Here is a 226874-nt window from a genome sequence, read left to right on the forward strand (position 1 = left end):
ACCCTTCCTGTGCCCACGTCCGCTGGCATTCGCTGAGAAGCCAGAGCCCGCCCATGTTGCGGAGGTAGCGGATGGTGCCGTCCACGCCGCGCTCGTTGGTGAAGTTCGCCCCGCGGCTGGCCTCCGTGAGGACCGGATGCTTCAGTTCGAGCCCCACCAGGGACCACGTGCCGGAGGAAATATAGGCAAAATCCTCCTCTCCGTCGTCCGCTTTCGCGGGGACGGCTGCGACGGCGGAGGCGGTGTCGTGCGAGCCGACAGCCACCACCCGGGTATCTTGGGGCAGCCCCACCTGCGCGGCAATGGCCTGCAGGAGCGTGCCCACCGTTTCGCCGGGCTGGACCAGTGGCGGGAACAGGTCCTTCCGCAACCCCAGAGCGGTGAAGAACTCGGTGGCCCACTCCCCCGCAACGGCGTCGAACAAACCCGTGGTGGAGGCGTTGGTGGCCTCGGTCCGGCGCTGTCCAGTCAGGAGGAACGCGATGAGGTCCGGGATCAGGAGCGCCTGCACACCGTCCAGGTCCGGTTCGCTGGCCAGCTGGTAGATGGTGTTGAACTGCAGGAACTGCAGCCCCGTCGTTCCGTACAGGCGGGCAGGGTCCAGCTTCCGGTGCACCGGCTCGACGGCGGCGCGGCTGCGGTCGTCCCGGTAGCTGAACGGCGGGGCAATCAGTTCACCGGCGGCGTTGACCAGGCCGTAGTCCACGGCCCAGGTGTCGATGCCGATGCTGGCCACCCGCTCACCCTGCACGGCAGCAACCGTCGCTGCCGCCGAGAGCCCCTTGAGGACCTCGGCGAAAAGGGCGTTGAAGTCCCAGCGGAGCCCGCCGTCGATCTCCACCACGCCGTTGGGAAAGCGGTGGACAACTTCCAGCTGCACACTGTTTTCACCCCCGGCACTAACCCGGCCCAGGATGACCCGGCCGGAGGAGGCGCCAATATCGACCGCGGCGAAAACACTGCCGGCCAAGACCTTGGCGGGCCCTGCGGAAACTGCCCCGGCCTGGGCCGGGGCAGTTTCCTTGGCGCGTTCGGTGCTCATCGCAGGAAGGCTGCGGCCACTCCGGCGTCCACGGGAATGTGCAGGCCGGTGGTGTGGGACAGTTCGTTGCTGGTGAGGACGGCGGCGGCATTGGCCACGTGCTCGGGCAGGACTTCGCGCTTGAGCAGGGTGCGCTGGGCGTAGTACTCGCCCAGCTTCTCCTCGTCCACGCCGTACACGGCGGCGCGCTTGGCACCCCAGCCGCCCGCGAAGATGCCGGAGCCGCGGACCACGCCGTCGGGGTTGATGCCGTTGACGCGGATGCCGTGCTCACCGAGTTCCGCGGCGAGCAGGCGCACCTGGTGGGCCTGGTCCGCCTTGGTGGCGGAGTAGGCGATGTTGTTCGGTCCGGCGAACACGGAGTTCTTGGAGGAGATGTAGATGATGTCCCCGCCCAGGCCCTGGGCGATCATGACCTTCGCGGCGGCCTTGGCTACCAGGAAGGAGCCCTTGGCCATGACGTTGTGCTGCAGGTCCCAGTCCTTCTCGGTGGTTTCCAGCAGCGGCTTGGAGATGGACAGGCCGGCGTTGTTGACCACCAGGTCCACACCGCCGAACGCCAGCACAGCGGCGTCGATCGCGGCTGCAACCTGCGCTTCGTCCGTCACGTCGGCCTGGACTCCGATGGCAACGTCCGGGCCGCCGAGCTCTTCGGCCACCTTTTCGGCGTTCTCGAGGTTCAGGTCCGCGATGACCACGCAGGCGCCTTCCGCGGCGAGGCGGGTGGCGATGGCCTTGCCGATGCCGGAGGCGGCGCCGGTGACCAGGGCGATCCGGGTGGCGTGGGACTTGGGCTTGGGCATGCGGGCCAGCTTGGCTTCCTCCAGCGCCCAGTACTCGATCCGGAACTTCTCGGATTCCTCGATCGGGGCGTAGGTGGAGATCGCTTCGGCGCCGCGCATCACGTTGATGGCGTTGATGTAGAACTCGCCGGCAACCCGGGCGGTCTGCTTGTTGGCCCCGAAGGAGAACATGCCAACACCGGGAACCAGCACAATGGCCGGGTCCGCTCCGCGCAGTGCCGGGCTGTTTTCGTCCGCGTGGCGGTCGTAGTAGGCCTGGTAGTCCTCGCGGTAGTCCGCGTGCAGTTCGTGCAGCCGGGCAATCGAGTCCTCGATCGAGGCGTCCGCGGGCAGGTCCAGGATCAGCGGCTTGACCTTGGTGCGCAGGAAGTGGTCCGGGCAGGACGTGCCCAAGGCGCCCAGGCGCGGGTGCTCGGCGGCTTCGAGGAAGTCCAGGACGACGGCGTCATCGCTGAAGTGCCCCAGCTGCGGCTTGTCCGTGGAGGCAAGGCCGCGGATCACCGGTGCCAGCGCTGCGGCCTTGGCGCGGCGGTCCGCCTCCGGCAGGGCTGCGTAGCCCGGGAGCTTGGGTCCGAAGGGTTCGGCCTTGCCGTTGTCCTTGATGTACTTCTCGGCCTGTTCGATGATCCACAGCGAGTTCTGCTCTGCTTCTTCGCTGGTGGCGCCCCAGGCGGTGATGCCGTGGCCGCCCAGGATGGTGCCGATGGCCTGCGGATTGGCTTCCTTGATGGCGGCGATGTCCAGGCCCAGCTGGAAGCCGGGGCGGCGCCAGGGAACCCAGACCACCTTGTTGCCGAAAATCTTGGTGGTGAGGGCCTCGCCGTCCACCGCCGTGGCAATGGCGATGCCGGAGTCCGGGTGCAGGTGGTCCACGTGCGCGGCGTCCACCAGGCCGTGCATGGCAGTATCGATCGAGGGAGCCGCGCCGCCCTTGCCGTGCAGGCAGTAATCGAAGGCGGCCACCATCTCGTCTTCGCGCTCAACGCCCGGGTAGACGTTCTTCAACGCATTCAGGCGGTCCAGGCGGAGCACCGCGAGGTTTTCGGCCTTCAATGTGCCGAGGTCCCCGCCGGAGCCCTTGACCCACAGCAGCTGGACGTCCTCGCCCGTCACCGGGTCCTTTTCGGTGCCCTTGGCGGAGGTGTTGCCGCCGGCGAAGTTGGTGTTCCGCTTGTCCGCACCGAGGCGGTTGGAACGGGAAATCAGGTCTTCAACAGTCTTATTGCTCATGGCTATTTAGGCGCCCCATCCGGCTTGCTGGCCGCCTACGCGGTCCTCGTTGATCTTCTTCTGGTAACCGCTGGCCTTGAACGCTGCCAGCGGGTCCGCGGGCAGGCCGCGGGATTCACGCCACTCGGCCAGGACCGGCCGGACGTCGGTGTAGAACGCGTCATTGAAGATGCCGTTGGCGGCCAGGACATCCCCGGCGCGCTGGGCTTCGGCCAGGGCGGCAGTGTCCACCAGCAGCGCCCGGGCGGTCATTTCCTGGACGTTCAGGACCGACCGGATCTGGCCCGGGATCTTTTCTTCCAGGTTGTGGCACTGGTCCAGCATCAGGGCAACGCCGGAGTCCTTGCCGTAGCCGCCGCCGCGGATGACCTCGTACATGATGCGGAAGAGTTGGAACGGATCCGCGGCACCCACGATCAGGTCGTCATCGGCGTAGAAGCGAGAGTTGAAGTCGAAGGAACCGAGCTTGCCCAGGCGCAGCAGCTGCATCACGATGAACTCGATGTTGGTGCCCGGCGCGTGGTGGCCGGTGTCCAGGCAGACGAAGGCCTTCTCGCCCAGCGCCAGGGTCTGGGCGTAGGAGGTGCCCCAGTCCGGAACGTCGGTATGGTAGAAGGCGGGCTCGAAGAACTTGTACTCAAGCACCAGGCGCTGCTCGTCCCCCAGGGCGGCGTAGATCTCCTGCAGTGACTCGGCGAGGCGGTCCTGGCGGCCGCGGATATCGTCCTGGCCGGGGTAGTTGGTGCCGTCCGCCAGCCAGATCTTCAGGTCCTTGGACCCCGTGGCGTGCATGATGTCGATGCAGTCCAGGTGGTGGTCGACAGCCCGGCGCCGGACCGCCTCGTTCGAGGACGTCAGGGAACCGAACTTGTATTCGTCATCCTGGAACGTGTTGGAGTTGATCGTCCCCAGGCCGACACCCAGCCCCGCCGCGTACTCCTTCAGGGCGGCGTAGTCATCAACCTTGTCCCAGGGGATGTGCAGCGCAACGGTGGGAGCCAGGCCGGTCAGTTCATGGACCTTCGCCGCATCCGCAAGCTTTTCCTGCACGGTGCGCGGGGTGCCGGGCGTGCCGAACACCTTGAACCGCGTACCGGAATTTCCATAAGCCCACGAGGGGACCTCGATGGCAAGCTCCTCGAGCCTGCCCAGCGCCGTTGCTACGTCATTCATGATGGTTCTTTCCGGTGTCTTGTATTGCTGTGGTCTGGTTGGTGTTGCTGTGCTCCGGTGCGGCCCCGCTTCTGGAGCGCGTGGTGCATGTCAGCCTGCACTGTCAGCTTGCGGAGGATTCCGCCGCCGCAAGCTGGCTGTCGAGGTTGAAGACTTCCTCAAGTACCTGGAACCCCTCGTCGGGCGCCTGGTCCGTGTCTTCGAAAAGCGTGGCCATTTCCGCCTGCCAACGGGTATTGACGTCCGCGAGAGCCATGCGGGCGCGGGCGGCGTCGAAGTCGTCGCACTCCAGGTAGCCGATCAGGAGCCCGTCCCCGCCGAGGAAAAGCGAGTAATTGTTCCAGCCGGCGTCCTTGAGGGCCCGGAGCATCTCCGGCCAGACAGCAGCGTGGCGCCGCCGGTATTCGTCGATCAGCGCCGGCTGGACCGAGGAACGGAAGCACACCCTCATTTTGGAACTCTCCTGAACTTGCGAATCTTTGAATCGTTTCATTGTTACGATTCAAAGTACTCTTGAACCTGAGCAGGTGTCAAGCATTCCCGGACCTGTTCCTCACCAAGACCGGGAGGCACCTGCACCCGGCCCACCAGCACGGAGAATCATGAACCGCTCAGCCAGCATCAAGGACGTCGCCAACCACGCCAGCGTGGCGGTCGGCACTGTTTCGAATGTGCTGAACTACCCGGACAGAGTCTCGCAGCGCACCAAGGAACGGGTACTGCGTGCCATCGACGAACTGGGGTTCGTCCGCAATGATGCCGCCCGCCAGCTTCGCGCCGGGCACAGCCGCACCATAGGACTGATCGTCCTGGACGTGGGAAACCCCTTCTTCACCTCCGTGGTGCGCGCCGCCGAGGATGCGGCCGCCCTCCAGGGCAGCGCCGTGCTGCTGGGCGACAGCGGGCACGACGCCGGCCGGGAGGCCAACTACATCGACCTGTTCCAGGAGCAGCGCGTCCAGGGTCTGCTCATTTCGCCCGTGGGAGACGTGACCGAGCGGCTGGACCTCCTCCGCGAGCGCGGCGTGCCCACGGTCCTCGTGGACCGGCTGGCTGATGAGGAGAAGTTCAGCTCCGTGGCCGTTGACGACGACGCCGGCGGTTACCTGGCTGCCAGGCACCTGCTGGACACCGGCCGCCGTCGGCTGGCCTTTGTGGGTGGCTCCACGTCCATCCGCCAGGTGGCTGACCGCCTCCAGGGTGCCCGGCGGGCAGTGAAAGAAGAACCGGACGCCTCGCTTGAGGTGCTGGTTTCGGAAGGCCAGACTGTCCTGGCCGGGCGCAGCGTCGGCAACATGCTGGTGGAACGCGAGCTGGGCAAGCTGCCCGACGGCATCTTCTGCGCCAACGACCTCCTGGCGCTTGGCGTTATGCAGTCACTCACCATGACGCACACCTTCCGGATCCCGGAGGACATCGCCTTGATCGGCTATGACGACATCGACTTCGCAGTGTCCGCCGTGGTTCCCCTTTCCTCCATCCGGCAGCCAACCGAAGCCCTGGGCAGGACGGCCATCGAACTTTTGGCCGAAGAGGTTGAGGCACAGCACGCCCGGCACCGCGCGGTCATCTTCACCCCGGAACTGGTGGTCCGGCAGAGCACCGGGCCGTCGTCCGCGAAGTGACCGGCCGTTACGCCGGACCGGTTACCCGGCCTGCTGCAGCCACTCCATGGACTCCGTCCTGGAGGTAAAGAAGCGGGTGGGGCAGGGCGGGATGTGGACGCCCAGGAAAAAGTTCGCCAGGATCCGGTCCACCGGGCTGGAACCGAGCAGCGCAATCCGGTGCGCGGCGCAGGGGATGGAAAACACGGAACGGGCCGCCCTGGTGACATTTTCTGCAGTGGCCATGTCCACCAGCATGGGGTAGGTCTTGTCCCCTGCTATGTCGTTGACAGCTGCCATTGCCGCTTCGGCGTCCTGTTGTTCTATGCGGACCTGAGGCTCCCAGATAAGGTGGATGACGCCGTCGGAACGCAACTCCACCGTGCCTTTGCCACCATCAACCATTACAGGCTCCATGCCCAGTCTCCCTCCCAGTGCAGACTTCCCTATTCTGCTCCTACTTTGACCCGGCGGCGCTCCGGACCTGCTTTCACAGCCTGCCAACAGGCTTTATGAACCGCAGGCACAGTGCGCCCCGCTATGAAAGAGACATGACACTACGCGCGAGACGACCAGCAGCCCTCATTGTCGTGCTCGGAATCGATGGTGCCGGCAAATCCACCGCCGCGGCCAAGGTGAAGGAACTCCTGCCGGGGACGCCAGTGCTGGTGCTGGGCAACTACTCGGGCAGGAAAACCATCTCGGCCTTGGCCCGGCGCTTCGGGGTGCCCCTGCCCGTCCAGGTTGCGGACATCCTCGAAACCGCTGTCAGGGTCTTCAACGTCCTGCTCAACCACGTGCGCGCCGGGCGCTTTGACGGACTCGTCATCATGGACAGGCATCTTTACTGCCAGCTGGCCCTGCGGAAAGCCCGGGGCATCCGCCGCCGCCGGATGCTGGAAGCCCTGCTGGGGATGCTGCCGAAGGCCCAGGCTGTGGTCTACTTCGACGTCCCGGCCGAGCAGGCGTACGAACGGATTGCCCTTCGGGGCGAGGACCAGGAAAGCCTCGACGATCTCCAGAGATTCCGGAAGGGCTACCTGGAGCTGCCTTGGTACCCCCGGTTCGCTGTGATCGATGCGGGCGGCTCCACGGAAAACAGCGCCCTGCAGCTGCAGCATGTCATCGCCGACGCGCTGGAATCTCCTGCTTCCCTCCCCCAGTGACGCTGCCCCGGAAAATCTGTTGCGGCAAACTTTGTTGCTCCACTTGTGGGGCGGGGGTAGCAGAAGCAAGGATTGGTTATGGATGACCTGCGGCACACAGCCAGACACCTGCTGCAGCGGAAGGACCTCGGCCTGATCGACCTTTGGATCCTCTACTGGAACCACGGCGGCCACTGCCATCCCTTCGATTTTGATGCCTTCATCCATGACGTGCTGCCCGTCGATTGGTTCGACCTCGATGCCCTTCAGTCGGCGGTTGAGGAACTGTCGTTGGAGGCCATCGCCTAACCAGCGCGGCACCTGCCGCATACTCCTGGGGATTCGGCAGTCCACTCACTTCGGGAGCCAAGAGGGGCGCTGGCCGGTGCGTGGATGCAGGTTAGGGCCGCCATCCCGGTGGGTACCTATCAGGGACCAACGGTTCCAGGTACGGCCGACAGCGGATTGGAGCAGCACATGCATCAGGAAACGAGGGGACGGCGGCTGCTGGCGGCTGCAGGAAAGGGCGCGGTGTGCGGCCTTGCCGGAGTGGCTGTGATGACGGCCGGCGAAAAAGCCGAACAGATCCTGACGAAACGGCCGAATTCCTATGTGCCGGCCCGTACTCTCCTTGCGCTCCTGGGCAGGACCGCTGGGCAGGCTGAGAAGCCTTTCGTGTGGAACCACCTGATGCACTGGGGCACGGGGGCGGTGCTGGGCTCCCTCCGCGGCATGTGGGCCGCAACCGGCATCCGCGGGCCCCTGGCCAACACCAAACACACCGCCGTGCGGCTTGCCTTTGACCAGACCCTGGAGAACGCCACCGGGATGGGTGCACCGCCTGCAACCTGGACTCCCCGGGAACAGGTGGTTGATGTGCTGCACAAGGCGGTCTACTGCATTGCAACGGGCGTCGCCGCCGACCGCTGGATTCCGCCCCTGCTCGAATCACGCAAAGGGACCACCAGCCACTAGGGCGGATGTGACCGCAGGGTGGCCACGCGACGCAGCTTCCTGGTTGGCGCGCGAGCGATGGCAATCGCTGCGGCGCTCTCAGCCTGTTCTGGAGAAGAAATGGACCGTCCCAAAGAAACGACACGAAATTTTGCTGCCTTGAATGCCAGGCCCAACGAGCCCGGGAACGCGCCCGTAGCCGGGCAGCAGGACCTGGGCGTGGAGCCTGTCCGAGACACGTTGCTCTACGTCCCGTCCGGGCTGCAGTCCGGCCAACCAGCCCCGCTGATCCTCCTGCTGCACGGCGCCGGTGGTGAAGCTGCCGGTGGTTTATCGCTGCTGTCGGGTTTTGCGGAAACGCACAAAATCGTCCTGGCGGCAGCGTCTTCCCGGGGCTCCACCTGGGACGGTGTACGGGGAGCGTTCGGCCCCGACGTGCAGATCATCAACCGCGCCCTGGAACGGATCTTCACGCTGGTTTCCATAGACCCGGGCCGTATCGCTGTGGGCGGCTTTTCGGACGGCGCTTCCTACGCACTGGGCCTTGGCCTGGCCAATGGTGACCTATTTTCCAACGTGATTGCCTTCTCCCCGGGGTTTGTCCCGCCCGCCCCCCGCAACGGCAAACCCAAGGTCTTTGTTTCCCACGGAGACGCCGATGCTGTCCTGCCCATTGACCGCACCAGCCGCCGGTTGGTGCCCTCGCTCCTGGCGGACGGCTACGACGTCACCTACCGGGAGTTCCCAGGCCCGCACACAGTACCCGCAGCCATCGCCCGGGAAGCCATCGACTGGCTGGGCTGGCAGGGTAACCGAACCGGAACCTAGATTTTTTCCACTGCGAGGTTGCGGTAGGCCGCGCGGAGCGGCGCCATCTGCCGGAACCCCAGGTAGCCTCCGGCCAGCACCTTGTCCGACGGATCCTGCCAGTCAAACAGCGGGAGCCCGTTGATGGAGAAGGCCACCCTCCGGCCGTCCTTCACCACTTCCATCCGGTAGAAATCCGCGGCGTCCTCTGTGGGCGGCAATGGGTCTGCGCCCTGGGCCACCAGCTCGAAGCCGGCGCTTTTGCGGAGGTTGCAGGTCCGGAAGGCCCGCTCCGACTGGTACTTGTGCCGGAAATACGAGACGTGCAGGGTGTCGATGTCCCCCGAGTGGTACTGCGGGTAGTAGCCCGTCCGTGGCGCGAGTTCAGAGGAGAACAGATCCCGCCCGCCATGCCCGTTCGCAGCAAAGAACAGCATGGCCAGCCCGGGTTCCTCAAGAGGAAGGAACTCCCAGCTGATGCGGATGCCGTCCGGAAACTCCTCCGGGCACCAGAGCGTCCAGTGTGCGTGGTCCCCGAACTCCTCGTCGTCCAGCAAGCCTGAGAGTTCCAGGGCACCATCGCGGCGGCCCAGGCTCAGGGGCCCTTCGCCTACCCAGTCCGCCACGTCCGCCGGGCTGTTGAGCGGGTTGCTGTACAGCAGCTTCGTTCGGAGGCCGGCGTCACCCACCTAGCCGCGCCCCGCCGTCGTGCTTGCCAGGCCCACAGCGGCCAGCCCCAGCACCTGAAGCTGCTCTGCAACGTGCTCCGCCACCAGCGCTGCACCCTGCTGCGAGAAGTGGGTGTTGTCCGTCAGTCCGTCGGGCCAGTGTGCATGTTCACCCGGTGCGAAGTGGCAAAAAAGGGATGCCGACTCCTCCCGCCCCAGCCGCACGTACAGCGCCCGGGTCCAGGAGTTGAGGTCGATGACCGGCAGGCCCAGCTCCAGGCCAATCTCCCGCACCACTTCCGGATAATCCTCCAGGCTCTCCTCCAAGGACGCGTCCGACGACGGGCCGGCCAGGAAGTGCCGCCGCTCCACCGACGTGCACAGCACAGGCAGCGCTCCCAGGGCGCGGACCTCGGCCACCATCCTGCGCAGGTTGGCGGCGTAACCGGTACGCCCCGCCAGGTGCGGCTTCTTCTGGTCGTTGTGGCCGAACTGGATCAGCACCAGGTCGCCCTGGGCTGCCTCCGCCAGCAGCTGTCCCCAAAGCCCCTCCTCCCGGAAGGACTCGGTGCTGGCGCCGCCCTTGGCGAAATTGTGCACGGCAGCCCAGGTGTAGGTGTGCGGGGGCAGGTGGGCTCCCCAGCCACTCATGGGGTACTCGTGCGTGGGGCAGTTGGCGACCGTGGAATCTCCGGCGAGCAGGACTTTCATGGTGTGCTTTCTCTTGGTGGGTCAGCCCTTTACGGAGCCGATCAGCATGCCTTTGGCGAAGTGTTTTTGCAGGAACGGGTAGAAGATCAGGATGGGCAGGGTTGCCACCACGATGACGGCGAACTTGATGCCCTGTTCGGGCGGGATGTAGGCGGGGTCCACGTTGCCGGTGCCCAGGAGATCCGACGCTGCGGTTACCTGGCGCAGGTACATCTGCAGGGTCCACTTTGAGTTGTCGCTGAGGTAAAGCAGCGGTGACATAAAGTCGTTCCAGATGCCCACGGCGTAGAACAGCGCGAACGTGGCCAGGACGGGCTTGGACAGCGGGAGCAGGATCCGCCAGAGGATCCCGATCTCCGTGGCGCCGTCCATCTTGGCCGATTCCTCCAGCTCCTGCGGAAGTTCCTGGAAGAAGTTCTTGATGATGATGAGGCTGAACGGGTTGATCGCAGCGGGCAGGATCAGGGCCCAGTAGGAGTTCAGCAGGCCCAGGTCCTTCACCAGCAGGAACGTGGGGATCATGCCGCCCGAGAACACCATCGCGAAGACCACCAGGGACAGGATGACTTTGCGCCCGCGCAGGGTGCGTTTGGCCAGCGGGTAGGCCATGGTCACGGTGAAGGCGAGCTGGATCAGGGTGCCGACGGCGGTGACCAGGACGGTGGTAACCAGTGCCCTGGTAAAGGCCGGTGTGGAGAAGATGTACTCGTAGGAGCCCAGGGTGAACTGTTCCGGCCAGACGAAGAACGCCCGCCGGGTGATTTCCGCTTCGGTGGCGAAGGATCCCGCCATAACGTAGATGAACGGCAGCAGGGTGATGATGCCGACCAGGGACAGGAACACGTAGTTCGCGGCGTCGAAGATCCGCCCGCCGGTGGTGTTGTGGATTTTCATGGCTAGAACAGTCCGCTCTGGTTGAAGCGTTTGGCCAGGGCGTTGGTGCCGAAGATCAGCACGAGGCCCACCAGGGATTTGAAGAGCCCGACGGCGGTGGAGTAGCTGTAGGCGCCCTGGGTGATGCCCACGAAGTACACATAGGTGTCGAAAACGTCAGCCGCGGAGCGGTTCAGGGCGTTGGTCATCAGGTAGATCTGCTCGAAGCCGGTGTTGAGCATCTGTCCGATGGCAAGGATCAGCATCACGATGATGGTGGACCGGATCCCGGGCAGCGTGATGTGCCAGACGCGGCGGAACCGGCCGGCGCCGTCGATGATGGCGGCCTCGTACTGGTCCTGGTCCACGGTGGCCAGCGCGGCGAGGAAGATGATGGTGCCCCAGCCGGTGTTCTTCCAGATCTCCTGCAGCACAATCAGGGGCCGGAACCAGTTGGGGTCCGACAGGAAATCGATGTTGGTGCCCATCACCGAGTTCAGGAACAGGAACAGCGGGCCGAAATCCAGGGCAAAAAGCAGGAAGCTCAACGAAGCCACAATGGTCCAGGACAGGAAGTGCGGAATGTAAACGAGCGTCTGGACGGTGCGCTTAAGGATCGAGAGGCGGACTTCGTTCAGCAGCAGCGCCAGGACGATGGTCAGAGGGAACGCGATGCCGAGGTTCAGGAACGCCAGGATCAGGGTGTTGCCCAGCAGCCGCGGGAAATCGGGGTTGGCGAAGAAGTCCTGGAAATGCTGGAACCCCACCCACGGGCTGTCGTTCACGCCCAAAAACGGAACGTAATCCTTGAACGCGATGCTGACCCCGTACATGGGGCCGTAACGGAAGATGGCGAAGTACACCACGCCGGGCAGCAGCAGCAGGTACAGCCACTTGTAGTGCGCAAAGTGGACGGAGAACCTGCCCCGCTTCCGGGGAGCGGACGCAGGAGGCTGCGTCCGCTCCCCGGCTTTGGTGGCAATGACAGGGGCTGTCATTTACTTGTTGTCCTGCCAGAGCTTGTTGATCTCTTCCTTGACCTTGTCGCCACCGCTGGTGTTCCACAGCTTGATGGCGTCCTTCAGGCCCTGCTCATCGATCTGGCCGGCCAGGAACTTGATGCGGGCGTCAGCCACGATGTTGTCCAGCTGGGCGCCCTTGGCGACGTAGGTTGCGGACACATACGGGGCAGCAGGGTTGTAGACGGCGCTCTTCAGGTCTTCGGCCATCACTTCGGTGCGCTTGTCGAAGACCTGCTGTTCGTAGTCGGTGGCCTGCTTGACCGGGTAGAAGGTGTTGCCGGCAACGTTCATGCCGAGCTGTGCGTAGCTCTTGATGTCGGTGTTGACGGCTTTGGCTTCCTCGGTTTCGGGCTTGATGGTGGCAGCCTTGCCGTCCTCAAGCGTGAAGTTCACGCCTTCGATGCCGTTGTTGAGCAGCACGGCCGCGTCCTTGCCGTTCATGGTGTTCAGGAACTCCAGCACGGTCTTCAGTTCAGCCTCGGTGCGGACGCTGGACTTGGGGATTGCCAGGAAGCCGGAGTAGCCGTCGGTGGGGTGGGCGTTCAGCTCGCCGTCCGGGCCTTCGAGGTTGCCAACGAAGCCCACCTTGTTTTCGAAGTTGTTCGGGTCTGCCTGCTTGAACAGGTTGATGAGGACGCTCACCCGGGAGTCGACGTCGACAATGATGCCGCCCTTGCCGTTCAAGAACGGCTCGTTCCACTTGGTGGGGTCGAACGTGGCAAAGTCGGGGTTGATGAGCTTCTCGTCCACCATCTTCTTGACGAACCGGTTGGCTTCCAGGAATTCCCCGGTCTCGAAGCTCGGGATCAGTTTCCCGTCCTTTTCGGTCCAGCGGTTGCCCGCGCCGTACCAGGTCTCGATGAAGTCGTACGGGCTGTTGGTTCCCAGGGCGCCCCACTTGGGGATGGTGATGCCCCAGGTATCGTTCTGGCCGTTGCCGTCCGGATCCTTTTCGGTGAACGCCTTGGCAACCTCGTACAGGTCCTCGGTGGTCTGGGGAGCCTCAAGCCCCAGCTTGTCCAGCCAGTCCTGGCGGAACATCACAGCGGCACGCATGGGGGCGCGGCCGCGGTAAACGCCGTACACCTTGCCGTTAATGCTCGCGTTCTGCTGGATGTCCGGGAAGGTGGTCTTCAAATTCGGGTACTCACCCAGCTTGTCCGTCAGATCCCAGAAGGCACCGGCTTCGGCGTTCTTGACGAAGCCCGGCGTCTTGCCCTGGATGACCATCACGTGGGGGATCTCGGAGGAGGCCAGGGTGATGTTGGTCTTGTCCTCGTAGGAGGCGTTGGGAGCCCAGGTGATGTTGACGTCCTTGCCCGTCAGCTCCTCGAGCTTCTTCTGGACGGCGCCGTCCGCGGAGGGCGGCTGCGCCTCGAGGAAGGGAGCCATGACGTTCACGGTGGAAATGTCCGCGGACTGGGTTTCACCTCCGCCGCAGGCCGTCAGGGTGAGCGCTGTGGCGGTAACGACGGCGGCAGCCAGGGACATTCTTCTGCGGATCATTTTGTTCCTTTTCCACTTCTTCGGGGTTGGTTTTGCTGTCACCGGGCAGCGATGAGCCCGGGAGCAGCGTCAGGTCGGTTTTTGGTTGGGTCGGGCTGGCGTTTCAGCGCGCCAGCAGTGCCTGGTGATGGTTTAGGGAGGCGGCAGGGGCCTGCTGTTGCTCGTGGACGGCGGCCATGGAGTCATCGTTGGCGGTAAAAAAGCGGTCGCACAGCCACCCGGTCAGGAACAGCCAGGCTCCGATGCTGAAGAAGGGAATCAGGCCCGGGACTGCACCGCTTGCATAGACGACGGCTGCAGAGACGAACAGCAGGATGACTGTCCCCGCGAGGTGCCGGAGGGCGAAGCGTGACGACATCAGGAAGTACTGGGCCACGGGAAGCTCGTACCGGGCAAACATGGGGAACAGGTAGCACGCTGCCCCGGCAACGAAGATGGCTCCGACAAAAGTTGCAGCGGCAGCAAACTGGGGCAGGAGCCCGCCAGAGCCGGAGAAGTAGTTCCAGTTCATGGCAAGGGCAACGGCCACTCCCATGATGGGGAGGGCCAGCGCGTTGCCGCGGACGAAGTTGCGGCAGTACTCCTGGGCAAAACCAGGCAGCAGGCGTGCGGCTTCGCCCCTGGCCCTTTTACGGACCAGGACCTGTGCGGCTGCGGTGGCCGGACCGGCACCGAGGACACCGAGTCCCAGGACGGTGAAGGCGAGCCACAGCATGTTCAGGCAAGCAATCCACAGGAGGGTGTCAAAGAATGAGTATGCGCGGGCACTCCACGACGACGTGGACATGGCACGGCTCCCTTCGTTCTCCATCGTTGCAGAAACGGGACCAGAGTGGCCCACGTCACGGAAGTAATCGGTTTCTCGAAATCTAGACCGCTTCCACAGGGCAGGTCAAGCTAGTTTTTGAATCGTTACATAACTGGACTGCGCGCCCGATCGTGCCGCACACTGGAAAGCGGAAAGCGCTTGCCTGAAGGCGCTTCTGGAAACAGCGGCCCTCTCGGGGCGGAATGGAGCACCATGGGAACGCCAGCCGGCACCGTCGCCGGGGCCCAACCCCGGGACCTCGACAGCTCAGTACCAGCCGGAACGCAGCAAGCTGGCCGGCCTGCTGCGGAGCAGCCGGGCCCGCGCGCTTCCAAGGTGGCACTGGTAGGTGTCCACGGCTTCGGTACCCACCATCTGCGGAACCTTGAGCGCCTCCAGGCGGCCGGCGTCGTCGACCTTGTTGCCGTTGCCGACCCCAATCCCCCCGCGCCTGGCACGGTCCCTGCAACAGCCCACGTCTTTCCGGGCCTGGCTGAACTGCTCGCGGAGACCAGCGGCCTGGACCTCATCATTGTGGCCACCCCCATCCAGACCCATGCCCCGCTGGGCCTGGCAGCACTGGCCACCGCCGCTGATCTCTACCTGGAGAAACCGCCGGTCGCGTCGCTCGCGGACTTCAACCGGCTTTGCGACGCTGCCGCAGCCAGTGGACGCAGCGTCCAGATCGGCTTCCAGAGCCTGGGTTCCCACGCACTGCAAGCCATTGAAGGCATACTCGCCGACGGAACCATCGGCAGGCTGGAGGGTATCTCGGCCACCGGCCGCTGGGTCCGGGACCGGGCCTACTACAAGCGGTCCCGCTGGGCCGGTAAACGCACCATCGACGGCGTGGATGTGGTGGACGGCGTAGCCACCAACCCCCTTGCGCACGCGGTGGCAACAGCCCTTCGGATTGCGGGAGCACGCACCACCGCAGACATTGCTTCGATTGAGACCGAGCTATACCGAGCCAACGACATCGAGTCCGATGACACCTCGGTGATCCGGATCCGCACCGGCTCAGGGCTGCCCATCACCTGCGCCCTGACGCTGTGCGCCACCGAATCCGTGGAACCCTACGTGACCCTGCAAGGCTCGAAGGGCACCGCCATCTTCCACTACACCGAGGACCGGCTCGCTGTGGAAACGGCCGAAGGCAGCTCCGAGGAAGTGTTCGGCAGGGACGACCTGACCGAAAACCTGCTGGCCCACCGCAACAGCGGCGCTCCGCTCATCAGCCCGCTCCTGGAAAGCGGCGCTTTTATGCTCGTCCTGGAAGCCATCCGGACCGCTCCCCTGCCGGCGCCCATCGACGAGGCGTACCTCCGGTGGGAAGGCGAGGGCGATGCGGCGCACGCTGTGCTCGTCGGAATCGAGGATGCCCTGGCACGTGCCGCGGGGCAGCACGCCACCTTCAGCGAACTCGGGCTCCCCTGGGCCGGTACCGCCCCGCACGCCTTCACCCTGCCGGTTTCCTGAATGCCACGCATCCCAGCTGCACAGCCGGTGACTTCCGTGACCGCACAGGGGCAGCTGCAGGCCACCCACCTGTTGACCGACGGGCTCTCCCCCTGCCTGACCGCGGGAGCACGCCCATCGTTCAGCTGGCAGCTCGGACAGCCCGAGGATTCGGATCCGTCCCGTGCCCGGCAGACCGGCTACGAGATCGTGGTGGAGGACGGAGCGGGGTCCCCGGTGTGGAATTCCGGCCAGGTTGCCTCAGACTGCCCCGTCACTGCTGCTCATGAAGGACGCGCGCTCGACGACGATGCGGACTACGCGTGGCGGGTCCGGGTGTGGGACGCGGCAGGCCTGCCGGGGCCGTGGTCGCAGCCGCAGCAGTTCAGCACCGGCCTCTCCGAGGCCGGGTGGGGAGCGGACTGGGTGCACCGTGCGCCGGGCGGCCGAGCTCCGCTGGAGATCCTGGACGGGGCGCTGCGCGTAGCCGGCACGCCGTTCCTGCCCATCCCCTGCCCTCCGCTTCGGGCCTTTCGGTTGCAGGCACGCGTCCGGCCCATGATGGGCATGGCCGGGCTCATCATCCGAAGCTCCGGTCCCGGCACGGGGCTGCTGCTGGAACTCAATGCCGCCGGCGAGGCAGTGCTTCGCCGGGCCGCCGAGTGGGAGATTCCCGTGCCGTCGGCCCCCGCCACCGAGGTCCTCGCCAGCGCCCAGGCAGGCCCTGTGCCCAAGGAATGGCGGGACCTGGACGTCACCGACGACGGCGAGGCCATCACCGTTGCCGCGGACGGCGTCGAACTCCTGGCCTGGAAAGAGGCCTTAGCCCCCGGAGGGCACGGCCGGCTGGCCCTTCACCAGGCGCCGCGCAGCCAGGCCGAATATATATCGCTCCACGTCACGGGCACCTCCAACGAAACCGCCGGCGAGCTGCTGCTCGACCATCAATTCGGCGCCGGCACGGACCTTGCCCGCGCAAACCTCGCGCACTGGGCCGGCACCACAGCCCACCGCCAGCCGGATGAATGGACGCTGTTCAGCACCACCGTGAAGCTCACCGGCACGGTGGCCAGGGCCCGCCTCTTTGTGGCGGCGAACCATCACGCCCGGCTCACACTGGGCGGCACCACATGCCTGAGCACCACGTCCTTTGGCTACCCCGGCGAAGGGTATTACGACGCCGCGGACGTCACCGGACTGCTCACCGGGCTGCCCAGCGGGCTTTCGGACGGCACGGCTGGGACGGACGGCACCGCTGGCACCGCGGGCCCTTCGCAGGACGTGGAGGTGCCGCTGACGGCGCTGCTGCACTGGTACGGACCCGGCCAGGGCCGCGCCGCCGGCCTCCCGGGCCTGCTGGTCCGCCTCAGTGTTGACTACGCTGACGGCCGGCGCGAGGTTTTTGCGTCCGGCCCGGACTGGCTGGCGTCCGAGGCGCCCTACCGGCAGTCGGGCTACCGCAATGACGAGGGTGACCCCGTGGAGCACCTGGACGGACTCGCCGCAGCCGCCCTGCCCGCCGTCGAACAGATGCCTCCCGCGCTGAGCTACGGCAGCCACCCTTGCCCCGAGTTCCCCGCACTGCATCCGCGACGGACGGTGCTGGCGGAAGAGTTTGCGGCGCCGCAGGCGTTCCTGACAGCCGACGACGGAACGCTGGTGGCGGACTTCGGCCAGGTCATTCCCGGCCGGCCCGAGGTGGACTTCCTCAACGGCATCCCCGGCCGCACCGTCATGATCCGGGCGGGGTACGTTTTGGGCCCGGACGGCAGGGTGGACACCGGCAGGACCGCCAGCCAGAACACCGACATGTCCTTCCCCTACACCCAGACCACGGGGCCGCAGCAGTACCGGGCCACGGTGCACTTGGGCTTCCGGTACCTGGAACTGCCCGGCGTGGACGCCGCGGACCTGTCCAGGGTGGGCACCGTGGTGGTCCACGGCCGGCACCCCGGCGAGGGGACGTTCACCAGTTCCGATGCCGCCCTAAACGACGTGTTCCGGCTGCTGCGGGATTCGGCGCTTTACGGAGTGCAGGAGCAGTTCGTGGACACGCCCACCCGGGAGAAGGGCCAGTTCCTGGCGGACGCCGTCAACATCTCCTACGCCACCATGTCCCTCTTCGGCGAACACGCGTACACCGCCCAGGCGCTGCGGGAGTTCGGCTGGTCGGCCGCCCGCTACTGGACCGACGGAGCAGACAAGGGGCGCTACAACGCCGTCTACCCCAACGGCGACGGCAAACGGGACATCCCCGATTTCTCGCTGATGATCCCGGAGTGGGCCGAGGAGTACCACCACCGCACGGGAGATCTGGCCCTGGTCAGGGAGCTGCTGCCGCACCTCTGCGACACCGCGGACTACGCCCTGCGGTACATCCCCGTGGAGGGCCCGACGGCGGGACTCGTCACCGAACTGGGTGGCGGCTCCGGCCCCTACCTCCACGGCATCGTGGACTGGCCGGCCCCGGGCCGCTTCGGCTACGACATGGACTGCGCCGCCAAGACCACCGTCAATGTGCAGGCCTACTCGGCCCTCATCTCAACCTCCCGGCTTTGCGCCCTGGCCGGCCAGGAGGACACCGCCGTCGAGTACGCCCGGCAGGCCCGCACCCTGGCAGGGGCCATCCGCACCCGCCTCCGCGTGGACGGTGTGATGGTGGACGGCCTCTTCGCCGACGGCACGCCCAGCTCCCACGCCTCCCAGCACGCCACGTCCTTCCCGCTGTCGCTGGGGATCACCCGGCCTGGGCAGGCGCGGACTGATGCCTTGCGAATTGCCGGGATGGGCATGCGGCAGGGACCCCTGACGGTGCATCGGCTGGTCCGGGCCCTGCTGTCCCAGAACCTCACGGATGCCGTCCTGGACCTGCTGACCACCAAAGACCAGCCTGGCTGGGCGAGGCTCCTTGAGCGCGGCGCCACCTTCACGTGGGAAGCCTGGGACCTGGCCGAAGGCACGGACTACAGCCAGTCCCACGCCTGGTCCGCCTCAGTGGTCAAGGAGATCCTCGAGCACCTCCTCGGCGTTCGATACGCCACGCCGGGGGGCTTTGAACTCGTGGTCGAACCGCCGCTCTGCCGGCTGGAATATGCCCGCGGTACTGTTCCGGCAGGCAGCGGCGACGTGGAGGTCAACTGGAGCCGGGACAACGGCCTGGTGCGCCTGGAATGCACGGTCCCGGCCGGCGTTACCGCGGTAGTCCGGTTGCCGGCCGGCACCTACGGAATCAAGGGGCCGGCCGCGGATGCCGCCGTCGAATCTTCAGCGCGGGCCAGCGCCACCGTAGGCAGCACGAGTCCCGGCGGCGGGTCGGCCGCGAACGGGGAAACGATGGACTTTCGAATCCATCCCGGCTCCTGGACTTTCACGCCGGCAGCTCATTCCCCCGCCTAATCCCAACTAGGTAGCACTAAGTGTCGTTATGAGCGCCCATAACGACACTTGCTGCTACTTAGTTGAGTGGGCCAGGCGCCTAGTCCCTTTGTTTCCGGGAGTTCAGCCACAGCAGCAAACCGATGACGGCTGCTGACACCATGCCCAGCGCACCAGTGGTCACCAGCCCCAGCCGTACGCCGAACTGCTCGGTCAGCCAGCCGGCCAGCAGCCCGCCCAGGGCATGTCCTCCCAGCAGCAGCGGCAGGTACAGTGCCATCACCCTGCCGCGGATCTCCGGGCCGGCCTCCAGCTGCACGGCGGTGGCGGCGCTGGTCAGGAACAGGAGGGTCATCAGGCCCACCACCACAAGCATGACAATGAAGAGGGTGAGGCTGGGCATCAAGGCAGCTACCAGCTGGGAGAGCCCGAAGAGGCCTGCAGCCAGCACGATCCCCTTCCGGCCCAGGCTCCGGAGGCGGGCGGCCAGCAGCGCACCGGCCAGGGCTCCGATGGCACTGACGGTGTTGAACAGGCCGAACCCTTCGACGCCGTTGTGCCAGACCCGTTCGGCAAAGGCGGCCAGCACCACGGGCCCGTTCATGCCGAACATCCCCAGGAGTCCGGCCAAGGCAATAACCAGCAACAGCGAAGGCCGTTCCCGCACATAGCGGAATCCCGCCAGGAGCTGACCCCTCCCCCGTTCCGCAGGAATGCCCGGGTGCAGCTCGGCCGGGCGGATAGCGGCGATCAGGCAAAGCACCAGCAGGCACAGCAGTGAGTTCGCGGCGAACGCTGCGGCCGATCCGACCTGTGCAATAACGATTCCAGCCAACGCAGGCCCGGCCATGGCGCCCAGCTGGCCGATGGCATTGTTGATGCCGATTGCCGGCCTGAGGGCGGCATCGCCCACCACTTCATTGACGAACACCTGGCTGGCGGGCTGGTTGATGGCTGACGTTACGCCCAGCGCCACGCAACTGGCGTAGACGGCCCAGACCGTAATGGTTCCAGTCGCGGCCCACACGGCGAGGGCCAGGGCGAGGAAGGCAATGACGGCCTGGCAAACCATCATGATCCGGCGTTTGGGAAACATGTCCACGAGCAACCCGCTGAGGGGTCCCACAATCAGCATCGGCAGGAACTGCAGTGCCACCGCCACACCCACGGCGGCCGGGCTGCCGGTCAGCCGCAGCACCAGCCAGTCCTGGGCCAGCCGCTGCATCCACACGCCCACACTGCCGGTGAACACGAGGGCCAGGAAGAGCCGGTAGTTGCGAAGCTTGAGGGTCTGGTACCAAGGAGGCTGACTCTTCGTCGAGCGGAGGGACTGTTCGGAACGCTGGCGGTCGGAAGACACGTCGGACTCAACTCACATTAGTGACGGGCAGAACCAGGAAGTGTTTTTGTTTGGGTGTTTCAGGAGCGCGTGGCGCGCAGTTTGACTGCTGCGGCGGCGAGGATCAGGGTGCCGGGAACCACCACAAAGAGCGCCGCCAGCATCCAGACGAACACCACTGCCCCGAAGAGCGCGGCGGCCAGCAGGAGGGACCCGCTCCAGTCCTTCAGGGACAGGGCCTGGCCGGTCTCCAGGGCGGAGCGCCAGGCGCGGGGGGCGTCGGCGCGGGAGCCTGCGACGTCGGACCACGCTGCGGCGGTGCGCAGGAGCACAATGGCTGCCGCAGCAGCAAGGATCAGGGTTGCCGGAAGCACCACTTCCCGGCCCGGCAGCTGCCCTACCCACGCGAGCAAAAGGTTAAGGACAATCACGACGGCGGCTGCCGCCGTCGTGATTCCAAGTTTCCAGCTGCCCGGCAGGGCAGCCTTGAAGGTACCCCAGAGGCCGCGGACTGAATCGTCCCGGCCGGCGAGGTGCCGCTCCAGATGGGCGATCCCCGCCGCATATGCGGCGGGGATCGTCACCAGCGGAATGGACAGCACCAGCACCAGCACCCCTGCCAGGAGGGTCTCGGAGAACAACGCGAAGCGGTTTACCGGGACGGGTTCGTGGTGGTTCGGGGCGGGTGTGGTGCTGTCCATGACGCTCATTTTCTATCTCGGTTTCCGGGCGGTCAGCCCTTGAGTCCCTGGGTGGAGACGCCTTCGACAATGTACCGCTGGAACACCAGGAAGAAGATCAGCACCGGCAGCAGGGCCAGGACGGACATGGCGATCATTGCGCCGTAGTCCGAGCTTTGGGTCTGGTCCACGAAAAGGCGCAGGGCCAGCGGCAGCGGGTACTTTTCCGGGGTGTTCAGGTAGAGCAGCGGGCCCAGGAAGTCGTTCCAGCTCCAGATGAAGGAGAAGATCGACGTGGAGATCAGGGCCGGCTTCATCAGCGGCAGCATGATGGAGGTAAAGATCCGGACGTGGCCGGCGCCGTCGATCCTGGCGGCCTCGTCCAGCTCACCGGGCAGGTTGCGCATGAACTGGACCATCAGGAACACGAAGAACGCGTCGGCGGCGAGGAACTTGCCGATCAGCAGCGGCACGTACGTGTCCACCAGGCCCAGCTGCTGGAACACGATGTACTGCGGGATGATCACCACGTGGAACGGCAGGAGCAGGGTTGCGATCATCATGCCGAAGAACACGCTGCGGCCCGGGAACTTGATCCGGGCGAACGCGTACGCTGACACGCTCGCCGAGAGGACGGTTCCCACCACTGCACCAATGGCCAGGATCAGCGAGTTGGTGAAGAACTGCAGAGTGGATACGCCACCGATGCCCTCCATGGCCGTGACGAAGTTGTCGAAGCTGAAGTTGTTGGACCACAGCGACGTGTTCGCTCCGCCAATCTCGGCATTCGGTTTGAACGAGGAGGCGATCATCCACAGGCCCGGGTACAGGACCACGGCCGTCAGGGCGAGGGCCACCACGTGGAAGAAGGTGCTTTTGGCGCGCTTTGCCCCTGCCGATTCGGACTTGGGATTGTAGTTCAGCGCCTGTGCGTCCGTGGCGGACTGGGTGGGAGTTGCCGTGGTTGTCATTTTGCATCACCGCTGTAGTGGACCCAGGACTTGGACGTGCGGAAGAAGATCAGGGTGATGATGCCGACGACGATTACCAGCAGCCAGGCCATCGCCGAGGCGTAGCCCATCCGGAAGTCGCTGAAGCCCCGCAGGTACAGGTAGAGGGTGTAGAAGAGGGTGGAGCCGGCCGGGCCGCCTTCACCGTTGGAGATGATGTAGGCCGAGGCGAAAATCTGGAACGCGTGGATGGTTTCCATCAGCAGGTTGAAGAAGATCACCGGGGAAAGCATGGGCCAGGTGATGTTGAAGAACTTCCGCACCGGGCCGGCACCATCCATGGATGCCGCTTCGTAGAGATCGGCCGGGATCTGCTTCAAGCCGGCGAGGAAGATCACCATCGGGGCACCGAACTGCCACACGGTCAGCAGGATGAACATGGGCATGGTCATCGAGGGGTTGCCCACCCAGCCGCCCAGGTTGATGCCGAAGAAGGACAGGCCCTGGTCCACCGGGCCGGAATCGCCGAACATGGCTTTCCAGACGATGGCAATGGAAACGGAAGCACCGATCAGGGACGGGGCGTAGAACGCTGAGCGGTAGAAACCCTGGCCGCGGCGCTTGCTGTTCAGGAGCATCGCCACTGCCAGTGCTGCGGCGAGCTTGAGCGGGGTACCGAAAACCACGTAGCCCACGGTGACGCCCACCGACTGCAGGAACCGTTCGTCCTGGAAGAGGGTGGTGTAGTTCTCCAGGCCGATCCACTTGGGCGGATCGAACAGGTTGTAGTTGGTGAAGGACAGGTAGAGCGAGGAAATCATGGGCCCAACAGTGAGGGCGATGAATCCCAGCAGCCAGGGCAGCAGGAAGGTGTAGCCGGCGCGGGCATCCGCCCCGCGCTGCCGCGACTTGCGCGGCAGCGGGGAGCCGGACTGTGCCGAACGCCTGCTCAATGTTGGGCTTTGAGTCACGAGTTCAATCCGTCAGTTGTGAAAGCCTGGATCAGGCATTCTGCTTGATGAGGTCTTCGGCTTCCTTGAACCATGCGTCGGTGGCGCCGTCGATGGTCAGCTTGCCGTAGTTCAGGTCCGAGCTGACGCGCTTGAAGGAAGCCTCGAGGGTGCCGAAGCCCACGATGGGCGGCTCTGGAGCGTCCTTGAGGTACTGCTCGATGGACTTTTCGTAATCCACCACGAGCTTGTCGGTGCCTTCGAAGGTGGTGCCGTCACGCTGGGTCTTCGACGCCGGAACACCGCGGGAGGTCTTGAAGATCTGGCCTACCTCGGGATCGTTGACCATAAAGTCGATGAAGCGGGCAGCGGCATCCTTGAACTTGGTCTTGGCGCTGGCGACCATCAGCATGGAGGGCTTGAGGAACAGGCCCAGGTTGTCCGCGTCGTCCGAGGGCGGCGGGACCAGCTTGAGTTCCTTGGCGCCGCTGTCCGCGAGGTAGCCGGCCATGAAGTTGTCCCAGGTGACTTCGGTGGCGGTGACGTTTGAACCGAAGGGAGATTTCGGGGCGAGCTGGGTGACGCGCTCTTCGGTGATGATGGCCGGGGTGCCGCGCAGGCCCGCCGTCGTGTTCCACCACTTCTTCATGTCGTCCTTGGTGAAGCCGAGCTTGCCGTCCTCGGTGAAGGCCTCGATGTTGTTCTGGCGCAGCCAGATGTTGAACATCCACCACACACCGGTGTAGTCGGTCGAGCCGAAGATCGCGCTGTCGCTCTTGGCGCCGACCTCGGTCAGGAAGTCGTTGAATTGCTTGTAGGTCCACTTGCCGGTGGGCTCTGCGATGCCCAACGAGGCCAGCTTGGCCGGATCGTAGTAGACAGCGAAGGCGTTGGTGCTGGTGGGGATGCCGTAGGTCTTGCCCCTGATCTGGCCCGAGGGCAGGAGGGACTTGTCAAAAGCGTCCGTGTTGATGTTGACGGTGCCGAGGTCCAGGAGCTGGTTGCGCTGGCCGTAGTCGCGCAGGTAGGACAGGTCCCACTGCATAACGTCCGGCAGGCCGCCGCCGGCTGCCTCGGTGGCACGCTTCTGCCAGTAGCCGGCGAAGTCGGTGAAGTTGCCGTTGACCTTGATGTCCGGGTTCTTCGACTCGAACAGGGCGATCGCCTTGCGGGTACGCTCGGCGCGGTCGTCGTTGCCCCACCAGGTGTAGTTGATGGTTACGGGGTTCTCGGCGGAGCCGGTCTCTCCTGCACTGGTGCTGGCGCCTGTTCCGCAGGCCGCCAGAGCTGCGGCAGATGCGGTGCCGACGGCTACGGTGGTGAGGAAATGCCTTCTGTTAATCATGAGAGCCTCCTTGCTCGATGTGTGCAATCCCAGTCGCCCAATCTACAACGCGAGTAGTGAGCTGGCTTACACGGCTTCTGAAACGATACAATATCCGCATTCCCGGAAATGGGCAAGCGTTTTCCAAAGATCTGATTTCCAGCCACTTCCACTCTCGCAGCAGACAAAGGAGTCCCATGACTTTGCAGGAAACCCCCAGCCCGGCCAGTGTCTGGAACAACATCGAAGGTATCGCCTACGGCGGCGACTACAACCCGGAACAGTGGCCGGTCAGTGTCCGCCTGGAGGACCTGGAGCTGATGAAGGAAGCCGGCGTGAGCTTCCTCAGCGTGGGCATCTTCTCCTGGGCACTGCTGGAGCCGGAAGAGGGCAAGTACCACTTCGACTGGCTGGATGAGGTGCTGGACAACCTGGCGGGAATCGGCGTGGAGGTAGCCCTGGCCACTGCCACGGCCGCTCCCCCTGCCTGGCTGGTGCGCAAGCATCCGGAAATCCTGCCCGTCACGGCGGACGGAACCGTGCTGGGACCGGGCTCGCGGCGGCACTACACGCCGTCGTCGGCCGTTTACCGCCGCTACGCAACCGGCATCACGCGGGTGCTGGCGGAGCGCTACAAGGACCATCCCGCCCTTGCACTCTGGCACGTGGACAACGAACTCGGCTGCCACGTTTCCGAGTTCTACGGGGAAGAAGATGCCGCCGCTTTCCAGGGCTGGCTGGAGCGGCGGTACCGGAACATCGGCGCCCTCAACGCCGCTTGGGGAACGGCGTTCTGGTCCCAGAACTACGCTTCGTTCGCTGAGATCCTGCCGCCCGGCGCTGCGCCCTCCACCTTAAACCCGGGCCAGCAACTGGACTTCCAGCGCTTCAACTCCTGGGCGCTGATGGACTACTACCGGGAACTTGTGGCCGTCCTGCGCGAGGTCACGCCCGGGGTCCCCTGCACCACCAACCTGATGGCATCCAGCGCCACAAAGTCCATGGACTACTTTGACTGGGCCAAGGACCTGGACGTCATCGCCAACGACCACTACCTGGTTGCCGCCGATCCCGAACGGCAGATTGAACTGGCGTTCAGCGCCGATCTAACCCGCGGCATTGCGGGAGGTGACCCGTGGATCCTGATGGAACATTCGACGTCGGCCGTCAACTGGCAGCCGCGCAACCAGCCGAAGATGCCCGGTGAAATGCTGCGCAACTCGTTGGCCCACGTGGCGCGGGGTGCGGACGCGGTGATGTTTTTCCAGTGGCGGCAGAGCTTCGCCGGTTCCGAAAAGTTCCACTCGGCGATGGTGCCGCACGCTGGTCGGGACACGCGCGTGTGGCGCGAGGTGGTTGACCTTGGCGCGGCCCTGAAGCGGATTGCCCCCGTGCGTGGCTCGCGGGTGGAATCACGCGTGGCCATTGTGTTCGACTACGAGGCCTGGTGGGCGAGCGAGATCGACTCCAAGCCGAGCCAGGACGTGAAGTACCTGGACCTGCTGCGGGCCTTCCACCGGTCGCTGTTCCTGCGGGGCGTATCGGTGGATATGGTGCACCCGTCAGCCTCGCTTGAGGGTTACGACCTCGTCCTGGTGTGCACCCTGTACGCGGTCACCGACGAGGCGGCAGCCAACATTGCGGCTGCCGCTGCCGCCGGCGCCACCGTGCTGGTGAGCTATTTCAGCGGCATCGTGGACGAGAAGGACCACGTGCGGCTGGGTGGGTACCCGGGTGCCTTCCGCGAACTGCTCGGCCTGCGCGTGGAGGAGTTCCACCCGCTACTGGCGGGCGCGCAGCTGAAATTGAGCGACGGCGGCGTCTCCTCCATTTGGAGCGAACATGTCCACCTTGCCGGGGCCGAAGCCGTCCAGACCTTCACCGAGTATCCGCTGGAGGGCGTGCCATCGCTGACGAGGCGGGCCGTGGGTGCAGGGTCGGCGTGGTACCTGGCCACCTTCCCGGACCGGGACGGCGTGGAGGCGGTGGTGGACCGGCTGCTGGAGGAGTCAGGTGTTGGGCCCGTTGCAACGGCCGATCCGGGCGTGGAACTGACGCGCCGGCGTTCGGCCGATGGCCGCAGCTACCTGTTTGCCATCAACCACTCCCGTTCCTCCGGGGCCGTCCAGGCTGCCGGCGTTGACCTGCTCTCAGGGGAGCCGTTCGACGGTGTTGTGCCTGCCGGCAGTGTTGTGGTGGTTGCCGAGGACTGACCTGATTTTTGCTGGCCCCGGTCGTGGCTCTCTTGCCTGCGGCCGGGGCTGGTTTCCTTTTCGTTGGCGCCCCCTGCAGGGGCAGCGGCGGGTTATCCACATAGCGTCTTTTGCGGGCAGTTTTGTCGGTGGTCTTTGGCAGAGTTGTCCTATGGAAGCCATTGGGGATCAGCTTGAGGAGTACGGCGGTTCCACTGCTGTGCTCACTCGGGCTGGTGGCACTTCCTCGCGTGGCTCAGTGGCGTCCGACGGCGACTCCGGCCTGGGTTGCCCAGGCCGGCTACGTGCCGTTCCCGGCCAGCCCGCACAATGCGAGGGTGAGGCCCCCGTTGTGGCTCTCCTCCAGCCGGGCAACCCGTCCGGTGCGGATGAATCCCTTGGTGCGGAGTCGCTTCCGGCTGACAAACTGTCCGGTAGAGATGAATCCGTTGCTGCACAGCCGCTTCCGGCTGACAACCCGCCCGGTGCAGGTGAATCCGATGCTGCGGAATCGTTTCCGGCTGGCAGCCCGTCCGGTGGTCTTGGGCTGCTTAGCCTGAGCGAGATCGGCGGGTTACTGGCTGCTGCGGCTGCTGCTGCCCCCACGATGCTTGCGGCCGCCGATTACGTTGAGGCCGCCGATTTTGCCGGGCACGTGGAGGACTTCTCCCGGTCCGTGGAGTACCTGCAGATCCTGGCCGCCGGGACAGTGGACCGGACCCGCACACAGGCCATTGCCGCCGCTGACGCCGCCCGAGCGGGCCGCTCCCGGACGGGCAAGGGCTGGGTCACCGGCTGGGACAACGGCGCCGAAACCCTGAACGAAACAGACGCCGCCTGGCCCGAAGAACCGGCGCCACGTGATTTAACTGCCGTTGGCTTAGAGGCCAGCGGTTCAAGCGGTTCGGCGGCCAGCGGTTCGGTGGCCAGCGGTTCGGTGGCCAGCGGTTCAACAACCAGCTACACGGTGGCCAGCGATACGGCGGCCAGTTGTTCTGAGGCCGACGGCGTCCGGAGCCCGATCGAGTCAGACCGCCCCGGCCGGGTCGTCACCTCACCTGCCGATGACGGGTGCGCCAACACTGCAGAGTTCCTGCGGCTGCGGTTGCGGATCGCCAAGAGCGAAGCCCACCGCCGGCTCGCCCTCGCAGCAGACATCCTCCCCACCACCACCCTCACCGGCGACATCATCCCAGCCACCCGCGAACACCTCGCCGCAGCCCTCACACCCACACCTGCACCTGCACCTGCCGGCACCGTCAAGGACAGCGAGGACGAGGGCGAGGACACCGCTGACACCGCTGACACCGGCGACGAAACGCCAACTGCCTGGGCTGCTACCAGCCCGGCGGTCTCTTCCCGGGCCGGGACCATCATCAGTCTGACCCTGAACCGGCTACGCCACCTCGTCACACCCGAGCGGCTGGTCCTGATCGAGGAAAACCTCACCAGCACAGCCGCCACCGCCGACCCGGACTTCCTTGCCCGCGTCGCCCGCCGCTGGGCCGATACCATCGACGCCGACGGCACCGAACCCAGCGAAGAAGCCCTCCGCCACAGCCAAGGCGCCTTCATCCGCAAACCCCGCCACGGCCTGCACCACATCGAAATCTTCGCCACCACCGACCAGTACGAACACCTCCTCACCGTCATGAACACCGCCACCAACCCCCGCACCACCACACCCACCACCGGCACAGACACAGACACATACACAGGCACAGGCACCGGCACGAGCGGCGGGACCGGCACAGGCGCAGGCATTGGCGCTGGTGCTGTCACCGGCCGGGGTCCCTGGCGGGACGGCGACGTGGACCTGGACCGGCGCACCCGGCCCCAGAAACAACTCGAGGGACTCATCGGCGCCGTCAAAACCGCCCTGGCCACCAACACCCTGCCCGCCACCGGCGGCAACCGCCCCCAAATCATCGCCACCATCAACTACCAGGACCTCCTCCTCCACCCCGAAGGCAATCCCCCAAAAACCGGCACAGCCACCGGCACCGGCACCTGCACGGGTACCGGGACCGGGAACTTCGCCTTCACCGGCCCCGTCGCCGCCGCCACAATCCGCAAAATCGCCTGCGACGCCGACATCATCCCCGCCCTCCTGGGCACCCACAGCGAAATCCTGGACCTTGGCCGCAAAACCCGGCTCTTCAGCCCAGCCCAACGCCAAGCCATCACCGCCCGCGACCAAGGCTGCACCTTCCCCAACTGCACCATCCCCGCCCCCTGGTGCGAAGCCCACCACATCACCTACTGGTCCCAAGGCGGCACCACCAACGTCGACAACGGCGCACTCCTGTGTTCAGGCCACCACCACCTGATCCACAAAGAACAATGGACAATCACCATCATCAACGGCACCCCCTGGTACACACCCCCAAAACACCTCGACCCACACCAAAAACCCCAACAAAACACCTACTTCAAACCACCACCCCCACCAACACCCCAGGACTGAACGCCCGGCGGGAAGGGCAGTTTAAACAGCTCCGTCCCGGGAGGAACCAATGGTTCCCACCGGGACGGAGCTGCCACCCGCCGTCGGACATTATGGGCGGAGGAGGCGTCCTACCAAGTCGTCCAGAGCCGTGTTTGTTGCGGTGTGAAAACTAACTGCTGATGGCGGACTTCATCTCGTCATGCGCCTTCTTGCCAGCTTCTTCCGTGGACAGCCGCTCGAAGAGAACCTCGGAGGTGTAGCGCTTGATGATTTCCTGGATGGAGCCAGCGCCCTGTGGCGGCGGAGCCGGAGCCTCGCCGAGCTCATCCTTGATCTGGTCGATGAACTTGACCACCTTGACGTCGGCAGGAGTCAGCTTGGGTTCGATGGCTGCCCGGACGTCGGAGTTCGGGTACACACCACGGTCGGCCAGGAGCGCTTCGCCGGCTTTGACGTTGTTGGCCAGGAAGTCGATGAACTTGGCAGTTTCCTCAGGGTGCTTGGTGCGCGAGGAGGCGGACCAGAACTGCGAAGCCTTGTACCAGAGTCCGGCGTCATCGGCCTTTCCGGTCTGGGTGGGGAACCGCAGGATCTTCAGGTCACCGCCGGATGCCTTTTCCAGGGCAGGAGCTTGGTTGGACCACCAGAAGGCCATGCCGTTCTTGCCGGTGGCGAGTCCGCTCTGGTCCAGCGGCGCAGCCTCGGCTTCCACTACCTCGGAAGCGGACGGAACTGCCTTCTTCTCGCTGAGCTGCTTCAGGAACGCCCACCATTCGGCGATGTCGCCCGGCTCAAAGCCCAACTTGCCGTCTGAGGTGTACAGGGACTTGCCGTTCTGGCGGAGCCAGACGCCCAGTGAAGCCTCATCCGTTCCGTAGGCTGCGGCGCCGTAGGTGCCCTGGGGTGACTTGGCGGTGATTTCGGTGGCAATCCGTTCGAAGTCCTGCCAGGTCCACTTGGAGTCATCGGGCAGCGGCACTCCAGCGGCTTCGAAAACTTTGGGGTTGGCCAGGATGGTTGCGGCGTTGATTCCGGCAGCGATGCCGGTCAGGCCGTCGTCACTCTTGCCGGCATTGAGCGCCGCTTCGTCGAGCTTTGAGGTATCGATCTCGTACTTGGAGAGGTCAAGAAGGGCGCCGCGGCTGGAGTACTCGGTGATGTACTTTTCGTCCATCTGGATAATGTCCGGCGCATCGTTCGCCGCGACCTGGGTGGCCAGCTTGTCCCAGTAGCCGCTCCAGTCACCGAATTCGGGCTTGATCTTGATGTTGGGGTTTTCAGCCTCAAACTGCTTGATGGCTTCCTGCGTCAGCTGGGCCCGCTTGTCGCCACCCCACCAGGAGAAGCGCAGTTCGACAGGGCCGTCAGCACTTTCCGGGGCAGCTCCCCCGCCACAGGCACTGAGGGCCATGACGACGGCGGCAGCGGCTGCTACCAAGCCAGTCTTGCGTAGCGGGCGGCGTGCGCCCTTGGAGGGTGTCTCTGCCGATTCGTTGGCAGCAGACGCAGGGCGGGAAAATAGCGGCACTGGGTACTCCGATCTTCTTTGATCATGGTGCTTGGTTGATCAAGTGCTGGGGACTTTGGTTGGGAATGCATTCAGGAGTTGGAGGAGAAGCGGGAAACCGCTTTCTGGCCCTAAGACTACAAGTAGTAAACTTGTATTACAAGAAGTTTTTGGTGACTGCTTTGTAACGGCGGGAACGGCCCACCGGCGGGCGGGCCGTCCCACGAGAGCCGTGCGTCAGCAGCGGACTACCGGCACTGCTGAGCGGCAGGGACTACTTGATACCGGTGGTGGCGATGCCCTTGATGAGGAACCGCTGGCCGAAGAGGAACACCAGGAAGACCGGGAGCAGAGACACGATGGACATGGCGAACAGCGATCCCCAGCTCGTGGCCGACTGCGAATCGACGAAGGCCCGCAGCGCCACCGGAACCGTGAACATATCCGGGTCCGTCAGGTAGATCAGGGCGCCGAAGAAGTCGTTCCAGGTCCAGATGAAGGTGAAGATTGTGGTGGTTGCCAATGCCGGCACCATCAGCGGCAGGATGACCTGCAGGAAAATGCGCGGGTGGCCGGCGCCGTCGATCCTCGCAGCCTCGTCCAGCTCGCGGGGAATGCCGCGGATGAACTGCACCATCAGGAACACGAAGAACGCTTCGGTCGCCAGCAGCTTGGGCACGATCAGCGGCCAGAAGGTGTTCACCCAGCCGATCTGCGAGAACAGGATGTACTGCGGGACGATCACCACATGGAACGGAAGCATGATGGTCAGCAGCATAATGCCGAACAGCAGCTTCTTGGCGGTGAACTGCAGCCGGGCAAAGGCGTACGCAGCCATCGAGCACGAGATCAGGTTGCCCAGGATGGATCCGATCACCACAATCGCAGAGTTGATCATGTAGTGGCCGAAGGGATGGGTCAGGGCGGACCAACCGGACGTGTAGTTGCTCATCTCCAGGCTGTTCAGCCACAGGCCGGGCTCGCGGAAGATCAGCTCGTTGGGCCGAAGTGACGACACCACCATCCAGAGCAGCGGGTAAATCATGAGCCCGCCGGCAAGGATGAGGATGGCATGTTTCATCAGCGCTTTGCTGCGCTGCGCCTTGCTGAAGGCCAGGGTGCCCCGGGACTCCCTGACTTTGGGCTTGCGGCGGTTCGTAGGCTTGCCCGCGCCGGCAGTCTCCGGGGTGGGCAGCGTCTCAAGCTTAGTCGTCATAGAAAACCCAATACTTAGAAGCGATGAAGTTGATGGCCGTGAAGATGCCGATGATCACCAGGAGGAGCCAGGCCATGGCGGACGCGTAGCCCATGTCGAACTGGCCGAATCCCTTTTGGTAGAGGTACAGAGTGAAGAACATGGTGGAGTCCGAGGGCCCGCCGTTGCCGCCGGAGACGATGAACGCCTGGGTGAACGACTGGAACGAACCGATGATCTGCAGCACCAGGTTGAAGAAGATGATGGGGCTCAGCATCGGCATGGTGATCCGCCAGAACTGCTGGAGGGTGGTGGCACCATCAACCTTCGCGGCCTCGTAGTACATCGCCGGGATCTGGCGCAGGCCTGCCAGGAAGATGATCATGGGGGCGCCGAACGTCCAGACGTGCAGCAGGATGATGGACCCAAGAGCGGTGCTGGGGTCGGAGATCCATCCCGGGCCCTGGATGCCGAACATCGCGAGGACCTGGTTGACCAGGCCGGTGGTGCCAAAGATCTGCTTCCAGAGGATGGCAACGGCCACGGATCCGCCCAGGAGGGACGGCAGGTAGAACACGGAGCGGTAGAACGGCAGTCCGCGCAGGCCCTTATCCAGGACCAGGGCGATCAGCAGAGCGACGGCCAACTGGAGCGGGACACCAATGAACACATAGGTGAATGTCACGCCGAGGGAGTTGTGCAGCCGGGCGTCCGTGAGCATCCGGGTGAAGTTGTCCAAACCGACCCATTCCGGGGGCTGGAGGAGGTTGTAGTCCGTGAAGGACAGATAAAGGGACATCAGCATGGGGCCGATGGTGATGGCCACGAGGCCTACCAGCCACGGCAGCAGGAAGATATAGGCGGCCTTGTTATCGCGGCTGTTCGCCTTCTTCTCTTCGGGGGTCGCTTTACCCTTCTTCCGGGAAATCGAGCTGAGTTCGCTGATGGCGCTCACTGCGGCAACCCCGTTCCGCACGGCAGGCCCGCTGCAGCCGGCATTCCAGCCGGGCGCGGTGCCCTGGGTATGTGTTTAGCGGCCATGTGGTCTCCTTTGGTCATCGTGGCCTCCACGTATTTGGTTTCGCCGGAGCGATGGACGGACGCACACCGCCCCGGGCGGACTTCTAAGAAGCGGACCAGGAGTGGCGATCATCCGTTGCGCCACCTGGCAGCGGTCCGGATTCAAAAGCGGCTCCGTACCAAAGTAAACGGTTTCTTGACTCTTGTATAGCCCTTTGTTAGTTTTTGAGAAAACGCTTTCTGTTGCCAGTGTCACTTCACTGGAAAACACTAACTTAGGGGCTGGACAATGCGGTTTAGTCACAACAAATCGCCGATGGCAGCCGCCGGCCCATCAGCAGCGCTGGAGCTGAAACAGGAGGCAGGCCGGTGAGCCCTGATTCCGAACTGACGTACCAGGCCCGGTCGCCGCGGCCCAGCGCGATAGGAGGCTACGAGGACTGGCCTGCCTATGTTCAGCAACACTCCCGGTACCAGGCCGCTACTACGGTGTCGCAGGAACTGGCGGACGCGCTCGGGGTGCCGGGTGCGTCGCAGCAGCCAGGGGTAACGGTCCACTGGGAGGAAACGTACGACGGCGTCACCACCTCCCAGCTCAGCTGGCAGTTGGGTTTCGGCCCCCGCAGCACCGGCTGGCTGATCAGGCCGGCCGGGGTTCCCAGACCCCTGCCGGGCGTCCTTGCCCTGCACTGCCACGGGGGCAACAAGTTCGGCGGGGCAGACCGGCTGGTGGAACTGCCGGAGTCACATCCCTCGGCGGAAACCGCCAGGGCAGGCCACTATGACGGCCGGGCGCTTGCCTCCGAGGTGGCACGCCGGGGCTTCGCCGTCCTCGCCCACGACACGTTCGCCTGGGGCAGCCGCCGCTTTGACCTCTCCGTTCCGCCGTGGCGGACGGCCGCGGCGCTGGAGGCGCGGCAGGCGCAATGGCGGCAGCACGGCGTCGTGCCTTCCGAAGCCGATGTCTACAACGCTGCCGCAGCATTCAACGAGGAAACCGTGGCCAAGACCGCCGGCCTGCTGGGCACCAGCCTCGCCGGCATGGTGGCACATGACGACCTGGCGGCCCTGGAAATTCTTGCCGGACTGCCGGATGTGGACCAGGACCGGTTGGGCTGTATCGGCTTCTCCGGTGGCGGCGGCCGCTCCGTGGCCCTTGCCGCATTAAGTCCACGGATCCGCAGCTACGTGGTGACGTGCATGATGACCACGTTCCAGTCGCTCCTTCCCGCCCACCTGGACGCCCACTCCTGGCTGCTGCAGACCCCCGGTCTTTGGCAGTTGGGTGACTGGCCGGAGCTCACGGCAAGATCAGGGGCCAGTGAACTGCTGGTGCAGTACGCCCTGGCCGATGAGCTCTTTCCCGAAGGCGGCATGCGCGACGCCCACACCATCCTGGAATCACTGCACCGCCCCGGAAGCTACACCGGAAGCTTCTGGCCTGGCGGTCACGTTTTCACGGCTCCCATGCAGGACGAAGCACTGGCCTTCCTGTCTTCCACGCTGCACGCCAAGCAGGCGGACGCACCCGGCCCGGCAGCTGCCGGCACACTCGACTTCCAGACCACCTTCAGCCCCCGAGGAACCTCCTGATGACCCAACAATCCGCCACCGCGGAGAACAGTACCCACGCAACGGGCCGTACGGCACCGGCCACCCACCCGGCAGCGGTTCCGCGGATAGCCCTGGTGGGCGTCCACGGATTCGGCGAACGCCACCTCGCCAACCTCGCCCGCCTCGAGGAGGCCGGCGCCCTGGAACTGGTTGCCGTCGCGGACCCCAATCCGCCGGCGGAGGGACGGCTGTCAGAGTCGGTGGCCGTCTTCGATGACCTGGCACAGCTGCTCGCTGCGGACCAGGGGGTCGACGTCGTAATCCTCGCAACGCCCATCCAGACGCACGCACCGCTGGCCCTCGCGGCGCTGGCAGCGGGCAAGGACGTCTACGTGGAAAAGCCGCCGGTGGCGTCCCTCGCGCAGTTCCAGGAGGTGCTGGCAGCCGCGGAGACTGCCGGGCGGCTGGTCCAGGTGGGTTTCCAGAGCCTCGGTTCCCACGCATTGCCTGCCATTCAAAGCCTGGTGGAAGCCGGCGGCATCGGTGAGGTCCTCGGACTGAGCGCCAAGGGGCAGTGGGTGCGGAACAAGGCCTACTTCAAGCGTTCGCGCTGGGCCGGAAAGCGCAGCCTCGACGGCATCGACGTGGTGGACGGTGTGGCAACCAACGCCCTGGCCCACGCCGTAGCCACCGCACTCCGGATGGCGGGAGCACACACTCTCGCGGACGTGGCATCGGTGGAGACGGACCTTTACCGGGCACACGACACCCAGAGCGATGACACGTCCATCCTCCGCGTACGCACCGCCGGGGGCACCACGCTGCTCTGCGGGCTGACGCTGTGCGCGCCCGAACAGCAGGATCCGTCCGTGACGGTGCACGGAACCCGCGGCGAGATCACCCTCTTCTACACCCGGGACGAGGTGGTCATCAGCACTGCGGACGGCGAGCGCCGGGAGCAATTCGCCCGCGCCGACCTGCTGGAGAACCTGTTGGACGCCCGCTCGACGGGTGCCCCGCTGCTGTGTTCCCTGCCGGACACTGGCGCTTTCACCGCGGTGCTGGAGGCCATCAGAACAGCCCCGGCACCGCAGGCCATCGGTGCGGACCACATCACCTGGGAAGGCGAGGGCGACGACGCCCATCCGGTTGTCCACGGAATCGGCACCTTGATCGAACGCGCCATCAAGGCGCAGGCCACCTTTGCCGAACTGGACGTGCCGTGGGCCCGGGCGCTCCCCCCGGTCCGCACTTTGACGCTGGACGGCAAGGCCATTGCCGAGTACCAGGACGGCAGCCGCATCCGCGCTGTCTCGTCACCGCGGCCCTACCTGCACCCGGTCCGGACCCTTCAAGGCATCGTGGTGACGGACCACCAGCCGCTGGACCATGTGTGGCACCTTGGTGTTGGGGTTGCCCTGCAGGACGTGGACGGCATCAATTTCTGGGGCGGCCGTACCTATACGCGCGAGGCCGGACAGTACGTCTGGCGCCCGGACCACGGCAGCATCACCAGCACCGGAACGTCCATTGAAGACACCGCCGCCGTATCGGGTGGCCGGGACGGCCGGCTGCAGGAGACCCTGAGCTGGAAGGGGCCCGACGGCGCCCCGGTCCTGGTGGAGGACCGTACCTGGACGTGGTCCGGCGTCAGCTCCTCCGCCTGGCAGCTGTCCCTGGACTTCGCCCTCTCCCCCGCGGGGGACCGGCCGGTCAGCCTCGGGAGCCCCGGTTCCAACGGCCGCCACGAAGGCGGTTACGGCGGGTTCTTCTGGCGGCTGCCGGCCTGTAGCAGCGCCGCCGTCTGGACACCGGCCGGCGCCGGCGAGTCAGAGGTGCACGGTTCGGTGGCGCCGTGGCTCGCTTGGGCCGGAAACTTCGAGGCCAGAACAGCCGACGGCGGCACAACCGGCGGCGGGGCAACGGGCGCCAGCGCCACCCTCGTTTTCGTGGCGGCCGAAGGGTGCACCGACCCCTGGTTCGTCCGGGTTGACGGCTACCCGGGAGTGGGCCAGGCACTCGCCTGGGACGCCCCGGTGATCGCAGAACCCGGCACTCCCGTGAAACGCAGCATCACCGTTTTTGTGGCCGACGGCATCCTGGGCACAGCAGACGTCGAAGCATTGATCAACCGGCAGGGGAACCGCTCATGAGCCAGACAACAGCAAACACCGCACCGCTTGCGGGCAGAGGGAGCGGCACCGCGACGATGGACCCGACGCCATCAGAGCCTGCAGCGGCTCCGGCCGTCCGGGTGGCACCAGCGTCCGCGGAGGACCGCGCCGTCAAGCGGAGCCGGGTCCTGGCCATCCTCGACGCCAAGGGCCAGGATTCCCTGCTGCTCACCACGCACACGGCGCTGACCTGGTACCTGGACGGCAGTCGGGTGCACATCAGCCTCGCCGGTGATCCCATCGCGGCCGTCCTCGTGGACCGCGACGGCGACCACCTGGTCACCTTCAACAATGAAGCCGACCGCATCGCTGCAGAGGAACTGCCCTCCGGCGTCACCCTCCACTCGGTACCGTGGTACGGCAACCTGCACGAGGCGGCAGCCGCCGTCGGCACCCCCGGGAACGCCGCACCGCTGGCGGAAGCAGCAGTAGCTGCTGAGCTGCGCGCGGCCCGCCAGCAGCTGCTCCCGGCTGAAAGCGCGCGCTACGCCCGCCTGAGCGCCGACGTCGCTGCCATCATGACCGACGTGCTCTCGACAGCCCGGCCGGAGACTACAGAGTTCGAGCTGGCATCGGCGCTGGCTGCCCGGGTTGTCACCGCCGGCGCCGAGCCGCTGGTCCTCCTGTGCAACGGCAGCAGCCGGAGCGACTTCCGGCACCCGCTGGCCACCCACTCCCCCTTGGGCCGCCGCGCCATGGCAGTAGTGTGCGCCCGCAGGGACGGCCTGGTCGCCAACATCACCCGCTGGGTAAGGTTCGACGCCGGTACGCCGGAAGAGCGCGACGCTGAGGCACGCATCACAGCAGTGGAAGCCGACATTTTCGACGCCACCGTCCCCGGCTCCCGGCTGGACCGGATCTTTGCCGAGATCCAGGCCGCCTACGCCCGGCACGGTTTCGGCGCCGAGCAGTGGGAACTGCACCATCAGGGCGGGCCGGCCGGCTACGCGGGACGCGACCCCCGGGTCACCGCAGCGGCGACGGACACGGTGGTCCTGAACCAGGCGTTCACCTGGAACCCTTCCGGGCCCGGGGTCAAGATCGAGGACACGGTCCAGTTCACCGAATCGGGTTTGCAAGTCCTCACCGTTGATCCACGCTGGCCAACGACGACGGTGAACGGGCTGGAGCGGCCGGCAACCCTCCAGCTCTAATCAAGCGCTCTCTCACTAGTCCGAAAATGGAGGGGACGTGACCGTGGTCGGTGCGCACTGGTGCACCCGTCATGGTCTGGCGGGTGTTTGTATAAAGGTGGGGTGCGGGTCAGGCTGCGGGTGTGAGGGTGACGGTGTAACCGAGGGCTTCGAGCTGGCGGATGTGGCCGCGCTTTCTGCTCTCGGGGTCGGTGCGGCGGCTGAAGTGGTCCGCGCCGAGGTCGTGGAACTGGGCGTCGGGGTCTTGGAGCAGGTGCCAGATGATGATGAGGATGGACCGTCCGACGGCGACGATGGCGCGTTTCTTGCCCCGGCGCCGGGCGATCCTTCGGTAGCGTTCGCCCAGGAAGGTATCCGTTCTGCCGACTCCGACGGCGGCCTCGCCCAGGACCCGGGCGAGGTAGCGGTTACCGTGTCCGGTGGAGCCGTTGCCCTTCGTTTTTCCTGCGGAGGAGCTGATGCCTGGGGAGAACTTTGCCCAGGAACACAGGTGCCCCTCGGTCGGGAACCGTGACATGTCGGCCCCGATCTCAGCGAGAATAACGGCGGCGGCAATGGGGCCGATGCCCGGGATCTCATCCAGGCGTGCCGCCGCTTCCGCGAAAGGGGCCAGGTTCGCCTCGATCTGTTCATCGACCGCGGCGATGTCGGCGTCGATGCCGTCGATCCGGGCCAGCATCCGGGCCAACAGGAAGCGGTGGTGGTCATCGAAGTGGCCGGTGAAGGCCTCCTCGAGTTCGGTGATCTTCGTCCGCATCCGGGTCCGCGCCATTTGCGCGAGCACGCCGGGGTTCCGTTCGCCTGCGATGAGCGCGGCCATCATTTCCCGCCCGGATACCCCGAAAATGTCCGAAGCGACGACGGAGAGCTTGATGCAGGCGTCTTCGAGTAGTTTTTCGACCCGGTTCTTCTCCGCGGTCCGGGTTCCGACCAGATCGATCCGGTACCGGGTCAGGTCCCGCAGCTGCCGGATTGGGGCGGGCGGGACAAAACTGGGCCTGATCATCTGCCGTTCGGCCACCTTGCAGAGCCACACCGAGTCGAGCACGTCCGTCTTCGGACGCCCCGGCAGGTGCCTGACATCCCGGGCGTTGACCAGCCACGGCTCGAGCCCGTGCGCCTCCAGGAGGTAAAACGCCGGCTTCCAGTAATCGGAGGTCGCCTCCATCACCACCCGCTCGATACGCAGGTCCACCAGATGGTTCGCCAGTTCCGTCAAGGACCGGCTCATCGTCGAATGAGTGGAGACCTCCTGCAGCCGTTTCCTCGGGTTCCCCTCCGCAGGGACCCGGACACAACACACGAGTTCGGCTTTGCCGATATCCAGGGCAGCGACCCTGGCAATGATCTGTTCCTCATCCTGGGTTGCGGCCAACATGGCCTACTCATCTCCTCGCCCGAAATATCCGCCAATAGATAAAGCGGCCGCCCGCGGGGATCACCGGGGGAAATCGGAAATCTAGTCCTCGTTCTCGGCAAAAGAAACAGTGAAGGGCTCACGGCGGGATCCCCGGCGCCCGGCTTAATGACGGCCTGAAAGAACCATAGTGACTACGGCGTCGCAGGCGACCACAGGCACATTTTCAGCCCGGAACGGGCGCCCCGCAAGGGGCATACAGGCTTAATGCGCCAAAACGTGAAACGCTCTCTCAGTTGCAGCCGGAGTCCCGGCGGCAACTGAGAGAGCGTTTCGGTTGAAGCAACTTTAAGTGAAAGAGCGTTTCGGTTAAACCAACATCAAGTGAGAGAGGGTTGCTAGGGGAGCACCAGTTCCCCGTCGACCCGGCGCGGGATGCCCAGCGGGTTGCTTTCGTGCAGTGCCGGGTGCAGGACCGTCTCGGGCGCATCCTGGTAGGCAACGGGACGCTGGAACCGGCGGACCGCCGTCGCACCAACCGAGGTGAAGAGCGAGGTGGTGGCCGGGTAGGGGCCACCGTGCTGCTGTGCCCAGTTGACGGCCACGCCGGTGGGCCATCCGTCGAAGAGGACACGGCCGGCCAGGTTGGACAGCTGCTCCACGAGCAAGGAAACGTCCTCGCCCGGCTGCGCGTGCACCGTGGCCGTCAGGCTGCCGGGTACCTTGGCCAGGACTGCGGACAGTTCCTCCTGGTCCGTGTATTCAATCAGCATGGTGGTGGGGCCGAAGCACTCCTCCAGCAGTTCCTCGGGGCGCTCCAGAGCCTTAGCTGCGGAGGTGGAAAAGACCACCGGGGCGGCCCCATCGGACACCGCATCCTGGTCCACGCTGCCGCTCACCACATCGACGCCTTCCACGGAAGCGAAGCTGCGCAGGCCGTCCGGGTACGCCTCGGCGATCCGGGTGGTCAGCATGCCGAGGGCCGGCTTGTCCTTGCTGGCCTCGGCCACTTTCGCCGCGAAGTCCGTCCCGGCCGGGATGAAGACCAGCCCGGGCTTGGTGCAGAACTGGCCGGCGCCAAGGGTGAAGGATCCCGCCAGCCCCTCGGCCAGCTGCGTGGAGCGTTCCGCCAGGGCCTGCGCGGTAACGACGACGGGATTCAGGCTGCCGAGTTCACCGTAGAACGGGATGGGCTCGGGGCGGGACGTGGCCAGGTCGAAGAGGGAGCGGCCACCCGGGATGGAGCCGGTGAAGCCCACTGCTTTGATGGCGGGATCCTGTACCAGCGCCGTTCCCACTTCGCGGCCGGCAACTAGGGCAAAGAGGCCTTCCGGGGCTCCTGCGGCAGACAGGGCGTCCGCCATGATTTCGGCGGTCCGCTCCGAGAGGCGCAGGTGGCCCGAGTGGGCTTTGACGATGACGGAGCAACCCACGGCAAGGGCGGAGGCGGTATCCCCGCCGGCTACTGAGAAGGCAAAGGGGAAATTGGACGCGGAGAACACCGCAACCGGTCCGATGGGCCGCAGGATGCGGCGGAGGTCAGGCTTTGGCGGCGTCGAGTTGGGATCGGCATGGTCGATCACGGCCTCGAGGTAGGACCCCTCGGTGATCACGCGGGCGAACAGGCGCAGCTGGCCGGTTGTCCGGGCCACTTCGCCGGTGAGGCGGGTTGCGCCAAGGCTGGTTTCGGAATCGGCGATCTCCACCAACTCGGCGGCGTTGGCGTCGAGCGCATCAGCCACGGCCGTCAGCCACTTGGCACGTTCGGCGTCGGAGGCCGCTGCCGAAATTTTTGCTGCCTCGGTGGCGGCAGCCGTTAGCTCTGACAGGGAAAGGGTTGCAGTTGTCACTTCAGGTACCTGTTCTTCGTGTCTGGATTCATCAAGTCTGCGTTGATCTGCTTTAGCCTGCGTCGTGGAAGCGGAAGCCGAGTCCGGGCTGGTCCGTAAGCGTTACCCGGCTGTTGCTGAACCGGACCGGCGAAGGGCCGGCCAGGATCCTCAGCTGCTCAAAGGATGCCTCCTCGACGTCCTCCACCAGCGTGGGCTCCGCGAGCGTGAGCGCCAGCTGGCCGGACAGCTCCGGCAGCAGGTGGGGCATGACCTTGATGCTGTTGGTCCGGGCAAGCTCAACAATGCGCCGGAACGGCGTAATGCCGCCCACCCGGATGATGTTGGGCTGGATGATGTCCACTGCTTCAGCTTCTATGAAATCGCGGAAGCGGTAGATGGTGTGCAGGTTTTCACCGAGCGCGATCGGCACGGGCGAGTGCTTCCGAAGCCTGCGGTAAGCCGAGAGGTCGTCCGCGCGGATGGGCTCCTCGAGCCACTCGAGGCCAAATCCGGACAGGACGTCCAGGGCTTTGAGCGTGGTGGGCAGGTCCCAGCGCTGGTTGGCGTCGATCATCAGCTTCCGGTCCGGCCCCAGGACGGAGCGGACCGCCGCCACCCGTTCGGCGTCCTCGCGGATATCCGGCTTGCCCACCTTGATCTTCACTGCCTGGTGTCCGGCGGCGACCCACCGCTCAGTCTGGGCTACGAGCTCTTCCAGGCTGTAGTGCAGGTTCACCCCCGAGCCGTACACCTCCGCGGACTCCTGGCGCTGCCCCAGGAGTCCGGTGACGGAGGTGTTGGCGCGGGAAGCCTGGAGATCCCAGAGGGCCAGGTCCACCCCGGCCATGGCGATGGTGGTCAATCCGCCGCCGCCGGCCTCATGCAGCCGCTTCCACACCGCGTCCCACACAACCTCCGGGTTGCCGGGCAACCCGGTGATGAACGGGGCGATGTCGTAGTCCAGCAGGGCCTTAACCGCCTGCGGACCAATGGTGGGCGTCCAGGAGAAACCGTGCCCCGCACCGCCGTCGTCCGTATGGATCTCCGTGGCGATCACGTGGTTTTCCGGCGCCTCAACACCCCAGCTGCGGCGCAGCGGAACGGTGATGAGCCGGGTGGTCAGGCCTGTGATGCGTGGTTCCGTGCGGACGGCAACAGTTGCGGGGGCACTCATCAGCTGCCAGCCAGCTCGTAGCCCTTGGCGAGGATGGCCTTCAGCTGCACGAGCTGCTCCTCGGTGGGGTCAACCAGCGGCGGACGCACGGAGCCGACGGGCAGTCCGCCCAGGCGCAGGCCTGCCTTGATGAGCGAGACGCCGAAGCCCGGGGTCTGGTCGCGGAGGCGGACCAGCGGTGCGTAAAAGCCTTCCAGCAGGGCGTTGCGGCGGTCCTCGTCGCCGGCCATGTACGCGTCGTAGTAGGCCTTGGCGATCTCCGGAGCCATCGCGAAGGCGGCCGAGGAGTAGAGCGGGATGCCGAGGCCGCGGTAGGCGCCCTGGGTGAGTTCGGCGGTCAGCAGGCCGTTGAAGAACGCAAAGTCCTCCCGTCCGGTGGCACGGACTGCGGACACGATTTCCTGGGCCAGGCCCACGTCGCCCAGTCCGTCCTTGAAGCCAACAACCTTGGGGTTGGCCGCCAATTGGGCCATGGACGCTGCGGTGAACTTGGCGTTGCCGCGGTGGTAGACGATCACAGGCAGGCTGCTGGCGCCGGCCACGGCCTCAATATAGGCCACGAGCCCGTCGGTGGGGCCGGTGACCAAGTACGGCGGCAGCACCAGGAGGGCATCTGCGCCGGCTTCTTCAGCAGCGCGGGCGGCAGCAATGGCGTGGCCCAGCGGGCCACCGGCGCCGGCTACAACCGGAACCTTTCCTGCGACAACCTCGACGGCGGCCGTCACCACCGTGCGGACCTCCTCGATGCTGAGGGCGTGGAATTCGCCGGTGCCGCAGGCGGGGAAGACACCGCCGGGCCCGAACGGAAGACGGGAGCTGATGTGTTCCTTGAGCAGCTCTACGTCAACGGCGCCTTCGGCCGTAAACGGGGTGACGGGGAAGAACAGTACGCCGTCGAATTTCATGGTGTCTCCTTGGCTCCGCTGCCGGCGGTAACCAGCGCGGAGTTCTCGTCGTTGAAAGTGGGGTGGGACTTCAGTTCAGTGCGCCAGCTGCGCGTGGGGTGCCAGCCCAGGAGTTCCTGAGCCTTGGCGATGGAAAATGCCGGGCTGGTGCCGGTGAGTCCTGCGCTGATGGCTTCGCTTCCGGGCAGGAACTTGGGCATCAGTTCCGCCAGCGGCGCGGTGGCCAGGGCATCCGCGGCTCCCACGAAGAACGTTTCCCCGTTGGGGATGGACGGCATCTTCTCCAGCAACAGGTCCAGGAAGTCCGCCACGTCCCGGGCATCCACGTAGTTGAAGAGTGCGGGCGCCGACAGGGCGGGATCGGCCAGCCGTTCAGCGAGGGTGTGGCCCTGCTGCGTCGGCGCGCCTTCCCATTCCTCCGGCGAGATCACAAAGCACGGGCGGAACGCGGCGTAGCGGATCTTCTCACCTTGGGCGGTCGCGAACGTCTGCGCGGTCTGCTCTGCGATGAGTTTGGACAGCGCGTACGCGTTCCATGGCCGCGGCGGCGTCCGCTCATCCAGCGGGAACGACGGCGGCAGCCAGCCCGCCGGAGAACCGTAGCCCAGCACTGTGGGGCTGCTGGCGGTCACGATCTTCGGCACGCCAACCTCCGTCGCCGCACTGATCACGGCAAAGGCGAGCCGGGTGTTCGTGGCGAAGATGACGTCCTCCGGCGCGCTGAACGGTACCGCTATCGCCGCAAGGTGGATGACGGCGTCGGGCGTGGTCTCCCGCAGGAGGCGCAGGGCCTCGCCCGGAGCCAGGAGGTCGGCGGTTTCCTGCACGACGCCGGCCGGCAGCTGGTCAGCGGGGACGGCGTCGCGGTCCACCGAGATGACCTGATGGCCCTTGCCGGCAAGGCCGGCCACGACGCTGCGGCCCAGGCGGCCGGAGCCGCCGGTGACGAAAATTTTGCTCATGGTTGTTCCCCGCCCGCGTCAGTTGCCGCGGCGGAGGTCGACGCCGAGGTCCAGGTCCTCGATGCGTACCGGCAGGGAGGACTCCAGGGAGCGGTTGCCGGCGATGCCGACAGAGACGGACCGCAGCCCGTCCAGGTAGCCGGAGGGACGTCCCAGCGGATCCTCGCCCGGGCCATTGAAGAGGTCCGAGAGGAGGAGCTCGTCACCGCCGCCGTGGCCGCCTTCGCCGTTGACGATCGGCACCTCGTAGGCGGCTTCCCAATGGCGCTGGACCACCAGTCGTTCGCCGTTGCGGCGGATGGCGTCATCCTCTTCGATGGGGGTCGCGCTCGGGTCCACAACGGTCTTCTTGTCCGTGCTGCTGGTAACCGCAGCGCGTTCCACGACCTCCAGCTCGGCACGGCCTTCGGTGCCGTTGACCGCTACCCGGTAGCCCTCCCAGGGGCTGTGCGCGTTCAGCGAGTAGCTCAGGCGCGGCCCGCCCTGGTACTCCACCACCAGCGCGAGGTTGTCTTCGATGGTGATGCCGCCGGTGAAGACGTCCTGGTCGCGGCGGTAGCCGTCGTAGTGCTCGTTGTCCAGGAAGAGAGCCTTGAGCCGTTCATCCTCCCGCAGGTCAAGGGTGAACGGATCCTTTTCCGCTGTGGCCGGCGCATCGGCGTCGGGCGTGCCGCGCTCCGGGCGGGGACCCAGGCCGCGCTCGGCGGCGTTCTTGTCGCCGTAGAACTTGAGGCCGCCGGAGGCGAAGACCCGCTCGGGAACGTCGTCGATCCACCAGTTGACGAGGTCGAAGTGGTGGGAAGCCTTGTGGATCAGCAGGCCGCCGGAGTTCTTTTTCTCACGGTGCCAGCGGCGGAAGTAATCGGCGCCGTGGACGGTGTCCAGGACCCAGCTGAAGTCGATGGAGGTGACTTTGCCGATCACGCCGCTCTGGATGATTTCCTTCAGGGCGCTGTTGCGCGGCGAGTAGCGGTAGTTGAAGGTGACCACAACGTTGCGGCCGGTCTCGTGGACGGCCTGGGTGATGCGGCGGCACCCTTCGGCATCGATGGTGAGCGGCTTTTCGACGACGACGTCGGCGCCCGCGCGCAGTGCCTCAACGATGTAGTCGGCGTGGGTGTAGTCCGGCGTGGTCACCACAACGCGGTCGATGTGGTTGTCCTGGATGAAGGCGGTGAGGTCCGCAGGATCAAATGACGCCACCGGTCCCGGTGCACCGAGTTCCTGGATGAGCTTCTGGTAGAACTCCACCCGGCCCGGGTTGACGTCCGAGAATGCGACCAGTTCGGCGGTGTCTGCGTGCTTGCCGAAGATGGCGCGGATGTACATCTCGGAGCGGCCGCCGGTGCCGATCAAGGCAATGCGGGCTTTGCCGTTCCGTCCTGCGGCACCGACAGCGGCGGCGGTGTCCGCGGGAGTTGGTGCCGCCCCTGCAGCAGTACTCGACTCGGCTGTGTTGACCATAAGGGGTCCCTTTCGAAAGCTTTACCCGACCGCCGCGGCGGCCTCTGATGTCCGACAATCGGTGCACTTCTGCACTCATCCGAGAAAGCGTTTTCTCAGGTCGCTATAAGATTTGTACCAACCCGGGCGGGTATCCGTCAACCATTATCAGTGCTGGCGGAAAGCGTTTTCTACTCCTCCCGCTGATGAAGTCCCTTCCAGCAGGCCGCAAGATGTGGGAAAACTTGGGAAAACAGTAGAAATCGTTTTCCCACACCGGTATATGCTTTGACTCAATACATGGTCGGAGAACCCGGCCGAAACCTGCCGTCAGGCAGCACAACGGCTTAGGGCAAGGCCCCGCCGCATTCAGGAAGGGACCACCATGGCCAGGAGATCGGCAACCGGCAGGATCGGGATCGCGGATGTTGCGGTCAAGGCCGGGGTGTCGCATGCGACGGTTTCCCGCGTGATGAACGGCAACTTCACGGTGGACCCGGACATTGCTTCCCGTGTCAGGGCCGCTGCCGCCGAGTTGAAGTACCAGCCCAACCCGGTGGGCCGCAGCCTTGCCCTGGGTAAGACCGACACCATCGGCATCGTGGTGCCGGACCTGGCAAACCCCACGTTCCAGGCAATCCTGCGCGGCCTCAGCCGCGCGGCTGCCCAGGACGGGTACCGCGTCCTGATCGCCGACTCCTTTGAGGTGTCCAGCGAAGAAACCATCCTCGCCGGGGAAGCCCGCCGGCGCTGTGACGGCCTGGTCCTGTGCGCCCCGCGCATGAGCGACTCTGAGCTGGAGGAGATTGCGCCGTCGCTCCGGCCGCTGGTATTGATCAACCGGACCACGGAAGCGGCGGATGTACCGAGCCTGGTGGTGGACTACGGCCAGGGGGTGCAGGACCTCGCCGAGCACCTGGTGGACCTGGGCCACACCCGCCTGGCATTCCTGGCCGGGCCGCCCAGAAGTGCCTCCAACGGTATGCGGCTGCAGGGCCTGGAGGCATTCAAGGCTGCGCACCCGCACGTCGATGTCCGGATGCTTGAGGGCGGCTCGGACTTCGACACCGGGCATGAAGCCGTGGACGCCGTGCTGGAAAGCGGGGCCACCGGGATTCTTGCCTTCAACGACCTCGTGGCCATGGGCCTCATGAGCGGGCTCCACGAACGCGGGCTCGACGTCCCCGGCGACATCTCGGTGACCGGGTTCGACGACATCCCCTTCGCCCGGTACACCACGCCGGCGCTCACCACCGCTGCCGTCCCGATCACGGAACTGGGCGAGCAGGCTTGGAGCCAGCTCCGCGCGCTGATCCGCAAGGAAGACAATGACGCGCCCGGCAGCCGGTACCAGCCGCGCCTCCAGGTCCGCGCCAGCAGCGGCCCGGCCAAGGCTCCCCGTTCAACAGTGCACGGCTGACCCCTTCCGGCCGATAGCTGCACCCGGCACTATTCCGACTGCTCCCCCGGGCCCACTCCGGCCTCCCGGTAGTAGCCCTCGATATGGGCAGCCACCAGCTTGGCCGCCCGTTCGCCGTCGTTACGTTGAACGGCGGTCAGGATGTCGTGGTGCTCAGCCCGCAGCCGTGCCGCCGTGGCATCCCAGTCCGGCAGGTTGGCGGTGAGCCGGGACGCGTAGCCGGTGATGGATTCCCGCAGCGATCCCATCATGGCGCTGACCACCGCGTTGCCGGCCGCGTCGGCGAGAGCCAGATGGAAACGAACGTCCAGCGCCAGGAACTCGTCCACCGCCACCGCTTCGCCCTCCATCTCCGCCAGGAGCCGGGAGGCGGTGGCGAGCTCGGGTGAATCAGTCCTGGCGTGGGACACCGCCCACGACTCCAGGAGCACACGCGTCTCAACGATGTCGGCCACCGGAAGGTGCTGGGTGGCGACGTGCAGCCGCAATGCTGAGCCGAGGGCCGCCGTCGGATCCGAAATGACCACTGTCCCCGCCTCGGGCCCGGACCCTACTCCCGCCCGCACCACTCCCATCGCCTCGAGAATCCGGATGGCCTCCCGGACGGAGGTCCGCGAGACCTGGAGCTGCTCGGCCAGCGACCGCTCCGCGGGCAGGCGGCCGCCCACTGCCAGCCGTCCCTCGGAGAGCTCGTTCTCAATCCAGGACAGGACAAGCTGATGGGTCTTCATGGGGCAATAGTAGTTGATGTGGTTGGACCACATGGCCTACAGTGTGGTTAGACCACAGCACGGTTTGCGCGACGGCAGACCTGTCACCGGCCCAACGGAGGACGCCATGACCCACACCATCCAGCCCAACAACCCGGAGATCACGCCCGCCCCGGACGCCACGGATGTTCCGGCAACGTCCGCTCCCGCCGCAGCCGCGGCTCCTGCTGGCCGGGCCGCCGCCGTGCCGGCAGCCCTGAAGCGCCGCATTCCCAAGTACTCGGACCTGGCCCCCCTGATGCAGTTCAAGAAGCCCGAGTTCAGCAAGGAAGCCCGGCTCAAGCGCGCCAGCACCGTCTGGGAACTGCGCGACATTGCAAAGCGCCGCACCCCGCAGGCGCCCTTTGACTACACCGACGGCGCGGCCGAAGAGGAGATCACCCTCCGCCGCGCCCGCCAGGCCTTCCTGGACATCGAATTCCGCCCCGGCATCCTGCGCAACGTTTCCGCGATCGACCTGAGCACCGACATCCTGGGCAAGCCTTCCCGCCTCCCGGTGGGCATCGCCCCCACCGGCTTCACCCGGATGATGCAGTCCGAAGGAGAGTACGCCGGTTCCCAGGCCGCCGAAGCGGCCGGAATCCCCTACACCCTCTCCACCATGGGCACCGCCTCCATCGAGGACGTCGCAGCCGCCGCCCCGAACGGCCGCAACTGGTTCCAGCTGTACCTGTGGACGGACCGCGACCGCTCACTCGAGCTCATCGAGCGTGCCGCCAAGGCCGGCAACGACACCCTGATGGTCACCGTGGACACCGCAGTGGCCGGCGCCCGCCTCCGCGACGTCCGCAACGGCATGACCATCCCGCCGGCACTCACCATCAAGACGGTCCTGGACGCGTCGTACCGTCCCGCCTGGTGGTTCAACTTCCTCACCCACGAGCCGCTGACCTTCGCCTCGTTGTCCCGCTACACGGGTACGGTGGCGGACCTGATCAACTCCATGTTCGACCCCACCCTCACCTTCGAGGACCTGGACTGGCTGCGCGAAACCTGGAAGGGCAAGCTGGTGGTCAAGGGCATCCAGACCGTCGAAGACGCCCGCCGGGTAGTAGACCACGGCGCCGACGGTGTGGTCCTCTCCAACCACGGCGGCCGCCAACTGGACCGGGCACCCATCCCGTTCCACCTGCTCCCCGAGGTCAAGCAGGCGTTCACTGCGGACAACACCGACGCCGCCATCATGCTGGACACCGGCATCATGAGCGGCGCGGACATCGTGGCCGCCCTGGCCCTCGGCGCGGACTTCACCCTGATCGGCCGGGCCTACCTCTATGGCCTGATGGCCGGCGGCCGTGCCGGCGTTGACCGCACCATTCAGATCCTCGAAAAGGATATGGCCCGCACCATGGCCCTGCTGGGCGTCAGCAAGCTCTCCGAGCTGACCCCGGACCACGTGCGCCTGCTGAACAAGTAGGCCCCGCCCATGTAAGCAGCCTCCCTGTCCTTGCCGGACAGGGAGGCTGCTTACGTTGTTACGTTTACTTCTTGCGGCCGAACTTGGGCAAGTTGGGCAGGTTCGCGAGGAGGTCAGCCGCCTTAGTGGCCGCGCGGCCCACGGTCCGGCCGATCTGCTGGGGCACGCTGTCATCGCTGAGCGGCGCAGTAGTTCCGCCCGGGATGACGACGGCGGGGCTCAGGTCAGCGCCGTCGGGCGCCAGGACGCCGGCTGAGACAGCTTCCGCCGCCACCGCATCGGCCGTGACGTCGCTGCGTGTGGCTGGCGCCGGGGGCGGCGTGGCCGGCGCGGCGGGCGGCGCAGAAGCGCTGTCCGGGGTAGAGCCAGCGGCGGCCGGTGTGGCAGCGGAAGCTGCCGAGCCGACGTCGAAGGTCTCAAGCCAGCTGGCGATCCCTTCCAGCGGCTTGCGGTTCAGCGCGTAGTAGCGTTTCTGGCCCTGGGCCCGCATGCTCACCAGCTGGGCCTCACGCAGGACTTTCAGGTGCTTGGAAATGGTGGGCTGGCTCGCTGCCAGTTCCTCCACGAGCTCCCCCACGGCCTTGTCTCCGGAACGAAGGGAGGTCAGGATGTCCCGCCGGGTCGATTCCGCAATGACGGCAAATACGTCGTCTGTCACCATGCCTCCCACCCTAGCGACATATGCCTCGAAAGGCATCAACTATTTCGCCGGCCAGAGGGATTGGGAAGGGAAGGCAATCAGTCGAACCAGGGATCCAGTCCGTGCAGCGGAAAAACGGCCTTGCGGGTGGCCATTACTGTGCGGTCCACTGCGTCGTTGGGGTCGAACCCCACTTCCCAGGACCGCCACCAGAGCTCAACGTCGTCGCCCATCAGTCCAGGCGCCGCGGCCCCAAACTTCTCTTCAAGGTACCTCCGCCAGTCCTCCGGGACCGCGGTCCGCAACGGCACAGGCCTTCCGGCTGCGATGGCAATCAGATGGCTCCAGGACCGCGGGACCACGTGCAGCACGTTGTACCCGCCGCCGCCGGTGGCAATCCAGCGGTTGTCGCAATGCCGGGCGGCGAGGTTGCCGACGGCGGTGGCCGCCTCCCGCTGCCCGTCCACGCTGAGGTTGAGGTGCGTGAGCGGATCCGTCCGGTGCGAGTCACAGCCGTGCTGGCTGACGATCACTTCGGGCTGGAAGGCGCCCACGAGCTGTGGCACCACCGCGTGGAAGGCCCGCAGCCAGCCGGCGTCGCCCGTTCCCGAAGGCAGGGCGATGTTGACGGCAGTCCCTTCAGCCTTCGGTCCGCCGATCTCGTTCGCGAACCCCGTACCGGGGAACAGGGTGAGCCCGCTTTCGTGCAGGGATACGGTGAGGACACGGGGATCGTCCCAGAAAATACTCTCCGTCCCGTCGCCGTGGTGGGCGTCGACGTCGATGTACGCCACCTTGCCGATGCCGCCGTCAAGTAATTTCTGCACGGCCAGCGCGGCGTCGTTGTAGATGCAAAACCCGCTGGCCTTGTCACGGGCGGCATGGTGCATGCCGCCGCCGAAGTTCACCGCGTGCAGGGCCGATCCGTCCAGGATCCTCGAAGCGGCCAGCAGCGAGCCGCCTGCCAGCCTGGCAGCGGCCTCGTGCATGCCCGCGAAGGCCGGATCGTCTTCGGTCCCCAGGCCGCGCGCTTCGTCGGTGTCGTAGGGGTCTTCGCTCACCCTGCGCACCGCAGCCACGAAGTCAGCCGAGTGAACGGACTCCAGCTCGGCGTCGGTTGCGACGCCGGGCGCTGCCACTGCAACATGGTCAAGGGCGAACAGTCCCAGGCTTCGGGCCAGGCGGGCGGTGAGGTCCATCCGTTCGGGCGCCATGGGATGGCCCGGACCGAAATTGTATGCAGTCATGTCAGTGCCCCACACCACCGTCGTTGGCGGCGCGGGCTTGCTAAGACCGGGCAGATATGTCATCAATCACAGGCTACCCGAGCCCGTGCCCCTTCCAGCCCGGCCATTACGCGTGCATAAGTGGTTTACTACTGAGGGAAGCAGATTCGACCGAGGAAAAGCCACACATGACGCAAAGCCAGTCGAGGCCCCGGAACCCGGCCAGCTGGCATCCCGCCCAAGAGCGGGAGGGCCTCTGGGTCCTTACGCGGCTCCGCGACTTCATTGACGAGATTGCCAACACCTCGCCGGCCCGGCTTGCGCTGAGTGCATTCGCCGCCGTGTGCCTGGTGTTCACGTTCCTGCTGTCCCTGCCGATCTCCTCTGCCGCCGGCATAGTCACACCGCCCCACCAGGCCCTGTTCACAGCCGTCTCCGCAGTCTGTGTCACCGGCCTGACAGTGGTTTCAACGGCCGTGCACTGGTCCTTCTTCGGCCAGCTGGTCATCCTGGTTGGCGTCTTCATCGGCGGCCTTGGCACCCTGACGCTGGCGTCCCTGCTGGCGCTGATGGTCAGCAAACGCCTCGGCGTCCGCGGGAAAATCATCGCAGCGGAATCGATGAACAACGCCGGCCGTCTCGGCGAGGTGGGTACCCTGCTGCGGATCGTCATCACCACCTCGGTGGTCATCGAAGGAATCCTCGCACTGGCCCTCATCCCGCGGTTCCTGACCCTGGGCGAGCCCTTCTGGCAGTCCGTCTGGCACGGCATCTTCTACTCCATCTCATCCTTCAACAACGCCGGCTTCACCCCGCACTCGGACGGCATCGTTCCCTATGAGACGGACCTCTGGATCCTCATTCCCCTGATGCTGGGTGTTTTCCTGGGCAGCCTCGGATTTCCCGTGGTGATGGTCCTGCAGCAAAACGGGCTGAACTGGAAAAAGTGGAACCTGCACACCAAACTCACCATCCAGGTCTCCTTGATCCTGCTGGTGGCGGGCACGTTCCTGTGGGGGCTGATGGAGTGGGACAACACCCGGACGATCGGGGGGATGGATTTCGGTGACAAGATCACGCACGCCCTCTTCGCGTCCGTGATGACGCGGTCGGGCGGGTTCAACCTGGTGGACCAGAACCAAATGGAGTCCACCACCATGCTCCTGACCGACGCGCTGATGTTTGCCGGCGGCGGGTCGGCCTCGACCGCGGGCGGCATCAAGGTGACAACCATCGCCGTGATGTTCCTGGCGATCATCGCGGAAGCGCGGGGCGACGCCGACGTCAAGGTCTATGGCAGGACCATCCCCCAGGGCAGCATGCGGGTGGCCATCTCGGTGATTGTCGCCGGCGCCACCCTGGTATCCGTCTCCGCCTTCCTCCTGCTTCACATCAGCGGTGCTTCCCTGGACCGGGTGCTGTTCGAAACCATTTCCGCGTTCGCCACAGTAGGACTGAGCACCAACCTCAGTGCCGAGCTGCCGCCGTCGGGCGTTTATGTCCTCAGCGCCCTGATGTTTGCCGGCCGCGTGGGCACCGTTACCCTCGCCGCTGCCCTGGCCCTGCGCCAGCGCAGCCAGCTGTTCCACTACCCCGAAGAGAGGCCCATCATTGGCTAGTTCCCCAGACGCTCCCCGGCGGCCCGCACACAACGCCCCGGTGCTGGTCATTGGGCTGGGCCGCTTTGGTTCCTCCACTGCCGAGCAGCTCGTCAAGCAGGGCAGGGAAGTGCTCGCGATTGAACGCGACCGCACCCTCGTGCAGAAGTGGGCGCCCCTCCTGACGCACGTTGTTGAGGCCGACGCGACCAACATCGACGCCCTCCGCCAGCTGGGCGCGCAGGAGTTCAGTTCCGCCGTCGTAGGCGTGGGCACATCAATTGAGTCTTCGGTGCTGATCACCGTGAACCTGGTGGATCTTGGCATCGAGCATTTGTGGGTGAAGGCCATTACGCCCTCCCACGGCAAGATCCTTACCCGCATCGGCGCCAACCACGTGATCTACCCGGAAGCTGACGCCGGTGTCCGGGCCGCACACCTGGTGTCCGGGCGGATGCTGGACTTCATCGAGTTCGACGACGATTTCGCCATCGTTAAGATGTACCCGCCGCGCGAAACAGTGGGGTTCACCCTCGACGAGTCCAAGGTCCGGTCCAAGTACGGCGTGACGATTGTGGGCGTGAAGTCACCCGGAGAGGACTTCACCTACGCCCGGCCGGAGACGAAGGTGTCCTCCCGCGACATGCTGATTGTGTCCGGGCACGTGGACCTGCTGGAACGCTTCGCCGCCCGGCCCTGAGCGGTGGGCCCACACCGGCCAGGGCCCCGGCCTGAGCCCGCGAAGGCTGGGAGCCGGTGGCGACTTGCGAGGGCAGGGAGCCGGTGGGGATCAGCCCAGCTGCTTGGTGATCTCCGCGGCCCTGTCCGCTGCTGCGCGCGCGCCGGCGGCGATGATGGACGGGATGCCCCGCTCGTCGAAGGTTGCGATGGCCCGTTCCGTAGTGCCGTTCGGGCTGGTCACCGCTTTGCGCAACGCCGAGGGATCAGCGCCTGGCTCGGCGAGCATAAACCCGGCGCCGGCTACCGTCTCGCGGGCCAGGAGCAGGGACAGCTCAGCGTCCAGGCCCAGCTCCTCCCCTGCGGCGGCCATGGCCTCAGCAAGGTAGAAAGCGTAAGCGGGGCCGGAGCCGCTGATGGCCGAGAGGGCGTCCACCTGTTCTTCCGGCACCTCGACGACGGTTCCGGCACCCTGGAGGATGTCCTTGACCTTCTGCAGCTGATCCGGGCTGCAGCTGGTGCCCGGTGAGACCGACACAACGCCGCGTCCCAGCTTGGCAGGAGTGTTTGGCATGCTGCGGATCACCGGCTGGCCTGCTGGCAGGGCAGCTTCAAGCTGCGCGATTGAAACAGCGGCGGCAACGCTCACAACCACGGTGTCACGGGCCAAAGAGCCGCTGATTTCGCGCGCCAGTTCGGTAATGCCAACAGGCTTCACCCCCAGAATGACGACGCCGGACCCCTTGGTTGCCTGCTTGTTGTTATCCGGCTCTTCCTCGCCGGCGATCGCGGTAATTCCGTGGTGGCGCTCGGCGAGTTCCGCGGCACGCTCCGCCCGCCGGACGGTGGCCACGATGTCAGCCGGGTCCGTTCCGGCTTCCAGCAGACCGCCGAGGATAGCTTCGTTCATGGATCCACAGCCAAGGAATGCGATTCGGTTGCTCATGGCTCCATCATTGCAGTTTGGTCCTGCCGGCGCAGAAATCGGTGACAGGGCAGAGGGAGGTTACGTGCAGAAAATTCCAGGACGGGAACTCCCTGTTAGGCGTTCACAGGTGGCTCACATGTGCAGTGCAGCTTCCTCACAAGTGGCGTCCCTAGAGTAGTTATTACCTCATTGAGGGTGCGAGTGATGCGGCAGGCATGGGGATGTCTGCCAGGGCGCCGGCGAACGTAACAGGTTTTCCCCCATTTTCCTGTTGCGGGCGCCGGTGCTTCCGCTTTTAAGCGGCAGGTACCTAATGCGGACGCGCGCTTTCGCTGCAGCGCCATCCCGCTTCAGAAGACTCCCCTGGGGACGACTGGATCAAACGGCCGCTTCGACGGCTGCCGGCGCTACATACGCCGCAGGCTCCAAGGGCCCCGAGAACACCAGCTGGTCGAGGCGGCGCAGGATCAGGCCTTCACGGAGCGCCCACGGGCAAATCGTAATTTTCTTGAACTTGAAGAGCTCCAAAGCCGTCTCGGCGACGAGCGCCCCGGCAAGCAGCTGGTGTGCCCTCGCCTCGGAAACGGCAGGCAGATGGAGCCGGTCCTCAGCTTTCATCGCCGAGATGCGCTGCGCCCAGACCCCCAAGTCCGAACCGCGCAGCTCGCGCTTGACGTAGGGGCCCGCCGCGCTGGGAGCGGCACCGGCGATGCGGGCGAGGGACCGGAAGGTCTTGGAGGTTCCGGCAACGACATTGGCCCTGCCCAGCCCGTCAAACTCGCGCACCGCGGGCTTGAGCGTGGCACGGATGTAGCGCCGCAGTTCCTTGACGCTCTTGGCCGAGGGCGGGTCTTCGGCCAGCCAGTCCCGGGTGAGCCTGCTGGCACCCAAGGGAACCGAAGTGGCGACCTCCGGAAGCTCGTCCTGGCCGAAGGCCATCTCGAAGGACCCGCCGCCAATGTCCAGGTTCAGGATGGGCCCGGCGCCCCAACCGTGCCAGCGCCGGACGGCGAAGAAGGTCATTGACGCTTCTTCGCTTCCGGTGAGTTCCTGAAGCGTGACGGTGGTTTCGTGCTTGACCCGGGCCAGGACTTCGGGGCCGTTGGTTGCCTCGCGGATCGCGGAGGTACAAAAAGCCAGGAGGTCCTCGGCGTTGTGCCGGGCGGCGAACTCCCAGGCCTCCAGCACGAATTCGGTGAGTTCGTGCTGGCCGGCGTCGCTGATGCTGCCGTCCGGCTCCAGGTACTGGACCAGGGACAGCGGCCGTTTGTGCGATGCAAAGGGCACCGGCCGCGCGCCGGGGTGGGCATCCACCAGGAGGAGGTGGACAGTGTTGGACCCGATATCGAGGACGCCTAGCCGCATGCTGCCATTATTGCCCGGCCAGGTCCTTCTGATCCAACCGGCACGTCATGTCGAACCGGGCACGGGCGAAAAGTCAGTTTCCGTCAGGATCGGCCGGGGCGCCGTCGGGAAGCTCGTCGGCGCGCTTGAAGTCGCGCTTGATATTGGCAACGCCTTCCGGGTTGATCTCGAAACCGTAGGCTGCACCCGGGTTGATGACCATGCCCAGCTCGTCCCCGATGTTGGCGATGATGGCCGCACCCTGGGTACCCAGGACGTTGGGCGCTGCTTCGAGGTACTGCTGGTCAACGCGGCTGGGGTGCGAGAAGACGGCTAAAACGGGGTCACCGTCGGCATTGGCCAGAACCAGCGGCTCCACCTGGGAATCCTCGCCCTCGATCCCGTCCGAGCTGATGATGTAGACCTCGCTGTTCAGGAACGAGAGGATGACGTCCACGGGGCTGGCATCAGGCTGTCCGCCCTTGGCGAGCTTCTCCTCGAGGTCGTTGAGCGGCTGGAGATCCGTGTGCGCGGGCTGTTCAGTCATAGACCTACTCGACCACGTTGTGGTGGCCCGCGCAAACGGCCTTCCGTTACTTCTTGGCGGTTGCCTTCTTCTTGGCCGGAGCCTTGCGGGCGGTGGCGGTGCGCTTGACCGGGCCCTTGGCGCGCTTCTCGGCGAGGAGCTCCACGGCCTGTTCACGCGTAAGCTCCTCCAGCGACGTGGCCCGCGGAACAGTGATGTTGGTGATGCCGTCGGTGATGTAGGGGCCGAAGCGGCCTTCCTTCACCACGATGTTTTTCTCCGACACCGGGTCAGGGCCAAACTCGGCCAGCGGCGGCACAGCTGCACGGGCACCGCGCTGCTTGGGCTGGGAGTAGATCTCCAGCGCCTGCTCCAAGGTGATGGTGAAGATTTCCTCCTCGGTGCCGATCGACCGGGAGTCGGTGCCCTTCTTCAGGTAGGGACCGAACCGGCCGTTTTGGACGGTGATGAGGTTGCCTTCGGCGTCCTCGCCGAGCACGCGGGGCAGGCTCATCAGCTGCAGCGCCTCGTCGAGGGTCACCGACTCCACAGTCATGGACTTGAAGAGTGAACCAGTGCGCGGCTTGGCCTTCACCGGCTTCTTGGGCGGCTTGGGCTTGCCGTTCTTGTAGTACTCCACCGGCTGGTTGGCGATCTGTTCCTCGGTCATCTCAGGGATGATCTCGGTGACATAGGCGCCGTAGCGGCCGTTCTTGGCAACGATGGTGTGCCCTGTGTGCGGATCCGTGCCCAGAACGCGTTCCTCCGGCGCAGCCGTTTCCATGAGCTCAATGGCCTTGGCAGCCGTCAGTTCATCCGGTGCCAGGTCTTCAGGCACGTTGGCCCGCGCTGACTCCACGATTTCCCCGGTTTTGGGATCAACGGTGGCTGCGGAGCTTTCCAGGTATGGACCAAATTTGCCGACCCGCAGCGTGATGTCGTCCGTGATGGGAATCGAGTTGATTTCCCGGGCGTCGATTTCACCGAGGTTGTTGACGATGCTAAGCAGGCCCGGATCGGAGTCTTCCCCGAAGTAGAAGTGCCGAAGCCAGGAGGCGCCAACGGCCTGGCCGTTGGCGATCTTGTCCAGGTCGCCTTCCATGTCGGCGGTGAACTCATAATCCACGTAGTCGCTGAAGTGCTGTTCCAGCAGGCGGATCACGGAGAAGGCGATCCAGCTCGGGACCAGGGCCGAGCCTTGTTTCCGGACGTAGCCGCGGTCCTGGATGGTGGAGATGGTGGAGGCGTAGGTGGACGGGCGGCCGATGCCCTTCTTCTCCAGCTCCGCCGTCAACGAAGCTTCCGTGTAACGCGGCGGGGGTGAGGTTTCGTGGCCCACCGCGATGATGTCGGAAGCAGTGAGGGCATCGCCCTTGGCCACGTTGGGAAGCCGGCGGGCTTCGTCGGAGTCGTCGTCGCCGCGGGTCTCGTCCTTGCCTTCCTCGTAGGCCGCAAGGAAGCCGGGGAAGGTGATCACGGTACCGGACGCGGAGAACTCAGCGTCCCGCCCGTCGGCGGCAACGGCACCCAGGCGGATGGTCGCCGTCGAACCCTTGGCGTCAGCCATCTGGGAGGCGACGGTCCGCTTCCAGATCAGTTCGTAGAGCCGGAATTCGTCGCCGGAGAGCTGCTTCGCCACCTGGGCCGGAGTGCGGAAGGAGTCACCGGCAGGACGGATGGCCTCGTGTGCCTCCTGCGCGTTGGCTGCCTTGCCGGTGTACACCCGCGGAGACTGCGGGATGTACTCGGGACCGTACAGCTCGGAGGCCTGGCGCCGTGCAGCGGTCACGGCTTCGTCGCTCAGCGCGGAGGAGTCCGTACGCATATAGGTGATGTAGCCGTTTTCGTACAGCCGCTGGGCCACCTGCATGGTGCTCTTGGAGGAGAAGCGGAGCTTGCGGCCCGCTTCCTGCTGCAGGGTGGAGGTGGTGAAGGGCGCAGCCGGGCGCCTGGTGTAGGGCTTGGTATCGACGGAGCGGACGCGGAAGTCCGCGTTCTGCAGCCCGGCCGACAGGGAGGTCGCCAGCTCCTCGTTAAGGTGCGCAACGTTCTTGGACGTGAGTACGCCGTCGTCGTTGAAGTCCCGGCCGCTGGCCACCTTGGCACCGTCCACGGCGGCCAGCTTGGCTTTGAAGGAACCGGCGTCGGCGCCGAACTGGCCCGTGAGGTCCCAGTAGGAGGCGGCTTTGAAGGCCATGCGTTCGCGTTCCCGGTCGACCACCATGCGGGTGACGACGGACTGCACACGGCCTGCGGACAGGCCGCGGGCCACCTTGCGCCACAGCACAGGGGAAATTTCGTAACCGTAGAGGCGGTCCAGGACACGGCGGGTTTCCTGGGCGTCCACCAGGGCCGAATCAACATCGCGCAGGTTGCCCATGGCGCGCTGGATGGCTTCCTTGGTGATTTCGCCGAAGGTCATCCGGTACACCGGGACCTTGGGCTTGAGCACTTCCAGCAGGTGCCACGCGATGGCCTCGCCCTCGCGGTCCCCATCGGTTGCGAGATAAAGTTCGTCGGCATCCTTGAGCGCAGCTTTGAGCTCGGTCACCTTTTTCTTTTTGTCCGCGGACACCACGTAGTAGGGCTTGAAGTCGTGGTCAATGTCGACGGCGAACTTGCCCACAGAGGTTTTCTTCAGTTCGGCAGGGAGTTCGGACGGCTGCGGCAGGTCGCGGATGTGACCAATGGAGGCCTCTACGATGAAGCCCTCGCCCAGATACTTGGCGATGGTCTTGCTCTTGGCCGGAGACTCCACAATCACGAGTTTCTTGCCGGTTTTGGCCTTGCTTGGCACGGTGCTCCTACAGAAAAAGGTTGCTCGGGCAGATGCGCCCATACTGGCCTAGTTCACCATATTTTGGAGAATTGTGCGCATCCATGTGGAAAAGACGGGGGTTATGCGAAAGGCTTTTCGCGCCTCAGTCCGCGGCAGGGATCAGGAAGCCGTCCCGGACCAGGTTGGCCACATCGGCAAGCAGACCGCTCCGGAACGAGCCGGCGTCGAACCCGTCCTCCCCGCTTCCTCGGACGTCCGCGCCACCGCCCAGCAGCGCCTCCAGGGCACCGGCGATCTGGCCGGCGGAGAGGTCGCCGTCGCAGGCGGAAATAAAGCCGGCGAGTTCGGTGCTGAGCAGGTTGGTCCGGCGCAGGCCGGCACCTTGGCGGAGCAGGATCACCCCGGGGTGTTCGGCGCCGGGCCGCTGGTGGCGTTCCTCGGTGACGTCGTCGGCCACCAGCAGGTGCGCGTCGCTGATATTGTTCGCTGCCAGCCAGTCCTGGCGTTCCAGGGCGGCGCCGAGGTGGGGCCCGATGGGCTGCTCGATGGGGTAGGTGATCTCTTCGAACCGGGTGACGGCGGCCTGCCCGGGAGTCAGGGGCCGGCGCAGCAGGACCATCCCGAAGCCGATTCCCGCCACGTTCCGGGAGTCAAAGTCTGCAAGGTAGGCCGCGTAGGCGTCACGGTAGTGCTGCCGGTCCCGGCCTTCGGACGCGTCGCGCAGCCACGTTTCGGCATACTCCTCCGGCCCCACCAGCTCCCGCTGGATAAACCAGGCGTCCACGCCGTCGGGCACCCAGCCTTGGGGGCGTTCCTGCCAGGCCGCCCCGGCCGGCACCTCCCAGTTACCGAGCATTTGTGCGGTGCCGCCGGCAGCCAGCACGGTGGGCAGCCCGGCCACGAGGGACGCCACGATGTCATCGCCCGGCAGCCCGCCGTCGCGGTACGTGAACTGCCCGGACGCCTCCTCCCCGGCGCTGCGCGGAGTGATAACGAAGGGCGGGTTGGAGACCACCAGGCCGAACTCCTCGCCGGCAACGGGCTCCAGGAGCGAGCCAAGGCGCAGGCTCACCCGGTCCTCCAACCGGCCCGGGTCCACCGACAGCGCCTCGGCGTTAAGCAGGATGTTGAACCGCGTAAAGGCCAGCGCCCGTTCGGAAATGTCCGTCGCCGTGACGTGCTCGCAGTGGTGCAGCAGGTGGAACGCCTGGATACCGCAGCCCGTCCCCAGGTCGAGCGCACGCCTGGTGTGGCGGCGGAACGTGGTCTGCACCAGGGTGGTGGAGGCCTGTCCGATGCCCAGGACGTGGTCGTGCCGGAGCACCCCTTCCTGCTGGTGCGCCGCGAGGTCGCTGGCCACCCACAGTTCGGCGCCGCCGCTGCCGTCCTCGTTTGCGTCCCAGCCGTACGGCCTCAGGTCAGCTTTCGCGGCCAGGAGGGAACCGCCGGGAACCGGCTCCACCAGCCCCAGCTCCTGCAGGCCCTCGGCACGAATCTGCGGCAGGGCGGCGTCGAGCGTTTCGCTGGGCTGCGGCTCGGCGAGCAGCCACAGGCGGACGACGGCGGCGAGCGCCTTGGCGCCCTCGTCCCGCTGCTCCGCGCGCTCGGCAGCCAGCATGGCCGGGATGATCTGGTCACGGTTCAGCGCGGTATAGGCCGATTCGCCCAAAAGCCCGGCGACGCCGTCGAGCGTGTAATCCACCAGGCGCAGGTCCGCGGCAAGTGCCGTGAGGAGCTCCGGGACATCGCTGCGTGGAGCTCCGGGGGTGTTGCCGGAGGTGAACTCGTATGGGGATTTAGGCACCGCTCAAGCTTAGTCGGGCGCCGCGAGCTGGAGACCGTGATGGGCGCTGGACGCGGTAGCGTGGAGGGATGCCAACAATGCCTTCCACCCTTCCGCGCGCCCGGAAGCAGCGTGCCCCGTCAGGGCTTTCCCGGCTACCGGCCAGGGCACTTGCGGGGTTGGCGGCTGCGGCCTTGGCCGGGTGCTCGCCCGTGGTCTCGATCGAGAACGCGGACGTTCCCGGGTGGCGCGCCACTGCACTGCCGGCGGCCCCTGACAGCCTGATCGAAGACGCCGGCAAGATCCTCAACCGGGACCGCCTCGTCCAGGAGGCGGGTGACGTCCCTGCCGGCCGTTACACCCTGACGGCGACGTGCGAGGGCGGAGGCAAGGCCTTCTTCGCAGTGTCATTGGACGGGGAAGCTGTGGTTGACGCCGGGGCGGCCTGCAACGGCAGCAAGGAAATTACCAGGATCACGCTGCCGCGCTCCGGGACCCTGGAAATCAGCACTTCCAGCGTGGACGCACCCTTGATCTACGCCTATCACCTGGCGCCCGCCGAATAGGTATAGCCCGCAGGGGCGCGCGGGCTTAAAGTCGGACTATGCCCAGTGTGCGGAGGTTCTCCGTGCCTTCTCCGGGGCGGACTGCCCGGGCACCGCTGATGCGGAACCCAGTGGCCGCCGTCGTCTTCGGCCTTGTGCTGTCGGCCGGTCTGGCGATCAGCGGCTGTGAATACACGTACGAGGACGGCCGGAGCTGGGGCGACACCGCCGAGACGGTAGCCCCGGCGCCGGTCTTCACACGGGATCCGTTGCAGCGCGAGCCAGTCAGCGAGGCCGAGCTTGAAGCGTGGGTTGCGCGGACCCTGCCCGACACCGGGCACCCGGTGGTCCATGCAGCCGCCGGGCTGCTGGCCGCAGGCGAGGTGCGGACCGAAACCACAGCCGTTGTGGGCACCGGCACCTACGCGCTGGCGCTCACCTGCCGGAGCCAGCGGCGGGTGACTTTTACAGTCCGGAGCGACTCACTCACCCTGGTGGACCTGGGTTTGCGGTGCGGGGTCAACCGGGAAAACGTCATCTATCTCTCCGCCGAAACTGCCTTGAGCATCACGGTGGAGTCCAGGACGGGCGCCAATTACGCCTATCGCCTCCGACGCCTGTGACGTCCCTGGCTAGCGCCGTCCCTGCTGCTGGTATCTTCAGGCCGCACAGCGGGTATCGTCAGACGGCGCAGCCGGTATCGTCAGGCGGCGCAGCCGGTATCGTCAGGCGGCGCAGCCGGTATCGTCAGGCGGCGCAGCCTTCGGGGCACCGCAGGGTTTCCGGGCTGGATGCGCACCCGGCGCAGTACAGGGTGAGGGTGCGGCAGCTGGGGTTGGAGCAGTTTTCGAACTTGCTGGTGGGGGCCGCGCAGCGGGTGCATTCTCCGATGGTTTTGGCATCCTCGCTGAACTCAAGGTGCATGCGCTTGTCGAACACGTACAGCGACCCTTCCCACAGACCCTGGTCCTTAAACGTTTCGCCGTACCGGACGATGCCGCCGTCCAACTGGTACACCTCTTTAAAGCCGCGGTTGACCATCAGGCTGGACAGGACTTCGCACCGAATGCCGCCGGTGCAGTAGGTGACGACAGGCTTGTCCTTGAGGGAGTCGTACTTGCCTGACTCAAGCTCCTTGATGAAATCGTGGGTGGTGGCAACGTCGGGCACGATGGCGTCCTTGAACCGGCCGATCTGGGCCTCAAAGGCGTTCCGGCCGTCAAAGAAGACCACCTCTTCGCCGCCCTGTTTCTTGGCGTCAACCAGTTCGTGCAGCTCTTCGGGCTTGAGGTGGGTACCCCCGCCCACGACGCCGTTGGCATCCACCTTGAGTTCGCCGGGTGCGCCGAAGGAGACAATTTCATCACGCACTTTAACGCTGAGCCGGGGGAAGTCCTCGGCGCCGCCATCGGACCATTTAACGTCGATGCCGTGGAACCCCTTGTATTCACGGGTGGTCTTAACGTACTGCTTGACGGCGCCGATCTCCCCGCCGACTGTGGCGTTGATGCCGTCCTTGGAAATCAGGATGCGGCCGGTCAGTCCCAGCTTCTCGCACAGGGCGCGCTGCCAGAGCCGCACTGCATCAGGATCCGCGATGGGGGTAAAGCCGTAAAAGAGCACAATTCGGTTCAAAGCCACGTATTTAAGGGTACCGGTTTGGATTCCGGGAGCCTGCCTGCCCGGCTCTTGCGTCCGGCAGGGGCGTCCGGCAAACCTCCGGCGGCGTCCGGCAGGGCGGCGCACCCGGCGTCCGACAAACCTCTGGCCCGGCGTCCGGCAAGGCGCCGGCCCGGCATCGGGGAAACCTCCTGCCGGGCGTCCGGCAAGGCGGGCATCACAATTGCATAAGCACAGGGCTTCAGCCTGCCTACCCCTGTTGCTTGTGACCGGGCTGGAATAGTCTCATCCCATGAGCCCGGAAACCATTGTTAACGACGTGACTGGCCTTCTCGAAGTATGGGTGGCCGGCTGGGCAGGCTGTCGCGGGTACCGGGCATCCTCGGAAGGCCGATTTCCGGCCGTGCTCCGGGCTGACACCAGCGGGGAATGGGAGTTCTTCGCGTCTGAGCCCACGGACGGGGAGTTTGCGGCATTGGCTGCGAAGACGGCGGAAGTGCCGGCAAGGGGCCTGACGATCCTGACCAACGACCTCGCCCGGTATTCGGCCCTGGCCCGCCAGCATGGGCTCAACGTCACCTCGGACTCCCAAGCCATGATGATCGTGGATATGGAAACCCAGGACTCTGAGGATCCGTGGCTTTCGGACGACGATCTGGCCCTGACAACCTCCGCGCAGGACGGGGTGCACTACGCGGTTGTCCGGTCCGGGGAGACTGTGGCTGCCAGCGGCCGCGTTTTTGTGGTGGGCGAGACCGCGGTGTTCGACAAGATCATCACCGAACCGGCCTTCCAGCGGCGTGGACTCGGCAGCTTCATCATGCGGGCACTGGCGGCGCAGGCCTTTGAACATGATGTCCACAGCGGCTTGCTCATGGCGTCTTTGGACGGCCAGAAGCTGTATTCCCACCTGGGCTGGACCACCGTCTCCCGAGTGCTGATGCTTTCGGCATCCCACGACGGGTCCGATCTTTCACTGAGCTAACCCGTGCCCCGGCCTGGCTTGCCCGGTTACCCCGAGGGCGAACCGGGCCTGCTGGTAACTCTCGGGGTGAAACAATATTTGGGTGAACCCCCATGACTCCCTGATTCCTTTGCTGGGCCGCGGCCCGGACCCGGAGCAGTTGCGTCATGTCCGCACCATCCCCGCCCGGGAAGCAGTGCATGAGCAGTGGCCCGGCTGGGTCCACCCTGATCTCGTGGCCGCCTATGGTTCGCTCGGTGTCCACGTGCCCTACCGACACCAGGTTGAAGCGGCGAACATCGCCCACCGCGGGGAGCATGTTGTAGTTGCCACCGGCACCGCCTCCGGGAAGTCGCTCGCCTATCAGTTGCCGGCGCTGGACGCCATCCACCGCTCCGAGCTGCGGGTTCTTGCGGACCCCGGAAAGATCCACGACGACGGCGCGGTCACCCTGTACCTGTCCCCCACGAAGGCCCTCGCGGCCGACCAGCTGAACGCCATCCGGGCCCTGAAACTACCCACAGTCCGGGCAGAAACCTATGACGGCGACACCGACCCGGCATCCCGGCGGTGGATCCGCGACCACGCTAACTTCATCCTGGCGAACCCGGACATGCTGCACTTCGGGATCCTTCCCAACCACGCCTGGTGGGCGGGGTTCTTTCGCCGCCTTCGCTACGTGATCATCGATGAGGCGCACAGCTACCGGGGCGTTTTCGGTTCGCACGTAGCCAACCTGATGCGCCGGCTGCGCCGGATCTGTGCGTACTACGGTGCCGGCTCGGCTTTCCCCGAGCCTGTCTTCATCGCAGCCTCAGCAACCTCGTCCGAACCCGATGTCTCCTTTGCCCGGCTCATCGGTGCACCGGTGAAGGCCGTGTCGGAGGACGGCTCACCGCATGGTGCGACGACAGTGGCGTTCTGGGAACCTGCCCTGACCGAACTCAAGGGCGAGAACGGTGCCAAGGAGCGGCGAACTGCTGTCGCGGAAACCGCGGACCTGCTGGCCAACCTGGTGTCAGCGCAGATCCGCACCATAGCCTTCATCAAGTCCCGGCGCGGGGCGGAGACCATCTCCTCCATCACCAAACGCCTTTTGGACGAGGTCGATCCAAGCCTGCCGCAACGTGTGGCGGCCTACCGTTCCGGCTATCTTCCCGAGGAACGCCGGGCAGTGGAGAAGGCGCTCCGCTCGGGCAGGCTCCTGGGTGTTTCGAGCACCTCCGCCCTGGAACTGGGCATCGATATTTCCGGGCTGGACGCTGTCCTGGTGGCCGGCTGGCCAGGAACCAGGGCCTCACTTTTCCAGCAGATCGGCCGGGCTGGCCGGGCAGGGCAGGACGCCATCGCTGCGTTTGTGGCCAGTGACGATCCGCTGGACACGTTCCTGGTGAACCATCCGGAAGCGATCTTCGACGTCTCGGTGGAAGCTACTGTCTTCGACCCCTCCAATCCGTACGTGCTGGGACCGCATCTGTGCGCGGCTGCAGCCGAACTCCCGCTGGGTGTCGGTGAACTGGACCTGTTCGGGGACACCGCGGAAATGCTGTTGGACCGTCTGGTGGCCCAAGGCTATCTTCGCCGCCGCCCTGCCGGCTGGTTCTGGACCCATTCCCAGAGCGCCGCGGCAATGGTGAATTTGAGGGCCGACGGGGGTGGCCCGGTGAGCATCGTGGATGCTGATACTGGTTCCCTGCTCGGAACGATGGACTCACCCCAGACGCATTACCAGGCGCACACCGGGGCCGTTTACGTTCACCAGGGCGACAGCTACGTGGTGGAGGATCTCAACGAGGACGACCATTGCGTGGTGGTCCGCCGCGCCAATCCCGACTACTACACCACGGCCCGGGATGTGACGCAGGTCGCGGTACTGGAAACCCAGCGCACGGCCACGTGGGGCGACGTTTCGCTTCATTTCGGCGACGTGAAGGTCACCACGCAGGTGGTCTCCTTTCAACGCAAGGCCCTGATTTCCAATGAGATCCTTGGCGAGGAACCGCTCGATCTTGGCGCCAGGGACCTGTTCACCAAGGCAGTGTGGTTCGTGGTGGATAACCGGTCCCTCACCGCCGCCGGACTGATCGAGGCCCAGTTCCCGGGCGCACTGCATGCGGCGGAACACGCAGCAATCGGCCTGCTTCCCCTGGTGGCTTCCAGCGACCGGTGGGATATCGGCGGCGTGTCCACTGCCCTGCATGCCGACACCGGGCTGCCCACCATCTTTGTGTACGACGGGCACCCCGGCGGGGCCGGCTTCGCCGAACGCGGTTTCGACAAGGCCAAGGTATGGCTGGCCGCGACGCGCGACGCCATCAAGGCCTGCGAGTGCGAATCCGGCTGCCCCTCCTGTGTCCAGTCGCCCAAATGCGGAAACAAGAACAACCCGCTGGACAAGGCGGCCGCGGTCACCCTGCTCGATGTCCTGCTCAAGGACGCCACCGAGGCCAGCGCCACGAGCGTGGACGTCCGGCGCTGACGGTCGCCTTCCGTCAGGCCAAGGGCGCGCCGACAGCCGAGGGGAAGCCGGGCGACGAGGGCAGGTTGCGGGCTATGGGGGAGGCCCTGCGCGGGCATGGCCGGTAGCTGCACCCAAGACAGTCCTTTCCGTCAGTTCGGTACGAACCTCAAGAGTGTGCCCCTCCCCCTCCGAGCAGCTGACGATGGCGGCGGCATGCCGGGCAGCTACTTCCGCAGCCACCGTGCAGGGCTCGCCGTCCCTGATGCCGCGTAGGGCGTCGGCCCCGGCGAGCGCAGCAAGATCAGCGGCCGAGGCTGCCCTGCTGGCCATCACGGCGGACTGCGCCAGGAGCAGCAGCAGCGCCATGGCGATCATCACCACCAGGGCCAGTCCCGCGGCCAGGACGGTACCGGAGCCGCGTTCCCGGCCGTCCGTGCCCTGCTCCCTGCGCGTGCGGCGGTCCTTATGCACGGGCATCTTTTTCTGCACAGCATTCCTTCCTGTGTTCGTGCAGCTTGATTGGTGCAGTTGCCCCCTCATCCGGCACCTGCCCCGGCCCTGCCCGCCTGCCGTATGTGCGGGCCTGCTGCTGCCGTTTCACTGCGGGTCGAAGCTCGGGCCGTGAGGGTCCAAGGAATCGACGCCCCCAGTGGGCCGCCTACCCGGTCGGTGACGGTTACACTCAGCCACTCCCCCTCGGCCGCGACAACCGCCGACGCTGACGCGCCCGAGAGGGTCCTGACGATCCTTTCCACCGTTGCGGGACCGTCACCGCGAGCGAGTGCCCTGGCGCCGGCTCGTGCTCCCTCCTCCAAACGCAACTGCGTCACACCGGCCGCGGCACCGGCAAGGAGCATGGCCAGCAACAGCAGGACGGCAGGCAGCGTCACAGCGAACTCTGCGGTGACTGCACCCCGGGCTCCTGCCGCTTGGATGGTGCTCCTGCTGTGCCAGCCCCCTCCTGGCCCGCAATGCCCCAACGCCCCCGAGTTCGTCCGCATGCCCCTCCTGATGCCTGGGCCGGGAGGCAGCCGGAGGAGCATCGCGTCCGGTGCACCGGTCATGGCAGTGCAAGTGCCGTGCGAATCAGATTCAGCAGGAACCCCCGTACTTCCTCGCTGCGAAGGATGAAAACCAACAGCCCGGCAAAGCCGACGGCCGCGAGAGTCGCGATGGCGTACTCAGCGGTGGCCATGCCTGCTTCCGACCCCAGCACCCGCCGGCCCACGGCCGAACGATGGCGGGGAGCAGTTACTCCGGGATAAAGCTCCACGACGTTAGGCAGCAGTGAAGCGGTGCCGGTTTGGTGGGCGTACGTCGAACGGCCGCCTGCCCAGCTTCGTTGTGTTTTCGATCGGGATGCTGCCAGTGCTGCAGTTCCGGCGGCGTAGTGGCGATCCTGGTTGATGGACATGGACTTTCCTTTCTGTGGGCCGGCGGGGTTGCCGGCTTCTTCGACTCTTCCGGGCCCGGCTGCGAGCGATAAGGCCTGCGCCGGCGTAAGTGGAAAAGCCAGGTCTGTTTCCCCGCTGTGGAGGGAAGGAGAATGGGTCTTTTCTGCCGACCGGCACCCGGTTCCGGCTCCGGCTACGATCCGGACGGCACCAGGGCAAGCAGGACGGGTACCACACCCAGGCAGATGAAGGCTGGAAGCGAACACAGCCCCAGCGGGACCACCAGCTTCACGCCCAGCGATGCTGCCCGCTTTTCAGCAGCACGAAACCTTTCGCGACGGAGCCTGGCGGCCTGGGCATAAAGAATTGCCGACGACGGCGCACCTGTCAGTGCCGCAAACCCCAAAGCGTCCCGCAGCTCCAGGATCCCGGGAAGCCGGACAGCTGAACTGCGCCACGCAGTTTCCCAGTCCGCTCCGATCGCGAGCGCCGAAACAACCGGCCGGAGGGACTCCCTGTATTGGCTGGAAGCAGACGCGGACACTAGTTCGAGGGAGCGCCCAATTCCGGACCCGGCGTCCAGCATGGCGGCCACAAGTTCGAGCATCATGGCGGTGTCCCTCAAGCCATCGGGACCGGCCCGGTTCCGGCGCCAACCATCCGTGCCCGGTGGATCTTCTCCGGACACCTCGGCACCAGCCGATGACAGGTTAATCAGCCGCTTCCGTGCACCGCCTTTGCCAGGACTCAGGAGCCACGCTGCCGCGGACATCGTGAAGAAGAGAGCAATGGCCACAACAGCAGCTTCGGTCATGGCACTCCCGCCCCGGCTGCCGCTGCCACCAGCTTTGCGGACCACACCCTGCCCGCAACGGTCAGCACCATCCCGGCAGCCAGTGCTGCGAGCCCCAGCGGAGTGCCCAGCAGTATGGCCAGCGGGTCCACACCAAGGGCGATTCCCAGGCCCAGCCCCATCAGGGGAAGCCAGGTCAACAGACTGACCGTAGCCCTGGGCCCCGCCAGGGCTGTCTGGCGGGCGGCGTCGGCGTCGTCCTCCACTTCGAGCTGCGCCGCGAACCTGGTGAGCACGTCGGCCAGAGGGCAGCCGCTTGCTTCTGCGATGTCAAAGCACGCGGCCAGTTCCGACCAAATCCGGAACTCCCTGTCGGGCCGCGGGAAGGCTGCCGGCAGTGAGCGGCGGACCGCCTCCGAAACGGGAGTCCCGGTGCTGGCAGCGGCACGGGCTGCAGCCAGCAGAACGACCGACCCTCCGCTCAGGCCGCTGGCGTTCAAGCCTCCCGCTGCTGTATGCAGCCCATCAGGGATTGATGTTGGCCGCGGGCCGGAACCTGGCCGCGAGGCAGTCGGGCCGGACGGGTTCCCCGCGCCAGCGCCGTACACAAACCACAGCTCGTCCCATAGCCGGGCAGGAGTTCGCCCGCCTTTAAGCAGTGCGGCCAGTTGCTGAACCACCAGGGTCATGGGTACAGGGGACCCTGAGATTGCCGCTTTCCTGCTGCCGGGCCTGACCCGCCGGAACAGGCGAGCCCAATGACTGGCTGCTGCTGAGGGAGCGCAGCCGCCGGCGGAGCGGCGGAGTCTCGCCGCCGCTCCCCTGGGCGGGCGAAGAATAAGTACCGCAGCCAGCATCAGGGCGGCCGCAAGGAAAACCGTCACAGGACAGCCTCCGGTTCGAGGCCAAGCCGGCTGGCAAGGGTGTGCCATGCCGGACCTGGAACGGCCGTACCCTCTGGTGCCTCCAGGGCGGACAGAACCCGCAGGCCCTCCGGGCCGTCAGCAATGATTCCAATGCAAGTCACTTCCCTGCTGCGGTTGGTCCTTTCGACATGGATCACCACGTCAAGGGCACTGGCTGCCTGAAGCTGAACCCCCTCCGGACTCAACCCGGCGAGCGCACCAAGTGCCGTGAGCCGGGCAGGAACCGCCGAAGCGGTATTTGCATGGATGGTTCCGCCCCCTCCGCTGTGGCCGGTATTCATTGCTGTCAGCAATTCGCGTACCTCGGCGCCGCGGCACTCCCCGACCACCAGCCGGTCCGGCCGCATGCGCAGGGCCTGCCGGACAAGCTCGCCCAGGTCCACCTGCCCGCCGCCTTCCAGGTTTCCGTGCCGGGATTCGAGGCAGACCACATGCGGATGGACGGGGTTTAGTTCGGATGCATCCTCAATGAGGACCAGCCGCTCCTGCGGGGCGCAGAGTCCCAGCAAGGTGGACAGCAACGTGGTCTTGCCGGAACCGGTGGCCCCACTGATCAGAAAGCTCAGCCTGAGTTCCAGCACCTTCTCCAGGACTTCCCTGATAAGGGGGCCGAACATGCCGGCGCCCTGCAACTCGTCCAGGGTGAAGACCCGCTCACGGCGGATTCGAATGCTGAGCAACGTTCCTGTGGTGGACACCGGCGGCAGCACGGCATGGACGCGGTAGCCGCCCTGCAGCCGCACATCCACGCAGGGCGAACCGTCGTCCAGGCGGCGCCCTCCGGCCGCCACCAGCCTGCAGGCAAGCGCCCGTAACTGGGTCTCGTCGGTGAAAGCCGCAGGGACGCGTTCAATGCCCCGGCCGCGGTCCAGCCAGACGGAATCCGGGGCATTGACGAAGATGTCCGTCACTGCGGGATCCCGGGTGAGCTCCTGCAGGGGACCCAGCCCGTTCAGCTCCGCGCTGATCCGCTCCACCGCCGCGAGTGACCCCGCCGTACCCAGCAGCTTGCCGGTGGCCTGCACCGCAGCCGCCACGCGGGAGGGAGTGACCGCCCCGGCCTCCGCCATCATGGATTCCCGGACCGATTCCAGCAGTCCCGAGTCCACCGGAAGGCGGGCATCCCGGCGCGGGTCACGGCGCTGGTTTTCGATGTTCCGGGCCCGCCGCCGCAGGCCGTCCACCGGCCCCGCTGCCTCCGGGGAAGGCTGCTGTTTCATCCGAGCTCGCCTGCCGGCAGGTCGTCCCCCAGGGAATCGAGCACGGAGGCAGCAAAATGCCTCACGCTCCGCCGCCTGCCGAGGTCCAGGAGGCGGCCGGACTCCATGGCCGCACTGACACCGCGGAGGTCAGGAACACGGCCCTGCACGGTAAGCCCGATGGCCTCGGCAAGGAGGGGGCCATCCAGTGCCGCCCCTGGCCTGCCCCGCAACAGAAGCGCAGCTTCAATGGGTGGAAACTCCTGTAGCAGGCGCACGGCTGCGACCGCAGCCTTCAGCTGCGCCGGCACCACCATCATGATGCGGTCGCAGTCCCACGCATAAGCCTGCAACGGACCGGCGCCCCGGCCAATGTCCACGACCACCAACTCATACCCCCGGCGCGCGGCATCCAGCACCCCCGTGGTGGTTGCCGCTGCTACCTGAACGGGTTGTTCCCGGCTGGCGGGCCAGGACAGGAAGGAGAATCCCGCCGCGACAGGCAGCGAATCGGAGAGCTGGCCGGGATCGATGCTGCCGCGGGCTTCAGAAAGATCGGGCCAGCGGAGGCCCGGGCTCTCTTCTGCAGCGATGGCCAGTTCCAGCCCGCCGCCCCAGGGGTCACCGTCAACAAGCAGTACCCGGGCTCCCAGACCGGCGGCCGCCTGCGCTATCCAGATAGCGGCCGTGGTGGCTCCGGCCCCGCCGCATCCGCCGGTGATGCCCAGGATGAGTCCGCCAGGGCCCGGGGACCGGGAGCGGCTGAGGTGGTCGGCGAGCCAGGCTGCGGCATCCGGCAGCACGGCCACCCTCTCCGCGCCGAGGGCCGCCGCCAGGTGCCACAGGCTGTCACCTTCACCATCCAGCCCCACCAGGACGGCTGGTGCCCGCCGCCGGGGCGGCAGTTCACGGATGTCACTCCCCACCAGAACTGCCGCTGCGCCGTCCCAGTACCGGCCGCCCTCAAGCGCATCGGCCACCACGCGAAGGTGGGCTCCGGCTGCGGCGACAATACGCTCCACTTCGGCCTGCAGGAAGGCGGAGGAGGTCACCAGGAGCACCTCTTCCGCGCCATCCGGCAGCCAGGAGTCTCCGCTCCCTCCCGGATTGGCGCCGTAAGCCGCTCCGCCCGGGGGTCCCGGCGGGAGTTCACCAGCACCCCGCCGGGACGGCGGCGCGGACCGGCCGGGATCGGAGTGGGAGGGGGTCAGCTGGTGCCTGCTCATGGAGCCACTGTGCGCCATGGTTCAGAAGGGCTGAAGGGAACAGGACTGTATGTGGACAACGCCCGTTCCAACCGCCCTGTGCAGGAAGAGTGGTCCGGAATAAGAGCCGTCAAAGACAAGGCAGAATTGGACCATGTACTTCCTGCTTGCCGCCCACCCCCAGGGCGCGGTCCTGCAGGAACTCACACAGGCCGGCCACCCCCATCCGTCCAACCCCGAACCCCGGCCTGTCAGCGCAACCGAACTGGCCGCCGTCGTACGCGCTCTGGAACGCCGGCCGCAGGGCGAGCCGCCACCACGCTGGATCTGGCACCGGACCCAGGACTGGTACCCGTCCCTGCTGGCTGCCGGGGTGGAACTGGACCGGTGCTACGACCTGGGTCTGTGCGGAAGCATCCTGGCCCACTCGCAGTTCACCGCCCACAGTGACTATGCGCTGAACTCGGACAAGGCAACGCCTGATGACCCGCAGCAGCCGCCCCGGGTCCTGCAGCCGCCTCCGCCGCCCCCTGAACAGGACGCACTTTTCGACGATCCGGAAACCGGCCTCGCGCCGCGGCACACCCTGGAGGACCTCCGGGAGGAATACGCCGCGCAACAGGTGGCCCTGGCATCCGTCAGCCTTGAGGAGAACCGGCGCAACCGGCTGCAGCTTCTTCTGGCCGCAGAATCGGCCAGCGCAATGATCGCCGCCGAAATGCAGCACGCCGGGGTCCCCTGGCGGGAGGACCTGCACGAGGAGATCCTGGCCGATTACCTCGGCCCACGCCCACCCATGGGCCACCGGCCGGCAAAACTTGAGTCGTTGAACCTGGAGCTGCGCGGCCTCCTGAATGCGCCCACACTGAATCCGGATTCCCCGCAGGACCTGATGCGGGCCCTGCATCGAAACGGAATCGAGGTAAAAAGCACCCGGCAGTGGGAGCTGAAGGAATCGCAGCACCCCGCCATCGCCCCGCTCCTGGCCTACAAAAAGCTTTCGCGCCTTCACGCAGCCAATGGCTGGGCCTGGCTTGATGCGTGGGTGGCCGGCGGCCGGTTCCGCCCTGAATATGTGGTGGGCGGAGTCGTTTCAGGCCGCTGGGCCTCCAGGGGCGGCGGCGCCCTGCAAATTCCGCGCCAGATCCGCGGCGCCGTCCACGCCGACCCCGGGTACAAACTGATCGTCGCGGACGCTTCGCAGCTCGAGCCCCGTGTCCTGGTGGCGCTCGCCAAGGACTCCACCATGGCTGAGGCGGCCCGGGACAAGGACCTTTACGCGGGCATTGCCGCCAAGGGGTTCGGCGGCGATCGGGCAAAAGCGAAAATGGCGCTGCTGGGGGCCATGTACGGAGCCACCTCAGGTGAGGCAGGGCGGCTCATGCCACAGCTCGCCAGGACCTATCCCCGGGCCGTGGACTTCGTGGAACGTGCCGCCCGCGCCGGCGAGTCCGGCGGAACGGTCACCACACGGCTGGGCCGCAGCAGCCCGCCGCCGTCGGACGGTTGGCTTCAGAGCCAGCGCTCGTCGTCGGCGGAGGAGCAGCGCCGGGCGGAATCGATCGCCCGTTCCAGGGGGCGCTTTACCCGCAACTTCGTGGTGCAGGGCTCGGCGGCGGACTGGGCTGCGTGCTGGCTTGCGGAATTACGACGGCGGCTGCGGACGTTGGGCGGGGAGGGTTCGGGCCGGGCGGAACTGGTTTTCTTCCTCCACGACGAGGTGATGGTCCACGCGCCGGAGCACCTGGTGGATGTCGGCATCAAGGCGATCGAGGACGCCGCCAGCGCCGCCAAGGAACTGCTGTTCGGGCCGATCCCCGTGGAGTTTCCGGTGAGTGTGGCCGTGGTTGATTCCTATGACCACGCAAAGTAGGACCTCCTGCGGCGGGCGTCCCCAGAGCCTTGCACCGCGACATTTTGTCGAGAAATGTAACCTACCCGGCAGTAGCTCGCAGGGGCACGGTGACGCGGGTTACAGTCTTGTGGTGACTGAAACAGATCGGTCCACAGGTTGATGCAACGACGCACACCAAGGGGAGGTCCGGCATATGGCGGGCAGGTTTGAAATACATCGGGTAGGGGACGAATCGTACCGGCTTCGGCTGACGGACGCGGACGGCAACATCGTTGCCGTCTCACCAAACTTCAAGTCCCTCAACACATTAGTGGAGGGCATTAACGCAATGCGGGAAAATGCAGCAACCGGCATCGTGGTGGATCTCCGCCACCAGCAGGCGTAACACGCGCCCGGACGAAGGACGACCGGCACCGCGAGACCAGGCAAGCAGCAGTCAGACACCCATCGGATGGACCCGGCTCCGGTCCCAGGGCACAGCCCAGCCGAGCTGTTCAAAAAGTCCATTCAGGACAATTCCCGTGAACCCCCAGACCACCACGCCGTTAACGGTGAAAGCCGGGCTGTCGAAAGTACGCCCGGCGCGGTGGACCGTGGCCATGACCCTGTTGTCCGGGTCCAGCAGGTCCCGGACAGGGATCCGGAACACCTGGGCCGATTCAGCGTAATCCACCACCCTGATGGGCGATGGCGAGCGCCACCACCCGAGCACGGGGGTGACAAGGAAATTGCTGTGCGCCAGGCCCAGCTCCTGCAGGGTGCCAAGGACCTCAACACCGTCCGCGTCCAGGCCTGTTTCTTCCTCCGCTTCACGTAACGCTGCCTGGACCGGCGTTTCCCGGGCATCAATGCTGCCGCCCGGAAACGCCACCTGCCCGGGGTGGGATCCCAGGGTGTGGGCGCGCTCCAACAGCAGGACATCAAGGTCTGCCGGTGCCAGCGGTTTGCCGGAAACGGCCGGAACGTCATCCAGCGCACCGAACAGCATCAGGACCGCAGCCTTCCGCGCACGTTGCGCATCCACGGTGAGGGCTGCCCAGAGCGGGTCAGGGGAGGCAGCGGAGCCGGACTCCGCCCTGCGCGCTAACCCGATCAGGTCCTCGCGGGCGCTCACGGTGTCCTCTTTTGGGATGCCATCCTGATTTCGGCTGCCCTGTGCGTTTCCGCCAGCAGTTGTGCGAGCAGGGCTTCGTTGCCTGGCGCGAGTTCGTACTTCAGCAGCTTGGCTGCCTTGACGGGATCCGTCTCGCCTAAACCGTAGCTGGGGCACCAGTTCGCGACGGGGCAGGCCCCGCACGCCGGTTTCCGGGAGTGGCACACCCGCCGCCCGTGGAACACCACCCGGTGGGACAACATGGTCCAGTCCCGCTTGTCGAAAAGCTCGGCGACGTCATACTCGATCTGGACCGGGTCCTCGGACTGGGTCCAGCCGAACCGGCGGGCGAGGCGGCCAAAGTGCGTGTCCACCGTAATGCCGGGGATTCCGAAGGCGTTGCCAAGCACCACGTTAGCGGTCTTCCGGCCCACGCCCGGCAGCGTCACCAGGTCCTCCAGACGCCCGGGCACCACGCCGTTGTACTCGTCCACCAGCCTGGTACACAGGGCGATGAGGCTCCGGGTCTTCGCCCGGAAGAACCCGGTGGGCTTGATGATGTCCTCGATCGCCGCAGGATCCGCCTCGGCCATGGAGCGCGGGTCCGGATAGGCGGCGAACAGCAGCGGACTGATCTGGTTAACGGTCACGTCGGTGGTCTGCGCTGACAGAACCGTGGCCACCAGCAGTTCAAAAGGGTTGCGGAAATCAAGCTCCGCGTGGGCGTAGGGGTACTTCTCGGCCAAAGCCCTGTTGATGCGCCTCGCCCGCCGCTTCAGCCCCAGCATGGACTCCGGTGACACCACGGGCATGCCTGCAGCTTGGCCGGCGGGAGCCACTCCGCCGGCCTTGGAAGCCCGGGGCGGGGCCATGGGCTAGCCGCGCTCGATATTGCTCAGGTCCCGCAGCACGCCTAGCCGTCCGTCGGTGTGCTGGACCAGGAACTCATGCCCGCGATCCTCGAGGGCAAGAACCCAGCCGCCCGGTTCAATGACGAACGCAGGTGCCCCGGTACGGGGATCGAAGGCGGTCCGGTGCTGGGCCACGGCAAACCAGAAAGCCTCATGGATGGGCTGTTCCTCTGATTCCTCCGGCCGGCTCGCCGGATCCACTGTGGCCCCGATCGGCTCCTGGGCACGGACCTGCTGGTGCACGGCCGTGGCGGCGGGCGGCTCCCACGTGCCCTGGGCCGAAGCCCCCTCGGGGACGCCGGTGTCGTGATGCAGCGCAGCCGAGGAACCACTGGCTCCGGCACCCCTCACCGGCACCTCCCCGGCCTGTGTCTCTTCCGCGGCGGGCGCCGGGGCGGGGCGTACGACGTCGGCTGCCTGGGTGGGCGGGCCGGCGTCACCTTCCGGAGCGCGGTCGGAAACTTCGGGGGCGGTGGAGACGGGACCGCCCGCAGCGGGCCCGCCGGCCGCAGTAACGCCGGCGGTTGGGACAGCAGCAGTGGCGGGTGAATGGGGCGCGGCTGCCGAGGGAACCGCGGCTGCCGCCGGCGCCTGGTGCGAGGCTCCGGGCTGAACCGCCGAGGACCCGGCCCCGGCGCCGCCGAACAGCTTGCCGCCGGCAGCGCCCAGCAGCTTCCCCGCCCCGGACTTGGGGGCGGAAGCGGACTCTGCCTGGCGATCGTCTGCCTTGCCGGACTCGGCCTTCGGCGGTATGGGCGCCCGCGGCTTCTGTACTGGAACGGCAGCTTCCCGGGCCACCACATGCGCCGGGGCTTCCACGCGGCCCTGGAAATCCGGAGAGATGTACGGAAGGAACCGGCCAAGGACGGTCACGGCGAACAGCACTACTGCGCCGATGAGGCCCGCCAGAAGGCTGGGAACGTAGGCTCCCGCCACAGAGAGGAAGAAGAAGGCGACAGCCAACGAGGCCACCACGGAGGCGAACTGGTCGATGGACAGCGAACCAATCCGGATCTTTGTGCCCGGCGCCAGCCTCCGCGCAGCGAAGAGTGCGCTCACGGCCAACGGCAGGACGATGCCCAGTCCCAGGAAGAAAAGGTTGTTCAGGTTCCAGAGGTTGTAGCGCCCGCCGAACATCGGGAGCAGCGAAGCGACGAACAGGATGAGGGTAGCCGCAAACACGGACAGGTCCCGGATGGTGAATGGACCGAGCACGGCCTCGTGGGCGTTCGCGCCCTTGGCTGAGGTCGTATCCTGCCGGGCTTCCCCGGCCGTCGGAGCGGTGGTGCCCCCGGAGCCTGCCTCCGTGTCCGGGCCGGTTTTCTGGCCGAAGCTCTGCTGGTTCATTCTGTTCTCCTTAGCGTGGCGGCACGGGGGCTGTGGCCCGAAACCGTGCCGTCTGACAGCGGTTCCGGCCCGTCCCGGGCTCTTGCCGAGCCCGGGAAGGACGGTCCGCCGTGAAGTCACAATCCCATCTCAGCCTAGTCAACAGCCTGACTGATCACTAGCTGGGCACGTCGCCTTACGGCCACCGCGGGCCTCGCCTGCAGCCATTCATCGCTTAATAAATGCCGTTCGCGGGCTCGTCTGTGACACCGCACACATGCGCCGGCCGGCACGCATTAGTCTTGATTCCGGAACAGCTCTTTGCGGAAGACCGTGACCAGCCGGTGCCCGACGTCGTGCAGGCGGCGGAGCCCGGCCGGGAGCGGATCCCCGCGCAGCAAAGATCGATGAATGATGAGGTTCACATGTCCCAGGACACTTCAAGCTCCACCTCCGCTGCCCCCTCAGGCTCGGGGCACGGCGGCCAGCAGGGCGATGCCTTTGAAAACCTGCTGCACGAGACCAGGGCGTTTCCACCGTCGCCCGAATTCGCCGCTGACGCCGTTGTCACCGCCGGGGAGTATGAAGAGGCCGACGCCGACCGTCCCGCATTCTGGGCCCGGCAGGCCCGTGAGCTGCTGACCTGGAGCAAGGACTTTGACCAGGCGCTGGACTGGTCGAACCCGCCGTTCGCGAAATGGTTCGTGGGCGGGGAAGTCAATGCCGCCTACAACGCCCTGGACCGGCATGTTGAGAACGGACGCGGCGACCGGGTAGCCATCTACTTCGAGGGCGAACCCGGCGACACCCGTACCTATACCTACGCCCAGCTGACTGAAGAGGTGAAGAAGGCCGCCAACGCCTTCGAATCCCTCGGCGTCGTCAAGGGCGACCGCGTTGCCGTGTACCTGCCGATGATCCCCGAAGCCGTCATCACCCTGCTCGCCTGCGCCCGCATCGGCGCCGTGCACTCCGTGGTGTTCGGCGGCTTCTCCGCCGACGCGCTGCGATCCCGCATCGAGGACGCCGAAGCCAAACTCGTGGTAACCGCTGACGGCACCTACCGCCGCGGCAAGCCCAGCGCCCTCAAAACAGCCGTTGACGAAGCCCTTGCCAACGACGGCCACACCGTCCAGAACGTGGTGGTGGTCAAGCGCAACGGCCAGGACGTGGACTGGCACGAGGGCCGGGACCACTGGTGGGCCGACACCGTGGACGCCGCCTCCACCGAGCACACCGCGGTGGGCCACGATTCCGAGCACCCGCTGTTCATCCTCTACACCTCCGGCACCACCGGCAGGCCCAAGGGCATCCTGCACACCACCGGCGGGTACCTCACCCAGACCGCCTACACGCACAAGGCAGTGTTCGACCTGCACCCGGAAACGGACGTGTACTGGTGCACGGCCGACGTCGGCTGGGTCACCGGCCACTCCTACGTCACCTACGCCCCGCTCATCAACGGCGCCACGCAGGTGATGTACGAAGGCACCCCGGACTCCCCGCACCAGGGCCGCTGGTGGGAGATCATCGAAAAGTACAAGGTGTCCATCCTCTACACCGCCCCCACCGCCATCCGGACGTTTATGAAGTGGGGCCGGGAAATCCCGGACAAGTACGACCTGTCCTCCCTCCGCGTCCTCGGCTCGGTGGGCGAACCCATCAACCCCGAGGCCTGGATGTGGTACCGGAAGGTCATCGGCGGGGACCGGACCCCCATCGTGGACACCTGGTGGCAGACCGAAACCGGCGCGCAGATGATCGCCCCGCTCCCAGGCGTCACCGCCACCAAGCCGGGCTCGGCTCAGGTCCCGCTGCCCGGCATCGCCGTGGACGTGGTGGACGAGATGGGCGAATCCGTGCCCGACGGCCACGGCGGGTTCCTGGTGATCCGCGAACCGTGGCCGGCCATGCTGCGCGGCATCTGGGGCGACCCGGAACGGTTCAAGGACACCTACTGGTCCCGCTTTGAAAACATGTACTTTGCCGGGGACGGGGCCAAGAAGGACGAGGACGGCGACATCTGGCTCCTGGGCCGGGTGGATGACGTGATGAACGTGTCCGGGCACCGGCTCTCCACCACCGAAATCGAATCCGCCCTGGTATCCCACCCCGCGGTGGCGGAGGCCGCCGTCGTGGGTGCAGCTGACGAGACCACCGGCCAGGCCGTCGTCGCGTTCGTGATCCTGCGCGGCGACGCCGTGGATTCCGGCGATGACATTGTCCAGGAACTCCGGAACCACGTGGGCAAGGAGATCGGCCCCATCGCCAAACCGAAGAACATCCTGGTGGTCCCCGAGCTGCCGAAGACCCGCTCGGGCAAGATCATGCGCCGCCTGCTCAAGGACGTCGCAGAAGGCCGCGACCCCGGCGACGCCACCACCCTGTCCGACCCCACGATCATGCAGCAGATCGCACAGTCGCTGAGAAAATAAAAGAAAGGCGGGCAGCCGGGAGGCCACCTACGAGGCACACGCCACGAGGCGTTCCCGGCCCTGCCTGCGAGAAAGCTGACGGGTGGGAGTTATCCGGAAGCGTGCGTCAAAGCGAGGAACGAGCAGCACGCGGAGGATGAGTCCCACCCGTCAGCGTAGTGGGCACCCTAAACTGGGAGCAGCCAACGCTCCCTGCCCAAAGGAACCGCCCAGATGCTAGCCGTCGCACGCCACCAGGCTATTTTGGACGCTCTTCAGCGGGAACGGGTTGTCCGGGTCTCGGACCTGGCCCACCAGCTGGGGGTGTCCCTCATGACCGTGCGGCGCGACATCGAAGTGCTGGAGGAGGGCGGCCGCCTCGAGCGCATCCACGGCGGCGCAAAAATTCCGGGCGACACCAGCACCCACGAGCCCGGCTTCGACCTCAAATCCACCCAGCTGACGGCCGAGAAGCGGGCCATTGCGGTGGAAGCTGCCGGACTGGTGCAGGAAGGCATGGCCGTGGGGCTCAGCGCCGGAACCACCACCTGGGCGCTGGCCAAGGAACTCACCAACGGGCCCCGGATCACGGTGGTCACCAACTCGGTGCGTATCGCCGACCTGTTCCATCACGGTGCGTCCGCCGGTTCCGCCCGGTTCGCCTCCACGGTGATCCTGATCGGCGGTGAGCGCACGCCGTCGGACGCTTTGGTGGGTCCCATCGCCACGGGCGCGCTGAAGCAGCTTCACCTGGACGTGCTGTTCCTTGGCGTTCACGGCATGGACGCAGCAGCAGGGTTCACCACACCGAACCTGCTGGAAGCCGAGACGGACCGCGCCTTCGTGGCGGCCGCGCGCAAAACCGTGGTGCTGGCCGACCATACCAAATGGGGATTGTTGGGCATCAGTTCCATCGCCTCGCTGGAGGAAGTGGATGAGGTCATCAGTGATCCCGGCCTTGGCGCGGAGGCACAGCGCATCCTCCAGGAGCGGGTGGGCCGGCTGCGGCTCGCACCCCTCCAGTAGCAGCCTTCAGGCGCAAACTTAGGGGCAGCCGCAGGATTGCCTGACATGCAGGGTGGTGTCGAAGATCCGGTGCCGGGGCTTCTCGCCGCGGCTGGCTCCCACCAGTGCTGCTACCGCGGCTTCCGCCATAACGGCAACCGGCTGTTCCACCGTGGTCAGCGGAGGCCATGAGTATTCAGACTCCGCGGAACCGTCAAAGGATGCCACCGCGATATCGCCGGGGATGGCCAGCCCTGCTTCATGGACTGCCCGCAACAGGCCGATAGCCTGCATGTCCGAGGTGGCGAAAATGGCCGTGGGCCGGTTGACGGACGCGAGCAGCCGCTGGCCGGCAATATAACCGCCGGGCCGGGTAAATGCGCTGTACACGATCGGCCCCTCGGGCAGGCCGGCATCCTGCAAGGCGTCCCGCCAACCCACTTCACGGCCGTCAGTGGTGCCGGAGACGTTGGTGCCCATGGCCAGGCCGATATTCCTGTGGCCGTGGCCAATCAGGTGTTCCACAGCGATCCGGGCTCCCGCTGCGAGATCCACCCCAATGCTGTTGAAACCTGGCGCGTCCCGTTCCTGGTTTAGCAGGACCGAGGGGATGTCCGCCGTTTCCAGGACCTCCAGGTCGGGTTCAAAGAGGACACTGGCGAGCAGCACACCGTCCACCTGCCTGGCGGCAAGGTTGCGGATGTTCCGCCGCTCCTTGGCCAGGTTTCCGTCCGAGTTGCTGAGCACCAGGGCGTACCCCAGTGCTGCAGCGGCATCCTCCACGGCGTGGGAGAACAGGGAGAAGAAGGGGTTGGAGATATCCGGAACCACGAGCCCCAGGGTCTCGCTGGAGCCCAGCTTGAGCGCCCGGGCCGCTGCATTGGGACGGTAGCCCAGGACGCGGATGGCATCCTGCACCTTGGCTTCGGTGGCCGGCGCCACCTTCTTGGGCCCGCCGTTGACAACATAACTGACGACGGCGGTGCTCACGCCGGCGTATCGCGCCACGTCCTTGCGGGTCACCGGGCCCCGTGTGGCCTGCACGGACGGAGTAGTCATGCTGTCCATGTTAGGTACAAGTACCCGGCGCATCGCCGAAGTCACGGATGGGAAGCCGTGCGCCGTTTTGCAAAGCCGACTGGTGGGCCACGATCCCGGGGGGGGTAAAGCGGGCGGCCACCCAGGCGTTCACGGGAGGAAGGCTACCGCTGTTGACGGCGGTCACGAAGTCGTCCACGAGGAAGTGGTGGCTTCCTTCATGGCCGTTGGGTGCGCCGCGGAACTCCTCCGGAAGCCGCTCCGGATCGTGGACGGGGGCCAGCCCGGAAACGAAGGCGTCCCTCAGCTCAACTGCAACGTTGGCCAGGGAAGGGTCGTCCAAGGAAATGCTGGGACGGGTTTCCAGCTGCTCCGAGATGTCGTGGACGTCCACCTTGTCCTGCCAGACGGTGACTTTAGCCAGTTGTTCGAAGCTTGCCTCGGTCCCGAAGAACCGGAACCGGGATTCGCGGATGTGTGAGGGGTACCCCACACGGCGCATCTCGTTGGTGCGCATCACGCCGCCGTCGTTCAGTTCAAAAAGGGCTGTGGCATTGGAGAAGTCGTTGCCGAACATGCTGACGTCTTTGTCGAAGACGCCGTCGTCGCGGTCATCCCGGACCCCGACGCAGCTGACGCTGACCGCGTGCGCGGGAACCGCACCCAGCACTCCCCCCAGGGCGTGGGTGGGATACAGCATTGGCGGGTAGCTGGCGGTTTCCTTCCAGCGGTCACCTCCGCTGTATTGGTACGCCTCGTAGAAGCCCAAATCCATGTCGTGGACGTAGTCGCCCTCTGTATAGAAAATCCTGCCGAACTTTCCGGCGGCATGCTGCTTGCGCGCATATACCGTGGCCGGGTTGTAGTAGCTGGTCTCCCCCATCATGTACACCAGGCCGGTGTCCCGGACAGCTTCGATGATGCGGGCAATTTCCTCCTCGGAGACTGCCATGGGAACGGCCGAGTACACGTGCTTTCCGGCCCGCAGTGCCTGCTCCACCAAGGGACCGTGGGTCCACCGCTGGGTGAAGATGGCCACCGCGTCGACGTCGGAGGCCAGCAGGTCCTCAAAGCTCGCCATCGATCCGGTCAGGTGGTATCGGGCCGCTGTCTCCTCGGCGCGTTCCGGCAGTTCGTCCACCATGTGCACCGCGCTCACGCCGGGATGGAGATTGAAGAGATGGGCGAACTGGCTGCCGAATTGTCCGGCGCCTACTACGCCGATTGAGAACGTCATTGTCTGCCTTCCGTAAAGGTGTGGGGAGGCGACGGGCAAGCGCTGTCCCCCAAAAGGCCAGTGTGGCTGGCGCTTCTACTCGAGTCAACAGGACAACTGAATGGGCAAAAGCCGCCAGAGCACTGGAGGGGCAGGCTCTTGCCAGCCCATATCTACTCGTGTAGATTCTTCTTCAGTTGTTACCCCCATCACAGTCAGGAAGGGTCGAAGATGACCACCCTTGCCAAACCCTCGAGATCCGCTTTGCCGGTCTCGGCGTCCTCCCCCAGGCCGCAGGGCAGCCACCGCCGGTTCGGGGACCTCAAGATCGCTCTGCTTTTCATCGCCCCGGCAATGATCGGGTTCATCGTTTTCTATGTCGTGCCGACCATCCGCGGCTTGTACCTCAGCTTCACGGAGTACAGCATCCTCGGTGATCCGGAATGGATCGGTTTGGACAACTACACGGCCATCGCCAAGGACCCGCTGTTCTGGAACTCCCTGGCCGTCACCGGGCAGTACGTCTTCATCAACATCGTGGTCCAGACGGCCTTGGCCCTGGGCCTGGCCCTGTTGATGCACAAGGTTGCAAAGTCCACCCTGATCCGCGGCGCCCTCCTGCTGCCCTGGATGATGTCAAACGTCATCGCAGCACTGCTGTGGTTCTGGATGCTCGACTACCAGATCGGCGTCGTCAACCAGTTCATCGAATGGGCCGGCCTCCCCCGCGTCGCGTTCTTTGGAAGCGAGGAGTGGGCCATCCCCACCCAGGCCCTGATTAACACCTGGCGCCACATGGGCTACACGGCCCTGCTCATCTTCGCGGGCATGCAGGCGATCCCGGGCCACCTTTATGAAGTAGCCAAACTTGACGGCGCTTCACCGTTCCAGACCTTCCGCAAGATCACTATTCCGCTGCTGCGGCCGGTACTGGTCCTTGTCCTTGTTGTCACGGTCATCGGCTCGTTTCAGGTTTTCGACACCGTTTCGGTCACCACCGGCGGCGGGCCGGTCAACGCCACCCGCGTCATCCAGTACTACATCTACCAGCGCGCCTTCACCGAGTCGGACTTCGGCTACGGATCCGCAATTGCAGTCATTCTCTTCCTCATCCTCGCCCTGGTGGCCTTCATCCAGATGAAGTTCCTCAAGGGCAACGAGTCGGACCTGGACTAGGAGCCCCGCATGACCACCACCACGAGCCGCGCACCGCTGCCGGCCGCAACCCGCCGCCGTCGTCCCTTCAACCCTCGCCGCGCGGGTGCCTGGGCCCTTCTGGTCCTTGCCATCGCTGTCTCCGTCCTCCCCTTCCTCTGGGTGCTGCGCACGGCACTGTCCACCAACGCGGCACTGGCCTCGAATTCAACAAGCCTGCTGCCAGCGGAATTCACCTTCGGCGCCTTTATGCGGGTGTTCGGGCTGCAGAGCCCGGCCGACGCCGTCGCGGAGGGCGGCTCCGGTGCCGCGATCGATTTCTGGCTCTACCTGCGGAACTCCATTATCTTCTCCTCCATCACCACTGCCGGGGCCGTGTTCTTCAGCGCGATGGCTGCCTACGCTTTTGCCCGCCTGCGCTGGAAGGGCCGGAACGTAGTGTTCAGCCTCTTTCTGGGAACCATGCTGGTCCCGCCGATCTTCACGGCCCTGCCCAATTTCCTGCTGATCAAGAACCTGGACCTGCTCAACACAATGCTCGGCATGGTCCTGCCGTATCTCTTTATGACCCCGTTCGCCATCTTCTTCCTGCGGCAGTTCTTCCTGAACATGTCCCGCGAAGTGGAAGAGGCGGCAATGCTCGACGGCGCCAAGCACCTGCGCATCTTCTTCCAGATCATCCTCCCTAACGCCGCGGCACCCCTCGCCACGCTCGCATTGCTTACGTTTATCGGCCAGTGGAACGAGTACTTCTGGCCCCTGCTGGTGGGATCCCAGGATGACGTCCGCGTACTCCAGGTGGGGCTCGGCGTCTTCAAGTCCCAGTCCCCGCAAGGGGCACCTGACTGGTCCGGACTGATGGCAGCAACCCTCATCTCCGCCCTGCCGGTGCTGATCCTGTTCGCCGCCTTCGGCAAAAAGATCGTCAACTCCATCGGTTTCTCCGGCATCAAATAAGCACCCCTTCTCCCCATTACTCCCTGCGCTCCATCCCATTCCCGAACGGAAAGTAGAACCATGAAGAAATCCCTCGGCGCCGTTGCCGTCGCCGCAGCTGTCACGCTCTCCCTGTCCGCGTGCAGCGGATCCTCCTCTGAAGAAGCCGCCAAGGGCGAGATCAGCTACTGGCTGTGGGACGCCAACCAGCTCCCCGCGTACCAGCAGTGCGCTGACGACTTCGCGAAGGCCAACCCGGACATCACTGTCAAGATCACCCAGCGCGGCTGGGACGACTACTGGAGCACCCTCACCAACGGCTTCGTTGGCGGCACCGCCCCGGACGTCTTCACCAACCACCTGGGACGCTACGGCGAGCTGGCCGAAAACAAGCAACTGCTGCCCATCGACGACGCCGTTGAGAAGGACAACGTGGACCTGACCGCCTACAACGAGGGCCTGGCCGATCTGTGGGTAGGCCAGGACGGCAAGCGCTACGGCCTGCCCAAGGACTGGGACACCATTGGCCTGTTCTACAACAAGGCGATGCTGGCCGGCGCCGGCGTCACCGAGGACCAGATGAAGGACCTCACCTGGAACCCGCAGGACGGCGGCAGCTACGAAAAGGTCATCGCGCACCTCACCGTGGACAAGGGCGGCAAGCGCGGCGACGAACCCGGCTTCGACAAGAACAACGTTGAGGTTTACGGCCTGGGCCTGAACGGCGGCGGAGACTCCTCCGGCCAAACCGAGTGGAGCTACCTGACCAACACCACGGGCTGGTCCCACACTGACAAGAACCCGTGGGGCACGAAGTACAACTACGACGACCCGAAGTTCCAGGCGAGCATGGACTGGTTCGCCGGCCTGGCCGACAAGGGCTACATGCCCAAGCTGGAAACGACTGTCGGCGCGGCCATGGCTGACACGTTCGCGGCAGGCAAGTCCGCGATCAACGCGCACGGTTCGTGGATGATCGGTCAATACACCGGCTACAAGGGCATCGAAGTGGGCATCGCTCCCACCCCGGTGGGCCCCGAAGGCGAGCGCGCGTCAATGTTCAACGGCCTGGCTGATTCCATCTGGGCCGGAACCGAAAAGAAGGACGCAGCCATCAAGTGGGTCGAGTACCTCGCCTCGGCTGACTGCCAGGACGTCGTAGCCTCCAAGGCCGTAGTCTTCCCCGCACTCAAAACGTCCTCGGACAAGGCCGCCGAAGCCTTCAAGGCCAAGGGTGTGGACGTTACCGCGTTCACCGAGCACGTCAAAAACAAGACCACGTTCCTGTACCCGATCACGGACAACACCGCCAAGGTCAAGGGCATCATGGAACCGGCCATGGACGCCGTCGTCTCCGGCAAGGCACCCGCCAGCTCCCTGACGCAGGCCAACGAACAGGTCAACGCCCTCTTCAGGTAAGCGGGTTCTGCCCCAATACGTGGCTGCGTTGTGGTCGCAGCCACCGAGCTGGATGCCGCCGCCTTCTCCTCGCGGCGGCGGCATCCAGCCCACCCTTTTTCCCTGAGCTACCCGTACCGCGTCACCGGACGCACACTGTACCGAAAGAGATCCTATGGACCCCCTCCACCTCCGTTCCGCCGGCACCAGCCTGGTGATCAGCACCAACTGCGGGGAGGCCGAGATCATCCACTGGGGCGCGGACCTCGGCAGCACCCTGCCGGACCTGGCCATCCTCGGTGAGCCGATCCCCCACTCCGCCATCGACGCCACCGTTCCGGCCGGCCTGCTGCCCCAAGCATCCTCCAGCTGGCGCGGCCGACCGGGCCTCCGCGGCCACCGCATTGCCGACGGCGTCTCCGGCCTGGACTTCTCCGCCCGCCTCCGCACCGTGTCAGCGCGCACCGAGGGCAACACCGCCACCATCACACAGGCCGATCCGGACGCCGGGCTCTCCGTCGAATCCACGCTGACACTGCACGACGGCGGCCTGCTGGAGCTTCGGCACACTCTCACCAACGATGGCACCACCCCTTACCAGCTGGACGAACTGGCGACGGTCCTCCCGGTGGCTCCGGACGCCGTCGAACTCCTTGACCTGACCGGCCGCTGGTGCCGGGAAAACCACCCGCAGCGCCGCAGCATCCAGCAGGGCACCTGGGTGCGGACCGGCCGCCACGGGCGCACCGGGCATGATTCGTCCCTGCTGCTGGCCGCCGGCACTGCCGGTTTCGGGAACCGCCACGGCAAGGTCTGGGCAACGCACCTGGCGTGGAGCGGAAACCATGAGCAGTTCACTGACACCCTTGGCGATGGCCGCACCATGATCGGCGGGTCGGAACTCCTGGGACCCGCCGAGGTCATCCTCGAGCCGCAGGGCACGTACACCACGCCCTCACTGTTCGCCGCCTACTCCGACCGTGGCCTGGACGGCATCAGCGAGGCCTTCTACAGCTGGTTCCGGTCCCGCCCCCGCCATGTCCTCCCCACTGCCGGAGGCGGCAAGCCGCGCCCGGTGGTGCTGAACACCTGGGAAGCTGTCTACTTCGACCACAACCTGGCCACACTGATCGAACTCGCGGACTCCGCGGCGGAGCTCGGCGTCGAACGCTTTGTCCTCGACGACGGCTGGTTCCGCGGACGCCGCGACGACCACGCCGGCCTCGGCGACTGGTACGTGGACGAGGCATTGTGGCCGGGCGGGCTGACGCCACTGATCGATGCCGTCACATCACGCGGCATGGAATTCGGGCTGTGGGTGGAACCCGAAATGGTCAACCTCGACTCGGACGTCGCCCGTGCGCACCCCGACTGGATTGTGGGCCCGGCTTCCGTGTCCCACAAGGACGGCGGGCGCCTGCCGCTGGAATGGCGGAACCAGCACATCATCGACCTCGTCAACCCTGAAGCGTGGCAGTACATCTACGACCGGATTGATGCCCTCCTGACCGATAACAACATCAGTTACCTCAAGTGGGACCAGAACCGGGACCTCCTGGAGCATGGCCACGCCGGACGCTCCTCCGTGCACGAGCAGACCCTTGCCGCCTACCGCCTGTTTGACGAGCTGAAAAAGTCACACCCCGGCGTCGAAATTGAAAGCTGCTCCTCCGGCGGCGCACGCGTGGACCTCGGAATCCTGGAGCGGACGGACCGGATCTGGGCGTCGGACTGCAACGACGCCCTGGAGCGGCAGAGCATCCAGCGCTGGACCGGGCTGGTGGTTCCGCCGGAGCTGGTGGGCGGGCACATCGGACCCACCACTTCGCACACCACCGCCCGCACCCATGACCTGTCCTTCCGGGCCATCACGGCACTCTTCGGGCACTTCGGCATGGAGTGGGACGTGCGGCAGGTGGCCGGTGCCGAGCGGGAGGAACTCAAACGGTTCATCGCGCTGTACAAGGAACACCGGGACCTTGTTCACAGCGGGCGGATGGTCCGCGCCGACGTTCCGGACGAGTCGCTGATGCTGCACGGCGCGGTAGCCGCAGAGTCACCGGAAGCAGGCACGACGGCGGCGCTGTTCGCCCTGGTCAGCACCCGCACCGCGTTCGCTGAGCAGCCCGGCAAGGTCACCATCCCAGGCCTTGAGCCGGACCGGACCTACCGGATGGAGGCGATCTCCCCGGTTCCCGCCGACAGCGACTACGCCAACACCTTCACGCAGGTTCAGCCCCCCGCCTGGCTGGCCGGCGGGGCAGTGGCCAACGGCCGCTTCCTGGCCGAGGTGGGCGTGCCCATGCCCATCCTCAACCCGGAGCACGCAGTGCTGCTGCGCTTCACGGCGCTGTAGCCTTTACCGGCCCAGCCAAGACTGCCCCGGTGTTCCCCGCTCTTCCGAGCTGCTGGCAACACCGGGGCAGTCTTCCTGCGCTTACCGGAACCGTAAGAATGCGCGGCAGTCCTGCCCAGGCGATAGATTTGCACGCATGACTGAACCCTCTTCATCAACCAGCCGCGGCACCATCCTGGTAATCAATGGGCCCAACCTGAACCTGCTGGGCACCCGCGAACCGGAAAAGTACGGCACCTCAACCCTGGCTGACGTGGAGGAACTGGCCGCCCGGACTGCAGAGGCACACGGGTTCGGGGCCGAGTGTGTTCAGTCAAACCATGAAGGCGTCCTGCTGGATACGATCCACGCCGCCCGTGGCAGCGCCGTCGGCATCGTGCTCAACGCCGGCGCGTTCACGCACACTTCCGTTGCCCTGCGGGATGCCCTTGCCGCCGTGCAGCTGCCGGCAGTCGAAGTCCATATCACCAATGTGCACCAGCGCGAGGAATTCCGGCATCACTCGTTCCTGTCGCCGGTGTGCTCCGCGGTGATCGTGGGGGCAGGCGTATTCGGGTACAAACTGGCCATCGATTACCTGGCTGAAGTCCTCTAGGTTTCCCCCGCAGCCAGCTCCAGAGGCGCCGCTACTTCCGGGTGCAGTGTTACTTCTGGATGCATTGCCCCGAAGAAACAGGGGCACTCAGCGACGCCGCCTGTGCTGCGACTGGGTTGAGGTCGTCCATGGTGATGGCGAATCCCATCCCCGCGTCCGACGTCGCCTTGGCGAAGATCACACCGGCGACCTGGCCCTCGGTGGTCAGCAGCGGCCCGCCGGAGTTGCCCGGCTGGACGTTGCCGGCCAGGCGGTAGATTTCTTCCGGCGAGGGGTTGCTGCCGTAAATGTCCGGCACCAACACCGTGGTGATGTCCTGGACTGTGGCGGGCCGGGACTGGAAGGGGCCGCCGTGAGGGTAGCCCGCGAACGCTGCCGGGCTGCCGCTGGGCAGGTCAGCGCTGAGGGCCAGGGGCTGGGCCGGCAGGTTCTCCACCGCGAGCACCGCGAGATCATGCCGGGTATCGAAGTAAACCACCCGTCCGGGCATCGCACCGCCGTCGGACATCTCCACAACGGGCTGCGACACGCCCGCCACGACGTGCGCATTGGTTACTACCCGGTCCTCGGAAACAACGAAGCCGGTGCCGGTCTGGTTCTGGCCGCACTGGTACGCCGTGCCGGCAATTCTCAGGACCGATTCGGCTGCCCTGTTCAGGGCCGGGGTATCGGTGCTGGCGTTCGGCACGGGCACTGTCTGGTCCTGGTCCAGGCCCTCAATCAGGGTAGGAATGCCGTTGCCGATGACCGTGGACCGCAGCTGCGCCATGGTGGCTTTCACAGGATCCGGTGTTAGCCCGTCGATGAAACGGATGACCCTGGATTCGGCCAGCTGCTGGGAAACAAAGGGCACACCAAGGGAGCTGACGCTGAAGGCCAGCATGGACATAACCAGCGCGGAGACCACTACGTTAACGGCACCGCCCACCAGCCGGTCCACGGCCCGCAGGGGCCGAATCCGCACTGCACCCCGGATGCTGCGCCCGATCATGGTTCCGAGGCCGTGCCCCAGAACCACCAGCGCAACGGCGGCGGCGACGATGGCGGTGAGCCTCCATCCGGAGTCCTCGACGAAGCCGCTTACAAGGGGTACCGCGAAGAATGCTGCCACTGCTCCTGCAGCGAATCCGGCGATACCGCCCACCGTTACAAGGAAGCCGTTGCGCAGGCCGTAGACCAGATAGGACAGCAGCGCCAGGATCAGGACCAGGTCCAGGACAGTCAAGCCGGCCACTAAGGCTCCTTATCAACAGTTGAAACCTCATTCTAGTGGCGTACGCTGACAATCTTCTGGGCGTTCGCTTCGCCCACGGCGCCCGCCGTTAGGGCGTTTTGGCTGCCAAGTTCGTCACAGAACCTTGAAAATTCTGAAACAATGGCACAAGCGCCACAGCCGACACTTTTATTCAGGAGATTTTATGGACATCGAGGTACTGCGCCGAGCACCCCTTTTCGCCACGCTCGACGACGACGCATTCCGTCTGCTGACGGACGAGCTGACCGAGGTGGACCTTTCCCGCGGTGCTTCGGTTTTCCGTGAGGGCGACCAGGGCGACCAGCTCTACTTCATCGTCTCGGGCAAGGTGAAGCTCGGGCGCACCTCCCCCGACGGCCGGGAATCCCTCCTTGCCATCCTGGGCCCGGGTGAACTCTTCGGCGAGATGGCCCTGTTCGATCCCAGCCCCCGCACGGCCACTGCCACCGCTGTTTCCGAAACCCGCCTGGCTGGCCTGAAGAATGAAAGCCTGAACAACCTGCTGCGCACCCGTCCCGAGGTTTCCGCACAGCTCCTGCAGGCTCTGGCCCGCCGGCTGCGCCGCACCAACGATTCCCTGTCTGACCTGGTGTTCTCCGACGTTCCCGGCCGCGTCGCCAAGGCCCTCCTGGACCTCGCGGACCGCTTCGGCCGGCCCGCCACGGACGGCGTGCTGGTGGCCCACGAGCTGACGCAGGAAGAACTGGCCCAGCTCGTCGGAGCCTCCCGCGAGACCGTCAACAAGGCCCTGGCCGAATTCGTCCAGCGCGGCTGGCTGCGCCTCGAAGCCCGTGCCGTCGTCATCCTGGACATGCAGCGCCTCCGCCAGCGCTCCCGCTAGTCCCAGCAGCACGAAGGCCGCCCCCAGGGGCGGCCTTTTGCGTTTAACTCCCGGAACGCCACATCACATCCTTCAACCTCCCACCCAACGCCCCATCACCTGACGCGGCTTTCACCCCAACCCCCCATCACCTACCGCGGCTGTAACCCAACCCTCCATCAGCCGCCGAAAGGGATAGAGCGTCGGTCCAAAACCTACGGAAAGTGATAGAGCGTCGGTCCATGAGCTGCGAGAGGTGATGGAGCGTCCGAGCTGGGTGGCAGACTTTCGCGTAGGAGCGCATCGCGACGCATCGGGAGCCGGAGGTCGCCCAGCGACCGGAGGTTCCCCTGTGCGGCGTGTCTAAGCGACCGCGAAAGGCAGCCGCGCAGCGTACTCAACCACGGCTCCTCGAGCATTAACAGCGGTAAAATTGGGCTTAGAGGTGCATGGCGATGTCCGTGGCTATGGCTGTTCTTTTGATCTTGTTGGGCCTGGCTTCCCTTGCCGCGGTGATCGGCACGGTGGTCCTGGTAATCCGTGACGGCCGCGGACAGATTCCGCTGGAACCGTCCATTAGGCCGTGGACCGCCGGGAACCTCCCCAGCCGCCCGTACTCCATGCTCCGCCGCATTTAGCGTTCGCGCTGGGGGTCCCCCGCGACGGTTTTCGCAGCTTCCACTTCGAGCAGAAGCCTGCCGTCTTCCTCCACGAGGTGCGGCTGGTACACATGGGCCTTGCGTTTGTAGCTGAGGTACGCGATGCAGCCGTTGGCGGCCGCCATCTTTTCGAGCATGATCTCGGACCCCGGCACCAAGAGTTCGCCGAGGGTGCGGCCCACGGTGTTTTCCTGGCCCACCTCGTCGCCGAGGGCGGTGGTGTCACGTCCGGCGATGACATCGGCGGCGTTCACCCACCTGCCCCACACCCCTTTGCCTTCCAGCAGTGTGGGCTGCTGGTTCAGGGGCACGGTGGCTGCGAAATAGCGGGTGTCGAACCTGCGGTGCGCGAAGTCCGGGCTGCGCCAGTTCACGAGCGACTTCAGCAGGTCGGTCCGGACGGACAGCCCACGCTTGGCCAGGACCTCCGGAAAGGTCTTTTCCTGCTCGGCAACGGCCAGGCGTGCCCGCATGAACTCCGGCGTGGACGTGGCCTCGACGGTGCTCGCCATGTCTGCGCCGGCCAGCAGTACGCCGGTTTCCTCGAAGAGTTCCCGGATGGCGCCCAGCACGTGGCGTCGCGCCAGCCCGACGTCGTCCGTTCCCATCTGCTCAGCCCAATGCTGGGGTGAGGGACCCAGCCAGCCGACGGGGTCGTCGTCGGCAGCATCCAGGGACCCGCCGGGGAACGCGAGGACCCCCAGCGGCGAGGAACCGGGCCGGTAAGCCAGCCACGTTTCCAGGCCGGTGGGGGAATCACGCAACAGGACAACGCTTGAAGCGAGGCGGGCGGCCCGGGGGGTCCGTTCGCCGTGTTCGAGCCAGCTCTGCGCTGCCCCTTCAAGATCCTGAGGGAGTGCAAACAGGCGTCGGGCGAGCTGAGGCAAAGGAAACGACCGGTCCTAGCTGAATTCGGCGATCAGTTCGACCTCTACCGGAGAGTCGAGGGGCAGTACTGAAACGCCGACGGCGGAACGTGCGTGCTGGCCTGCGTCACCGAGGACGCGGCCCAGCAGTTCCGACGCACCATTGATAACGCCTGGCTGTCCTGTAAAGGAGGGGTCGGATGAGACGAATCCCACAACCTTCACGATGCGGGTGATCCTGTCCAGGTCCCCGATGACGCTCTTAACGGCGGCCAGGGCGTTGACGGCGCAGATGGCGGCGAACCGCTGTGCGTCCTCAGGGGAAACCGTGGGCTCGTCCGCGAAGCCTTCGCTGCCGGCGGAAACCTTGCCCGTGGCTTGGAGTTTGCCGTTGACGAAGGGCAGTTGTCCGGAGGTGTAGACGTGGCTGCCGGAAATGACTGCCGGAACGTAGTCAGCTACCGGGGCGGCAACCTCGGGAAGCGTGATTCCCAACTCAGCGAGCCGCTGCTCAACAGCGGAAACGGGTTCGGCGGCGGTGCCGGACTGGGCTTCTGCGGAGGCGCTCATCCTACTGCTTCTCCCTCTTCAGGTAGGCAACCAGGCCGTTTCCGTCCGGTCCGGGGACTACCTGGACGAGCTCCCAGCCGTCATCTCCCCACTGGTCCAGAATCTGCTTTGTGGCGTGAATAATGAGCGGAATCGTGGCGTACTCCCATTTGGTCATGAGAGAAAGACTAGTCCTTGCCGGTAAAGTGGAAAACATGGCGACTCGTAAGAACCCATTATTCGACACTGCCACCACCCTCGGAAAGATCCTGGTCTTCCTTGGCGTGAGTGCTATTTGCGGTGTCCTGGTGGCGGGCCTGCTGGTCCCCGCGGCAGCCGTCTCCGGCAGCGCAGCCAGCGGTTCCATCGAGTTCTTTGACACCCTTCCGGCAGAGCTGAAGGTTGATCCGCCCAACCAGACCACCAGGATCCTGGCCGCGGACGGCAGCGAGATCGCCAGCGTCTACAAGGAGAACCGCACCAAGGTTGCCTTGGACCAGATTTCGCCGTTCATGAAGGAAGCCGTCATCGCCGTCGAGGACAGCCGCTTCTACGATCACGGCGGGGTGGACACCACCGGTATCCTGCGTGCGCTGGTCAGCACCGCGCGCGGCAACAAGCAGGGCGCCTCCACCATCACGCAGCAGTATGTCAACAACGTCCTCAACTCCAACCTTGCCGCTGAGGGCAGGGACGAGGACATCAAGCTCAATGGCGTCAACAAGGGCGTGGGCGACAAGCTCCGCGAGATGAAGCTCGCCATCGCCTTGGAGAAGGAGTTCAGCAAGGAGCAGATCCTTGAGGGCTACCTGAACATCGTGTTCTTCAACCGTGACGCCTATGGTGTCGAGGCCGCCTCCAAGTTCTTCTTCAGCACCTCTGCGAAGAACCTCACCCTTCCGCAGGCTGCGCTGCTGGCCGGACTGGTCAACAGCCCCTCTGCGTTCGACCCCATCAACAACCCGGAAAGCTCCAAGCAGCGCCGAGACCTGGTTCTGAGCCTGATGCTTAACCAGGGCAAAATCACCCAAGCAGATCACGACGCCGCCGTCGCCACCCCTGTGGAAACCAAGGTCACCCCGGCCCGGCAGGGTTGCGCGTATGCCTCCACCGCACCGTACTTCTGCGATTACGTGCTGCACCTGCTGGAAAACAACCCCGCTTATGGTGCCGATGCCAAAGAACGCCAGCGCCTCATCTACGGTGGCGGCCTGACCATCACCACCACGCTGGATCCGAACGCACAGGCAGTGGCCCAGGAACAGGTCAACGCTTCCGCGGGCGAGAACCCGGACAAGTGGGGCGCAGCCTTGGTTTCGGTGCAGCCCAATTCCGGCAAAATTGTCTCGATGGCGCAGAACACTTCCTTCCTGCCCAACCAGGGTTTTGATTCCCAGCTGAACTTCAACGTGGACAAGTTGGACAAGGACGGCAACGACCTGAACGGCATAGGCGGTTTCCAGCCTGGCTCCACCATGAAGCCGTTCACCTTTGCCGAGTGGCTCAACGAGGGCAAGTCCATGAACACCGTGGTGAACTCCGCCCAGCGTGTGTACCCCGTCGGCTTCCGGTGGCGGAACAGCTGCGGCACGGTCACCGGCGCCTACAGCACTGCCCAGAAGAACGCCGGCCTCGATGCTGCCGATGACCTCCAGAACGCCGAACCGCAGTGGTACCGTCCCCTGTCCGTCCTCGAAGGTCTTTACAACTCGATCAACACGGTGACCTTCGCTTCTGCAGCACAGCTGGATTTCTGCGGCATCCAGAAAATCGTTGACGCAGTAGGCCTGCACGGCGGATTGCCATCGGCAGACGGTTCGGAGCCAAACCCGAAGGTGAACATGATGACGCTGGGCAACCTGCTGGGCTCCACGCAGACGTCACCGCTGACCATGGCCAGCGCCTTTGCCACTTTCGCGAACGACGGCAAGTACTGTGAGGCCATCGCCATCACGTCCGTCACGGACCAGACCGGCGCTCAGCTGCCGGCACAGTCCACGAGCTGCCGGGATGCGGTCAAGCCCGAGGTTGCCCGCGGCGTGAACTACGCCCTGCAGGAAGTTTTGAACCGGGGGTCGGGTTCGTTGATCCAGCCCCGGATCTCCACCCGCACCAGTTTCCCGATCGGCGCGAAGACCGGTACGTCCAACAACAACGGTTCCACCTGGGTGGTTGGCCACACCACCGGCCTTGCCACCGCTGCCTGGTTCGGTGATGCCCTGGGCGCCCAGGATCGTGCCGGCCAGAACATCACGGTCAACGGGAAGTTCTACAAAGGCATTGACGGTTACATGATCGCCGGTCCCATGTTCTCGAACTTCATGTCCCGTGTGGCCCCGGCCTTTGGCACCGAGCCCTTCCCCGCGCCGCCCAACAACCTGCTGAACGGCGGCGGCGGAACAAACACGAGGACTCCCGCAACCACCGCACCGCAGGCGCCGAGGGCCACCCAGGCACCGGCACCGGCACCCGCAGCGCCGGCGGCACCCGCCGCCCCGCAGCCCGCACCGGAGCCGAGCACCAACGGGAACGGCAACAGCAGCGGCAACGGAAACAATGACGACTAGCACGATGATCTCAACCAGTGCCTTGGCCAGCCGCGCCCGAACCATCGGGCGCGGCTTTGCCGTCACCGCAGGAGCCGGGACCGCGGCAGGAATAGCCGCCTTCGGATACGGCCTGTGGGAGAAGAACCAGTTTGTCCTCCGGGAAGAAACGCTGGACATCCTGCCCCCAAGGCAGGCACCGTTCCGCATCCTGCACCTGAGCGACATCCATTTTGTCCCTGGCCAACAAAAGAAGGCTGCCTGGCTGAAGTCGCTGGCCGATCTCGAGCCCGACCTGGTGGTTAATACCGGCGACAACCTCAGTCACGCCAAGGCTGTGGACCCGCTCCTGGAAGCTCTCCGCCCCCTGCTGGAGTTCCCCGGCGTTTTTGTCCCCGGCTCCAACGACTACTTCGCGCCGAGCTTGAAAAACCCGGCCTCCTACCTGCTGGGGCCCTCCAAAGCCAAGCCCAAACCCACCGTGCTGGACTGGCCGCGGCTGCGTTCGGGCTTCGGCATGGGAGGCTGGGTGGACCTGACCAACCGCCACCAGTCGGTGGCCCTGAACGGCATGCGGTTCGACTTCTCCGGCGTGGACGATCCCCACCTGAACCGGGAACGGTATGCGGGGTGGCCGCGCGGCACGGTCAACCAAGGAGCAACCCCCCACCTTCGGGTCGCCGTCGTCCATGCCCCGTACCAGCGCGTACTTGACCATTTCACCGAGGACGGCGCTGACCTGCTGCTCGCCGGCCATACCCACGGTGGCCAGTTGTGCCTCCCCGGCTACGGCGCCCTGGTGTCCAACTGCGACCTCCCCACCTGGCGGGCGAAGGGGCTCAATGACTGGCGAAGCAACGGAAGCACGACGCCGGTCAACGTCTCCGGCGGCATCGGCACCTCGCGCTTCGCCCCGGTCCGCATCGCGTGCAAGCCGGAAGCGGTCCTGCTCACCCTCACCTCGCCCAACTGACTCCCTTGCGCTATTAGTTTTAGTTCCCAAGCAGTGTTTTTGGCCACCAAAGCTGATAGCCCAACGCGTGGGCGGGCTGAGCGCCCATTACGCACCGCAATAACTGGCCAAGCTCCGCATGCGCCCGGTGAACCTGTGAATCGCCTCACGCCATGGCATAGGGTAGTTGCTACGGGAAACTACATTCGTTTTAGAGCTTGAGAAGCGGGCATGGCCAAGCAGACTTCATTTTTTCGATCCATCAGCCGTCTCTACCCTCACGTCCGGCCGATCCTCCCCCGGCTTCTCCTGGGACTTCTTTGCGCACTCCTGGCCAGCGTTGTTGCCCTGGCCATCCCCCAGGTCCTCCGGGTGCTGGTCAATGAATCGCTGCAACCCGGGGGCACCACGGATGCGGTCTGGATCTCGGCCGGGATCATCCTGGTGCTGGGTGTGGCGGAGGCCGGGCTTGTGGCCCTCCGCCGGCAGTTCGTCATCAATCCGGCCACCTCGGTGGAGACGCGTATGCGCACTTCACTATATGGCCACCTGCAGGACCTGACGGTCTCGTTCCACGACCGCTGGGGCTCCGGCCAGTTGCTCTCCCGGGCCATGACTGACCTGAACTTCCTGCGCCGGTGGATGGCCTTCGGCGCCATCATGCTGGTGGTCACCACCTTGACGGTGATCATCGGCATTGGCGTGATGTTCGCGATGAGCTGGCAGCTGGCCCTCATCTTCCTTGCCGCCGCCGCGCCCATCATGGCCTACAGTTTCCGGTTCCGGAGACGCTTCAGCAGGGTAGCCCGCCGCAGCCAGGACCAAGCCGGTGACCTTGCCACCACCGTGGAGGAATCCGTCCACGGGATCCGCGTCCTCAAGGCCTTCGGCCGTAGCCGGGAAGCCCTCGAAAACTTCGAGGAACAGGCCGAAGAACTGCGCCAGACGGAGATCGACAAGGCCCGCCAGCAGGCCACCTTCACCATGGTGGTCACCCTGCTGCCGGAGCTCGCCCTGGGTGCGGGACTCGTGGTGGGCGTGATGCTGTGCGCCAGCGGCGAGCTGAGCATTGGTGCGCTGGTGGCCTTTTTTGCCACGGCAGCCGTCATCGCCTCCCCCGTTGAGTTCTCCGGCATGCTGCTGGCCATGGCACTCACCGCCAAAACCGCCGTCGACCGTCACTTCGAAGTGATGGACTCGGTCAACAGCATTACCAGCCCCCCTGAGCCCCGGCGGCCCGGCCAGCTTGCCGGTGCGCTCCGCTTCAATAACGCCACGTTCGCCTTCGAGGACGCTCCGGACAAGCCAATCCTGAAGGAGATCAATCTCGACCTGCACCCCGGGGAAACGATGGCCCTTGTGGGCATCACCGGAAGCGGCAAGAGCGCCCTGATCCAGCTCGTGCCGCGCCTGTACGACGTCACGGACGGCTCCATCGCCATTGACGGCGTGGACCTGCGCGACTTCAACGTGGACGAACTCCGCCGCATCGTGGGAGTGGCCTTCGAGGACACCACGCTGTTCTCCAACTCCGTCCGCGACAACGTCCTGCTCGGCGCCCTGAACCGCACGGATGCCGTCCTCGAAGAGGCCCTGGACGTGGCCCAGGCACACTTCGCCTATTCCCTGCCCGAAGGCCTGGACACCCTCATCGGTGAGGAAGGCCTCAGCCTGTCCGGCGGGCAGCGGCAGCGCATCGCCCTGGCTCGGGCCATAGCCGCACGCCCCAAGGTGCTGGTGCTGGATGACCCGCTGTCCGCCCTGGATGTCCACACCGAGGAACTCGTGGAAACACGGCTCCGGGCGGTGCTGAAGGACACCACCACGCTGATCGTGGCCCACCGACCATCGACAGTTGCGCTGGCGGACCGGGTGGCGCTGCTGGAGGACGGGCGCATCACCGCCGTCGGAACGCACACAGAACTGCTGGCATCCAACGACCATTACCGCTACGTCATCGCCAGCCTTGACCAGGAACCACGGGACCTGGACTCCGAACTGTCGGAGCTCAAAGAAGCGGGTATCCAGGCAGAGGAAGTGACCCGATGAGCACGGCAACCTTCGGCACCGCCAACGAAGACAACGCCCACCTGAGCAAGAGCGACAGCAAAGCCGTACGACGGCGGTCGCTGGCTCTGCTGCGCTCACTCATCCGGCCGGTGCGGTTGCGGTTCTGGCTGACCATAGCCACAGTGGTCCTTTCCCAGGCCGCCCGGGTGGCCGGCCCGGCGCTGATCGCCTTCGGCATCGACAACGCCCTGCCCGCCCTGCAGTCCGGGGACAACCTGCCCCTGGTGCTCACCGGCGTCGCGTATCTGCTGGCAGCGATTGCGACGGCGGTACTCACCGCCCTGTACGTCACCTCCACCGCCAAGTTGAGCCAAGCCATGCTGCTTGACCTGCGCCTCCGGGTTTTCCGGCATACCCAGCGGTTGAGCCTTGAGTTCCACGAAAAGTACACGTCCGGCCGGATTATTGCCCGGCAGACCTCAGACCTGGAGGCTCTCCGCGAGCTCCTGGATTCCGGCGTCAGCTCCTTGGCCTCCGGCCTGCTGTTCATGATTTTCACCGCAATAACTGTGTTCGCCCTGGACTGGCGCAGCGGCCTGCTGGTGCTCGCCGCCGGGGTGCCCATGTACTTCCTGGCCCGCTGGTACCAAAAGCACTCCCAGATCGCCTTCCGGGAGTCCCGGGTGGTGTCCGCACGGCTGATCGTGCACTTCGTGGAGACGATGACGGGCATCCGGGCAGTAAAGGCCTTCCGCAAGGAACGGGAAAACGCCGAACGTTACGGGAAGCTCGCGGAGGACTACAGGCTGGTCACCGTGCGGTCCATCAACCTCAACGGGATTTTCCAGCCGGGCCTGGTGCTGATCGGCAACGTCTGCGTGGCCGTGGTCCTGCTCTTTGGTGGATTCCGCGTCCTCACCGGCGATCTTGCAGTGGGTGTGCTGCTGGCCCTCATCCTCTCCACGAAGAGGTTCTTCCAGCCGGTGGACCAGATGGCGATGTTCTACAACTCCTTCCAAAGTGCCCAGGCAGCGCTGGAGAAGGTATCCGGCCTCCTGGAGGAAGTCCCCACGGTCCGGCCGCCCAAGAATCCGGTAGCCCTGAAGGACGCCAAGGGTGCCATCGACTTCAAGGACGTGGAATTCTGCTACGGCGACGGGCCGGTCATCGTTCCCACGCTGAACCTGCACATCCCTGCCGGCCAGACCGTTGCCCTGGTGGGGCAGACCGGAGCCGGCAAATCCACCCTGGCTAAGCTCATAGCGCGCTTCTACGACGTTTCGTCAGGTGCCCTCACGCTGGATGGAGTGGACCTCCGCAACCTCAGTACCACGGACCTGAGACGGAACATTGTGATGGTCACCCAGGAAGCTTTCCTGTTCAGCGGTTCCGTTGCGGACAACATCGCCCTGGGGCGGCCGGAGGCATCCCGGGCCGAAATAGAGGAAGCAGCCAAGGCAGTGGGCGCCCACGAGTTTATCCTTGAACTCCCTGAAGGCTATGACACGGATGTCAACAAACGCGGCGGCCGGGTGTCCTCCGGTCAGCGTCAGCTCATCAGCTTCGCCCGGGCCTTCCTGGCCCGCCCGGCCGTGCTGATCCTGGACGAGGCCACGTCCTCGCTGGACATCCCCTCGGAGAGGCTGGTGCAGAGCGGTCTGGCCCGGCTGCTTGCAGGCAAGGACACTGCGCGCAGGACGGCGCTGATCATCGCGCACCGGTTGTCTACGGTTGAGACGGCGGACCGGGTGCTGGTGGTCCATGACGGCCGCATAGTGGAGGACGGTTCGCCGGCAGAACTGATTGGCAGCGGCGGACGCTTCGCAGACCTGCACGGGGCATGGAAGGACTCCCTGGTCTGACCGCCGCCACCGTCCCCCGCCGGCAGCGGATTTCACATCAGGGACCCGCATCCGCTATTCTTGTAAAGTTGCTTTTGCAGCGGATCGGGATGTAGCGCAGCTTGGTAGCGCGCTTCGTTCGGGACGAAGAGGTCGCAGGTTCAAATCCTGTCATCCCGACCAAACGGCAAAGAGGGTCTCCTTGTGGGGGCCCTCTTTTTCGTTCCCGGCTGCCCCGTGGGACGGGCCACTTCCCGGGAAAGGGAAAGGCCCCGGAGCAAATGCTCCGGGGCCTTCCCTCGCCTCCTTTGTTGAGGAAGCTATTACGCCTTCTTCCCCTTCTCTGTCATGGGGTTGGGCCAGTTGCCGCTGCCTGCAGAGACGCTGGCGTTATCCGTTAGGGAACCCGCCGACAGGACGGCCGGAGCCGCAGCGGTAAACGCCAGGGCGCCCGCCAGGACGGCGGCGGCTGCAATTTTCTTCAACATATTAGTTCCTCTACACGAGTCGGATTCGTTACAAAGCCAGCACTGTCCTTGTTGACACCCATTGTAAAATGTTTTCCACAGGGACTGTCAAGCAGTCGATACAAAAGACTTCCCGGAAGAGGAGGAAATCCCGTGGGCAACGGATTCGGGGAAAAGCTCCGGGCGGAGCGGCTCGAACGTGGTATGACGCAGGCCGAACTGGGCAAGGACCTGTATTCCCCGAGCTACATCTCACTGCTCGAAACCGGCCGTAGGGAACCCACGGCCGAAGTGATCGAGGAACTGGCCAGACGGTTGGAGTTGGCTCCCAAAGCGCTGGAAGCCTGGAGCCAGCCAATCTCAGTCAGCGACGCCGAATACGTACTGGCTGGTCTGTACGCCCGGCAAGCGTGGGACCTAAGGGACTACCCCTTGGCTGCCAGCCATGCTGCGACAGCAGCCAAGATTGCTCTTGAGGGTAAAAACACCAGCGCGTGGTGGAACATGACATATATGCAGGCCGAATGCTTGTTGAGGCACGGTAACCTGCAGGACTGCCAGCAAATCATTGAGCGCTTGGTCGAACATCCAATGGCCCAGGAGTCTGCCGGGCTCGGTGTGCGCGCTCGTCAAATGCTTGCGGCTGTTTTGCAACGGCAGGGCCAACTGTCAGCCGCTGTGGACCAGGCAATTGAAGCGATGAAGCTGGCAGAGCAACTGCCGCCAAGTTCCACAATCATCACCGGCGCCCTGCGGGTCCTGATCGGGGCTCTGGCAGAAAGCGGCCGACTGGACGAAGCGTGGACCCACTGCCAAGTGCTCGCCACTCAGGTGGACGAGGAATCGATGCCGCAGCTTGCAGGTGAAGTGGCGTGGGTAGTGGGAAATGTCGCCTTCATGCGGCATGACTACGCTGAGGGAGTCAAGGAACACGAACGGGCCGCCAGGCTACTGTCCCCTGCCAATGACATCGAAATGTGGGCCCGCTTCAATAAAGCATCCGCAGCAGTGCGGCTTCAGGCCGGAATTGTGGAGCCCGAGACCCTGGCCTCGATAGAGCGAGCCGAACTCGCGTTTTCCATAGTTTACGAAATGAAAAGCGATGAGTTGGAAGTGGCTTTCATCCGCGCCCGTTGGCTTTACCTTACGGGCGACATCGTTGCCGCCATTCAGAAGCTCCGTGAGGTCCACTCTCAGCGGGATGCTCTCGCCAAGCACACGGCCGGCGAGGTTTCATTGCTACTGGGTAAATCGCTTAAGGCGGCCGGCGAAGCAGACGAAGCCTTGATCTTCCTTCAGGAAGCCCAAAAATCCTTCAGCTCCGCCGGAGCCCAAGATCTAATCCAGCAGGCCCTGGACGCGATGCTGGAGATCCGCCTCGCTCAACAGCGGACAGATGCCGCAGCCAAGAACGCGAAGGCAAGCTAACTGTAAAGCCAACGAGCCGGGCCGGGGACAAAGCGGATATTGCCGAGCGGTATCAGGCGAACGTTCGCCCGGTGATTTTCTCGTAGGCCTCAACGTAGCGGCTGCGGGTACGCCCGATGACCTCTTCCGGAAGCGCCGGCGGAGGCGTATCGGAAGCCTTGTCCCAGCCGGATTCGGCCGACGTCAGCCAGTCCCGGACGTACTGCTTGTCATAGGAGGGCTGCGCCTGTCCCGGCTGGTAGGTGGCCGCGTCCCAGAACCGGGAGGAATCCGGCGTCAGGACCTCGTCGCCCAGCGTGATTGAGCCAGAGACTGCGTCGTAGCCAAACTCCACCTTGGTGTCGGCAAGGATGATGCCACGCTCGCGGGCAACAGCCTCCGCCGTGGTGTAGATCTGCAGTGTGAGGGCGCTCAGCCGGGCAGCGATATCGTCGCCCACCATGGCGGCGACGGCGTCATACGTGATGTTCTCGTCATGTTCGCCCACTTCCGCTTTGGCCGACGGCGTGAAAATGGCCTGTTCCAGCCGTGAACCGTCCACCAGGCCCTCCGGCAGCGGAATGCTGCAGACCGTTCCGGACGACTGGTATTCCTGCAGCCCGGAGCCCGTGAGGTAGCCGCGGGCGATGCACTCGACGGGGAACATGTCCAGCTTCTTGCAAATCATGGCCCGGCCTTCGACGGCCTCCGGGACCCCGTCCTCCACCGTGGAGCCCAGCACGTGGTGCTCCACGTCCAGCTGGTCGAACCACCACAGGCTCAGCTGGGTGAGGATGCGCCCCTTATCGGGGATTTCACTGGTGAGGACGTGGTCGAACGCGCTGATGCGGTCACTGGCCACCACCAGCACGCAGTCCTGGCCAACGCGCTGCAGGATGGACTCGTCGGCCGGCTCGTAAAGGTCACGGACCTTACCGGAATAGACGTGGGTCCAGCCCGGCAGGTCCAGGGTCCTGGCGTTGAAGCCGCGTGCTGCAGGAATGTCGCTCATGCTAAGCCTTCGCTTTCGTCACAGGCAGGGAACTGGTGGACGCGGACGGGACCTTGATCTCGCCGCGGGCAGCCTTGCCACCGATGTCACTGCGGAACTGGGAGCCTTCAAGCTGAACCAGCTCCACGCCGTCGTACGCTTTCTCGCGTGCCTCCACCAGGTCGCTGCCGAGCGCGACGACCGCGAGCACGCGGCCACCGGCCGAAACCACCTTGCCGTACTCGTCCAATGAGGTGCCGGCGTGGATCACGTGGACGCCTTCCAGCTCCTCCACCTTTTTCAGCCCGCGGATGCGGTCACCGGTGCGCGGAGTGTCAGGGTAGTTTTCGGACGCGACGACGACGGCGACCGCCGTTTCCTTCGCCCAGCGCAGCTCTTCCGCCTTGTCCAGTTCGCCCTTGGCGGCTGCCAGGAGCAGGGCACCGAGGGGCGTCTTGAGCCGGGCCAGCACGGCCTGCGTTTCCGGGTCGCCGAAGCGGACGTTGAATTCGATGACGCGGGTGCCGCGCGAGGTCAGCGCCAGCCCCACGAACAGTACGCCCACAAAGGGTGTGCCGCGGCTTGCCATCTCGTTGACCGTGGGCTGGGCCACGCGGTCAATAACTTCCTGGACGAGGCCTTCCGGCGCCCACTCCAGTGGCGTATAGGCGCCCATGCCGCCGGTGTTGGGTCCTTCGTCGTTGTCGAAGATCCGCTTGAAGTCCTGGGCCGGTGAGAGCGCCACCGTGTTCTGGCCATCGCAGAGGACAAAGACGGAAACCTCGGGGCCGTCCAAAAACTCTTCGATAACCACCGAACCGCCGGCATCAAAGCAGGACTGTGCGTGGGCCAGGGCTTCGTCGCGGTTCCCGGTGACCACTACCCCCTTGCCGGCGGCGAGTCCGTCGTCTTTCACCACGTAGGGTGCGCCGAAGGTGTCCAGGGCTGAGGCGGCTTCGTCAGCGTTGGTGGCGACCATGGCCATGGCCGTGGGTACACCGGCCTCGGCCATGATTTCCTTGGCGAATGCCTTGGAGGCTTCGAGCTGTGCGGCCGCTTTGCTGGGGCCAAACACCGGGATCCCGGCTGCGCGGACGGCGTCGGAAACTCCCGCTGCGAGCGGCGCCTCCGGGCCTACCACCACGAGGTCCACGGCGAGCTTGGTGGCCAGGGCGGCTACGGCGTCGGGATCGTTGCCGTTGATCTTGTGGGTGGGGACCAGCTTGCTGATCCCGGCATTGCCGGGAGCTGCATGGACCTCGGACACGTTGGGGTCGGCGAGCAGGGAGCGGACAATGGCGTGTTCGCGGCCTCCGGGGCCGATGACGAGTACCTTCACAGTCTCCAAGGGTACTTTGTGCACCCTGCCCCCTCCTAAGCTGTGTCAGCCCTGGAAAACAATCCCCGGACCGCTCGGCTCCGAACCTATGTCATGAAAAAGCTTTCGAATTGGCTCAAGGGTCCCACCGCCATGGCCGCGCTGGCAGGCGTGGTGGCTGCCGCCGTCGTCCTTGCCGTGGCTGAACTGGTCGGAGCGTTTTTCACTGCACGCGCCACACCCGTTCTCGCGTTGGGGTCCACGTTCATCGACTTCACGCCGCCCTGGCTGAAAGATTTTGCGATCGCCACGTTCGGCACCAATGACAAAGCTGCCCTCTTTGTGGGCATGGGGCTGACCATTGCCGTCCTTGCCTGTGTGCTGGGCGTGGTGGCGTACCGCCGGTGGGCGCTGGGCGTCCTCGGCGTCCTGTTCATGGGTGCGGTCATCGTGGCCAGCGTGGTGACCCGGGCAGGAGTGGATCCGGTGGACGCCATACCGTCAGTGGTGGGAACGCTCGCGGGCCTGGTGGCCCTGCGGGCCCTGATCGCTCCGCTTTGGGGTCTGAAGGCCTGGCCTGAGGCGCCCGCAGATATTGCCGAGGACCGACATCCTGCAACCAGCCGCCGTCGCTTCTTTGCCGCAGCCGGGATCACCGCAGCCGCTGCCGGCATCGCCGCCACGGGCGGCCGCCTCCTGAGTGCCGCCCGCAGCAACATTGCCAAGGCGCGGGACGCCCTGAAGCTTCCCGCACCGGCAAGGGCCGCGGCCGCCGTTCCAGCCGGCGTCCAGTCGCCGGCGCCGGGCGTCACACCGTGGGTGACACCCAACGGCGAGTTCTACCGCATCGACACCGCCCTCAGCGTCCCGGAAATCAACGCGGATGAGTGGGAGCTCCGGGTGCATGGACTGGTTGAAGAGGAGGTCCGGCTCACGTTCCAGGACCTGCTCGACGCCGACCTCATCGAAAGCCATGTGACGCTCACCTGTGTCTCCAACCCCGTGGGCGGAAACCTTGTTGGTAACGCCAAATGGCTGGGTCTGCCCATCCGTGAGGTGTTGAAGCGGGCGAAACCAAAAGATGGTGCGGACATGGTGCTCTCCACTTCCATCGACGGCTTCAGCGCGTCCACCCCGCTCGAGGTCCTCCAGGACGACCGGGATGCCATCCTGGCCATCGGCATGAACGACGAGCCACTCCCCCTCGAGCACGGCTACCCGGTGCGGATGGTGGTTCCGGGATTGTACGGATTCGTTTCGGCAACAAAGTGGGTGGTGGACCTCGAAGTAACCAGGTTCGCTGACAGCAAGGCCTACTGGACCGACCGCGGATGGTCCGAGCGCGGGCCCATCAAGACCATGGCGCGCGTTGACGTTCCCAAGTCCTTCGCAAAGGTTCCCGCCGGGAAAGTTGCCGTTGGCGGCACCGCGTGGGCCCAGACCCGTGGCATTACCAAGGTGGAGATCCAGATTGACAACGCCGAGTGGGTGGAAGCGGATTTGTCCACCGAGGCGTCCCTGGTGACATGGCGCCAGTGGTCCTATGAGTGGGACGCGGCACCGGGGCCGCACTACATCAAAGTCCGTGCCACCGACGGCTCCGGCGAGGTGCAGACCGACCAGCGGGCCGATCCCGTTCCGGACGGCGCCTCGGGCTGGCAGTCGGTGATGGTCACCGTGGAGTAGCCCGGCTTCCGGGATGCAGGCCCCTAGACTGGCAACATGCCGCATAATCCGCACGCCACCTTCACCGTGGACTCCGCCGTCGAACTGGCCGTGATCGAGCGCAGCGGCTTTGTGGAGTCCCGGCACATCGGCTCGGCCGTGCTGCTGGCAGCAGACGGGTCAGTAGTCACAGAGCTCGGCGACATTAACACACCGATCTTCGCCAGGTCCGCCCTAAAGCCGTTCCAGGCACTGGCCTCGATGCAGTCCGGCGTACCCCTGCGCGGCGCGCAGGTTGCACTGGCATGCGCGAGCCACGTGGGTTCACTGGACCATATGGATGTGGTGTCCGGGATGCTCAAAGCTGCCGGCGTGCGCGAGGACCAGCTGCAGTGCCCGGAAGCATGGCCGCAGGATGAGACAGCACGCAACTGGCTGGTGCGCTCCGAACGTGGAAAAACAAGGCTGGCGTTCAACTGTTCCGGCAAGCACGCGGCCTTCCTGTGGGCCTGCACCGAGAACGGCTGGGATACCCACAGCTACCTGGAGCCCAACCACCCGCTGCAGCAGCGGGTCCGCACGGTCATCGAGGAATACACGGGCGAAAAGATCGCCCACCTGGGAATCGACGGCTGCGGCGCGCCCGTGGCAGCCGTCTCACTCAAAGGCCTGGCGCGGGGCTTTTCACAGCTGGCCAAGGCACCCGGCGACCAGAGCTTCAGCGCCAGGGCCGCCACCATCGCAACGTCAATGCTTGACTACCCGTGGGCAGTGCAGGGCCGTGGTGAAGCCAACACCCTGGTGATGGACGAGCTGGAGATCATCGCCAAGGTTGGCGCCGAAGGCGTCCTGGCCATGGCCACGCCGCAGGGTGTCTCCGTTGCCGTTAAGATATTGGACGGGAATGTCCGGGCCACGTCGCTGGTGGCCCTGACGCTTCTCGCGGCTGCGGGCGCGGTAGAGATTCCGGGGGTTGCGAGCGTCCTGGAAAAAGTGGTGGAGCCGGTGCTGGGCGGCGGCCGTCCGGTGGGGCAGATCCGCCTTGGCCCGGCGGTTTCGGCGCTCCTGGACTAAGCACCGGCCAGTTCAGTTCTCTTCGACGGTCGCGGTACCCTGATGGCCTTTGCCACTGCATCCCAACGTGAAGGAAGCCGATAACATGCCAGTCGCCCGCCGTCGTATCGACGTTCAAGAAGGCGCCGCAGCAGTGGAGGCGTGGCGGAATGCCGGGGACCCGTCGTCGGACGTTCCTGTTCCACGGGCCGTCCTGGCCACTGCCGTGCGGTACACACTGGAGGAAGTGACCGCACGGGCGCCGGGCAATTCGGTGGAGGTGCGCGTGCCGCCCTTCGGCGTCACGCAGTGCGTGGAGGGCCCCCGGCATACCCGTGGAACGCCACCCAACGTCATTGAGTGCGACGCCGCCACCTGGCTTGGGATGGCAACGGGCCAGTTGAGCTGGGCGGAGGCAGTCGCTGCCGGCAAGGTGGCCGCCTCCGGCCTGCGCGCGGACCTCTCAGCCCTGCTGCCCCTTTAGAGCTCAGCCGCGGCCGATGAAGGGCATGCCGGCCGCGGTGACAACTACGGACCCAACGCTGGCCGTCGGTGGCATGTTGGCCATCATCAGGACCGCACGGGCAGCATCCTCAACGGGAAAGGTGGGTTCAACGCGGCGGCTGCCGTCTGCCTGGAGCGCGCCCTCGCCGACGCCGATGGTGTCCATAATCTCCGTGGCAGTGTTGCCGATGTCGATCTGCCCGCACGTGATGCCGAAGCCCCGCCCGTCCAGCTCAATGCTTTTGGTGAGGCCTGTCATGGCGTGCTTCGTGACGGTATAGGCCACCGTCCGGGGCCGCGGCGAGTGCGCGGAGATGGAGCCGTTGTTGATGATCCGCCCGCCCTGGGGTTCCTGCGCCTTCATGGCCCGGACGGCGGCCCCGGCACACAGCATCGACCCTGTGAGGTTCACCGCCACCGTGGCATCCCAGTCCGCGAGGGAGATTTCGTCCACACTCGCGGCCGGCCCGAACACCCCGGCGTTGTTGAACAGCAGGTCCACCCGCCCCCACCGCCGGCGGACGGCCTCGAAAAGGTGCTCGACGTCGTCGGGCCGGGTGATGTCGCAGGGAACCGGAAGCGCGTGCTCATGTCCGCCTGCTGTCTCAACAAGTTGCGCCTCGCGCCGGCCGGCGAGGGCGACAGCGTAGCCATCGGCCAGGAGCAGGCGGGCCACCGCCCGGCCGATGCCGGAGCCCGCGCCGGTAACGACTGCAACGCGCCCGGGCTGCTGGGGATGGTACACAATCTTCTCCTGTACTGCCGATAGAGCGGCCCTGCCTGAAGGGAACCGCCTAAAGGGAAACCGGCACGTCCGTGCTGTTCAGCGGCCAGCCTATGACGGTCTTGGGCCGCGGTGCAGCGTAGGTCCGGACTTTGGATGTGGACAGCCGCATCCGGACCAGGGACTCGGCGATCACCACGGCTGACGCCACGCCATCCACCACCGGCACTCCCGCGCGCTGCCGGATCTGCTCATCCAGGCCCGCCATTCCGCCGCACCCGAGAACAATCACCTCGGCCTTGTCTTGGCTGACGGCCAGCATCGCCTGGTTGATGATGGCTTCCACCGCGCGTTCCGGTTCCTCCTCCAGTTCCAGGACGGCCATGCCGCTGGCCCGGACAGACGCGCAGCGGGCGTCCAGGCCCGCCAGCTTGAGCCGGTCCTCGATGAGTGGGACGGTCCGGTCCAGTGTGGTGACCACCGAGTATTTGTGGCCCAGGAACATCGCGGTGCTGGCCGCCGCCTCGGTGATGTCCACCACCGGAACGTCCAGCAGCTCCTGCAGCCCCTCGCGTCCGTGCTCGCCGTAACCGGCTTGGACGACGGCGTCGAACGGCTCCGGATAGTGCGTCACCGCGTCCATCACGGCGATGGCAGCAAGGTAGCTCTCGAAGTTGCCTTCACAGGAGTCGGCACCGAATCGCGGCGTTATCCCCACGATTTCCGTTCCGGGCGCTGCAATGCTGCGTGCCTGTGCAGCAATGGAGCGGGTCATGGACTCCGTTGTGTTCACGTTCGCAACCAGTATGCGCATTGGTATTTCCTTACTCAGTGGTGCCGGTTCAGTGGGTGCTGGCGACGGCGATGGCCTCGCCGTCGCGGTCTTCCAGCCGCTGCGACCGGTCGGCGATGGAGAAATACACCACCGCTGCGATGCCGGCGGCGAAGAACCATGCGAAGGGTGCTGCCGAGGCCAGGGCCGGTACGAATGCAATAAGGAGTGCGACGACGGCGGCCGGCACCATGGCGATGATCGCCTTCGGATTGACGCCGTTCCGGTAGTAGTACGTACCGGTGGCGGCGGCGGTGTACAGCTCGGGGACGTTGACCTTGCCGCGCCGGATCAGCCAGTAATCCGCCATCACGACGCCGAACAGGGGTCCGAGCAGGGCACCCAGGCCACCCAGGAAGTACACAATCACCAGCGGGTTGTTGTAGAGGTTCCACGGCAGGATGACCAGGCCGATGACCGCGCTGACGATGGCCGCCTTACGGAAGTTCAGCCGCTTGGGGAACAGGTTGGTCAGGGCGTAGACAGGCGCCACGAAGTTCGCCATGAGGTTGACCGCGATGGTCAGGATCAGCAGGGCGAGGCAAGCCAGCACAAGGAAGAGCGTGTTGGGAATCGTCTGGACGATGTCCGAGGGGCTTTCGATGATGGTGCCGTTGATTTTGAATTGCCCGCCGGCCATGACCACAACGATGGCGCCGAAGACGAGCATGTTGATGGGGATGCCCCAGAAGTTTCCGCGGACCACGGCCTTCTTCGAGACGGCGGAGCGGGTGAAGTCGCAAAAGTTCAGGACGAATGTGCCGTAGATGGAGACCCACAGGGCACCGCCCGCGAAGATGGTAAGCCACATCTCGGGCCCTTCGAGGGCGTTGTCCGAGGACCAGGCGATGGCGCCGCCGGCCTCGATGAAGATCCAGACGGCGATGGCTGCCATGGTGGCCAGGATGACCGGACCGGCGAATGCCTCATACTTGCGGATCATCTCCATGCCGAAGCTGACGATCACCAGTTGCACCACCCAGAGGATGACAAAGGCGATCCAGCCCAGGGTGGACAGTCCTAGAATGGAGTCCTTGTCCAGGCCGCCGAGGGACGGGAACATCGCCACAAGCATCACGCGGAAGACCACAGAGGCAAGGTAGGTCTGGATGCCGAACCAGGCAACGGCGACGGCTCCGCGGAGCAGGCTGGCAATCTGGGCCCCGCGGATGCCGAAGCTGATCCGACTCATGACCGGGAACGGAACACCGGTCTTGACGCCCATAAATCCGGAAAGGTTCAGGAGGCCGAAGAGCAAGGCCGCTCCGATGCCGAGGGCGAGAAGGATTTGCCACCCGCCGAGCCCCAAAGCGAAGAGTCCAATAGCGAAGGCATAGTTGCCGAGGCTGTGGACATCGTTGGCCCAGAGGGTGAAGATGCTGTAGCCCGACCAGCTGCGTCCGGCACGTTTGGTAGGGGCAAGGTCTGCGTTGTAGAGGGTTGGGCTGATGGCCTGGCCTGATGCTGCGCTTGCTGATTCGCAAAGTGCTTCAACGCCCACGGCGGTGTGGACGGAAGATTCTGACTGCGCTGTCAGGTCAGGAGCCGTGTCAGCGCCCACCGGTGGAGGGGTCTGCATTAGGGATCTCCGGTTCTAAGTTTTCCGCGTGGTGAGCTCGGATCGGCGATCACTGCTGTCATTCCACATTACGGAATCAAGATATTGAATAGTGGAATAAGCGTATGACCTGAATCACTCCGGGTCAAGCAGCCGCGAGAGCGGCCTCGGTCATAATTGGTTCGGGCGGGGAGAGGGGCCGCGTGTAGCGGTGCGGCGAAAGCGGCTTGTTGACCACCCCTCCGTCTCTGGCTAATCTCGTATAGCAATAATGTTTTCTCACAATATGAAAACATCAAGCCGAGCATTCAAAGATGAAAAGAGGCTGCCGTGGCTGCAGGAGAAGATACCTCCCATATCCTCAGCGGGTTGACTAACCAGCTGCCTGATCGTGATCCGGAAGAGACCGCCGAGTGGGTTGAGTCCCTGGATTCGTTGATCAGGGAACAGGGTACCGAGCGTGCCCAATACATCATGCGGAGCCTGCTGCAGCGTGCCGGTGCGCAGAGCGTCGGGGTGCCGATGGTGACCACCACCGATTACGTGAACACCATCCCGGTGGACCAGGAAGCTGCGTTCCCGGGCAACGAGGAGTTCGAGCGCCGGTACCGGGCGTACATGCGGTGGAACGCCGCGGTGATGGTGCACCGGTCCCAGCGGCCCAACATCGGCGTGGGCGGGCACATCTCCACCTACGCCGGGGCCGCGACCCTGTACGAGGTGGGCTTCAACCACTTCTTCCGCGGCAAGGACCACCCCGGCGGCGGGGACCAGGTCTTCTTCCAGGGCCACGCCTCCCCCGGCATGTACGCGAGGGCGTTTATGGAAGGCCGGCTCTCGGAGGAGGACCTGGACGGGTTCCGGCAGGAAAAGTCCCGTGCCGGCCACGCCCTGTCCTCCTACCCGCACCCGCGCCTGATGCCCTCGTTCTGGGAATTCCCGACGGTGTCGATGGGCATCGGGCCGATGAACGCGATCTACCAGGCCCAGTCCAACCGGTACCTGCACAACCGGGGCCTGAAAGACACCTCGGACCAGCAGGTCTGGGCGTTCCTGGGCGACGGCGAAATGGACGAGCCCGAATCCCGCGGCCTGCTCCAGCTCGCCGCGAACGAGAACCTGGACAACCTGAACTTCGTGATCAACTGCAACCTCCAGCGCCTGGACGGCCCGGTGCGCGGCAACGGCAAGATCATGCAGGAACTCGAAGCGTTCTTCCGCGGCGCGGGCTGGAACGTGATCAAGGTCGTCTGGGGCCGGGAATGGGATGACCTGCTCTCCCGGGACACCGACGGGTCGCTGGTGAAGATCATGAACGAAACCCCCGACGGGGACTACCAGACCTACAAGGCCGAATCCGGCGGGTTCGTCCGCGAACACTTCTTCGGCAAAGACCCCCGGACCAAGGACCTCGTCGCGGACCTGAGCGATGACCAGATCTGGAACCTCAAACGCGGCGGCCACGACTACCGCAAGGTCTACGCCGCGTACAAGGCCGCCACCGAATTCAAGGGCAAACCCACCGTCATCCTCGCCAAAACCGTCAAAGGCTACGGACTCGGACCCCACTTCGAGGGCCGCAACGCGACCCACCAAATGAAGAAACTCACCCTCGATGACCTGAAGGAATTCAGGGACTACCTCCGAATTCCGATTTCCGATGCCCGGCTGGAGGAGGACCCTTACAGCCCGCCCTATTTCCATCCGGGCCATGATGCCCCGGAGATTGTTTATCTTCATGAGCGGCGCAGGGCACTTGGCGGCGCCGTCCCCGAACGCCGGCCGGACCATCAGGCCGTTGAGCTGCCCGATGCCAAGACGTTTGAGGTGGCCAAGCGCGGTTCGGGCAAGCAGCAGGCCGCCACCACCATGGCTTTTGTCCGGCTCCTGAAGGACCTGATCAGGGACAAAAAGTTTGGCCACCGGATTGTGCCCATCGTGCCGGACGAATCGCGGACTTTTGGCATGGACGCGTTCTTCCCCACGGCCAAGATCTACAACCCCGGCGGGCAGAACTATCTCTCTGTGGACCGGGACCTGGTCCTGGCCTACAAGGAGTCCGCCCAGGGCCAGCTGATCCACCCCGGGATCAACGAAGCCGGCGCCGTGGCAGCATTCACCGCCGCCGGAACCGCGTACGCCACCCACGGCGTGCCCCTGGTCCCGGTCTACGTGTTCTACTCCATGTTCGGCTTCCAGCGCACCGGCGACGCCTTCTGGGCAGCAGCAGACCAAATGACCCGCGGCTTCATCATCGGCGCCACCGCAGGACGGACCACCCTCACCGGCGAAGGCCTCCAGCACGCCGACGGCCACTCCCCCCTGCTCGCCTCCACCAACCCCGCAGTGGTCACCTACGACCCCGCCTACGGCTACGAAATGGGCCACATCATCCGCGACGGCATTGAGCGGATGTACGGGCCGGCCGCAAGCGGCGAAGGAACCGGAACAGCGCCGGATAACAACGTGATGTACTACCTCACCGTGTACAACGAGCCCATCACCCAGCCCGCAGAGCCCGAGAACCTGGATGTCGAAGGCGTGCTCAAGGGCATCTACCGGGTCTCGCCGTCCGCCACTGAAGGGCCCAAGGCGCAGATCCTGGCCTCCGGTGTGTCGGTGCCGTGGGCGCTCCAGGCCCAGCAGCTCCTCGCCGATGACTGGGGCGTCTCGGCCGATGTCTGGTCCGTCACGTCCTGGAACGAACTGCGCCGCGACGGCCTCGCCGCCGAAGAGGAAGCCTTCCTCAACCCCGGCGAACCCGCCCGCGTCCCCTTCGTCACCCGGCAACTCGAAGGCGTCACCGGCCCCATCGTGGCCGTCTCGGACTACATGAAAGCCGTCCCCGACCAGATCCGCCAGTTCGTCCCCAACGAATTCGCCACCCTCGGCGCCGACGGCTTCGGCTTCTCCGACACCCGCGCCGCAGCCCGCCGCTTCTTCAAAAACGATGTCCACTCCATCGTGGTGAAAGCGCTGCAAATGCTCGCAGGGAGCGGCGAGATTGAGGAGGGCGCGCCGTCGTATGCCATGGACCGCTACAAACTCCTGGACGTCAACGCCGGGACCACAGGCGGAGCGGGCGGCGACGCCTAAAGTACGCGGCCCCGAGTTAGGGTGTGGCTATGGGGAGCACGGATGGGATCAGGACAACGGGGGTTGTCCTCGCCGCCGGCGCCGGGACCAGGCTGGGACGGGGGCCCAAGGCCCTGCTCCCCTACCGCGGGCGGCCACTTGTGGAATCCGTCGCGGGCGCGCTGCTCGACGGCGGCTGCCGCGAGGTTGTGGTGGTGCTTGGTGCCGGCGCTCCCGACGTCGTAGCCCTAGCCGAGCTGGCGCGCTTCCGGCCTGTGGTGAACCACGAGTGGCAGTCCGGCATGGGCAGTTCCCTGTTGCTGGGGAACGCCAGCGCGGACCCTGGCGACCATCTGATGGTTGCCTTGGTGGACCAGCCGGGCCTGACGCCGCGGACGGTGGGGCGGCTGCTGGCCGCCCACCGTCCGGGCCGGCTCACCGCCGCGGCATACCGCCGCCGGGAAACGTCCGACGGCGGGCAGCAGGCCTGGCAGGAGATCGGGCAGCCTGACAGGCTGCTGCGGGGCCATCCGCTGCTCATTGATGCTTCCCTGCGCGAAGCAGTGAGCGTGACGGTGTCCGGTGACGCGGGGGCACGCGGCTTCCTGCGGGCCCACCCGGAGCTGGTAGACGAGGTGGACTGCAGTGACCAGTCCACCGGCGAGGACATCGACACACCGGATCAGTTGCGGCTTCTCGGCCAGGAGACTGCTCAGTAAGGGCGCGAATGGGCGTTGAGACGGCGGGCCCTTCGATGGACAGGATTTTTGGGCGAACTCTCCGGACGGGCCAACGCTGTTGCTTCAGCCTTCAGTCGTAACGACATATAAGGCTCGCAGCATCAATGTCCAGGGAGGTGGTTGGTGCGTGCTTGGTCCTTGGACTTCAACTCGACGCCCTTTGTAGCGGCCCAGTTGGCCAGCAGCTGCAGTCCGTCCTGGGATGCGGAGCCTGGTTCCGCGGAGAAGACCAGCATCTGGAGGCTGCGGTCAGTGGCGAGGTCAAGGCCGAGGTAGTTCAGGTCGAGGTCGCCGACGACGGGGTGGTGGACGCTTTTGAGCCCGTCGCGGTGTTCCCGGACGTCGTGGGCTCCCCAGAGTTTCCGGAAGAGGTCGCTGCGGGTTGAGAGTTCGCCGACAAGGTCGCTGAGCTGACGGTCGTAGGGGGAACGGCCAGCTTCGACCCGGAGGAGGGCAACGATCTGGCGGGTGTTGGATTCCCAGTCCCGGTAAAACGTCTGTGCCCTGGCGTCCAGGAACACAAAACGTGCGGCGTTCAGGGGCTGCCGGTCGTCCTCGAACATCTCCGAAAAGAGAGCCCGGCCGAGGCGGTTGGTGGCCACCGCGTCCAACCGGCCGTTCTGCACGAACACCGGAACGGTGGACATCGCATCGATCGTCTGCTGCAGGGCAGAGTTGATCTGGGTTTTGCGTGCCGGGCGCCGGCGCTGCGGGTGGGCCCCGGCGTTGGCTGAGCGGATGAGCTCGTAAAGATGTGAGTGCTCGGCCTCATCCAGTTGAAGGGCACGGCTGACCCCGTCGATGACGGCTTCCGACGCTCCCTTCGCATTGCCGCGTTCCAGGCGCTTGTAGTACTCCGAGCTCATGCCGGCCAGGAGGGCCACTTCTTCCCGCCGCAGGCCAGGGACGCGGCGCCGCCCGCCGAAGTCAGGCAGGCCCGCTTGCTGCAGGGTCAGCTTGGCCCGCCGCGAGATGAGGAACTGGCTGAGGTCGTCCTGGTTGTCCATGGTCTCGAAGGTACTCCACCTCGCGCCCGCTAGCGGGTCCCTGCCAGGGAACCTCCAGGTAGGGTCTCGTTAGCCCACGCCCGGGCCGGTTGACTTGAATCATCAGCCGCCCCGGACGGGCCGGTTGGGACGCAAGAAAGGCATCATCATGACCAACGTTTGGTTCATCACCGGAGCCGCCCGGGGCATGGGCGTCGACCTGGCCAGGGCCGCCCTCGACGCCGGCCACCAGGTCGTGGCCACCGCCCGCGACGCCGCCAACGTCACCGCGGCCCTCGGCGAGCACAAGAACCTGCTGGCCCTGTCGCTGGACGTCACCGACGCCGCGGCCTCGACTGCCGCCGTCCAGGCCGCCGTCGGACGCTTTGGCAGCATCGACGTCCTCGTCAACAACGCCGGCAACTTCTACGCAGGCTACTTCGAAGAGATTAGTGACAAACAGTTCCGGGCACAGATGGAGACAAACTTCTTCGGCCCGCTGAATGTCACCCGCGCAACCCTGCCGGTCATGCGCGGGCAGCGCCGCGGACACGTCATCACCATCACCTCCGCCGCCGGCATCATCGGCCAGGAGTTCTGCGCCGCCTACGCCGCGTCAAAGTTCGCCCTCGAAGGCTGGATGGAATCCCTCCAGTACGACGTCCAGCCCTACGGCATCCACACCACCATCGTCGAACCAGGCTTCTTCCGCACCGAACTCCTCGTCGAGGGCGCCTCCTCCATCTGGCCCGAACTCTCCATCGACGACTACGCCGAACGCACCACCCAAACCATCGCCGCGTGGAAGGCCATGAACGGCCGGCAGGGCGGAGACCCCGCCAAGCTCGGCGCAGCCCTGGTCTCCATCGCCGCCATGGACACCCCGCCGCTGCGGTTCGTCGCCGGAGCAGACGTCGTCGCCGGCGTCGAGCACAAAGCCCGACTCCTCCTCGATCAGGTCGAAGCACACCGCGATCTGTCCTCCGCCATGGCCCTCGACAACGCTTAGGAACTCATGAAAAAGCCCCTGTCCCTCATCGCCCTCGCCGCAACAGCCGCGATCGCCCTCGCCGGATGCTCCGCACCCGCAACCGAAACCACCGCCGCAACCCCAGCCCCGGCAACCACCCCCTCCGCCGCCACCGAACCCTCGGCCCCGGCCGAGGTTTCCACGGACGGAACCCCGATCACCATCACCGCCGGCGACGTGGTGATGACGGCGACCCTCAATGACAGCCAGGTCGCCGAGGACTTCGCCGCCACCCTCCCGGTCACGCTCCCCTGGTTCCGGAACGCCGGCATCGAATACATCACTGAACTCAACGCCCCAATGACAGAAACGGGCCCGTTCTACACCGACGTACAACCCGGGGACATCGTCTACTACAACCCCCTCGACAGCATCACCATCATCTACGAGGAAACCAGCTCCGTCCCCACCCTCACCAAAATGGGAGAGATCACCTCAGACCTCAGCGTCTTCGAAAACCTCCCGGACGACGTGGACATGCGCATCGAGCGGGGCTAACCCTCGACCCATCTGGTTCAGCCTCCAAGCCACACGGAAAAGGACATACAACCATGAAGAACGCACGCCTCGGAGACCTGGAAGTCTCCGCCATCGGACTCGGAGCCATGACCATGGCCGGCACCTACACCAGTGAAGAGATCGTCGGCCGGGCGGTCAAGGGACGCCGCGATCAAGTCAAGATCGCCACGAAATTCGGTCTGGTCTCCCATTCCGGCGCCGGCCCCGGCGTAATCGACAGCAGTGCGGCAAACGTGAAGGCCGCCGTCGAAGGCTCCCTCAAGCGCCTCGGGACCAGCCACGTCGACCTGTACTACCAGCACCGGGTGGACCCGAACACCCCGATCGAGGAAACCGCCGGCGCCGTCGCGGACCTGATCGCCGAGGGCAAGGTGCTGCACTTCGGGCTCTCCTAAGCCTCCCCGGAGACCATCCGGCGGGCACACGCAGTGCAGCCCGTGACGGCGTTACAGACGGAGTACTCTCTCTGGACCCGTGACGTGGAGGAGGAGATCCTGCCGCTGCTGCGTGAACTGGGTATCGGCTTCGTCCCGTACTCACCGCTCGGACACGGCCTGCTGACCGGTCACATCCGTTCCGTGGACGACTTCCCCGAGGATGACTGGCGCAAAACCAACCGCGGTTCACTGGCGGGAACTTCCGTCGGAACCTCGCCATCGTCGACGAAGTGAAGGCTATCGGCGCCGAGATCGGCGCGACCCCCGCACAGACAGCCCTCGCCTGGCTGCTGAGCCGTGGGAACGACATCGCTCCGATCCCCGGCACCCGCCGGGTCTTCCGGGTCGAAGAGAACACCGCTGCCGTGGGCACCAAACTCACTGGCGACCAGCTGGACCGGCTCAACGCACTCCAGCCGGCCGCTGGCGAACGCCACGACGAGGCCAACATGGCCTCGATCGACCGCTGAACACGGGTTGTGGCGTCCTGGCAACTCAAGCCTGCATCCCGGCCTCAAGCAATTGCTCGAGGCCGCGCTTGAAGCCGGACCGGCCGCCATGAGCGGGATGCCTCACCTTGGGCACATCCAGTCCGTTGCGTTGAAGGCTTCGATGAGCAACATTGCCAACGGCCACCACGGTGTGGATGCCAAAAACGTCCACCAGCGCCTGCCAGAACGGTGTCCCCATGGCTGCTTCCGCCGGCGTGGGAGTCCGGTTGGACAAAGGATTTCCGGGCACATGCGGGTGCCAAGGGAAGGCACTCCACAGCAGTGGAAGGACATCCAGTTCCGCCAGGACCTCCCACATCACGGTTGCGGTGGGCTCAGCTGCCACTTCCGCCGCCTCGGGAGGCAACGCGTACCCCTTCCCCTGCCCGAACAGCCCGAACGCGTTGGTGGAACTCATAAACATCCCGCGGTTGGTGAAGGGCACTCCAGTGATGCGCATGCCCCGGAAGCCCGGGGCCTCACCCAGCAGCAGTACCTTGGGCGAGCGGTCCAGCATCTCATCGAGGTACAGTTCCAGGTTCCGCCGGCGCAGGGCGTTGTCCGGAACCCTGTGGTCAAAGAAAGTGTTGCGCCCTGGGACTGTGGGCGCGGCGGCGAGCCGCTCCACAAAGTCACTGACGGAGGCAGTCACCGGCGGCCTCCCAAGCGCAAGAGAGCTGCCCGGGGTCCCTGTGGCGAGCGGAGCCGGGCATGGCGCAGGCGGCGAACGCTACCAGCGCGGGTGGATGGCTTCGCGGAAGTAGTGGTCGTAGATCCAGCGGACGCCGGCGTCGAAGTCTTCGTCAACAGTGACACCCGCCGCGGCGGCGTTTGCCGTTGCCTGCTCCACGTTGCGTGCGCCGGGGATCACGCTGGTGACGCCGTCCTGGGCTGCAATCCAGGCGATCGCAGCCTGCGCCGTGCTGGCGCCGGCCGGTACGAGCTGTTCGAACTCCTTGACGGCCTTCAGGCCCAGGTCGTAGTCCACGCCGGAGAACGTTTCGCCGACGTCGAAAGAGTCGCCGTTGCGGTTGTAGTTCCGGTGGTCGTTCTCGGCGAAGGTGGTCTCCTTGGAGTACTTGCCGGAGAGCAGCCCGGAAGCCAGCGGCACGCGGGCGATGATTCCCACGTTTGCGGCCTTTGCCGCGGGAAGGACGTCGTCCAGGGGCTTGAGGCGGAAGGCGTTCAGGATGATCTGCACGGAGGCGGTCCCCTGGTGGCTGATCGCTTCCAGCGCCTCGTCAGTGCGTTCAACACTGACACCGTAATTGCGGATGGCGCCCTCTGCCACCAGGGTGTCCAGGGCGTCATAGACCTCGGCGTTGCTGTACACCGGAGTGGGCGGGCAGTGCAGCTGGACCAGGTCCAGGGAGTCTGTGCCCAGGTTCTTCCGGGAGCGGTCAACCCACTGGCGGAAGTTGGCCAGCGTGTAGTTCTCCGGCAGCTGGTCCACGCGGCGGCCCATCTTGGTGGCCACCGTGATGTCCAGGCCGGGGTTGTCCGCGAGGAACTTCCCGATGGCCTGCTCGCTCTTGCCGTCGCCGTAGACGTCAGCGGTGTCGAAGAAGTTCACTCCCGCTTCCACGGAGGCCGCCAGGATGGCCTGCGCCTGTGCCGGGTCAACGTGGCCCCAGTCCGCGCCAAGCTGCCAGGTTCCCAGCCCCACGATGGACACGTTCCGTCCGGTCTTGCCTAAAATCCGCTGTTCCATCCTCCGACTATAGGGGTCGGGCCCGCAGGCGCAGGAATTTTACGGGCTCGGCCGCGCCGTTCCGGGGGCCTGAACCACCCGCCCGGCAGGGCTTCTCACGTTGCCGAGTGTTCCAGGTTTGGCACCAGCCCCGCCTCCCGAAGTCCCAAATAGATCCTGTCCCGCGCAATGGGCAGCTGGGCGAAGCGCACACCGGTGGCATTCCTGATGGCGTTTGCCAACGCGGGGGCCACGGGGTTGAAGGGACTTTCGCTCATGGACTTGGCGCCCAGCGGCCCCATCTTGTCGTTGGTGTCGGCGAAGTACACCTCGCTGCGGGGCACGTCGGCGAAAGTAGGGATGTGGTACTGCCGCAGGATGTCGGTGGTGACCCGGCCGGCGTCGTCAATCACTACCTCCTCATACAGTGCGGCGCCGATGGCCTGGGCAATTCCACCCTCGATCTGGCCGCGGCACTGGCGCGGATTCACCACCACACCGGCGTCCGCCGCCTGCACGCTCTGCAGGATCTTCAGCTCGCCCGTGCCCCGGTTCACCGCCACGCGGAAGCCGTGCACGTTGAATGCCACGGACCTCGGCGTCCCGCCCCAGCGTCCTTCCGCTGCAAGTTCGACGCCGGCATCCGCAGCCGCCTGCGCCAGTTCCGCGAGCGGCACGGCTGTTCCGTCAATGACTACGGAGCCGCCGTCGAGGACGCAGGCCGAGGCCTGGGTCTGCCGGATGCCTGCCGCAAAGGCGCGGATCCGGACAGCCAGTTCCTCGGCCGCGGCGAGGGTTGCCTTCCCCGCCACCACGGTGCCCGCGGAACCAAAGGCGCCGGTGTCGTGCTCGATCAGGTCGGTATCGGACTGCCGCACCACAATCCGGTCGGCTTCGGTGGACAGCGCCGTGGCGGCCAGCTGCGCGTGGACGGTGGTGGTGCCGTTGCCGAACTCGGCAGTCCCGACGTCGGCCTGGTAGGTCCCGTCGGGCAGGAGCCGGAGACGGGAATGGGCAAAGTGGCCGCGGGGCGGCACGGTGTCGATCATGGACAGGGCGGTTCCCTCGCCGGTGAGCCATTCAGGACCGAGCTCGTCCAGTCCGGCGGCCCGGTACCGTTCCCGGCCGCGGGCCAGCGCGTCACGGACCAGGCTCAGGCACTGGTCCAGCCCGTAACTGCCGTAGTGGACGTCCTCCTCGGGTTCCGGCTGGGTGGACAGCATGCGGTCGCCCTCGCGCACCATGTTCCGGCGGCGGAACTCGAAGGGATCCATGCCGATGCCGGCGGCGAGCTCGTCCATGGCGGACTCGATGGCGAAGATCATCTGGCTCAGGCCATAGCCGCGGAACGCCCCGGCCGGCACCGTGTTGGTGTACATCGCGTGGGCGTCCACTTTTTTGTTGGCACAGTTGTAGACGCTCAACGACTCGCCGCAGCCGTGGAACATCACGCCCGGGCCGTGGTTGCCGTACGCGCCGGTATTGGTCAGCACGTCGAGTTCCAGGGCGGTCAGCTTTCCGTCCACGCTGGCGCCGGCCTTGAGCTTGATGGTGAACGGATGGCGGGTGGTGGTGGCGGTGAACTGCTCCGTCCTGGTCAGTTCGAGCTGCACCGGCCGGCCCAGTTTCAGGGCCGCGAGCGCAACGATGTCCTCGGTGAGTACTTCCTGCTTGCCGCCAAAGCCGCCGCCCACGCGCCCGGCCACCACGTGGACCTGCTCCTCCGGGAGCCCGAAAACCCGGCACAGCGTGCGGCGGACCAGGAAGGGAACCTGGCTGGATGTGCGGACTTGAAGGCGGCCCTCAGTGTCAACGGCTGCGATGGCTGCGTGCGTTTCCAGGGCAACGTGCTGGACGCGCTGGGTACGGTAGGTCTGCTCATGGATGAAGTCCGCTGCCGCAAAGCCCTGGGCCACGTTCCCCAGTTCCGAGTGGAGTTCAGCCACCACGTTCCGGTCCGGCCGGGAAATGCGCGACGCCGACCCGTCCTTGTCGCCGTGCACCAGCGGCGCTCCGGGCAACAGCGCTTCCTGCGGCGAGAAGACAGCGGGCAGTTCCCCGTACTCCACCTCCAGTGCCCGCACCCCGGCTTCTGCGGCAGCCACCGTTTCAGCCACCACCGCGGCAACCCGCTGGCCCCGGAACCTCACCACGTCATCCAGCACGCGGATGTCATCCGGATCGTCGGTAAAGAGCTCATGCTGTGCAGTGGAGAACAGCTGCTCCGGAGCGTCCCGGTGGGTCAGGACGGCCACCACGCCGGGGACCTGCAATGCAGCATCGGTGTTGATGGACAGCACGCGTGCATGGGCAAGCGGCGAGCGCAGGAGCTTGAGGTGGAGCAGGCCCTGGAGCTGGTCTGGGACGTCCAGCGTGTAGCGGACTGCGCCAGTAACCACCGCCCAGCTGGCGGGTGCCGGGACGTCGTCGCCCAGCTGCCCCGGCTCGGGGTCCGGCTGGCCTTTCCCGGCGATCCCGGATCCCTGTCCCTTCGGATCCGGGTGCCCGGCATGCCCGCAAACGGCGTCGGCGATAGCACGGTATCCGGTGCAGCGGCAGAGGTTGCCTTTGAGGTTGCGGGCCAGGTTCTCCTTCTGCTCGTCGTCGAAGGTCGCCGCCGTCATCACCATGCCCGCCGTACAGAACCCGCACTGGAAGCCCTGCCGCTCCATGAACTGCTGCTGCACCGGGTGCAGGTCCGCTCCGTCGCCCGCAGTTGAAGCCAATCCTTCGATGGTGGTCACCGCGTGTCCCTCAGCGCGGACAGCAGGGTAGATGCAGCTGTGCACGGGAGTGCCGTCCACGTGCACCGTGCAGGCCCCGCAGTCGCCGCCGTCGCAGCCCTTCTTGACGCCCAGGTTGCCCTGCTCCCGCAGGAAGGTGCGCAGGCACTGCCCGGGGCGGGGTGACGCGTCCGCGGGGGCTCCGTTGATCTCGATGGCCATGCTCAGGCCCCTTCCTGCTGTGCGTAAAGTCCGCGGTCCGCCGGCGGCCAGAAGTCGCCGGATACCCGGAGGCCGGGCGCAGCTTCCGGGGCAGCGAGTTCGGCGCGGATTTCCTCGGCCAGGCGGTAGGTCATGTCCCGCCGCCAGGCCGGCAGGCCGTGGATGTCGTCGTGGTAAAGGTCATTGGAAATCGCTGCGGAAATTGCGGCGGCCAGCACATCGGCGTCGGGAAGCCCATCGAAGCGCAGCTGCACGGGCCGTTTGGTGGCGGCGGTGACGGTGAGCACCAGCCGGGTTCCGCCGTCGAGCCTTCCGATCAGCAGCACCCCGGACCTGCCCAGGTTGCTCAGCGACAGGCGGCGGAACGCCACCCGGGAGGTGAGTGCCGACGCCGGGAGGTGGACGCTGCGCAGCAGCTCGCCGGGTGCCAGGCAGTTCTTTGCGTCGCCCGTGACGAAGTCCGTCACCGGGACGCTGCGGCTGGTCCCGCCGGGGCCGAGGATGGTGGCGCTGCCGTCCAGCCCGGCGCACAACGAGATGACGGGGCCGGCGGGCAGCGACGTGCACAGGTTGCCGCCCACAGTGGACATGTTCCACACCTTGAAGGAGGCAACAAAGGAGTCGCAGCACGGCCGGATAAGGTCCAGGGCCGGCCAGCTGCGGCCTGCAGCTGCAGCAGAACCGGGAAGGCTGTAGAGGTCGGCGACAGTGCAGGTGGCAGCCAGCTCTATCCCGGCATCGCTGACGGTGACGGGGGTCCAGCCCGAGTTGCCGAGGTCCAGGAGCCGCCTGAGCGGCTGGGGGCCGAACGCGAGGCTGCCGTAGGAGAAGAGGACTGTGCCCCCGGCGAGCCAGGCGTCGCCGTCGCGCCATTCCTCGGGGTCGGTGGTGGGGACCACCGCCTCGATGGTGTTCATGTCCATGCGATCTCCTGCTTCAAAGAGTGGGTGGGCGCGGGCTTCGCGGCGCGCTCCTGGTGGATGGGGCCGGAGGTCTCCCTCAACGGCTGGTGGGAGGCTCCCGGATGCCGGGCGGCGATGACTTCGGCCAGGACGGAAACCGCCACTTCGGCCGGTGTGACGGCGCCGAGATCCAGGCCGAGCGGCGAGTGGAGCTGGGCGATCCGTTCGGGGCGGACGCCGTTGTCCAGCAGGGCGCCGACGCGTTGGACGTGGCTGCGCCGGGAGCCGAGGGCCCCGATGAAGGCGACGTCCAAGGCCAGCGCGGTCTCCAGCAGGGGAACGTCGAACTTGGGGTCGTGGGTGAGGACGCAGATCACCGTCCGGGCGTCCACCCGTCCTGCCGCCGCTTCTGCTGCGAGGTAGTGGTGCGGCCAGGCGGTGAACACCTCGTCCGCCGCCTGGAACCGCGTTTGGGAGGCAAAGGCCGGCCGGGCGTCGATCAGGGTGACGTGGTAGCCCACCGGCTTGGCGGCGGGCAGCAGCGCGGCACTGAAGTCATTGGCGCCGAACACCAGCATGCGCGGCGGTGCGAGCCGGGACTCCACCAGGAGGGTGGCCTCCCCGGTGCACAGGCCCGGCCCGGCCAGGTGCAGCACGCCGGTGGCGCCGTTGCGCAGGAAGGACTCGAGCTGCTCACTGCGGGCACGGCCGGCCCCGGAGTCTCCTGGAAGGTCCAGTAGCACACGCAGCTCCGGATGGCGGGACACGTCCGCAGCGGCCGGCCGGGAGATAACGACGGCGCCGCTGCCGCCGGCATCCAGCCTTCGGACCAGCGCCACCGGTTCGTCCGGCCCGCAGGCCGCCAGCTGCAGCAGCGCTTCGGCCAGCCTGCCGCCGTGGTTCCCGTTGGCCGGTTCAATGTGCACGTCCAGCTCTCCCCCGCAGGTGAGCCCGACGGCGAAAGCATCGGCAGCACTATAGCCGAACGTCTCGAGCCGGGCGGCGCCGTCGTCCATCGATTCCAGCGCCGCCGCCACAACGGCTCCCTCGACGCAGCCGCCGGAGAGGCTGCCCAGGACGGCGCCGGCGTCGGACACCAGCATGGAGCTGCCGACGGGCCGGGGAACGGAACCGCTTGCCCGGACGATGGTGGCGACCGCGAACCGCTGTCCGGCCAGGGCCGGGGCCCAGCCGCCGAGTGAAGGGATCAGGTCAAGCATGGCGGCGCTCCTTTTTCCACGTTGCGGTGGTGTCCATATTGTCGTTCCTAATGCCGGCCGGACCAAGGGTTGGTCCGGCTGGAGGGAATATTGCTGCCGTTTCGGGCATCCGCGCCTGCGTGGTAGCAGGTGCGGATGCCCGAAAGCGGAGCAGGTGCGGCTGGTAGCTGCGGTCAGGCGCCCAGCAGCAGGTTGATGGGGCCGCGGGCGAAGTACACCAGGAACCCGGCGCTGACCACCCACATCAGGGGATGGATCTTCTTCGCTTTCCCGGAGGCCGCACCGATGATGGCCCAGCTGATGAAGCCCACCCCGATGCCGTTGGCGATGGAGTAGCTCAGCGGCATGGTCACGATGGTGAGGAACGCGGGCAGCGCCACCGAGAACTTGCTGAACTTGATTTCCCGGATCTGCGCCATCATCATCGCGCCTACCACCACCAGGGCAGCGGCTGCCACCTCGAGCGGAACCACGCTGGTCAGCGGTGTGAGGAACATCGAGCCCAGGAACAGGACACCGGTCACTACCGATGCCAGGCCGGTACGCGCGCCTTCCCCGATGCCGGCGGCGGAGTCGATGTAGACGGTGTTGGACGAGCCTGAGGTGGCTCCGCCTGCGACGGCGCCCACGCCTTCCACGATGAAGGCGGACTTCAGGCGGGGGAACGTTCCGTCCTTGTGGGCGACGCCGGCGCTTTTGGCCAGGCCGGTCATGGTGCCCATGGCGTCGAAGAAGTTGGTGAACACCAGGGTGAACACCAACATGGTGGCCGCGAGTCCGCCGATCCGGCTGAAGGCTCCGAACAGGTCGAACTGTCCCACCAGGCCCAGGTCCGGGGCGGACACCAGCTGGCCTGACAGTACCGGGGTGTTGAGGTGCCAGCCGCCGGGGTTGGTTGGGCTGGCCGGGCCGATTTTCATCGTTGCCTCGACGATGGCGGCCAGGAAGGTAGTGGCCACTATGCCGATCAGCAGTCCGCCCTGGACCTTGCGTGCCACGAGGATGCCCATGGCCAGGAGTCCGACGATGAACACCAGCGTGGGGATGGAGGTGATGGAGCCGCCGTTGCCCAGCTGGACGGGAGGTCCGCCCGCCGTCGCCTTGACGAAGCCGGAGTCCACGAAGCCGATGAAGGCAATGAACAGGCCGATGCCCACGGTAATGGCGGCCTTCAGCTCCTTGGGGACGGCCCGGAAGATGGCGGTCCGGGCCCCGGTGATGCCGAACAGGACGATCAGGATGCCGTTGATCACCACCAGGCCCATGGCTTCCGCCCAGGTGACTTCCTGGATGACCGAGACGGCCAGGAACGAGTTGATGCCCAGCCCGGCGGCGAGGCCGAACGGCAGGTTCGCGACGAGCCCGAAGAGGATGGTCATGACGCCGGCAGTAAGCCCGGTGACTGCTCCTACCTGTGCGGCGGAGAGCCAGCCCCCGGCGACGTCGGTGGGGGCGTTGCCTGCGCCGAACCCGCCCAGGATCAGGGGGTTGAGGATGACGATGTACGCCATGGTGAAGAAGGTAACCAGGCCGCCGCGGAATTCACGGGCAAGTGTTGAGCCGCGCTGGGTGATCTGGAAGAACCGGTCAAGGAAGGAGTTGGCCGCCGGCCGCTTGGGGCCGCCTTCGGTGGCGCTGGAGGTGCGGGGGGTTGGAGCCGAGTGCTCCCCGTGGGAATTGTCCAGGATGGTCATGTCAGCCGCCGGGCCTAGTAGTCAATCCTGGTGTCGAGTGTGTTCCAGGTGTTGAACGGTTCCAGCGGGGCCGGGGCCTGCGGATCGTTCAACTCCAGCTTCGAGACCGGCATCAGGGAGTTCCTGTCCTGGTTTTGGAAGTATTCGTAGAAGACGGCGTCGTCGAAGCCCACGGAGGCGGCGTCGTGCCGGTCCGCGGCGAAGACGACGCGTTCCACCCGGGCCCAGAGCGCGGACGCCAGGCACATGGGGCACGGCTCGCAGCTCGTGTAGAGGACGGCGCCGCTGAGATCGAAGGTGTCGAGTTCGCGGCAGGCGGTGCGGATGGCGGTGACTTCGGCGTGGGCGGTGGGGTCGTTGTCAGCAGTGACACGGTTGACGCCGTCGAACGTTTTACCGTCGGCGGTGACGATCATGGCGCCGAAGGGCCCGCCGCTGTTGAGGACGTTGGCCGTTGCCAACCGGATGGATCTGGCCAAGAACTCTTCGGCCGTGACGGTGGTACTCATGATGCGACTTCCTTTTGCCGGGAAGCCCGTTGCCGCTTGCAGGACCAGTAGAACCAGGTGCGAACGGTTACCAGGCTTCAGCATGTGCTGTGAAGGTTAAGTTGCGCCTGGTAGATAGCTTCCCGAAGTCCGGGTGCCCGCCTTTGGCAAGATCGAGATTAGCACCGGAATGTGGGCCGCGCCATAGTTTTCTGGAAACTTAATTTCGCAATGTGAAATCCTTGTTTCGTGTCCTTCACCGCAGGCGCGGCTGCTGGTCACATTGCACGGCCATTGACGCAGGTCAGTCCCATTACCTAGTCTGATGCCACCCGCGGCTGCCGGCAGCCGCGGCAGCCTGGATCAGCAGACAGGGTTTCACTGAGCTGGAATTAACACCACTACGCTCAGACAAGGACCGTCATGACGCCATTCGACGCACCCGCATCCAGACTGTGGATCAGGAATCCGCAGGCAGCTTTTACCGCCAACACTTTGAACGCCTCCGGCGGACTCGTGGTCAGCGGCGGGACCATCGTGGAAGTGCTCAGCGCTGGCCAAGTGCCTTCGGAACCGTGCAGCGAGGTTTTCGACGCCGGAGGCCACGTGCTGCTGCCGGGCCTGATCAACACACATCATCACTTCTACCAGACCCTCACCCGCGCCTGGGGTCCGGTGGCGAACGCCCCGTTGTTTCCCTGGCTGCAGAACCTGTATCCGGTCTGGGCCCGGCTCACGCCGCGGGACCTTGAGCTCGCCACCACGGTGGCGCTCGCCGAGCTCCTGCTCTCGGGCTGCACCACGGCAGCGGACCACCACTACCTCTTCCCGGGCGGACTGGAACACGCCATCGACATCCAGGTGCAGGCGGTGCGCCGGCTGGGAATGCGGGCCACCCTGACCCGCGGGTCCATGACGCTCGGAACGGACGACGGCGGCCTGCCGCCCCAGTCCACCGTCCAAGCACCGGAGGTGGTGCTGGCCGACAGCGAACGCCTGGTGGACCGGTACCACGAACGCGGCGAGGACGCGGTCATCCAGATTGCCCTTGCGCCATGCTCGCCGTTCTCGGTGACCAAGGACATCATGGCGGAGAGCGCTGCGCTCGCCGAGCGGCTGGACGTGCGGCTGCATACCCACCTGGCCGAAACCTTGGACGAGGAGGACTTCTGCCGGGAGATGTTCGGGCTGCGGACCGTTGACTACCTGGACAGCGTGGGCTGGCTGACGGACCGCACCTGGCTGGGCCACGGCATCCATTTCAGCGACGCGGAGATTGCCAGGCTGGGAGCCGCGGGGACCGCCGTCGCACACTGCCCCACTTCGAACATGCGGCTGGCGTCGGGGACGGCACGGGTGCTTGAACTGGAGGACGCCGGGGTGCCCGTGGGGCTGGGAGTGGACGGCTCGGCGTCGAACGATGCCTCGAACATGATCCTCGAAGCGCGGCAGGCGCTGTACCTCCAGAGGCTGCGCTACGGGGCGGACGTTCCGGTGGAGAGGGCGCTGGGCTGGGCCACCCGGGGCTCGGCGGCCGTCCTTGGGCGTCCCGGGCTGGGCCAGCTCGCTCCCGGGATGCAGGCGGACCTGGCACTGTTCCGGCTGGACGACCTCCGCTTTTCGGGCAGCCATGACCCTGTTGCCGCACTGCTCCTGTGCGCTGCCGACCGGGCCGACCGGGTGATGGTGGGCGGGCGGTGGCGCGTGGTGGACGGGCAGATCCCTGGACTGGACGTTGCCGGGCTCATTGCCGAGCACTCCGCGGCCGCCCGGCGGCTGGTGAGCGGCTAAGCGGGACGGGGGAAGCGGCTTAGGATGCGGAAAGGCCTGGCGGCACCGGAGTTTCGGTACCGCCAGGCCTTTTGCGTCTTGCCGCTGAGCCTGCGGCCAGTTGAGCTAGGAGCGCTTGCTGAAGCCCGGCAGCGCATGGACCCAGCGCGAGAAGCGGCCAGGGACGTGGTCCCGGTCGGCCGGCAAATAGAAGTCGGGATCCGTTCCGCCGCCAAGGGGGAGGTAGAACTCCTGGACTGAGGGTGCAGCCGTTTGTGCCGGTGCAACCGGCGTCTTGTCCTGCTGGTACATCTGATCCTCCTCCGAGGGTTGAAGTAGTTCCGCAAAATGGAAAATAACTTTTGCTATGTGGAATAGCTTAGATTGCGGCCGGCTGCTTCGTCAACGGTCCGGGTGCCCCACAGTCACAAATTGAATTTTCGTTTTGTGATGTACACCACCGATTTGCTGAGCTACGCTGGATGTCAATTCGTGGTGCATATCACGTAACCTGGGAGCAGCAGGCAGGGTCGTAATGAGCTGACATCGATTGATGTCGGCTCTTTTTTGTGGGCCGACGGTACAAGAAACGTGCGGGAAACGCGCGCTTAATTTCTATGCGGGACTGTGGTCCCACATACCTGAAGTTGGGAATCTGACCATGAGCAGCAAAATCATCCTCGGCGAAAACCAGTACGGAAAGGCCGAAGTCCGGGTCGTCAAGATCACCCGCGACAGCGACCGCCACGAAATCGAAGACCTCAACGTCACCTCGCAGCTGCGCGGAGATTTTGCGGCCGCACACCTCGAGGGCGACAACGCCCACGTGGTGGCCACCGACACCCAGAAAAACACCATCTATGCCTTCGCCCGCGACGGAGTGGGTTCCCCCGAAGCGTTCCTGCTTCGGCTCGGCGAGCACTTCACCTCCAGCTTCGACTGGGTGACGGGCGGCCGCTGGGAGGCCGAGTCCTACAGCTGGGACCGGATCCAGGCCCACGGCACGGAGCATGACCACTCCTTCGTGCGCAACGGCCAGGAAGTTCGCACAGCGGTCCTGGTCCGCGACGGCGCCACCACCCACCTCATCTCCGGGCTCAAGGACCTCACCGTCCTGAAGTCCACCCAGTCAGGCTTTGTGGGCTACCCGAAGGACAAGTACACCACCCTGCAGGAGACCACCGACCGCATCCTGGCCACCGACGTCTCAGCACGCTGGCGCTTCAAGACCGGAACCGACTTCAGCGCGCTGGACTTCAACAAGAGCTACGAGGACGTCAAGGGACTTTTGCTCGAAGGCTTCACCGAGAAGTACTCCCACGCCCTGCAGCAAACCCTGTTCGACATGGGCACCAAAGTACTGGAAGCCCACAGCGAGATCGACGAGATCAAGTTCTCCATGCCCAACAAGCACCACTTCCTCGTGGACCTCTCACCCTTCGGCCTCGACAACCCCAATGAGGTCTTCTACGCCGCGGACCGCCCCTACGGCCTGATCGAGGCCACCGTCCAGCGGGAAGACGCAGCCGCAGCTCCCGCCGCCTGGTCCGGCATCGCCGGCTTCTGCTAGACACAGCGCACCATTGGTTGAGCCTGTCCAAATCCTTGGGTTCCGACAGGCTCAACCGCCCCACAAGCCTTTGCCACACCTGTTAGCCAGACAACGTTAGCCAGACGAAGACGTCTGCCATGAACCAGAAAGTCTGCCATGAACACCAAAAACCCCTTCAAAGCCGCCTCCAAACAACCCAGTAAGCGCGCCGTTTCCAACAGGCCCGAGGATGAGCGGCTGTCCGTGGGAAGCAGTTTCGCCTACGGCTTCCAACATGTATTGACCATGTACGGGGGCATTGTTGCCGTCCCGCTCATCGTCGGCCAGGCTGCGGGGTTGCCCCCTGCCGATATCGGCGTCCTGATAGCCGCCGCGCTCTTCATGGGCGGGCTTGCCACCATCCTCCAGACAGTTGGCATCCCGTTCTTCGGTTCCCAGCTGCCGCTGGTCCAGGGTGTATCGTTCGCTGGCGTGGCAACGATGGTAGCCATCGTCACCACCGGCGGAGGCATTCAGGCCGTCTTCGGCGCGGTCATCGTTTCAGCCGCCATCGGCTTGTTGATCGCGCCGGTCTTCTCGAAGATCGTGCGGTTCTTCCCACCGGTGGTCACCGGAACTGTCATCACGACGATTGGCCTGACACTGATGCCGGTTGCCGCAAACTGGGCCATGGGAGGGAACAGGAATGCCGAGAACTACGGCAGTATGGAAAACATCGGTCTCGCGGCGATCACACTGGCCCTCGTTCTCCTCTTGAGCAAGCTCGGCAACGCAACAATTTCCCGGCTCTCAATCCTGCTGGCCATGGTCATCGGAACCCTGGTCGCCGTCGCAACCGGGATGGCCAACTTCTCCAAGGTCGGGGATGGCCCAATCGTCGCCTTCCCCGCACCGTTCCACCTCGGCGCACCCACCTTCGAAATCGCCGCAATCATCTCCATGCTGATCGTTGTACTGGTTATCCTGACCGAAACCATGGCCGACATCCTGGCCGTCGGCGAGATCATTGGAACCAAAGTCGACTCCAAGCGGATCGCTGCCGGCCTCCGCGCGGACATGGGCTCCAGCCTCATCGCCCCGGTCTTCGGCTCCTTCACTCAAAGCGCGTTCGCGCAGAATGTCGGCTTGGTGGCAGTCACCAAGATCAAGAGCCGCTACGTCGTAGCAGCCGGCGGCGTCATCCTGGTGATCCTCGGGCTTCTGCCGGTGCTGGGCCGTGTTGTGGCAGCTGTGCCTACCGCAGTCCTGGGCGGGGCAGGCATTGTCCTGTTCGGCACCGTCGCTGCCAGTGGCATCCGCACCCTCGCCAAAGTGGAGTACAAAAACAACATGAACCTGATCATCGTGGCGACCTCCGTGGGCTTCGGCATGATCCCCATCGCCGCTCCCAGCTTCTACGACAAGTTCCCCGACTGGTTCGCGACCATCTTCCACTCCGGCATCAGCTCCGCCGCCGTGATGGCCATCCTGCTGAACCTGCTCTTCAATCACCTCAAGGCCGGGAACTCAGAGAACCAGTCGGTGTTTGTGGCCGGTACCGGGCGCGTGGTCCGGGAAGAGGACCTGAAATGCCTGGCCGACGGCGACCGCTTCGAAGGCGGCAAGCTCATCGACTGCGACGGCAAGGAAGTCCCCGTCCAGTCGGCCGAAAAGGCGTCAGAGCACTAGCACCAAACGCCGACGGCGGCCCGCTTCCGGAAGAAGCAGGCCGCCGTCGGCGTCAGGAAAAGCAGTTTTGATCAGTTGCGGTTGAGCTCCGTGGAAATGGCCTCGGCAGCTTCGCGGAGGACCGGCACGGCCTTGTCGGCGAAGTGCTCATCCACCCGGGACACAGGACCCGAAACAGAAATTGCGGTGGGGGTTGGAGCGTTGGGCACAGCCATGGCGAAGCAGCGGACACCCAGCTCCTGCTCCTCCTCGTCAATGGAGTAGCCCCGTTCCCGGATGAGCTTCAGGTCGGCCAGGAGGTCCTCGACGTCGGCGATGCTCTTCGCCGTGGGGGTCGGCATCCCGGCGCGGGTGACGATGCCGCGGACCGTATCGTCGTCCAGCTGCGCCAGGATGGCCTTGCCGACGCCGGTGGCGTGGGTATGGGCACGCCGGCCCACCTCGGTGAACATGCGCATCGAGTGCAGCGACGGCACCTGCGCCACGTAAATCACCATGTCCGAGTCGAGCACCGCCATGTTGGAGGTCTCCCCCAGCCTGTCCACCAGCGTTTTCAGCTGCGGGCGGGCTACGGCACCAAGCTGCTTGTTGGCTCCTTCGCCCAGCCGGATAAGCCGCGGGCCCAGAGCGTAGCGCCGGTTCGGCAGCTGGCGGATGTAGCCCAGCGACACCAAGGTGCGCAGCAGGCGGTGGATTGTGGGCAGCGGCAGGTCCGTGGACGAGGACAACTCGCTGAGGGTGACATCGCCGCCGGCGTCAGTGATCAGTTCCAGCAGTTCGAAGACGCGCTCAACGGATTGGACGCCACCTGCGGCTTTCTCAGCCATGTACCAGTCTCCTGTGGACTCGGATTCCGACAAGTCTTATCCGCATCGTGAAAAGAGTTGCCCTAATGCTTTCAAGATACAGCACAGGCCCGGCTGAGGCGACGAACGGCGAGACGGGGTTGTATTTCCACAAAGTAGATAATAATATCCATGATACGAAAACATTTTGATTCGAGCAGAAGCCCACAGCGGGCCCAACAGGAGGACATTCAATGGCGAATCCCAGCCCCGGAAATTCGATTACCCTGCGCGTGGAAGCACCGTCAAGCTTCAGCGCCACCAGCGAGCTCGCCGCAGCCGTCGGCGCCGCAGGCGCAGCCATCACGGCCCTGGACGTCAGCGAGTCCCACCACGAGACCCTGGTTGTCGATGTCACCTGCAACACCACCGATGACGAGCACGCAGGCAGGGTCAAAGACGCCCTCAACGCGCTCGACGGCGTTACGGTCCAGCACGTCTCGGACCGCACCTTCCTGATGCACCTGGGCGGCAAGCTCGAAGTCGTCCCCAAGGTAGCCCTGCGCAACCGCGACGATCTTTCCCGCGCCTATACTCCCGGCGTCGCCCGCGTCTGCCTCGCCATTGCCGAGGACCCGGCAGCTGCCCGCAACTTGACCGTCAAGCGCAACACCATTGCTGTCCTCACCGACGGCTCCGCCGTCCTCGGCCTGGGGAACATCGGCCCGGCTGCCGCCCTGCCGGTCATGGAGGGTAAGGCTGCGCTGTTCAAGCAGTTCGCCAACGTCGACGCCTGGCCAGTCTGCCTGGACACCCAGGACACCGAGGAAATCATCATGATCGCCAAGGCCATGGCCCCCGTCTACGGGGGCATCAACCTGGAGGACATCGCCGCCCCGCGCTGCTTCGAAATCGAGAACCGGCTCCGCGAGGAACTGGACATCCCGGTGTTCCACGACGACCAGCACGGCACCGCCATCGTCACGCTGGCAGCCCTGGTCAACGCGCTCCGCGTTGTGGGCAAGAAGCTTGATGAGGTTCGGATTGTGGTCTCCGGCGTCGGCGCGGCAGGCTCGGCCATCATCCAGCTCCTGAAGGCCCAGGGCGCACGGCACATCATCGCCGCCGGCCGCTCCGGAGCCATCCACGCCGGCGAACAGTACAACGACGAACACCGCAGCTGGATTGCAGCGAACACCAACGAGGAAGGGTTCGCCGGCACCCTGCACGAGGCCATCAAGGGTGCGGACGTGTTCATCGGCGTCAGCGCACCGCACGTGATCGGCGAAGAGCAGGTTGCCGCCATGGCAGAAAACGCCATCGTGTTCGCCATGGCCAACCCCACGCCGGAGATCGATCCCGTGATCGCGTCCAGGCATGCCGCAGTGGTGGCCACCGGCCGGAGCGATTTCCCCAACCAAATCAACAACGTGCTGGCCTTCCCCGGCTTCTTCCGGGGCCTGCTCGACGCCGGCGCATCGGACATCACTCCGGAGATGCTGGTGGCCGCCGCGGAGGCGATCGCCAACCGGGTAGCTGACGACGAGCTCAATGCCAGCTACATTATCCCCAGCGTCTTCGATCCTCATGTCGCCGCCGATGTTGCCTCAGCCGTCGCCGCTGCCGCCCACAACGCAAACGCAGCAAAAGCGGCTGCTGCAGCCTCGGCGCCTGAAGCCGCCCTGGCCAGCGCCTGATTCACTGCCTGACTTCAGCACAAGGAAAGGACCAGAAATGGCCATCACTGTCACAGATCCCCGGCCCATCGACCGCGCGGAGGAGATCCTCACCCCCAAGGCGCTGGCATTCCTAGAGGAGCTGCATACCCGTTTTGCCGGTACCCGCAACGAACTCCTGGCAGCCCGCGGCGTCAAGCGGCAGCGCGTAGCCGAGACCGGCAAGCTGGACTTCCTGCCGGAAACCCGGAACGTGCGCGACGGCGACTGGAAGGTTGCGCCCGCGCCCGCGGCCCTGCAGGACCGCCGGGTGGAGATGACCGGGCCCGCTTCACCGGCAAAGATGGCCATCAACGCATTGAACTCCGGCGCCAAGGTGTGGCTCGCGGACCTCGAGGATGCCAGCACACCCACCTGGGCCAACGTCATCGACGCCATCCTGAACCTCCGCGACGCCGCCCAGGGCACCCTCAGCCACACGTCCGCCGAGGGCAAGGAGTACAGGCTTCGGACCGACGCGCCGCTCGCCGTCGTGGTGGCCCGCCCCCGCGGCTGGCATATGCCGGAGAAGCACCTGCTCATCGACGGCGAACCCGCCGTCGGTGCGCTGGTGGATTTTGGCCTCCACTTCTTCCACGTGGCCAAGCAGCTGGTCCTCAACGGACAGGGACCGTACTACTACCTGCCCAAAATGGAGAGCCATCTCGAGGCCCGCCTCTGGAATGATGTCTTTGTCTTCGCGCAGGACTACCTGGGGCTGCACCAGGGAACCATCCGCGCCACCGTGCTGATCGAAACCATCCCGGCCGCGTTCGAGATGGACGAGATCCTGTACGAACTGCGCGAGCACGCCTCCGGCCTGAACGCCGGCCGCTGGGATTACCTGTTCAGCATCATCAAGTACTTCCGCGACGCCGGCGAGGAGTTTGTGCTGCCGGACCGTGCTTCCGTTGCCATGACCGCCCCGTTCATGCGCGCCTACACCGAACTGCTCGTGAAGACTTGCCACAGGCGCGGCGCCTTCGCGATGGGCGGCATGGCAGCTGTCATCCCGAACCGCCGCCACCCCGAGGTCACCGAGGCGGCCTTCGCCAAGGTCCGCGCGGACAAGACCCGCGAGGCGAATGATGGCTTCGACGGTTCCTGGGTGGCGCATCCGGACCTGGTTCCCACCTGCCGTGAGGTGTTTGATTCGGTCCTCGGCGACAAGCCGAACCAGCTGGACAAGCAGCGCCCGGAGGTTGCCGTGACGGCGGAGCAGCTGCTGGACGTGGCCTCCGCTGACGGCCAGGTGACGGAGGCGGGCCTGCGGCTGAACCTCTATGTTGCAGTGGCGTACACCGCCGTGTGGCTGTCCGGGAACGGCGCCGTCGCCATCCACAACCTGATGGAGGACGCGGCCACGGCGGAAATCTCCCGCTCTCAGGTGTGGCAGCAGATCCGCAACAAGTCCGTCCTGGCTGATACCGGGAACACCGTGACGAAGGAGCTCGTGGAGCGGATCCTGGGCGAGGAGACAGAACGGCTCCGCACCGAGGTGGGCGACGAAGCGTTCCGCCGCTACTACCAGCCGGCCAGCGGGCTGATCGGGGATATCTGCCTTTCGGACGACTACACCGACTTCCTCACCACCCCGGCCTACGAACTGGTGGGCTGAGGCATGGCGGCAACACCCCGGACCTCGCTTTCGCCGGGGGACCTGGCACACATCGACGGGCAGCTGGCCGCCACCGACCGGCTGCTCGAGCGGAACTACCCGGGCGACGACGGCTCACGCCAGCCCGTCCATACGGTGTACGTCCCCGCGGACCGGTTCACGCCGTCGTTCGCGTCCGACTGGGGAGCGGAAGCACAGGCGGCCGTTGGCGCACACGGCGGTTACGGGAAGCTCGGCCACCTGCTGGGCCAGGAGCCCGGCCTGGCGGAGGCCGTGGCCTCCCGGGTGGAAGCCAAGCTGGCCAGCGAACCCATCGAGGACCTCCGGCTCGACTTTGAGGACGGCTTCGGGGACAGGGGCGACGACGCCGAGGACGCCGCCGCCGTCACGGCGGCATCCGCCGTGGCCGCCGCCGTCGTTGCAGGTTCCGCTCCCCCGTTCATCGGCATCCGCTTCAAGTGCTTCGAGGCGCCCACCAGGGCCCGCGGACTGCGGACGCTGGACCTGTTCGTGTCCGGCCTGGCCTCAGCCGGCGAATTGCCCGACGGCCTGGTCCTGACCCTGCCCAAGGTCACCACCGTGGCCCAGGTCCAGGCAATGGATTACGCCGTCTCACGTCTGGAGGAAGTCCACTCACTCCCCACCGGACGGCTCCGCTTCGAGGTCCAGGTGGAAACGCCCCAGCTGATCCTCGGCCCGGAGGGGACGTCACCGGTGGCCCAGCTGCCGCACGCCGTCCCGGGCCGAATCAGCGGGCTGCACTACGGCACGTATGACTACTCGGCATCCCTGCAGATCTCCGCTGAATACCAGTCCATGGAACATCCCGTGGCCGACTTCGCCAAGGAGGTCATGCAGCTGGCCGTGGCGGGCACGGGCATCCGGCTCTCGGACGGTTCCACCAACATCATCCCGGTGGGCGACAACGTGGAAAACGCGTGGCAGCTGCACGGGCGCCTGGTTCGGCGGTCGCTGGAACGCGGCTATTACCAGGGCTGGGACCTGCACCCGGCCCAGTTGCCCAGCCGCTTCGCCGCCACTTACGCCTTCTACCGGCAGGGGCTCCCCGCCGCCGCAGCCCGGCTGCGGAACTACGTGGAGCAGACGGCAGGCGGCGTGATGGACGAGCCTGCCACGGCCCGTGCGCTGGCAGCGTTCGTGCTGCGCGGGGTCCAGTGCGGCGCCGTCGGTGCGGATGAAGTGCAGGCGCTTGCCGGCGTCGGCATCCCGCAACTTACCGGACTGGCGCACCCGCGGCTCGCCATCACCTCCAACTCCTAAGTAAGGATCTTCTCCATGGGCAAGTACTACTCCCCCACCGGCGGACTGCCGCCGCAGACGCACCTGACTACAGAGCGCGCCATCGTCACCGAGGCGTACACGGTGATCCCGAAGGGCGTCATGACGGACATCGTCACGTCCAACCTTCCGGGCTTTTCGAACACCCGCTCCTGGATCATCGCGCGCCCCATTTCCGGCTTCGCCACCACGTTCTCACAGCTGATCGTGGAGATCGGTCCGGGCGGCGGCGCCCCCAAAGCCGAATTCGAAGCCGGCGTTGAAGGCGTCATTTTCGTGACCCGCGGCAAGGTGAACCTCACCCTCGACGGTGAACTGCACCAGCTGGAGGAAGGCGGTTACGCCTACCTTGCTGCCGGTTCGGAGTGGGGCCTGGAGAACGTTTCCGACGACGTTGTGTCCTTCCACTGGATCCGGAAGGCCTACGAACGCCTGGAGGGGTACGAGGCCAAGTCCTTCGTTACCAATGAAAAGGACGTACAGCCCACGTCCATGCCGGACACCAACGACGCCTGGAAGACCACCCGCTTCACGGACTCCAACGACCTCGCCCACGACATGCAGGTGAACATCGTGACGTTCCAGCCCGGCGGCGTCATCCCGTTCCCGGAAACCCACGTGATGGAGCATGGCCTGTACGTCCTCGAGGGCAAGGCCATGTACCTGCTGAACAACGACTGGGTGGAGGTGGAGGCCGGCGACTTCATGTGGCTGCGCGCCTTCTGCCCGCAGGCCTGCTACGCCGGCGGCCCGGGCGAATTCCGCTACCTGCTCTACAAGGACATGAACCGGCAGGTCCGCCTCACCTAACCCCTCATCCCAACTAAGTAGCGCCAAGTGTCGTATTGGACCCTTAAAACGACACTTGGCGCTACTTAGTTGGGGGAAAATGGGGGCTATGGGCAGAACCCAGGGCAGGCCGTGGAAGCGGATCGCGGCCGCCCTGTGTGCAGTCCTGCTGGTGGCCTCTGCGGGCTGCATCGACGAACCGCAGCCTCCCGAACCGGACAAGCCCGCAGCCTTCAGCCTTTTGGAGGACTTCAGCGCCCGGATGCTGGAGGAGGGCGCCCCCGCCGTCCTGATCTCCGTGCGGAACAGGGGTGAGACCTGGACGCACGCTGCCGGAGTCCGCAGCCTCGAATCGGGTGAGCCCGCCACCGTTGCCGATCCGGTCCACGTCGGTGGCATCACCGAGTCGATGGTGGCCGTCTCGGTGATGAAACTGGTCCAGGAGGGCAGGCTGGACCTGGACGCCCAGGTCAGCGGCTACCTTCCGGAATTTGGATCCGTGCTGCATCCTCCCGGGCCGGTCACCGTGCGCCAGCTCCTGACCCACGAGTCAGGTATCCCGGATTTCTCCGTTCCACTGCTGGCCTCGGGGAACTGGAAGGAGTCCATGGACCGGCCGCTCGCCCTGGAACAGCAGCTGGCCCTGGCCGCCACCGTGCCGTGGGAAGGGCGGCTGGCGCACGTGTTCGACTACTCAAGGTCCAATTACGCGGCCCTTGCCCTCATTGTGCAGCGGCTCCGCGGCCAGGCGCTGGGGCGCGTCCTGGCGGCCGACGTCGCCCAGCCACTGGGGCTGGAGGTTACCCGGCTCGGCGGCGGGTCCCCGCCTGCCGGAATGGTCCACGGCTACGTCACTATCGAAGGAAAGAGACTTGACGTGGCGCGGCGGGCCTGGCTCGCGGAACTGCCCTCGGGAGGAGCCATCTCCACCGTTGAGGAAGTGAACGGGTTCTACAGCGCCCTGCTGCATGGCAGGCTGTTGAAGCCGGAAACAGTCGATGCCATGAAAGCCGGGTACACCCAGTACTACGGCTTTGCCCTGCGGCGGTGGAACGACACCTGCAACAACCGTTTCTACTACGGGCTGCCCGGCGACGTGGACGGCTACGGAACAGTCTCGATGACCAGCGAGGACGGCAGCAAGCAGCTGACTCTTTCGGTCGCTTACCCGCCGGCACCGCCCGCCCTGGAATCCAATCCGCTGATCCTCGAACTGCAGGAGGCTGCTCAGGCGGCCTTGAACAGCCTGTGCTGAGACCCACATGACCGGTCAGGGGTTGAGGACCACCTTGATGCAGCCGTCTTCCTTTTTCTGGAACTTTTCGTACAGCGCCGGCGCTCCTTCAAGCCCCGAACGGTGGGTGACCAGATCCATCACACCCAGCGGATCGGCGTCGTCCTCCACCAGGGGCAGCAGGTCATCCGTCCAGCGCCGCACGTTACACTGCCCCATCCGCACCTGGATCTGCTTGTCGAACATGGTCAGCAGGGGCATTGGGCTGGCCTGGCCGCCGTACACCCCGCTGAGGGAGACAGTCCCGCCGCGGCGGACGGCCTCAATGGAGGTGTGCAGGGCTGCCAGCCGGTCCACGCCGGCCGTCTCCATCGCTTTCTGCGCCAGTTTGTCCGGCAGGAGGCCCAGTGCCTGGTGGGCGAAGCCGGCGACCGGGGACCCATGCGCTTCCATGCCGACGGCGTCCACCACCGCGTCGGGGCCCCGGCCGCCTGTCATGTCCCGCAGCCGGTCCACCACGTCCTTGCCGAAATCGAGGGTCTCGATCCCGTGCCGCGCCGCCATCTCCCGCCGCTCCGGCACGGGGTCAACGCCGATAACCCGCAGCCCGCGCTGCACGCCGATGCGGCCGGAGAACTGGCCCACCGGCCCCAGCCCGAACACCGCCAGCGTCCCGCCAGCCGGGGTGTCGGCGTACTCCACGGCCTGCCAGGCGGTAGGAAGGATGTCCGAAAGGAAGAGGTAGCGCTCGTCCGGCAGCTCGGTTCCCACCTTCACCGGGCCATAGTCCGCGTAGGGGACCCGCAGGTACTCGGCCTGCCCGCCGGGGACGGAACCGTAGAGTTCCGAATAGCCAAAGAGGGCCGCCCCTGAGCCCTTGTCTTTGACCTGGGTTGTTTCGCATTGGGACTGTAGACCCTGGGCGCACATGTAGCAGCGGCCGCAGGCGATGTTGAAGGGGACCACCACACGGTCCCCTTTGCGCAGGTTGGTGACGGCGCTTCCCACCTCTTCCACGATGCCCATCGGTTCGTGGCCTATCACGTCGCCCTTGTGCATGTACGGCCCCAGCACTTCGTACAGGTGCAGGTCGGATCCGCAGATTGCGGTGGAGGTGATCCGCACAATGGCGTCCGTAGGCTCCTGGATGACCGGATCCGGCACCTCTTGCACGCTTACCGAGCGTTTCCCCTGCCATGTCAGTGCTTTCACAATTCACCTTTCCGGACGTTTCTTCGCTGCAGTCGGGGCTGTCCGCCCATCCCTCGACGCTATCGGCTCCACCGGCAAAAAGTAAGCAACCTGACTAAAATCCTTGTCGTTCCCGCCCAAGCCTCCTAGCGTAGGAAGAGCCAGACCCGCAGAAGTGAAAGAGGAACGCTATGTCGCTCTACCAGCCCGAACCGGTTGAAATCTCCACGCGCATGCGCCCGGGAGAGTGGACGGAAGAGAGCCTGGAGCAACTGGTGGGCAGCTACCGCGAGCGGATCATGGAGATGGGGGCCAGCGCGTCGGACGTGGTCACGGACGTTGACCGGAGCGACGACGGCTCGGTGCGGGTGGCCGTTTCCTGGGCCAAGCCTGCAAACCAGGGTGACGAGGACACAGTGGCCGGCGGCCAGGTCCTCTGACAAGGCAGGATGACACGTCCGACGGCGGATGGCGCGCCAGCGGGGACGCCGCCGTCAGGACTGGGTCAAGACTTTGGCCGTCTGGACTTAGGCCAGGCGTTGGGGGTCAGGAGTTGGGGGCCGGCGAGAGCAGCCGGCCGATGGCGCTTGAGGTCAGGTTCTCGAGCAGGTCGCGCGGACCCTCGTAAACCTCCACGGCGCCCGCGTCGCGGAGTTCACTGGCGCTGACCCCGCCGCAGGTAACGGCGATCGCAGGAATGCCCAGCGCACCCGCGGCTTTCATGTCCCACACCGCATCCCCCACAAAGACGGCGTCGGCCGGTTCCACGCCGATGGCCTCCAGTGCCGCCACGAGGATGTCCGGGGCGGGCTTGCTTTCCTTGGCGTCATTGGCGCTGGTGGCGGCGTCGATAAAGGCGTCTGCGTCCAAGGTGGCCTTCATGACCTCGAGATCACGGTTGCGCGCCGAGGACGCGAGGGCCACCGCGAGTCCTGATGCATGGCACTGGGCCAGCAGGTCTTTCGCGCCGTCGAAGGAACGCAGCGTGGGCCACTGTGAGGCGTACAGGGCGCCGTGGCTGGCCATGATTTCCGAATCAAGGGAACGGTCACGGTCGGCCGGCAGGAGGCTGTCCACCAGGCGGTCCCCGCCCATGCCCACAAAGTGGTGGATGGATGCCATCGGGACGTCGTAGCCGTACTGCCGGAAGGCGCCCCACCACGCGATGGTGTGGATGTAGGACGAATCGATCAGGGTGCCGTCAACATCAAAGAGGATCCCCTGCCGGCGCCCGCCGTCAGGGGACCCGGTGTCCTGCAGGGCCATCAACTGACCGCTGCCCGCCTGGCTTCGGGCGCTCTCTTGGCCCTGGCGGCTTCGTCCTTGGCGGTGGTCACCGGACGAACGCGTTCCCGGATCACGGTGCCTGCACCGTCGTGGCTCTTATCCCTGATAAGGCCCGTCCCGGCGATCTCCCTCGCCATTGCCACTCCGGCAACAGCTGCCCTTTTGGTGGGAAAGGTCACCGAGATGGCCATCAGGTTCCCGGCTCCGTCCATCATCCTCACCCTGTAGCCGCCGTCAGGCGCATCCACGAGTTCAAAATATCCGGCCATTTGCAATCACTCCTCCGTCAGTCACACCGCACCGTGCTTACTGGGAGCACTCCATGAGGTGTTAGTAAGTATACTTATCTATTCTGCGAAGGAGAAGTAGCACCTCTTGTCCGCGCCGCCTCAGCGCGTTTCCGCCGTTTCCGGCGGAATGGGGGTGTCACTTCGCCGAACCGTATCCTGATGCAGCTCCAAAGCGCTAGTCACAAGCGCAAAGTGGCTGAAGGCCTGGGGGGTGTTGCCCAGCTGCCGGCCCGCCCGGACGCCCCATTCCTCACTCAGCAGTCCCACGTCGTTGCGCAGCTCAAGGAGGCGCTCAAAGAGTTCCCTGGATTCCTCGTGGCGGCCCGCACCCAGCAGCGCCTCCACCAGCCAGAAGGAACAGGCCAGGAAGACGCCCTCGTCACCCGGCAGGCCGTCGTCGCTGACGGCGGGGCGGTAACGGAGCACAAACCCGTCCTCGGTCAGCTCCCGCTGGATGGCCTCAATGGTTCCGATGACGCGGGGATCATTCGGCGGCAGGAACCCCACCCGCGGAATCAGGAGCAGGCTGGCGTCCAGCTCCGGCCGCCCATAGGACTGGACGAACGTATTGCGGCGGGCGTCGAACCCGTTGGCCATCACGTCCTGGTGGATGGTGTCCCGCAGCTTCTCCCAGCGCTCCACCGGCCCGGGCAGTCCTGATTCCCGGACACCCTTCACCATGCGGTCCGCGGCAACCCACGCCATCACCTTCGAGTGGGTGAAGTGGCGGCGGGGACCCCGCATCTCCCAGAGCCCGTTGTCAGGCTGGTCCCAGATGGTCTCAAGATGCTCCATCAGCGTGACCTGCAGGTCCCAGGCCTCATCGGTGTGTTTGAGCAGCGAATTGCGCGTCAGGGCCAGGCAGTCCAGCACTTCCCCCCACACATCGAGCTGCAGCTGTTCGGCGGCGCCGTTGCCGATGCGCACCGGGGACGAGTTTTCGTAGCCCCTCAACCAGGGCAGCTCCATCTCCGGCAGGCGGCGTTCGCCGTGGATCCCGTACATGATCTGCAGGTCCGCGGGGTCACCGGCCACGGCCCGCAACAGCCAGTCCCGCCAGGCCGCGGCTTCCGCGGTGTAACCGGCAGCCAGCAGCGCCTGCAGCGTCATGGTTGCATCGCGCAGCCAGCAGTAGCGATAATCCCAGTTTCGCGGGCCGCCCAGCTGTTCGGGCAGTGAGGTGGTCACCGCCGCCACAATCCCTCCGGTTGGGGCGTAGGTGAGGGCCTTCAACGTCACGAGGGACCGGGCCACGGCGTCCTGGTATTTGCCCTCCACGGTGCATTGGGAGGCCCAGCCGCGCCAGAACGCGAAGGTGGTGCCCAGTACTTCTTCGGCGTCAACAGTATGCGGCCGCCCTACATGGCTGGGCGCCCAGGTGAGGACAAAGGGGACCCGCTCCCCCGCGTTGACGGTGAAGTCACTGACGGTGTGCATGTTTTCCCCGTGAAGCGGAGCCGGGGTGACAAAGTAGACGGCGTCCGGCCCGGCGATGGCATGCAGTCCGTATTCGTCCCGGCGCACCCAGGGGATGATGTGGCCGTAGTCGAAGCGGAGGGTCAATTCGCCGTGCATCTTCACGCTGCCACTGACGCCTTCGACGATTCGGACAATGTCCGCCACCGCGTCCCGGGGCGGCATGAAGTCGATGACCCGCACGGTGCCTTCGGGGGTGTCCCATTCCGTTTCCAGGATGAGGCTGCCGTCCCGGTAGCCCCGGCGGGTACAGGGCCCTCCTTCCGCTGGCGCCAGGAGCCAGCGCCCTGCTTCGGGTGTGTCCACCAGCGCATTGAAACAGGCAGGGGAATCGAACCGTGGCAGGCAGAGCCAGTCGATGGATCCTTCTTTGTTGACCAGTGCCCCGGTGTGGAGGTCACCGACAACCGCATAGTCTTCAATTCGCGCCATGCCCTTACCCTGCCACAGCCGGCGCCCGAGTGGACCGGGCACAGGGGTGTAGCCTCAAAACATTGGCATCAGGCACCGGAGGCATTCATGGCAATCCATATCGGCACCTCCGGATGGAGCTACAACCACTGGGAGAACGTCCTCTATCCACCCAGGCTGCCGGTCAAGGACCGGCTCCAGCACTACGTGGTTCGGTTCCGTACGGTCGAACTTAATGCCAGCTTCTACCGCTGGCCCCGGGACACAACATTTGCAGGGTGGAACCAGCGGTTGCCGGCCGGCTTCAGCATGTCCGTCAAGGCCCCGCGCGGCCTGACCCACGCCCGTAAACTGTACGAGCCCGAGGTGTGGCTGGAGCGCATTACCCGGTGCTGGCACGAACTCGGAGATAAACGGGCGGTCCTCCTGGTCCAGCTGCCGCCCGGCATGGAGCGCGACGACGCCCGGCTGGACTACTTCCTGGCGGCGGTCCCGGACTGGATCCGTGTGACCGTGGAGTTCCGGCACCCCAGCTGGGACTGCCCGGAGGTGTTCGCCCTGCTGGAGCGGCACCAAGCCGCCTACTGCATCATGAGCGGCGCTAATCTTCCCTGCATCCTGCGCACCACCGCCCCTTTCACCTATGTGCGGCTGCACGGGCCGGACCACGAGCACCTGTATGCGGGCTCCTATTCGGATTCCGACCTGCAGTGGTGGGCATCACGGATCCGGGAGTGGTCCGGCAGCGGCCTGGACGTCTACGCCTACTTCAACAACGACGGCGATGGCCACGCCGTGCGCAACGCCGAGACCCTGCGCGCGATCCTGGGGGAAGGCTGACGTCATAGACGTCAGCGGTGACCAGCGTTTCCTCCTCCCGGCGCTGCCCTGTGGCAGAGTGGACCCATGGACACGGCTCCGAAAAATTTGTCACAGAACACAGCACATACCCAGGTCCCGGACGCGCTCTCCGGAAACCAGGTGTTCCGGCTGGCGCACCAGCTCTCGGACGCCGTTAATACGGTGCGGATCCGGCTGGCCAAACGCTGGAAGTTTGTTCCCCAGACCATCGCTTACCAGGGCTACGGCTCCACCAGCCTGGTGCGCGTACTGGGACGGGTCCTGCTGACGCAAAAGCCCCTGCCCGGGAGCAAAGCAGAGCACGCGGCGCAGAACGGTAACCAAAACGTGCGCGGCTGGCGTGCCTTCACCAGCGTGCCGCTGCAGTACACCGACGTCGAAATCACCATCGGTGATGTTGTCACCCACGTCAAAGCGGACCGTGGCGGGCTGATCGATACTGAGGTGGACGTCAAACTCGCGCCGGGCTGGCACACCGCCGTCCTCCGCGCGGAAGGCACCGAACCTGTCGAGGCCAAGATCCGGGTCATTGCACCTGACATGAAGTTCGGGATCGTCTCGGACATCGATGACACCGTGATGGTGACGGCCCTGCCCCGGCCATTCCTTGCCCTCTGGAACACGTTCGTGCTGAGCGAGCGGGCCCGCATGGCCACGCCCGGCATGGCTGTGCTGCTGGACCGGCTCACCGTCGAGCACCCGGATGCGCCCGTGATTTACCTGTCCACGGGGCCCTGGAACGCCGCGCCCACGCTGGCCCGCTTCCTCAACCGCAATATGTATCCGTCCGGAGCCCTGCTGCTGACGGACTGGGGCCTGACGCAGGACCGCTGGTTCCGCAGCGGCCAGGAGCACAAACGCCAAAACCTGGACCGACTGGCAAAGGAATTCCCGGACATGCGCTGGCTCCTGATCGGCGACAACGGCCAACACGACGAGGCAATCTACTCCAACTTTGCGCAGGACAACCCCGACAAGGTTGCAGCCATCGCCATCCGGCAGCTGTCCGTCAGCGAATCCGTGTTCGCCGGCGGCCACTCCGAGGACGGAGACCACACCACGTCCAGAGTCCCATGGATCTATTCTCCCGACGGTGCCGGCATAGCCAAGCAGCTCGCCACTCTGGACATCCTCTAAACCCCGGGCCCGAACACAAGGCCGGGCCGGGAACCGCGTGCCTTGCCAGCGCGCACGGTCCCGGCCCCAAGCTTTTCCAGCCAGCGCTTCCTAAGCGCTGGCACCCAAAGGTGACACGCCGTCGTCGGGCGCTTCGGTGTCAAGGACCTCAGGCACGGCTGCCTGCGCGATCGCCGCCTCCGCCACGTTGACAAGGTCGCGCTCCTCGATGAGTTCCTGGAACCAGAAGTAGGAGGCCTTGGGGGTCCGTTCCAGGGTCTCGAAGTCCACGTGGAGCAGCCCGAAGGGCTGGTTGTAGCCGGCCGACCACTCGAAGTTGTCCAAGAGGGACCAGACGTAGTAGCCGCGCAGATCGATCGACTCCGCGTCGCCGCCCGGGGCGGTGGCCCGCAGCGCGGCCTCAAGATGGTCCGAAAGGTACTTCAGGCGGCGCTCGTCCGGGATGAACCGGGTGTTTGTGGATTTGTCCCGGACAATGATGTCCTCGAAGCTGGCCCCGCCCTCGGTGAGGATGACGGGGGGCAGGTTGGGGTACCGTTCGGCCATCTCCTTCAGGGCAACACCCATGTATTCCGGCTTCACCGGCCAGCCGTAGGACGTGATGTCTGCCTCCGGCCAGGTTTCCACGTGGAAGGGGGTTCCGCCACTCCCGGCCGCGCTGAGGTCGCTGCCCATGGCCTCGGCCATGCTCGCCGGCACGGCGCCCGCACCCGGGCCCACCGCCACCTTGGTGGGCATGTAGTAGTTGAGCCCATAGAAATCGAGCGGCTGCGAGATGAGCTCCATGTCCTCGGCCGGGTGCTCAAAGGAGCTGAAGAACTTGGCGGCGCGGATCAGGTCCGGATATTTTCCGGTCAACACGGGGTCCGCGTAGAGCCGGTTCTGGGCCAGGTCCATGAGGCCCGCACTGATCCGGTCCAGCGGGTTGATGGAGTTCGGGACCATGGGCGAATAGACGTTGGTCATGCCGATCTCACCGGGAACATTCGCTGCCCTTAGGGCCTGCACGGACAGTCCGTGGCCCAGCAGCTGGTGGTGGACGGTGGGGAAGGCATTCAGGACGAGCTCGTGCCCGGGCGAGTGCAGGCCGAGCGAATACCCGTTGGTGCTCACGGTGGCGGGCTCATTGATGGTCACCCACCGGGCTACCCTGTCGCCGAACTTATCGGCGAGGATGCCGGCGTACTCCCCCAGGCGGTAGGCGGTGTCGCGGTTCATCCAGCCGCCCGCCTCGTCCAGGGCCAGGGGCGTGTCCCAGTGGTAGATCGTGGCCATGGGTGAGATCCCGTTGGCGAGGAGTTCGTCCAGCAGCCGGTCATAAAACGCCAGGCCGGCCCGGTTCACCGCACCGCTGCCGGTGGGCTGGATGCGGGGCCAGGCGAACGAAAACCGATACGAGTCCACCCCCAGCTGTTTCATGAGCGCCACATCCTGGGGCATGCGGTGGTAGTGGTCGCACGCTATGGCCGGGCTGTGGTCTTCGACGATGGCGCCGGGCTTGCGGGAGAACACGTCCCAGCCTGCGGGTCCGCGGCCATCCTCCTCCAGCGCGCCTTCGATCTGGAAGGCTGCGGTGGCCACTCCAAGGGTGAACCCCGGCGGGATCAGTGCTGCGAGGTCCCTGGCGGTAATGTGCATCGATTCAACCCTTACTGACGGACAGGACGGTACCTGCGGAGTCCTTCAACTTCCGCGAGGTCAGGACCATATCCTTGCACGTTTCACCTGCTGCCGGTGAGCGTGCTGCAAGGGTCTGGGTTGGATGAGGAACTGAGGAAGTTCCGGGCCGGGTGGACCTCGCAGTGCAGTCCTGTTGCCTGCGCTCCACCCACGGATCGAGCTCAGCCGGGGTCCTATTGGTCGCCGAACAGGAATTCCTTTGCGTGCGTCAGCGCCTTGCGGAAGGCATCGTTCCGGAGCGCCACCAGGTGCTCGGTTTCGCCGTCGGCCGGTTCGAGGTAACCCGTGTAGCCCGGCCGCAGCACCCAGATGTCGCCGGCAGGCGGAAGGTAGAACACGCCGAAGGACCGTTGCTGCTTTTCGTCGTCCGTCCAGACTGGCACCACAGCGAGCGCCGCACCGGTTGTGGGGTTGATCCACTGGGCGCGGGGCAGGGGTTCTTCGTGCGCTTCCGGGTCCAGGAACGGCGCGGTGCCCTGGCCCCACCGCTTTTCAAAACGCTCATGGAAAGCAGGCATCAGGTGCGAATCGTAGCGGCGCCAGTCGCTCATACAGTTTTCCGCCTCTCGAAGTGGGGCCGGGGGTCGGCTCCCCCGGGTTTGAAGGTCCCGGCTGCGCGGGTGTAGTGGCCGTTAGGCCCACGGACCGCTTTCCCAGCGCACGGGGGTAATGCGAATGGTGTCCCCGGAAGGGCCCGCCGGGTGCCGGACGGTCCGGACCGGGATGTCCGTCCCGGTCCGGGTTGCCGGCGCTGAACGGGCTGCCGGTTTTGCCTGCACTTCGCGGTCGTAGGCTGCCCGGCGGGCAGGATCGCGCAGGACGGCGAAGGCCTGCATGATCCGCAGCAACTCCGTTTCAGGTGGCGGCGTGCGTCCACCCGACGCGGTGCCCTGCGCCCTGTCCTGCATTCCTTCCTGCACCTCGGATCCGGCCCGTCCGCCTTCCAGGTCCGGGTGGTGGCTGCGCATCAGCGCCCGGTAGGCGCGTGATATCTGCTGGCGGCTGGCGTCGTGCGGGATGTGCAGGGTGGCGTAGTAGTCCGGGGTTTGGTTCATGTCAGTGCTCCGGTTCCAGAGCTGCCGGGCGCAGGGCAACCAGGGGTTGCCCTGCGCGGGCCATAACTGGCTTAGGTTCCAATCTGCTGCATCTGGCCCTGCTGCGTCTCGATTTCGATCTTGCGCGGCTTGGCCTTTTCGGCCACGGGGATCCGCAGCGTCAGGACACCTTGGTCGTAGCTTGCCTTGATGTTGTCCGTGTTCAGGGTGTCGCCCAGGATCAACTGGCGGCTGAAGACGCCGCGGGGACGCTCGGAGGCCACCAGCTCCACGTTGGGCTGCGTGGGATCCTGGCGTTCCGCCCGGACCGTCAGGACGTTGCGCTCAACGTTGAGGTCCAGGGAATCGAGCTTGACGCCCGGAAGATCGAAGGCCACCACAAACTCGCCGTCTTCCTGCCAGGCATCCATGGGCATGGCGGCCGGCCGGGCGGCAGTTCCAAAGACCTGCTGCGTGAGCCGGTCCAGCTCACGGAACGGGTCCGTGCGCATCAACATCATTTCCCACTCCTTCAGCTTGTTAGATGTTGGATCGGTGCCATATCCACTCCCATGATCTATGGTGGTGAATATAGATTTTTTATAGCACCCGTGGGAAACTGAAGCAAGACCCACCACAAATTTCTGGAGAACTGATGGCAGAGCAGGAAGCACGGCGGGCGCCAGTGCCCGGAAAGGGACGTGGACTGTATGCCATCTCCGTGGCGGCGAAGCTGGCCGGCACGGGCCAGCAAAACATCCGCCTCTATGAGACCCGGGGCCTGCTGACGCCGTCGCGCACTTCCGGCGGCACCCGGCAGTACAGCGATGCGGACATTGCGGTGCTGCTGCGGATCGGTGAGCTCCTGGAACAGGGCCTGAACCTCGCCGGAGTTGCCATGGTGCTGGAATTGGAGGAGGCCAACGTGAAGCTCCATCGGGCCCTCAAGCGGGCACGGTCCCGGCCACCGGCCTGAGACTCAGTCGCGCGGCGCGTCCGCCTTGGACAGTTCGCCGGTGATCCGCTCACCCGGAACCCTCGCCGTCCGCCACGTGTCCACGGCGATCACTGCGCCCAGGATGACCAGGGACAGCGACAGGGACGCCAGGGCGTCGCTGAGCCAGTGGTATCCCAGGTACAGGCGGCTTACGGCAGCGAGCACAATGCCCACTCCTGCCCCGACGAACCCGAATACGGCAACCCGCCGGTTGCTGCGCCGGGAGTAGATCAAAAAGGCACCCACCAGCAGGAAGTCGCAGGCTCCCAAGACATGTCCGGAGGGGAACGAGAAGGTGTGGTCGATGCCGAAGAGCATCTGGTCCACCGGGGGACGGGAGCGCCGCACGATCTGGAGGATGATCTGCGAAATGATGACGCCCGTGAGCATCGCCGACGCCAGCAGGATGGGGCGCCAGGCGTGCTTGGCCGCGAAGCCCCAAGCGGCAACCACCACCAGGACGATGATGGGCAGGGCTACCGGACCGAAGACCACGGCCAGGAAGATCATCACGACCGTCAGGGCCTGTGACCTTAGCCCGAGGAGCCAGTCGCGCACAGGGCCGTCAGCGGCGGAGAGGCCGTCGGCCTGCACCACGCTGATCAGGGTGGCGAGGAAGAGCGCCACCCCCAGCGCCACCAGAATGATCGACGCCCGGTACAGGCCCCGCCGGTCGTCCGGCTCCACATAACGCTCTTCCACCACGAACTTGTCATGGAAGACCCGCCACCTGCTGGCCCTTTTCCCGGTAGCCCCGGAACCCGCTGTTCCCTGCTGTGCCACTGCCATGCCCGTCCCTGGATGGAAATCTGCCTAGGGTGAAGATTATCCCGGTTGCCCGGCCTTGGGGCGGTATCAGGCCCGGGCCTTTCCATCCATGCCCGACGTGATCGTCGTACCGCGGCGGTAGCCTGACTGCATGGGCGTGATGAACGAACTGATTGATCCTCCGGGCATAGGCACACTGACCCGCATTTTGACGGACAGCGCGCCCGCGGTGCAGTGGCAGCAAACCGCTGCCGCCGCCTCGCTGCTTGGCGACCTGAACTTGCGCGCACGGACCGATCTGGTGGCCGATGCCCTTTTGGCTGACATCAGCATGAGTCCGGTCCCGGGATATACGACGGCGTCCGGCAGCTTCCGCGCGGCACTGGCAGTTCCGGAATTCACCGGATGGGTCCTCTGGCCGCTTTCGGAGGCGGCCGTCACCCTCGCCCTTGCCTCAGGTGCGGAGGAGGATTTCGACGATTGCCTGGCCCTGCTTGCCGAGCTGACGCCACGGCTCACTGGGGAATTCGCCGTCCGCCGCCTTCTTGCCAGGCATCCGGACCGGGCCCTGGCAGCAATCCTGGGCTGGACTGCGCACCCTGATGAGCACGTCCGCCGGCTGGCGAGCGAGGGTACGCGTCCTTACCTGCCGTGGGCGGTGCGGGTCCCGGCCCTCGTCCAGCGGCCCGAGGCCACCCTGCCCATCCTCACAGCCCTCTATCGCGACCCATCCGAGTATGTACGGCGTTCGGTAGCAAACCACCTCAACGATCTCGCACGCCACGCGCCTGATGCTGCTGTGGACGCCGCCCGGCACTGGTTCTCGGCAGCAGACAGCAACACGGGCTGGGTGGTCCACCACGGCCTCCGCACCCTGGTCAAGAAGGGGCACCCGGGCGCGCTGGCGCTGCTGGGGTTCAACCCGGCGTCGGTGGCCGTTTCCGGGCCGCGCCTTGACCAGGAAGTCCTCACACTGCCCGGCGAGCTGACGTTCACCTTCGAGATCTCCAATACCGGCAGCCAGGACGAGCGCCTCGCGGTGGACTACCTGGTGCACTACCGCAAGGCCAATGGCAGCCAGTCCGCAAAGGTCTTCAAGATCTCAACCCTGACCCTTGCACCAGGCGAGAGCAGGAGCATCTCCAAGCGCCATGCGTTCAGGCAGATGACCACCAGGGTGCATCATCCGGGACTGCACGCACTGGAGCTTCAGATCAACGGCGCCGCCCATGGCCGCACCGAGTTCGTGCTGGAAGGACTACCGCCGGAAGGTCAATAGTGACTTGACTCACATGCTACTCTGCCGTAGCATGCGTGTTAGCGCTAACAAGCATCGGACTTCTGGAACTGCAGGCGGCGGCTCGGCCACCGATTCTGCCGGATCCGCAGTTCCACTCATGTCCGTAGCCCTTTCGGGCATCAACACCAGGTACTCCTGGCGGCTTTATCCGCCGGCAAGCGCAGATGCTTGCGGGCCCAGCACCACTTCGCGGACCAGCCTCCGCGAAAGGAGAAAATCATGAGAATTAGGAAACTCCTTGGCGCCGTTGCCGTCGCCCTGGCAGTCACTGTCGGTGCCACAGGTTGCGGCTCCCGAGGGACAGCCACCGAGGCAGGGGCCTCTGCCAATCCCAGTGAATCTCTGGTGGGCATCTCGATGCCCACGCAGACTTCCGAACGCTGGATTGCTGATGGCGGAAACGTCGAGAAGTCCTTGAAGGACCTGGGGTACAAGACTGATCTTCAGTTCGCCAACGATGACATTCCCACCCAGGTCTCCCAGATTGAGAACATGCTGACCAAGGGCGCCAAGGCCCTCATTATTGCCGCTATTGACGGCACCACCTTGACGGACGTCCTGGTTAAAGCCAAAGAGCAGAACGTCAAGGTCATCGCTTACGACCGGCTGATCAACGGTTCCCCGAACGTTGACTACTACACCACCTTCGACAACTACACCGTGGGGGTGCAGCAGGCAACGTCCCTGCTGACCGGGCTCGGCCTGGTGGATGCCAGCGGCAACAAGGTGGAGGGGAAGGGCCCCTTCAACGTCGAGCTTTTTGCCGGCAGCCCGGATGACAACAACGCCAACTTCTTCTGGACCGGCGCCATGGACACGCTGAAGCCTTACCTGGACGCCGGAACCCTGAAGGTGCCCAGCGGCCAGACCAAGTTCGAGCAGGCAGCCATCCTGCGCTGGCAGGCTCCCGTGGCCCAGAAGCGCATGGAGGACATCCTCACCGCCGCCTACAGCTCAGGCACAAAACTGGACGGCGTGCTCTCCCCCTATGACGGCCTCTCCATCGGCATCATTTCCGCATTGACCAGCACGGGCGGCTACGCCAAGGGAACCCTTCCAGTCGTGACCGGTCAGGATGCCGAAAAAGGCTCGGTCAAGTCCATCATCGCCGGCGAGCAGTACTCCACCATCTTCAAGGACACCCGGCAGCTGGGCTCTCAGGCCGTCAAGATGGTCGACTCGGTTCTGAAGGGCCAGGAGCCTGAAGTGAACGACACCAAGACCTACGACAACAAGGTCAAGGTGGTACCGGCGTATCTGCTTGAGTCCGTGATCATCACCAAGGACAACTACAAGAAGGAACTCCTGGACTCCGGATATTACTCGGACGCCGACGTCAAGTAACAACCCCGCAAGGCGGTGGCCGGGCCCTTTCGGCCCGGCCACACCCTTCCCCCAGCTCCTGCAGCAGCAGGTTGCCAGCTTCCAACCAGTCAGTGGGAATTGACGATGAACACACCCATTCTTCAAATGCGAGGAATCACCAAGACCTTCCCAGGGGTCAAGGCCCTGCAGGATGTCACGCTGGATGTTAACCGCGGCGAGGTGCATGCCATCTGCGGCGAGAACGGCGCGGGGAAATCGACCCTGATGAAAGTCCTCTCCGGCGTCTACCCTGATAATTCGTTCGACGGGCAAATCCTCTTCGAAAACGAGCCGTGCAACTTCTCAGGCATCAATGACAGTGAAAAGCGCGGCATCGTGATCATCCACCAGGAGCTTGCCCTCAGCCCCTACCTCTCGATCGCCGAAAACATCTACCTCGGCAATGAGCAGGCCAAAAACGGCTGGGTGGATTGGCGCAAAACCAACCTGGAAGCGGCAAAGCTGCTGGCCAGGGTGGGCCTGGCCGAAAATCCTGTCACGCCGGTCCAGCACATAAGCGTCGGCAAGCAGCAGTTGGTGGAAATCGCCAAAGCGCTGTCGAAGGAAGTTAAGCTTCTCATCCTGGATGAACCCACGGCAGCCCTCAACGATGAGGACTCAGGCCACCTCCTGGACCTGATCCTGCACCTCAAGGGCCAGGGAATCACCAGTATTATCATCAGCCACAAACTAAACGAGATCCGAAAGGTCGCCGACGCCGTCACCATCATCCGTGACGGCAGGACGATCGAGACTCTTCGGCTCGACCAAGGCCAGATCACCCAGGAACGCATCATCCGCGGAATGGTTGGCCGTGACCTGGACAGCCTCTACCCGGAACGTACTCCCGAGATCGGCGAGGAAGTGCTGCGCATCGAAGACTGGTCGGTCCAGCACCCCCAGGACCACACGCGCATGGTGGTGTCCAACGCTAACCTCACCGTGCGCAAGGGCGAAGTGGTGGGCTTGGCCGGCCTCATGGGCGCGGGCAGGACTGAACTCGCCATGAGCGTTTTCGGCCGGTCCTACGGGCGTGCGGTTTCCGGCAAAGTCTACAAACATGGCCGGGAGATCAACACCGCCACCGTACCCGACGCGATCAGGCACGGGATTGCCTATGCCACCGAGGACCGTAAACACTACGGCCTGAACCTCATCGAAGACATCAAACGCAACATCTCCATGGCGGCGCTGGGAAAGCTGGCAAAACGCGGCTGGGTGGACAAAAACGAAGAAACAGCCGTGGCCAACCGCTACCGGGCAAGCATGAACATCAAGGCGCCATCCGTTGCTGCCATCACAGGCAAGCTCTCGGGAGGAAACCAACAAAAAGTGGTGCTGAGTAAGTGGATGTTTTCCGATCCTGACGTGCTGATCCTCGACGAACCCACCCGGGGCATCGACGTGGGCGCCAAGTTCGAGATCTATACGATCATTGCCAGCCTGGCCGCTGAAGGAAAAGCAGTCATCGTTATTTCCTCGGAACTCCCCGAACTCCTGGGCATCTGCGACCGGATCTACACCTTGTCAGCGGGCCACATCACCGGTGAAGTCCCAATTGCCGAGGCCTCCCAGGAAACTCTCATGCACTTCATGACCAAAGAAAAGGAATAGCATGTCCGCCCTACGAGAATCCCTCGGCTTCCTGACAAGCCGCCTCCGCCAGGTTGGCATCTTCGTCGCCCTGATCCTGATCGTTATCCTTTTCCAGGTCCTCACCGACGGAATCCTGCTCCAGCCCCAGAACGTCACCAACCTTGTAGTTCAGAACAGCTATATCCTCATCCTGGCCATCGGCATGGTGATGGTCATCATCGCCGGGCACATTGACCTCTCGGTCGGCTCCGTCGCCGGTTTCATTGGCGCCGTCGCCGGGGTCATGATGGTCCAGTGGGGATGGGCATGGTGGCTGGCTATCCCCGCCTGCCTGCTGGTGGGCGCCCTGGTGGGAGCCTGGCAAGGGTACTGGATCGCCTATGTCGGCATCCCGGCATTCATCGTCACGCTCGCCGGCATGCTGATCTTCCGAGGGCTGACACTGATCACCCTGAAGAACCAGCAGATCACCCCGTTTCCCGACGAACTGCGCGCGCTGGGCGGCGGCTTCCTGCCCGACATCACCGGCGGCACGTCCGTCCTGGAATGGCTGACCGTCATCCTCGGCGTCGGTGGCACTGCAGCGATCCTCTTTCAGTCCTTGAAGGAACGCAGGATCCGCAAGAGGTTCAACCTTGAAAACGAGCCCGTGGCCTGGTTCGCCATCAAAACGGCGTTCATCGCGCTTCTCATGCTCGTCATCACGTTCCTGCTCGCGAGCTACCGCGGCACCCCCATCGTGTTGATCGTCCTCGCCGTGCTCGTCATCGCCTACTCCGCGTTGATGAACAACAGCATCTTCGGCCGGCACATCTACGCCATCGGCGGTAACCTCCACGCCGCCGAACTTTCCGGCATCAGAACCAAAGCAGTCACCTTCCGGCTCTTCGTCAACATGGGCGTACTGGCCGCACTCGCAGGACTGGTCTTCACTGCCCGCCTGAACTCCGCACAACCAGCCGGCGGCACCGGGTTTGAACTGGATTCGATCGCGGCAGCTTTCATCGGCGGAGCGGCAGTCCAAGGTGGCATTGGCACGGTGGCCGGGGCCCTGATCGGAGGCCTGATCATGGGCGTGCTGAACAACGGGATGTCCATCCTGGGACTCGGGACGGACTACCAGCAGCTCATCAAGGGACTCGTCCTCCTGCTCGCCGTAGGCTTCGACATCTTCAACAAAAACCGCACCGGCGGTGGCACCGGCATCAGCAACCGCTTCAAGAGGAAGCCCGTACCGCCGGCTTCCACCGAATCGACCCAGTCCCGGGAGAAGGCGCCGGACCAGCCCCTCCCGGTTCCGGCAAGCACTTCAGACAAGATCTGACGAAGAGTCATGCCCGTCGCACGAGGTGAAAACTGGGAGGACCTGCGGGGCCACTGGGTGGAACTCCGCTCTGGCGGCCGGGTTCTGCGGACCGGCGAGGTGGAGGACGTCACAGCGGACTCGTCAGCTCTCTGGCTTAGCCCCAACGGTGTCGACGGCCGACAGTTGATAGCCAAGACAGACGGTTATGAGCTTGTCCCGATCGACCACTGAGGAAGGCCTCTGGGGACACAACCCTGAAAAGGAGGCCGACGCCGGCTGTTACCAGCCGCCGTCGGCCTCCTTTTCGTTTCCGTCTTCACGCCAGAACGGGCTAGAACGAGCCGGTGGTGAACTGCCAGCTCCTGCCGGCGAATGGGTTTCCGGCAAGGTCACGCACCCCGGCGCTGCCACCGGTCACCGTCACGGTGTACTTGGTCTTGGCGGCCAGCGCCTGCTGGGGGTCCAGAATCCACTGGTTGGTGGTGCCGTTCCGGAACACGGCGGCCGGAACCACGGTGCCGGTGGCAGCATTCTTCACCGTGAAAGTGGTCCCGGCGACGCCCTGGACGGCCTCGTTGAAGGTAACGCTGATGTTGTTGGTCCGCCGCACCAGCAGCGCGTTGCTGCCGGGAGTGGAACCGGTGACCAGAGGGGCCGGGCCGGTAAGGAAGTTCCAGCTGATTGAGGCCAAAGGGGTGCCGGCGGTGTCGCGGATGGCGGAGGCCCCGCCCACGAGCGTGGCGGTAAAGGTTCCGTCAGCGGGAAGACCGGCCGCCGGGTCCAGGGTGGCGGTGCGGGTGGTGGCGTTGTAGGTGACGGTGGCCGGGATGGTGCTGCCGGCGGCGTTCTTGAGCACAAACGTTCCCGCGGTGACACCCTGGACCGCGGCGCTGAAGGTGGCCGTCACGTTGGTTCCCGTTGCCACTGCCGTTGCGTTGGGGCCCGGTGTGGTGGCGGTGACGGTGGGCGCAGGTGCAGCGGGAACCGCCGGTGCCGGGGCCGGGGCAGGGGCAGGGGCGGGCACCGGGGCAGGTGCCGGTGCGGGGGCGGCAGCAACAGCGCCGGAAAACAGCAGGCGGTTGGGGGTGCCGCTGGTGGCTCCGGTTATGACGCCGGCCGTGGCATTGGAAGCGAGCGCGCCCGCCACCTGGGCAGGCGAGAGTGCGGGGTTCTGGGATAGCAGCACCGCCGCTGCCCCTGCCGCATGGGGGGCGGCCATGGAGGTTCCGGACATGGAGGCAGTGGCGGTGGCAGACGTGTGGTGGGTTGAGGTAATTCCCACGCCGGGTGCGTACAGGTCCACGCAGGACCCGAAGTTGGAGAAGGACGCCTGCCGGTCAGATGAGTCACTGGCAGCTACGGTTACGGCCGCGGGAACGCGGGCAGGAGAACCGCCGCAGGCATCCACGGCTGAGTTGCCCGCGGCAACCACCGCAGTGACGCCGTCGTTCATTACTGCCTGGATGGCCGCGTCCACGGCGGTACTGGCGCCGCCGCCCAGGCTGAGGTTGGCCACTGCGGGCGTTCCCGCCGTGTGGTGGGCGGCAATCCAGTCCAGGGCCGCCACCACGTCGGAGTTGTAGCCGGAGCCGTTGCAGTCGAGCACCCGGACCGGCACGATGGTGGCGCCCTTGGCCACGCCGTAGGTTGACCCGGCCACCGAGCCTGCCACGTGGGTGCCGTGTCCGTTGCAGTCGCTGGAGCCCAGTCCGTCAGCAACGGCGCTCCAGCCGGCGGCCACCCTCCCGCCGAAGTCCGCGTGTGAAGCCAGGACGCCGGTGTCCACCACGTACGCGCTTACACCGGCTCCGGATGCCGTCCAGGAGTAGGACCCGGACAAGGGCAGGGGTCTTTGGTCCACCCGGTCCAGGCCCCAGGGTGCGGGCTGCTGGGTTGCGGAGAAACTGACGGGGGCATCGGCTTCCACGGAAACCACGCGGCCGGAACGTGCCAGCGCCGCCGCCTGGGCGGGACTGGCGGTCACCACTGCGCCACGGAAGGCGTGGGCAAAAGTACGGTCGACGCCGAGTCCCTGCGTCCGCAGCCCGGCTGCCTCTGCGGCTACATCGGCATTGGCTGCGTACTGGATGATGTAGCGCTCCGCTGTGCCGGCATTTGCCGGCGGAGCTGCTGACGCCGGCACGGAAGCGGCGGAAAGGGCGGCGGCGGAGACCAGCACTGCTGCGAAGGGCAGCACAAAGGATGGAGTGCGAATTTTGGGGTCCTTGTTTTGGCGTTGCGGGCTGCGCGGGCAAGTGATTATCTGCCCTACCAAAAGGTTAGGACCCGGTTCCGCACCGAAACCGGGTCCTTGCAGGATCCTGTGCCAACCCTTCGAGATTTCTGCGGCTGGACGTTTGCTGGCTAGATCACCGCGCCAGCGGTGATGTCCGACCGGCGGTTCCGCCAGGAGTATTCCGGCTCAAAGCCGAGCAGCCGCCTGGCCTTGTCAATGGACAGCATGGTCTCGTGCTCGGCCAGGTCCTTCGTGACCTTGACGTCGGGGAACACCTCCGCAGCCAGTTCCGCGCTTGGCCGGCTCATTACGGTATCCGCGTTGGCGATGATGTACGCCTCAAACCCCGGCCCGGCGTTCTCCAGCGCACGGACCACCGCCTGCGCGCCGTCGCGGCCGTCGATGTAGCTCCAGAGGTTCCATTTCCGCAGTGTCGCATCGCCGTCGAAGGCCGGGAACTTGTCGTAGTCTTCGGGGTCCATGACATTGGAGAACCGGAGCCCGGAGATGCTCAGCTCCGGGTCCCACCGCGTCAGCTCCACCGCCATCTGCTCCTCGAGGTGCTTCACCAGCGAGTAGGTGCTCTCCGGCCTCGCCGGGTACTCCTCGTCCACGGGAATGTAGGGCGGGTCGACGTCGAACGGCAGGCCCAGCACCGTCTCACTGGAGGCGTACACCACCTTCTTGATGCCGGCCCGGCGGGCGGCCTGGAACACGTTGTAGGTGGCGAGCATGTTGTTTTCGAAGGTGGCTGCGTCCGGGATGATGCCGGGCGCGGGAACGGCACCGAGGTGGACCACTGCGTCGAACCCGCTGTGGCGGTCGTCCACCCCCAGCAGGACGTCAAGGACGTGGCCGTAGTTGCGGAGATCCACCACCACCAGTCCCGGGTTCCGCTCCCCCGCGCGGTCCAGGTTCAGCACCTGGTGCCCGTCGTCGGCCAGCCTGCGCACCACGTGCCGTCCCAGCTTGCCGCTTCCTCCGGTTACTGCCACCCTCATGCGCGTTCTCCTTTTGTGCTGATAAAGCGTTCGACGGCGTCAATCGCCAGTTTGGTGATCTCGCCGGGGTCGCCGCTGCCGTCCACCTGCACCAGCAGGTTCCGCCCCGCGTAGACAGATACAACTTCCTGGGTCTCGCGGCGGTAGAGGTCAAGGCGGCGCCTGAACACGTCCACGGTATCGTCTTTGCGACCCTCGCCCTCGGCACGTTGCAGCATCCGCTGCTCCAGCTCGGCGTCGGGGGCCTCCAGTTCAATAACCGCATCGAGGGCCTCACCCTGGGAAGCCAGCATGTTGTCCAGTTCCGTCACCTGGGGTGCGGTCCGCGGGTAGCCGTCCAGCAGGAAGCCTGCCTGGACGTCCGCCTCGAGGAGCCGGTCCTTGACCAGGGCGTTGGTGAGGTGGTCCGGGACGAAGTCCCCGTCGTCGAGGTACTTCGCGGCTTCATTTCCCAGTTCCGTCTCACGGTTCACATTGCTCCGGAAGATCTCGCCGGTGGACACTGCGGGGACGCCGAAATGCCGGGCCAGGTGTTCCGCCTGCGTTCCCTTGCCGGAGCCGGGCGGACCGATGATGAGCAGTCTGGGCATAATTCTGTCCCTCCATAACGCAGCAGCCGCTGGTTTCCGGGTCCGCCGCCGGCACCGCCGGTGCCTGCCCCATTCTGCCGGTAATGCCTGTTCCACCGCCAGTGCCGGCCGACTGGCGGCGCGTCAAAATGATGCTTCCCGGCCCCGGAGGGTGTATATACTTCTGGATATCGGTTTAGCAGCAGGCCGTTGGAAAGTTCGTCGATCCAGCGAGCATAGTCGCCATCCGCCCCCTGGGTGGAGGGAGCATGTTGCCGGCGCGTTTTGACCTGAGCGAATGGCACCAAGAATCCGTGGCCCGCGAGTCAACTGCAAAAACTGATACATCCATGACCGACCACCTGCATGAACTTGTCCTCAACAGCTCCGATGTTGAGGACTTCCTTAACGAGCTGGCGCAGGTGTCTGCCCGCAACCTGTCGGAACCCGGCGATGAGATCCTCTGCGCCATTACCCTGCTGCGGGAGCGGAAGGCCGCCATGGTGGCCAGCAGCAGCCCGGCCGCCGGGGCAGTGGCACGGCTTGAGTACGAGTTCAATGAAACGCCCGGCATGACGGCCTCCACCACCCAGGAAACTGTCCATGTGCCGGACATCCGGGAGGACGGGCAATGGCCTGACTACTCCGCAGCCCTGCTGGCCGAGGGCGTCCGCTCCGTCCTTGCGCTGCCTTTTCAGCTGGAAGGCGGCACCAAGGCCGCACTTCTGCTGTACTCGGGCCGCCCCAACCGTTTTGCAGCCCGCGTGCGGGAATTCGCCGAGGATTTCGTCAGCCAGACCTCCCTCGCGCTTCGGCTGGCAGTCCGCTTTGCCCATTACAGCGAGACGGCGGCGAATCTCCGGGCCACCCTGGAGTCCCGCACAGTCATCGACATGGCTGTGGGCATCATTATGGCCCAGAACCGCTGCAGCCAGCAGGACGCCTTCGAAATCCTGAAGACGGCGTCCAGCACGCGCAATTCCAAGCTGCATGACGTTGCGACGGCAGTGGTCACCGCCCTCGGCCAAGGCCCGGCACGGACGCACTACGACGGGTAGCAGCCCGGCGTCACGTTGCACCTCAGCGTTGGGGGCTCCCGCCGTCGTCGGCATTGCTGCCTTGCCCGGCGTTGTTGCCTGCTCACTGGACCGGCGGCGGTAGACTGATGCCAACATTGCCGGGGGGCTCTAATGGAAAACACGCGTGTCTGCCTCGTCGTTGAAGACAACGACGATATCCGCGGGCTGATCACTATGGTCCTGACCCGCGCCGGATTCCAGGTGAGGGCCGTCGCCACCGGCGCCGAGGGCATCGCTGCAGCAGCGGACCCTGCCGTCGTGCTGGTGACCCTGGACCTGGGCCTGCCGGACATGGACGGGCATGTGGTGGCCCGCGCCGTTCGGGCATTGAGCAAGGCCCCCCTGCTGTTCCTTACGGCCAGGTCAGAGAACGACGACGTCCTGGCCGGAATCGCGTCCGGCGCCGCCGCCTACCTCACCAAGCCCTTCCACCCGAAGGAGCTCCAGGACCTGGCGGAACAGCTCTGCCCCGCGCCCTTTGCGCAGGGGCCGCTTTCACAGGTGCCACACATCCCCGGCAAATCCCTCTGCTAGTTTGCCTGCCTGGAAATGAGGCATGACGCCAAGCCCGGCCACATCCCAAACGATCGTCCCGGTCGACGGGTGTGCCCTAGAGGCTGCCAGCTCCATGCCCGTCAGGCCAGCCCTGTTCCTCTGGCCGCACGAGGAGGCCAGTAGCGCCGCCGTTCTTACCCGATGGCGCGCGTCGCCTCGGCGTACGTTGTGGCCTGATCACGTACCTGAACCAGGTAGGCATCCGACTGGTTGTAGGAGTAGATGGCGGCCGTCCATCCGCGCGCGGTGGTGAGGTCACGGCCGCGGGCACACAGGTAGCCGGCTGTGCTGAGCGCGGCGTCGTCGATGTTGAATGGATCCGCTCTCCCGTCACCGTTGCCGTCCCGCCCCGCAAGCTCCCAGGTGGAGGGAATGAACTGCATGGGCCCTACGGCACGATCCCAGCGTGCGTCACCATCCAGGGCTCCGGCATCCGTGTCAGCGATGGCGGCGAACCCGTTTCCGTCCAGGCTTGGACCAACCAGGGGTCCGCTGGCCTGCCCTGCGGAGTCCAGGCTCCCGCCGCCGTAAGCCCCGTGGTGGGATTCGACGAAGCCCACCGCCGCCACCGTATTCCAGCCGATCCCGCAGCCTGGAGAGGACTGGTTGGCCGCGCCGGCCGCAGCCACGTAGGCCCGGAGCGCCCGCACCGGAATACCCGTCTGCGCGGCAGCCTGCGCGAGCCACTCGGCGTCCGCGTTCCGGGTGATGTTCACGGCCGGGGTGATCCCGGTGGACAGCGCTTCGAGTTTCGCCTCCGACAATGGCGGCGGATCGAGGGCCACACGGGCATCCGCGCCGGACTGCTGCAATGCCCAGAACGACAGCGCCGTGGTGACGCAGATCGCGAACACGGTGAAGACCAGGAGACGCCTGAGGCGCAGCACGGCGTCACGGGATTCAGTCACGCGTTTGATCCTATCGATCAAAGCCCGCCGGGAACGCCAAGTGCCTGATGTGCCGGTGATCCGGCAACCAGCAGGGTTACCGCGCGCCAAACACTCATATATCCGGCTGGGTTCCGTCACAGCACCCGCACAGCTGGCGCCCGGAAAGTAAAAAACAGCCCACCAAAAATACTCCGGAGAATCCCATGAATTCACTGATTTTTATCCTCGCGGACCTCGCGGCCATCAGCATCCTGACTTTCGTCCTGTACCTCCGCCGCCATCGCCGCCGCGACCTGGTGGTGTCCTACCTCGGCATGAACGTCGGCGTCCTGGCCGTAGCCACCGCGCTGTCCGGATCGGCCGCCGGCCTGGGCCTGGGACTTGGCCTCTTCGGCGTCCTGTCCATCATCCGGCTCCGCTCCACCGAACTGGCCCAGCACGAGGTTGCCTACTACTTCTCCGCCCTGGCGCTCGGCCTGATCGCCGGACTGGCCATTGAGCCCCTCTGGCTGACCGGCTCGCTGATGGCCCTGATCCTGCTGGTGATGTTCGTGGGCGACCACCCCCGCGTCCTGCCGGCCCACCGGCACCAAACAGTCATCCTGGACCGTGCAGTCGCAGAAGACGCCGATCTCTACGCCCGTCTGGAGGAAGTCCTGCACGGCAAGGTCCACTCCGCTACGGTCCAGGAACTGGACCTGGTCAACGACAAGACCATCGTCGACGTCCGGTACGCCTACTCCCCCGCCGTCTTCCCCGCCCCCGCCGGCATCCCGGCAATCACGACGGCGGCACCCCCGCACGTGGAACAGGCACCCGCTGGCCCCGGCGCCGTCGCCCCGGTTTCGGCATATGCCGCGGCCCGGGCAGGTGCCGCATGAGCCCGGACCCAGCCCCCGCCGTCGTCCGCCTTTGCCGCTTTCCGACCATTGGGCTGGAAGAGCTCAACAGCGAAGCCGAGCTCCAGACCCGGGTAGACCGCAAGTACGTGGTTCCCGCCGGGCTAGTCCGCCAACTGCTGGACACTTTCCGGGCCGATGTTCGGGTGCTGGAGATGGACGGATCCCGCAGCTTCGCCTACGACTCCGTCTACTTCGATACCGCCGGCCTGGACAGCTACCTGCTCGCCGCCCGTGGCCGCCGGCGCCGTTACAAGATCCGTACCCGAACCTACGTGGACAGCGCCCTGAGCTTCCTGGAGGTCAAAACCGAAGGAGCCCGCGAAGCAACAGTCAAGGAGCGGATTCCGTATCATCTTGAAGACCGGGCCCGGCTCACCGCCGAAGGGCTGGACTACATCCGCGAAACGCTGACCGCATCGGTGGGTGCCATGCCCTCCGGGCCCCTCGGGCCGGTACTGGAAACCCGCTACAACAGGACCACCTTGTACCTGCCGGAGTCCGGAAGCCGGGCCACCATCGACACCGACGTGACCTGGCAACGCCCGGACCACACGGCCTGGGTGCTCGATGAGGCGGTGATCCTGGAGACGAAGTCGGGCTCCACTGCAGGCCCGCTGGACCGGCACCTCTGGTCTCACGGCGTCCGGCCGTCCCGGATTTCCAAGTTCGCCACCGGGATGGCCGCCCTTTGCCCGGACCTTCCCGCCAACCGCTGGCACCGGACCCTAAGCCGCAGCCTGTCCCTCCGGCCCGCTGCCTAGCCTTCCTCTTCCCGCCCCAGCCCCCTCGAAACTTCCCAAAGGACCCACCGTGAAGAACCTCCGTACGCACCTCTCCGTTGCCGCCCTGGCCGTCACTATCGGCCTGGCCGGCTGCTCGGAGCAGGCACCACGCCCACCGGCGTCTCGGCCGTCAGCGGCACCGGCACCTCGTCAGCTGCCACGTCGGGCACCGCCCAGGCCGTCTCCCTGGACACCCTGGCCGAGGACACCCACTACGACACCGACGACCTCACCTGGGACGCCGCTGCCGAGGTAGCCGTGACCCTGGCGGACGGCGCCAGCACGGCCTCGTCGTCGTCGGACGCCGTAGACGTCGACGGCGACACCGTCACCATCACCGCGGCCGGCACCTACCGCCTCAGCGGCTCACTCTCGAACGGGCAGGTGGTGGTGGCCGCCGACGAAGAAGACGTGGTCCGCATCATCCTTGACGGCTCGGACATCACCAGCACCAACGGCTCCCCGTTTGTAGTGCAGAGCGCCAACGAGGCCATCGTCTACCTCGAGGACGGGAGCTCCAACACCCTCAGCGATGCCTCCACCTACGCTGACCAGGGAACGGACGCGCCGAACGCCGCGCTCTACTCAATGGCGGACCTGACCATCGCCGGCACCGGCACCCTGACCGTGGACGGCAACTACAACGACGGCATCTCGGCAAAGGACGGACTGGTCCTGGCCGCCGGCACCGTCACCGTGGACGCAGCGGACGACGGCATCGTAGGCAAGGACTACGCGGTGCTGCTGGACGGGGCATACCAGGTGTCCGCGGCCGGTGACGGCTTCAAGTCCGACAACGAGGAGGACGAGGGCCGCGGCTGGGTACTGATCAACGGCGGCACCCTGAACGTCAGCGCCGGCGACGACGGCATCAAGGCCTACAACACCCTCACCATCGCGGCAGGCACCACCACGGTGGAGGAATCCGAGGAGGGCCTGGAAGCCCAGCACATCACCATGACGGGCGGAACCACCACCGTCACCGCAAACGACGACGGCGTGAACGCCGCAGGCGGCAGCAGCACCTCCGGCACCGGCGGGATGGGCGGGGGCATGGGCGGCGGTGAAATGGCCGTGGGCGACTACACCGTGGAGGTCAGCGGCGGGCTGCTGACCATCAACTCCCAGGGCGACGGCCTGGACTCCAACGGCAACGCGGGCATCTCCGGCGGCACCGTGGTAGTCAACGGCCCCACAAACTCCGGCAACGGGGCGCTGGACGTGAACGGCGAACTGGCCGTCACCGGCGGAACGGTGGCCGCGGCGGGAAGCGCCGGTATGGTGGTCACCCCAGGCGCCTCTTCCCCACAGTCAGGTGTGCAGGTGACGCTTGGAACATCAGTCGCCGCAGGTACGGTGGTCCAGATCGCCGACTCCTCCGGCACTCCCGTGGCGGCATTCGTCACCAGCAAGGCCACCGCCTCGCTCGTGTTCTCCTCCGCTGCCATCCTGGAGGGACAGGAATACACCATCTACACCGGCGGCACGGCGACTGTCAGCGCCGGTCTCGGTGAAGGCTCCCTGGAAGGCGCGACAGAGCAGGGCACGGTCACGGCCGGCGAGTACACCGCGGCCCAGGGCCCCGGCGGCGGTGGCGGCGGACCGCGCTGGTAACCCCCAACGCCCCATCACCTCCCGCAGGCAAAACCCCAACGCTCCATCACCTTCCGCAGGCAAAACCCCAACGCCCCACCACACCCGCAAGCAAACCCACAACGCTCCACCACCTACTGCAGGCAAAACCCCAACGCCCCATCACCTTCCGGCGACGGCGGATTCCCGCCGGCGCCGGAAGTTCCGGAGTTAAGCGGGGCTACCTGGCCAGGAAGCGCAGCAGCGCTTCGTTGACCTCCGCGGCGTGGGTCAACAACAGGCCATGTGGGGCGCCCTCGATTTCCACATACTCTGCGCTGGGCAAGGCTTTGGCGAACAGCCGACCCGTGGAGTCGATGGGAAGGATGTTGTCGGCGGTGCCGTGGAGGATCAGTGCGGGCACGTCGATCTTGGGGATGTCCTCCCGGAAGTCGGTGAGCCAGGTGGGCTGCGCCGCCACGGATGCCGTGGCTCCCGCGCCGGCAGCGGTGTTCCAGCTGGCGGTGACTGCCTCCTGGCTGAGGCGGGGCGTGCCGAGGAAGGTGTCAGTGTTGTAAAAGTTCTTGAAGAACTCGGTAAAGAACGCGTAGCGGTCTGCCGTAACAGCCTGATTCAACCCGTCGAAGACCTCCTGCGGGACACCGTCCGGGTTGTCGTCAGTCTTCAGCAGGAAAGGTTCGAGGGAGCCAAGGAAGGCCGCCTTTGCCACCCGTGCGGAGCCGTAGGTGCTTAGGTAGCGGGCAACTTCGCCGGTACCCATGGAGAAGCCCACCAGCACGGCGTCGCTGAGGTCCAAAGTGGTGAGGATGGTGTTGAGATCGGCGGCAAAGGTGTCGTAGTCATATCCCTGGGCGGTCTTGCTCGACTTACCGAATCCGCGGCGGTCATACGTGATGACCCTGTAGCCGGCGCTCAGCAGCGCGGCAGTCTGCTTCTCCCAGGAGGCACCGTCCAGGGGATAACCGTGGATCAGCACAACTGGCTGTCCCGACCCATGGTCCTCATAGTAAAGCTCGATGTCAGTGCTGTTTTCAGTTCCAACGGTGATGAAAGCCATCGCGGCGGTCCTTTCGAGACTGTGGGATCGATGCGGGCGGGAGGTGCTTTGCCCGCGCAATTCCTACTCTAGGGTGGTCCGCCGTGCTCCACGCTACTGGGAGGGCTGCGGAAGCTCACAGGATATCTGGGGATTGGCACCCATATAGTTCAGCGGTCCGGCGACGATGGTGATCGCTATCGTCCCTGCTTCCGCGCAATTCCCCGGCGCGGAGCCGAAGTAGCCGCGCTGCCACGCGGCTATGCCGCCGATGATCAGCCAGATGACAACAAGAGCTCCGAGAATCCGCATGATTCCTCCATAGGCCGTGGCGGCTGTGGGTTCAATTATGCGGCGTCGGCTGGCAAAAGTGAGAGAGCGACGCCGGAAAGTGATAGAGCGTCGCGGGAAAAGCCGCGTTAGGTGATAGAGCATTGCCAAATAAGCCGCGTTAAGTGAGAGAGCGTCCGGGGCGGAGACAGAAATGCACCTCCGGTCCCGGGAAATCTCCCGGTACCGGAGGTGCATTCAGTGTATTGAACAGGCAGTGCCGTGATCAGGCGCTGGCGGCCTTGCCCGGAAGAGCCAGCTTGAAGATCTTGCCCCAGGTGGATCCAACCTGCTTCAGCAGCGGCCCCGTGGTGTACTTCAGGCCGTAGCGCTGGCAGATCTCGCGGACCTTGGGCGCCACCTCGGCGTATCGGTTGGACGGCAGGTCCGGGAAGAGGTGGTGTTCGATCTGGTGGGACAGGTTTCCGGTCATGATGTGCATGAACTTGGAACCGGAGATGTTGGCGGAGCCGATCATCTGGCGGATGTACCAGTCGCCGCGGGTTTCGCCTTCGGCCATTTCCTCAGTAAAGGTGTCCGTGCCTTCGGGGAAGTGGCCGCAGAAGATCACAGCGTGAGCCCAGACGTTGCGGACAGCGTTGGCGGTCAAGGTTCCGTAGAGCGCCTGCTTGCCGGAGCCGGTGAGCATGGCCACGGCGGGGGTTGCAGCGTAGTCCTTGGTGAACTGGGTGACAACCTTCTTGCCGAGGGCCTTCAGGTCCTTGAGCAGCGCCTCTTTGGACTTCTTGCCTTCCTTGAACTCCGTGAGCTCAAGGTCGTAAATGGCGATGCCCCACTCGAAGAGGGGCGCCAGAATGGCATTGAACAGCGGGTTGGCCAGGTTGACGGGCTTCCACGGCTGCTGTTCGTCCATACGCAGGAGGTTGTATCCGACGTCGTTGTCCTTGCCAACCACGTTCGTCCAGCGGTGGTGCAGGTCGTTGTGGGTGTGCTGCCAGGAACGAGACGGGGTAACGAAGTCCCACTCCCAGGTGGTGGAGTGGATGTCCGGGTCCCGCATCCAGTCCCACTGGCCATGCAGGACGTTGTGTCCGATCTCCATGTTTTCCAGGATCTTGGCCAAGCTGAGCAGTGTGGTTCCGGTGACCCACGCAGCCTTATTCTTGCTGACCAGCAGTGCAGCACGGCCGGAGATCTCCAGGCCGCGCTGGACCTTGATCACACGGCGGATGTAGGCAGCGTCCGCTGCCCCGCGCTTGGCCAGGATCTCATCGCGAATCGCGTCCAGCTCGCGGCCAAGTTCCGCTACCTGCTCGTCAGAGAGGTGCGCGGCAGCGGGCGGGCGGACCGTGGGGCTGCCGGACTCGGCGAGCTTTCCGGGGCGCGTCCTTGACCCTCCGGTTGCAGTGCCTTCGGCGGGGGTGGTTTTGCTAGGTGAAATTACAGTCATACCTGGTGCTCCTCAGATTTCGAGGTTGACGGGTCCGGCGGCTGCCGAGACACACGTTTGGATCAGTTGGCCGGGTTCGCCATGGACTTCCCCGGTTCGAAGGTCCCGGACCTGCCCTGACAGGAGCGGGGTGAGGCAGCTGTGGCAGATGCCCATGCGGCAACCGCTGGGCATCAGTACCCCGGCGTCCTCGCCGACGTCCAGGATGGGGGTGTCGCCGTCGGCTTCCACCTCACGGTCCGAAGCTTCAAAGGTGACCAGGCCGCCGTCGTGCCCGACGCCGCCTTCGAACGTGGTGTTGAAGCGCTCGATCATGAGGTTGCCGGCACCGCCCGTGACTGCCACATCGGAGCCGGGCGCAGCAGTGGTGAGCGCCGCGCGCTTCCACAACGCCTCGGCGTCGTCCAGGAAACTGTCCGGGCCGCAGGCGTAGGCTGAGCGTTCTTTCCAGTCGGGGCAGATTTCGTCCAGCTGTAAGGTATTGGTGAGGTCCATGCGGCCCTGCTCGCCTGTGAACCAGTGGGCAAGGCGGAAGTTGGGGAACTGGTCTGCCAGTTCGGCGAGTTCCTCCCGGAAGAGGCTGTCACCGGGGGTACGGGCCGAGTGGACCAGCACGACGTCGGCATCGGGACGCCGCGGAACGAGGGTCCGGATCATGGACATCACAGGAGTGATCCCGCTGCCCGCAGTCACCATCAGCAGGGGCCTGGGGTGCTCAGGGAGTACGAAGTCGCCCTGCGGAGGAGCCAGGAACAGGACGTCGCCTGGCTTGGTGGTCCGGACCAGGGTGCCGGAGACGGCCCCGACATCAGTGACCGTAATGGCAGGGTCCTTGCCGGCGGGGGCGCTAAGGGAGTAGGACCGCCAATGGCGCACCCCATCGAGTTCCACGCCAATGCGCGCCCATTGGCCAGCCAGGTGGGAATGCCAACCACGGCCGGGCCGGAAAAAGATCGTTGCGGACTGTGCGGTCTCCTGCACAACGCGCGTCACCACGCCGCGAAGCTGCCGCGCGGAGTAGACAGGGTTGAACAGCGCCAGGATGTCTTCCGGCGACAAAGGGGTTGTGAGCACAGTGGCCGCCTGGGCCAACTGACGTAACCGGATCATGCGATTAAGCCTAGGGCGGCGCGAGCCATATTTCTCTCTCTCCGTCATATGACCGTTCCGCAGTCACGCTGTAGTGGGGGCGCTAAGCCCCCAAGCCGCACTCTATAAGAGTAACGGCTGCGTAACGCGGTAGGTTCCCCGTACACCTCAATAAGCAAGCTTATTGTATCGTCCGGCCATGCTTACGCGCAGCAATTTCATTTATGGCCGGAGGCGTTACGGCTGGTCAGGACGGTGCTGCCCGCCAGCCGAGTGCCGGCGCGACGTAGCGGATGACGTTTCCCAGGAGCTTGGCATTGAACTCGACGCCAAGCTGGTTCGGGACCGTGAGCAGCAGGGTGTCTGCAGCCTGTACAGCTGTATCAGCCGCCAGTTCTTCGGCCAGAAAGTCCGGGGCGCCCACATAGCTTTTCCCGAACCGGGCGGTCAGTCCGTCGATGACTCCCACCTGGTCCCTGCTGTCCCGCAGCGCACTGCCCGCAAAGTACCGGCTGTCCTCATCATCCACGATGGGAAGCACGCTGCGGCTGACCGAGATACGGGGTGCGTGCTTGTGGCCTGCCGCAGCCCAGGCGTCCCTGAAAAGCTGGATCTGCTCCGCCTGGAGTTCGTGGAAGGGTACGCCGGTGTCCTCGGTCAGCAGGGTGGAACTCATCAGGTTCATGCCCAGCTCCGCGGCCCAGACGGCTGTCTTCCTGCTGCCGGCTCCCCACCAGATGCGCTCGGCCAGGCCCCGTGACTGCGGTTGAACGGGCAGGAGGCCGGTGGCGCCGCCGGCGTAACGGGGATCTGCTTCCGCCACCCCGGCACCGCTGATGGCTTTCCGGAACAGGGCTGTATGGCGGCGTGCCATGTCCGCGTCAGTCTCCCCCGGCTGGGGGCGGTAGCCGAACGCGGCTGCCCCTTCCCGCGCCGGCTCGGGTGACCCGCGGCTGATCCCCAGCTGGAGACGCCCGCCGCTGATCAGATCGGCCGCGGCGGCCTCCTCTGCCATATACAAGGGATTCTCGTAGCGCATGTCGATCACGCCGGTTCCGATTTCGATGCGGCTTGTCCGTGCACCAATGGCGGACAACAGGGGAAACGGCGAGGCCTGCTGCCGGGCGAAATGGTGGACGCGGAAGAATGCTCCGTTGACCCCCAGTTCCTCGGCGGCGACCGCAAGGTCGATGGCCTGGAGCAGGGCGTCGCCCGCAGTCCGGGTGCGGGAACCGTGGCCGGGGCCCCAGTGGCCGAATGAGAGGAATCCGATGCGCTCCATATCTGCCCCAACTGCAACGGGGCAGCAGGCATTCCCGGCTGGCATGATGGCCGGGTGGGTATTACAGAAGAAGCTGCAGCCATCGCCAAAACAATTGTGCTGTTCATCGTGGCAGCAGCCGCGGAAATCGGCGGCGCCTGGCTTGTGTGGCAGTCCGTCCGTGAAGGCAAGGACTGGTGGTGGGCGGGCCTGGGCGTTATGGCCTTGGGCCTCTACGGTTTTGTGGCAACACTTCAGCCGGACGCCCATTTCGGGCGGATCCTGGCAGCCTACGGCGGGGTGTTCGTCGCCGGCTCCCTGGCCTGGGGCATGATCTTTGACGGCTTCCGCCCCGACCGCTGGGACGTGGCCGGGTCCCTCATCTGCCTGCTGGGCGTTGCGGTGATCATGTTCGCACCACGGAACGCGGGCTGATTCGGGATCGATGACTCCCCGCGCAGCCTCAATGCGCACCTCCGCGCAGCCGGTGGGCGTCCACGGCGCCTCCGGGGCTGAGGCAACGCCGCTGGCTAAACTGGCAACGTGACCAACAGCGAGCAGCCCGTAGCCGCCAACACCCCGCCGTCGCGCGGGAAAATCGCGGAACGGCTGCTGCCCGGCGGTGAGGAGCCGGACCCGCGGTTCACGCTCGCGAACGAACGCACGTTCCTTGCCTGGATCCGGACCTCCCTGGCGCTCCTCGCCGGCGGCATTGCCATCGAGGCCTTCACCGCGGACCTTTTCCTGGAGCCCGTCCGGAAAGGCCTGGCGGTGGTGCTGCTCCTCCTGGGCATGCTGCTGAGTGCCGGCGCCGCGGTGCGGTGGCTGCGGGTGGAACGGAGCATGCGCAACAAAGCCCCGCTGCCGCTGCCGCTTATTGTCCCGCTGCTTGCCGGGGCAGGGGCCTTGGCGGCCGCCGTCGTGCTGATTTTTATCCTCTGGCGGTAACAAGTGGCGGCCACGCACCACCCCGCGGGCGGCCATGGGGATCCGGGCCTGCAGCCGGAGCGGACCACGCTGGCCTGGGGCAGGACCATGATGGCGCTGGTGACAGTCAGCGCGATCTTCCTGCGTTGGCTTCCGGTCCACGGGCTGCCCATCCTGCTGCTGTTCGCCGTCTCGGCCGGCGCGGCCGCAACGATTTACTTCACCCAGCGCCGCCGCTACAGGGCCAGCTCCCGCGGCATCGCCAGGGAAAAGGCCGACGCCGACATCACCGCCGTGCTGTGGACGGCTATTGCGGGGGTTGCGTTGGGCGGGCTGGGCATCGGCGTCGTCCTTGCCGGTTGAACGGCCCCTGGCGATCCAGCCTTAGAACATCGGCAGGACAAACCCTGCGAGGAAAGCCACCGCCCCGATACCGGTGAGGCAGCGGCCCAGCACGGCCGCCGTTCTCCCAGCCTCTTCCGGAGCGGCCATCTGCCACTGGGTGGGCCGCTTGGGGTGGTAGTAGATGGGGAGGGTATCCCCGACAGCGAGGTCCTTGATGTCATGCGGCGACATTGGCGCATGGTGCACCTGGTACTTCCGGTCGAACCAGCGGAAGCCCACGCCGCTGCTGTCGGAGTACACCACCGCTTCGGCCACCGCCCAGGGGTGCACGAAGCGGCGCAGGAAGCCGGTGTAGAAGAGCAATCCCAGCCCCGCGGGCAGGCACAACCAAGTGAGCATTTCCAGGATTGGACCTGCCATATCAAGCACAGTGGGCATGATTCTGATGGTACAGGCGTACCCTGAGGGAATCGTTTCCGGCGAAAGGGGCAGACATGAACAACGAGGATCTTTTGAGCCGCATCCAGGCCCTGGTGGAGGAGGAGCATTCACTCCGCGAGGGATCCGGCGACGGCCAGGCGCCGGACCGGACCAGGCTCAGGCAGGTGGAGGAAAGCCTTGACCAGTGCTGGGACCTTCTGCGCCAGCGCAGGGCCAAAGCGGAGTCAGGTGAGAACCCCAATGAAGCCGAGGCCCGTCCCGTCAGCGAAGTAGAGGGCTACAAGCAGTAGCCCTCTACCTTGCAGCCGGGGTTCCTTATCAGCCGATGGGTTCCGGCATCTGCTCCACCACGTACTGGACATCCACGGACAGCCCGGTCACGGGGTCGGACATTTCCACCTTCCAGCTGCGGGCGAACTGGTTCACGCCACCGGTCATGGCCACGGTGCCGGAGATGAGCACCGTGCCGGGCTGGTTCAGTCCGCGCTCCGCCAGGACCTCCAGCCAGTAGTCCGGGGTCAGCAGCGCTTCCAGTGAACTGTCCTGGATGAGGGTGTCCGGAGTCTCCCCCTCCCCCACCCAGCCCTTCAGCGTGATCTTGTCCAGGTGGTCACGCACATCGTCAAGCCGCCATGCCTTCCGGCCCAGGACGTCCGGGCTCGCGTTCTTGCTCCAGGCCACACCGTGGACTTCGAGCTCCCGGTCCGTGTGGTCGCAGGCCACCGTCAGCAGGACGCCGTCGTCTGTGATCACCAGCGCCCATTCGGCCTCCCCGGACGTCCGTCCGTGCTGCACGCGCACTTCGGCCACCTGCTGCGCCAGGTAGGGCGATACCGGATAGAGGGCCGGGGTGGTGGTGGGCCCCGGAACGCCAAGCTCCGCCAGTTCGGCAATGTGCGCCTGGACTTCATCCTGCTCGCGACCGGCATATCCGGCGTTGAGAAGGTGCTTGACCTCCACGTCCTTGGTGCTGCCATCGGGAAGTTCAAACTTGAGAACTGTCATGGTGGGTCCGTCCTTTTTCGTGTGGTGCAGGAAAAAAAATAACAAACCGGAAACCGGAAAGGGTCGCCAATGTACATCCAGTATGCGTAATGTATACATTATACGCCAGCGTGACAGGCGTCACCTTTGAACACTCCAGTGGAGGACATCATGAGCAACTCTCCGGTTCCGTCCCACGGTGCGGCGCCACACCCGCCCATCCATCCCAAAGGCCTCTACAAAGCCTTTGCCGCCAGCCTCACCGGGACGGCCCTTGAGTGGTACGACTTCGCCGTCTACTCAGCGGCCGCCGCCGTCGTCTTTCCCCTCGTCTTCTTCCCCGCAAGCGATCCCCTAACGGGCACCATTTTGGCGTTCTCCACCTACGCGGTGGGCTACGTTTCCCGCCCGGTGGGCGGGATCATCTTCGGCCGCCTGGGCGACCGCATCGGCCGCAAGAAGGTGCTGGTGACCACGCTGATGATCATTGGCGTGGCCACAGTGTTGATCGGCGTCCTGCCCGGATACGATGCCATCGGCATCGCAGCGCCCATCATCCTGGTGCTCCTGCGGTTTGCGCAGGGCGTGGGTGTGGGCGGCGAGTGGGGCGGTGCCGTCCTGCTTTCCAGCGAGTACGGTGATCCGCACCGCCGGGGCTTCTGGGCCTCCGCCGCACAGGTGGGCCCGCCCGCCGGCAACCTGCTCGCCAACGGCGCGCTGGCAGTCCTGACCCTGATGCTTACGGAGGAACAGTTCCTCAGCTTCGGCTGGCGTATCGCCTTCCTGGTGTCGGCACTGCTGGTCGCATTCGGCCTGTGGATCCGCCTCCGCCTGGAGGACACTCCAGTCTTCAAGGCGATCGCAGCCCACGGCGAACAGCCGCATGCCCCCATCCGCGAGGTATTCAGCCATGAACTGCGCCCACTGATCGCCGCCATCCTCTCCCGCGTGGGACCTGACGTTCTGTACGCACTGTTCACCGTCTTTACCCTCACCTACGGCATCCAGTCCCTGGGCTACGAGCGCAACCAAGTACTCACCGCAGTCCTGATCGGTTCCGCCTTCCAGCTGTTTATGATCCCGCTGGCCGGCGCCGTGTCGGACCGGTTCAACCGCCGCCTGGTGTACGGCGTGGGTGCAGTGGCCGGTGCCGTCTGGACGTTCATCTTCTTCGCCATACTTGGCGGCAACAACCAGCCGATGCTGATCGTTGGCATTGTCCTGGGCCTCATGGCGCACTCGTTCATGTACGGCCCTCAGGCGGCATTCATTGTGGAGCAGTTCTCCCCCCGGCTGCGTTCCACCGGAAGCTCCCTGGCGTACACGTTCGCCGGCGTGATCGGCGGCGCCATCGCCCCGCTGATGTTCACGGTGCTGCTCTCACAGTTCGGCACCTGGGTTCCGGTGGCCATCTATGTAGCCGTTGCCGCCGTTGTAACCGTGATAGGGCTCGCCATGGGCCGCGACAACGACACGGTCGAGGACCAGGACTACCGGCTCCTCCTGGAGGGCGCCGGCAACGCAGCCCGGGCATCGGGCGTGGGCGACTCCCGCTGACCGAAGGGAAAGTCTTGTCCTCGTGGCGTATTCACCAAGGCCTCGCAGCCCGCGCCACGTGGACAAAACTGCGTCAGGTCCGGAGCAGGATATCCCGCGTCACAGCCAGGTGCTCGTCGATGGCCTTCTGCGCCTGGTCGGCATCTCCGGACACCAGTGCGTCGAGAATGCCCTGATGTTCGGCGCACACGTCCTGGCGCCGGCCGCCCGTCCGGAACAGGGCGGAAACCCCAACCAGGATCTGGCGGACGTGAAGCTTGCTGTATGTACGCGAGATGAGTTCGTTGCCGGCGGCGTCGATGAGCTGCTGATGGAAGAGGGTGTCCAGGCGGATGAACTCGCGGGCATCATCAGGCTCGCTGGTGTCCGGGATCCGGGATTGAAGGTCCAGGGTTTCCTGCATCAGCGCGGCGGGGACGCGTTCCTCGGCTATCACCAGCCGGGCTGCGTGGCTCTCGAGGATGCCGCGGAGTTCCATCAGTTCAGAGATTTCCCTGCCGGTGATGGGCGGAACGTAGGCTCCGCGTTGCGGAATAAGCTCCACCAGCCCGTCAGAAACAAGGAGCAGCAGCGCCTCGCGGACCGGGGTGCGGGAAACGCCGATTTCGGCGGCAAGTTCCTGCTCGTTAAGGAAGCGGCCTTGAAGTTCGGGGTCAATCAGGACGTTTTCGCGCAGGTGGACATACGCCTTTTCCCGTCCGGACGCGCCAGTACCCGCCATTTTTCCCATACATTATGTATACAACAGATTGGAGCCACCCATGCGTCTAGCAGTCGCCCAAATCATCAGCAGTGCGGATCCTGCTGCCAACCTGGAGCTGATCCGGGACTACGCCACCCAGGGCAAGGCCGCCGGCGCGGAGCTGGTGGTGTTCCCCGAAGCTGCCATGCGCGCATTCGGCCATTCACTGACAGACGTCGCAGAACCGCTGGACGGCCCGTGGGCTGAAAAGGTTCGTGCACTGTCCAGGGAACTGGACATTGCGATCGTAGCGGGAATGTTCACTCCCGGAAAGGACGGCAGGGTCCGCAACACGCTGCTGGTCACCGGCCCCGGCGTGGACACGTCCTATGACAAGGTGCACCTCTTCGACGCTTTCGGCTTCCAGGAGTCCAGAACGGTGGATCCCGGGACGAGCCCCGTGACCTTTGACATCAACGGCACGGTGTTCGGCCTGGCCACCTGTTACGACGTCCGCTTCCCTGCCTTGTTCACGGCCAATGCCCGCGCCGGTGCTCAGGTCAATATCATCTGCGCCTCGTGGGGCGCGGGCGAAGGCAAGGCAGAGCAGTGGGACCTGCTGGTGCGTGCCCGGGCCCTGGACAGCACCACCTTCGTGGTGGCGTGCGGCCAGGGCGATCCCGAGACGATTGGCGCAGGACCGGCGGGGACCGCCCCCACGGGCATCGGCCACAGCGCTGTCATCACTCCCCTGGGCTCAACGGTCGCCGCGCTTGGCGGAAAGCCGGAACTCGCCGTCGTCGACATTGACCCCTCGACGGTGGACGAGGTGCGCACCAAGCTTCCGGTGCTGGCGAACGCCCGCCAGTTCTGATCCTCCTGGACGTGGCGATGGCCGGGGAGGTCTCCCCGGCTGTGCCAGCGAACGACGGCGTGGCGCATCTTCCGTGCGGCACGCCGTCGTTATGTGGAAGGGTGGGGAAACTTCGCCCGCCAGGGGGAGGTGAGGCCCCATTTACGGGTCTGTAATCTTCCGGTTGGAACGCGCGACGGCGGTTTCTCACCTCCTGCCCTTCAGCCGCCACGCCAACGAGGGCATCCGGGCGGGCATCTCCTTTCAAGTCCCGCCCCCGGATGGCACCTGTTTACACTGCTGAAACAAGTCCGACACGGGGACTTCACACCGCGGCTATTTCTGTAACGCCAGCGCAACTTACAAGGGCGTTTCCCGAAACACGCAACCCGAAAAATGGAAGGCGGGGAAACGCGGGGGCCGGCAAGAGCGCCCCGCTTTGAGGCGCAATGCGAAGGGAACCCGCAGGTGGAGATCACTGCCCAACATGTCTGGCTGATGATTTCAGCCGCGATGGTATTGCTGATGACCCCCGGGCTCGGTCTCTTCTACGGCGGCATGACGCGCGCCAAGGCGGCCCTGAACATGATCATGATGAGCTTCATCTCCGCCGGGATAGTCGGGGTGGTGTGGGTTCTCTGGGGCTACTCCATGACAACAGGCGACGGCGTGCTGGGCATCTTCGGCAATCCCTTCACCAGCTTCGGGCTGCAGAACCTGATGGGCTCGCCGGACCTGATCAAAGCCGGGTACAGCGCCACCTTCGCCATCATCACGGTGGCGCTGATCAGCGGCGCCATCGCCGACCGCGCCAAATTCAGCGCCTGGGCAGTGTTCGTTCCTGTCTGGGTCACGGTGGTCTACTGTCCCCTCGCCTACATGATCTGGGGCGGAGGCCTGATGAGCGCCGATGGAGCCATCACCGCTGTTTTTGGGCAGGTCATCGACTTTGCCGGCGGCGCAGTGGTGGAAATCAGTTCGGGCACCGCCGCCCTGGTCCTGGCCCTGGTTGTGGGCCAGCGCCACGGTTTCGCCAAGGATCCCAACCACCGGCCGCACAACGTCCCGTTCATTATGCTCGGCGCTGCCATCTTGTGGTTTGGCTGGTTCGGCTTCAATGGCGGAGCGGCGACGACGGCGGAACAGGCAGGGCTGATCTGGGTCAACACCCTGGTGACTCCGGCGGCGGCAATGCTCAGCTGGCTGGTCACCGAAAAAATCCGCCACGGCCACCCCACCTCCCTGGGAGCGGCGTCCGGTGTGGTCGCCGGGCTGGTAGCCATCACTCCTTCCTGCGCCAACATCAGCCCGGTGGCCGCAATCGGCCTGGGCCTGGTGGCCGGGGCAGCCTGCGCCGTCTTCGTAGACCTCAAATACCGGTTTGGGCTGGACGATTCGCTCGATGTGGTGGGGGTCCACCTGGGCGCAGGACTGATCGGCACCCTGGCGCTCGGTTTCATCGCCCTCCCGGTGGATGGACTAGGCGGCGGACTCTTCTACGGTGCCGGCCTCCAACAGCTTGTGGCCCAGTCCGTGGCTGTGGTGGTCACGCTGCTGCTGTCCGGGATCGGGACTTTGGTTATTGCCCGGGCCATTAACAAGACCATCGGGTTCCGGGTCAGCCGCGAGGCAGAAGCCGCAGGAGTTGACCTGTCCGAGCACGCTGAGAGCGCTTACGCGTTCGGCGAGCTGAATTCCGCCTTCAACCCGGTGGGCCATGCAAGGCCGGAGTCCCCCAGCGTTTCGCACGCTCCGGCAAGCGAAAACCGGACCGGGGGGCAGGCCAAGGAAGAGTCCTTCGCCTGAGACCAGGTTGCCCGTTCGCGGCTGCTAGTCAGCCAGGATCTTGTAGAGGGCACGCCGGGTCTCGTCCAGCTTTTCAATGGCTGCAGCCCGCTGCTCTTCAGTGACACCGGTGCGGAACTGGTGAATAACGCCCATCAGCTTCCCGATGCTCTGGTGAAAGTCGCGGTCCGGGTTGTCCGGCCCGGAGTTCCACGCCGTTTCCATCTCCTCTGCATGCTCTGCCACCCAGGCCCTTCCGGCATCCGTGAGGGTGAACTCGGTTCCGCGGCCTTCGCTGAGCGCGGTGATGAGTTCCTCGTCCACAAGCTGCTGCAGCGTGGGGTAGATGGATCCCGGGCTTGGCCGCCAGGCTCCACTGGTCTTTTCCGCAATCGCCTTGATCAGTCCGTAACCATTCGAGGGCGCTTCACCCAGGAGCGAGAGGATGGCCGACCGGACATCCCCCCTGCTTGCCCTGCGGGGGCCACGCCCAAACCCCGGCCCGAAGCCTGGGCCAAACCCCGGTCCGAAGCCGCCGCCAAATCCCGGCCCGAACCCCGGCCCAAAGCCGCCGCCCCGGTGCCCGTGCGGTCCGCGCCTGCCGCGGCCGCGTTCAAACCGGCCCCGATCAGAGTGCGGGCCTGAAAATTCGTCATGAGAAATGCCCTTCATCGTGGCATTGTCCTTTCGTCGGTTTAGTCTTCGCCGACGTTTTCGGCGATAGTTAACGATATGTCGTTAACTATCGCCAAGTCAACGGAAAGATTTGGCCAAAAGATAATCTTCCACCTCTGGTTCCAGAGCTCGGCAGAGGCGTAGTCTTGTGGCACTCTTCAAGCTTGAGGGCTGACAAATGGCGAAGAATAAGAAGCGACGGCGTGGTCGCGGTTCTGTCCTGGGAAGCATTATCGGATTCCTCGCGGCGAGTGCCATGTGTGGCGTACTTGCCGCCAGCCTGGTGGTGCCTTCTGTTGCAGCTGCCGGGTACGGGGTCAGCACGTCCATAGGCTTTTTCGACAGGCTGCCGGAGGAATTGACCGTCCAGCCTCCGTCGCAGTCCACCAAGGTCCTCACCTCCGATGGCCAGCCGATCGCGACGTTTTATGCCGAGAACCGGGTCAGGATCCCGCTGGACCAGATGTCGCCGTACATCAAGGATGCCGTCATCGCCATTGAGGACAGCCGGTTCTACGACCATGCCGGCCTTGACCCCCAAGGCATCCTTCGCGCAGTGGTGGCAAACCTGACGAAGGGCGACCAGCAGGGGGCGTCCACCATCACGCAGCAGTACGTCACCAACGTGGTCAACGAGGCGAAGCTCTCACAGGAGCGGCCGGATGAAGTGATCCTCAGCGGCCAGAAGGACATCGGGGACAAGCTGCGGGAAATGAAGCTGGCCGTTGCGTTGGAGAAAAAGTTCAGCAAGGAGCAGATCCTTGAGGGATACCTGAACATCGTGTTCTTCAACAGCGACGCCTACGGCGTTGAAGCTGCCGCCCGCTACTTCTTCAGCTCCACGGCCAAGGACTTGACCCTTCCCCAGTCCGCCCTGCTGGCCGGGCTGGTGAACAGCCCCACGTTCTACAACCCCGCGCTTAACCCGGACAAGTCGGTGGTCCGCCGCGACCAGGTGCTCGGCGAGATGCTCCGGCAGGGGAAGATCACCCAGGTGGAGCATGACCAGGCGGTAGCTACTCCCATCGAGCTGAAGATCAGCCCGGAGCGGCAGGGTTGCGCGAATGCCACCATGGCGCCGTATTTCTGCGACTACATCTCGCACCTGATCCTGAACAACCCCGCGTATGGGCCCACGCCAAAGGAACGGGAGCGGAAGCTCTACCGCGGCGGCCTGACGATCGTCACAACCCTGGACAGCAGGCTGCAAGCCGCGGCCCAGTCACAGGTGGATGGTACGGCAGGGCCTAATCCCGATCGGTGGGGAGCCGCCCTGGTATCCGTCCAGCCCGGCACCGGGAAGATTCTTTCGATGGCGCAGAACACGGTGTTCCTGGCCGAGCCGGGCAAGTTCGATACCCACCTGAACTTCAACGTGGATGCAAAGGACCCGCAGGGCAATGACCTGAATGGGGCCGGCGGCTTCCAGACCGGCTCCACCATGAAGCCGTTCACCTTCGCGCAGTGGCTGAATGAAGGCAAACCGCTGAACGCCGAGGTGGACGCCTCGAAGCGCGTCTACCCGCTGGGATTCCCTTGGCGGTCCAGCTGCGGGAAGGTGCTGGGTGCCTACAGCACAGCCCAGAACAACCCTGAACTAGGCGCGGCAGATGACCTTCAGAACGCCGAGGAGGGCTTCTACCGGAAGATGCCCATCGACTACGGCCTTTACAACTCCATCAATACGGCAACCTTCGCTTCAGCTACGCAGCTGGACTTCTGCGGCATCCAGAAGATGGTGGACGCCCTGGGCCTGCACAGCGGCCACGACGGTTCCCCGATCAACATGCACCAGCTGGGCAACCTCCTGGGTGCCACCAATGTGGCGCCCCTCCATATGGCGAACGCCTTTGCCACCTTCGCCAATGACGGAAAGTACTGCACCCCCATCGCCCTGCTGGAGGTCACTGACGCTGCCGGCGGGAAGCTTCCGGTCCAGCCCGTCGAGTGCCGGGATGCAGTGAAGCCGGATGTGGCCCGTGGCGTGAACTCCGTGCTGCAGGACGTCATGAAGAAGGGATCCGGTGTCTGGATCAACCCGAAGGTCCACGACAAAGTTCCTGTGGCGGCAAAGACCGGTACTTCAAACAACAACGGGGCCACCTGGGTGGTGGGTTACACCACGGGGCTGGCCACTGCTTCCTTCTTCGGCGATGCGCTGGAAGGCCAGAAGCGCCCAGGGCAGAACGTCACCATCAACGGCACCTTCTACCCCCGCCTGGATGGTTTTATGATCGCCGGGCCGCAGTGGGCCAACTACATGGTGAATGTGGCACCGCTGTATCCGGCCGCGCCGTTCCCGGGGCCTCCGCCGTCGATGTCGAGCCCCAACCCTCCGCCCACCCCGAGCCGCTGACGACGACGGCGGGCAGCACCGCCGCCGTCCGCCTGCCTGATCAGTAGGCCCTAGCCCGTCCCCTTCCACAGCCGCCGCCACCACGAGCGGGGCGCGTCCGGCTCAGCCTCAATTTGGGGAACCTGCGTCGCGGCCCGTCGTTCGCGCCACCGCCCGACTTCCTCCTCCACGTCCCGGATCTTCGTGATGACCGGCGGCCCGCCCTGAAGCTGGCGCCGCGCGTCGATGACCCGGCGGTTGAAATCCTGCAGGATGTCGCGGACCTGTTGTTCCGTGTACTGGGCATCAAGCTTGGCATCCAGTTCGGCGTCCTCGGTGCGGAGCAGGATGGCCGCCGGGCCGAGGCCGCTGATGTTTTCCCGCTGAAGAAGGCCCTTGACCCACCAGTCGGGATCGTATGACTCGCCCAAGCCCGGAATAGGCTTGCCCGCGTACTTGAGGTTGTCGAACTTTCCCTGCGCCATGGCATCCCGGACCAGATACTCCGCCCTGGCGGCATCGCTCACCTTCCGGCGTTTCTCCCGCTCCTGCGCATCAAGGGCGTCAAGCGCCGCTTCCTCCTCGGCGCTTATGCCGGCTCCCCGGTAGGACCGGACTTCCGCGGCCCGCTCCAGGCGCTTCCGGAAGTCCTCCGCACCGCTGCTCATCGCTGCCACCGCCTCACCTCGGAACGATCCCTCCTTCCAGTATTCAGAAGCTTTTCGTCGGCTTCAACGCCAGCCGTGACTCCACCGCACAGTGAGCGGACGACGGCGGGAGGTCCCGCCGTCGTCCGCTTCCTTGGGTTGCGGGCCGGGTTGGCCGTTCAGGCGGTGGTGCGTCCGGCAAGGAGCGCGTCGATCTGGCTGACGGCTTCCTTCATCCCTTCCTCCATGCCCATCTGAACCATCTGCTGCATCTGTTCTTCACTCTCGAACTTCGAGAGGATGGTCATCCTGGTGCGGTCGCCAATGCCCTCCAGGTTGACGGTGGCGTGGGTGGTTCCCAAGGCATCCACGGGCTGGCCGTCGTCATCGGCAAATCCGTCGTCGAAGGCAAGCCTCTTGGGGCCTTCGATGGTGGTGAAGCGCCACCAGCCGCGGGCCTTTTCACCCTCGGGACCGCTCATGTAGTAGCTGGCCTTCCCGCCAGAGCGGAAGTCGAACTCCTCAAAGGTGGCCGGCCAGGTAGGCGGGCCCCACCAGCGTTCCAGCTGGCGCGGGTCTTCCCAGATCTGCCAGACCCGCTGGATGTCCGCATCAAATTCTGCGATTAGCGTGAAGCTGAGCGCTTCAAGATTCTTGGTGGAACTGATTACCGGCATTGCAGAAACCTTTCCTTATCCTTCAGCCAGAATGTCAGCGATCCGGCCTACGCGCTGCTGCCAAATCGCCTCGTACTCATCGAGCAGCCGGCGGGCTTTCTGCAGCCCTTCATGGTTACCCCGCACGATCTGCTCCCTTCCGCGCTTTTCCTTGGTGACCAGGGAGGCGCGCTCCAACACCGCAACGTGCTTTTGGACTGCGGCGAAACTCATGGCGTAGAGGCCCGCGAGGCCGGAGACCGTGTACTCCCCCACCGTGACCCGGCGGACGATGTCCCGCCGGGTGGAATCGGCGAACGCTTGGAAGAGGCGGTCAAGTTCGGTTTCGCGGAGCTGATCTACAACCATTTGGTTGTACGATAGTCCCGTGTGAAGCGGGTGTCAATGCTTCGTGGTCGTCCAGTTTTTGCGGCCCGTCAGGCCTCGGTCCGCAGGGTATCTTGTTGCCCATGGGCATTTTCCTTGCCGGTGCCGGACCGGACTACCACTCCTTTCCCGGCTTATTCGAGCGCTTCGTCAAGGACATCCCCGGGCGTCCCGGCCAGGTGCGCAGGATCGCCGTGGTGGTGCACCACCGGGGCGGGAACCCTGAGAGTGTGCTGCAGGATTACGCCGGGCCGCTGCAATCCCTGACCTCCTGCGACGTGGTGCCGGTCCTGCTGCGTGCCGGCAACCCGGCGGATCCCGCGGCCTTCGATGACGCTGACGCCGTAGTGGTGGGCGGCGGGCTGACCCCGGCCTACCTCGAGGGGCTTCGGGGCTGCGCGGGTGCCATTGCGGCCCGGGTGGCCGACGGCGCGCCCTACCTTGGGTTTTCCGCCGGCGCCATGGTTGCGCCCGGCAGGGGCATTATTGGCGGTTACCGCATCGGGGGCGTCGAAGTGTGCGGTGAGGAGTGTTCCGAGGACCTCGACGAAGTGGAGGTGCGCGACGGACTGGGGCTCGTGCCCTTCGCCGTGGACGTTCATGCCGCCCAGGCCGGCACCCTCAGCAGGGCTGTGGGTGCCGTGGCTGCCGGGCTTGTGGACAGGGCCGTGGGGGTGGACGAGAACACGGCGCTTGTCCTGCCCGGCCTCGGCGACGTGGAGTTCGAGGTGATCGGCAGCGGCAACTGCTGGGATGTCCGCAGGACCGGCACATGCTGCAGCGTTTCCCTCCGCTCAAAGGGCAACTGAAACCAGTACAACCTCGCTGAGCAGGAGCGCGTTTACTACTCGAAGTGCGTCTGGATGCTGGTGCCGGACAACTGCTCGATCAGTTCGGTGGCGACCTCGCGCAGTTTGCGGTTGCGGTTACTGGAGACCTTGGTGAGAATCTCCATCGCTTCCGACTGCGAGCACCTGTTCTGCGCCATGATCACACCGCAGGCCAGGTTGATGGCGGTCCGGCTTTCCATGGCCGCCTCCAAGTCCTCGGCCCGGTGTTCTGCCGACTTGATGCGGACCGACAGTTGGAGCGTACTGTGGGCGGCCGCAGCAAAGCCAAGGGCCTTGTCGTAGACGTTAGGGGTGAAGACGCCGGGTTTTGACGCGAAGAAGTTCAGTGCAGCACTGGCTCCATCGCTGATCTCCAACGGAACTCCCAAGGAGCTGTAGACGCCTGCCTCCGCAAACTTCCGGGCCAGCTCCGGCCACCTTTGATCCGACGAGACGTCGTCGATAATCACGGGGGCCATGTCCCGCAGCGCCTTCAGGCAGGGGCCGTCGCCCACTGCCTGCTCCAGCTGGTCCAGCTCAATCGCACGTTTGCTGCTGCCCGCGGCAGTAGAGGGCTTGCGCCGCAGCTTGACGGTGACTGCGCATTCGATCTCGTCACCGGCTGCCTCGGATACCGCTGCGGCGGCCAGTTTGGAGAGCCCGAAGAGGAATTCAGCGGCATCTTCCGTGCCCACCAGAATGCTCTGGAGCTGCTCTGCAGGTTCGCTCCCTGATGAATTCGACATGGGCCTATCCTATTCTCATCCGCCGGGCGGAGGTCGATGGGACTGGACTAGGAAACATAGTGTTGCAGTGACGCCGCCTCCGGCTCGTCCGACGGTTTCGGCATCATTCCTTCCGAGGATGACTGAAGGCCTTGCCGCGCTTTGGTCAGCTTTCGGGTATCAAGACCCGCGCCCAGCAGCGCTTCCTCCAGCTCAGCGAGCGCGTTGTGCAGGGCCGGGGCGTCCGGATGCTGGATGACGGCAGGCATGCAGGCGTCCAGCGCCGACTGGAAACCATGGATCAGCATCAACAGGACCACCAACGCAGCAATCGTCAGGAACAACGTCACGCAGGCACCGTAGGTGGGGGCCGGGTCTTTCCTGGCTAGTCCAAGGACCAGGAAAGTGAAGGCGGAAGCACCAACAAAGAAGCCGAAGTAGGCCTGGTTTGGCTTACGCCTCACGAACTGATCCAGGACCACAGGTGTCAGGGAACTCGCAGTCTGCTGCACAGCAAGGAGCAGAACAGAGAAGGTAATGGACGTTACCGTCAGCAGGCTGGTCGCCACCGAGGAGACAAAATTAACTGCATCGGCCGGCGGCACCAGGCTTTCCGCCCCGGCTCGAAAGCCGCCGTGTCCGCTGGAGAACGCATCCAGTATCGAGACGGCAACCCCTAAAACGCAGAAACCGGCCGTAATCAACAGAGGCAACCTCAGAAACTCGGCTATTCCGCGCTGCAACCGGTTCGCCTCGTGCATGCCGCCCGAACTGCGGAGGGGATCTTCTAGGGCTGCCTCGTGCACGTCAGGCCTATCCTTGCCGCTCATCAGCGGGCACCTCCGGATCTGTCCTTTGTCCCCATCCACGAAGTACGGCCGCTCCCTGACCACCACCATTAAGGATGACTCCTACTTACCCTGGCCCGCCGCGATTATGCGGTAGGCAGGGGCCTCAAGCTCGACGACTGGCTGCCCTGAAATTCAGATCTGCCGGGAAAGGATGGCCTGGCTGACTTCCTTAATCGCCTGGGTTACCTTGATGCCCCGGGGACACGCCTCGCTGCAGTTGAACACCGTCCGGCACCGCCATACCCCTTCCCGGTCGTTGAGGACCTCTAGCCTCATGTCCGCCCCGTCGTCGCGGGAATCGAAGATGAACCGGTGGGCATTCACAATGGCGGCAGGTCCAAAGTATTGCCCGTCGTTCCAGAAGACCGGACAGGAGGAGGTACAGGCAGCACAAAGGATGCATTTAGTGGTGTCATCAAAACGCTCCCGCTCCTCCGGGGACTGCAGCCGTTCAAGTGTTGGCTCGTGGCCCCGGTTGATCAGGAACGGAAAGATCTCCCTGTACGACTGGAAAAACGGCTCCATGTCCACGATCAGGTCCTTCTCCACAGGGAAACCCTGCAAGGGCTCAACCGTGATGGGTTTCCCCGGCTCCAGGTCCTTAAGCAAGGCCTTGCAAGCCAGTCTGTTCCGGCCGTTGATCCTCATCGCATCCGAGCCACATACTCCGTGGGCGCAGGACCGGCGGAAGGAAAGGGAACCGTCCACCTCCCACTTGATCCGGTGCAGCGCGTCCAGGACACGTTCGGTGGCGAGCATGGTGAGCGGGTAGTCTTCCCAGCGCGCCAATTCCGAGAACTCCGGGTTGTACCGACGCACCCGGACGGTGACATCCAACGTTGGCACATCCTCGCTGACGGACTGCGGGAGATCGACTTTCGAAGGCGGTTCATGTGAATCGAAATCCATGGCAAGCACTCTTTCCTGCGAATTCCTGGCGGTAGCCTGATGCCTATTCGGGCAGTTCCATCTGGAAGCCGCACGGACAGTGCAGCACCTTCGTGGTGAGGTAGACGTCCAAGGCGTCTACGAGGTCCCGGTCCGTCGTGGCAGGCGCATAGAGGCGATGGAGTTCTGAGCCGGTTTTCTGCATGGGCTGCCCGCAGTGGATATAGTGCCCGCCGAGGGCAAGCACGTCTTCCAGGCTCCGGACCCGGTTCAGGACTGCGGCGACAGCAACAACGCCTGCCCGATGGAGGTAATGGTTCCTGCACGTTCTGCAGGAGTAACCCACTTCCACGGAACCGCTGGCAGGAGGGGTGAGCGCCGTGATGGTATGCAGGGCCAAGTGGCGGTCCGAGCCGCACTTGGTGCAGACGAGGGGGTGGTCCTCAGCCTGCCCTCCCCTGACGCCGTTGTTAGGACCCTCGGGGTGGATCGACATTTTTCAGGCTGCCGCTGGGTAGCTGGACAAGATGTAGTCGGCCGCCGCGGGACCAACCATCCGGAGCCTGCTGTCATGAACGTCGACGCCGGCCCGGTGCATGGCGGCGCGGAAGGTAACGTCCGGTTTCGCTTCCAGGCCATGCAGGAAGCACCAGCTGACATACAGGCCGTAAAGGCAGTCGGCGGACATAGGACAGTCCGTGTCGAATTCGGGAACTGTGGCTTCGGCAAGAAAGGTGGAGAAATGCGAGGCAGCCATGATGGCTCTCTTTCGCTGGTGTGCATCTGCCCGCCGTCGTGCTACAGCGGTTCCTCCTGATGGCCCTGCACTTGACCCGGAGGGGGAGCGTCCCATTTACGTGGCGCCCACCACTTAGAATCTACGCACTCGCCGCCCTGCTGTCCAGCCGGGCCGCTCCCGCTTCCGGCCTGGCCAGGGCTATTCGTCGAAGTGCGTCCGGAGCGCCGGGTCCGGTGAGATAGATTCAATAACGCCTGCCGCCACGTCCCGCAGCTTGATATTGCGGCTGTTGGAGGCCTTCCTGAGGATTGCCATGGCTGCGGCCTGGCTGCACCGGTTTTGCGCCATGATGACCCCGACGGCGATGTCGATGGCCGTCCTTGACTTCATGGCCGCCTCCAGGTCCTCCTTCGCGTCCTTCAACTGGGCCATGCGCAGTTCGACCCGGAGCGTTTTGGAGGACTGCTCGCCGAACAATTCAGCCCGCTTGATGTCCTCAGGGGAGAACCTTTGGACTGCTGAAGAGTAGATGTTCAGGGCAGCAGTGGCATCCCCCTCAAGCTGCAGGGGAACACCAAGAATTGAGCGGACGCCGCGGGCAGCCACCGCACGGACGTACTCCGGCCAACGGCGCTCGGCGGAGACGTCGCCAACGTAAACGGTTTTGCCGGTCCGCATCGCCGTGAGGCAAGGGCCGTCACCGTGCGCGTACTGCAGCTCATCCATGACGCGTGCCTGGGGTGTGCTGGAGGCTACAGTTACGGGTCTTTTTCGACGCACCACGGTGACATTGCAATGGACATCGCCACCGGGCGGGGCCAGCATGGACGCCGAGAAGACGGCAAATTCCTTGAAAAAGTCCTGGGGGTCAGCGGTTTGCAGGACCAGATCCTGCAGGCGGGAAACGATCCCGTCCTCCGTTGCTGCGGTGGCGAGTAAGGCGTCTGCAACGCGGGGGAAAGAGTCTGCAGTGTCGGGCAAAGAATCTGCAGTTTCGGGCACGGCGTCCATGGCACTTCCTGAGGTTGGGCTTCAACCGCATTCAGTTTTCGCGTGCGGCCTTAAGACGCCCACTTCCAAACGTTCCCCCAGCGTACATGGATTTTTTGGACAAGCGCCAAACTGGAGCGCCGGACCCCAACGCGGCGGTGGCGCCAGGGGCTATGCTGGATATGGGCCAGAGGAATTTCCTGGTCCCGGCCCAGCAGGGGGCACTCCGAAGGACGGCAACGTCCGACGCAGAAGGTCGGCTATCATGCCACAACAGCTCCCCTTGGATGAACTCACCCTCGCACTCGCGCGCATCAACGGCCTGCTCCTGACCGAGGAAAAGGTTGACCGCGCCGTCCAGTTGCTGGCCGAGGGCATCCGTGACGCCTTCCCGGGAAGTTCCGGCGCCGGGGTGTCGCTCCTGGACGAACAGGGAAAAAGAACCAGCACAGGAGCCACAGACCCTGTCGTGTTGGAGGCAGACGAGGCCCAATACGAGCTCGGGCAGGGACCCTGCCTCACGGCCTGGGCGACCGAACGAACTGTGGTGATGCACGACGTCGCCACTGATGACCGGTGGCCGCTGTGGTCCCAAGCGGTCAGGGACCTCTCCATCCAATCCGTGATCAGCGCTCCGCTCATGTCCGGCACCCGTTGCCTTGGAGCCCTGAAGATCTATTCAACCCAACCAGGCGCCTATGACGCCGCCATGGCCCGCCCGCTGGAGAAACTCACCGTCCCTGCCGCCACGCTGCTGGATAACATCCAGAGTTCCGAAGCGCCGAAGCAATTCACCCAGGTCCTCACATCTGCCCTGCTGAGCAGGGACACGATCAACCGCGCCCAGGGTTTCCTGATGCACAGGCACAGCATGGACCAGGGCGCTGCCCTGCAAAAACTCCTGGAGCTGTCCAAAACCGGCAGGCAGTCGCTCTTCAGTGTCAGCACCGAAATACTCACCGAAACGAAAAGCGGTCCTGATGACGGATGACGCTGACCGGGGCAGGCGGGATCCTGCGTCGGGACTTGAGCAGGAGCAAAGCCGGCTCCTGCGCAAAGCCCTGCTCCATGCCAGCATCAGGCCCGGGGATCTTTGGCTTCGCTACTTCAGTATCGGAGGCATGGTAGGCGAATACGAAGTGGACGCCTACATCCAATCGCTGATGTCCCTGCCGCCGGACCAACGCGATCTGATAGCACACGCAGCGAATGAGCTTATCGACGAATTCCCGCCCCTGCCCCGCGCACCGTACCTTGAAGACCTCCTCCACTGAGACGACCCCGATAGCTCCACCGATTGGGGCTGCGTGAATGTGCCCACCGGCCGCGGTGCCGTCGTCGTAAGCCCCTCCGGGATGGCCGGTTTCCCTGTGAGCCAAAGGAGCGGCGAAGGGCCCTTGGCCCTATGCTGGGACTATGGCGCAGCAACTACCCCTGGACGAGCTCAGCACTGTGATCGCTCGCATTCAGGGGCTGCTGCTGACGGAAGAAAAAGTGAACACCGCAGTGCGGCTCCTTGCCCAGGCAGCGAAGGAGTCCGTTCCGGGCACCATTGGAGCGGGCGTCTCCCTCCTTGATGCCCGGGGGCGCCGCACCAGCAGCGGTTACACGGACAGGATTGTCAGCCAGGCCGATGCCACCCAGTACGAGTGCGGGGAGGGTCCGTGCCTGACCGCCTGGGCTACGGAGGAACCTGTGCTGGTCAGGAACCTCACAGAGGAATCCCGTTGGCCGGAATGGCGCGAAGCTGTGGCCGGGCTGCCTGTGCGTTCAGTGGTCAGTGCTCCACTGATCGCGGGCAAGGAATCCATTGGTGCCCTGAAGCTGTACGCCGCCACTCCGAATACCTATGACGAGTCCAGTGTCATCCTGCTTCAGCTCTTTGCTGCCCCGGCTGCCACGCTGCTCTCACATATCCAGGCCAGCGAGGCACCGCACCGAATGACGGAGGGCCTGCAGGCGTCCCTGTACAGCCGCGACGTGGTGAACCGGGCATGCGGTGTGCTGATGGAGCGCCTGGGGCTGAGCCACGAAGCCGCCCTGCACCGGTTGATCAAGCAGGCCCGCGACGAAAACACCGCATTGCAGCAAATCAGCGAACGTGTCCTGGCCGGGACGCCGGCCCCTCGGGCGTAGGAGCTGCCCGTGGGCTTTGATCCGAACGAACCGGAACAACGGCGCAGGCTCCGCTCCGCGCTGAAGGCCGCAGATATCCTGGTATCCGAGTTGTGGCTGAAATATTTCGGCATGTCCGGCGACGCCGGCGAATACGAGGTGGAAGCCTACCTGCAGGGGCTGCTTTCCCTGCCGCCCGTCCAGCGCGACCTGCTGGCGCTGGCCGCCAACGAGCTGATTGACGACCTCCCCAGGCCCCGTGCACCGTACTCGGACGATTTCGGCGGCGGCGCTGCCTCCGGTCCCGATGCGGTGGACAGCCGGGATGCCGGCACGGGCCGCCAAACCGAGCCGGACGAGTAGATCGCAATCTTGCGGGCGTATCAATAGGTCCCACACCGGCGTAGTGTCGGTAGTAGGAGATTTCGGGATAATAACAGATCCAGAGGTTGAATACACGGGCCAGCCGCGCACAGAGCGGAGCCCTCCAGCCAGGGCCAGATGCCCCGGCAAACCCAGGGATCGAGGCCTCATGGCCCAGGACAGCAGACTTAACACTTCCGACCAGATGCAGGACTTGCTGCTGGAGAGCCCTGAATTTCCTGAGTTCCTCCTGGGTCTCGCCACGATGTCCGCCTCGCTGGTTGGCGCCCAGGGACAGATAACGTGCACCATCACGGTGGAGCGTGACGGAGGCCCGGCAACGCTTGCCAGCAGCAGTGACCTGGGCCGCCGGCTGGATGAAACACAGTACGCGTTCCATGACGGGCCATGCCTTACAGCTGTGCGGGAGCAGCGCCTGGTGTCGATTCCGGACCTTAGGGGCGACGAACGCTGGAGCGATTACCTGGAGGCAGCGCTCCAGGAAGGCGTGCGTTCCGTCCTGGCTGTCCCCATCCCCACCGACCCCTTTTCCCGTGCCGGGTTGAACTGCTACGCAAGCTCGGCAGGCGCCTTCACCGGGGAAACAGCGGTCCTGTTGGAGCAGCACGCGGCATCGATGTCCCGCGTATTGCGGATCGCACTGCGGCTGCACGGGCCGGATGTACATCCCGGGCACCTCCGCGCAGCGCTCAAGTCACGGGCCGTGGTGGACGCCGCCGTGTCCCTGATTATGCTCCAGCAGCGTGGCGGACGGGAAAGCGCCCTGGAGATCCTCCAGCTTGCCGCCAAGTCGAGCAACCGGCGGGTCCATGACATCGCCAGTGACATTGTCCGGGGAGCCCAGCTCCCGGCAGGCCGGCTCGGAAGGGAGTAGGTATGGATATAGACGGAGGCGAAGGACAGGAGCAACCGACCCACTCAGCTGAAGAGCGGCGGGGAACGGCCCAGCGCTTCCGGAATACCGACCTTCCGCTGGCCAAACTGTGGACCTACTACTACGGGCTCGGTGGCGGAATCGATGAGATGTCCCTGGATGCCTATCTGCACGAAGCACTCGACATCCCGGCCGCGCAAGTGGCCTTGGTCGTCATGGCGATGACGGAACTGACGGAATTAATGGAAGGCGAAGCACCATGACAGCTCATGATTCCAGGCCCGGCAACTATGATGCAGCGCCCCGTGAAGCCCGGCAACCGGCGTCCAGCATTGAAACGCGACTGCAGGAGCTGGTCCTCAACAGCGGGGATGTGGTGGGCTTCCTCACCGAGTTGACGGTGATTGCCTCGTCAAGGCTGTCCTCGCCGGGCAACCGCATCCATAGCGGGGTCACCGTCATCCGGCGCAAGAGAGCCGAAGCAGTGGCCAGCAGCGACGCCGCAGCCCGCGGCCTGGACGAGCTGCAGAACGGGTTCGGGGACGGACCCTGCCTCACTGCACTCCGGACCGGGACGACTGTCCTGGTATCAGACGTTGCCGCTGAGCGGCGCTGGATTCCCTACCTGAAGGTCGCCGGGGAGCACGGCGTCTCCTCCATCCTCGCCGTCCCGCTTGACCTGGCCGGCGAGGCCGATGCCGTCCTTAACCTCTATTCAGGCAGAAGCAACGGATTCTCGGAGGAGGATGTCTCCACCACGGAAGCCTTCGCCGCGCAGGCGGCAGGTTCATTGCGGCTGGTGCTTCGCGTCACCCAGCTCAGCGAGGCCAGGAGCGACCTCGCGACGGCGATGCAGTCCCGCACCGTCATCGACATGGCGGTGGGAGCGATCATGGCCGAGAACAGGTGCAGCCGCGACACTGCATTCCACATCCTCACCAAGGCCTCCAACACCCGCAACATCAAACTCCGGGACGTGGCCGCTTCCGTGATCAGGTCCATCTCCGGCGAGCAGCAGATCGACACCTACTTCGACGAGTAATCCGGCTGCCCGCCGCCGTGGCGTGATGAGTCTCACCTGCAACAATCCGCATATTGGTTGAGACTCGCTCCCCGCTCTGGGCACCATGGAAAGGCAGGGCCGGCGGCTGCAGGCAACACCCTGAAGCGGTCCGTGTGCTTGATCACATCGGCCCCGCTACGGTTGCCAATCCTCACAGCAACCTGCACCATGGAAGTAAGGGAATGCGCTTTCCCATCTGCAGTCCGTCCTCACCGACGAGGACACGGTCCGGGCAATGAAGACTCCGGGCCGCCAACCGCATGAAATGGAAGTTGAATAATGACGTTCGATGCCAATGACTCCGTGACCCTCAAGATCTGGGACCGGTCTGCCCTCCACCACACCCTGGACACCGCGGTAAGCGACCTTTCCGCGCGCTACAACACCACCACCTGCCGCATCGCCGTCACCTGCAGCGGACCCAACACCTTTACGCTGAGCGTGCGCGGCGAAGACCGCGCGCTGGCCAGCGCATAATCCCCACCTAAGAAAAGCGGGCGACGGCGGGAGGTTCCGCCGTCGCCCGCTTTCTTAGCTTTTGCCTTCGTCCCGCGTCAGCTCCGCGTGTTTCACGCGCCCGAGCGGCCGTGGACAGACCGGTGAAGCGGAGTTCCCACAGGATGTCCAGGTCCGGGCGGAAGCCGGTGCAGGGCGTTCGTTGATTCCATGGTGTCCTCATTCACGTGGGGCCGGCGGAGTGGTCAGCAGCAGTCCTGATCGTCGTCGCAGCAACCGGAGTCGCCGCAGCATCCTGTCGTCATTCCGCTCACCCCCTCCCCTGTCCCGGGTCCTAGCTGTGGGTTGGTTCCTCGACCAGGGCGGTGGCGATGCTGTGGGCATCCTCCAGCGCGGCGAGGTAGCGCTCAGCGTCGAGGGCGGCGGCGCAGCCCGTCCCGGCGGCGGTGATGGCCTGGCGGTAGCGGTGGTCCACGGCGTCGCCGCAGGCAAATACGCCGGAGAGGTTGGTGACGGTGGTGGGCGAATCCACCTTGATGTAGCCGTCGTCGTCGAGGTCCACCTGCCCGGTCAGCAGTTCGGTGCGCGGCACGTGGCCGATCGCGACGAAAATCCCGGTGGCGGCCTGGTGGCGGGTCTCCCCCGTGCGCGTGTCCGAAAGCGTCACGCCGGAGACTTTCCCATCGCCGTGGATGGCCGTGACGACGGAGTTCCAGGCAAAGGTGATCTTGGGGTTGTCCTTGGCCCGCTGCGCCATGATGCGGGAGGCGCGGAGTTCGCCCTTCCGCACGACGACGGTGACGGACTTGCCGAACCGGGTCAGGAACATCGCTTCCTCCATCGCCGAGTCCCCGCCGCCCACCACGATGATGTCCTGCTCGCGGAAGAAGAACCCGTCACAGGTGGCGCACCAGGAAACACCATGGCCGCTGAACTTCTTTTCCTCCGGCAGGCCGAGTTCCTTGTAGGCGGAGCCGGTGGCCAGGATGACGGCCGGGGCTCGGTGGGTTTCGCCGCCGCCGGTGACCACCGTCTTAAGGTGGCCGGCGAGCGCAACCTCAGTGACGTCGTCGAACACGACCTTGGCGCCGAACTTTTCGGCCTGCTCCTGCAGCCCGTCCATGAGCTCCGGTCCCTGGATGCCGCCCGGGAAGCCGGGGAAGTTCTCCACCTCGGTGGTGTTCATCAGCGCACCGCCGGCGGTGACGGATCCCGCGAGGACTAGGGGCTCCAGCCCGGCGCGTGCCGCGTAGATGGCTGCGGTGTAGCCGGCGGGGCCTGAGCCGATGATGATCAGCTGTTCGGTTGCGGCGTGCTGGTTGTTTGCTTCAATGGTCACGGCGGGTTCCTTTGCTTCAGGCGTGTGGGAAAAGGCTACTGGGCGTCCGGGTGCCGCGCCGGAACCAGTTCCGTGATCAGGTTCTCGATGCGGGTCTTGATCTCATCGCGGATGGGGCGCACGGCGTCCACGCCCTGGCCGGCGGGATCCGCCAGCACCCAGTCCTCGTAGCGCTTCCCCGGGAAGTAGGGGCATTCGTCCCCGCAGCCCATGGTGATGACGACGTCGGATTCCTTCACGGCCTCGGTGGTGAGGATCTTGGGGATTTCGGCGGACATGTCGATGCCGAGCTCTGCCATGGCCTCGACGGCGGCGGGGTTCACTTTGTCCACGGGCTGTGATCCTGCCGAGCGGACCTCCACCGAACCCTTGGCCATGGTGGTGAGGAACGCGGCGGCCATCTGGGACCGGCCGGCATTGTGGACACAGACGAAGAGGACGGAGGGCTTCCTGGCTGCTGGGGTGGTCATCATGGCTCCTGCGGTTTCGTGGTTCAGGGGGTGGCGGAGGCGAAGTAGCGCCGCCGCGCCCAGAGTGCGGCGTATACAAGTGCAACAAGTGCGGGCACTTCAATCAAGGGGCCGACGACGCCGGCGAGCGCCTGCCCGGAGGTGACACCGAAGGTGCCAATCGCCACAGCGATGGCCAGTTCAAAGTTGTTGCCGGCGGCGGTGAACGCGAGGGTGGTGGTCTTGGCGTAGCCGAGGTCCAGCCACTTTCCCACCAGCATGCCGGCGCCAAAGACCACCACGAAGTACACCAGCAGCGGCAGCGCGATCCTGGCCACATCGAGCGGCCTGGAGGTGATGGTGCCGCCCTGGAGGGCGAACAGGAGCGTGATCGTGAAGAGCAGGCCGTAGAGTGCCCAGGGCCCGATCCTCGGCAGGAAAGTGCCCTCGTACCAGTCCCGGCCCCTGGCTTTCTCCCCGAGGGTCCTCGTGAGGAAGCCCGCGAGGAGCGGGATGCCGAGGAAAATCAGCACGGAGGCTGTGATGGCCCAGAAGGAGAAGTCCGCGCTGGTGGTGGGCAGGCCAAGCCAGGACGGCAGGAGCTGCAGGTAGAACCAGCCCAGGGCGCCGAATGCGAGCACCTGGAAGACGGAGTTGATGGCCACCAGCACTGCCGCAGCCTCGCGGTCCCCGCAGGCGAGATCGTTCCAGATCATCACCATGGCGATGCAGCGGGCCAGCCCCACGATAATCAGTCCCGTGCGGTACTCAGGAAGGTCGGCCAGGAAGATCCACGCCAGGACAAACATGAACGCCGGGGCAAGGAGCCAGTTGATCACCAGCGAAGAGACCAGGAGCTTCCTGTCCGCGACGACCCGGTGCGCCTGGTCGTAGCGGACCTTGGCCAGCACGGGGTACATCATCACCAGCAGGCCGACGGCGATGGGGAGCGAAACCTCGCCCACCTTCACGGCTTCCAGCGCGGTATTCAGGCCCGGGACGAGGCTGCCAAGAGCCAGGCCGAGCAGCATGGCGGCCACGATCCAGACGGGAAGGAACCGGTCCAGCGTGGAGAGCCTGCCAACGACGGCGGCCTCTCCGGGGGCGGACGGCGGCTGTTGCGTCTGGGTACTCACGGTGCTCCTGGCGTTTCAACTAAATTGATGGCTGTCGATATAGGAAGTATGGCCACCTATATCGACGGATGTCAATCTGTTGCATAATGGGGTGCATGACCTCCCTGCAGATTCTCGAACCCGAGGTGGATGCCTCCTGCTGCACACCGTCGCAGAAGCCGGCATTGAGCGCGAAAGAGGCCCAGCAGAGGGCATTGGTTTTCAAGGCGCTGGCCGATCCGAACCGGCTCCGCCTGCTGTCCATCGTCAAGGCGGGGGAATCCGGCGAAGCCTGCGTGTGTGACCTGACGGAGCCGCTGGACCTTGGCCAGCCCACGGTCTCGCACCACCTGAAAATCCTGGTGGACGCCGGCCTGCTGCACCGCGAAAAACGTGGCACCTGGGCCTACTATTCTCTTGTCCCCGGCGCGCTCGACGAGGCGGCCGGACTCCTGGCGACGCTGTGAAGCAGCAGTCTGCGGCGCAGGCCCAAGTGCGCGGTGCGGGCCCCGCGAAGTTGCCCCCTGCATCACTGAACGTGATCCCGGCGGCGCTGGTCTCGGCGTCGGGCTTTCTGTTGTTTGCCCGGGAGGACCGGGTCTCCGGCTTCCTTCTCCTGGCCGCCGCGCTGGTGCTGGCCGGACTGATCAGCCGCCGCCTGGCGATTGACCTGGCGTTGATTGCCGTAGGTCTGACGGCGATGAGCCTGGTCCCCATCACCACGGACATCAGCACCGAGCACATGGCCGTGATGGGCACCGCGATGATAGTGGCTGTCGGCATCCCTTACGCAGTTTCCCGGTTCGTCACCAAGGACCACGCCATCCGCTTCCCCGTCCGGACCGGCCAGCCGTGGACCCGCGCCGAAAAGTGGTACCTGCCGGCCGTCCTGGTGATCGGGTACGCCCTGATGCCCGTCTACATGATCCGGACGGGTGTCTACAACAACTGGCCGGCCGTCAGCGACCCGGAGGGCATCGCCCGACTTTTCCTGGGTACCAACGTGCTGGGGATCTGGGACGAGCTGTTCTTTATCTGCACGGCCTTTACGCTCCTGCGCCGGCACCTTCCCGACTGGCAGGCCAACCTCTTCCAGGCAGTGCTTTTCACGTCATTCCTCTGGGAACTGGGATTCCACTCCTGGGCGCCGTTCTTCATCTTCCCGTTTGCCCTGCTGCAGGCAAGGCTCTTTACGATCACCAAATCCCTGTCCTACATCGTCAGCGTCCACCTGCTGTTCGACTTCGTCCTGTTCCTGGTCCTCATCCACGCCCACAACCGCGAATGGATCAACATCTTCCTGTACTGAGGCCTTCTGCGGGGCCGGGACCTGCGGACTCTGGACGTCCGGGATGCGGGAGCCCATAGTGGGAGCGTGCAGACACCCGATCCTGAGCTTGAGGCCCTGCGGCAGCGCGCGGCCAGCGGTGATTCCGATGCCGTCGATGAACTGATTGAGCGGGCCGCCGAACGCGGTGACCTGGACGAACTCCGGCGGCTGGCCGGCTCAGGGAGCAGGGATGCGGCGGACCAGCTGGTCGAAACAGCCGCGGAGAAGGGCGACCTCGATGAGCTTCGCCGGCTGTCGGCCGGAGGCAACCGGGACGCCGCCGACGTGCTTGAGGAGCTTGAAGAGGAAGCCGACGGCGAGTAGCGCCCTACCCTTGCGTGGCCTGGCAGGGGGTTGACAGGGCCGGGCTTATGTCTAATGCTTAGACGAAAGTTTGTGCAGTGGCGCACACTCGATCGGAGCAGTCAATGAAAGACATGTACTTCCAGCCCAAGCACGCCGCAATTTCCCGCAGAAGCCTCCTCTTAGCCGGACTGGGAACGGCCATGTCGGCTCCCTTCCTGGCTTCGTGCGCAGGTTTCGACACGAGCGGCGCAGCCGCCGGCGAAGGGACTGTCGGCTTCTTGTCCACCCAGTTCACGCCGGTGGAGGAGAAGCAGCGGTATGAGGCAGTGCTGAAGAAGTTCGCGAAGGCACCCGTCGCCTATAACTCCGTGGACCCGGGCGTTTTCTCTTCCACCGTCAGCACCCAGGCTTCTGCCGGTAACGTCAAGACCTCCCTGCTTGGCGGCCTTCACGGCGAGCTTGCCCCGCTCGCAGAATCGCTTGAGGATGTGGACAACCTTCTCCGCGACCTGTCCGGCCGTGGCTTCACCAAAGAGATGCTCGAGCTGACGAAAGTGGGCGGCTCTACATCCCGCTACGTCCCCTGGATGCAGGCCACGTATGTGGTGGCCGTTAACAAGAAGGCCCTCGAATGGCTGCCCTCGGGCGTGGATGTCAACGATCTGACCTACGAGGGTTTCCTTGCGTGGGCGAAGGCGGCAAAACAGGGCGCCGGACGTCCCGTGTTTGGCATGCCGGCAGGCCCCAAAGGCCTGCACCACCGCTTCTACCAGGGCTTCCTGCTGCCAAGCTTCACCGGCGGCCAGATCACTACATTCCGGAACGAGGACGCCGCTACCGCCTGGACCTACATGCAGGAACTGTGGTCCGCCCTGACACCCGCGTCCACCAACTACGACAACATGCAGGAACCACTGGCACGTGGCGAAGTACTGGTGGGGTGGGACCACGTTGCGCGGTTGGTCGGCGCACCGGCCAACAACCCCGATGAGTGGTTGATGGTCCCCGCACCGCGAGGCCCCAAGGGCCGCGGTTACATGCTCATCATCGCCGGCCTCGCACTGCCGAAGAACGGCAAGGAAAGGGACTTGGCGGAGAAGGCCATCCGTGCCCTGTCCGAACCGTTGTCCCAGATTGAGACCCTGCGCAGCAACGCCTTCTTCCCGGTTGTCCAGACGGAACTCCCCTCCGACCTGACAGGTGCCATCGCACTGGAAGCGGCGGCAGTCCGGCGGCAACAACGATCAGAAGGTTCCCTCCTTGCCCTTCCCCCAGTAGGGCTGGGCGCGAAGGAAGGAGAAGTATCCCAGGTCTTCAAGAACTGCTTCCAGCAAATCTGCCTGGAGAACCGCCCTATCCAGCAGGTCCTTGATACCCAGGCGACACAGCTCAACACCATCCTGCAGGGCCTGAACGTTCCGTGCTGGGCGCCCGATCCGATCTCAACGAAGTGCGAGGTAGCGTAATGGCCGTAGAGGCACCACCCACTCCCGCCGGAACGCTGGCCCCGCCCCGCCGGCGGAAAATACCGCCCGCGGTCCTGCTGATCGCCCCCTCTGTGATCTTCATGGCGCTTCTCCTGGGTTGGCCCGTCATCCAGGGCATCCTCCAGGCTTTCCGCGATGAAAACGGCTTCACGCTGGACTTCGTCACGCGGATGGTCCAGGATCCCTACTTCTGGCCCGCCGTGCGCAACACGCTGCTGCTCATCGTGGTGATGATCCCGCTGCAGTTCGCGTTCGCGATCGGCATGGCCCTGATGCTCCGGACCAATCCCCGGCTGCACAAAGTTCACTTCTTCGTCTGGGCCATACCCCTGGCACTCAGCGACCTGGCAGCCGGACTTGTCTGGCTGGCCATCTTCAACGACCGCGGCTACCTGAACTCGGCCCTGTCATTGTTCGGCATCGAAGGCGGCGCCTGGCTGGCCTATGACAACCAGGCCAGCATGTTCATGTGCGTCCTGATCGCTGAACTCTGGCGGGCAACCTCGCTGGTGCTGATCATCGTGGTCGCCGGCCTCCAGGGCATTCCCAAGGACTACGACGAAGCCGCCCAGGTCTTCGGCGCCACGTTCTGGCAGCGGCTGCGGCACGTGACCCTGCCACTGTTGAAGCCCAGCCTCCAGGTAGCCCTCATTCTCCGGACAATCCTGGCCTTCCAAACCTTCGCGGTGGCACAGGCACTCACCGGACAGAACTTCCCGCTCGTGGTGGGCGAGACCTACCGCTGGTACACCGGCCTGCAAAACCCCAACGTTGCCGCTGCGCTGGCACTGGTCATCCTCGTCGTCTCGATGCTGACTTCGATCTTCTACCTGCGGGCACTCCGCGACAAGAACCAGGGAGGGCTCCGATGAGCACACCAGTGGACACAACCCCCATCGCCCGGCAGAAGCGCAACCGGTTCCTGCTGCAGGCCGCCTGCATCGCCGTCTCGCTTTTTATGCTGATCCCCATCTACCTGATCTCCCTGGCGGCGCTGTCCACGAGGGACTCCCTCAACCAGTTTCCGCTGTCGCTGCTGCCCACCAACCTGTCGGTGGAGACGCTCAACGCGTTCCTCGGGTCCACCGGCATTTTCGGGGCCCTGGGCAACTCGCTGATCGTTGGGCTGGGAACACTGCTCTTCGCCGCGATTATCGGCGTTCCCGCCGGGTATGCACTCGCGCGCTACAGCTTCAAAGGCAAAGACCCATATCAGCTGTTCCTGCTTTTCACCCGCGCCCTTCCCATTGTGGTCCTGTCTGTTCCGCTGGCCAGGCTCTTCCTGACGGTGGACATCTACGACACGACCTACGCCGTGATCCTGCTGCACACCGCGCTTGCCCTGCCCACCACCATCCTCATCTCCGCCAGCGTTTTCCTCAGCGTCCCCATTGACGTGGAGGAGGCAGCCCGGGTCCTTGGCTGCACCCCGTTCGGCGCGTTCGGAAGGGTGGTCCTGCCCATGGCACTGCCGGGCCTGGCTGCGGCGTCGATCTTTACGTTCGTTATGTCGTGGAACGAAGTCCTGGGCGCCTCCATCCTGACCCTGGACCACCGCACACTGCCGGCGCAGGTGCTCAGCTCGCTGTCCGACTCACCGCTCGCCTACCGGTTCGCCGGCGGCTTTGCCCTGGTCATCCCGTCCATCATCTTCATTGCGCTGATGCGCCGCTACCTCACCAACATGTGGGGCTCAACCATCCGCTAGGTCCGCCCGACCTATCACCGCACTTCAGAAGGAGCCGATCATGGCTGATATCCAGATCTCCAACCTCGTAAAGACCTATCCGGGCGGATCCGAACGGGCCACGGACGACGTGTCCCTGCAGATCCAGGACGGTGAATTCACCGTCCTGCTGGGCCCCTCCGGGTGCGGCAAAACGACCCTGCTGCGTATGATCGCCGGACTCGAACTGCCCGATTCGGGCTCGATCTCCATCGGCGGCCGCGACGTGACCTACCTGCCGCCGAACAAGCGCAACCTGTCCATGGTGTTCCAGTCCTACGCCGTATTCCCCCACCGCAAGGTCCGCTACAACATCGGTTTCGGGTTGCGCATGGCAAAAGTCCCCGCAGAAGAAATCGAACGAAAGGTCCAATGGGCAGCGGAGCTGCTGCAGCTTGGCCCGTACCTGGACCGGCTTCCCGCCAACCTGTCCGGCGGTCAGCGCCAACGCGTCGCGGTCGCCCGGGCCATCGTCATGGATGCCGACGTCCTGCTGATGGATGAGCCGCTGTCCAACCTGGACGCCCTGCTGCGTCTGACCTTCCGCTCGGAACTGAAAAAGATCGTCCAGGACCTGGGCACTACCACCGTCTACGTCACGCACGACCAAAGCGAGGCCCTGTCCTTGGGTGACCAGGTGGCCGTGATGCGCAAGGGCCGCATCGCCCAGCTCGGTGACCCGCTGGACGTCTACGACGCCCCGGCGGACCGCTTCGTAGGCGGATTCATTGGATCTCCGCCCATGAACTTCATGGACGCCGCAGTCAGCCACGACGGCGGCACCCTGGTCCTGGGCGAACAGCAGCTCATGGCGCCGTCCGTCCTCAAGTCCTTCGCCGGGAGGGACGTTCTGCTGGGCGTCCGCGCCGAAAACGTGACGGTCAGCAATGAGCGTTCCTCAGGCTACGTCGCGGCAACGGTCCTGGTAGTTGAACCCATGGGCTCAACCATCCTCCTGACAGTGGAGGTGGACGGCCACACCCTGAAGGTCCAGGCGCCGCCGACCTTCCGGACGGCGCCCCACAAAACGATCTGGCTGGGCTTTGCCCCGAACACCATGCGCGTTTACGACCGCGAAACCTCGATGGCACTGGAGGCCAATTGAACCCCGTCACGTCCGTTTCCATGGAAGAGTTGCGCAGCGCCGCCATTGAAGTCCTGCGCCTCAACGACCTCGGCACCATGACCAGCGCCGCACCAAACCTCTACCCGCACATGTGGAGCTGGGATGCGGCGTTCGTAGCCATCGGACTGGCCCGCACCAGCGTCCCACGCGCCGTCACCGAACTCCGGACCCTGCTCCAGGCCCAGTGGTCCACCGGAATGATCCCGCACATCGTGTTCAGCGACAACGACACCGGCTACTTTCCCGGCTTCGACCGCTGGGGAACGGCGAGCGCGGCAGCCCTGCCCGCAGGGGTGAAGAGCAGCGGAATCTGCCAGCCCCCGGTGCATGCAATCGCGCTTCGCCACATCGTTGACCGCGGCCGGGAAAACGGCGGCGCCGACCAGGTGGCGGCGGAAGCATTTCTTGCCGAGTCCTTTGACGGCTGGCTCGCGTGGCACCGTTGGCTCGCCGCGGTCCGGGACCCGGACGGCGTCGGCCTCATTGAAATCCACCACGGCTGGGAATCCGGCTTCGACAATTCCCCCCGCTGGGACGGCCCGTATGCACGGGTTGTGCCCGGTGACGTCGCTCCCTTCACGCGCCGCGACACCCTTCACGTGGCGGACGTCAGCGAACGGCCGGATGATGCCGAGTACACAAAGTACCTGTGGCTGGTCCAGCAGATGGCCGACGTGCAGTTCGACGACGACGCTGTCCGGAGCGTGGTCCACTTCCGGGTGCGCGACGTGTTCTTCTCCGCCATCATGGCGGCTTCCAGCGCAGTCCTGGCAGACCTTGCCGAGGAGATCGGAAGGGGCAAGGAAGCCGAGGAACTGCGGCTGATGGCGGCCCGGTTCCAGGCGGGAGTTGCGTCCACCGTTGATCCTTCGACAGGCCTGGCGAGGGACTACGACGTGCTGGCTGGACAGTGGATCGGCACCGAAACCGTCTCCGGATTCGCACCGCTGGTGTCCGGCGGAGACCCTGCCCTCCTGGCCGCCCAGCGCGAGTTGCTGCAGGGGCCGCGGTGGATGGGTTTCCCGGACCTCCGCTTCCCGCTGCCGCCGTCCACTTCTCCTGCAAGCGATGCCTTCAAACCCCGGACATACTGGCGGGGGCCGGTCTGGCCGTTCCTCAACCTCCTGCTTGGCTGGGCATCTGCCCGGGACGGCGAAGCCGGGCTCTATGGCCAGCTTCGATCGGCTTCGCTTCAACAGTTGGCTGACCTGCAGTTCGGGGAGTACTACGAACCCTTCACGGGCGAACCATTGGGCAGCCTCGCCCAGGCCTGGACCGCGGCTGCTGCCCTGGAATGGATGGGAGCCGGGAGTACACCAGGGCGCTCCGGAATCCACGAGAACCGCCAGTGACCGCAGTTCCGAGGGCATCTGCGGAATCCGCTGGTCGTGATCGTTGGGCTGGACATCGGCGGTTCGAAAACCCATGGTGTCAGGATAAACGGCGGCAGGGTCACCCGGAATGAGGTGGCCGGCAGTGCAAACGTGCAGAACGTTGACCAGGCCATTGCGGCTGCGAATGTCGGACACCTCATGTCTGCCCTTGGCGGCCTGGATGCTGACGAGGTCTATGTCGGGGCCGGTGGGATCGACACCAAGCAGGACGCGGCCAACCTCCGCAAGCTCATTTCCCCGCATGCTCCCCGAGCCAGCGTGGAAATTGTCCACGACACCAGGCTCATCCTGGCAGCAGCAGGCCAGGACGCAGGGATAGCAGTGATCGCCGGCACGGGCTCCGCCGTCTGGGGAACCAACGAGGCCGGTGACGAGGCCAGGAGCGGCGGCTGGGGTTACCTGCTCGGCGACGAAGGCAGCGGATACTGGTTCGGCCGGGAAGCTGTCCGCCATAGCCTCCGGCAGTTCAACCTCGGACTTGCGCCGGACGAGCTCACACGGTTGCTGCTGTCCGCTTGCGGGCTGGACCGGCCCGAACAGCTCATCAGCCACTTCCACACCAACCACGACCGGCGTTACTGGGCGCAGCGGTCCAGCGTGGTTTTCGAGGCGGCAGCCCACGGCCACGTGCTCAGTCAAGCCATCATCCGGGAAGGCGGATGGCATTTGGCGGACCAGGTCCTGCAGGTCGCCCGGCGCCTCGCCCTGGTTGGCCCGGTGGTTCTTGGCGGTGGCCTCGGGGTCCACCAGCCCGCGCTTGTGGACGCACTGAACGCCCACCTGGCCGGGGAAGGGCTGGCTGCCGCCAAGCCCCTCGCCGTCGAGCCGGTCTTCGGTGCCGTCCACCTTGCCGGCGCTTACCTCACAGCCGGGACCGGGCAGCCACTGGAGGGCCCTGAGCCGGTAAGGAAGTAGGCTTGTAGACCGGAGAAAGTGGGGCCACTGTGACGGTTGAAAGAATGCCTGCAAGTCTGGGCGGGGCAACCTCGCACGGCCACCTTCTGGAGCTGATTCGTTCGGGGGACGGATTGTCGCGCCAGCAACTGCTTTCAACCACCGGGATGTCGCGTGCCACCCTTTATGAGCGGCTGGATACCCTCACCCGCCGCGGCTACATCTACGAGGCCGAACCCCTCAGTTCCACGGGTGGCCGGCCTTCCCGGAAGATCCGCTTCGAGGACCGCGGGCGCATTGTCCTGGCGCTGACTCTCGGCCAGACACACGGCACCGTCAGCATCACGGACACCACCGGCCGCCAACTGCGTTCCGAGACCTTTGAACTGGAAATCAGCGCGCCGGCTGATTCAGTCCTGACTCCCTTGATCGAAGCAGGAGGGAAACTGTTGGAGCAGGGCGCTGATGAGACTTTGCTGGGTATCGGCGTCAGCCTTCCGGCACCAGTGGAAGCCGGTACCGGGCACGTGAAGCACCAGACCACCATCCCCGGATGGTCCCCCGACTCAGTGGTGCAGGCAGTCAAAGCGGCCTGGGACCTGCCTCTCGTTATTGAAAACGACGCCCGTGCCGCTGCCCTGGGTGAACGGGCCAGCGACGCTGAGACCGTTGTCTACGTCAAGGTCGGAACCGGAATTGGCTGCGGCATCGTGGTGGAGGGCTCCATCCTGCGGGGCGCCCATGGATCTGCCGGAGACATCGGCCATATCCGGATGTCCTCCGACGGCCCGCTCTGCCGCTGCGGCCGTCACGGGTGCCTGGCCGCCTACAGCTCAGGGCGTGCCCTCAGGAACAAGCTGAGCCATCTGGGGCTGACGAAGATCGATGACATCAGCGCAGCAGCAGGGACGGGAAACCCCGAGGTCCTGCAAGCCCTCAGCCATGCTGCGGACGTGCTTGGCCGGGCTCTGGCAGCCACCGTGACCACGCTCAACCCGGACCGCCTGGTCCTGGGTGGGCAGATCGGCGCCCTGCCCGGGTTCGTGGAAAAGGTGTCCTCCCGTGTCCTGACCGACGTGGTGGAGCGAATCGCCGATGGCATGGTGGTGGAGCCGGGCCATTCGGAGGACCTTGCCGCCTGCCACGGGCTCACTACCCTCGTCATGCGCAAAATCTTCGCTCCGGATGCTGTTGACCAGCTCTTTGCGGATGAAGCGGAGAGCGGCGCAGGGTAGCGACCACAGGGCATCCGGCAGGTCACCTGGCGGCCCGCATCACCTATTCCTCGCCGTTGTCTTCGGCTTCCAGGTACTTCGCCATGGCTTCGCAGGCCTGTTTCCAGCGGCCGTTCAGCGCGTGCCGGTTCAACGGCGAGAACATGCCGTCGAGGACTTTTTCCACTGCGTCGTATGCGGCGTCCCGTGCCCGTTCCTGCGCCGCCGGGCTGTAGTAGTTCATGCCAGTAATTCGTTGTGGGAGTGGACCCGGATGGCGGAGAACCGATGGCTTTAGCCGGCAGGCCGGAGCGAGGTGATCATCCGCTTGATGTTCTGGTATTCGGCGGTGTCCATGTACTTGCGGGCCTGATCCAGATACGGCAGGGACTCCGCACCGGGCGTGACGTTGTTCTCCGGGTTGAAGAACGCGCCGAACATCGCGGCAGTGGGCGGCCAGGTGAAGAAGTGGAAGATCGGGCAGGCTGAATCACCGGCGGGAGCTTCAACGGTGGTGATGCCGTAGGCGGCAGCCGGGGTGTCGGCTGGGCCGGGAGCTGTGGCATCCCCGCGGGTTTCAAACACGTACCGCGGAACGTCGCCGTTCTGGGCCAGGGCCGGAAGCTCCTGCGACTCGAACTCGGCGAAGGGATATTTCTCCAGGCAGGTGGAACCGGTGGCCATGTTGGTGCGGAGGGTTGCCAGGGGCCTTCCGGCCGCGTTCGTGACCTCCGCGAATGCCCCGCCGCCTTCCGGGAGCTCCCCTGCCGGATCGCGTACGCTCCACGCCCCCGGAAGATCGAACGTGAGCTGCCCGTCCGCCGTCGTAAAGGTTTTCCAGGCCGTCCCCGTGGCGGTGGGCTTTGTGGTTGCCGTCGCCGTCGTGGTGGGCGGGGCGGCCGGCGGCGTCGAAGCGGCGGAAGAGGCAGCGGCAGTGGACGTGGCGGCGGCGGTGGTGGTCGCGGCCGGGGTGGTGGCGGTGGGTGGCCCTGCCTGCGGGCCGCAACCGGCCAGCACAACAGCGACCAGAGTCATTGCGGGGAGCAGCCCGTCGGACCTGCGCATTTCACCCTCCCGGGGCTAGGAAAACCTGTCCTCCCATTGTGGAACCGCCTCCAGGTTTCGGACCGGGAACGTGAGGGATTGGCGCCGAACCGTTGCGGCGAATAACAGAAACGCTTTTCAACCTTAAAGCACGACGGCGGCCCGCCCCCTGGGGAGCCGGCCGCCGTCGAACGCATTCTGTTATCAGAGGGTGGCGGTATCGATCACGAAGCGGTAGCGCACGTCCGAGGCGAGGACCCGCTCATAAGCGTCGTTGATCTTCTCAGCGGGGATGACCTCGATCTCCGCACCGATGCCGTGTTCGGCGCAGAAGTCCAGCATCTCCTGGGTTTCGCGGATGCCGCCGATCATGGAACCTGCGAAGGAGCGGCGGCCCATGATGAGGGCGAACGCGTTGACCGGGAGCGGTTCCGCGGGGGCGCCAACGTTGACCAGTGCGCCGTCCAGGGTGAGCAGCTGCAGGTAGGAGCTGATGTCGATCGAGGCGCTGACGGTGTTGATGATCAGGTCAAACGTGCCGGCGAGCTTTTCGAAGGTGGCCGGATCGCTGGTGGCGTAGTAGCTGCCGGCGCCCAGGCGCAGCCCGTCTTCCTGCTTCTTCAGCGACTGGGACAGGACGGTTACCTCTGCACCCATGGCCGCGGCGAGCTTGACGGCCATGTGGCCGAGGCCGCCGAGGCCAACGACGGCAACCTTCTTGCCCGGGCCGGCGCCCCAGTGGCGCAGCGGGGAGAAGGTGGTGATGCCGGCGCAGAGCAGCGGGGCGGCGGCGTCGAGCTCGATGCCTTCGGGGATCCGGACCACGAAGTCTTCGGTCACGACGACGTGGCTTGAGTAGCCGCCCTGAGTGATGGTTCCGTCGCGGTCCACGGCGCCATAAGTGCCGACGTTCCCGGCCAGGCAGTACTGCTCTTCGCCCTTCAGGCAGTTGGCGCATTCGCGGCAGGAGTTGACCATGCAGCCGACACCCACGCGGTCACCTACGGCGTGCTTAGTGACGGCGGAGCCGACTTCGGTGACAACACCGGCGATCTCGTGCCCGGGAACCAGCGGGTACTGCTGCGGGCCCCAGTCGCCGCGGACGGTGTGGATGTCCGAGTGGCAAATGCCGGCGAACTTGATCTCGATCAGGACGTCGTGGGGGCCAACTTCGCGGCGTTCGATGGTGGTGGCGAAGAGGTCCTCTGTGGCGGACGGGGATGCATAGGCCTTGACGGTGGTCATGGTTCTCCTGTGGTTTTTGGGGGTTAACGAAATGCTACAGGGTCGATTAACATCAAACCCCGCGGTAGGGAGGCGTAGCGAGGGCCCTGCTGAAACGGGTTATGGCAGAACCCCTTTAGCGGGTCTCGTACCCGTCGTCGATGATGTGCTTCGCAGGGGAACGTGCCGTGCGCGGGTGGGCCAGGACAAGGAGTCCGAACAGGGAAAGCAGCGCTCCGCCGATCATAAGCGACGCCATGGGCACCGCCGTGTCCGAGCCGCCGAGGCCGGCAATCGGCGCGACGACGCCTGCCGTGGTCCACTGGACGAGTCCCAGGACCGCTGAGCTGGTGCCCGGGTGCTCCGGTACTTCCGCGGAGGCAAGGGCGCCGCCGTTGGTGTTGATCAGGCCCTGGGCCACCATGAGGGCGAAGAAGCTGCCCATCGCCACCAGCAGCGGGGTGGCCCACCACAAGGCTCCGGCCAGCATTGCCACCCCGGCGGCAAGGGCGATGATCTGGCCCACGAAGATGACCTTCCGGGTGGGTACGCGGCCCGCGAGCCGCGCCGAGACCAGCGCAGCAATGGTCATGCCGCCTGCGTTCTCGGCAAACACGACGGAGTACATCACCGGCGAGAGCCCGTTCATGTTCTGCAGGATGAACGCGGACGTGGCCACGTAGGCGAACAGGGCGATGAAGGCCGACGACGCCACCACCACGTAGCCAACGAACCGGCGGTTGGAGAGCACCGCCTTCGCCGCGCGGCCGAATTCCCCCAGCCCGCCTGCGTGCCGCTTTTCCGGCGGCATCGACTCCGGAACGATGAACAGCGCACAGAGGGTCATCAGGATGCCGAGGGCGGCAAGTAACCAGAAGGTCATCCGCCACCCGGTCAGCTGGAGGATGACGGCTCCGAGCAGGGGGCTGATGATGGGGGCCACGCCGCCGATGCCCATTACAAGGTTCAGGACCCGGACCAGCTGCGGGCCGCGGGCCAGGTCCACGATGACGGCCCGCCCGATGACCATGGCCCAGCCGCCGCCGAAGCCCTGCAGGAACCGTGCCAGCATCAGGATCCCAACGTCCGGTGCCACGGCGGAGGCCACGGAAGCGACCGTCATCAGCAGAGTGCCCGCAACGAGCGGCAGCCGCCGGCCGCGCTGATCGCTGAAGGGCCCGCCCACGAGTTGTCCGAGCCCCATTCCGGCGAAGAATGTGGTCAGCGTCAACTGCACAGCGGACGCGGTGGTGCCGAACTCCTCGGACACCCGGGGGAAGGCCGGAACGTACATGTCGGTAGCCAGCGGGGCCACGGCGGTCAGGAAGATAACCGTGGCAACCAGCGTGGCCGGGACGGCGCCGGCCGATGGCGCGCTTGTTGCTGTCGGCAGCATGGGTTGGTGCTCCAGCTCGTTGATGGCTAAAAGGGGTTGTTTCCATGAGACCTGCCGGCGGCAGGCGTAGCGAGGGCCCTGCTGAAACCGGTTATGGCAGACCCTCCTTAGCGTTTACCTTTTCGTCGTAACGTGTCCGTATGGATAACCGAGCCGAGGTCCGGCAGTTTCTGTCCACCCGCCGGGGGCGCATTACCCCGGAGCAGGCCGGCATCGAACCCTACGGCGGCCGGCGCCGGGTGCCGGGACTGCGCAGGGAAGAAGTAGCCCGCCTTGCCGGGGTCAGTGTGGACTACTACACCCGCCTGGAACGCGGCAACCTGACCGGCGTCTCTGACAGTGTCCTTGACGCCATAGCCCAGGCACTGGAGTTGGACCGCGCTGAGCATGACCACCTGTACGACCTCGCCCGGGCGGCCAACACCTCGGGCCGCAAGCGTGCTGCGAGCGCGGCGGGTTCCGTCCCGTCCGGGGTGCGGCCGGAGCTGCAGTACCTCCTGGACACCATCACCGGGGCGCCGGCCTTCATTGGCAACAACCGGATGGACATCGTGGCCGCCAACGCCCTGGGCTACGCGCTGTACTCCGACATGTACCGCGGCACGGCACGGCCGGCGAACCATTCACGGTTCATCTTCCTGGACCCCCGCGCCCACGACTTCTACACGGACTGGGACCGGGCAGCCAACGTCAATGTCGCCATCCTGCGGCGCGAAGCAGGCCGCAGCCCGCACGACAAGGGCATTGCCGAGCTGATCGGCGAGCTCTCCATGCGCAGTGACGAATTCCGTACGCGCTGGGCTGCGCACAACGTCCGCCGCCATTACGCCGGCACAAAGTTCTTCAAGCACCCCGTGGTGGGACTCCTCGAGCTGAACTATCAGGTCCTGGGACTGGAAGAGGATCCCGGCCATACCCTGACGGTCTACCCCGCCACACCGGGCAGCGCCTCCGAGGAAGCCCTCAAACTCCTCGCCTCGTGGGCCGCGACAGAGAACATCATCGAATCAGCCCAAGCCTCCGCCAGGAGCTAACGTCAGGGACTGGAAGCCTCTACTCCCCTGGCGCCCGTCCCTAGGAAAGGGGAACGGCGAGGATCCGGTCATCGCCGGGCCGTGGATCACCGCGGCCGTCGGTGTTGTTTGTCATGAACCACAGCTGCCCGTCCGGGGAAAGTGCCACGTCCCGGATGCGGCCGTACTCGCGGCTGTAGTGGTCGGTGAACGTGGTGGGGTCCGAGACGGGCACGGACCGCAGAACCTGTCCCCGGAGGTTGGCGATAAACAGGGTGCCGCCTGCCTGGGCCATACCGCTGGGGCTCGCCGCGCCGGGCTGCCATTGCTGCACGGGGTCCACGAAACCTTCCCGGCCCGCAATCCCCTCCACCGTGGGCCAGCCGTAGTTGGCGCCGGGCCTAATAACGTTCAGCTCATCCCAGGTGTTTTGCCCGAATTCCGTGGCGAACAGCGTTCCGTCGTCCGCCCATGCCAGGCCCTGCGGGTTCCGGTGCCCGTAGCTGTACGTGAGGGAGCCGGGGAAGGGGTTGTCGGCCGGGGCATCACCGTCGGGAGTCATGCGCAGGATCTTGCCGGCAAGGGAGCCCGGGTCCTGCGCGCTGTCGCGCTGCTGCGCGTCCCCGGCCGTTACGTAGAGCATGCCGTCCGGACCAAAGGCAATCCGGCCGCCGTCGTGGGTACTCGCAGCCGGAATCCCTGACAGCAGTGTGTCCGGCTGCCCAAGCGAGAGAGAGCCAGGCGCGCCGGTCACGGCAAAACGTTGGACCCGGTTGCCGTCCGAACCCGTCGAATAGACGTACAGGTCGCCGCCGCTGCCCACCGCGAGGCCCAGCAGGCCTGACTCGCCCCGGTCAGCAACGCCCTCAACCGTGCCGATGGGCCGCGAGGAGCCGTCCGGCGCGAGTTCGAGAATGCGCGCGCTGTTCCGCTCACTGACCAGCGGCGTTCCGTCCCGGAACACCACGGACCATGGCGCGGCAAGGCCGGTTGCGACAGGTTGCGGCGTTCCGGCGATGGTTGCCGGTGCTGTCCGGGCCGGTTCGCTGCCTGTGGCGGTGGCGGCCGGGGCGGAAGTCACCGGGGCCGAGGACGCCGGGGCAGGGAACGTCGACAGAGGTGCCGAAGACGGCGGGGCCGCGGTGCAGCCTGCCAGCAGAACACCCATCAACATGACAGCCGCGGTAAGGGTCCGATGGCGCATACGCTTCTCCAATCAATCACGGTGCCCGGGACAGTGTTCCTTCCAGTCACATTAACCTGCGTTGCGGACCATGGCGTCCCGTTGCCCGGTTTGTCCTCCTCATGGCCCCATAAGTAGCGCCGTTTCCTCCCGTTTCGCTTCCGTTGCGCGGTGCTGGCCAAGCCCCCGATGGCCGTGCTTAGGTGTTTCCAGAGCCCACGCCGGGCCACACGAACAGCGCTGCGACACGCCGGAACGAACAGGAGGACCAGGTGCCGAAAACAACCAGCTGCCCGCCAAAACACCACACCTCCCGTCCGTTCTGTTGCCGCATAGAACGAATGTGCAGCATGCGCAGCCGCGGTTCCGCCGTCTAGCCTCCGGCAGCTGCCCGCGGGCAGCGAGCACCAATCCCTTTCTTTCCGCCCCTGAAGGGCCAGCTCCGCTGTGCCTTCTTTCGGCTTTCGAACGCCACTTTCCCCTCACCACCCTCCGAAAGGCCAACCATGTCCTTCGCTGCATCCTCCCGTCCCCCGTCGGCCACAAGCACGCCCTCGACCTTCACCAGGCGCCGCGCCCTGGGCGCACTCCTGGCGATTCCCGCCGTCGCCCTCCTGACGGCCTGCGGCGGAACCGCCACCGCCGGCAACCCCCAGGCGAGCCAGGCGTCGCTTGCCCCGCTGGCCGCCTCCGTCCCGGCGGGAACCACCATCAAGGTGGGCGATCCGAGCATCCGGGTTGCGCTGGAACTGTCCGGGCTGATCAAGGACCTGGACGGCATCAACGTGGAGTTCGCCAACATCTCCGGCGGCCCGCAGACCACCGAAGCCTTCCGGGCAAACGCCCTGGACGTCGGCTCGGTGGCGGACATCCCGCCCATCCACGCCACCTGGACCGGCCTGGACGTCCGGATCATCGCCAGCGCCTACCGTCAGGACGCGGTGAACCACCCGCTGTACGAACTCGGCGTCGCACCGGGAGCCGGCATCACCAAGCTTGAGGAGCTGCGCGGCAAAAAAATCGCCTACAGCCCCGGCCAGGCCCAGGGCGCCCTGGTCCTGCGCATCCTCGAAAAGGCGGGGCTCGCCCAGGCTGACGTGAAGCTCATCGAGCTGCCCAGCACAGGTGACGCGTACTCCTCGGCGCTCTCCAGCAAGCAGGTTGACGCCGCCCCGCTGGGCGGCGTCCAGATCAAGCGGTACCTCGCCAAGTACAAGGCCGACGGCGCCACCACCCTCCGCCACGGCCTCCGCGACGACCCGGGGCACCTGTACTCCCCCGCAAAGGTCCTCGCCGATCCCGCCAAGGCCGCCGCGCTGGCCAAGTACGTCGAAGCCTGGGGCAAGGCCCAGCGCTGGATCGAGGACCACCCCAAGGAATGGCTGGAGGGCTACTACATCAAGGACCAGGGCCTCTCCGCCGAGGACGGGCAGTACCTGATCGACGCCGCCGGCAAACGGGACGTTCCCACCTCCTGGACGGAGGCCATCGGGCGGCACCAGCAGACCATCGACCTGCTGGCCCGGGAACAGAAGAAGCCGCAGTTGAAGGCGGCCGACCTCTACGACACCCGCTTCGAGGCCATCGCCGGCACCGCCTTCGCAGCGGCCGGCAAGGGCGGTGCAGCATGAGCGCGGCCCCGGTATTGGAACGTCCCGCCGTCGAGCCCCACCTGGACCCGGCCCTCGCGGCACGCGAGGACGTGCGGCCCACCGGCAGGAGGCTGGGCCCCGGACGACGACGGCGCCTGGCCTGGCTGCTGGGCCCCTCCGCCCTGCTGGGGCTCTGGACAGTTTCTTCCGCAACAGGGCTGCTGGACCCGCGGATCCTCTCGGAGCCCTGGACCGTGGTGGCCACCGCCGGTGAACTGATCGCCGACGGCAGGCTGCAGGAAAACCTCGCCATCTCCGCCCAGCGCGCCGGCCTGGGACTGTTTTTCGGCATCGTGGTGGGTGCGGTGCTGGCCCTCCTTGCCGGACTGAGCCGCGTGGGTGAGGCGCTGATTGACGGACCGGTGCAGATCAAGCGCGCCATCCCCGGCCTGGCACTGATTCCGCTGCTCATCCTGTGGTTCGGCATCGACGAGACCATGAAGGTCCTCACCATCACCCTGGGCGTCTTCGTCCCCATCTACCTGCAGACCCACGCCGGACTGCGCGGGATCGACCTGCGCTACGTGGAGCTCGCGCAGACCGTGGGGCTCAGCCGCACGGCCTTCATCCGCAAGGTGGTCCTCCCCGGCGCGCTCCCCGGATTCTTCCTGGGCCTGCGCTTCGCCGTTACCGGAGCCTGGGTGTCGCTGGTGGTGGTGGAGCAGATCAACGCCACCAGCGGCATCGGCTACATGATGGAGCTCGCCCGCACCTACGGCCAAACCAACATCATCGTCCTCGGACTCGCGGTCTACGGCATCCTGGGCCTGTTGTCCGACGGCGCCGTCCGCTTCATCGAACGAAAGGCCCTCTCATGGCAGCGCACTCTGGCGGGCTGACCGCCGTCGCTTCTTCAGGCACGGCACCGTCCGCCGTCGGCTCCTCCTCCGGCCAAGCCCCTGCAGCCGGCGCAACCAACGCGGTTTCGGTCCGGAACCTGATCCGCAGCTTTGGCCCGAAAGGCGTCCTGAACGGGGTGGACCTGGACATCGCCCCCGGCGAATTCGTGGCCCTCCTTGGTCCCAGCGGCTGCGGCAAGAGCACGCTGCTGCGCGCCCTCGCCGGGCTGGACCACGACGTCCGCGGCAGCGGTGTGATCAGCGTCCCCGAGCGGGTGTCCGTGGTGTTCCAGGATTCGCGGCTGCTGCCGTGGGACAGCGTCCTGGGCAACGTCACCTTGGGCCTGCGGGAGCACGACGCCGAGTCCCGGGCACGCAAAGCACTCGCCGAAGTGGGGCTCGCCGGCCGGGAAAAATCCTGGCCCCACGAGCTCTCCGGCGGTGAGCAGCAGCGCGTGGCACTGGCCCGGTCGCTGGTCCGCGAGCCTCAGCTGCTGCTGGCGGACGAGCCGTTCGGCGCCCTCGACGCGCTGACCCGGATCAAAATGCACGGACTGCTCCAGGACCTGGTGGCCCTGCACCGGCCCGCAGTCCTGCTGGTCACCCACGACGTGGACGAAGCCATTGCCCTCGCGGACCGGATCGTGGTGCTGGACCGCGGCCGCGTAGCCACCGTCCGCTCCGTGACGCCGGAGATCAGCACCGCAGTGGATGCCGCCGGCCACAAAGCCCTCCGCCGCGACCTCCTTGCCGACCTTGGCGTCATCGGCACCAGCCACTGACCACTACCTCAGCTGAAGGACCATCCCATGACTTCTGACAACTCTCCCACTATCCGCCAACTCCACCTCAACGCCTTCCTGATGAGCACCGGACACCACGAGGCGTCGTGGCGGCTGCCCGAGAGCGACCCGCAGTCCAGCACGAATGTGGAGCACTATAAGCAGCTCGCCCGAACGGCTGAACGCGGGAAGCTGGACTCCATCTTCTTCGCCGACTCCCCCGTGCTCTTCGGCGAGGTGGGCCGGCGCCCGGCCGGCAAGCTCGAGCCCACCGTGCTCCTTACCGCTATCGCCGGCGCCACGGAACACATCGGCCTGATCGCCACCGCGTCCACCACCTACAACGAGCCGTTCAACCTGGCCCGCCGCTTCGCGTCAGTGGACTGGATCAGCGGCGGGCGCGCAGGGTGGAACGTGGTCACCACCGCCGGCCCGGACGCTGCCCGCAACTTCGGCGTGGATGACCAGCCTGCCCACGCCGTACGGTACAAGCGTGCCGCTGAGTTCATTGAGGTGGCGCAGAAACTGTGGGACAGCTGGCAGGACGACGCCGTGCTGGCGGACAAGGCCGAGGGTGTGTGGGGAGACGGCGAAAAGATCCGCGTGATCGGCCACGAAGGCAAGCACTTCAAGGTCCGCGGGCCCCTGAACGTGCCCCGCTCACCCCAGGGCCACCCGCTGATTGTCCAGGCCGGATCGTCGGAGGACGGCAAGGACCTCGCCGCGCGGTACGCGGACGCCGTCTTCACCGCCCACCAGACGCTGACGGATGCGCAGGCTTTCTACCGGGACCTCAAGGCCCGCACCGCCGCCGTCGGCCGCCACCCGGAGACCATCAAGATCCTGCCGGGCATCGTCCCCGTCATCGGCGCCACCGAAGCTGAAGCCCTGGAGCTGGAGCGGGAACTCGACCGGCTGATCAAGCCCGAGTACGCGCGGATCCAGCTGGCCAAGACGCTGCGCATCGCCCCGGAGGACCTGCCCCTGGACCGCCAGCTGCCGGACAACCTGCCCAGCGAGGACGAGATCGAGGGCGCCAAGAGCCGCTACACGCTGATCGTCCAGCTGGCCCGCCGCGAGAAGCTCACCGTGCGCCAGCTGATCGGCCGGCTGGGCGGCGGCCGTGGGCACCGCACCTTTACCGGCACCCCGGTCCAGGTGGCGGACGCCATCCAGGAATGGTTCGATGGCGGGGCAGCGGACGGCTTCAACATCATGCCGCCGGTGCTACCCTCGGGATTGGAGACGTTTGTGGACCAGGTGGTGCCGATCCTGCAGGACCGCGGGCTGTTCCGGACGGAATACACCGGCCGGACGCTGCGCGAGCACTACGGCCTGGAGCGCCCGGCCAACCGCTACGCCGGCGCGGGATCCCAGGAACTGGCATCGATCGGATCGGCGTTCTGATGGGCCGGCAGCTGAAACTCAACCTGTTCATCTACCCGGGCGGTCACCATGAAGCCGCCTGGCGGCACCCGAAGTCCCGGACGGACCGCCTGCTGGACATCCGCTTTTACCAGGAACTGGCGCAGCGTGCCGAGGCCGCGAAGCTTGATGCCGTGTTCTTCGCGGACGGACCGGCACTGGAGAGCAACGTGCAGTACGCCACCCGGTTCCGGCTGGAGCCGTTCACGTGGCTCTCCGCCATTGCCGTAGCCACGGAACGGATCGGCCTGATCGGCACGGCCAGCACCACGTACCTGGAACCGTACAATGCGGCCCGGCTCTTCGCGTCGCTGGACCACCTCAGCGGCGGCCGTGCAGGCTGGAACATCGTCACCACCGGTGCGGAGCGGGCGGCCCGCAACTTCGGGCTGGACGAGCACCCGCCGCACGCCGAGCGCTACTCGCGGGCTGACGAGTTCGTCCGCGTCGCGGGCAAGCTCTGGGACAGCTGGGAGGATGGGGCAGTGGTGTCCGACGCCGAAAGTGGCGTTTTCGCCGATACCTCGCGGATCCATCCGATCGGCCATGAGGGCGGGCACTTCCGGGTGGAGGGCCCCTTGAATACCCCGCGGTCCCCGCAGGGCAGGCCGGTATTCGTCCAGGCCGGGTCCTCCGCCGACGGCAAGGCCTTCGCCGCGCAGCACGCCGAAGCGGTTTTCACCGCCCACCAGACGCTGCAGAGCGCGCAGGGTTTTTACGCCGACATCAAGGAACAGGCTGCAGCGAACGGCCGGGACCCACGGCAACTTTTGGTCCTGCCCGGCATCAGCCCCTACCTGGGCTCCACCGAGGCGGAGGCACGGGCGCTCAAGCAGGAGTTCGATGAGCTGACCCAGCCGGAATACGGGCTGGGCATCCTGCGCAAACTGCTGGGTGTGGAGCTCGACGGCGTGAAACTGGACGAGCCTTTCCCGCCTGAACTACTGGCGGCAGCAGGGCGGGCCGGAAGCCGCAGCCAGCTGCTCCTGGACGTCATCCGGCGGGAAGGCCTCACCGTCCGGCAGGTGCTGCACCGCTTCGCCGGGGCCCGCGGGCACTACGTCTTCGCCGGCACCCCCATCCAGGTGGCGGACGAGATCCAGCGCTGGTTCCAAGAAGGCGCGGCGGACGGGTTCAACATCATGCCGCCGTGGCTGCCGGGCGGCTTCGAGGCGTTCGCCGATGAGGTGGTTCCCATCCTGCAGTCGCGCGGCCTGTTCCGCACCGAGTACACGGGCCGGACACTGCGCGAACATTTCGGCCTCGACCGCCCTGAAAGCCAGTACACCGCGGACCGCCAGAACAAGCCCGCAAGCCAGCACAACAACCAACTGCTAGGAGCATCCGCATGACCGAGTACCGCAGCCTTGGCGCCACCGGCCTCAAGGTCAGCCCGCTGACCCTGGGCACCATGATGTTCGGGGCCATCGGCAACCCGGACCACGGGGATTCCACCCGCATCATCCACCGCGCCCTCGATTCCGGCATCAACCTGGTGGATACCGCCGACGTGTATTCCAAGGGAGAGTCCGAGGTCATCGTGGGCAAGGCGCTCAAGGGCCGCCGGGACGACGTGGTGCTTGCCACCAAGGTCCACGGCCGCCTCGGCGAGGACGTGAACCAGGCGGGAAACTCCCGCCGGTGGATCATCCGCGAGGTGGAGGACAGCCTGCGCCGGCTGCAGACCGACTGGATCGACCTCTACCAGGTGCACCGGCCGGAACCGGACACGGACATCGACGAGACACTGGGGGCGCTCACCGACCTGGTGCGGCAGGGCAAGATCCGCTACATCGGCACGTCCACCTTCGATCCCGGCCAGATCGTCGAAGCCCAGTACGTGGCCCGCGAGCGGCACCGTGAGCGGCCCGTGACCGAGCAGCCGCCGTACTCCATCCTGGCCCGCGGCATTGAACGAGAAGTGCTGCCGCTGGCCCAAAAACACCGGCTGGGAGTCCTGCCGTGGAGCCCGCTGGCCGGCGGTTGGCTGTCCGGGAGGATCAGGCCCGACGGCGCGCACGCCACCTCCAGCAGGGCTGCGCGGCAGCCGGAACGGCACGACCCGTCGTCGGCCGACAATGCCCGCAAGACCCAGGCAGTACTGGAGCTGACCGAACTCGCGGACCAGGCAGGGCTCTCCCTGATCCATCTGGCCCTCGGCTTCGTGCTGGAGCACCCCGCCGTCACGTCCGCGATCATCGGGCCACGGACGCTGGAGCATCTGGAAGGGGCGCTCGGCGCGGACAAGGTCAGCCTGTCCAAGGACGTGCTGGACCGGATCGACGAAATCGTCCCGCCCGGCACCACCCTGAACCAGGCCGACGCCGGCTACCGGCCGCCGTCGTTGACGGACCCGTTGCTGCGCCGCCGCAGCCGCTGACCTGCCCCAGGTAGAGCGGAAGCTGGGCCGGACGGCGCGGGAAGCTCCCGCCGTCGTCCGGCCCAACGCGCAAACCGATCAGGCCGGGTGCACCCGGGTGGTGAGGTAGAGGCGGTGGGCGGTGATGACCAGCGCCAGCCAAGCGGCCCCCAACGCCCAGGCACCGAGTACGTCGGTGAGCCAGTGGTGGCCCAAGTAAACGCGGCTGAGCCCCATGGTGGCCGCAAAAACCCCCGCTGCCACTGCCGTGAGAACACGGGCACGGGAGGATTTGAGGCGGAGGATCACCAGGTACGCCACAATGCCCGCGATCACCACCGAGTTCAAGGAGTGGCCGCTGGGGAACGAGGCGGAGTACTCGTACGGCGGCACAGCATCGGCCAGGTCCGGCCTGGTCCTGCCCACCAGTTCCTTCCCTGCAATGGTCATCAGGAGCGAACCGAGCCCGGCAGTAAGCATCAGGATGACAGGTGTCCAGGACCGGCGCTTCAACGTCAGCCCAATCATGATGGCCAGGGCGAGCACCGGCATGCCCACGGTTCCGCCCACATCTGTGTAGCCGGTGATAAACGTGTCCAGGCCCGGGGACCGGAGTGTTTTGGCACCGTCGAGGATCGGATGGTCCAGCCCGGCAACGCCGTCGGCTTGGACCACGGATTCATACACCTCGGCGAAGATAGCGGCGAGCGCAACGGCCAGCACTGCCCCGACGGCAAGGGTAAGGACCAATGCCGCATTGGAGCCGAGCAGCCTGCTGATCCGTTGGACTGTGGAGGCCAGGAACCGGCCGGGTTTGGTGTCCCACCGGGTGAGGTCCTGCCCGCCGACGAAGCGGTCCTGGTGGACTTCACCGCTCACACCGGTCTCGGGCGGAGTCTTTCCTGCAACCATCTCCTGGGCCCTTCCTGCCGCCGAACCGAAACTAGTAAGCAAGCTTACCTTGTGCAGCGGGTCCAGCGGGAAGGAATTACGCGTGCATTGCCCGGCGCGGGGACGTATCCAGTTCGTTGAGGCAGTAGTTTTTGAACCAGTGCCGGATGCCCCGCGGCAGCTTGGGGTAGGTCACAGCGAGGACGTTCATGGTGCGGTGGAAGCGGCGTTCATGGCGGCCGCTCCACGGCAGGCCGAAGTCCTGGCGCAACTGGTCCGGAAGGAGACCGGCCGTGAGGAACCTGGCAAACGGCATGATGGCCCGGTACCAGAGTGCTGCACGCTTGGGATACAGGAGGCCGCGGCCCACGAGCACAGCGGCGTCACTGGCCCGCAGGTTTGCCATGCGTTCGTCGTAGTAGCGGTTGAACGCTTCACGGTCCTTGGGCCACTTGTCCGGCGGAAGCTGCAGGGCCGTCCCAAGCCTGGCGTAGTCCTGGTACATGGCATCGGCGGATTCCTCGTCGAGCGGGCCGTAGATCTTTTCGATGATGGTGAGGGCAGTGTCGTAAAGGGTTGCCGTTACCCACAGCTGCAGCTCCGGGTCGTAGGCGTTGTACCCGGGAGAGCGTCCATCGTCATCCCGGCGGACAGGCACATGGGCGCGGTTCACCCTGCGGCGGACCTCCTTGACCTGCTCCTCCGTCCCGTAGGTGACGGCATACACGTACGTGAGGGTGCCTTTGAGCCGGTTGATCGGGCGGTCCGTGAAGGTGCTGTTCTCGGCGACGCCGCGGCCAACCGCCGGATCGGCAAGCTGAAGCAGGATGGCCCGTCCCGCCCCCGCCAGCAGGATGCCCTCCGCGTTCAGTCCGGCAAGTTCTCGCGCCATCTCAACAGGGTACCGGAGCGCGCCGGGTGGCGGGGCGGAGCTGCCAGTTGAGAAGAGCTCCTTACCCCGCCCCATCGGCTGGCCGGATCAGGCGATGTACTCCGTGCGGCCGCCAACCACGGTGCGCAGGACCCGGGCGTTCAGCAGGGATTCCTCGCCGTCCTTGAAGGGATCGGCGTCAAGCACGGTGAAGTCCGCAGCGAGACCAGCCTTCAGCCGGCCGCGGCAGTCCTCCTCCATCACTGAGGCAGCGGCGTCGCGGGTTGCGTGCGCGATAGCGTCAGCCAGGGGACGGGCGAAATGCGGATTGTTGGGAGGAAAGGACCGGTCCAGGGCTGACTGCCTCGTTGCGGCGACAAACATGTTCTGCAGGGCTTCGTACGGTGCAGTGGGGGCGTCGGTGGAAAAAGCCAGGAGGGCCCCGGCCGCCACGTATTCGGGCCAGGCGAAACTGCGGTCCGGCCGGTCGTCGCCCAGCATCGCCACCCAGTTGCCGTAGATGGCAGGGTCGGCGTGGACGGGCTGCATGGACGCGGTGACGCCGAGCCGGGCCATCCGGGCAGGGGTTTCCGGTGAGGCGTATTCGAGGTGCTCGATGCGGTGGCGGCGGCGCCGTGGACCGTTTATGTCTGCGGCACGTTCCAGGGCATCCAGGGCAATATCACTGGCGTGGTCCCCGATGGCGTGGAGGGCAACCTGCAGCCCGGCAGCGTCGGCGGCCGCCACCACCGGATCCAGCTGCTCCGGCGCCCAGATGGGCCCGGCCTGCGAACCGTCCGCGTAGGGCCGGTTCATGGCAGCAGTGCAGGCGTCGATCACACCGTCCAATGCCAGCTTGATGCCGGCCACGCGGAGCCACTCGGTGTTGACTTCCCCGGCCAGGAGCACGGCGCGTTCCACCTGCGCCAGGTTTTCGGCCTCGTCACCGGTGTTGTGGATGAACCAGTGCGCCACCACGCGGATGGGCAGCCGGCCGCCGCGGCGCGCGGCCGCACGGAGGAACGCCGCCAGGTCGAGTTCGCCAAGGGCCATGTCCACGGCTCCGGTCACCCCGGCGGCCAGGTAAGCCTCGATGGAGCGTTCGACGGCGGCATCCCGTTCAGCGTCCGAAGTTACCTTCGCCAGGAACGGCCACACAAACTGTTGGGCGGCAGTCTCGTACAGCATCCCGTCCGGTTCGCCCTGGCCGTCCCGCCCGATGCGTCCACCCAGCGGATCCGGGGTATCGCGGGTGATGCCCAATTCCTTCAGCGCTGCCCGGTTCACCCAGCAGGAGTGGTAGTCGTTGGCATCAAGGTAGACGGGGACGTCGGAGACTGCTTCGTCGATCATCGCCGAGGTTGGTGCTGCCGGGAGTGAGTCGAACAGCCAGCCCCTGCCCAGGATCCGCCGGGCACGGGCGTCCTCGGCCCGGGCGGTGCGCAGGCGTTCCTGTATCTCGGACAACGTCCTGGCGTCTGTCAGGCCCACTTTTCCCAGCGCCTCGCCAAGCATCATCACGTGCGTGTGCGCGTCGATGAACCCCGGCAGCACCAGCCTCCCGCCCAGGTCAACCACCTCGGCGGCGTCACCGGCAGCCGCCGTGGCGGAAGCATCGCTGCCTACGTGGCTGATCTTGTCGGCGTCGACAACGAACGTTTCGGCCCAGGGGGCGGCCTCGTCGGCAGTGAAGACGCGGGCGTTGCGGTAAAGCACGGTCATGGGTTTCAGACTCCTGCAGTTCGGATCGTGGTGATGTCGGATGAGTTTTGAGTGTTTGAGGCATTGTCCGCCTCGACCCGGGACGAGAGCCTGGCGATGAGCACGGCGGGAACCAGGAGCACCAAGCTGAAGCCGGCCAGCACCCAACCGAGGGCGGGGAAGCCGAACGCCTCACCGATCCAGGCCCCGAACATGGGCGCGAAGCTGGATCCCACCAGGTAGACCCCCAGCACCGGCCCGGACCAGCGGCCGCTGGCATCAAGGGCGGCCGCCGTGGCGATGAAAAACATAAAGGCAACGGCGTACACCGTGTTCCACGCGATCATGGCGACGAGGAAGATGGTGGGGTCGGTGGTGAGGCAGGCGGTCAGTTTCAGGGCGCTGCCGAGTACCAGCAGGATGCCCAGCGGGAGCGCCCGGCCCAGCCTGGTCCCCAGGAAGATCAGGGCTATGGCGGCGAGCAGCCCTCCCGCAGTGGACGCGCTCAGCACCAGCCCCAACTGTTCCTCCGTCATCCCGGCCTGGGCAACACCGATGGCTCCGGACATCGCCCAGAGCGAGTCTTCGCCTACTGCCCACAGCGCGAAAATTGCCAGCAGCGTGAAGCCTGCAATGCTGATGGTCCTGGTGGTGATGGTTCCGGTGGTGACAGCTCTTTCGGGGGCAACTGCCGCCGTCGTACCCGGCGCCGGTGACGCGCCCGGGGTCCCGTCATGTCGCTTCGGCGCCCCGGCCATCGGCAGCCACCCGGCGGTGAACAGCAGCACGAGGGCAAGCCCGGCCACGAAGCCGAAGGCGCTCCCCATCCCGATGCCCACCACCGGGATAACGGCCAGCACAACCGTGACGATGGCGCGGTTTGCCAGTCCGCTGATGCCGGACGCCCGGTTTGGATTGCGCAGGGCTGCCAGTGCCGCCCCGCCGGATGCCACGGCACCGCCCGCTCCGATACCACCGGCGATGATGCCGATGATGGACGCGGCGGGAGCCAGGTCCAGGGCGGCGAGGCCGAACCCTGCCGCCGTCACAGCCAGCCCCAGCCGGGCCACGAGGTACCGCCCGCGGCCTTCCGTGAAGCGGGTGACCGCGAGGCAGGCGAGAGCCGTGGCCAGGAGGCAGGCCGTCATGAGTGTTCCGGCTTCCGTTGCCCCCACGCTGAGGGAGTCCTGAATGGCGAGGATCATGAACGGGACGAGGTTGGCGCTCATAAAGCCGACGACGCCGATCCCGAACGTGGAAACTGCGCGTTGTGTGGTCAGCGGAAGCCGCTGCGGTTCTGGCTTGGTCATGTGAATGTGTCCTTTGAACAGGAAGATGCGCGGTTACAGGGCCGGCGGCGCTCCGTTGCGTCCGCCGTGCCTGCTGCCGTCACCGGCAGCGTCGCTAAAACGAATGGCGTTCGTTTTATTATGCATGTGATGTAGGTCAAAGGGAAGAGTCCATAGACTGGCATCTGACGAAGGGAGCCCCATGCCACGGCCCAGAACCCCGATCCTGTCGGTGGACCGCATCGCCGATGCCGCCATCGAACTGGTGGATGAAGGGGCTGGATTCGGCGTCAATGCCCTCGCCCGCCGCCTTGGCGTCACGGCGTCGTCCCTGTACAACCACATCTCGGGCCGGGACGAGATCATCGAACTGATGCGTGCGCGGCTGGCGACGCAGTCCATTCCCGATGTTCCGGAGGATGCCGGCTGGCACGAGGTGGTCTCGCTGATTGTCCGTGGCCAGCGGGAGATGTACGCGGCCCACCCGTTCGTCGTGCCGCTCATCGTAGGTAAGACCATTACCGATCCCGGAGTGATCACCGCCTACGAGCGGATGGCCTCCGCTCTTATCACCGGCGGCTTTCCTGACGACGACGTGTTGACGATCATCTCAGTCATCGACTCCTTTTCGCTGGGCGCCGGCCTGGACCTTGCAGCCCCCGACGACGTCTGGGAACCGACAGAATCCGCCGCCACTTTGTCGCGGCTGCTCAAGGCATCCGGCCACGGCCGAGAACGCAGCGACCGTGCCTTCGAGGCCGGCCTTGGGCTGCTCCTCGACTCGCTCCGGATGCGCCTGGCCGCTGGCTGACGGTGGGCGCGCGGCGGTGCGCCTGCTTTGAAATCGCCGGAGCGCTGCCGGATCGCTGGAACGTTCCGGCGTTCTGGAAGCGTTCCAGCGAACTCGTGATGAGGGCCAACTGCCGCTCGTAGCTGGGAGCGATTACAGCTGAGTTATCGCAAACGGCCCTGACTGAGTCGCATGAACGCCTCTAGTCCCAGACTATTTGGGTGTGCTACTACTGGGAGCGCACACGGTCCAGCGCGCATTTGTTGCAACGGACCGGTTTCCCAGCTCAGACCGTCAGGGAGGACGACATGAAAAAGCTCGACTCGAAGATGCACCGCCCCAGGAACCGGAAACGACAATCAGCAGTGGTGGCGGTGTCGCTCCTCGCTGCTGCAGCACTGCCGGCAGGAATTGCCCCGGCCGTTGCCGAGAGCCCCCAAGGCCAGGCAGCGGGCGCCGTCGTCAATGGAGACTTTTCCCAGGGGCTGGCCGGCTGGAAAGTCACCGGCGACCCAGCCTCAACCACCACGGCGGCGGAGGCCGGCAATCCCCAACTGGCCCAGCGCCTGGGCTCCGACGGCACGGTGAACCTGCGCCAGAAAACCGGGAACCTCGCCGAGGGCTGGTGGACGGTATCGGCCCGGGTCAAGGCTGAAGGGACACTGGGCGCTTCCCGGATCGGGCTGAAGAACTGCGGTGTCGACGGCGAAACCGTCCTTCCGTCCACGGCGCAGGACGGCGCATGGCTGCAGATCTCCGCCGATGCTTACGTGACGAAGAGTGGGTGCGAGATCGTCATCGAAACCCGTGGCAAGGCCGGTGACTGGGCGGTGGTGGACGACGTCACGCTCACCCCCGGATCCGTGGCGCGCGCCGTTCGCGGTGCCGACCTTTCCAACCTTGCGAAAAACGAGGACATGGGAGCTGTGTACTTCGACGCAAACGGCCGGCCGGTGGACGCCGTCGAGGCCTTTGCCGGCGCCGGCGCCAACCTGGTGCGGCTTAAGGTGTGGGTGAACCCCGCTGACGGCTACAACACCACAGACGAAGTAGTCGCAACTGCAATGCGCGCCAAGGCTGCCGGCATGAAGGTCCTGGTGGACTTCCACTACAGCGACCGGTGGACAGACCCCGGCGCCCAGGGGATGCCCGCTGCCTGGGTGGGCCTGAGCCCGCAGGCAGTGGCCGACGCCGTCTACGCCCACACCTTCGAGGTGCTAACCGCGTTGAAGAACGCCGGAGCCACGGCGGACTCAGTCCAGGTGGGCAACGAGATTAACCCGGGCATGCTCTGGCCCCTCGGCCAGACCTGGGACGTCAACCCCAAGGACGACGTCAAGGGAGCCCAATGGGACAACCTGGCATTGTTCCTGTCGGCCGGCGCCCGGGCCACCAAGGATGTTAATGCCCAGACGGACGTCATCCTGCATTTGACGAATATCAACAACGGAATCGGCGGCCTGACCTGGTGGTACGACGAGGTCACGAAGAGGGGTGTCCAGTTCGACACGATCGGGCTGTCCTACTACGGCTTCTGGCACGGCTCCATGGCTGACCTGCAGAACGCCATCACTACCCTGTCCGCCCGCTATGACCGGAACGTGATCGTGGTGGAAAATTCCTACCCGTTCACGCTCGCGGACAACCCGGTTGATCCGTGGGAGAACGTCATAGCCCGGGAAAACCAGCTCACTCCCGGCTACCCGGCCACGCCTGAGGGACAGGCAGCCAACTTCCGGGCAGTCCAGGACGTGGTGGCCTCTGCACCCGGTGGACGTGGTCTAGGTGTTGTCTCCTGGGAGCCTGCCTGGACAGCGGTTCCGGGTAACGGCTGGGATCCCGCGGACCCCACCACCGGTAACGCCTGGGAAAACCAGGCAATGTTCGGCTTCGACGGCCGGGCCCTTCCGGCACTGCTGGAATTCGCGCCGGATCCCGACGTCAAACGCTGACCTCTCCGCACAAGAAAGCCGCGCCTGCCCATCAGGGCAGGCGCGGCTTTTCTGGCTGGACTGTCAGGCCTTATGTGCTTCGAGTTCCTCAAGCGACTTGCCCTTGGTGTCGGAGGCCAGGAAGGTGGCCGCGGCCGCCACGAGGCAAATCCCGAACGTGATGAACCCGATGACCACCGGAACGTTGGCTGAGCCGGGAGGGGCTACCGCAGTGAAGATGCTCGGGAAGAACGAGGCGATCATAAGGCCGACGTTCTGCGATACCGCGAAACCGGTCACCCGGATCCGCATGGGGAACTGCTCCTGGAAGAACGTGGCAAAGGTCGAGTTCCACATCTGGAAGAAGATCCCCTGGACGATCACAACGCTGACGAAGACCAGGAAGAGGCTCTTTTGCTCAATCGCCCACAGGTAGCCGCTGGCGGCCACGCCGCCGCCGATGCCGCCGGCCACCATCAGCACACGCCGGCCGATACGGTCGGACAGGGCGCCGAACATGGGGATCGTTACTACCGCAGCCAGGTTGGCCACCAGGGTAACCCACAGGAACTCGCTGCTGGAGAAGCCAATGCCGTAGCCCTTCTGGGTGGCAAAGGAGACGCCAAAGATCAGCGTGGCCATACCGATCACATTAGTGAACGTCATGATGACGCAGAGGATCAGGACGCGCGGGTGGGAGCGCAGGAGTTCAATAAGCGGGAACCGGCGCTTGGCGGTAGCGGTTTCGGATTGCGCCAGGTAGGCCGGGGGCTCTTGGACCCGCCGGCGGATGATGTATCCGGCCAGGATCACGAAGGCGCTGAGCAGGAAGGGAATGCGCCAGCCCCAGCTCTGGAACTGGTCGGCAGGGAGAAGGGCCGCCAGCGGAAGCAGGACGCCGGTGGCCAGGATGGATCCCACCTGGGTGCCCTGAAGGCTGAAGCTTGCGAAGAAGCCGCGCCGG

211 protein-coding genes, 1 tRNA gene and 1 pseudogene (2 of these 213 only partly in view) are annotated in these 226874 nt (G+C 65.5%); 103 read left to right on the forward strand and 110 right to left on the reverse strand.

Annotation, left to right across the window (positions count from 1 at the left end; translation table 11 throughout):
• The 4 genes from M1D93_RS15875 to M1D93_RS15890 form a co-directional block, all read right to left on the reverse strand.
• Positions 1-1042, reverse strand: partial view of a rhamnulokinase gene (locus tag M1D93_RS15875; RefSeq protein WP_461172430.1) — the 5' portion only. 485 nt of this gene lie to the left of the window's left edge; 1042 of the gene's 1527 nt are visible here — the first part of the coding sequence; the start codon lies at positions 1040-1042; its stop codon lies beyond the left edge, outside the window.
• Positions 1039-3075 carry a bifunctional aldolase/short-chain dehydrogenase gene (locus M1D93_RS15880; protein WP_461172431.1) on the reverse strand — a complete coding sequence of 679 codons (2037 nt, stop codon included), beginning with the start codon at positions 3073-3075 and terminating at the stop codon, positions 1039-1041. Before M1D93_RS15880 ends, M1D93_RS15875 begins: the two co-directional genes overlap by 4 nt.
• Positions 3076-3081: 6 nt before the next feature.
• Positions 3082-4248 carry an L-rhamnose isomerase gene (gene rhaI / locus M1D93_RS15885; RefSeq protein WP_461172432.1) on the reverse strand — a complete coding sequence of 389 codons (1167 nt, stop codon included), beginning with the start codon at positions 4246-4248 and terminating at the stop codon, positions 3082-3084.
• A gap of 103 nt (positions 4249-4351) precedes the next feature.
• A complete protein-coding gene (locus M1D93_RS15890) occupies positions 4352-4699 on the reverse strand; it encodes an L-rhamnose mutarotase (RefSeq protein ID WP_461172433.1) in 348 nt (115 codons plus the stop codon).
• Positions 4700-4850: 151 nt separating this feature from the next.
• Between M1D93_RS15890 and M1D93_RS15895 the strand changes: the two genes are divergently transcribed.
• Entirely contained in the window at positions 4851-5873 is a 1023-nt protein-coding gene (locus M1D93_RS15895; RefSeq protein WP_461172434.1) for a LacI family DNA-binding transcriptional regulator, read from the forward strand.
• Between the two features lie 21 nt (positions 5874-5894).
• Here the strand turns inward: M1D93_RS15895 and M1D93_RS15900 are convergent, their stop codons facing one another.
• A complete protein-coding gene (locus tag M1D93_RS15900) occupies positions 5895-6269 on the reverse strand; it encodes a DUF7793 family protein (RefSeq protein ID WP_461172435.1) in 375 nt (124 codons plus the stop codon).
• A gap of 134 nt (positions 6270-6403) precedes the next feature.
• Between M1D93_RS15900 and M1D93_RS15905 the strand changes: the two genes are divergently transcribed.
• The 4 genes from M1D93_RS15905 (at position 6404) to M1D93_RS15920 (ending at position 8779) form a co-directional block, all read left to right on the forward strand.
• Complete coding sequence (locus tag M1D93_RS15905) at positions 6404-7018, forward strand: dTMP kinase (protein WP_461172436.1); 615 nt, start codon at positions 6404-6406, stop codon at positions 7016-7018.
• Between the two features lie 78 nt (positions 7019-7096).
• Entirely contained in the window at positions 7097-7306 is a 210-nt protein-coding gene (locus M1D93_RS15910; protein ID WP_461172437.1) for a hypothetical protein, read from the forward strand.
• 168 nt (positions 7307-7474) lie between these two features.
• Entirely contained in the window at positions 7475-7972 is a 498-nt protein-coding gene (locus tag M1D93_RS15915) for a hypothetical protein (protein WP_461172438.1), read from the forward strand.
• A gap of 99 nt (positions 7973-8071) precedes the next feature.
• The gene (locus tag M1D93_RS15920) at positions 8072-8779 is read left to right on the forward strand and encodes an alpha/beta hydrolase (protein ID WP_461172439.1); all 708 of its coding nucleotides are present in this window, start codon (positions 8072-8074) and stop codon (positions 8777-8779) included.
• On the opposite strand, the gene M1D93_RS15925 is transcribed toward M1D93_RS15920, so the two are convergent.
• From M1D93_RS15925 to M1D93_RS15950, 6 genes are all read right to left on the reverse strand, one after another.
• Positions 8776-9447 (reverse strand): DUF1961 family protein, encoded by a 672-nt coding sequence (locus M1D93_RS15925; protein ID WP_461172440.1) that lies wholly within the window; start codon positions 9445-9447, stop codon positions 8776-8778. The genes M1D93_RS15920 and M1D93_RS15925 overlap by 4 nt on opposite strands.
• On the reverse strand, positions 9448-10137 hold the full coding sequence (locus M1D93_RS15930; RefSeq protein ID WP_461172441.1) for a rhamnogalacturonan acetylesterase: 690 nt from the start codon (positions 10135-10137) through the stop codon (positions 9448-9450).
• 21 nt (positions 10138-10158) lie between these two features.
• Complete coding sequence (locus tag M1D93_RS15935) at positions 10159-11031, reverse strand: carbohydrate ABC transporter permease (RefSeq protein ID WP_461172442.1); 873 nt, start codon at positions 11029-11031, stop codon at positions 10159-10161.
• 2 nt (positions 11032-11033) lie between these two features.
• Positions 11034-12008 (reverse strand): ABC transporter permease, encoded by a 975-nt coding sequence (locus tag M1D93_RS15940; RefSeq protein WP_461172443.1) that lies wholly within the window; start codon positions 12006-12008, stop codon positions 11034-11036.
• Positions 12009-13538 carry an extracellular solute-binding protein gene (locus M1D93_RS15945; protein ID WP_461172444.1) on the reverse strand — a complete coding sequence of 510 codons (1530 nt, stop codon included), beginning with the start codon at positions 13536-13538 and terminating at the stop codon, positions 12009-12011.
• Positions 13539-13641: 103 nt separating this feature from the next.
• The gene (locus M1D93_RS15950) at positions 13642-14325 is read right to left on the reverse strand and encodes a YesL family protein (RefSeq protein ID WP_461172445.1); all 684 of its coding nucleotides are present in this window, start codon (positions 14323-14325) and stop codon (positions 13642-13644) included.
• Positions 14326-14559: 234 nt separating this feature from the next.
• Between M1D93_RS15950 and M1D93_RS15955 the strand changes: the two genes are divergently transcribed.
• Positions 14560-15825, forward strand: coding sequence for a Gfo/Idh/MocA family protein (locus tag M1D93_RS15955; RefSeq protein WP_461172446.1), 1266 nt, complete (start codon positions 14560-14562; stop codon positions 15823-15825).
• 36 nt (positions 15826-15861) lie between these two features.
• A complete protein-coding gene (locus tag M1D93_RS15960; RefSeq protein ID WP_461172447.1) occupies positions 15862-19200 on the forward strand; it encodes a family 78 glycoside hydrolase catalytic domain in 3339 nt (1112 codons plus the stop codon).
• A 79-nt stretch (positions 19201-19279) separates the two neighbouring features.
• Here the strand turns inward: M1D93_RS15960 and M1D93_RS15965 are convergent, their stop codons facing one another.
• From M1D93_RS15965 to M1D93_RS15985, 5 genes are read right to left on the reverse strand one after another with little or no spacing between them, the layout of a single operon-like run.
• The gene (locus tag M1D93_RS15965) at positions 19280-20539 is read right to left on the reverse strand and encodes an MFS transporter (protein ID WP_461172448.1); all 1260 of its coding nucleotides are present in this window, start codon (positions 20537-20539) and stop codon (positions 19280-19282) included.
• Between the two features lie 59 nt (positions 20540-20598).
• Positions 20599-21228, reverse strand: coding sequence for a Poxvirus protein I5 (locus M1D93_RS15970; RefSeq protein WP_461172449.1), 630 nt, complete (start codon positions 21226-21228; stop codon positions 20599-20601).
• 23 nt (positions 21229-21251) lie between these two features.
• Positions 21252-22169, reverse strand: a complete 918-nt coding sequence (locus tag M1D93_RS15975; protein ID WP_461172450.1) for a carbohydrate ABC transporter permease — start codon at positions 22167-22169, stop codon at positions 21252-21254.
• Positions 22166-23119 (reverse strand): carbohydrate ABC transporter permease, encoded by a 954-nt coding sequence (locus M1D93_RS15980; protein ID WP_461172451.1) that lies wholly within the window; start codon positions 23117-23119, stop codon positions 22166-22168. Before M1D93_RS15980 ends, M1D93_RS15975 begins: the two co-directional genes overlap by 4 nt.
• A gap of 31 nt (positions 23120-23150) precedes the next feature.
• Positions 23151-24443, reverse strand: a complete 1293-nt coding sequence (locus M1D93_RS15985) for an ABC transporter substrate-binding protein (protein WP_461172452.1) — start codon at positions 24441-24443, stop codon at positions 23151-23153.
• A 176-nt stretch (positions 24444-24619) separates the two neighbouring features.
• Between M1D93_RS15985 and M1D93_RS15990 the strand changes: the two genes are divergently transcribed.
• A complete protein-coding gene (locus M1D93_RS15990; RefSeq protein WP_461172453.1) occupies positions 24620-26635 on the forward strand; it encodes a beta-galactosidase in 2016 nt (671 codons plus the stop codon).
• A gap of 151 nt (positions 26636-26786) precedes the next feature.
• Positions 26787-29081, forward strand: coding sequence for an HNH endonuclease signature motif containing protein (locus M1D93_RS15995; protein ID WP_461172454.1), 2295 nt, complete (start codon positions 26787-26789; stop codon positions 29079-29081).
• Between the two features lie 151 nt (positions 29082-29232).
• Here M1D93_RS15995 and M1D93_RS16000 read toward each other — a convergent pair whose 3' ends face one another.
• From M1D93_RS16000 to M1D93_RS16010, 3 genes are all read right to left on the reverse strand, one after another.
• Positions 29233-30591, reverse strand: a complete 1359-nt coding sequence (locus M1D93_RS16000) for an ABC transporter substrate-binding protein (RefSeq protein ID WP_461172455.1) — start codon at positions 30589-30591, stop codon at positions 29233-29235.
• A 253-nt stretch (positions 30592-30844) separates the two neighbouring features.
• Positions 30845-31786: a carbohydrate ABC transporter permease gene (locus tag M1D93_RS16005; protein WP_461172456.1), complete on the reverse strand. Its 942-nt coding sequence runs from the start codon at positions 31784-31786 to the stop codon at positions 30845-30847.
• The gene (locus M1D93_RS16010; protein ID WP_461172457.1) at positions 31776-32720 is read right to left on the reverse strand and encodes a carbohydrate ABC transporter permease; all 945 of its coding nucleotides are present in this window, start codon (positions 32718-32720) and stop codon (positions 31776-31778) included. Before M1D93_RS16010 ends, M1D93_RS16005 begins: the two co-directional genes overlap by 11 nt.
• A gap of 434 nt (positions 32721-33154) precedes the next feature.
• On the opposite strand from M1D93_RS16010, the gene M1D93_RS16015 reads away from it, so the two are divergent.
• Genes M1D93_RS16015 through M1D93_RS16025 form a run of 3 tightly spaced genes read left to right on the forward strand, consistent with a single transcriptional unit; the run spans position 33155 to position 37667 of the window.
• Positions 33155-34378 carry an acetylxylan esterase gene (locus M1D93_RS16015; protein WP_461172458.1) on the forward strand — a complete coding sequence of 408 codons (1224 nt, stop codon included), beginning with the start codon at positions 33155-33157 and terminating at the stop codon, positions 34376-34378.
• Entirely contained in the window at positions 34378-36492 is a 2115-nt protein-coding gene (locus tag M1D93_RS16020) for a DUF6807 family protein (protein WP_461172459.1), read from the forward strand. The genes M1D93_RS16015 and M1D93_RS16020 overlap by 1 nt, the downstream gene beginning before the upstream one ends.
• A 56-nt stretch (positions 36493-36548) precedes the next feature.
• Complete coding sequence (locus M1D93_RS16025) at positions 36549-37667, forward strand: M24 family metallopeptidase (protein ID WP_461175042.1); 1119 nt, start codon at positions 36549-36551, stop codon at positions 37665-37667.
• A gap of 109 nt (positions 37668-37776) precedes the next feature.
• Here M1D93_RS16025 and M1D93_RS16030 read toward each other — a convergent pair whose 3' ends face one another.
• The 6 genes from M1D93_RS16030 to M1D93_RS16055 form a co-directional block, all read right to left on the reverse strand.
• A complete protein-coding gene (locus M1D93_RS16030) occupies positions 37777-39045 on the reverse strand; it encodes an IS110 family RNA-guided transposase (RefSeq protein ID WP_461171903.1) in 1269 nt (422 codons plus the stop codon).
• A 377-nt stretch (positions 39046-39422) separates the two neighbouring features.
• The gene (locus tag M1D93_RS16035) at positions 39423-40874 is read right to left on the reverse strand and encodes an aldehyde dehydrogenase (NADP(+)) (protein ID WP_461172460.1); all 1452 of its coding nucleotides are present in this window, start codon (positions 40872-40874) and stop codon (positions 39423-39425) included.
• A 52-nt stretch (positions 40875-40926) separates the two neighbouring features.
• On the reverse strand, positions 40927-42030 hold the full coding sequence (locus M1D93_RS16040; RefSeq protein ID WP_461172461.1) for a mandelate racemase/muconate lactonizing enzyme family protein: 1104 nt from the start codon (positions 42028-42030) through the stop codon (positions 40927-40929).
• On the reverse strand, positions 42030-42935 hold the full coding sequence (locus tag M1D93_RS16045) for a 5-dehydro-4-deoxyglucarate dehydratase (RefSeq protein ID WP_461172462.1): 906 nt from the start codon (positions 42933-42935) through the stop codon (positions 42030-42032). Before M1D93_RS16045 ends, M1D93_RS16040 begins: the two co-directional genes overlap by 1 nt.
• On the reverse strand, positions 42932-43897 hold the full coding sequence (locus M1D93_RS16050; protein ID WP_461172463.1) for an NAD-dependent epimerase/dehydratase family protein: 966 nt from the start codon (positions 43895-43897) through the stop codon (positions 42932-42934). Before M1D93_RS16050 ends, M1D93_RS16045 begins: the two co-directional genes overlap by 4 nt.
• An 18-nt stretch (positions 43898-43915) precedes the next feature.
• Entirely contained in the window at positions 43916-45361 is a 1446-nt protein-coding gene (locus M1D93_RS16055; RefSeq protein ID WP_461172464.1) for a Gfo/Idh/MocA family oxidoreductase, read from the reverse strand.
• A gap of 364 nt (positions 45362-45725) precedes the next feature.
• On the opposite strand from M1D93_RS16055, the gene M1D93_RS16060 reads away from it, so the two are divergent.
• Complete coding sequence (locus M1D93_RS16060) at positions 45726-46760, forward strand: LacI family DNA-binding transcriptional regulator (RefSeq protein ID WP_461172465.1); 1035 nt, start codon at positions 45726-45728, stop codon at positions 46758-46760.
• 29 nt (positions 46761-46789) lie between these two features.
• Here M1D93_RS16060 and M1D93_RS16065 read toward each other — a convergent pair whose 3' ends face one another.
• Positions 46790-47491 (reverse strand): FadR/GntR family transcriptional regulator, encoded by a 702-nt coding sequence (locus M1D93_RS16065; protein WP_461172466.1) that lies wholly within the window; start codon positions 47489-47491, stop codon positions 46790-46792.
• A gap of 106 nt (positions 47492-47597) precedes the next feature.
• Here M1D93_RS16065 and M1D93_RS16070 point away from each other — a divergent pair, with 106 nt between their 5' ends.
• Positions 47598-48947 carry an alpha-hydroxy acid oxidase gene (locus M1D93_RS16070; RefSeq protein ID WP_461172467.1) on the forward strand — a complete coding sequence of 450 codons (1350 nt, stop codon included), beginning with the start codon at positions 47598-47600 and terminating at the stop codon, positions 48945-48947.
• Between the two features lie 64 nt (positions 48948-49011).
• Here the strand turns inward: M1D93_RS16070 and M1D93_RS16075 are convergent, their stop codons facing one another.
• Positions 49012-49608 carry an ArsR/SmtB family transcription factor gene (locus M1D93_RS16075; RefSeq protein WP_461172468.1) on the reverse strand — a complete coding sequence of 199 codons (597 nt, stop codon included), beginning with the start codon at positions 49606-49608 and terminating at the stop codon, positions 49012-49014.
• Positions 49609-49685: 77 nt separating this feature from the next.
• A complete protein-coding gene (locus tag M1D93_RS16080; protein WP_461172469.1) occupies positions 49686-50897 on the reverse strand; it encodes an acetoin utilization protein AcuC in 1212 nt (403 codons plus the stop codon).
• Between the two features lie 104 nt (positions 50898-51001).
• Here M1D93_RS16080 and M1D93_RS16085 point away from each other — a divergent pair, with 104 nt between their 5' ends.
• Both M1D93_RS16085 and M1D93_RS16090 read left to right on the forward strand, forming a co-directional pair.
• The gene (locus M1D93_RS16085; RefSeq protein WP_461172470.1) at positions 51002-52432 is read left to right on the forward strand and encodes a TrkH family potassium uptake protein; all 1431 of its coding nucleotides are present in this window, start codon (positions 51002-51004) and stop codon (positions 52430-52432) included.
• 40 nt (positions 52433-52472) lie between these two features.
• Positions 52473-53111, forward strand: coding sequence for a potassium channel family protein (locus M1D93_RS16090; RefSeq protein WP_172801511.1), 639 nt, complete (start codon positions 52473-52475; stop codon positions 53109-53111).
• A gap of 90 nt (positions 53112-53201) precedes the next feature.
• On the opposite strand, the gene proC is transcribed toward M1D93_RS16090, so the two are convergent.
• The 5 genes from proC to M1D93_RS16115 form a co-directional block, all read right to left on the reverse strand.
• Positions 53202-54035, reverse strand: a complete 834-nt coding sequence (gene proC, locus M1D93_RS16095; RefSeq protein WP_461172471.1) for a pyrroline-5-carboxylate reductase — start codon at positions 54033-54035, stop codon at positions 53202-53204.
• A gap of 360 nt (positions 54036-54395) precedes the next feature.
• Complete coding sequence (locus M1D93_RS16100) at positions 54396-55382, reverse strand: Ppx/GppA phosphatase family protein (protein ID WP_461172472.1); 987 nt, start codon at positions 55380-55382, stop codon at positions 54396-54398.
• Between the two features lie 73 nt (positions 55383-55455).
• Positions 55456-55908 (reverse strand): SseB family protein, encoded by a 453-nt coding sequence (locus tag M1D93_RS16105; RefSeq protein WP_461172473.1) that lies wholly within the window; start codon positions 55906-55908, stop codon positions 55456-55458.
• Between the two features lie 46 nt (positions 55909-55954).
• Entirely contained in the window at positions 55955-58684 is a 2730-nt protein-coding gene (topA, locus tag M1D93_RS16110) for a type I DNA topoisomerase (protein WP_461172474.1), read from the reverse strand.
• A gap of 124 nt (positions 58685-58808) precedes the next feature.
• On the reverse strand, positions 58809-60470 hold the full coding sequence (locus M1D93_RS16115; RefSeq protein ID WP_461172475.1) for a DUF7059 domain-containing protein: 1662 nt from the start codon (positions 60468-60470) through the stop codon (positions 58809-58811).
• Between the two features lie 77 nt (positions 60471-60547).
• Here M1D93_RS16115 and M1D93_RS16120 point away from each other — a divergent pair, with 77 nt between their 5' ends.
• Entirely contained in the window at positions 60548-61015 is a 468-nt protein-coding gene (locus M1D93_RS16120; RefSeq protein WP_461172476.1) for a hypothetical protein, read from the forward strand.
• Positions 61016-61113: 98 nt separating this feature from the next.
• Complete coding sequence (locus M1D93_RS16125) at positions 61114-61617, forward strand: hypothetical protein (RefSeq protein ID WP_461172477.1); 504 nt, start codon at positions 61114-61116, stop codon at positions 61615-61617.
• A gap of 124 nt (positions 61618-61741) precedes the next feature.
• Here M1D93_RS16125 and trhO read toward each other — a convergent pair whose 3' ends face one another.
• Positions 61742-62635 carry an oxygen-dependent tRNA uridine(34) hydroxylase TrhO gene (gene trhO / locus M1D93_RS16130; RefSeq protein WP_461172478.1) on the reverse strand — a complete coding sequence of 298 codons (894 nt, stop codon included), beginning with the start codon at positions 62633-62635 and terminating at the stop codon, positions 61742-61744.
• Positions 62636-62906: 271 nt separating this feature from the next.
• Between trhO and M1D93_RS16135 the strand changes: the two genes are divergently transcribed.
• Both M1D93_RS16135 and M1D93_RS16140 read left to right on the forward strand, forming a co-directional pair.
• On the forward strand, positions 62907-63599 hold the full coding sequence (locus M1D93_RS16135; protein WP_461172479.1) for a GNAT family N-acetyltransferase: 693 nt from the start codon (positions 62907-62909) through the stop codon (positions 63597-63599).
• Between the two features lie 82 nt (positions 63600-63681).
• A complete protein-coding gene (locus M1D93_RS16140) occupies positions 63682-66057 on the forward strand; it encodes a DEAD/DEAH box helicase (protein ID WP_461172480.1) in 2376 nt (791 codons plus the stop codon).
• Between the two features lie 72 nt (positions 66058-66129).
• Here the strand turns inward: M1D93_RS16140 and M1D93_RS16145 are convergent, their stop codons facing one another.
• The 7 genes from M1D93_RS16145 to ssd all read right to left on the reverse strand — a co-directional run bounded on the left by M1D93_RS16145 (position 66130) and on the right by ssd (position 71433).
• Complete coding sequence (locus tag M1D93_RS16145) at positions 66130-66516, reverse strand: Rv3654c family TadE-like protein (protein ID WP_461175043.1); 387 nt, start codon at positions 66514-66516, stop codon at positions 66130-66132.
• 59 nt (positions 66517-66575) lie between these two features.
• Entirely contained in the window at positions 66576-67040 is a 465-nt protein-coding gene (locus M1D93_RS16150; RefSeq protein WP_461172481.1) for a TadE family type IV pilus minor pilin, read from the reverse strand.
• A 59-nt stretch (positions 67041-67099) separates the two neighbouring features.
• Positions 67100-67453 carry a DUF4244 domain-containing protein gene (locus M1D93_RS16155; protein ID WP_461172482.1) on the reverse strand — a complete coding sequence of 118 codons (354 nt, stop codon included), beginning with the start codon at positions 67451-67453 and terminating at the stop codon, positions 67100-67102.
• 173 nt (positions 67454-67626) lie between these two features.
• Positions 67627-68247, reverse strand: a complete 621-nt coding sequence (locus M1D93_RS16160) for a type II secretion system F family protein (RefSeq protein ID WP_461172483.1) — start codon at positions 68245-68247, stop codon at positions 67627-67629.
• Positions 68244-69110: a type II secretion system F family protein gene (locus M1D93_RS16165; protein WP_461172484.1), complete on the reverse strand. Its 867-nt coding sequence runs from the start codon at positions 69108-69110 to the stop codon at positions 68244-68246. The genes M1D93_RS16160 and M1D93_RS16165 overlap by 4 nt, the downstream gene beginning before the upstream one ends.
• Positions 69107-70372 (reverse strand): TadA family conjugal transfer-associated ATPase, encoded by a 1266-nt coding sequence (locus M1D93_RS16170; RefSeq protein ID WP_461172485.1) that lies wholly within the window; start codon positions 70370-70372, stop codon positions 69107-69109. The genes M1D93_RS16165 and M1D93_RS16170 overlap by 4 nt, the downstream gene beginning before the upstream one ends.
• The gene (gene ssd / locus M1D93_RS16175; protein WP_461175044.1) at positions 70369-71433 is read right to left on the reverse strand and encodes a septum site-determining protein Ssd; all 1065 of its coding nucleotides are present in this window, start codon (positions 71431-71433) and stop codon (positions 70369-70371) included. The genes M1D93_RS16170 and ssd overlap by 4 nt, the downstream gene beginning before the upstream one ends.
• Positions 71434-71710: 277 nt before the next feature.
• Between ssd and M1D93_RS16180 the strand changes: the two genes are divergently transcribed.
• Positions 71711-73429: a bifunctional 3'-5' exonuclease/DNA polymerase gene (locus M1D93_RS16180; RefSeq protein ID WP_461172486.1), complete on the forward strand. Its 1719-nt coding sequence runs from the start codon at positions 71711-71713 to the stop codon at positions 73427-73429.
• 175 nt (positions 73430-73604) lie between these two features.
• Positions 73605-73796 carry a YegP family protein gene (locus M1D93_RS16185; protein WP_461172487.1) on the forward strand — a complete coding sequence of 64 codons (192 nt, stop codon included), beginning with the start codon at positions 73605-73607 and terminating at the stop codon, positions 73794-73796.
• Between the two features lie 51 nt (positions 73797-73847).
• On the opposite strand, the gene M1D93_RS16190 is transcribed toward M1D93_RS16185, so the two are convergent.
• The 3 genes from M1D93_RS16190 to M1D93_RS16200 form a co-directional block, all read right to left on the reverse strand.
• Positions 73848-74525, reverse strand: coding sequence for an NUDIX hydrolase (locus tag M1D93_RS16190; protein WP_461172488.1), 678 nt, complete (start codon positions 74523-74525; stop codon positions 73848-73850).
• On the reverse strand, positions 74522-75316 hold the full coding sequence (nth, locus tag M1D93_RS16195) for an endonuclease III (protein ID WP_461175045.1): 795 nt from the start codon (positions 75314-75316) through the stop codon (positions 74522-74524). Before nth ends, M1D93_RS16190 begins: the two co-directional genes overlap by 4 nt.
• A gap of 63 nt (positions 75317-75379) precedes the next feature.
• The gene (locus tag M1D93_RS16200; protein WP_461172489.1) at positions 75380-76762 is read right to left on the reverse strand and encodes a hypothetical protein; all 1383 of its coding nucleotides are present in this window, start codon (positions 76760-76762) and stop codon (positions 75380-75382) included.
• 404 nt (positions 76763-77166) lie between these two features.
• On the opposite strand from M1D93_RS16200, the gene acs reads away from it, so the two are divergent.
• Both acs and M1D93_RS16210 read left to right on the forward strand, forming a co-directional pair.
• The gene (gene acs / locus M1D93_RS16205) at positions 77167-79176 is read left to right on the forward strand and encodes an acetate--CoA ligase (protein ID WP_461175046.1); all 2010 of its coding nucleotides are present in this window, start codon (positions 77167-77169) and stop codon (positions 79174-79176) included.
• A gap of 213 nt (positions 79177-79389) precedes the next feature.
• Positions 79390-80181: a DeoR/GlpR family DNA-binding transcription regulator gene (locus M1D93_RS16210; RefSeq protein ID WP_461172490.1), complete on the forward strand. Its 792-nt coding sequence runs from the start codon at positions 79390-79392 to the stop codon at positions 80179-80181.
• A gap of 18 nt (positions 80182-80199) precedes the next feature.
• Here M1D93_RS16210 and M1D93_RS16215 read toward each other — a convergent pair whose 3' ends face one another.
• Positions 80200-81219 (reverse strand): LacI family DNA-binding transcriptional regulator, encoded by a 1020-nt coding sequence (locus M1D93_RS16215; protein WP_461172491.1) that lies wholly within the window; start codon positions 81217-81219, stop codon positions 80200-80202.
• A 10-nt stretch (positions 81220-81229) separates the two neighbouring features.
• Positions 81230-82435, reverse strand: coding sequence for a Gfo/Idh/MocA family protein (locus tag M1D93_RS16220; RefSeq protein WP_461172492.1), 1206 nt, complete (start codon positions 82433-82435; stop codon positions 81230-81232).
• A 210-nt stretch (positions 82436-82645) separates the two neighbouring features.
• Here M1D93_RS16220 and M1D93_RS16225 point away from each other — a divergent pair, with 210 nt between their 5' ends.
• From M1D93_RS16225 to aroQ, 5 genes are all read left to right on the forward strand, one after another.
• Positions 82646-83590, forward strand: coding sequence for a carbohydrate ABC transporter permease (locus M1D93_RS16225; RefSeq protein WP_461172493.1), 945 nt, complete (start codon positions 82646-82648; stop codon positions 83588-83590).
• Positions 83591-83599: 9 nt separating this feature from the next.
• The gene (locus tag M1D93_RS16230; RefSeq protein WP_461172494.1) at positions 83600-84526 is read left to right on the forward strand and encodes a carbohydrate ABC transporter permease; all 927 of its coding nucleotides are present in this window, start codon (positions 83600-83602) and stop codon (positions 84524-84526) included.
• Positions 84527-84586: 60 nt separating this feature from the next.
• Positions 84587-85924, forward strand: a complete 1338-nt coding sequence (locus tag M1D93_RS16235) for an ABC transporter substrate-binding protein (protein ID WP_461172495.1) — start codon at positions 84587-84589, stop codon at positions 85922-85924.
• Between the two features lie 154 nt (positions 85925-86078).
• On the forward strand, positions 86079-88259 hold the full coding sequence (locus M1D93_RS16240; RefSeq protein WP_461172496.1) for an alpha-galactosidase: 2181 nt from the start codon (positions 86079-86081) through the stop codon (positions 88257-88259).
• Positions 88260-88395: 136 nt separating this feature from the next.
• Positions 88396-88854 (forward strand): type II 3-dehydroquinate dehydratase, encoded by a 459-nt coding sequence (aroQ, locus tag M1D93_RS16245; RefSeq protein WP_461172497.1) that lies wholly within the window; start codon positions 88396-88398, stop codon positions 88852-88854.
• A 49-nt stretch (positions 88855-88903) separates the two neighbouring features.
• On the opposite strand, the gene M1D93_RS16250 is transcribed toward aroQ, so the two are convergent.
• Positions 88904-90088 carry a MarP family serine protease gene (locus M1D93_RS16250; RefSeq protein ID WP_461172498.1) on the reverse strand — a complete coding sequence of 395 codons (1185 nt, stop codon included), beginning with the start codon at positions 90086-90088 and terminating at the stop codon, positions 88904-88906.
• 184 nt (positions 90089-90272) lie between these two features.
• On the opposite strand from M1D93_RS16250, the gene M1D93_RS16255 reads away from it, so the two are divergent.
• Both M1D93_RS16255 and M1D93_RS16260 read left to right on the forward strand, forming a co-directional pair.
• A complete protein-coding gene (locus tag M1D93_RS16255) occupies positions 90273-90950 on the forward strand; it encodes a Crp/Fnr family transcriptional regulator (RefSeq protein WP_009359192.1) in 678 nt (225 codons plus the stop codon).
• Between the two features lie 446 nt (positions 90951-91396).
• Complete coding sequence (locus M1D93_RS16260; protein ID WP_461172499.1) at positions 91397-91567, forward strand: hypothetical protein; 171 nt, start codon at positions 91397-91399, stop codon at positions 91565-91567.
• On the opposite strand, the gene M1D93_RS16265 is transcribed toward M1D93_RS16260, so the two are convergent.
• The 3 genes from M1D93_RS16265 to M1D93_RS16275 are packed head-to-tail and all read right to left on the reverse strand — an operon-like array spanning position 91564 to position 93181.
• Positions 91564-92475, reverse strand: a complete 912-nt coding sequence (locus M1D93_RS16265; protein WP_461172500.1) for an NUDIX hydrolase — start codon at positions 92473-92475, stop codon at positions 91564-91566. The genes M1D93_RS16260 and M1D93_RS16265 overlap by 4 nt on opposite strands.
• A 15-nt stretch (positions 92476-92490) precedes the next feature.
• Positions 92491-93024 carry a RidA family protein gene (locus M1D93_RS16270; RefSeq protein WP_461172501.1) on the reverse strand — a complete coding sequence of 178 codons (534 nt, stop codon included), beginning with the start codon at positions 93022-93024 and terminating at the stop codon, positions 92491-92493.
• Position 93025: 1 nt separating this feature from the next.
• Positions 93026-93181 carry a DUF4177 domain-containing protein gene (locus M1D93_RS16275; protein ID WP_003797879.1) on the reverse strand — a complete coding sequence of 52 codons (156 nt, stop codon included), beginning with the start codon at positions 93179-93181 and terminating at the stop codon, positions 93026-93028.
• 37 nt (positions 93182-93218) lie between these two features.
• Between M1D93_RS16275 and M1D93_RS16280 the strand changes: the two genes are divergently transcribed.
• The 5 genes from M1D93_RS16280 (at position 93219) to M1D93_RS16300 (ending at position 100535) form a co-directional block, all read left to right on the forward strand.
• Complete coding sequence (locus M1D93_RS16280; protein WP_461172502.1) at positions 93219-95570, forward strand: transglycosylase domain-containing protein; 2352 nt, start codon at positions 93219-93221, stop codon at positions 95568-95570.
• A gap of 4 nt (positions 95571-95574) precedes the next feature.
• The gene (locus M1D93_RS16285) at positions 95575-96522 is read left to right on the forward strand and encodes a metallophosphoesterase (protein ID WP_461172503.1); all 948 of its coding nucleotides are present in this window, start codon (positions 95575-95577) and stop codon (positions 96520-96522) included.
• Positions 96523-96732: 210 nt separating this feature from the next.
• Positions 96733-98550 (forward strand): ABC transporter ATP-binding protein, encoded by a 1818-nt coding sequence (locus M1D93_RS16290; protein WP_461172504.1) that lies wholly within the window; start codon positions 96733-96735, stop codon positions 98548-98550.
• Entirely contained in the window at positions 98547-100373 is a 1827-nt protein-coding gene (locus M1D93_RS16295) for an ABC transporter ATP-binding protein (RefSeq protein ID WP_461172505.1), read from the forward strand. The genes M1D93_RS16290 and M1D93_RS16295 overlap by 4 nt, the downstream gene beginning before the upstream one ends.
• Positions 100374-100458: 85 nt before the next feature.
• Positions 100459-100535 (forward strand) — tRNA-Pro (locus M1D93_RS16300).
• 140 nt (positions 100536-100675) lie between these two features.
• Here M1D93_RS16300 and M1D93_RS16305 read toward each other — a convergent pair.
• A complete protein-coding gene (locus tag M1D93_RS16305) occupies positions 100676-100840 on the reverse strand; it encodes a hypothetical protein (RefSeq protein ID WP_461172506.1) in 165 nt (54 codons plus the stop codon).
• A gap of 132 nt (positions 100841-100972) precedes the next feature.
• Between M1D93_RS16305 and M1D93_RS16310 the strand changes: the two genes are divergently transcribed.
• A complete protein-coding gene (locus tag M1D93_RS16310) occupies positions 100973-102247 on the forward strand; it encodes a helix-turn-helix domain-containing protein (protein ID WP_461172507.1) in 1275 nt (424 codons plus the stop codon).
• A 52-nt stretch (positions 102248-102299) separates the two neighbouring features.
• Here the strand turns inward: M1D93_RS16310 and M1D93_RS16315 are convergent, their stop codons facing one another.
• A complete protein-coding gene (locus M1D93_RS16315; protein WP_461172508.1) occupies positions 102300-103238 on the reverse strand; it encodes a phosphoribosylaminoimidazolesuccinocarboxamide synthase in 939 nt (312 codons plus the stop codon).
• Position 103239: 1 nt separating this feature from the next.
• Positions 103240-104556 carry a phosphoribosylamine--glycine ligase gene (gene purD / locus M1D93_RS16320; protein WP_461175047.1) on the reverse strand — a complete coding sequence of 439 codons (1317 nt, stop codon included), beginning with the start codon at positions 104554-104556 and terminating at the stop codon, positions 103240-103242.
• A 93-nt stretch (positions 104557-104649) separates the two neighbouring features.
• Between purD and M1D93_RS16325 the strand changes: the two genes are divergently transcribed.
• The 3 genes from M1D93_RS16325 to M1D93_RS16335 all read left to right on the forward strand — a co-directional run bounded on the left by M1D93_RS16325 (position 104650) and on the right by M1D93_RS16335 (position 107737).
• Complete coding sequence (locus M1D93_RS16325; RefSeq protein WP_461172509.1) at positions 104650-106221, forward strand: molybdopterin-dependent oxidoreductase; 1572 nt, start codon at positions 104650-104652, stop codon at positions 106219-106221.
• 36 nt (positions 106222-106257) lie between these two features.
• A complete protein-coding gene (locus tag M1D93_RS16330) occupies positions 106258-107274 on the forward strand; it encodes an asparaginase (protein ID WP_461172510.1) in 1017 nt (338 codons plus the stop codon).
• An 85-nt stretch (positions 107275-107359) separates the two neighbouring features.
• Entirely contained in the window at positions 107360-107737 is a 378-nt protein-coding gene (locus tag M1D93_RS16335; RefSeq protein WP_461172511.1) for a sterol carrier family protein, read from the forward strand.
• A gap of 3 nt (positions 107738-107740) precedes the next feature.
• Here the strand turns inward: M1D93_RS16335 and M1D93_RS16340 are convergent, their stop codons facing one another.
• From M1D93_RS16340 to M1D93_RS16350, 3 genes are read right to left on the reverse strand one after another with little or no spacing between them, the layout of a single operon-like run.
• Positions 107741-108502 carry an SDR family oxidoreductase gene (locus M1D93_RS16340; RefSeq protein WP_461172512.1) on the reverse strand — a complete coding sequence of 254 codons (762 nt, stop codon included), beginning with the start codon at positions 108500-108502 and terminating at the stop codon, positions 107741-107743.
• Positions 108503-108551: 49 nt separating this feature from the next.
• A complete protein-coding gene (locus M1D93_RS16345; RefSeq protein WP_461172513.1) occupies positions 108552-109295 on the reverse strand; it encodes an aspartate/glutamate racemase family protein in 744 nt (247 codons plus the stop codon).
• Between the two features lie 28 nt (positions 109296-109323).
• Positions 109324-110892, reverse strand: a complete 1569-nt coding sequence (locus tag M1D93_RS16350) for an NCS1 family nucleobase:cation symporter-1 (protein ID WP_461172514.1) — start codon at positions 110890-110892, stop codon at positions 109324-109326.
• A gap of 309 nt (positions 110893-111201) precedes the next feature.
• Between M1D93_RS16350 and aceE the strand changes: the two genes are divergently transcribed.
• Complete coding sequence (gene aceE, locus M1D93_RS16355) at positions 111202-113967, forward strand: pyruvate dehydrogenase (acetyl-transferring), homodimeric type (protein ID WP_461172515.1); 2766 nt, start codon at positions 111202-111204, stop codon at positions 113965-113967.
• A gap of 29 nt (positions 113968-113996) precedes the next feature.
• The gene (gene nboR / locus M1D93_RS16360; protein ID WP_461172516.1) at positions 113997-114665 is read left to right on the forward strand and encodes a nicotine blue oxidoreductase; all 669 of its coding nucleotides are present in this window, start codon (positions 113997-113999) and stop codon (positions 114663-114665) included.
• Between the two features lie 122 nt (positions 114666-114787).
• Here nboR and M1D93_RS16365 read toward each other — a convergent pair whose 3' ends face one another.
• Positions 114788-115693 (reverse strand): helix-turn-helix transcriptional regulator, encoded by a 906-nt coding sequence (locus tag M1D93_RS16365; RefSeq protein ID WP_461172517.1) that lies wholly within the window; start codon positions 115691-115693, stop codon positions 114788-114790.
• 148 nt (positions 115694-115841) lie between these two features.
• On the opposite strand from M1D93_RS16365, the gene M1D93_RS16370 reads away from it, so the two are divergent.
• From M1D93_RS16370 to M1D93_RS16380, 3 genes and pseudogenes are all read left to right on the forward strand, one after another.
• Entirely contained in the window at positions 115842-116681 is an 840-nt protein-coding gene (locus tag M1D93_RS16370; RefSeq protein ID WP_461172518.1) for an SDR family oxidoreductase, read from the forward strand.
• Positions 116682-116687: 6 nt separating this feature from the next.
• Positions 116688-117200 carry a cyclophilin-like fold protein gene (locus M1D93_RS16375; protein ID WP_461172519.1) on the forward strand — a complete coding sequence of 171 codons (513 nt, stop codon included), beginning with the start codon at positions 116688-116690 and terminating at the stop codon, positions 117198-117200.
• Positions 117201-117253: 53 nt separating this feature from the next.
• Positions 117254-118128, forward strand: a pseudogene (locus tag M1D93_RS16380) (aldo/keto reductase).
• 25 nt (positions 118129-118153) lie between these two features.
• Here M1D93_RS16380 and M1D93_RS16385 read toward each other — a convergent pair.
• From M1D93_RS16385 to M1D93_RS16415, 7 genes are all read right to left on the reverse strand, one after another.
• On the reverse strand, positions 118154-118801 hold the full coding sequence (locus M1D93_RS16385) for a uracil-DNA glycosylase (RefSeq protein WP_461172520.1): 648 nt from the start codon (positions 118799-118801) through the stop codon (positions 118154-118156).
• A gap of 78 nt (positions 118802-118879) precedes the next feature.
• A complete protein-coding gene (locus M1D93_RS16390) occupies positions 118880-119860 on the reverse strand; it encodes an aldo/keto reductase (RefSeq protein WP_461172521.1) in 981 nt (326 codons plus the stop codon).
• 95 nt (positions 119861-119955) lie between these two features.
• Complete coding sequence (locus M1D93_RS16395; RefSeq protein WP_461172522.1) at positions 119956-122784, reverse strand: molybdopterin-dependent oxidoreductase; 2829 nt, start codon at positions 122782-122784, stop codon at positions 119956-119958.
• Between the two features lie 2 nt (positions 122785-122786).
• Positions 122787-123707, reverse strand: coding sequence for an FAD binding domain-containing protein (locus M1D93_RS16400; RefSeq protein WP_461172523.1), 921 nt, complete (start codon positions 123705-123707; stop codon positions 122787-122789).
• The gene (locus M1D93_RS16405) at positions 123698-124906 is read right to left on the reverse strand and encodes an XdhC family protein (RefSeq protein WP_461172524.1); all 1209 of its coding nucleotides are present in this window, start codon (positions 124904-124906) and stop codon (positions 123698-123700) included. The genes M1D93_RS16400 and M1D93_RS16405 overlap by 10 nt, the downstream gene beginning before the upstream one ends.
• 173 nt (positions 124907-125079) lie before the next feature.
• A complete protein-coding gene (locus M1D93_RS16410; protein WP_461172525.1) occupies positions 125080-126600 on the reverse strand; it encodes an NCS2 family permease in 1521 nt (506 codons plus the stop codon).
• 14 nt (positions 126601-126614) lie between these two features.
• Positions 126615-127109 (reverse strand): nucleoside deaminase, encoded by a 495-nt coding sequence (locus tag M1D93_RS16415; protein WP_461172526.1) that lies wholly within the window; start codon positions 127107-127109, stop codon positions 126615-126617.
• A 402-nt stretch (positions 127110-127511) separates the two neighbouring features.
• On the opposite strand from M1D93_RS16415, the gene M1D93_RS16420 reads away from it, so the two are divergent.
• Positions 127512-128879, forward strand: coding sequence for an 8-oxoguanine deaminase (locus tag M1D93_RS16420; RefSeq protein ID WP_461172527.1), 1368 nt, complete (start codon positions 127512-127514; stop codon positions 128877-128879).
• Positions 128880-128984: 105 nt separating this feature from the next.
• On the opposite strand, the gene M1D93_RS16425 is transcribed toward M1D93_RS16420, so the two are convergent.
• The gene (locus M1D93_RS16425; RefSeq protein WP_461172528.1) at positions 128985-129170 is read right to left on the reverse strand and encodes a hypothetical protein; all 186 of its coding nucleotides are present in this window, start codon (positions 129168-129170) and stop codon (positions 128985-128987) included.
• Between the two features lie 349 nt (positions 129171-129519).
• On the opposite strand from M1D93_RS16425, the gene pucL reads away from it, so the two are divergent.
• Both pucL and M1D93_RS16435 read left to right on the forward strand, forming a co-directional pair.
• The gene (pucL, locus tag M1D93_RS16430) at positions 129520-130428 is read left to right on the forward strand and encodes a factor-independent urate hydroxylase (protein ID WP_461172529.1); all 909 of its coding nucleotides are present in this window, start codon (positions 129520-129522) and stop codon (positions 130426-130428) included.
• Positions 130429-130566: 138 nt separating this feature from the next.
• A complete protein-coding gene (locus tag M1D93_RS16435) occupies positions 130567-132078 on the forward strand; it encodes a nucleobase:cation symporter-2 family protein (RefSeq protein WP_461172530.1) in 1512 nt (503 codons plus the stop codon).
• 71 nt (positions 132079-132149) lie between these two features.
• On the opposite strand, the gene M1D93_RS16440 is transcribed toward M1D93_RS16435, so the two are convergent.
• Entirely contained in the window at positions 132150-132905 is a 756-nt protein-coding gene (locus M1D93_RS16440) for an IclR family transcriptional regulator (protein WP_461172531.1), read from the reverse strand.
• 212 nt (positions 132906-133117) lie between these two features.
• On the opposite strand from M1D93_RS16440, the gene M1D93_RS16445 reads away from it, so the two are divergent.
• The 5 genes from M1D93_RS16445 (at position 133118) to M1D93_RS16465 (ending at position 139539) form a co-directional block, all read left to right on the forward strand.
• Positions 133118-134560 carry a malic enzyme-like NAD(P)-binding protein gene (locus tag M1D93_RS16445; protein ID WP_461172532.1) on the forward strand — a complete coding sequence of 481 codons (1443 nt, stop codon included), beginning with the start codon at positions 133118-133120 and terminating at the stop codon, positions 134558-134560.
• A 37-nt stretch (positions 134561-134597) separates the two neighbouring features.
• Positions 134598-136196, forward strand: coding sequence for a malate synthase A (gene aceB / locus M1D93_RS16450; RefSeq protein WP_461172533.1), 1599 nt, complete (start codon positions 134598-134600; stop codon positions 136194-136196).
• Positions 136197-136199: 3 nt separating this feature from the next.
• Positions 136200-137477, forward strand: a complete 1278-nt coding sequence (locus M1D93_RS16455; RefSeq protein WP_461172534.1) for a DUF6986 family protein — start codon at positions 136200-136202, stop codon at positions 137475-137477.
• Positions 137478-137492: 15 nt separating this feature from the next.
• Positions 137493-138305 carry a bifunctional allantoicase/(S)-ureidoglycine aminohydrolase gene (locus M1D93_RS16460; RefSeq protein ID WP_163166275.1) on the forward strand — a complete coding sequence of 271 codons (813 nt, stop codon included), beginning with the start codon at positions 137493-137495 and terminating at the stop codon, positions 138303-138305.
• A gap of 88 nt (positions 138306-138393) precedes the next feature.
• Positions 138394-139539: a serine hydrolase domain-containing protein gene (locus M1D93_RS16465; RefSeq protein WP_461172535.1), complete on the forward strand. Its 1146-nt coding sequence runs from the start codon at positions 138394-138396 to the stop codon at positions 139537-139539.
• Positions 139540-139554: 15 nt separating this feature from the next.
• On the opposite strand, the gene M1D93_RS16470 is transcribed toward M1D93_RS16465, so the two are convergent.
• Positions 139555-140730: a zinc-dependent alcohol dehydrogenase gene (locus tag M1D93_RS16470; protein ID WP_461172536.1), complete on the reverse strand. Its 1176-nt coding sequence runs from the start codon at positions 140728-140730 to the stop codon at positions 139555-139557.
• Positions 140731-140900: 170 nt separating this feature from the next.
• Between M1D93_RS16470 and M1D93_RS16475 the strand changes: the two genes are divergently transcribed.
• Positions 140901-141149: a hypothetical protein gene (locus M1D93_RS16475; protein ID WP_461172537.1), complete on the forward strand. Its 249-nt coding sequence runs from the start codon at positions 140901-140903 to the stop codon at positions 141147-141149.
• A gap of 106 nt (positions 141150-141255) precedes the next feature.
• Here M1D93_RS16475 and M1D93_RS16480 read toward each other — a convergent pair whose 3' ends face one another.
• The 3 genes from M1D93_RS16480 to M1D93_RS16490 form a co-directional block, all read right to left on the reverse strand.
• Entirely contained in the window at positions 141256-141975 is a 720-nt protein-coding gene (locus M1D93_RS16480; RefSeq protein ID WP_461172538.1) for an HAD family hydrolase, read from the reverse strand.
• A complete protein-coding gene (locus M1D93_RS16485; protein ID WP_461172539.1) occupies positions 141975-142265 on the reverse strand; it encodes a hypothetical protein in 291 nt (96 codons plus the stop codon). Before M1D93_RS16485 ends, M1D93_RS16480 begins: the two co-directional genes overlap by 1 nt.
• Positions 142266-142385: 120 nt before the next feature.
• Positions 142386-144194: a glycoside hydrolase family 15 protein gene (locus M1D93_RS16490; RefSeq protein WP_461172540.1), complete on the reverse strand. Its 1809-nt coding sequence runs from the start codon at positions 144192-144194 to the stop codon at positions 142386-142388.
• An 87-nt stretch (positions 144195-144281) separates the two neighbouring features.
• On the opposite strand from M1D93_RS16490, the gene M1D93_RS16495 reads away from it, so the two are divergent.
• The gene (locus M1D93_RS16495) at positions 144282-145013 is read left to right on the forward strand and encodes a DUF72 domain-containing protein (RefSeq protein WP_461172541.1); all 732 of its coding nucleotides are present in this window, start codon (positions 144282-144284) and stop codon (positions 145011-145013) included.
• A gap of 66 nt (positions 145014-145079) precedes the next feature.
• Entirely contained in the window at positions 145080-146171 is a 1092-nt protein-coding gene (locus M1D93_RS16500) for an App1 family protein (RefSeq protein ID WP_461172542.1), read from the forward strand.
• A 90-nt stretch (positions 146172-146261) separates the two neighbouring features.
• On the opposite strand, the gene M1D93_RS16505 is transcribed toward M1D93_RS16500, so the two are convergent.
• From M1D93_RS16505 to M1D93_RS16520, 4 genes are all read right to left on the reverse strand, one after another.
• Positions 146262-147809 carry a glycoside hydrolase family 1 protein gene (locus M1D93_RS16505; RefSeq protein WP_461172543.1) on the reverse strand — a complete coding sequence of 516 codons (1548 nt, stop codon included), beginning with the start codon at positions 147807-147809 and terminating at the stop codon, positions 146262-146264.
• A 215-nt stretch (positions 147810-148024) separates the two neighbouring features.
• Positions 148025-148402: a hypothetical protein gene (locus M1D93_RS16510; protein ID WP_461172544.1), complete on the reverse strand. Its 378-nt coding sequence runs from the start codon at positions 148400-148402 to the stop codon at positions 148025-148027.
• 81 nt (positions 148403-148483) lie between these two features.
• A complete protein-coding gene (locus M1D93_RS16515) occupies positions 148484-148906 on the reverse strand; it encodes a J domain-containing protein (RefSeq protein WP_461172545.1) in 423 nt (140 codons plus the stop codon).
• Between the two features lie 71 nt (positions 148907-148977).
• Complete coding sequence (locus M1D93_RS16520; RefSeq protein WP_256250095.1) at positions 148978-149403, reverse strand: Hsp20/alpha crystallin family protein; 426 nt, start codon at positions 149401-149403, stop codon at positions 148978-148980.
• A 137-nt stretch (positions 149404-149540) separates the two neighbouring features.
• Here M1D93_RS16520 and M1D93_RS16525 point away from each other — a divergent pair, with 137 nt between their 5' ends.
• Positions 149541-149861, forward strand: a complete 321-nt coding sequence (locus tag M1D93_RS16525) for a MerR family transcriptional regulator (protein ID WP_461172546.1) — start codon at positions 149541-149543, stop codon at positions 149859-149861.
• Positions 149862-149864: 3 nt separating this feature from the next.
• Here the strand turns inward: M1D93_RS16525 and M1D93_RS16530 are convergent, their stop codons facing one another.
• On the reverse strand, positions 149865-150671 hold the full coding sequence (locus tag M1D93_RS16530; RefSeq protein WP_461172547.1) for a phosphatase PAP2 family protein: 807 nt from the start codon (positions 150669-150671) through the stop codon (positions 149865-149867).
• Between the two features lie 130 nt (positions 150672-150801).
• Here M1D93_RS16530 and M1D93_RS16535 point away from each other — a divergent pair, with 130 nt between their 5' ends.
• The 5 genes from M1D93_RS16535 (at position 150802) to M1D93_RS16555 (ending at position 156448) form a co-directional block, all read left to right on the forward strand.
• Complete coding sequence (locus M1D93_RS16535; protein WP_461172548.1) at positions 150802-151929, forward strand: DNA alkylation repair protein; 1128 nt, start codon at positions 150802-150804, stop codon at positions 151927-151929.
• A gap of 240 nt (positions 151930-152169) precedes the next feature.
• Entirely contained in the window at positions 152170-153294 is a 1125-nt protein-coding gene (chvE, locus tag M1D93_RS16540) for a multiple monosaccharide ABC transporter substrate-binding protein (protein ID WP_461172549.1), read from the forward strand.
• 105 nt (positions 153295-153399) lie between these two features.
• The gene (mmsA, locus tag M1D93_RS16545) at positions 153400-154929 is read left to right on the forward strand and encodes a multiple monosaccharide ABC transporter ATP-binding protein (RefSeq protein WP_461172550.1); all 1530 of its coding nucleotides are present in this window, start codon (positions 153400-153402) and stop codon (positions 154927-154929) included.
• 1 nt (position 154930) lies between these two features.
• On the forward strand, positions 154931-156235 hold the full coding sequence (gene mmsB, locus M1D93_RS16550; protein ID WP_461172551.1) for a multiple monosaccharide ABC transporter permease: 1305 nt from the start codon (positions 154931-154933) through the stop codon (positions 156233-156235).
• Between the two features lie 9 nt (positions 156236-156244).
• Entirely contained in the window at positions 156245-156448 is a 204-nt protein-coding gene (locus tag M1D93_RS16555) for a hypothetical protein (protein WP_461172552.1), read from the forward strand.
• Between the two features lie 100 nt (positions 156449-156548).
• Here the strand turns inward: M1D93_RS16555 and M1D93_RS16560 are convergent, their stop codons facing one another.
• From M1D93_RS16560 to M1D93_RS16570, 3 genes are all read right to left on the reverse strand, one after another.
• Entirely contained in the window at positions 156549-158414 is a 1866-nt protein-coding gene (locus M1D93_RS16560) for a S8 family serine peptidase (protein ID WP_461172553.1), read from the reverse strand.
• 167 nt (positions 158415-158581) lie between these two features.
• Complete coding sequence (locus tag M1D93_RS16565; protein ID WP_461172554.1) at positions 158582-159454, reverse strand: NAD-dependent epimerase/dehydratase family protein; 873 nt, start codon at positions 159452-159454, stop codon at positions 158582-158584.
• The gene (locus M1D93_RS16570) at positions 159451-160044 is read right to left on the reverse strand and encodes an adenylate kinase (protein ID WP_461172555.1); all 594 of its coding nucleotides are present in this window, start codon (positions 160042-160044) and stop codon (positions 159451-159453) included. The genes M1D93_RS16565 and M1D93_RS16570 overlap by 4 nt, the downstream gene beginning before the upstream one ends.
• 293 nt (positions 160045-160337) lie before the next feature.
• On the opposite strand from M1D93_RS16570, the gene M1D93_RS16575 reads away from it, so the two are divergent.
• Together M1D93_RS16575 and M1D93_RS16580 are read left to right on the forward strand one after the other, a co-directional pair.
• A complete protein-coding gene (locus M1D93_RS16575; RefSeq protein ID WP_461175048.1) occupies positions 160338-161081 on the forward strand; it encodes a GAF and ANTAR domain-containing protein in 744 nt (247 codons plus the stop codon).
• A gap of 132 nt (positions 161082-161213) precedes the next feature.
• The gene (locus M1D93_RS16580; protein WP_461172556.1) at positions 161214-161636 is read left to right on the forward strand and encodes a response regulator transcription factor; all 423 of its coding nucleotides are present in this window, start codon (positions 161214-161216) and stop codon (positions 161634-161636) included.
• Positions 161637-161791: 155 nt separating this feature from the next.
• Here M1D93_RS16580 and M1D93_RS16585 read toward each other — a convergent pair whose 3' ends face one another.
• On the reverse strand, positions 161792-162544 hold the full coding sequence (locus M1D93_RS16585) for a lytic transglycosylase domain-containing protein (RefSeq protein WP_461175049.1): 753 nt from the start codon (positions 162542-162544) through the stop codon (positions 161792-161794).
• 206 nt (positions 162545-162750) lie between these two features.
• Here M1D93_RS16585 and M1D93_RS16590 point away from each other — a divergent pair, with 206 nt between their 5' ends.
• The 3 genes from M1D93_RS16590 (at position 162751) to M1D93_RS16600 (ending at position 165845) form a co-directional block, all read left to right on the forward strand.
• Complete coding sequence (locus tag M1D93_RS16590; RefSeq protein WP_461172557.1) at positions 162751-163428, forward strand: DUF4956 domain-containing protein; 678 nt, start codon at positions 162751-162753, stop codon at positions 163426-163428.
• Positions 163425-164210 (forward strand): polyphosphate polymerase domain-containing protein, encoded by a 786-nt coding sequence (locus tag M1D93_RS16595; protein ID WP_461172558.1) that lies wholly within the window; start codon positions 163425-163427, stop codon positions 164208-164210. The genes M1D93_RS16590 and M1D93_RS16595 overlap by 4 nt, the downstream gene beginning before the upstream one ends.
• Positions 164211-164489: 279 nt before the next feature.
• On the forward strand, positions 164490-165845 hold the full coding sequence (locus M1D93_RS16600; protein ID WP_461172559.1) for a carbohydrate-binding domain-containing protein: 1356 nt from the start codon (positions 164490-164492) through the stop codon (positions 165843-165845).
• A 199-nt stretch (positions 165846-166044) separates the two neighbouring features.
• On the opposite strand, the gene M1D93_RS16605 is transcribed toward M1D93_RS16600, so the two are convergent.
• The 5 genes from M1D93_RS16605 to M1D93_RS16625 form a co-directional block, all read right to left on the reverse strand.
• A complete protein-coding gene (locus tag M1D93_RS16605) occupies positions 166045-166881 on the reverse strand; it encodes an alpha/beta fold hydrolase (RefSeq protein ID WP_461172560.1) in 837 nt (278 codons plus the stop codon).
• A gap of 93 nt (positions 166882-166974) precedes the next feature.
• A complete protein-coding gene (locus M1D93_RS16610; RefSeq protein ID WP_461172561.1) occupies positions 166975-167172 on the reverse strand; it encodes a hypothetical protein in 198 nt (65 codons plus the stop codon).
• Between the two features lie 244 nt (positions 167173-167416).
• Entirely contained in the window at positions 167417-168601 is a 1185-nt protein-coding gene (locus M1D93_RS16615; RefSeq protein WP_461172562.1) for a fatty acid desaturase family protein, read from the reverse strand.
• 12 nt (positions 168602-168613) lie between these two features.
• Positions 168614-169711, reverse strand: coding sequence for a ferredoxin reductase (locus M1D93_RS16620; protein ID WP_461172563.1), 1098 nt, complete (start codon positions 169709-169711; stop codon positions 168614-168616).
• 226 nt (positions 169712-169937) lie between these two features.
• On the reverse strand, positions 169938-170972 hold the full coding sequence (locus M1D93_RS16625; protein WP_461172564.1) for an LLM class flavin-dependent oxidoreductase: 1035 nt from the start codon (positions 170970-170972) through the stop codon (positions 169938-169940).
• A 54-nt stretch (positions 170973-171026) separates the two neighbouring features.
• On the opposite strand from M1D93_RS16625, the gene M1D93_RS16630 reads away from it, so the two are divergent.
• The 3 genes from M1D93_RS16630 (at position 171027) to M1D93_RS16640 (ending at position 172241) form a co-directional block, all read left to right on the forward strand.
• Positions 171027-171386, forward strand: a complete 360-nt coding sequence (locus tag M1D93_RS16630) for a YnfA family protein (RefSeq protein WP_461172565.1) — start codon at positions 171027-171029, stop codon at positions 171384-171386.
• 108 nt (positions 171387-171494) lie between these two features.
• Complete coding sequence (locus tag M1D93_RS16635; RefSeq protein ID WP_461172566.1) at positions 171495-171899, forward strand: YidH family protein; 405 nt, start codon at positions 171495-171497, stop codon at positions 171897-171899.
• An 87-nt stretch (positions 171900-171986) separates the two neighbouring features.
• Positions 171987-172241 (forward strand): DUF202 domain-containing protein, encoded by a 255-nt coding sequence (locus M1D93_RS16640; RefSeq protein WP_461175050.1) that lies wholly within the window; start codon positions 171987-171989, stop codon positions 172239-172241.
• A 21-nt stretch (positions 172242-172262) separates the two neighbouring features.
• Here M1D93_RS16640 and M1D93_RS16645 read toward each other — a convergent pair whose 3' ends face one another.
• The gene (locus tag M1D93_RS16645; protein ID WP_461172567.1) at positions 172263-172661 is read right to left on the reverse strand and encodes a hypothetical protein; all 399 of its coding nucleotides are present in this window, start codon (positions 172659-172661) and stop codon (positions 172263-172265) included.
• A 56-nt stretch (positions 172662-172717) separates the two neighbouring features.
• Here M1D93_RS16645 and M1D93_RS16650 point away from each other — a divergent pair, with 56 nt between their 5' ends.
• On the forward strand, positions 172718-172954 hold the full coding sequence (locus tag M1D93_RS16650; RefSeq protein ID WP_461172568.1) for a DUF2630 family protein: 237 nt from the start codon (positions 172718-172720) through the stop codon (positions 172952-172954).
• Positions 172955-172982: 28 nt separating this feature from the next.
• Here M1D93_RS16650 and M1D93_RS16655 read toward each other — a convergent pair whose 3' ends face one another.
• The gene (locus M1D93_RS16655; protein ID WP_461172569.1) at positions 172983-173669 is read right to left on the reverse strand and encodes a DUF2848 domain-containing protein; all 687 of its coding nucleotides are present in this window, start codon (positions 173667-173669) and stop codon (positions 172983-172985) included.
• Between the two features lie 150 nt (positions 173670-173819).
• Here M1D93_RS16655 and M1D93_RS16660 point away from each other — a divergent pair, with 150 nt between their 5' ends.
• Positions 173820-175205: an MFS transporter gene (locus tag M1D93_RS16660; RefSeq protein WP_461172570.1), complete on the forward strand. Its 1386-nt coding sequence runs from the start codon at positions 173820-173822 to the stop codon at positions 175203-175205.
• A 73-nt stretch (positions 175206-175278) separates the two neighbouring features.
• Here the strand turns inward: M1D93_RS16660 and M1D93_RS16665 are convergent, their stop codons facing one another.
• Positions 175279-175935, reverse strand: a complete 657-nt coding sequence (locus tag M1D93_RS16665) for a GntR family transcriptional regulator (protein ID WP_461172571.1) — start codon at positions 175933-175935, stop codon at positions 175279-175281.
• A gap of 31 nt (positions 175936-175966) precedes the next feature.
• Here M1D93_RS16665 and M1D93_RS16670 point away from each other — a divergent pair, with 31 nt between their 5' ends.
• On the forward strand, positions 175967-176761 hold the full coding sequence (locus M1D93_RS16670; protein WP_461172572.1) for a carbon-nitrogen hydrolase family protein: 795 nt from the start codon (positions 175967-175969) through the stop codon (positions 176759-176761).
• Positions 176762-177208: 447 nt separating this feature from the next.
• A complete protein-coding gene (locus M1D93_RS16675; RefSeq protein ID WP_461172573.1) occupies positions 177209-178546 on the forward strand; it encodes an ammonium transporter in 1338 nt (445 codons plus the stop codon).
• A 24-nt stretch (positions 178547-178570) separates the two neighbouring features.
• Here M1D93_RS16675 and M1D93_RS16680 read toward each other — a convergent pair whose 3' ends face one another.
• Positions 178571-179197 carry a PadR family transcriptional regulator gene (locus tag M1D93_RS16680; RefSeq protein WP_461172574.1) on the reverse strand — a complete coding sequence of 209 codons (627 nt, stop codon included), beginning with the start codon at positions 179195-179197 and terminating at the stop codon, positions 178571-178573.
• Between the two features lie 181 nt (positions 179198-179378).
• Between M1D93_RS16680 and M1D93_RS16685 the strand changes: the two genes are divergently transcribed.
• On the forward strand, positions 179379-181556 hold the full coding sequence (locus tag M1D93_RS16685) for a transglycosylase domain-containing protein (protein WP_461172575.1): 2178 nt from the start codon (positions 179379-179381) through the stop codon (positions 181554-181556).
• Between the two features lie 50 nt (positions 181557-181606).
• Here the strand turns inward: M1D93_RS16685 and M1D93_RS16690 are convergent, their stop codons facing one another.
• The 3 genes from M1D93_RS16690 to M1D93_RS16700 all read right to left on the reverse strand — a co-directional run bounded on the left by M1D93_RS16690 (position 181607) and on the right by M1D93_RS16700 (position 183207).
• Complete coding sequence (locus M1D93_RS16690) at positions 181607-182203, reverse strand: DnaJ family domain-containing protein (RefSeq protein WP_461175051.1); 597 nt, start codon at positions 182201-182203, stop codon at positions 181607-181609.
• A 158-nt stretch (positions 182204-182361) separates the two neighbouring features.
• Entirely contained in the window at positions 182362-182859 is a 498-nt protein-coding gene (locus M1D93_RS16695; RefSeq protein ID WP_461172576.1) for an SRPBCC family protein, read from the reverse strand.
• 15 nt (positions 182860-182874) lie between these two features.
• Positions 182875-183207, reverse strand: a complete 333-nt coding sequence (locus M1D93_RS16700) for an ArsR/SmtB family transcription factor (protein ID WP_163166197.1) — start codon at positions 183205-183207, stop codon at positions 182875-182877.
• Between the two features lie 101 nt (positions 183208-183308).
• Between M1D93_RS16700 and M1D93_RS16705 the strand changes: the two genes are divergently transcribed.
• On the forward strand, positions 183309-184034 hold the full coding sequence (locus M1D93_RS16705) for a Type 1 glutamine amidotransferase-like domain-containing protein (protein WP_461172577.1): 726 nt from the start codon (positions 183309-183311) through the stop codon (positions 184032-184034).
• A 35-nt stretch (positions 184035-184069) separates the two neighbouring features.
• Here M1D93_RS16705 and M1D93_RS16710 read toward each other — a convergent pair whose 3' ends face one another.
• The 6 genes from M1D93_RS16710 to M1D93_RS16735 all read right to left on the reverse strand — a co-directional run bounded on the left by M1D93_RS16710 (position 184070) and on the right by M1D93_RS16735 (position 188269).
• Positions 184070-184801 carry a GAF and ANTAR domain-containing protein gene (locus M1D93_RS16710; RefSeq protein ID WP_461172578.1) on the reverse strand — a complete coding sequence of 244 codons (732 nt, stop codon included), beginning with the start codon at positions 184799-184801 and terminating at the stop codon, positions 184070-184072.
• Between the two features lie 47 nt (positions 184802-184848).
• Positions 184849-185610: a DUF2254 family protein gene (locus M1D93_RS16715; RefSeq protein ID WP_461172579.1), complete on the reverse strand. Its 762-nt coding sequence runs from the start codon at positions 185608-185610 to the stop codon at positions 184849-184851.
• A 153-nt stretch (positions 185611-185763) separates the two neighbouring features.
• Positions 185764-186540 carry a succinate dehydrogenase iron-sulfur subunit gene (locus M1D93_RS16720; RefSeq protein WP_461172580.1) on the reverse strand — a complete coding sequence of 259 codons (777 nt, stop codon included), beginning with the start codon at positions 186538-186540 and terminating at the stop codon, positions 185764-185766.
• Positions 186541-186583: 43 nt separating this feature from the next.
• Entirely contained in the window at positions 186584-187015 is a 432-nt protein-coding gene (locus M1D93_RS16725; RefSeq protein ID WP_461172581.1) for a hypothetical protein, read from the reverse strand.
• A 3-nt stretch (positions 187016-187018) separates the two neighbouring features.
• Positions 187019-187276 carry a hypothetical protein gene (locus tag M1D93_RS16730; RefSeq protein ID WP_461172582.1) on the reverse strand — a complete coding sequence of 86 codons (258 nt, stop codon included), beginning with the start codon at positions 187274-187276 and terminating at the stop codon, positions 187019-187021.
• Between the two features lie 180 nt (positions 187277-187456).
• Positions 187457-188269 carry an ANTAR domain-containing response regulator gene (locus M1D93_RS16735; protein ID WP_461172583.1) on the reverse strand — a complete coding sequence of 271 codons (813 nt, stop codon included), beginning with the start codon at positions 188267-188269 and terminating at the stop codon, positions 187457-187459.
• A 244-nt stretch (positions 188270-188513) separates the two neighbouring features.
• Between M1D93_RS16735 and M1D93_RS16740 the strand changes: the two genes are divergently transcribed.
• The 8 genes from M1D93_RS16740 to M1D93_RS16775 all read left to right on the forward strand — a co-directional run bounded on the left by M1D93_RS16740 (position 188514) and on the right by M1D93_RS16775 (position 193161).
• Positions 188514-189239, forward strand: coding sequence for a GAF domain-containing protein (locus M1D93_RS16740; RefSeq protein WP_461172584.1), 726 nt, complete (start codon positions 188514-188516; stop codon positions 189237-189239).
• The gene (locus M1D93_RS16745) at positions 189229-189522 is read left to right on the forward strand and encodes a hypothetical protein (protein ID WP_461172585.1); all 294 of its coding nucleotides are present in this window, start codon (positions 189229-189231) and stop codon (positions 189520-189522) included. The genes M1D93_RS16740 and M1D93_RS16745 overlap by 11 nt, the downstream gene beginning before the upstream one ends.
• Positions 189523-189664: 142 nt before the next feature.
• Complete coding sequence (locus tag M1D93_RS16750) at positions 189665-190384, forward strand: GAF and ANTAR domain-containing protein (RefSeq protein ID WP_461172586.1); 720 nt, start codon at positions 189665-189667, stop codon at positions 190382-190384.
• A gap of 9 nt (positions 190385-190393) precedes the next feature.
• A complete protein-coding gene (locus M1D93_RS16755) occupies positions 190394-190726 on the forward strand; it encodes a hypothetical protein (RefSeq protein ID WP_461172587.1) in 333 nt (110 codons plus the stop codon).
• Positions 190727-190895: 169 nt separating this feature from the next.
• The gene (locus M1D93_RS16760) at positions 190896-191621 is read left to right on the forward strand and encodes a GAF and ANTAR domain-containing protein (RefSeq protein WP_461172588.1); all 726 of its coding nucleotides are present in this window, start codon (positions 190896-190898) and stop codon (positions 191619-191621) included.
• Positions 191622-191623: 2 nt separating this feature from the next.
• On the forward strand, positions 191624-191884 hold the full coding sequence (locus M1D93_RS16765) for a hypothetical protein (protein ID WP_461172589.1): 261 nt from the start codon (positions 191624-191626) through the stop codon (positions 191882-191884).
• Complete coding sequence (locus M1D93_RS16770; RefSeq protein ID WP_461172590.1) at positions 191881-192663, forward strand: GAF and ANTAR domain-containing protein; 783 nt, start codon at positions 191881-191883, stop codon at positions 192661-192663. Before M1D93_RS16765 ends, M1D93_RS16770 begins: the two co-directional genes overlap by 4 nt.
• 300 nt (positions 192664-192963) lie before the next feature.
• Complete coding sequence (locus M1D93_RS16775) at positions 192964-193161, forward strand: hypothetical protein (RefSeq protein ID WP_461172591.1); 198 nt, start codon at positions 192964-192966, stop codon at positions 193159-193161.
• A gap of 313 nt (positions 193162-193474) precedes the next feature.
• Here M1D93_RS16775 and trxB read toward each other — a convergent pair whose 3' ends face one another.
• The 3 genes from trxB to arsB are packed head-to-tail and all read right to left on the reverse strand — an operon-like array spanning position 193475 to position 196064.
• Complete coding sequence (trxB, locus tag M1D93_RS16780; RefSeq protein ID WP_461172592.1) at positions 193475-194479, reverse strand: thioredoxin-disulfide reductase; 1005 nt, start codon at positions 194477-194479, stop codon at positions 193475-193477.
• A 35-nt stretch (positions 194480-194514) separates the two neighbouring features.
• A complete protein-coding gene (locus M1D93_RS16785) occupies positions 194515-194949 on the reverse strand; it encodes an arsenate reductase ArsC (RefSeq protein WP_461175052.1) in 435 nt (144 codons plus the stop codon).
• A 23-nt stretch (positions 194950-194972) separates the two neighbouring features.
• Positions 194973-196064: an ACR3 family arsenite efflux transporter gene (gene arsB, locus M1D93_RS16790; protein ID WP_461172593.1), complete on the reverse strand. Its 1092-nt coding sequence runs from the start codon at positions 196062-196064 to the stop codon at positions 194973-194975.
• A 95-nt stretch (positions 196065-196159) separates the two neighbouring features.
• On the opposite strand from arsB, the gene M1D93_RS16795 reads away from it, so the two are divergent.
• From M1D93_RS16795 to M1D93_RS16840, 10 genes are all read left to right on the forward strand, one after another.
• Positions 196160-196510, forward strand: a complete 351-nt coding sequence (locus M1D93_RS16795; protein ID WP_461172594.1) for an ArsR/SmtB family transcription factor — start codon at positions 196160-196162, stop codon at positions 196508-196510.
• Positions 196511-196581: 71 nt separating this feature from the next.
• Positions 196582-197352 (forward strand): CPBP family glutamic-type intramembrane protease, encoded by a 771-nt coding sequence (locus tag M1D93_RS16800; protein WP_461175053.1) that lies wholly within the window; start codon positions 196582-196584, stop codon positions 197350-197352.
• Positions 197353-197418: 66 nt separating this feature from the next.
• Positions 197419-197697: a hypothetical protein gene (locus M1D93_RS16805; protein WP_461172595.1), complete on the forward strand. Its 279-nt coding sequence runs from the start codon at positions 197419-197421 to the stop codon at positions 197695-197697.
• Between the two features lie 104 nt (positions 197698-197801).
• Complete coding sequence (locus M1D93_RS16810) at positions 197802-199145, forward strand: ABC transporter substrate-binding protein (RefSeq protein WP_461172596.1); 1344 nt, start codon at positions 197802-197804, stop codon at positions 199143-199145.
• Positions 199145-200038 carry a carbohydrate ABC transporter permease gene (locus M1D93_RS16815; protein WP_461172597.1) on the forward strand — a complete coding sequence of 298 codons (894 nt, stop codon included), beginning with the start codon at positions 199145-199147 and terminating at the stop codon, positions 200036-200038. The genes M1D93_RS16810 and M1D93_RS16815 overlap by 1 nt, the downstream gene beginning before the upstream one ends.
• A complete protein-coding gene (locus M1D93_RS16820) occupies positions 200035-200874 on the forward strand; it encodes a carbohydrate ABC transporter permease (protein WP_461172598.1) in 840 nt (279 codons plus the stop codon). The genes M1D93_RS16815 and M1D93_RS16820 overlap by 4 nt, the downstream gene beginning before the upstream one ends.
• Positions 200875-200914: 40 nt before the next feature.
• The gene (locus tag M1D93_RS16825; protein ID WP_461172599.1) at positions 200915-201997 is read left to right on the forward strand and encodes an ABC transporter ATP-binding protein; all 1083 of its coding nucleotides are present in this window, start codon (positions 200915-200917) and stop codon (positions 201995-201997) included.
• On the forward strand, positions 201994-203370 hold the full coding sequence (gene ggh, locus M1D93_RS16830) for a glucosylglycerate hydrolase (RefSeq protein ID WP_461172600.1): 1377 nt from the start codon (positions 201994-201996) through the stop codon (positions 203368-203370). The genes M1D93_RS16825 and ggh overlap by 4 nt, the downstream gene beginning before the upstream one ends.
• A 36-nt stretch (positions 203371-203406) precedes the next feature.
• Positions 203407-204327, forward strand: a complete 921-nt coding sequence (locus tag M1D93_RS16835; protein WP_461172601.1) for an N-acetylglucosamine kinase — start codon at positions 203407-203409, stop codon at positions 204325-204327.
• A 44-nt stretch (positions 204328-204371) separates the two neighbouring features.
• Positions 204372-205541, forward strand: coding sequence for an ROK family protein (locus M1D93_RS16840; RefSeq protein ID WP_461172602.1), 1170 nt, complete (start codon positions 204372-204374; stop codon positions 205539-205541).
• A 43-nt stretch (positions 205542-205584) separates the two neighbouring features.
• On the opposite strand, the gene M1D93_RS16845 is transcribed toward M1D93_RS16840, so the two are convergent.
• The 4 genes from M1D93_RS16845 to M1D93_RS16860 all read right to left on the reverse strand — a co-directional run bounded on the left by M1D93_RS16845 (position 205585) and on the right by M1D93_RS16860 (position 209184).
• Positions 205585-205764, reverse strand: a complete 180-nt coding sequence (locus M1D93_RS16845; protein WP_461172603.1) for a hypothetical protein — start codon at positions 205762-205764, stop codon at positions 205585-205587.
• Positions 205765-205814: 50 nt separating this feature from the next.
• Positions 205815-206585, reverse strand: coding sequence for a hypothetical protein (locus M1D93_RS16850; RefSeq protein WP_461172604.1), 771 nt, complete (start codon positions 206583-206585; stop codon positions 205815-205817).
• 183 nt (positions 206586-206768) lie between these two features.
• Positions 206769-207809 (reverse strand): NAD(P)-dependent alcohol dehydrogenase, encoded by a 1041-nt coding sequence (locus M1D93_RS16855; RefSeq protein ID WP_461172605.1) that lies wholly within the window; start codon positions 207807-207809, stop codon positions 206769-206771.
• A gap of 115 nt (positions 207810-207924) precedes the next feature.
• Positions 207925-209184 carry a multidrug effflux MFS transporter gene (locus tag M1D93_RS16860; protein WP_461172606.1) on the reverse strand — a complete coding sequence of 420 codons (1260 nt, stop codon included), beginning with the start codon at positions 209182-209184 and terminating at the stop codon, positions 207925-207927.
• 140 nt (positions 209185-209324) lie between these two features.
• Here M1D93_RS16860 and M1D93_RS16865 point away from each other — a divergent pair, with 140 nt between their 5' ends.
• Complete coding sequence (locus tag M1D93_RS16865) at positions 209325-210218, forward strand: helix-turn-helix transcriptional regulator (RefSeq protein WP_461172607.1); 894 nt, start codon at positions 209325-209327, stop codon at positions 210216-210218.
• 40 nt (positions 210219-210258) lie between these two features.
• Here M1D93_RS16865 and M1D93_RS16870 read toward each other — a convergent pair whose 3' ends face one another.
• Positions 210259-211401 carry a PQQ-dependent sugar dehydrogenase gene (locus M1D93_RS16870; protein WP_461172608.1) on the reverse strand — a complete coding sequence of 381 codons (1143 nt, stop codon included), beginning with the start codon at positions 211399-211401 and terminating at the stop codon, positions 210259-210261.
• Between the two features lie 485 nt (positions 211402-211886).
• On the opposite strand from M1D93_RS16870, the gene M1D93_RS16875 reads away from it, so the two are divergent.
• From M1D93_RS16875 to M1D93_RS16900, 6 genes are read left to right on the forward strand one after another with little or no spacing between them, the layout of a single operon-like run.
• Positions 211887-213011, forward strand: coding sequence for an ABC transporter substrate-binding protein (locus tag M1D93_RS16875; protein ID WP_461172609.1), 1125 nt, complete (start codon positions 211887-211889; stop codon positions 213009-213011).
• Positions 213008-213871 (forward strand): ABC transporter permease, encoded by an 864-nt coding sequence (locus M1D93_RS16880; protein ID WP_461172610.1) that lies wholly within the window; start codon positions 213008-213010, stop codon positions 213869-213871. The genes M1D93_RS16875 and M1D93_RS16880 overlap by 4 nt, the downstream gene beginning before the upstream one ends.
• On the forward strand, positions 213847-214653 hold the full coding sequence (locus tag M1D93_RS16885; protein ID WP_461172611.1) for an ABC transporter ATP-binding protein: 807 nt from the start codon (positions 213847-213849) through the stop codon (positions 214651-214653). Before M1D93_RS16880 ends, M1D93_RS16885 begins: the two co-directional genes overlap by 25 nt.
• Before the next feature lie 27 nt (positions 214654-214680).
• A complete protein-coding gene (locus M1D93_RS16890) occupies positions 214681-216060 on the forward strand; it encodes an LLM class flavin-dependent oxidoreductase (protein ID WP_461172612.1) in 1380 nt (459 codons plus the stop codon).
• On the forward strand, positions 216060-217430 hold the full coding sequence (locus tag M1D93_RS16895) for an LLM class flavin-dependent oxidoreductase (protein ID WP_461172613.1): 1371 nt from the start codon (positions 216060-216062) through the stop codon (positions 217428-217430). The genes M1D93_RS16890 and M1D93_RS16895 overlap by 1 nt, the downstream gene beginning before the upstream one ends.
• Positions 217427-218458 (forward strand): aldo/keto reductase, encoded by a 1032-nt coding sequence (locus M1D93_RS16900; protein ID WP_461172614.1) that lies wholly within the window; start codon positions 217427-217429, stop codon positions 218456-218458. The genes M1D93_RS16895 and M1D93_RS16900 overlap by 4 nt, the downstream gene beginning before the upstream one ends.
• A gap of 78 nt (positions 218459-218536) precedes the next feature.
• Here the strand turns inward: M1D93_RS16900 and M1D93_RS16905 are convergent, their stop codons facing one another.
• The 4 genes from M1D93_RS16905 to M1D93_RS16920 form a co-directional block, all read right to left on the reverse strand.
• Positions 218537-219349 carry a phosphatase PAP2 family protein gene (locus tag M1D93_RS16905; protein ID WP_461172615.1) on the reverse strand — a complete coding sequence of 271 codons (813 nt, stop codon included), beginning with the start codon at positions 219347-219349 and terminating at the stop codon, positions 218537-218539.
• 76 nt (positions 219350-219425) lie between these two features.
• Positions 219426-220220, reverse strand: a complete 795-nt coding sequence (locus tag M1D93_RS16910; protein ID WP_461172616.1) for an oxygenase MpaB family protein — start codon at positions 220218-220220, stop codon at positions 219426-219428.
• Between the two features lie 87 nt (positions 220221-220307).
• On the reverse strand, positions 220308-221921 hold the full coding sequence (locus M1D93_RS16915) for an amidohydrolase (protein WP_461172617.1): 1614 nt from the start codon (positions 221919-221921) through the stop codon (positions 220308-220310).
• 5 nt (positions 221922-221926) lie between these two features.
• Positions 221927-223210: an MFS transporter gene (locus tag M1D93_RS16920; protein WP_461172618.1), complete on the reverse strand. Its 1284-nt coding sequence runs from the start codon at positions 223208-223210 to the stop codon at positions 221927-221929.
• Between the two features lie 181 nt (positions 223211-223391).
• Here M1D93_RS16920 and M1D93_RS16925 point away from each other — a divergent pair, with 181 nt between their 5' ends.
• Positions 223392-224000 (forward strand): TetR/AcrR family transcriptional regulator, encoded by a 609-nt coding sequence (locus tag M1D93_RS16925; protein WP_461172619.1) that lies wholly within the window; start codon positions 223392-223394, stop codon positions 223998-224000.
• Between the two features lie 287 nt (positions 224001-224287).
• Complete coding sequence (locus tag M1D93_RS16930; RefSeq protein WP_461172620.1) at positions 224288-225931, forward strand: glycoside hydrolase family 53 protein; 1644 nt, start codon at positions 224288-224290, stop codon at positions 225929-225931.
• A 63-nt stretch (positions 225932-225994) separates the two neighbouring features.
• Here M1D93_RS16930 and M1D93_RS16935 read toward each other — a convergent pair whose 3' ends face one another.
• On the reverse strand, positions 225995-226874 hold the 3' portion of the coding sequence (locus M1D93_RS16935) for an MFS transporter (protein WP_461172621.1). The gene runs 476 nt beyond the window's last position; 880 of the gene's 1356 nt are visible here — the last part of the coding sequence; its start codon lies beyond the right edge, outside the window; it ends in the stop codon at positions 225995-225997.

The organism is Arthrobacter sp. Z1-9 (genome assembly GCF_054792695.1).

Excerpts from the sequence above, each read along its gene's own strand:
- M1D93_RS15880 (WP_461172431.1), bottom strand. The coding sequence starts at position 3,075 with ATGAGCAATAAGACTGTTGAAGACCTGATTTCCCGTTCCAACCGCCTC.
- rhaI (WP_461172432.1), bottom strand. The coding sequence starts at position 4,248 with ATGAATGACGTAGCAACGGCGCTGGGCAGGCTCGAGGAGCTTGCCATC.
- M1D93_RS15890 (WP_461172433.1), bottom strand. The coding sequence starts at position 4,699 with ATGAGGGTGTGCTTCCGTTCCTCGGTCCAGCCGGCGCTGATCGACGAA.
- M1D93_RS15895 (WP_461172434.1), top strand. The coding sequence starts at position 4,851 with ATGAACCGCTCAGCCAGCATCAAGGACGTCGCCAACCACGCCAGCGTG.
- M1D93_RS15900 (WP_461172435.1), bottom strand. The coding sequence starts at position 6,269 with ATGGAGCCTGTAATGGTTGATGGTGGCAAAGGCACGGTGGAGTTGCGT.
- M1D93_RS15905 (WP_461172436.1), top strand. The coding sequence starts at position 6,404 with ATGACACTACGCGCGAGACGACCAGCAGCCCTCATTGTCGTGCTCGGA.
- M1D93_RS15910 (WP_461172437.1), top strand. The coding sequence starts at position 7,097 with ATGGATGACCTGCGGCACACAGCCAGACACCTGCTGCAGCGGAAGGAC.
- M1D93_RS15915 (WP_461172438.1), top strand. The coding sequence starts at position 7,475 with ATGCATCAGGAAACGAGGGGACGGCGGCTGCTGGCGGCTGCAGGAAAG.
- M1D93_RS15920 (WP_461172439.1), top strand. The coding sequence starts at position 8,072 with ATGGACCGTCCCAAAGAAACGACACGAAATTTTGCTGCCTTGAATGCC.
- M1D93_RS15930 (WP_461172441.1), bottom strand. The coding sequence starts at position 10,137 with ATGAAAGTCCTGCTCGCCGGAGATTCCACGGTCGCCAACTGCCCCACG.
- M1D93_RS15935 (WP_461172442.1), bottom strand. The coding sequence starts at position 11,031 with ATGAAAATCCACAACACCACCGGCGGGCGGATCTTCGACGCCGCGAAC.
- M1D93_RS15940 (WP_461172443.1), bottom strand. The coding sequence starts at position 12,008 with ATGACAGCCCCTGTCATTGCCACCAAAGCCGGGGAGCGGACGCAGCCT.
- M1D93_RS15945 (WP_461172444.1), bottom strand. The coding sequence starts at position 13,538 with ATGATCCGCAGAAGAATGTCCCTGGCTGCCGCCGTCGTTACCGCCACA.
- M1D93_RS15950 (WP_461172445.1), bottom strand. The coding sequence starts at position 14,325 with ATGTCCACGTCGTCGTGGAGTGCCCGCGCATACTCATTCTTTGACACC.
- M1D93_RS15955 (WP_461172446.1), top strand. The coding sequence starts at position 14,560 with ATGGGAACGCCAGCCGGCACCGTCGCCGGGGCCCAACCCCGGGACCTC.
- M1D93_RS15970 (WP_461172449.1), bottom strand. The coding sequence starts at position 21,228 with ATGAGCGTCATGGACAGCACCACACCCGCCCCGAACCACCACGAACCC.
- M1D93_RS15975 (WP_461172450.1), bottom strand. The coding sequence starts at position 22,169 with ATGACAACCACGGCAACTCCCACCCAGTCCGCCACGGACGCACAGGCG.
- M1D93_RS15985 (WP_461172452.1), bottom strand. The coding sequence starts at position 24,443 with ATGATTAACAGAAGGCATTTCCTCACCACCGTAGCCGTCGGCACCGCA.
- M1D93_RS15990 (WP_461172453.1), top strand. The coding sequence starts at position 24,620 with ATGACTTTGCAGGAAACCCCCAGCCCGGCCAGTGTCTGGAACAACATC.
- M1D93_RS15995 (WP_461172454.1), top strand. The coding sequence starts at position 26,787 with ATGGAAGCCATTGGGGATCAGCTTGAGGAGTACGGCGGTTCCACTGCT.
- M1D93_RS16005 (WP_461172456.1), bottom strand. The coding sequence starts at position 31,786 with ATGACGACTAAGCTTGAGACGCTGCCCACCCCGGAGACTGCCGGCGCG.
- M1D93_RS16020 (WP_461172459.1), top strand. The coding sequence starts at position 34,378 with ATGACCCAACAATCCGCCACCGCGGAGAACAGTACCCACGCAACGGGC.
- M1D93_RS16025 (WP_461175042.1), top strand. The coding sequence starts at position 36,549 with ATGGACCCGACGCCATCAGAGCCTGCAGCGGCTCCGGCCGTCCGGGTG.
- M1D93_RS16030 (WP_461171903.1), bottom strand. The coding sequence starts at position 39,045 with ATGTTGGCCGCAACCCAGGATGAGGAACAGATCATTGCCAGGGTCGCT.
- M1D93_RS16040 (WP_461172461.1), bottom strand. The coding sequence starts at position 42,030 with ATGAGTGCCCCCGCAACTGTTGCCGTCCGCACGGAACCACGCATCACA.
- M1D93_RS16045 (WP_461172462.1), bottom strand. The coding sequence starts at position 42,935 with ATGAAATTCGACGGCGTACTGTTCTTCCCCGTCACCCCGTTTACGGCC.
- M1D93_RS16050 (WP_461172463.1), bottom strand. The coding sequence starts at position 43,897 with ATGAGCAAAATTTTCGTCACCGGCGGCTCCGGCCGCCTGGGCCGCAGC.
- M1D93_RS16055 (WP_461172464.1), bottom strand. The coding sequence starts at position 45,361 with ATGGTCAACACAGCCGAGTCGAGTACTGCTGCAGGGGCGGCACCAACT.
- M1D93_RS16060 (WP_461172465.1), top strand. The coding sequence starts at position 45,726 with ATGGCCAGGAGATCGGCAACCGGCAGGATCGGGATCGCGGATGTTGCG.
- M1D93_RS16065 (WP_461172466.1), bottom strand. The coding sequence starts at position 47,491 with ATGAAGACCCATCAGCTTGTCCTGTCCTGGATTGAGAACGAGCTCTCC.
- M1D93_RS16070 (WP_461172467.1), top strand. The coding sequence starts at position 47,598 with ATGACCCACACCATCCAGCCCAACAACCCGGAGATCACGCCCGCCCCG.
- M1D93_RS16075 (WP_461172468.1), bottom strand. The coding sequence starts at position 49,608 with ATGGTGACAGACGACGTATTTGCCGTCATTGCGGAATCGACCCGGCGG.
- M1D93_RS16080 (WP_461172469.1), bottom strand. The coding sequence starts at position 50,897 with ATGACATATCTGCCCGGTCTTAGCAAGCCCGCGCCGCCAACGACGGTG.
- M1D93_RS16085 (WP_461172470.1), top strand. The coding sequence starts at position 51,002 with ATGACGCAAAGCCAGTCGAGGCCCCGGAACCCGGCCAGCTGGCATCCC.
- proC (WP_461172471.1), bottom strand. The coding sequence starts at position 54,035 with ATGAGCAACCGAATCGCATTCCTTGGCTGTGGATCCATGAACGAAGCT.
- M1D93_RS16100 (WP_461172472.1), bottom strand. The coding sequence starts at position 55,382 with ATGCGGCTAGGCGTCCTCGATATCGGGTCCAACACTGTCCACCTCCTC.
- M1D93_RS16105 (WP_461172473.1), bottom strand. The coding sequence starts at position 55,908 with ATGACTGAACAGCCCGCGCACACGGATCTCCAGCCGCTCAACGACCTC.
- M1D93_RS16120 (WP_461172476.1), top strand. The coding sequence starts at position 60,548 with ATGCCTTCCACCCTTCCGCGCGCCCGGAAGCAGCGTGCCCCGTCAGGG.
- M1D93_RS16125 (WP_461172477.1), top strand. The coding sequence starts at position 61,114 with ATGCGGAACCCAGTGGCCGCCGTCGTCTTCGGCCTTGTGCTGTCGGCC.
- M1D93_RS16135 (WP_461172479.1), top strand. The coding sequence starts at position 62,907 with ATGAGCCCGGAAACCATTGTTAACGACGTGACTGGCCTTCTCGAAGTA.
- M1D93_RS16145 (WP_461175043.1), bottom strand. The coding sequence starts at position 66,516 with ATGCCCGTGCATAAGGACCGCCGCACGCGCAGGGAGCAGGGCACGGAC.
- M1D93_RS16150 (WP_461172481.1), bottom strand. The coding sequence starts at position 67,040 with ATGCGGACGAACTCGGGGGCGTTGGGGCATTGCGGGCCAGGAGGGGGC.
- M1D93_RS16155 (WP_461172482.1), bottom strand. The coding sequence starts at position 67,453 with ATGTCCATCAACCAGGATCGCCACTACGCCGCCGGAACTGCAGCACTG.
- M1D93_RS16160 (WP_461172483.1), bottom strand. The coding sequence starts at position 68,247 with ATGACCGAAGCTGCTGTTGTGGCCATTGCTCTCTTCTTCACGATGTCC.
- M1D93_RS16170 (WP_461172485.1), bottom strand. The coding sequence starts at position 70,372 with ATGAAACAGCAGCCTTCCCCGGAGGCAGCGGGGCCGGTGGACGGCCTG.
- M1D93_RS16180 (WP_461172486.1), top strand. The coding sequence starts at position 71,711 with ATGTACTTCCTGCTTGCCGCCCACCCCCAGGGCGCGGTCCTGCAGGAA.
- M1D93_RS16185 (WP_461172487.1), top strand. The coding sequence starts at position 73,605 with ATGGCGGGCAGGTTTGAAATACATCGGGTAGGGGACGAATCGTACCGG.
- nth (WP_461175045.1), bottom strand. The coding sequence starts at position 75,316 with ATGCCCGTGGTGTCACCGGAGTCCATGCTGGGGCTGAAGCGGCGGGCG.
- M1D93_RS16200 (WP_461172489.1), bottom strand. The coding sequence starts at position 76,762 with ATGAACCAGCAGAGCTTCGGCCAGAAAACCGGCCCGGACACGGAGGCA.
- acs (WP_461175046.1), top strand. The coding sequence starts at position 77,167 with ATGTCCCAGGACACTTCAAGCTCCACCTCCGCTGCCCCCTCAGGCTCG.
- M1D93_RS16210 (WP_461172490.1), top strand. The coding sequence starts at position 79,390 with ATGCTAGCCGTCGCACGCCACCAGGCTATTTTGGACGCTCTTCAGCGG.
- M1D93_RS16215 (WP_461172491.1), bottom strand. The coding sequence starts at position 81,219 with ATGACTACTCCGTCCGTGCAGGCCACACGGGGCCCGGTGACCCGCAAG.
- M1D93_RS16220 (WP_461172492.1), bottom strand. The coding sequence starts at position 82,435 with ATGACGTTCTCAATCGGCGTAGTAGGCGCCGGACAATTCGGCAGCCAG.
- M1D93_RS16225 (WP_461172493.1), top strand. The coding sequence starts at position 82,646 with ATGACCACCCTTGCCAAACCCTCGAGATCCGCTTTGCCGGTCTCGGCG.
- M1D93_RS16230 (WP_461172494.1), top strand. The coding sequence starts at position 83,600 with ATGACCACCACCACGAGCCGCGCACCGCTGCCGGCCGCAACCCGCCGC.
- M1D93_RS16235 (WP_461172495.1), top strand. The coding sequence starts at position 84,587 with ATGAAGAAATCCCTCGGCGCCGTTGCCGTCGCCGCAGCTGTCACGCTC.
- M1D93_RS16240 (WP_461172496.1), top strand. The coding sequence starts at position 86,079 with ATGGACCCCCTCCACCTCCGTTCCGCCGGCACCAGCCTGGTGATCAGC.
- aroQ (WP_461172497.1), top strand. The coding sequence starts at position 88,396 with ATGACTGAACCCTCTTCATCAACCAGCCGCGGCACCATCCTGGTAATC.
- M1D93_RS16255 (WP_009359192.1), top strand. The coding sequence starts at position 90,273 with ATGGACATCGAGGTACTGCGCCGAGCACCCCTTTTCGCCACGCTCGAC.
- M1D93_RS16260 (WP_461172499.1), top strand. The coding sequence starts at position 91,397 with ATGGCTGTTCTTTTGATCTTGTTGGGCCTGGCTTCCCTTGCCGCGGTG.
- M1D93_RS16270 (WP_461172501.1), bottom strand. The coding sequence starts at position 93,024 with ATGAGCGCCTCCGCAGAAGCCCAGTCCGGCACCGCCGCCGAACCCGTT.
- M1D93_RS16275 (WP_003797879.1), bottom strand. The coding sequence starts at position 93,181 with ATGACCAAATGGGAGTACGCCACGATTCCGCTCATTATTCACGCCACA.
- M1D93_RS16280 (WP_461172502.1), top strand. The coding sequence starts at position 93,219 with ATGGCGACTCGTAAGAACCCATTATTCGACACTGCCACCACCCTCGGA.
- M1D93_RS16285 (WP_461172503.1), top strand. The coding sequence starts at position 95,575 with ATGATCTCAACCAGTGCCTTGGCCAGCCGCGCCCGAACCATCGGGCGC.
- M1D93_RS16290 (WP_461172504.1), top strand. The coding sequence starts at position 96,733 with ATGGCCAAGCAGACTTCATTTTTTCGATCCATCAGCCGTCTCTACCCT.
- M1D93_RS16295 (WP_461172505.1), top strand. The coding sequence starts at position 98,547 with ATGAGCACGGCAACCTTCGGCACCGCCAACGAAGACAACGCCCACCTG.
- M1D93_RS16305 (WP_461172506.1), bottom strand. The coding sequence starts at position 100,840 with ATGTTGAAGAAAATTGCAGCCGCCGCCGTCCTGGCGGGCGCCCTGGCG.
- M1D93_RS16315 (WP_461172508.1), bottom strand. The coding sequence starts at position 103,238 with ATGAGCGACATTCCTGCAGCACGCGGCTTCAACGCCAGGACCCTGGAC.
- M1D93_RS16325 (WP_461172509.1), top strand. The coding sequence starts at position 104,650 with ATGAAAAAGCTTTCGAATTGGCTCAAGGGTCCCACCGCCATGGCCGCG.
- M1D93_RS16330 (WP_461172510.1), top strand. The coding sequence starts at position 106,258 with ATGCCGCATAATCCGCACGCCACCTTCACCGTGGACTCCGCCGTCGAA.
- M1D93_RS16335 (WP_461172511.1), top strand. The coding sequence starts at position 107,360 with ATGCCAGTCGCCCGCCGTCGTATCGACGTTCAAGAAGGCGCCGCAGCA.
- M1D93_RS16345 (WP_461172513.1), bottom strand. The coding sequence starts at position 109,295 with ATGCGCATACTGGTTGCGAACGTGAACACAACGGAGTCCATGACCCGC.
- M1D93_RS16350 (WP_461172514.1), bottom strand. The coding sequence starts at position 110,892 with ATGCAGACCCCTCCACCGGTGGGCGCTGACACGGCTCCTGACCTGACA.
- nboR (WP_461172516.1), top strand. The coding sequence starts at position 113,997 with ATGGGGAGCACGGATGGGATCAGGACAACGGGGGTTGTCCTCGCCGCC.
- M1D93_RS16365 (WP_461172517.1), bottom strand. The coding sequence starts at position 115,693 with ATGGACAACCAGGACGACCTCAGCCAGTTCCTCATCTCGCGGCGGGCC.
- M1D93_RS16370 (WP_461172518.1), top strand. The coding sequence starts at position 115,842 with ATGACCAACGTTTGGTTCATCACCGGAGCCGCCCGGGGCATGGGCGTC.
- M1D93_RS16375 (WP_461172519.1), top strand. The coding sequence starts at position 116,688 with ATGAAAAAGCCCCTGTCCCTCATCGCCCTCGCCGCAACAGCCGCGATC.
- M1D93_RS16390 (WP_461172521.1), bottom strand. The coding sequence starts at position 119,860 with ATGGAACAGCGGATTTTAGGCAAGACCGGACGGAACGTGTCCATCGTG.
- M1D93_RS16395 (WP_461172522.1), bottom strand. The coding sequence starts at position 122,784 with ATGGCCATCGAGATCAACGGAGCCCCCGCGGACGCGTCACCCCGCCCC.
- M1D93_RS16400 (WP_461172523.1), bottom strand. The coding sequence starts at position 123,707 with ATGGACATGAACACCATCGAGGCGGTGGTCCCCACCACCGACCCCGAG.
- M1D93_RS16405 (WP_461172524.1), bottom strand. The coding sequence starts at position 124,906 with ATGCTTGACCTGATCCCTTCACTCGGCGGCTGGGCCCCGGCCCTGGCC.
- M1D93_RS16410 (WP_461172525.1), bottom strand. The coding sequence starts at position 126,600 with ATGACCATCCTGGACAATTCCCACGGGGAGCACTCGGCTCCAACCCCC.
- M1D93_RS16415 (WP_461172526.1), bottom strand. The coding sequence starts at position 127,109 with ATGAGTACCACCGTCACGGCCGAAGAGTTCTTGGCCAGATCCATCCGG.
- M1D93_RS16420 (WP_461172527.1), top strand. The coding sequence starts at position 127,512 with ATGACGCCATTCGACGCACCCGCATCCAGACTGTGGATCAGGAATCCG.
- M1D93_RS16425 (WP_461172528.1), bottom strand. The coding sequence starts at position 129,170 with ATGTACCAGCAGGACAAGACGCCGGTTGCACCGGCACAAACGGCTGCA.
- pucL (WP_461172529.1), top strand. The coding sequence starts at position 129,520 with ATGAGCAGCAAAATCATCCTCGGCGAAAACCAGTACGGAAAGGCCGAA.
- M1D93_RS16435 (WP_461172530.1), top strand. The coding sequence starts at position 130,567 with ATGAACACCAAAAACCCCTTCAAAGCCGCCTCCAAACAACCCAGTAAG.
- M1D93_RS16440 (WP_461172531.1), bottom strand. The coding sequence starts at position 132,905 with ATGGCTGAGAAAGCCGCAGGTGGCGTCCAATCCGTTGAGCGCGTCTTC.
- M1D93_RS16445 (WP_461172532.1), top strand. The coding sequence starts at position 133,118 with ATGGCGAATCCCAGCCCCGGAAATTCGATTACCCTGCGCGTGGAAGCA.
- aceB (WP_461172533.1), top strand. The coding sequence starts at position 134,598 with ATGGCCATCACTGTCACAGATCCCCGGCCCATCGACCGCGCGGAGGAG.
- M1D93_RS16455 (WP_461172534.1), top strand. The coding sequence starts at position 136,200 with ATGGCGGCAACACCCCGGACCTCGCTTTCGCCGGGGGACCTGGCACAC.
- M1D93_RS16460 (WP_163166275.1), top strand. The coding sequence starts at position 137,493 with ATGGGCAAGTACTACTCCCCCACCGGCGGACTGCCGCCGCAGACGCAC.
- M1D93_RS16465 (WP_461172535.1), top strand. The coding sequence starts at position 138,394 with ATGGGCAGAACCCAGGGCAGGCCGTGGAAGCGGATCGCGGCCGCCCTG.
- M1D93_RS16475 (WP_461172537.1), top strand. The coding sequence starts at position 140,901 with ATGTCGCTCTACCAGCCCGAACCGGTTGAAATCTCCACGCGCATGCGC.
- M1D93_RS16480 (WP_461172538.1), bottom strand. The coding sequence starts at position 141,975 with ATGGCCCTGCAGGACACCGGGTCCCCTGACGGCGGGCGCCGGCAGGGG.
- M1D93_RS16485 (WP_461172539.1), bottom strand. The coding sequence starts at position 142,265 with ATGGCCGGATATTTTGAACTCGTGGATGCGCCTGACGGCGGCTACAGG.
- M1D93_RS16490 (WP_461172540.1), bottom strand. The coding sequence starts at position 144,194 with ATGGCGCGAATTGAAGACTATGCGGTTGTCGGTGACCTCCACACCGGG.
- M1D93_RS16495 (WP_461172541.1), top strand. The coding sequence starts at position 144,282 with ATGGCAATCCATATCGGCACCTCCGGATGGAGCTACAACCACTGGGAG.
- M1D93_RS16500 (WP_461172542.1), top strand. The coding sequence starts at position 145,080 with ATGGACACGGCTCCGAAAAATTTGTCACAGAACACAGCACATACCCAG.
- M1D93_RS16505 (WP_461172543.1), bottom strand. The coding sequence starts at position 147,809 with ATGCACATTACCGCCAGGGACCTCGCAGCACTGATCCCGCCGGGGTTC.
- M1D93_RS16510 (WP_461172544.1), bottom strand. The coding sequence starts at position 148,402 with ATGAGCGACTGGCGCCGCTACGATTCGCACCTGATGCCTGCTTTCCAT.
- M1D93_RS16515 (WP_461172545.1), bottom strand. The coding sequence starts at position 148,906 with ATGAACCAAACCCCGGACTACTACGCCACCCTGCACATCCCGCACGAC.
- M1D93_RS16520 (WP_256250095.1), bottom strand. The coding sequence starts at position 149,403 with ATGTTGATGCGCACGGACCCGTTCCGTGAGCTGGACCGGCTCACGCAG.
- M1D93_RS16525 (WP_461172546.1), top strand. The coding sequence starts at position 149,541 with ATGGCAGAGCAGGAAGCACGGCGGGCGCCAGTGCCCGGAAAGGGACGT.
- M1D93_RS16530 (WP_461172547.1), bottom strand. The coding sequence starts at position 150,671 with ATGGCAGTGGCACAGCAGGGAACAGCGGGTTCCGGGGCTACCGGGAAA.
- M1D93_RS16535 (WP_461172548.1), top strand. The coding sequence starts at position 150,802 with ATGGGCGTGATGAACGAACTGATTGATCCTCCGGGCATAGGCACACTG.
- chvE (WP_461172549.1), top strand. The coding sequence starts at position 152,170 with ATGAGAATTAGGAAACTCCTTGGCGCCGTTGCCGTCGCCCTGGCAGTC.
- mmsA (WP_461172550.1), top strand. The coding sequence starts at position 153,400 with ATGAACACACCCATTCTTCAAATGCGAGGAATCACCAAGACCTTCCCA.
- mmsB (WP_461172551.1), top strand. The coding sequence starts at position 154,931 with ATGTCCGCCCTACGAGAATCCCTCGGCTTCCTGACAAGCCGCCTCCGC.
- M1D93_RS16555 (WP_461172552.1), top strand. The coding sequence starts at position 156,245 with ATGCCCGTCGCACGAGGTGAAAACTGGGAGGACCTGCGGGGCCACTGG.
- M1D93_RS16565 (WP_461172554.1), bottom strand. The coding sequence starts at position 159,454 with ATGAGGGTGGCAGTAACCGGAGGAAGCGGCAAGCTGGGACGGCACGTG.
- M1D93_RS16570 (WP_461172555.1), bottom strand. The coding sequence starts at position 160,044 with ATGCCCAGACTGCTCATCATCGGTCCGCCCGGCTCCGGCAAGGGAACG.
- M1D93_RS16580 (WP_461172556.1), top strand. The coding sequence starts at position 161,214 with ATGGAAAACACGCGTGTCTGCCTCGTCGTTGAAGACAACGACGATATC.
- M1D93_RS16590 (WP_461172557.1), top strand. The coding sequence starts at position 162,751 with ATGAATTCACTGATTTTTATCCTCGCGGACCTCGCGGCCATCAGCATC.
- M1D93_RS16595 (WP_461172558.1), top strand. The coding sequence starts at position 163,425 with ATGAGCCCGGACCCAGCCCCCGCCGTCGTCCGCCTTTGCCGCTTTCCG.
- M1D93_RS16605 (WP_461172560.1), bottom strand. The coding sequence starts at position 166,881 with ATGGCTTTCATCACCGTTGGAACTGAAAACAGCACTGACATCGAGCTT.
- M1D93_RS16610 (WP_461172561.1), bottom strand. The coding sequence starts at position 167,172 with ATGCGGATTCTCGGAGCTCTTGTTGTCATCTGGCTGATCATCGGCGGC.
- M1D93_RS16615 (WP_461172562.1), bottom strand. The coding sequence starts at position 168,601 with ATGACTGTAATTTCACCTAGCAAAACCACCCCCGCCGAAGGCACTGCA.
- M1D93_RS16620 (WP_461172563.1), bottom strand. The coding sequence starts at position 169,711 with ATGATCCGGTTACGTCAGTTGGCCCAGGCGGCCACTGTGCTCACAACC.
- M1D93_RS16625 (WP_461172564.1), bottom strand. The coding sequence starts at position 170,972 with ATGGAGCGCATCGGATTCCTCTCATTCGGCCACTGGGGCCCCGGCCAC.
- M1D93_RS16640 (WP_461175050.1), top strand. The coding sequence starts at position 171,987 with ATGATGGCGCTGGTGACAGTCAGCGCGATCTTCCTGCGTTGGCTTCCG.
- M1D93_RS16645 (WP_461172567.1), bottom strand. The coding sequence starts at position 172,661 with ATGCCCACTGTGCTTGATATGGCAGGTCCAATCCTGGAAATGCTCACT.
- M1D93_RS16650 (WP_461172568.1), top strand. The coding sequence starts at position 172,718 with ATGAACAACGAGGATCTTTTGAGCCGCATCCAGGCCCTGGTGGAGGAG.
- M1D93_RS16655 (WP_461172569.1), bottom strand. The coding sequence starts at position 173,669 with ATGACAGTTCTCAAGTTTGAACTTCCCGATGGCAGCACCAAGGACGTG.
- M1D93_RS16660 (WP_461172570.1), top strand. The coding sequence starts at position 173,820 with ATGAGCAACTCTCCGGTTCCGTCCCACGGTGCGGCGCCACACCCGCCC.
- M1D93_RS16665 (WP_461172571.1), bottom strand. The coding sequence starts at position 175,935 with ATGGGAAAAATGGCGGGTACTGGCGCGTCCGGACGGGAAAAGGCGTAT.
- M1D93_RS16670 (WP_461172572.1), top strand. The coding sequence starts at position 175,967 with ATGCGTCTAGCAGTCGCCCAAATCATCAGCAGTGCGGATCCTGCTGCC.
- M1D93_RS16680 (WP_461172574.1), bottom strand. The coding sequence starts at position 179,197 with ATGAAGGGCATTTCTCATGACGAATTTTCAGGCCCGCACTCTGATCGG.
- M1D93_RS16685 (WP_461172575.1), top strand. The coding sequence starts at position 179,379 with ATGGCGAAGAATAAGAAGCGACGGCGTGGTCGCGGTTCTGTCCTGGGA.
- M1D93_RS16690 (WP_461175051.1), bottom strand. The coding sequence starts at position 182,203 with ATGAGCAGCGGTGCGGAGGACTTCCGGAAGCGCCTGGAGCGGGCCGCG.
- M1D93_RS16695 (WP_461172576.1), bottom strand. The coding sequence starts at position 182,859 with ATGCCGGTAATCAGTTCCACCAAGAATCTTGAAGCGCTCAGCTTCACG.
- M1D93_RS16700 (WP_163166197.1), bottom strand. The coding sequence starts at position 183,207 with ATGGTTGTAGATCAGCTCCGCGAAACCGAACTTGACCGCCTCTTCCAA.
- M1D93_RS16705 (WP_461172577.1), top strand. The coding sequence starts at position 183,309 with ATGGGCATTTTCCTTGCCGGTGCCGGACCGGACTACCACTCCTTTCCC.
- M1D93_RS16710 (WP_461172578.1), bottom strand. The coding sequence starts at position 184,801 with ATGTCGAATTCATCAGGGAGCGAACCTGCAGAGCAGCTCCAGAGCATT.
- M1D93_RS16715 (WP_461172579.1), bottom strand. The coding sequence starts at position 185,610 with ATGAGCGGCAAGGATAGGCCTGACGTGCACGAGGCAGCCCTAGAAGAT.
- M1D93_RS16720 (WP_461172580.1), bottom strand. The coding sequence starts at position 186,540 with ATGGATTTCGATTCACATGAACCGCCTTCGAAAGTCGATCTCCCGCAG.
- M1D93_RS16725 (WP_461172581.1), bottom strand. The coding sequence starts at position 187,015 with ATGTCGATCCACCCCGAGGGTCCTAACAACGGCGTCAGGGGAGGGCAG.
- M1D93_RS16730 (WP_461172582.1), bottom strand. The coding sequence starts at position 187,276 with ATGGCTGCCTCGCATTTCTCCACCTTTCTTGCCGAAGCCACAGTTCCC.
- M1D93_RS16735 (WP_461172583.1), bottom strand. The coding sequence starts at position 188,269 with ATGGACGCCGTGCCCGAAACTGCAGATTCTTTGCCCGACACTGCAGAC.
- M1D93_RS16740 (WP_461172584.1), top strand. The coding sequence starts at position 188,514 with ATGCCACAACAGCTCCCCTTGGATGAACTCACCCTCGCACTCGCGCGC.
- M1D93_RS16745 (WP_461172585.1), top strand. The coding sequence starts at position 189,229 with ATGACGGATGACGCTGACCGGGGCAGGCGGGATCCTGCGTCGGGACTT.
- M1D93_RS16750 (WP_461172586.1), top strand. The coding sequence starts at position 189,665 with ATGGCGCAGCAACTACCCCTGGACGAGCTCAGCACTGTGATCGCTCGC.
- M1D93_RS16760 (WP_461172588.1), top strand. The coding sequence starts at position 190,896 with ATGGCCCAGGACAGCAGACTTAACACTTCCGACCAGATGCAGGACTTG.
- M1D93_RS16765 (WP_461172589.1), top strand. The coding sequence starts at position 191,624 with ATGGATATAGACGGAGGCGAAGGACAGGAGCAACCGACCCACTCAGCT.
- M1D93_RS16770 (WP_461172590.1), top strand. The coding sequence starts at position 191,881 with ATGACAGCTCATGATTCCAGGCCCGGCAACTATGATGCAGCGCCCCGT.
- M1D93_RS16775 (WP_461172591.1), top strand. The coding sequence starts at position 192,964 with ATGACGTTCGATGCCAATGACTCCGTGACCCTCAAGATCTGGGACCGG.
- M1D93_RS16785 (WP_461175052.1), bottom strand. The coding sequence starts at position 194,949 with ATGACCACCCCAGCAGCCAGGAAGCCCTCCGTCCTCTTCGTCTGTGTC.
- M1D93_RS16795 (WP_461172594.1), top strand. The coding sequence starts at position 196,160 with ATGACCTCCCTGCAGATTCTCGAACCCGAGGTGGATGCCTCCTGCTGC.
- M1D93_RS16810 (WP_461172596.1), top strand. The coding sequence starts at position 197,802 with ATGAAAGACATGTACTTCCAGCCCAAGCACGCCGCAATTTCCCGCAGA.
- M1D93_RS16815 (WP_461172597.1), top strand. The coding sequence starts at position 199,145 with ATGGCCGTAGAGGCACCACCCACTCCCGCCGGAACGCTGGCCCCGCCC.
- M1D93_RS16820 (WP_461172598.1), top strand. The coding sequence starts at position 200,035 with ATGAGCACACCAGTGGACACAACCCCCATCGCCCGGCAGAAGCGCAAC.
- M1D93_RS16825 (WP_461172599.1), top strand. The coding sequence starts at position 200,915 with ATGGCTGATATCCAGATCTCCAACCTCGTAAAGACCTATCCGGGCGGA.
- M1D93_RS16840 (WP_461172602.1), top strand. The coding sequence starts at position 204,372 with ATGCCTGCAAGTCTGGGCGGGGCAACCTCGCACGGCCACCTTCTGGAG.
- M1D93_RS16845 (WP_461172603.1), bottom strand. The coding sequence starts at position 205,764 with ATGAACTACTACAGCCCGGCGGCGCAGGAACGGGCACGGGACGCCGCA.
- M1D93_RS16850 (WP_461172604.1), bottom strand. The coding sequence starts at position 206,585 with ATGCGCAGGTCCGACGGGCTGCTCCCCGCAATGACTCTGGTCGCTGTT.
- M1D93_RS16855 (WP_461172605.1), bottom strand. The coding sequence starts at position 207,809 with ATGACCACCGTCAAGGCCTATGCATCCCCGTCCGCCACAGAGGACCTC.
- M1D93_RS16860 (WP_461172606.1), bottom strand. The coding sequence starts at position 209,184 with ATGCTGCCGACAGCAACAAGCGCGCCATCGGCCGGCGCCGTCCCGGCC.
- M1D93_RS16865 (WP_461172607.1), top strand. The coding sequence starts at position 209,325 with ATGGATAACCGAGCCGAGGTCCGGCAGTTTCTGTCCACCCGCCGGGGG.
- M1D93_RS16870 (WP_461172608.1), bottom strand. The coding sequence starts at position 211,401 with ATGCGCCATCGGACCCTTACCGCGGCTGTCATGTTGATGGGTGTTCTG.
- M1D93_RS16875 (WP_461172609.1), top strand. The coding sequence starts at position 211,887 with ATGTCCTTCGCTGCATCCTCCCGTCCCCCGTCGGCCACAAGCACGCCC.
- M1D93_RS16880 (WP_461172610.1), top strand. The coding sequence starts at position 213,008 with ATGAGCGCGGCCCCGGTATTGGAACGTCCCGCCGTCGAGCCCCACCTG.
- M1D93_RS16885 (WP_461172611.1), top strand. The coding sequence starts at position 213,847 with ATGGCAGCGCACTCTGGCGGGCTGACCGCCGTCGCTTCTTCAGGCACG.
- M1D93_RS16890 (WP_461172612.1), top strand. The coding sequence starts at position 214,681 with ATGACTTCTGACAACTCTCCCACTATCCGCCAACTCCACCTCAACGCC.
- M1D93_RS16895 (WP_461172613.1), top strand. The coding sequence starts at position 216,060 with ATGGGCCGGCAGCTGAAACTCAACCTGTTCATCTACCCGGGCGGTCAC.
- M1D93_RS16900 (WP_461172614.1), top strand. The coding sequence starts at position 217,427 with ATGACCGAGTACCGCAGCCTTGGCGCCACCGGCCTCAAGGTCAGCCCG.
- M1D93_RS16905 (WP_461172615.1), bottom strand. The coding sequence starts at position 219,349 with ATGGTTGCAGGAAAGACTCCGCCCGAGACCGGTGTGAGCGGTGAAGTC.
- M1D93_RS16910 (WP_461172616.1), bottom strand. The coding sequence starts at position 220,220 with ATGGCGCGAGAACTTGCCGGACTGAACGCGGAGGGCATCCTGCTGGCG.
- M1D93_RS16915 (WP_461172617.1), bottom strand. The coding sequence starts at position 221,921 with ATGACCGTGCTTTACCGCAACGCCCGCGTCTTCACTGCCGACGAGGCC.
- M1D93_RS16920 (WP_461172618.1), bottom strand. The coding sequence starts at position 223,210 with ATGACCAAGCCAGAACCGCAGCGGCTTCCGCTGACCACACAACGCGCA.
- M1D93_RS16925 (WP_461172619.1), top strand. The coding sequence starts at position 223,392 with ATGCCACGGCCCAGAACCCCGATCCTGTCGGTGGACCGCATCGCCGAT.
- M1D93_RS16930 (WP_461172620.1), top strand. The coding sequence starts at position 224,288 with ATGAAAAAGCTCGACTCGAAGATGCACCGCCCCAGGAACCGGAAACGA.